Below are 230686 nucleotides of genomic sequence, written 5' to 3'. Positions count from 1 at the left end.
TGGTCGATGGCCAGCGCCCCCACCCGCAGCACCGGTGGCGCGGTCCGGCCGCGCCTGCGCAACAGCGCCTTCACCCGCGCCACCAGCACCACATACGAGAACGGCTTGGTCAGATAGTCGTCGGCGCCGGTGTCCAGCCCCTCGGCCTCGTCGTACTCGCCGTCCTTCGCGGTCAGCATCAGAATCGGCACCTCATCACCGGCCGCACGCAGCGCCCCGCAGACGCGGTAGCCGTTCATCCCCGGCAGCATGATGTCCAGCACGACCAGGTCGTAGCTCTCCGCACTCGCCTGATGGAGCCCCGCCAGCCCGTCGTGCACCACATCGACCGCATAGCCCTCGGCCATCAGCCCCTTCGCCAGTGACAGGGCCAGCCGCTTCTCGTCCTCCACGATCAGGAGCCGGTGCGGACGGTGTGCGGCGGGGCCGGGCGGGCGGAACTGCGTGACGTGCGGGTGCATGCGCTCACCATGCCATCCCCTTCCTGAAGCCCCCTTCAGGAGCCTTCAGGTCCCCTTCAGCTTGGTTCCGCCAGTGTGTTGGCACAGCCGATCGCAAGGGGAGAACACACATGAAGCGCCATCTGATCATCGCCACCGCCGCCGCAGCCGCCCTCGTCGCCGGCGGCACGGTCACCGCCGTCGCGGTCAGCGCCGACGGCTCCGGCAGCGCCCGGTCCGGTGCCCCGGTCTCGGCCGGGTCGGCCGCCCACGGCGCGGCTGCCGCCGACTCCGGCACCGCCCACGTACAGGACGGCCGCTCCAGCATCCGTATGCAGGACGACGACGCCAACGGCCAGGAGGACCGCCGCGAGGCCCGCGCCGCCAAGGTCAGCGCGCCGGACGCCGCGGCCGCCGCCCTGAAGGCCGTCCACGGCACCGTCTCCGGCCTCGACCTGGACGCGGACCGGGCCGGCCTGGTCTGGGAGGCGGACGTGCTGGGCAAGGACGGCAAGTGGCACGAGGTCACCCTCGACGCCGGCAATGCGCGGGTGCTCAACCAGCACGTCGACACCGACGAGGACGACGACGCCCAGGAGCGCGCCGCGCTCCAGAACGCCCGCACCGACGCCGCCTCGGCCGCCCGTACCGCCGCCTCGCACGGCACCGTCACCTCCGTCGACCTGGACGACGACGACCGCGGCAAGGCGGTCTGGGAGGTCGAGACGATCACCAAGGACGGCAAGGAGCACCAGCTGCTGGTCGACCCGCAGACCGCCAAGCTGAGCGCCGTTCCGGCGCACTCCGACGACGACAACGACAACGACGGCGCGGACGACTGACCACCCACCGCACCAGGCCCCGCCCACCGTGGGCGGGGCCTTCGGCTGTGGTCACGGCAGCCGTTGCCGTGGGCTGGCCACCGGTTCGCCTACGGCGGGTGGGTGGTGGGGTCGGAGGGGACGCCCGGTAACCCGTCCTCGGCGCGGGCGACGCGGGTCCCAGAAGTTGGAAGCCCCGTTGTTCGCTCCGGGTCCTGCGGGCGGCTCACCGGACATCCCCTCCGCCCTCCGTCCGTGCGCGGCCGTCCCGCCGTACCGATGACCGTTACGGCAAGGCAGCGGCACCTCTTGGCAGGCATCTGGTCCCCGCAGGCCGGGCGCGGGCCGAAACGGATCGGCCGCGCCACGCAGGGGCGCGGGGAACTGCGTGCCCAGCCACAACGCACCCGCAGCCAAAAGAACACCCACCCGCCGATCGGCGGATTCTCAGCCCCCGTTGGTCAGCCCATCAACCAGCTCATCGGCCGCCCGATACGGATCCGTCTCCCCGGCAACGATGCGCTCAGCCAACGCATCGAGCCGCTGATCCCCCCGCAGATCACCGATCCGCTCCCGCAGCGCCGTGACCGCGATCGTCTCGACCTCGTGCGCCGCCCGGGACCGCCGCCGCTGCGCCAGAACGCCGCGCTCCTCCATCCAGGCCCGGTGCTTCTCCAGCGCCTCGACGACCTCGTCGATCCCCTCGGCCCGCGCCGCGACCGTTTTGACGATGGGCGGCCGCCAGTCACCCGGTGTACGGGATTCGCCGAGCCCCAGCATGTGGTTGAGCTCGCGGGCGGTCGCATCGGCCCCGTCGCGGTCCGCCTTGTTGACGACGTAGACGTCGCCGATTTCCAGGATTCCGGCCTTGGCGGCCTGGATGCCGTCGCCCATGCCGGGTGCGAGCAGCACCACGCTCGTGTCGGCCTGGGAGGCGATCTCCACCTCGGACTGGCCGACGCCGACCGTCTCGACGAGGACCACGTCGCAGCCCGCCGCGTCGAGGACGCGGATGGCCTGGGGCGCGGCCCAGGCCAGGCCGCCCAGATGGCCGCGGGTGGCCATGGAGCGGATGTAGACGCCGGGATCGGAGGCGTGTTCGCTCATCCGGACCCGGTCACCGAGCAGCGCGCCGCCGGAGAACGGCGAGGACGGGTCGACGGCGAGGACGCCGACCCGTTTGCCCGTCTTGCGATAGGCCGTCACCAACGCGGAGGTGGTGGTGGACTTGCCCACGCCGGGCGAGCCGGTCAGCCCGACCACATACGCGTTGCCGGTGAGGGGCGCCAGCGCGGCCATCACCTCGCGCAGCTCCGGTGACGCCCCCTCCACGAGGGAGATCAGCCGTGCCACGGCCCTCGGCCGGCCCTGCCGTGCCTGTTCCACCAGCTGGGGGACGTCCACCATCGCCGCTCGGCTCCTTCGGCTCGCTCGTGACGCGAATCGGCGAGCCCGTACGCACCGGCGTACGGGCTCTCGCTTACTTACCCGGTACGCGGATGATCAGCGCGTCGCCCTGGCCGCCGCCACCGCACAGCGCGGCGGCACCCACGCCACCACCCCGCCGGCGCAGCTCCAGCGCGAGATGCAGCACGATCCGGGCGCCGGACATCCCGATCGGGTGACCCAGCGCAATGGCGCCGCCATTGACATTCACCTTTTCCGGGGACACTCCGAGGTCCTTCATCGACTGCACGGCGACGGCCGCGAACGCCTCGTTGATCTCGACCAGGTCAAGATCGTCGACGGCCAGGCCGTCCTTCTTCAGGGCGTGGTTGATGGCGTTGGAGGGCTGGGACTGGAGGGAGTTGTCCGGGCCCGCGACATTGCCGTGCGCGCCGATCTCCGCGATCCATTCCAGGCCGAGTTCCTGGGCCTTGGCCTTGCTCATGACGACGACCGCGGCGGCGCCGTCGGAGATCTGCGAGGAGGTGCCGGCGGTGATCGTGCCGTCCTTGGCGAAGGCCGGGCGGAGCTTGCCGAGCGACTCCGCTGTGGTCTCGCCGCGGATGCCCTCGTCCTGACTGAAGAGGACCGGCTCGCCCTTGCGCTGCGGGATCTCCACGGGGGTGATCTCGGCCTCGAAGAGCCCGTTCTTCTGGGCGGCGGCGGCCCGCTGGTGGGAGCGCGCGGCGATCTCGTCCTGCTCCGGTCGGGCGATACCCAGACGGGTGTTGTGCTTCTCGGTCGACTCGCCCATGGCGATGCCTTCGTGGGCGTCCGTGAGGCCGTCGTGCGCCATCGCGTCGAGCATCTCGACCGCGCCGTACTTGAAGCCCTCACGGGACTTCGGGAGCAGGTGCGGGGCGTTGGTCATGGACTCCTGGCCACCGGCGACGATGACATCGAACTCGCCGGCGCGGATGAGCTGGTCGGCCAGCGCGATGGCGTCGAGACCGGAGAGGCAGACCTTGTTGACGGTCAGCGCGGGGACGTTCATGGGGATTCCGGCCTTGACGGCGGCCTGGCGTGCCGGGATCTGCCCTGCCCCGGCCTGGAGCACCTGGCCCATGATCACGTACTGCACCTGGTCGCCGCCGATGCCCGCCCGGTCGAGTGCCGCCTTGATGGCGACGGCGCCCAGGTCGGCGCCGGAGAAGGTCCGCAGCGATCCCAGGAGCCGGCCCATGGGGGTGCGCGCTCCCGCCACGATCACTGAGGTGCTGCCGTTCGTGCCGTTCGTTGCAGACATGCGGTGCGGCCTTCCTTTGCAGGGAAGTTAACGAGGGTTCCCGTCAATGTACTGAGCGGTACGCGCCGGGTCACCGGCAAGCGGGTGTGATCGCGCGCACGTTGCGTAACCAGCCGTGAGGGCGGTGCACTGGAGCCATGCTGACGCGAATCGACCACATCGGGATCGCCTGTTTCGACCTCGACAAGACTGTCGAGTTCTACCGTGCCACGTATGGCTTCGAGGTGTTCCACACCGAGGTCAACGAGGAGCAGGGGGTCCGGGAAGCCATGCTCAAGATCAATGAAACCTCCGACGGCGGAGCCTCGTATTTGCAGCTCCTGGAGCCCACCCGCGAGGACTCCGCGGTGGGCAAGTGGCTTGCCAAGAACGGCGAGGGGGTGCATCACATCGCCTTCGGCACCGCGGACGTCGACGGCGACTCCGAGGCCATCCGGGGCAAGGGTGTCCGGGTGCTCTACGACGAGCCCAGGACCGGCTCGATGGGCTCCCGGATCACCTTCCTGCACCCCAAGGATTGTCATGGAGTGCTCACCGAACTCGTCACCGCGGCGCCGACCACCTCGACGGAGCACTGACCTTCACCTTCCCCGGCCGGTAGAGTGCAGCTTCGGCCGGGGTAAGGGAGTGGGGCTCGGTCCATACCCTGCCGATGATCTGACACCATTTCTTCGGAAGGGTCAGCTCCGAGGGGCGCGACTCCGGTACGACGTGACGTGTACGGGACGAGCACCCCGCGATCGGAGACGGCCGCCACCATGACCAGGGGACGGATGGGACCGCGCAGTGCGGGGCAACGACCGCTACGAGGCTGACGACCACCTCTCGCAGTTCGAGGCCGAGATGGAGCGGCTGAAGACGGAGCGGGACAAGGCCGTTCAGCACGCCGACGACCTCGGCTATCAGGTCGAGGTGCTGCGCGCCAAGCTCCATGAGGCGCGCCGCAACCTCGCGACCCGCCCTGCCTACGACAACGTCAGTCATCAGGCCGAACAGCTGCTGCGCAACGCGCAGATCCAGGCGGACCAGCTGCGTACCGATGCCGAGCGTGAGCTGCGCGAGGCACGGGCACAGACCCAGCGGCTGCTCCAGGACCAGGCCGAACGGCAGTCCCGGCTGGAGGCCGAGCTGCACGCCGAGGCGGTCACCCGCCGGCAGCGGCTCGACGAGGAGCTCAACGAGCGCCGGCAGACCGTCGAATCGCATGTCAACGAGAACGTCGCCTGGGCCGAACAACTGCGCGCCCGCACGGAGTCGCAGGCCCGCCGGCTCATGGAGGAGTCCCGCAGGGAGGCCGAGCAGGCGCTGGCCGCCGCGCGGACCGAGGCCCAGCGGCTGGCCGAACAGGCCCGGGAGCGGCTCGGCACCGAGGCCACGGAGGCCCGCACCGAAGCGGAAAGCATCCTGCGCCGGGCGCGTACGGACGCCGAGCGGCTGCTGAACGCCGCCTCCAGCCAGGCACAGGAGGCCACCGACCAGGCCGAGCAGCTGCGCACCAGCGTCGGCACCGAGTCGGAGGAGGCCCGCCGGCAGGCCGCGGAGCTGACCCGTACCGCCGAGACCCGCGTCCAGGAGGCGGACAAGGCGCTGCGCGAGGCGCGCGCCGAGGCGGAGAAGCTGGTCGACGAGGCGCAGCAGAGCGCCACCAAGCGGCTGACGGCGGCCGAGTCGGACAACGAGCAGCGCACCCGTACGGCCAAGGCGGAGATCGCCCGGCTGGTCGGTGAGGCCACCAAGGAGGCCGAGGCGCTCAAGGCCGAGGCCGAGCAACTGCGGTCGGACGCCCGCACGGAGGCCGAGCGGCTGGTCGCCGAGGCGCAGGAGACCGCCCGGTCCCAGGTGGCGGAGGACTCCGCGGCCCAGCTGGCGAAGGCCGCACGCAGCGCCGAGGAGGTGCTGACCAAGGCGTCGGAGGACGCCAAGGCCACCACCAAGGCCGCCGCCGAGGAGGCCGAACGGCTGCGCAAGGAGGCCGAGTCCGAGGCGGACCGGCTGCGCGAAGAGGCCCACGACACCGTGGCGCAGCTCAAGGGCGCGGCCAAGGACGACACCAAGGAGTACCGCGCCAAGACCGTCGAACTCCAGGAGGAGGCACGGCGGCTGCGCGGCGAGGCCGAGCAGCTGCGCGCGGACGCGGTCGCCGAGGGCGAGCGGATCCGCGGCGAGGCCCGCCGGGAGGCGGTCCAGCAGATCGAGGAGGCGGCCGGGACCGCCGAGGAGCTGCTGGCGAAGGCCAAGTCCGACGCCGAGGAGACCCGTTCGGGCGCCGTCGCGGAGAGCGAGCGGGTGCGGACGGAGGCCATCGAGCGGGCCTCGGCGCTGCGCCGGCAGGCCGAGGAGGCGCTGGAGCGGTCCCGTTCGGAGGCCGAGGAGCTGCTCACCGAGGGCGCCCAGGCCGCCGAGATGGTGACCACCGAGGCGGAGGCGTCCGCCGCCCGGCTGCGCGAGGAGGCCGAGCGGGCCGCCGAGGAGCGGCGCGCCGAGGCGCAGGACGAACTGGACCGGCTGCACCGCGAGGCGGAGGAGAAGGTCACCGCCGCCGAGCGGTCGCTACGCGACGCCCGCGCGGAGGCGGAGCGGCTGCGCCGGGAGACGCAGGAGGACGCGGCCCGGCTCAAGGCCGAGTCGGCGGAGCGGCGCCGGACGCTTCAGCAGCAGGCCGAGGAAGAGGCCGAGCGGCTGCGTACGGAGGCCGCGTCGGACGCGTCGACGGCGCGGGCCGAGGCCGAGTCGGTGGCCGGCCGGCTGCGCACCGAGGCGTCGGCGGAGGCCGAGCGGCTCAAGACGGAGGCCCAGGAGACCGCGGACCGGGTCCGTGCCGAGGCGGCGACGGCCGCCGAGCGTACGGGTACGGAGGCGGCGCAGGCGCTGGCCGCGGCCCAGGAGGAGGCCGCGCGGCGGCGCCGGGAGGCCGAGCAGCTGCTGGGCGAGGCCCGCGAGGAGGCCCACCAGGAGCGCACCGCGGCGCGCGAGCAGAGCGAGGAGCTGCTGGCGTCGGCCCGTACGCGGGTGGGCGAGGCGCAGGAGGAGGCCCAGCGGCTGGTCGAGGAGGCGGACCGGCGCTCGGGCGAGCTGGTGTCGGCGGCCGAGCAGACCGCGCAGCAGGTGCGGGACTCGGTCGCGGGGCTGCACGAGCAGGCCGGTGAGGAGATCGCCGGGCTGCGTTCGGCGGCCGAGCACGCCGCGGAGCGCACCAGGACCGAGGCACAGGACGAGGCCGACCGGACCCGTAAGGACGCCTACGAGGAGCGGGAGCGCGCCTCGGAGGACGCGGCGCGGGCCCGTGCGGAGGCGCAGGAGGCGACGGAGGCCGCGAAGACCCTCGCGGAGCGGGCGGTTTCCGAGGCCATCGAGGAGGCCGACGGGCTGCGCGCCGAGGCGGCCGGGGTGCTGGACGAGGCCCGCCGGGACGCCAACACGGCGCGGACCGAGGCCGCCGGGCAGGCCGACCAGCTGGTGTCGGAGGCGACCGCCCAGGCCGAGAAGCTGGTGGCGGACGCCACGGCGAAGGCGCAGCAGCTGCGTACCGACGCCTCGGACGCGCTGGCGGCCGGCGAGCAGGACGCGGCGCGGGCCCGTGCGGAGGCGCGGGACGACGCGAACCGGATGCGTTCGGACGCCGCGGAGCAGGCGGACCGGCTGATCACCGAGGCGCGCACCGAGGCCGAACGGATTGTCACCGAGGCCACCGAGCTGACGTCTTCGGCGCAGGACGACGCGGACCGTACGGTCCAGGAGGCCCAGCAGGCCGCCGACCAGCTGCGGGCCGAGGGCGAACAGCAGGCGCACCGTCTGGTGACGGAGGCGACCGAGAAGGCCGAGCGGCTGCGGGCCGAGGCGGCCGAGGTGCTGGAGGAGGCCCGCCGGGACGCGGACCACACCGGCGACGAGGCGCGCAAGGCGGCCAACAAGACGCGTTCGGACGCCGCGGAGCAGGCCGACGAGCTGATGTCGGAGGCCGCGACCGAGGCCGAGCGGCTGCGCACGGAGGCGGCGGAGACCACCGCGGACGCCGAGCGGGACGCGGACCGTACCCGGGCCGACGCCCGGGAGCAGGCGGACCGCATGCTCGCGACGGCCACCGCGGAGGCGGACCGGCTGCGGGCGGAGGCGGCCGAGACGGTCACCGCCGCGCAGGAGCACGCCAACCGCACCCGTAACGAGTCCGCGAAGCTCAAGGAGGACGCCGAGGCGGCCGCCGAGCAGACCCGGACGGAGACCCAGCAGGAAGCGGACCGGCTGCTCGACGAGGCGCGCAAGGACGCCGCCAAGCGCCGCGCGGACGCGGCCGAGCAGGCGGACCAGCTCGTCACCAAGGCCCAGGAGGAGGCGCTCAACGCGGCCACCGCCGCCGAGGAGCAGGCCGACACCATGGTCGGGGCGGCCCGCAAGGAGGCCGAGCGGCTGGTCTCGGAGGCGACGAGCGACGGCAACGCGCGGGTGGAGAAGGCCCGTACGGACGCGAACACGCTGCTGGAGGAGGCCCGCCGGGACGCCACCGGCATCCGGGACCGCGCCGAGGAGCTGCGTCAGCGGATCGAGTCCGAGGTCGAGGAGCTGCACGAGCGGGCCCGCCGGGAGTCGGCGGAGACGATGAAGAACGCCGGCGAGCGGGTCGACAAGCTCATCGCGCAGGCCACCGCCCAGCAGGTCGAGGCCGAGGAGAAGGCCGACCGGATGGTGGCGGACGCGAACAGCGAGGCGAGCAAGGTCCGGATCTCGGCGGTGAAGAAGGCCGAGGGCCTGATCAAGGAGGCCGAGAACAAGAAGGCCGCGGCGGTGCGCGACGCGGAGCGGATGCGCGGCGAGGCCGAGGCGGAGGCCGAGCGGATCGTGGACGAGGGCAAGCGGGAGCTGGAGGTGCTGGTGCGCCGCCGGGAGGACATCAACGCCGAAATCTCCCGCGTCCAGGACGTTCTGGAAGCGCTGGAATCGTTCGAGGCACCCGGCGGGGGCGGGGAAGGCAAGGGAGGCGGCGTGAAGGCGGCCGCGGGAGCGGGGGCAACTCGTTCGAGTGGCAAGCAGTCTGAAGGGTAGCCACTCAAATGAGGGGTCATTCTCCAGATCAAACCGGCAATGACTCGATGACACGCCGTTGTGACCCCTAGGATTCTCCTTATCACCTCACCGGTCTCTTCGACAGGAACCCCATGAGCGACACTTCCTCCCCCTTCGGCTTCGAGCTCGTGCGGCGTGGGTACGACCGCGGTCAGGTGGATGACCGCATTACGAAGCTCGTCGCCGACCGCGACAGCGCGCTGGCCCGCATCACGTCGCTGGAAAAGCGGATCGAGGAGCTGCACCTCGAGACGCAGAACGCCCAGGCGCAGGTCAATGACGCCGAACCGTCCTACGCGGGCCTCGGCGCGCGCGTCGAGAAGATCCTCCGGCTCGCCGAGGAGGAGGCGAAGGATCTGCGCGAGGAGGCCCGCCGCGCCGCCGAGCAGCACCGTGAGCTGGCCGAGTCGGCCGCCCAGCAGGTCCGTAACGACGCCGAGTCGTTCGCCTCCGAGCGCAAGTCGAAGGCCGAGGACGAGGGCGCCCGGATCGTCGAGAAGGCCAAGGGTGAGGCGGCCACCCTGCGCGCCGAGGCGCAGAAGGACGCGCAGTCCAAGCGGGAGGAAGCGGACTCCCTCTTCGAGGAGACCCGTGCCAAGGCCGCGCAGGCCGCCGCGGACTTCGAGACCAACCTCGCCAAGCGCCGTGAGCAGTCCGAGCGCGACCTGGCCTCGCGTCAGGCCAAGGCCGAGAAGCGGCTCGCGGAGATCGAGCACCGCGCCGAGCAGCTCCGCCTGGAGGCCGAGAAGCTGCGTACGGACGCCGAGCGCCGGGCCCGCCAGACGGTGGAGACCGCGCAGCGCCAGGCCGAGGACATCGTGGCGGACGCCAACGCCAAGGCGGACCGGATCCGCAGCGAATCCGAGCGCGAGCTGGCGGCGCTGACGAACCGCCGCGACTCCATCAACGCGCAGCTGACCAACGTCCGCGAGATGCTGGCGACGCTGACCGGTGCCGCCGTGGCCGCGGCCGGCGCCCCCGGCGAGGACGAGACCGCCACCCGCGGCGTCCCCGCCCAGCAGAGCCGCTGACCCTCCCCCAGCTACCGCTGGGAGGTGCCCCCACCCCCGGCAGGTTTCGCACCGTCCGGACCGCGCCCCCGTACCGCCTCTGTGGTGGTGCGGGGGCGCGGTGCGTACGGGGGGTCAGCCGGGCGGCCCCGCCCCGGTGGCAGCGGCCCCCGGGGGCGCCTAGCGTGCCATACATGATCGAGCTCGAGGGGCTGACCAAGCATTACGGCGACAAGGTCGCCGTGGACCACCTCACGTTCACGGTGCGGCCCGGGATGGTCACCGGCTTCCTCGGCCCGAACGGCGCCGGCAAGTCGACGACCATGCGGATGATGCTCGACCTGGACAACCCCACATCGGGGACGGTCCGGATCGACGGCAAGCACTACCGGCAGCTGACCGACCCGCTCACCTACATCGGGGCGCTGCTGGAGGCGAAGGCGGTGCACGGCGGCCGCAGCGCCGCCAACCATCTGCTGTGCCTGGCGCAGAGCAACGGCATCCCCCGCGGCCGGGTCGCCGAGGTGCTGGACACCGTCGGGCTGAGCACGGTCGCCAAGAAGCGCTCCAAGGGCTTCTCGCTCGGGATGAGCCAACGGCTCGGTATCGCCGCGGCGCTGCTCGGCGACCCCCAGGTGCTGCTCTTCGACGAGCCGGTCAACGGGCTCGACCCCGAAGGCATCCACTGGATCCGCAATCTGATGAAGAACCTCGCCGCCCAGGGCCGCACCGTCTTCGTCTCCTCGCATCTGATGAGCGAGATGGCGCTGACCGCCGAGCATCTGATCGTGATCGGGCAGGGCCGGCTGATGGCGGACACCTCGATGAAGGACTTCATTCACCAGAACTCCCGGTCGTACGTCCGGATGCGGTCCCCGCAGCAGGAGAAGCTGCTGGATCTGCTGCACGACGAGGGCATCGACGCGGTGGCCGTCGGCAACGGGTCGCTGGAGATCGACGGAGTGCCCGCCGACCGGCTGGGCGAACTGGCCGCCCGGCATCAGCTCGTGCTGCACGAGCTCAGTCCGCAGCAGGCCTCCCTGGAGGAGGCGTTCATGCGGCTGACGGCGGAGTCGGTGGAGTATCACGCGCACGACGGCGACCCGGTACCGGCGCAGGCCGGGGCCCGGCCACCGGGAGAACCGCAGCCGGCCGGGTCCCGGCCGGGTGAGCCGCAGCCGACCGGCTGGGGCGCGGACTGGCAGAAGAAGAGGAGCTGACGGATGGCGGCGCTCGGGCAGGTCATTCGGTCGGAGTGGACCAAGATCAGGTCGGTGCGGTCCACGGTGTGGACGCTGGGCATCGCCGTGGTCGTCACCATCGGACTGGGCGTGCTGATCTGCACCCTGGCCAACAACGACTTCAGCTCGATGCCGGCCCGGGACCGGCTGACGTTCGACGCCACCAACATCAGCTTCGCCGGCATGGGGCTGGGCCAGCTGGCGATGATCGTCTTCGGGGTGCTGGTGGTCTCGAACGAGTACAGCACCGGCATGATCCGCGCCTCGCTGGCCGCCGTACCGCAGCGCGGCACCTTCCTGTTCTGCAAGCTGCTGGTGGCCACCGCACTGGTCTTCGTCGTCGGCCTCGCCACCAGCTTCATCACGTTCTTCGCGGGACAGGCGGTGCTCGGTGACCTCCGGGCGCACCTCGGCGACCCGGGCGTACTGCGCGCGGTGTTCGGCGGCGGCCTCTATATGACGCTGATCGCGCTGTTCTCGATGGCGGTGGCCACGATGCTGCGCAGCCCGATGCTCTCGCTGGGCATCCTGATGCCGTTCTTCTTCCTGATCTCGAACATTCTCGGAAACGTCTCGGCCACCCGGAAAGTCGGCCGCTACCTGCCGGACCAGGCCGGCTCGAAAATCATGCAGGTCGTCCCGCGGGCCAACGACCAGGTGCCGTACGGCCCGTGGGGCGGGCTCGGCATCATGATCGCCTGGACGGTGGTCGCGCTGATCTGCGGGTTCGTGTTGCTGAAGCGGCGCGATGCGTGACGCTGCGCTGGGCCTTTCGCGTACGTGATGGGGTGCGGCGCCGTTTCGCCTGCGGCGGGCCCTGTCCGCTGCGCGGGGCTGTTGGGGTGCGGTGACGGGCCGGAGGGGCCTGGTGTGTGGACTGCTTCGCTTTACGTCCACACACCAGGCCCCTCCGGCCCGTCCCCTCCCGTTGTGGGTGGGAAGAAGAAGGCTGGTGGGGGTGCTCGTATTTCGTCGTGTGGCCGGGAGATTTGGGCCGTCGGGTGCTGTGGTGGGCTGGGTGGCGAGGGGGCTTTGCATGGGCGATTGACGGGAACCGTCAATGGCCGGATAGCCTCCTAATCCTCACGGGGGTACGAGAGCGCCTCTGCCCCGACCATCTCGCGAGGGGCGGAGAATGATCGAGGCAGTCGGCCTGACGAAGCGCTACGGCGCCAAGACGGCCGTGTACAACCTGTCGTTCCAGGTGCGGCCGGGTACGGTGACCGGCTTCCTGGGGCCCAACGGCTCCGGCAAGTCCACGACGATGCGCATGATTCTGGGTCTGGACGCACCGACCTCGGGGCGGGCCACCATCGCCGGCCGTCCCTTCCGCAGCCTCCCCAACGCGCCCCGCCAGGTGGGCGCACTGCTCGATGCCAAGGCCGTGCACGGCGGGCGCAGCGCGCGTCAGCATCTGCTGTCGCTCGCCCAGGTGTCCGGCATCCCGGCCCGCCGGGTCGACGAGGTGCTCGGTGTGGTCGGTCTCCAGGATGTCGCCGGGCGGCGCTCCAAGGGCTTCTCGCTCGGTATGGGCCAGCGGCTGGGCATCGCCGCGGCGCTGCTCGGCGACCCCCAGGTGCTGCTCTTCGACGAGCCGGTCAACGGGCTCGACCCCGAGGGCATCCTGTGGGTGCGCAATCTGATGAAGCAGCTGGCGAGCGAGGGCCGTACGGTCTTTGTCTCCTCGCATCTGATGAGCGAAATGGCGCTGACCGCCGAGCACTTGATCGTGATCGGCCGGGGTCAGCTGATGGCCGATATGTCCGTGAAGGACTTCATCTCGGCCAACTCCGCCGATTTCGCCCGGGTCCGAACCCCGGACACCGAGCCGGAGCAGCGCGAGAAGCTGACCGCCGCGATCGGTGAGGCGGGCGGGCAGACCGCGCCCGAGCCGGACGGTGCGCTGCGGGTGACCGGGCTGCCGCTCCCCCGCATCAGCGAGCTGGCGCATCAGGCCGACGTCCGGCTGTGGGAGCTGTCGCCGCACCAGGCGTCCCTGGAAGAGGCGTATATGCGGATGACGCAGGGCGTTGTGGACTACCGCTCGACGGCGGACGCGCGGGCCGGCCTCCAGGAGGCCCCCGCCGGGTACGCCCCGCAGGGGTACGCGGGCGGCCCGGGGTTCCCGCCGGGTCAGCCGGGTGTTCCCAGCCAGGTTCCGGCCGGTGTTCCCGGCCAGGGGCAGCCGAATCCGTATGCCCAGCAGGCGCCCGCTCCCGGGCCGGGCTATCCGCCGCCCGCTCAGGGTCACCCGTACGGGGGTCCCGAGCAATACGGTGCGCCTCACCCGTACGGGCTACAGCCCGCCGCGCCGATGCCGCCCGCGGCTCCCGCCGCCCCCGCCGACCTGCCCACGCCCCACCACGAGGACGCCCGATGACCAGCCCTCAGCAGCCGCAGCCCCAGCCGCAGCCTGAGCGCGGACCCCACGACACCGGCGCACACGAGCAGCCGGTGCCGGCCGCGCCGCCGATGCCGCCCGCGGCACCGCCGGCCGCACCGCACCAGCCGCAGGGCGTGCCTCCGCTGACGCCACCCGCCCAGCAGCAGCCCGCCCAGCAGCCGGCACCGGAGCAGCAGCCCGCGCCCGCCAAAGAGGCCGGCACGATGATGCTTCAGGCCCAGGCCGCGCCCGGGCAGCCCGCGCCCGCCAAGGAAGCGGGCACGATGATGCTTCAGGCCCAGGGACAGGGCCCGGCAGCGGCTCAGGGCCAGGCACCCGCCCAGGGCCCGGCTCCCGCTCAGGCCCAGGCGGCCCAGGCCCAGCCCCAGCACGGGCAGGCGCCCGGCCAGGGCCAGGCCCCCGCGCAGCCCGCTCCGGCCAGGGAGGCCGGGACGATGATGCTCCAGGCCCAGCAGTACCCGGAGCCGCGGCCGCTCGCGGCGCACGGGCCGGGCAAGGACGCGGGCACGATGATGCTCCAGACCCCGGTCCAGGCACCCGTGCCCGCCCAGGCTCCCGCGCCGCCCCAGGCCCACGCCCAGCCCCAGGCCCCGCAGCCGCCGATGCAGCAGCAGCCGGTCCAGCCGCACCCCCAGCAGGCCTACGCGGGCGCGGGCGGCTATGTCTCGCCCATCCCGGTGCGCCCCACCCACCTCGGCCATGCGCTGCTCTCCGAGTGGACGAAGATCCGCTCGGTGCGCTCGACGATCTGGACGCTGGGCGTGATGGTCCTGCTCTGCGTCGGCATCGGCCTGCTGGCCGCCCTCGCGGCGGGCTCCGACCGCGAGCTGGACCCGGTGCTCGGCCTCGGCTTCGTCGGCGTCCTGCTCGGCAGCCTGTGCGTGATCACCCTGGGCGTGCTGTCGATCTCGTCCGAGTACGGCACCGGCATGGTCCGTACGACGCTGACCGCCTGCCCCAGCCGGGTCCGGATGCTGACCGCGAAGGCGATCGTCTTCTTCACGCTCGCCCTGGTGATCACGACGGTCGCGACCGGTCTGGTCGCCCTGCTCGACAGCGCGATGCTCAACGGCCCCGCGCCGACCGCCGACCAGTGGCTGCGCGCCACCGTCGGCGCCGGTCTCTACGTCGCCCTGCTCGGTCTGCTGGCGCTGTCCGTCGGCACGCTGCTGCGGCACTCCGCGGGCGCCATCAGCACGATGATGGGCGTGGTGCTGCTGCCGATGCTGCTGGCGCTGTTCCTCCAGGGCGAGAGCCTCAAGGACGTCCAGCAGGCGCTGATCGAGTACTCGGTGCCCAGCGCGCTCGCGACGCTGTACGACATCCCGTTCCTCAGCACCGGCCCGACCGGCTGGACTCCCGTGTGGATCCTCGCCGGGGTGACCGCGGTGACGCTGGGCGGCGCCTACGCCGCCGTCCTTCAGCGCGACGTCTGACGCCGCCAGCCCTCAGTAGCGGGGCGCATTCCGGGACCGCTGGAGCCGCGCGCTCCGGCGGTCCCGTGCGTTCCAGCACGCCTTGTGCCAGTGCCGGCGGTCGTCGACATCGCCGTGCTGCGGCCAGGCGACGACATGCGGCACCCCTGGCGGGATCTCCTGGTCGCAGCCGGGGCAGCGGTAGTGCTTGGCCGCCCCGCCGCCCCCGACCAGCCGGACGACCCAGTCCTCGCCGCGCCATTCCTCGGTACGTTCCAGGCCGTAGCGGTCACCGCCCATGCGGTCGACTGGCTTCGCGCCGCCGTGCTGGCGGTTTCGACGCGGGGACACAGAGCACCTCGGAAAGTCACGGGGTCACGGGATGTCACCAGCGTACGCGGCGCGGTCACGGGCGAACCCCCCTCGGCAGGATTCTGCGATCATCAGGAAATTTGCCGTCAGGCCGTGCCCTTGGCACGTGTCACACGTTGTTGCCTGTAAGGGGGAGTCGCGTCGGCTGCGAGGAGGCAGAGAGCGATGCGCGTTGGGGCTTTCATCCTGGCCGCTCAATTCCCCGGTCAGGGACAGGGGGAAGCACTGCACCGCGCGGTGCGCTCCGCGGAGATCGCGGAGGAGGCCGGACTCGACGATGTCTGGCTCGCGGAACATCACTTCGTACCGTACGGCGTCTGCCCGAACGCGGTGACGCTGGCCGCGCTGCTGCTGGGGCGGACCCGCCGGATCGGTGTCGGGACGGCGGTGAGCGTGCTGCCGACCCAGCATCCGGTGGCGCTCGGTGAGCAGGCGGCGCTGCTGCATCTCACCTCCGACGGGCGGTTCACGCTCGGCGTCGGCCGGGGCGGGCCGTGGGTCGATCTGGAGGTGTTCGGCGCCGGCCTCGCCGCGTACGACCACGGCTTCCCGGAGTCACTCGATCTGCTGATGCGCTGGCTGCGGGAGCCCCGGGTGGGCGCGCAGGGCGAGCGCTACGCATTCCGGGAGGTGGCGGTGGTGCCCCGGCCGGCCGAGGCACTGACCGATCCGGACGAGCCCGGTCCCCCGGGCCCGCCGGTGGTGGTGGCCTGTACCTCCGCCGCGTCGGTCCGTACGGCCGCGGAGCGCGGGCTGCCGATGCTGCTGGGCATGCACTGCGGCGACGAGGAGAAGGCGGAGATGGTCGCGCTGTGGCGGTCGGCCGCCCTGGAGGCCGGCCGGGACGGCGACGAGGTCGCCGCGGCCGCGCATGTCTCGGCGGGCGTGGTGCAGATCGCCGATTCCCGCAGGGCGGCGGCGGAGACCCTCACGAAGGCGATGCCCGGCTGGCTCCAGCAGGGCCTGGGCGCGCATGTGACGGTCGACGGCCGCTATCGCGCCATGCGTGATCCGCTGGCCTATACGGAGCTGCTGTGCGGGCTGCATCCGGTCGGCCCGCCGCAGCTGTGTGCCGACCGGCTGGCGGCGACCTCGGAGCGTACGGGCATCACGCGGTTCGCGCTGCTCGTCGAGGGCTCCGGCGACCTCGCGGCGACGGAGGAGAACGTGCGCCGGCTGGGCGCGGAGGTACTGCCCGAGCTGGGGTGACCGGCCGGGTGCGGCGGCCGGCCTGCGTGTCGTGCGGTGGCGCCGTACTCGGAGGCCGGTGTGCTGTGGGTGGTGCTGCCGCTGGCGCACGGCACGGTGCGTGTCACAACCGTGTGCGCAGCGGCAGCAACTCCGTTCAGCAGTCGCGGAGTTCGGGCGACTGGTTCAGCAGCTGGCCGCGGATCGACGTGAAGCGGGTCAGACGGTCGTCCACCGCCGGGTCGAGCGGGAAGACCGCGACCCGGTGGCAGTTCTGAAAAGCGAGCCGCACACCGAAGTGCCGCTCCAGCGAACCACGGATGGCGTCACTCGCCAGGGCGCGCAGCAGCTGGCCGCGCGCCTGCTCGTCCGGCGGGGGCGTCTGATTGTCGGCGAACTCTCCGCCGTCCACCTTCAGCTGTGCCACCAGAGAGCTGATCATCCCCCATGCGAAGGGCAGGGAGGTCCGGACGCAGTCGACAAATGCGGCTTCGTCGACCTCGCCTCGCTCGGCCTGTTCGAGGAGGGCCGGTGAGACGTCGAGCGACATGAGGTTCTCCTCTCGCGGCCCCGCCGGGACGGACGGGGCCTAGGGACGGGACAAGGGGCTTTGCGACGGAGCGTGTTCGCCTCACAACCCCCCGCTTCAACGGTATGCCGCGCAAGAGGCCCGCACCAGGAGATTGCACATACAACCGGCCATTGGCGCGCGCCGGGGGTGCGGGGATTTCCCCCGTAAAGACACCGTGATCCAGGGCGAATCGCGTTGGTGGCCCCTGGTCGAGTAGCGTGACGCCCCATGCGTCTCGTCATCGCCCGCTGCTCCGTGGACTACGCGGGCCGGCTCACCGCCCATCTTCCTTCCGCCCCTCGCCTCATCCTGGTGAAGGCGGACGGCTCCGTCTCCATTCACGCGGACGACCGGGCCTACAAACCCCTCAACTGGATGTCGCCGCCCTGCACTCTCAAGGAGGGCGACGGCGAGGTGTGGACGGTGGAGAACAAGGGCGGCGAGAAGCTCATCATCACCCTTGAGGAGGTCATGCACGACTCCTCGCACGAGCTCGGTGTCGACCCGGGGCTCATCAAGGACGGTGTGGAGGCCCACCTCCAGGAGCTCCTCGCGGACCGGATCGAAACCCTTGGTGAGGGCTACTCCCTGATTCGGCGTGAATACCCCACTGCCATTGGCCCGGTGGATATCTTGTGCCGGGACGCCGATCACCAGACCGTCGCCGTCGAGATCAAGCGGCGTGGTGAGATCGACGGTGTCGAGCAGCTGACCCGCTACCTCGAACTCCTCAACCGCGACCCGCACTTGGCGCCGGTGAAGGGCATCTTCGCAGCTCAGGAGATCAAGCCGCAGGCACGGGTGCTGGCCACCGACCGCGGTATCGGCTGCGTGGTGCTGGACTACGACGCGCTGCGCGGCATCGAGGACGACAAGCTCCGCCTGTTCTGACCCCGCCCGCCCCCGGAGGGCGGCGCAGCGCAACGGCCCGGCAGTTGACCGGGCCGTTGCGCTGTTCTGTGCCGCGCCGATTCCTGCGGGCCGTCTCCTGCGGGCCGTCAGGCCGCCGGGGCGCTCGCCGTGCCGGAGGAGGTGGCCGTGCCGTCCGACGGGGTACCGCCGGAGGGGGCGGTGCCGGAGGGGGCGGTGCCGGAGGCGCCGCTCGCCGAGGGGCCGGACGCGGACTGCGAGGGGCTCCCGGAGGTCGGCTTACCCGTCGGCTCGGTGGGCGTCGTACCCGACGGCGAGGGCTCGGTCGGCTCGTCCGAAGGCGTCGGGTCGCTCGGCTCGTCCGTCGGCGGATGCGTGGGACGGGTCGGCCGGCCGGTAGGCGTCGTGGGCCGCTCGGTCGGCCGCGTCGGGTCGGCCGTCGGGTCCGGCGATCCGGTGGCGGGATCGCTGGGCGAACCGCTGGCGGAGGGGCTGGTGGCCGAGGGCGACGGGCGGTCCGACTGGCCGGCGGTGCCGGGCCGGGACGTACCGGGGCCGGTAGGCGGCCGGCCGGTGTCCGTGGCGGGCTGCTCGGCCGGCAGGTCGGTGCTCTCGCCGTCGTCCGTGGTCTGTTCCGTGTTGACCTTGTCGTTGTGCGGGTCGTCGCCGCCCGTCGCCCCGATGGTGACGACGGTGCCGAGAACGGCCGCCAGCAGGGCACCGGCGCCCGCGGCGACGGCATTGCGCCGTGCCCCGCCGAACACCCGCCGGACGCCCTTGGAGGCGCCGTCGCCGCTACTGGTGACGGCCGGGACGTCCGTAGTGGTCCCGGCGGTCGCCGCGGCGTTCCGGGCCACGAGCGTCGCCGCCGCGGCCCGCTCGGCACGCGGCTTGTGCAGCTTCGCGGTCGAACCGGTCGAACCGGACAAGGCCGTCGAGGCGGTGTCGAACGGCGTGCCGGGGGCCTTCGAGGTCCCCCGCGGTGCGGCGGCCGTCGGCAGGGCCGTGGTGGCCGCCGCCGCGGAGTCGGCCCGCGTACGGTCGGTGACCAGCGCCAGGGCGCGGCGGCCGGCCACCGCGCCGTTGCGGTCGGAGAGCACCCCGCGCAGCCCGATGGACGCCTCCAGTTCGGCGCGCGCCCGGTCGAGGCTGCCGGTGCACAGGGCCAGCACGCCCAGCTCGTGGTGGAAGTACGCCTCCTCGGCGACCTCACCGGCGAGCCGTGCGGCCTCCTGGCCGTGCCGCAGGCTGCGCTCCCAGGCGCTCCAGTGCAGTGCCGCGGCGAACGCCGGGGCGGCCGTACGGGCCAGCAGGACGGCCGCGCTGGCGTGTCCGCTCTCCCGGCTGCCGGTCAGGACGCCCATCGCGGCCAGCGCCACATCGGACTCGGCGGCGGCCCGCTCGGGGCTCACCGAGGGGTGTCCGGCCCACCAGGCGTAGTGCTGGGCGACGGTGTGCGCCCGGGCGGCGGCGCCGTCCGCGTAGCCGGCCGCCGTCAGCTGGTCCTGGACGGTGGCGGCGAGCCGGTAGTGACCGCCGGCCGGGGTGAGCAGACCGCAGGCAAGCAGCTCGCCGAGGGCGGCGTCGGCATGGGTGTCCTGGGTGAGGGCCGGCAGATGCGCCTGGTGCGGCAGCTCGCCGCCGAGCGCGACGGCGAAGCGCAGGGTCTCCCGGGCGGCTTCGGTCAGCCGCGAGGCGAGCAGCGGGGCGGGGGCGGCGGCCTCGCCGAGCGACGGCAGCACCGCCTCCGGGGTCTCCGCGGGCTCGGCGGCCGGCTCGTCGGCGCCGTCCCCGGGGAAGAGGCCGTAGCCGTCGTCGAGGGCGCCCGGTCCGGCCTGCGCCCGGTCGTGCTGCCGCAGCAGGGCGGCGGCCTGGACGAACCGCAGCGGCAGGCCCTCGGACTCGAACCAGAGGTCGGCGGCCCAGGCCTCCTCGTCGTCGGTGAGCGGCCGGTCCACGGCGCGCTCCAGCAGCCGGCCGCAGCCGCCGCGGCCGATGCCGCCGAGGAAGACCTCTTCGAGGTGCGAGGCGGCGCTGGGGGCCGCGACGTCGGGCGTGGCGGCGATCAGGAAGGCGCATTCGGGGGTGGCGTCGAGCAGCTCGTCGAGCGCGGCGCCGCCGAATTCCAGGTCGTCGAGGACGACGATCGCGCCGATCTCGGCGACCATGCGCAGCATCTCGGGCCGGTCGGGGCGGTGCTGCGGGGCCCGGTAGACGGCGGCGAACAGCGCGTACAGCAGGTCGGCGGAGGTGCGGTGGTAGCCGGAGAGCCGGATGACGCCGTCGGGGGCGAGGTCGGCGCAGGCGGTGGCGACGGCGTCCAGCAGCCGGGTGCGGCCGGAGCCGGAGGGGCCGGTGACGCGGACGGAGCGGCCCCGGGAGAGCAGCCGGACCAGGCGTTCGGTGTCCTCGGTGCGCTCTTCGAGTGCGGTCTCGGGCGCGGCGGTTCCCGGCGGCAGCGGGGGCGCGGCGGCGAGGGCGGCCGCGGCGCGTTCCTCCGCGTCGAGCCGGCCGGGGGCCGCGGGGCGCTCACCGGGCGGGCAGGGCTCTATCTCGCTGCCGTCGACCGGGTTGACGGTGACGAGGTAGGGGCCCGAGACGAGCCGGACGACGCGGGCGCGTTCCGCGGAGCCGCTCTGCGCGCCGCCGAACGCGGGGGCCGGCGGCACGGCAGGGCTGCCCGGCTCGCCGTACTCCTCAGGTCCCCGGTGAGTGTTCGGGTCCATGCTGCAAGCTCCCAGATGCTTCGTTCCGCTCCGCCTCCGCCTCCGCCCGCCGTCCTCGGTCACAGGAGGCGGAGCGGTGTGCCGACTGCGCTTCCGGCCGTCCGCACTCCCCCGGCGCCGGCAGCTCGTCCTCAGGCGTCGCGGCCGGTCCGGTGCCCGCCGCGGATGATGACATACGGGCGGGAACCGAACCTTAGACCTGGAGGGCGGCCCGGTGCACCGCCGGGGGCGGGTCCTGACCGGAACTTCCGGGATTGCGCGGTATCGCGCTGTTTACGACATTTCCGTCGCACAGTTCTGCATTCTTCGGACTCTTTGCCCTACGAGCCCGATCACTCCCCGGGCGTCCGTGAGGCCGTCGGGCGGCGCACCGCCCTTGCCTCACACCCGGGGAACCGATTCCGCTTCGATGCCGCCCTCGATCGCGAGGATGCGGTGCAGCCTGGTGGCGACCAGCAGGCGCTGCATCTGGGGCGGCACGCCGCGCAGCACCAGCCTGCGGTTGACCCGGCCGGCGCGACGGTGCGCGCCCATGATCACGCCGAGGCCGGTGGCGTCCCAGGAATCCAGTTCGGTCAGGTCCAGCACGAGGTCGCCCCGACCGGAGTCGACGGCGGCGTGCAGGGCCGTACGGGCGTCCGCCGCGCTGCGGACGTCAAGGCGGCCCCCGACGACCAGCTCGGCGTGGTCGCCCCTGATGTGCATATGCGCTCCCCGATGTCATGGGTGATGAAGCCTGGACGTCTACAGATCTGACTGCCTCTCGTGCGGCGAAGTTGCCGCCTGTAAGCGAACCGATACCGAATTCACCCCACGGGGTGACGCCATCAGGCCGATGGGCCTGACGCGGCATCAGTGCTCGTAGAAGCCCTGCCCACTCTTGCGTCCGATATCGCCCGCATCGACCATCCGACGCATGATCTCCGGCGGGGCGAACTTCTCGTCCTGGGACTCGGTGTAGATGTTGTCGGTGGCGTGCAGCAGGATGTCGATGCCCGTCAGGTCGGCGGTGGCCAGCGGTCCCATCGCATGGCCGAAGCCCAACTTGCAGGCGGTGTCGATGTCCTCAGCGCTGGCCACGCCGGATTCGTAGAGCTTGGCGGCCTCGACGACCAGCGCCGAGATCAGGCGGGTGGTGACGAAGCCGGCCACATCGCGGTTGACGACGACACAGGTCTTGCCGACCGACTCGGCGAACTCCCGGGCGGTGGCGAGGGTTTCGTCGCTGGTCTTGTAACCGCGGACCAGCTCGCACAGCTGCATCATCGGCACCGGCGAGAAGAAGTGCGCGCCGACGACCCGCTCGGGGCGGGAGGTGGCCGCGGCGATCTTGGTGATCGGGATGGCGGAGGTGTTGGAGGCCAGCACCGCCTCGTCCTTGACCAGCTTGTCCAGCGCCTGGAAGATCTCCCGCTTGATCTCGATCCGCTCGAAGACGGCCTCGACGACGATGTCCGCGTCGGCGGCGGCCTCCAGGTCGGTCGAGGTGGTGATGCGGGCCAGCGCCTGCTCGGCGTCGGACGCCGCCAGCTTGCCCTTCGCGACGAACTTCTCGTACGAGGCCTCGATGCCACCCTTGCCCCGGGCCAGCGCCTCGTCCGTCACATCGCGGAGAACCACGTCCCAGCCCGCCTGGGCGGAGACCTGCGCGATACCGGATCCCATGAGTCCGGCGCCGATGACGGCGAGCTTCTTTGCCACTGCTGTCCCCTCACACCCTGTGCATTTGACGGTCCTGGGTGACGTTAGCGGTCGTGAGCGATCCTTTGGAGGGTAAGAGATGCGCGTCACGTCTCAGATGACGGACATCACACCGCCGGGGTGCTTCCGCGGGGCGCGAACCGGACAGTCCGCCGTCAGCCGGCCGCCCGTACGGCGTAGTTGAGGACCTTTTCACCCAGAAGTTCTTCCATCTCGTCGAGCAGGACCAGGGCCTCCCGGGAGACCTCGGCGGGTTTGCGGCCGGCGAACATCTCCTGCGCGATCCACCCCATCAGACTCTGGTGCACCCAGCCGATCTGGCCCGCCATCAGGCCGGGCAGCGGATCGCCGGCCGGGGCTCCGGTCTCCTCCCGGAGGGTTCCCTCCAGGTTGGTGTGGATCTCCTGCTGGAGGTACCAGAGCCGCGCCTTGAGGGTGGGCGCCCCGTCCACCACCCGCATGAACTGGTCGTACCCCTCGATCAGCCCGACCCGCGGTGAGACCGCCTCGACCTCTTCGCGCAGTTCGCGCAGCACGGCGGCGGCCGCGGACTCCCCCGCCGCCCGGCCCCGCACGAAGCGGCAGAGCCGGTCCACGAGGCCCTTGCTCCGGTCGAGGAAGAGGTCCTCCTTGGCCGGGAAGTAGTTGTAGACGGTGTTGACGGAGACCTCGGCGGCCTCGGCGATCTCCGCGATGGTCACCGCGTCGAAGCCGCGCGCCAGGAAGAGGCCGGTGGCCACGTCCGAGATGTACTGGCGGGTCTGCCGCTTCTTCCGCTCCCTGAGCCCCTCTGTCATGCCCTCACCCTATCCCTCGCTGGGTGGATTGCAATTTTGGGGACGTTGCAATTTTTAAGTCCCTCTGTTTTTCTGAGGGCATGCCAGTCCTCAGCACGTCCGGACTCGCCCGGACCTTCACCACCAAGAGCGGCCCCGTAGAGGCCGTCCGCGGTATCGACCTCACCGCCGAACGCGGCGAGATCCTCGGCTTCCTCGGCCCCAACGGCGCCGGCAAGACCACCACCCTTCGGATGCTCACGACCCTGCTCGCGCCGACCGGCGGCACCGCGACCGTCGCCGGGTGCGACCTGGTCCGCGACCCGGCGGGCGTCCGCCGGGCCGCCGGCTACGTCGCCCAGTCCGGCGGCGTCGACCCGAACGTCTCCGTACGGGAGGAGCTGGTCACCCAGGCCCGCCTCTACCGCCTCACCAAGGCCGAAGCCCTGGCCCGTGCCGCGGAGTTGGCCGCCGACCTGGGCCTGGAGGAGCTGCTCGACCGCAGGACCGCGACGCTCTCCGGCGGTCAGCGGCGCCGGCTGGACATCGCGATGGGCCTCACCCACCGCCCCCAGGTGCTGTTCCTCGACGAGCCCACCACCGGGCTCGATCCGGGCAGCCGCGCCGATCTGTGGGAGCTGGTCCGCCGAATCCGCGCCGAGCACGGCACCACCGTCTTCCTGACCACGCACTACCTCGACGAGGCCGATGCCCTCGCCGACCGGCTGGTGATCGTCGACAAGGGCGTGGTGGTCGCGGAGGGCACCCCGGAGGCCCTCAAGTGCGCCCATGCCGGCTCCCCCGACGCCTCCCTCCAGGACACCTTCCTCGCCATCACCGGCGCCGCCCCCGCGCCCCGGGACCAGACCCCCGTCGCCCTCTAGGAGCTCTCCTTGTCCGCCCTGCTTTCCGACACCGCGCTGGTCTTCGGGCGGTACGCCCGCCAGACGCTGCGCTCCAGACTCCAGATGCTCTTCGGTGTGCTGATGCCGCTGCTGTATCTGCTCTTCTTCGGGCCGCTGCTCACCGGGCTGCCACTGTCCGCGTCCGGCAGCTCCTGGCAGGTACTGGTGCCCGGACTCCTGCTCCAACTCGCCCTGTTCGGGGCCTCGTTCTGCGGTTTCGGCATCATCGTCGAGAAGCAGTACGGGGTCGTGGAGCGGATGCGGGTGACCCCGGTGAGCCGGCTGGCGCTGCTGCTGGGGCGGGTGCTGCGGGACGCCCTGCTGTTCGTCTTCCAGGCGGTACTGCTGGTGCTGGCCGCGCTGGCCATGGGGCTGCGCGCACCCCTGCCCGGCATCCTCATCGGCTTCGCGTTCGTCGCCGTGCTGACCGTGGCGCTGGCCTCGCTGTCGTACACGCTGGCGCTGAAGGTGAACAGCCCGCAGGAGTTCGGGCCGGTCATCAACTCCGTCACCATGCCCTCGATGCTGCTGTCCGGGCTGATGCTGCCGATGGCCCTGGGGCCCACGTGGCTCGATGTGCTCTCGCACTTCATGCCGTTCCGCTATCTCGTGGACGCGGTGCGGGCGGCCTTCGTCGGCTCCTACGATTCCCCGGCCCTGCTCCACGGCGTGCTGGTCGCGGTCGCGTTCGCCGCGCTGTCCGTGACCTATGGCACCCGGGCCTTCCGCAGGTCCGCGGCGTAGGCTCGCCCACATGGTGAATCTGACGCGCATCTACACCCGCACCGGCGACAAGGGCACCACCGCCCTCGGCGACATGAGCCGTACCGCCAAGACCGATTCGCGGATCTCGGCGTATGCGGACGCCAACGAGGCCAACGCGGCGATCGGCGTGGCCCTGGCGCTCGGCTCGCTCCCCGAGGACGTCGCCGCGGTGCTGCTGCGGGTGCAGAACGACCTGTTCGATGTCGGCGCGGACCTGTCGACGCCGGTGGTGGAGAACCCGGAATTCCCGCCGCTGCGCGTCGAGCAGAGCTATATCGACAAGCTGGAGGCCGACTGCGACCGCTTCCTGGCGGAGCTGGAGAAGCTGCGCAGCTTCATCCTCCCGGGCGGCACGGCCGGCGCCGCGCTGCTGCACCAGGCGTGCACGGTCGTCCGCCGTGCCGAGCGCTCGACCTGGGCGGCCTTCGAGGAGCACGGCGAGACGATGAACCCGCTCACCGCCACCTACCTCAACCGCCTCTCCGACCTCCTGTTCATCCTGGCCCGTACGGCCAACAAGGAGGTCGGGGACGTGCTGTGGGTACCGGGCGGGGAGCGCTGACCCGGGGCTCGCCCCCTAGCTCAGCGTCTTCTGCGGCGGCCGGGCCGCTTCCTCGTCGGCCGTGGTCCGGCCCGGGTCCTTCTTCTGCCAGATGAGGTAGGTCAGCGCGATCACACCGTGGACGGCGACGATCCGCAGGGTGGTGAGCTGCCACTCGTGCAGCGACCGGGTGTCGCCGCCGTCACCGACGTACCAGACCGCGATCTGGAGCAGCGCCGCGGCGACCGCGGCCATCACCACCGTGCGCACCCACAGCTTCCCCTCGTGCTTGGCACGGGCGAGTCCATAACGCTTGACCGGCCGCGGCCCGCCCGCGAAGCGGTGCGCGAAGTGTCCGTCGACCCACTTGATCGTGTAGTGGCCGTAGGCGACCGTGAAGCCGATATAGACGGCGGCCAGCCCGTGTTTCCAGTCCGCGGGCGCGCCGTTCTTCAGGTCGACCGCCGTGACGATCAGCAGGACCAGCTCCAGCAGCGGCTCCATCAGCAGCACCACCGCTCCGGTGCGCGGCATCCGTGCCAGGTAGCGCAGCGCCAGACCGAGCGCCAGCAGTACCCAGAAGCCGACCTCGCAGGCCACGATCAGCACGACGATCACGGCTGTCTCCTTTCCGAACCCTCCATCGAACGTCTCCAGCCTCCCAACGGCCCCCGGCCGCCACCTCGTCACACGCGATGATCCGGGGCTGCAACTTTCGATGTAGCGCGCTCCGTACGGGGATGACCCGGACGTGGCGGCGGCGGGCCGCGGCGCCGTGTTGGATGGTGGGTGACCGCCCCCTCGGCGACCCGGGAGAACCGCATGCAGGGTCTGGCCGAAAGACGCCGTCCGACCGGGCTCACGGGGGCGGCCCGGTCCGATCTGGGGGAGGAAACACGACGATGACAGGCGCCGACACACCGCCGATCCGGGTTCTCGTCGCCGAGGACCAGTCCTCCGTACGGGCCGGACTGGTCCTCATCCTGCGTTCCGCCCCCGACATCGAGGTCGTCGGCGAGGCGGAGGACGGCGTCGAGGCGGTACGGCTCGCCCGCGAGCTGCGCCCCGCTCTCGTCCTCATGGACATCCAGATGCCCCGCCTCGACGGGGTCTCCGCCACCCGGCAGGTGGTCGCCGAGCGGCTGGCGGATGTCCTCGTACTGACCACCTTCGACCTGGACGAATACGTCTTCGGCGCACTGCGGGCGGGGGCCGCGGGCTTCCTGCTCAAGGACAGCGACGCGGCCGCGCTGCTCACCGCCGTGCGCACCGTGGCGTCCGGCGAGGGGCTGATCGCCCCGGCGGTGACCCGGCGGCTGATCGCGGAGTTCGCGAACCCGCGGACGGCGGGGCGGCCGGCGCGCCAGGGCCCCGCGCCGGACCGGGCGGTCCTGGACGCGCTGACCCCGCGCGAGCTGGAGGTGCTGGGCTGTCTGGGCCGGGGGCTGTCGAACGCCGATACCGCGCTGCGGCTGGCGATGGCGGAAGCCACCGTGAAGACCCATGTCAGCCGGCTGCTGGCGAAGCTGGATCTGCGCAGCCGGGTGCAAGCGGCCGTACTGGCACAGGAGTTGGGAGTGGACGGGCCGTAGGGGGTGGGGGCGGCCCGTCGGAGCGGCCGCACGTAGGGGCGGGCTGGAGGGCGGCGGCACGCAGGAGCAGCCACACGTAGGGGCCGGCCGAACGCATCCCGTAGGGGGTGCGGGCCCCCCTTGCGGGCCGCAACGCAGCAACGGCAGACGGAATTCCCGTAGCGCCTCAGCGACGGCCGTTTCAGGCCGGCATCAGGCAGCCACGTTCCAGTTTCAGGCCACGTTCACCCTCCCCCAGACTTCGTCCGGGGGGACCCCCATCCAACGAGACCGCCCAGCTCAGGCCACATTGACTCGTTGGCCGGGCGGTGCCGCCTCCAGCCAGGCGAGGAAGCCGGTGAGCGCGTCCTCGCTCATCGCCAGTTCCAGGCGGGTGCCACGGTGCCGGCAGGCCAGTACGAGGGAGTCGGAGAGCAGCGCCAGCTCCTCCTCGCCCTGGGGAGTGCGGCGCTCCAGGACCTCGATGGCGGAGCGCTCCAGGAGGTGGCGGGGACGGGGCGCGTACGAGAAGACCCGGAACCACTCGACCCGGTCGCCGTTGTAGCGCGCCACACCGTAGATCCAGCCCTTGCCGCCGGTCTCGTGCTCCGGGACGTTCCAGCGCAGGCTGCAATCGAAGGTGCCACCGGAGCGCTGGATGAGCCGTCGCCGCAGTCCGAAGACGAACAGCCCCAGCAGTACCAGCACCACGACGATGCCGCTCACAAGCAGAGCGAGGAACATCTCGACCGACCTCCTCGCCTCGAAGGGTGTCCCCCCGCGCCGTGAGGGCGCGAGGGAGGGAAACGCACCTGCATTGCCTCAGCCGCGGGCCGCTCCGGAGGTTTCCGGGCAGCCCGCGGCTGAGGATCGATCTCTTCGGCGGCGGGGCTCAGTGAACGCCCGTCACCGAACGCAGCCGGACATCGGCGCGACGCTCGGCGGCCGCGTCAGCGTCCGACTTCGCTCGCTCCAGGGCCCGCTCCGCGCGTTGGACATCGATCTCGTCCGACAGTTCCGCGATCTCCGCGAGCAGAGACAGCTTGTTGTCGGCGAAGGAGATGAAACCGCCGTGCACCGCGGCGACGACGGTGCCGTCCCCGCTCTCGCCGGTCGTACGAATCGTCACCGGGCCCGACTGCAGCACGCCGAGCAGCGGCTGATGTCCGGGCATGACGCCGATGTCGCCCGACGAGGTGCGCGCGACGACCAGGCTGGCCTCGCCGGACCAGACCTGACGGTCCGCGGCGACCAACTCGACGTGCAGCTCAGCCACGATGGCTCCTCGGGTCTCCACCTGCCTGGTTTGGCAGATGTTGGGTCAAATACTAGTGGTCGTACGGGCCGGGGGCGGCCAGGGCCGCCCCCGGGACCGGTGCCGGGGTCAGGAGACGCCCAGCTCCTTGGCATTGGCCTTCAGGTCCTCGATGCCACCGCACATGAAGAACGCCTGCTCGGGGAAGTGGTCGTAGTCGCCGTCCGCGATCGCGTTGAACGCGGTGATCGACTCGTCCAGCGAGACGTCCGAGCCGTCGACACCGGTGAACTGCTTCGCCACGTGGGTGTTCTGCGACAGGAACCGCTCGATACGACGGGCGCGGTGGACGGTGAGCTTGTCCTCCTCGCCGAGCTCGTCGATACCCAGAATCGCGATGATGTCCTGGAGATCCTTGTACTTCTGGAGGATCGTCTTGACCCGCGACGCGCAGTCGTAGTGCTCCTGCGTGATGTAGCGGGGGTCCAGGATCCGGGACGTCGAGTCCAGCGGGTCGACCGCCGGGTAGATGCCCTTCTCCGAGATCGGACGCGACAGAACGGTCGTCGCGTCCAGGTGGGCGAAGGTGGTGGCCGGCGCCGGGTCGGTCAGGTCGTCCGCGGGGACGTAGATCGCCTGCATCGAGGTGATCGAGTGACCACGGGTCGAGGTGATGCGCTCCTGGAGGAGACCCATCTCGTCGGCCAGGTTCGGCTGGTAACCCACCGCGGAGGGCATCCGGCCGAGCAGGGTCGACACCTCGGAACCCGCCTGGGTGTACCGGAAGATGTTGTCGATGAAGAACAGCACGTCCTGCTTCTGCACATCGCGGAAGTACTCCGCCATGGTCAGACCGGCCAGGGCGACGCGGAGACGGGTGCCCGGGGGCTCGTCCATCTGACCGAAGACCAGCGCGGTCTTGTCGATGACGCCGGACTCCGTCATTTCCTCGATGAGGTCGTTGCCCTCACGGGTGCGCTCGCCGACACCGGCGAACACCGACACACCGTCGTGGTTGTTGGCCACGCGGTAGATCATTTCCTGGATCAGGACGGTCTTGCCGACACCGGCACCACCGAACAGACCGATCTTTCCACCCTTGACGTACGGGGTGAGCAGGTCGATGACCTTGACGCCGGTCTCGAACATCTCGGTCTTGGACTCGAGCTGGTCGAAGGCCGGAGCCTTGCGGTGGATGGGCCAGCGCTCGGTGACCTCAACCGTGGACGGGTCCACGTTCAGGATCTCGCCGAGGGTGTTGAACACCTTGCCCTTGGTGACATCGCCGACCGGGACGGTGATCCCGGCGCCGGTGTCGGTCACCGCGGCCTGGCGGACCAGACCGTCGGTGGGCTGCATCGAGATCGCACGGACCAGGCCCTCGCCCAGGTGCTGGGCAACCTCGAGGGTCAGGATCTTCTTGGCCCCGGCCTCGGCCGGGTCCGCGATCTCGACAGTCAGCGCGTTGTAGATCTCCGGCATCGCGTCGACGGGGAACTCCACGTCGACGACCGGGCCGATGACCCGGGCGACGCGGCCCGTGGCGGCGGCCGTCTCAACAGTGGTCGTCATTACTTGTCACTCCCCGCGGTCGCGTCGGCCAGAGCACTGGCACCACCGACGATCTCGCTGATTTCCTGGGTGATTTCGGCCTGTCGGGCCGCGTTGGCAAGCCGCGAGAGCGACTTGATGAGGTCTTCCGCGTTGTCGGTCGCCGACTTCATCGCACGCCGCGTGGCGGCGTGCTTGGAGGCGGCGGCCTGCAGAAGCGCGTTGTAGATCCGCGACTCGACGTACCGCGGAAGCAGGGCGTCGAGGACGTCCTCGGCCGACGGCTCGAAGTCGAACAGCGGAAGGATCTCGCCAGCCTGCGCCGACTCGTCCGACTCCGCCGCCTTGTCGAGGCTCAGCGGCAGCAGCCGGTCGTCGAGCGCCGTCTGCGTCATCATCGAGATGAACTCGGTGAAGACGATGTGGAGTTCGTCCACGCCGCCCTCGGCCGTGTCCCGCTGAACGGTCTCGATCAGCGGAGCCGCGATCGCCTTGGCGTCCGCGTACGTCGGGCTGTCGGTGAAACCGGTCCACGACTCCACGACCTTGCGCTCGCGGAAGCCGTAGTACGACACACCCTTGCGCCCGACGATGTAGGCGTCGACCTCCTTGCCCTCGGCCTTGAGCCGCTCGGTGAGCTGCTCGCCGGCCTTGAGGACGTTGGAGGAGTAGCCGCCGGCCAGACCGCGGTCGCTCGTGATGAGCAGCAGCGCGGCCCGCGAGGGCTGCTCCGCCTCCGTCGTCAGCGGGTGCTGGGTGTTCGAGCCCGTGGCAACCGCTGTCACCGCGCGGGTCAGTTCACTCGCGTACGGCGTCGACGCCGCCACCTGGCGCTGCGCCTTGACGACGCGCGAGGCGGCGATCATCTCCATCGCCTTGGTGATCTTCTTGGTCGCGGTGACGGAGCGGATGCGACGCTTGTAGACCCGGAGCTTGGCTCCCATGGATCAGGTCCCTTCCGTCGTCACTTGCTGGTGCCGGCCGGGGCGTCCTCGCCGAGCAGCTTGCCGTCCGAGGTCTCGAACTGCTGCTTGAAGCCGTCGACGGCCTCGGCGATCGCACCGATGGTGTCGTCGGACATCTTGCCGCCCTCGCGGATGCTGGTCAGCAGGTCCTTCTTCTCCAGGTGGAGGTGGTCCAGGAGCTCCCGCTCGAAGCGGCGGATGTCCTCGACCGGGACGTTGTCCATCTTGCCGTTGGTGCCGGCCCAGACGGAGATGACCTGGTCCTCGGTGGAGTACGGGGCGTACTGAGCCTGCTTGAGCAGCTCGGTCATCCGCTTACCGCGCTCCAGCTGCTGCTTGGAGGCCGCGTCCAGGTCGGAACCGAAGGCGGCGAACGCCTCCAGCTCGCGGTACTGGGCGAGGTCCACGCGGAGCCGGCCGGAGACCTGCTTCATGGCCTTGTGCTGGGCGGAGCCACCGACGCGGGAGACGGAGATACCCACGTTCAGCGCCGGGCGCTGGCCCGCGTTGAAGAGGTCCGACTCCAGGAAGCACTGGCCGTCGGTGATGGAGATGACGTTGGTCGGAATGAACGCCGACACGTCGTTCGCCTTGGTCTCGACGATCGGGAGGCCGGTCATCGAGCCGGCGCCCATCTCGTCGGAGAGCTTGGCGCAGCGCTCCAGCAGACGCGAGTGCAGGTAGAAGACGTCGCCCGGGTAGGCCTCACGGCCCGGCGGACGGCGCAGCAGCAGGGACACGGCGCGGTAGGCGTCGGCCTGCTTCGAAAGGTCATCGAAGATGATCAGGACGTGCTTGCCCTGGTACATCCAGTGCTGGCCGATGGCCGAGCCGGTGTAGGGCGCGAGGTACTTGAAGCCCGCCGGGTCGGACGCCGGGGCGGCGACGATGGTGGTGTACTCCAGGGCGCCTGCCTCCTCCAGCGCACCGCGCACGGACGCGATGGTGGAGCCCTTCTGGCCGATGGCGACGTAGATGCAGCGGACCTGCTTCTTCGGGTCGCCGGTGCGCCAGTTGTCGCGCTGGTTGATGATCGTGTCGACGGCCAGGGCGGTCTTGCCGGTCTGGCGGTCACCGATGATCAGCTGACGCTGGCCACGGCCGATCGGCACCATCGAGTCGACGGCCTTGTAGCCGGTCTCCATGGGCTCGTGGACCGACTTACGGATCATGACGCCCGGGGCCTGAAGCTCCAGGGCGCGGCGGCCCTCGGACTCGATCTCGCCGAGGCCGTCGATCGGGTTGCCCAGCGGGTCGACGACGCGGCCGAGGTAGCCCTCGCCCACGGCGACCGAGAGCACCTCACCGGTGCGCTGCACCGGCTGGCCCTCCTCGATGCCGCTGAACTCACCGAGGACCACCGCACCGATCTCGCGCTCTTCCAGGTTCAGCGCAAGACCGAGCGTGCCGTCCTCGAACTTCAGCAGCTCGTTCGCCATCGCCGAGGGAAGGCCCTCGACCTTCGCGATGCCGTCTCCGGCCTCGCTTACCGTGCCGACCTCCTCGCGCGAGGCCGCGTCCGGCTTGTACGCCTGGACGAAGTTCTCCAGCGCGTCCCGGATCTCCTCCGGCCGGATCGTGAGCTCCGCCATCTGGGTTCCCTGCTCTCCTTGTTGGGCCCGAAGTTACTTGCGGGTGTCCGGGGGGCTGTCCCCCGGGGGGTTTCCGCTTACGGCCCAACTCGGGCCGCCGTCATGCTTGTGCTGGTCCCCGGGGCTTCTTCCGGACCGCAGCCGGACCTCGTGGTCCGGCCGGCTGGTCCGGCGTCTGGCCGCCGGTTGTGCAGCTCTTGAGTTGGTGGCTGGGTCAGCCGGCCATCCGCCGGCCCGCCTCGTCGAGGCGCTCCGCGATGGTCCCGTTGATGACCTCGTCGCCGATCCGGACCTGGACTCCGCCGAGGACCTCGGGGTCCACGTCGAGGTTCAGGTGGACCTGCCGTCCGTACAGCTGCGCCAGGGAAGCGCCCAGGCGCTGCCGCTGCCCTTCACTGAGGGGCACCGCGGAGGTGACCACCGCGACCATGCGGTCCCGGCGGCTCGCCGCCAGCTTGGAGAGGGCGTCGAGCCCCGCTTCCAGGCTACGGCCCCGCGGCTGTACGACAAGACGGATCACGATGCGCTCGGTGACCGGGTTGGCCCGGCCGCCCAGCAGCGCATTCAGCAGCTCCGTCTTGGCCGCGACCGTCGCGTTCCGGTCGGTCAGCGCACCGCGCAGCTCGCTGTTGGAGCTGACGATCCGGCCGAACCGGAAGAGCTCGTCCTCGACGTCGTCGAGCTGGCCGGCCCGCTGCGCGGCGACCAGGTCGGCGCTGTAGGCCAGCTCCTCGAGCGCGTGGGTCAGGTCACGCGAACCCGACCAGCGGGCACGGACCATGCCGGACACCAGGTCGGCGGTCGGGCCGCCCACCTTGCCGCCCAGCAGTCGTCCGGCCAGTTCGGCGCGCGCCTCGGCGGCCTGCGCCGGGTCGGTCAGGACCCGACGCAGCGACACCTCGCGGTCGAGCAGAGCGGTGACGGCAGCCAGCTCCTCGGCGAGCTTCGCGGCGTCGACGGACGTGTTGTCCGCCAGCGCGTTGAACTGCTCACGTGCGGAGGCGAGTGCCTCGCGGCTCGCTCCGTTCATCGTCCGGCCTCAGCCTTCGTCGCGTCCGACGCCGCCTTGGCCTCGACGTCGTCGAGGAAGCGGTCGATGGTCCGGCTCTGCCGGGCGTGGTCCTCGAGGGACTCCCCGACGAGCTTGCCGGCCAGGTCGACGGCGAGCTTGCCCACGTCCTGGCGCAGCGCCTGCGCGGCCTGCTTCCGGTCCGCCTCGATCTGGGCGTGACCGGCAGCGATAATCTCCTCACGCTGCCGCTGGCCCTCGGCGCGCATCTCAGCGATGAGCGTCGCGCCCTGCTCCTGCGCCTCCTGGCGCAGACGCGCGGCCTCGTGGCGGGCGTCGGCGAGCTGTGCTCGGTAGTCCGCGAGCACCTGCTGAGCCTCGGCCTGAATCGCCTCGGCGTCCTCCATCCGGCCTTCGATCAGCTTCCTGCGCTCGTCCAGAACCTTGTTGATGTTCGGGAGGAGCTTCTTGGCCAGGAAGCCGAAGACGATGAAGAAAGCGACCAGGCCGATGACCAGCTCTGGAATCGGCGGGATCAGGGGGTTCTCAGGAACCTCCGCCGCCATGTTCACCAGGGCGTTCACATCAGTGCCTTCCGTCTGTCAGGGGTTTGCAGCGGTCCGTCAGGCCCTGAAGAGGAAGCCCATGACGATGCCGATCAGGGCGAGCGCCTCACAGAAGGCGAAACCCATGATCTGGTTGGTGCGGATCAGGCCGGCAGCCTCGGGCTGACGGGCAAGAGCCTGGGTGCCGTTACCGAAGATGATGCCGACGCCGACGCCGGGGCCGATCGCGGCGAGGCCGTAACCGATCGAGCCGAGGTTGCCGGTGACGCCGGCGGCGAGGTTGACAGTCTCGAGAGCAGCGGACATGCCGTTACTTCCTTCTCTTTCACGGACCGGTGGGGGTTGGCCACCGGGCGTCTGTAGGGGCTGGGAAAGCGGGGGCTCAGTGGTGCTCGGCGAGCGCGCCCTGGATGTAGTTCGCGGTCAGGAGCACGAAGACGTACGCCTGCACGGCCTGGATGAACAGCTCGAACGCCGTCAGAAGGACGGTCATCACGAACGAGGCGCCGGCGTAGACGATGCCGATGCCGTTCAGCAGGTACCAGGTGCCGATGGTGAACATCAGCAGCAGGAGGTGACCGGCGAACATGTTCGCGAAGAGTCGAACCGCGTGGGTGAAGGGGCGGATGATCAGGTGCTGGAGCAGCTCGAGCAGCATGATCAGCGGCAGAATCCAGCCGAGCGACTTGTCGTAGCCGCTCAGGTTCTTCAGCGCGCCAACGAAGCCCTGCTTCTTGAACGTCAGGAACATCCAGGTGATGTAGACGATCGCGGCGAGACCGGCGGGGAACGCGATGATCGACGTCACCGGGAACTGGGCGATCGGGATGATCGACCACAGGTTCATGATCCAGACGAAGAAGAACAGCGAGACCATGAAGGGGACGTACTTCTCGCCCTCCTTCTTCCCGAGGGCGTCATAGACGATCCCGCGGCGCACAAAGTCGTAGCCCGCTTCGCCGATCATCTGCAGCTTGCCCGGGACCACCTTGGCCTTGCCGAACGCCGCCCAGAAGAACCACACGACCACGACGGTGCTGAGCACTGCCAGCAGCATGATCTTGTTGAACTCGAAGCCGTTGATGGTGAACAGCGGCTGGAAGACGAACGAATGAAGCCCGGGAGCAGGGAAGCCGCACCCGGAAAAGATGTGGCAGTCGGTCTCGAAGGCGAGCATCGTTTCAGCACTCACCGCGAGCTCCTTCAGCGTGGCGCATGGGTACGGCAACCTCGTTGTGTCGGCGCGGCGTTGAGCCACGGAGCGGCACTGGACTGGTCTTACGGATTAGGGGGCGGCTGGCGGGCGCTGGGCCCGGCCACATCACAGGCATTGGCCGCGAGAACTGCCCGTTCCATCGAGTGGAACCCGGGAGCTCAGCCGCCTGCGCCAACTGTGCCGCAGTTGGAACCGGACGATAGCAGGCCCGCAAGAGGGCATTTATCTCGGCCCTACGTGTCACGTCGGCGACCCCGCCGTCTCCGCCTTCTTCGTCCCGGCGGAGTCGGGTTCCACGTACAGAATCTTCGCCTTCATATGACCGCGGGTCTGTGCCGCGATCCACACGAGGGTGGCGCCGAGCAAGGTGAACGCAAAAGCCTTGGTATCGAAGAGCGTGGTGTCCTTGAACGCGATCAGGAAGACCGCCACGAACAGGATCTGCACGGTGTACAGCAGCAGGCCCATCATCTGGAACAGCTGCGGGTGGTTCTTCGCGGTCTTTTGCAGGACGACGAGGCCGGCCCCCATCACGAGCAGCACCAGCGCGGTGCCGATGACGGCGCCGAGCACTCCCGGCACACCTGCGACCGCGCCGCTCACGGCAACGGCGACAGCGCCGATGGCGAGGGTGGGCACAACGGCGTGAAGGAGTAGTCGGGCGTCATTCGACTGCATGGCGGCGCTCCGGCAAAAGATGTGGGGTGTGTCGTCATGGACGAGCGTAGACCCGGCCTGAGGCGGAACCTGCGGCCCAAGGGCAGTCGCACTTCGGCCCTTCGGCTCTATCGCCGGGTTTCGTGAACGGTATCACAAACTATTTGATGAGGTCTTTACCTGGTTCGTGTGGACCCTGTCACACCTGAGCGTGAACGTGCGCGTTGGTGCACTGACGGGACGCTTTATGTCTGGTATGGAGTCAACCGTCCCGATTCCTGAGGCACGTTCGGGCGATCGAACCTGTGGATCAGCGGTGACTGTCCGCCTTCCGGCGGCCCACGAAGCGTGAGCGGTCCCCGATGGCGGTGGCTCCGTGGAGGCCCGCCGGGACCGGCTCCCGCTCCTCCTCCGGCTCGGCGCTCTCGTCGTCGTCCGGGCCCACACCGGTCGCGTCCGTCGTCGCGGCCGGCGCCGTCGCGGGGGCGAGCCGGCGGTAGCGCGGCGGCACCATCCACTCCGCCCAGAGCGGCGCCCGCGGCGTGAAGCGCGGCAGCAGGAGCAGCACCAGACCCACCGCGCTCAGCAGCACGATGCCCAGCACGATCCACATGCTCGCGTTGTTCGCGGAGTAGGCGACCGCGCCGAAGGCGATCAGCGCCGACCAGAAGTACATGATCAGCACGGCCCGGCTGTGCGAGTGCCCGATCTCCAGCAGCCGGTGGTGCAGATGGCCGCGGTCGGCGGCGAACGGCGACTGGCCCTGCCACGTACGCCGCACGATCGCCAGGATCAGGTCGGCGACCGGCACCGCGATGATCGTCAGCGGCAGCAGCAGCGGGATGTAGACCGGCACCATCGCGTGGGTCGCCTCACGCAGACCGCCCGCCTTGACGTTGAGCAGGTCCGGGTCGACCTGGCCGGTCACCGAGACCGCACCCGCGGCCATGACCAGGCCGATCAGCATCGATCCTGAGTCGCCCATGAAGATCCGCGCCGGGTGCATGTTGTGCGGCAGGAAGCCGAGGCACATGCCCATGAGAACGACCGAGAACAGCGTTGCGGGCGCGGCCGCCTCGATGCCGTAGCCGAACCACATCCGGTACGCGTACATGAAGAACGCCGCGGCGGCGATGCACACCATGCCGGAGGCGAGACCGTCCAGGCCGTCCACGAAGTTCACCGCGTTGATGGTGATCACGACGAGGGCGACGGTCAGCAGGGTGCCCTGCATCGGGGTGAGGGAGACCGTGCCGACACCGGGGATCGGGATCCAGAGGATCGTCAGGCCCTGGAGGACCATCACGCCCGCGGCGATCATCTGGCCGCCGAGCTTGACCAGCGCGTCCACGCCCCACTTGTCGTCCAGGACGCCGAGGATCCAGATCAGCGCGGCGCCGGAGAGCAGCGCCCGGGGCTCGTTGGAGTTCTCGAAGACGGTCTTGAGGTTGGTCAGATGCGAGGCGACCAGCAGGCCGGCGCAGAGCCCGCCGAACATCGCGATGCCGCCGAGTCGTGGCGTCGGCTCGCGGTGCACATCACGCGCGCGGATCTCCGGCATCGCCCCGGCCGCGATGGCGAATTTCCGCACCGGGCCGGTCAGCAGGTAGGTCACCGCCGCCGTGACGCACAGCGTCAGCAGGTATTCACGCACGGGCTGCCCCATTGGTATAGCTGGCCATCACAGCCCCACACCCTATGCGTGTCCGCCCCCTGGCCGTGAATACAGGAATAGACGCCGGGCGTCAGCGGATGGTTCCCGCCGTCATCCGCGATCGGGATATGGCGGGAATCCGCGGACCAAAGCGACGGTACGGGAGCGGACCGCGCCGTCCTCCTGCAGCGCCGCCACGATCAGCTCGGCGACCGCCTTCATCTCGGTCTCGCCCATGCCCTGGGTCGTCACCGCGGCGGTGCCCAGCCGGATGCCGGTCCGGCCCGCCGCGAGAGCGCCGGGGGACTCGGCGCACGGCAGCGCGCAGGTGTCCAGCACGATACCGGCCGCGGCCAGCCGGCCCCGGGCGGTGCGCGCGTCCAGGCCCAGCGGGGCGGTATCGGCGGTGATCAGATGGGTATCGGTGCCGCCGGTGTTGATGGTCAGACCGTGTCCGGCGAGCGCCTCGGCGAGCGCGCGGGCATTGGCCGTGACCTGATGGGCATACGCGCCGAAGGCGGGCGTGGCGGCCTCCGCGAAGGCCACGGCCTTGGCGGCGACGGAGTTCATCTGGGCGCCCCCTTGGGTGAAGGGGAACACCGCGCGGTCGATCCGCTCGGCCAGCTTCGTGCCGCACAGGATCAGCCCGCCGCGCGGCCCGCGCAGCACCTTGTGTGTCGTTCCGCACACCACGTCGGCGTACGGGACGGGACTGGGTGCCGCTCCCCCGGCGATCAGCCCCAGGGGGTGCGCGACATCCGCGATCAGGTAGGCGCCGGTCTCGTCGGCGATGTCACGGAAGGCGGCGTAGTCGAGGTGCCGTGGGTAGGAGATCGAGCCGCAGACGATGGCCTTGGGCCGGCGGGCGCGGGCCAGTTCGCGGATCGCGTCGTAGTCGAGCAGGCCGGTCTCCTCGTCGACGCCGTAGCCGGCGAAGTCGAACCAGCGGCCGGAGAAGTTGGCCGGTGATCCATGGGTGAGGTGTCCGCCGTGCGGGAGGGACATGGCCAGAACGGTGTCTCCGGGGCGCAGCAGGGCGGCGTAGGCGGCCAGCACGGCCGAAGACCCGGAGTGGGCCTGGACGTTGGCGTGTTCGGCGCCGAAGAGGGCCTTGGCGCGTTCCACCGCGATCCGCTCCGCGAGGTCGACGATCTCGCAGCCGCCGTGGTGCCGTGCCCCGGGATAGCCCTCCGCGTATTTGTTGCCCAAGGGAGACCCGAGGGCGGCGAGGACGGCCGGCGAGGTGAAGTTCTCCGCGGCGATCAGCTGGAGTCCGTCGTTCTGCCGGGCGCTCTCCCCGAGCAGTACGCCGGCGATCTCCGGGTCCTGGCGCAGCAGAGCGGCGAAGTCCGGGGAGCCGGCCGGCCGGGTCCCGGCCTCACGGGCGGCCCGCGCCCGGTCCTCGACGGTCTCGTCCGGACCGGCGCCGGCAGCGGGCGCGGGGGCCGGGGAAAGGGTGTCCGGGGTCTCGCTACGGGGTGACGCGGTGGTGGCAGGCATCGCTTGCTCCGGGCCTCGTACGGGGACGTAGTCCCAATGTAGGCGCGGCAGGGCGATCAAGCGCGGTGTGCGGGCCGCTCGGGGGCCCGGAGGCCACCCCGGGGCCCGGACCGCTCGGCACGGGCTCCGGGGGCCTGTCCGGCGGGACAGCGCGCCTGGGCCCGCGGCCGGGGCGCCTAGGCGCGCGCCGGGAGCCCCGTGAGGGCGGTGACGACCGGGTCGAGCGCCTGGTTGATCTCGTCGCCGATGGAGCGGAAGAAGGTGATGGGGGCGCCGTACGGGTCGTAGACCTCGTCGGACTCCGGGTTCGGCGCCAGCAGCCAGCCGCGCAGCGCCGCGGCGGCGCCGACCAGCGAGCGGGCACGCTCGACCAGCCCGCCGTCCGGCAGGTCCGGATCGGGCTCGGGCAGCGTGGCCGGGTCTATGGCCCGCACCAGCCGGTTGAACTCCTTCAGCGTGAAGGTGCGCAGCCCCGCCGAATGGCCCATCGAGATGACCTGGGCGCGGTGGTCGCGGGTGGCGGTGAGCACCAGGTCGGCGCGGATGACGTGCTCGTCGAGCAGCTCACGGCCGAGGAAGCCGGCCGGGTCGGCGCCGTAGTCGGTGAGGACCGTGGCGGCGTGCGTCTCCATCGGGGCGCCCTCGTGGCCCCAGGTTCCGGCGCTCTCCACGAGCAGCCCGCCACTGCGGGCCGCACCGAGCCGCAGTTCCAGGGCATGGCGGTGCAGCCGCTCGGTGATCGGCGAGCGGCAGACGTTGCCGGTGCTGACGTGGAGAATCCGAAAAGGGGAGGGAGGGGGTACAGGAGTGTCGCCACCTGGTCCCGCTATGCCACGCCCCAGGGGCGCCATCAATTGGCCACCTCGAGCTCGGGTACCACCTTGCGCAGCTCTTCCGCGCTGATCGCGCCCTCGCGCAGCAGTACCGGGGTCTTGCCGGTGACATCGACGATCGAGGACGGTACGGCGGCGGGCGTGGGGCCGCCGTCCAGGTAGACAGAGACCGAGTCGCCCAGCATCTCCTGTGCGGCGTCGCAGTCCTGCGGGGACGGGTGGCCGGTGAGGTTGGCGCTGGAGACGGCCATCGGACCGAACTCGGTGAGCAGCTCGATCGCGACGGGGTGCAGCGGCATCCGTACGGCGACCGTGCCGCGGGTCTCGCCCAGGTCCCAGGTCAGCGACGGCTGGTGCTTGGCGACGAGGGTGAGCGCGCCGGGCCAGAAGGCGTCGACCAGCTCCCAGGCCTGCTCGGAGAAGTCGGTGACCAGGCCGTGCAGGGTGTTGGGGGACCCGACGAGTACCGGGGAGGGCATACCGCGGCCGCGGCCCTTGGCCTCCAGCAGGTCGCCGACGGCCTCGGCGCTGAAGGCGTCCGCGCCGATGCCGTAGACGGTGTCGGTCGGCAGCACGACCAGCTCACCGCGGCGGACGGCCGAGGCTGCCTCGCGCAGACCGGTGGTGCGGTCGGTCGCGTCGCTACAGTCGTATCGCCGTGCCATTACGGGACCTCCTCGTGCGAAACGAATACTTCGGATGCATCAGGCGCCGAAGCGAAACGCGTCATGGCGTCGCCCGGCGCGCGGTGGCGAAACGGGGCCTGTTGTTGAGGTCCGGGTGATCGGCCGCATCGGCCCAGCCCCGCTCCTCGGTGAAGATCCACGGCACCTGCCCGCCCTGGGTGTCGGCATGCTCGATGACGACCACGCCGCCGGGGCGCAGCAGACGGTGTGCGGTCCGCTCGATGCCCCGGATGGTGTCCAGGCCGTCCTGCCCCGAGAACAGCGCGAGCTCGGGGTCGTGGTCGCGGGCCTCGGGTGCGACGTACTCCCACTCGGTCAGCGGGATGTACGGCGGGTTGGAGACGACCAGGTCGACCTGCCCGTCCAGTTCGGGGAGCGCGGTCAGCGCGTCGCCCTGATGGAGAACGACGCGGGACCCCTCGACGTTCTTGCGGGCGTAGTCCAGGGCCTCGTCGGACAGCTCCACGGCGTGCACCCGCGAGCGGGGGACCTCCTGCGCCAGGGCGAGGGCGATCGCCCCCGAGCCGGTGCACAGGTCGACGATCAGCGGTTCGACGACGTCCATGGCCCGGACGGCGTCTATCGCCCAGCCGACGACCGATTCGGTCTCCGGGCGGGGCACGAACACCCCCGGCCCGACGGCCAGTTCGAGGTAGCGGAAGAACGCCCGTCCGGTGATGTGCTGGAGCGGCTCACGGGCCTCGCGGCGGGCGACGGCCTCCCAGTAACGGGCGTCGAAGTCCGCGTCCTTGACGTGGTGCAGCTCCCCCCGTTTGACGCCGTGCACGAACGCGGCGAGTTCCTCGGCGTCGAAGCGCGGCGAGGGCACACCGGCGTCGGCCAGCCGCTGGGTGGCCTGTGCCACCTCGGCGAGCAGAAGGTTCACGGGGCCTTCCTCCTAGTGCGCTGCGTCTTCATGGTGCGGGTTCGCCGTCGACCGGCCGGGGCGTAACGGGTCGTGCGGGCTTACTGGGCGGCGGCGAGCTTCGCCGCCGAGTCGGCGTCGACACACGCCTGGATGACCGGATCGAGTTCGCCGTCGAGCACCTGGTCCAAGTTGTACGCCTTGAAGCCGACCCGGTGGTCCGAGATGCGGTTTTCCGGGAAGTTGTACGTCCGGATGCGCTCGGAGCGGTCAACCGTGCGGACCTGGCTGCGCCGGGCGTCCGACGCCTCCCGCTCGGCCTCTTCCTGGGCGGCGGCCAGCAGCCGGGAGCGCAGGATGCGCAGCGCCTGCTCCTTGTTCTGGAGCTGGCTTTTCTCGTTCTGGCAGGAGACGACGATGCCGGTGGGCAGGTGCGTGATGCGCACCGCGGAGTCGGTGGTGTTGACCGACTGGCCGCCGGGGCCGGAGGAGCGGTAGACGTCGATCCGCAGGTCGTTGGGGCCGATCTCGACCTCGACCTCCTCGGCCTCCGGCGTGACCAGCACACCGGCCGCGGAGGTGTGGATGCGGCCCTGCGACTCGGTGGCGGGCACCCGCTGGACGCGGTGCACCCCGCCCTCGTACTTCAGCCGCGCCCAGACGCCCTGCCCGGGCTCGGTGGCGCCGCCCCCGCCCTTGGTCTTCACGGCGACCTGGACGTCCTTGTAGCCGCCGAGGTCGGACTCGTTGGCTTCCAGGATCTCGGTCTTCCAGCCGGCCCGCTCGGCGTAGCGCAGATACATCCGCAGCAGGTCGCCGGCGAACAGCGCGGACTCCTCGCCGCCCTCACCGGCCTTGACCTCGAGGATGACGTCCTTGTCGTCGCTGGGGTCGCGCGGGACGAGCAGCAGGCGCAGCTTCTCGGTCAGCTCGCCGCGCCGGGCGTCGAGCTCCTTGACCTCGGCGGCGAAGTCCGGGTCGTCCGCGGCGAGTTCGCGCGCGGTCTCCATGTCCTCGCCGGTCTGCTTCCAGTCGCGGTACGTCGAGGTGATCGGGGTCAGCTCGGCATAGCGCTTGTTGAGCCGCATGGCCTCGCGCTGGTCGGCGTGGACCGCGGGGTCGGCCAGCCGCTTCTCGAGATCGGCGTGCTCGCCGATCAGTTCTTCGACCGCCTCGAACATCGTGGAGTTCCTCTACTGGCTGCTGTGATGACCGGAGTACCGGGGCGCCGGCCCGTCGGGGGTGCTGCGCCCCGGGCCCCGGGACCCCCGTACGGGAGCCAAGGGCCAGGACGACAAAACGCCGGTCCGGTCACCCCTGAGCAGGGGCGACCGGAGACCGGCGCCTTGAGGGTCGCTACTTCTTGGCAGCGGCGCCCTTGCCGAAGCGGGCCTCGAAGCGGGCCACGCGGCCGCCCGTGTCCATGATCTTCTGCTTGCCGGTGTAGAACGGGTGGCACTCGGAGCAGATGTCGGCGCGGACCGTGCCGCTGGCGACCGTGCTACGGGTGGTGAAGGACGCGCCACAGGTGCAGCTGACCTGGGTCTCGACGTACTCCGGGTGAATGTCGCGCTTCAAGGGGTTCTCCTAGGTTCGGGAGTGCACCGGGTCGTGTCGCGGGTTGCGTCACGTGAACCGGGGCCGACGGTCCAGTCTGCCAGGACTAGCCGTATCTCCCAAAACCGGGGTGAGGGCGCACCTATTCCCCCGGCCGGTTCCGGGGCCGCCGGACCCCGGAACCGCAGGACAGCGGCTACTTCACGTAGTTGTCCGTGCCGCCCTTGTCACCGGCCGACCCCTTGATCGCGGACTTCGGGATCTCCTTGTCCTGCCGGAGCGCGTCCCAGACCTGGCGGCTCTGCTTGGTCAGCGGCAGCACCCGGTCGGGGTCCTGGGGGTCGTAGGTCACCGGCAGCGTCATCATGTCGATGTTCTCGGCGCCTATGTTGCCCAGGCTCTTGGCCAGGCCGGTCAGTTCACTGACCGAGTTGAGGTCGGTGTCGGTGGTGATGGCCTTGGTGGCCGTGTCGGCGATGTCGTAGAGCTTGGTGGGGTTGGTGAGCACCCCGACGTTCTTGACCTGCTTGAGCAGGGCCTTGATGAAGGTCTGCTGGAGCTGGATGCGGCCGAGGTCGCTGCCGTCGCCGCCGGGGACGCCGTGCCGGGTCCGGACGAGGCCGAGGGCGTGCTCCCCGTCCAGCGTGTGGGTGCCGGGCTTCAGATGCAGATGGCTGCTGTTGTCGTCGATCGCCTTGCTGGTGGTGATCTCCACCCCGCCCAGCGCGTCGATGAGCTTCTTGAAGCCGGTGAAGTCGACCTCGACGAAGTGGTCCATCCGGATGCCGCTGATCGTTTCGACGGTCTTCACGGCACAGGCCGGGCCGCCGACCTCGAACGCGGTGTTGAACATCGCCCGGTTCGCCCCGGGGACGTCCTTGCCGTCCTTGGAGCAGTCGGGCCGCTTGATCATGGTGTCCCGGGGGACGCTGACCACGCTGGCCTTCTTACGGCCCTTGTAGACGTGCATGATCATCGCAGTGTCGGAACGCGCGGCGCCCTCGTCCCGGCCGTACTCGTTGTTCTTGCCGGCGCGGGAGTCGGAGCCCATCACCAGGATGTCCATCGACCCGTCGTCGACATTCTTCGGCCGGTCGTGTCCGAGGGCGGCGTTGATGTCGACGCCCTTCAGATTGCCGTTGAGCTTGAAGTAGACGTAGCCGAGTCCGGCACCACCGAGCAGCACCACACTGACCAGCCCGCATACAGTGATGGTCGCTACTCGGCGGCGTCGGGTCGGCCCCTTGCGCCGGCGTCCCTTGGGACGTATGGAGCGGCCACGGGTTTCGGCCGTCTTCGCGCTCCCGCTGCTGTCCGCCATCTGCTCCTCAGTCCTCGTTCGCTCGGCTGCCCCTCGCCGCCGCCGTGCGGAGTGCTGCCACGGCCTTTTGCTCCTTGTCAGACGGGAGGTCGACGGGAAGGGTTGCACAGCGAGTCATGAGCGATTTCTTAGAAATCCACGGCGGCCGGTCGGACGGCCCCGGGACCTTCGCCTTCCTCACCTGGGCTTTCGTCCCTTTTTCCGCCATGGCTGGAACCATGCGGGTTCCCGCGGATCTGTGCGGAAGGTCTCAGGCGCACCCGTGATGCGGGTTTGGGGGCGCGGCCCAGGTCACAGATCACCGTCCGCGGCCCGTCCCGTACGGGCCGCGGGCAGCACAAAGCCCCCCTCACCCGTGAGGGCGAGGAGGGCTTTGTGTAAGGCGCCAGGACGCGCCCGGCGGGCGTCAGTCGTTGCCGTTGCCCGCGGTCGGGGTCGTCTTCTGGATCTGGAGCAGGAACTCCGCGTTGGACTTCGTCTGCTTCATCTTGTCCAGCAGCAGCTCGATGGCCTGCTGCTGGTCCAGGGCGTGCAGCACCCGGCGCAGCTTCCACACGACGGCGAGCTCGTCGCTGCCCATGAGGATCTCTTCCTTACGGGTGCTGGACGCGTCCACGTCCACCGCCGGGAAGATGCGCTTGTCCGAGAGCTTGCGGTCGAGCTTGAGCTCCAGGTTGCCGGTGCCCTTGAACTCCTCGAAGATCACCTCGTCCATCCGCGAGCCGGTCTCGACCAGCGCGGTGGCCAGGATGGTCAGCGAGCCGCCGTCCTCGATGTTGCGCGCCGCACCGAAGAAGCGCTTCGGCGGGTAGAGCGCGGTCGAGTCGACACCACCGGACAGGATGCGGCCCGAGGCCGGGGCGGCGAGGTTGTACGCACGGCCCAGACGGGTGATCGAGTCCAGCAGGACGACCACGTCGTGACCCAGCTCGACGAGACGCTTGGCGCGCTCGATGGCCAGCTCGGCGACGGTGGTGTGGTCCTCGGCCGGGCGGTCGAAGGTCGAGGAGATGACCTCGCCCTTCACCGACCGCTGCATGTCGGTGACCTCTTCCGGACGCTCGTCGACGAGGACGACCATCAGGTGGCACTCGGGGTTGTTGCGGGTGATCGAGTTGGCGATCGCCTGCATGATCATGGTCTTGCCGGTCTTCGGCGGGGCCACGATCAGCCCTCGCTGGCCCTTGCCGATCGGCGTGACCAGGTCGATGATCCGGGTCGTCAGACCGCCCGACTCACCCTCCAGGCGCAGTCGATCCTGCGGGTAAAGGGGCGTCAGCTTCCCGAACTCCGGCCGTCCGCGGCCCTGTTCGGGCGCCACGCTGTTGACCGTGTCGAGGCGGACCAGCGCGTTGAACTTCTCACGCCGCTCGCCGTCCTTGGGCTGGCGGACCGCGCCGGTGACGTGGTCACCCTTGCGCAGACCGCTCTTGCGGACCTGGGCGAGCGAGACGTAGACGTCGTTCGGGCCGGGCAGGTAGCCGGAGGTCCGGATGAACGCGTAGTTGTCGAGGATGTCGAGGATGCCCGCGACCGGGATCAGGACGTCGTCCTCGGACACCTGCGGCTCGTTGCCGAAGTCCTCACGGCCGCCGCGACGGCCCCGGCGGTCGCGGTAGCGGCCGCGACGGCCCCGGCGGCCGCCCTCGAAGTCGTCGTCCTCATCGGGACGGCGGTCGCCGCGGTCGCCACGGTCCCGCTGGCGCTGGCCGCCCTGACCGCCCTGACCGCCGCCGTCGCCGGCGTCGCCCTTGCGGCGGTCACGCTGCCGCTGGCCGCGGTCACCGCGGTCGCCACGGTCACCCTTCTGGCCGCGGTCCTGGCGGTCGCCACGGTCCTGGCGCTCGCCGCCCTTGCCGGGCCGGCCCTCGCCGGTCTCCTGCGGGGACACCGCGGTGTTGGTCTTGGCGTCCGCCTTGACCTCGGTCTTCGCCTCGACCTTGGTGTCGGTCTTGAGGTCGCCCGAGGCGGCCTCGGGGCTGCCCGCCGCGGAGGTGGCGCGACGCCGGCGGCGCTCGCCGGCCGGCTGCTCGTCGCTCACCGGCTGACCGGGGATGTCGATCTGCTGCTGGGCCTGGTCCGCGGCCTTGTCGCCCTTGGCGGACTTGGCGGACTTGCCGCCGGCCTGCTCGGCGCCGTCGTCGCCGGTGCGGGCCTTGGAGGTCGTCCGGCGCTTGGGCTTGGTCTCGGTGTCGGCGGGCGCGTCGGCCTTGGCGGCGGAGCCTGAGCCTCCGGCCTGCTTCTCCTTGATGACCTCGATCAGCTGGCTCTTGCGCATCCGCGCGGTGCCCTTGATACCGAGGCCGGAGGCGACCTGCTGAAGCTCCGCCAGGACCATGCCGTCAAGGCCGGTGCCGGAACGGCGGCGCCGCGTGGGCGCGGCGGGAGCGTCCGTGGCGGGCGCGGTGGCACTGCCATCGGTGCGCGCGCCCATCAGATCGGTGGTGTCGCTCACGAAGGGTCCTTCCCTGGAGCGGGCGTCGGCCTGTCTGGCTCGGCGACCGGTTGTGCTGTCCGGCTGGGTCCTTGGTCTGGTGGACCGGTGCCGGGGCGGTGGTCCCGCCGGAAGTGGCGGAGAGATCAGTTCATGGCGCCGGCGTGAAGAGATGCAGAGTGGCCCATGTCGTCACGCCGATTCCGGAGCGTGCTCACACCTGCTCAGGCCATTGCTCCGAGCAGTTTGGGAGGCTCCCGGAAGAAAGTGGTCCCTATGGGGGACACGAAGCACCGCGCCACTCAGGCGTCGAGTACTGACTTGAGGTTAACACTACCGGGTCCAACAAACATTCCCCCTCTCCAAGACCGGCAATCGTCGATCACCCGCGTGATCACCCGGCGAGCGGCAGCACACAGGTGCCCGCCGCATCGAGGGTCAGCCGGTTGGCCGCCCACCCCTCTCCCGCCAGTGCCGCGACCTTGTCGGCCGCCGCGTCCTCAACCAGTGCGAGGACCGTGGGGCCCGCACCGGACACAACTGCGGGGACGCCGTCCGCACGCAGTCGGTTCACCAGGGCCACGCTCTCCGGCATCGCAGGGGCGCGGTATTCCTGGTGGAGTCGGTCCTCGGTCGCGGCGAGCAGCAGCTCGGGGCGCCTGGTCAGGGCCTCGACGAGCAGTGCGGCGCGGCCGGCGTTGGCCGCGGCGTCCACATGCGGGACGGTGCGCGGCAGCAGTCCACGGGCGGTCTCGGTCAGCACCGGCTTTCCGGGGACGAAGACCACCGGAACGATGGAATCGGCCGGATCCATCCGGATCGCGTGAGCGGTTCCGGTATCCATCCAGGCGAGTGTGAATCCGCCCAGCAGGCAGGCGGCGACGTTGTCGGGGTGGCCCTCGATCTCGGTGGCCAGCTCCAGCAGCCCGGCGTCGTCGAGCTTCTGTTCACCGCCTATCGTCACTGCGCGGGCGGCGACGATGCCCGCGCAGATGGCGGCCGAGGAAGAGCCCAGGCCGCGGCCGTGCGGGATGCGGTTGGCGCAGACGATTTCCAGGCCGCGCGGCTGCCCGCCGAGCAGCTCGAAGGCGGCGCGCATCGACCGTACGAGCAGATGACTCTCGTCGCGGGGGAGCGTGTCGGTGCCCTCACCTGCGATGTCGATGTGCAGTCCGGAGTCGGCGACGCGCACCACGACATCGTCGTACAGGCCCAGGGAAAGACCCAGGGCATCGAAGCCGGGACCGAGATTGGCGCTGGTAGCGGGGGTGCGCACCCGGACGGCGGCGGCGCGGAACGCGGGACCGGCCATCGCTCGATGACTCTCCTTGATTGATGCTGCGGTACTGCCCCGGAGCGCCGCGGCACCGAAGTGCCCGGCCGGCTTCCTGGGGTCTGTTCTGACCTGCCCTGAACACCACTGCGTTATGCCGTGGGGAGGGGAGTTGGCTCCAGCCTATCGAAGGAAGGTTCTGTCGCGACATAGGGCGCACAGGAGGCGCACGATGCGTGTCGCGCGCCTTCCTGTGCCCCGACGCTACCTTCGATGATCTTTGCAGCCTTTGCGCAATTTGCTGCGCGGGGGATGACGGGGCGCGGGCCGCCCCGTCATCGTGTGCCGTACGCGGCGAATCCGCCGTACGGCCGCCGGGTCCTAGGCGAGGCCCAGGCGCTCGGCCGCGGCGTCCGCGTCGATCGGGACCGTGACCGGCTGCGGCGCTCCGGCCACCGCCCAGTCCGGGTCCTTGAGGCCGTTACCGGTCACCGTGCAGACGATGCGCTGGCCGGGGTCGACCTTGCCCTCTTCGGCGGCCTTGAGCAGACCGGCCACCGAGGCGGCCGAGGCGGGCTCCACGAAGACACCCTCCCGCGCCGCCAACAGACGGTAGGCGGCCAGGATTTGACGGTCGGTCACGTCGTCGATGAAGCCGCCGGACTCGTCCCGCGCCTGCTGGGCGTACGACCACGAGGCCGGGTTGCCGATGCGGATCGCGGTGGCGATGGTGGTCGGGTCCTTGACGACCTCACCGCGCACGATCGGCGCGCTGCCGGATGCCTGGAAGCCCCACATCCGCGGGGTGTGCGAGGCGATCCCGTCGGCCGCGTACTCGCGGTAGCCCTTCCAGTACGCCGTGATGTTGCCGGCGTTGCCGACGGGCAGCACATGGATGTCGGGGGCGTCGCCGAGCATGTCGACGATTTCGAAGGCCGCGGTCTTCTGGCCCTCGATGCGCACCGGGTTCACGGAGTTCACAAGTGCGACGGGGTAGTTGTCGGAGAGGCTCCGGGCCAGCGTCAGACAGTCGTCGAAATTTCCGTCGACCTGGAGGATCTTCGCGCCGTGGACCAGCGCCTGGCCCATCTTGCCGAGCGCGATCTTGCCCTGCGGGACGAGGACGGCGCAGACCATGCCGGCACGGACCGCGTAGGCCGCGGCCGAGGCGGAGGTGTTGCCGGTGGAGGCGCAGATGACCGCCTTGGCGCCCTCCTCCTTGGCACGCGTGATGGCCATCGTCATGCCGCGGTCCTTGAAGGAACCGGTGGGGTTGGCACCCTCGACCTTGAGGTGCACCTCGCAGCCGGTGCGCTCGGAGAGCAGCTGCGCCGGGACGAGGGGGGTGCCGCCCTCCCGGAGGGTGACGACCTCGGTCGTGTCGCTGACCGGCAGCCGGTCACGGTATTCCTCGATGATTCCGCGCCACTGACGGCTCGCGGTGGAATTGGCAGACATGGGTTCCTTTACTCCCCTTCGACCCGCATGATGCTGGCGACACCGCGCACGGTGTCCAGCTCGCGCAGTGCCCCGACGGTCGACGACAGGGCCGCGTCCGCCGCTCGGTGGGTGACGATGACGAGGGATGCCTCGCCGTCCTTGCCCTGCTGACGGACCGTATCGATCGATACGCCGTGATCGGCGAAGATGTTCGCGACCTGCGCGAGCACGCCGGGCTTATCGGCCACATCAAGGCTGATGTGGTAGCGCGTGGTGACCGCGCCCATGGGGCTGACGGGCAGCCGGGTGTAGGCGGACTCGCCCGGTCCGGTGGCCCCGGCGAGCTTGTTGCGGCAGACCGCGACCAGGTCGCCGAGGACCGCGGAGGCGGTCGGCGCGCCGCCCGCGCCCGGCCCGTAGAACATCAGCTGGCCGGCCGCCTCGGCCTCGACGAAGACCGCGTTGTACGCCTCACGGACGGAGGCCAGCGGATGCGTCAGCGGAATCATCGCGGGGTGCACCCGCGCGGTCACCGACGCACCGTCCGCGGCCCGCTCGCAGATGGCCAGCAGCTTGACCGTGCAGCCCATCCGCTTGGCGGAGGCGATATCGGCCGCGGTGACCTCCGTGAGGCCCTCGCGGTGCACATCGTCGATGGTCACCCGGGTGTGGAAGGCGATACCGGCCAGGATCGCGGCCTTGGCGGCGGCGTCGAAGCCCTCGACATCGGCGGTCGGGTCGGCCTCCGCGTAGCCGAGCGCGGTCGCCTCGTCGAGCGCCTCGCTGTAACCGGCCCCCGTCGAGTCCATCTTGTCGAGGATGAAGTTGGTGGTGCCGTTGACGATGCCGAGCACCCGGTTGACCTTGTCGCCGGCCAGCGACTCGCGCAGCGGCCGCACCAGCGGGATCGCGCCGGCGACGGCGGCCTCGTAATACAGGTCCGCGCCATTGGCCTCGGCCGCCGCGTGCAGCGCCGCGCCGTCCGCCGCGACCAGCGCCTTGTTGGCGGAGACCACGCTCGCACCGTGCTCGAAGGCGGTGGTGATGAGCGTGCGGGCCGGCTCGATCCCGCCGATGACCTCGATCACGACATCAATGTCGCCGCGTTTGACGAGCGCGGTCGCGTCGGTGGTGACCAGCTCGGCCGGGACGCCCTCGCGCACCTTGTCGGGGCGGCGGACGGCGATCCCGGCGAGCTCCACGGGCGCACCGATACGGGCGGCGAGGTCGTCGGCGTGCGTCGTCATGATGCGCGTCACCTCTGAGCCGACCACACCACAGCCCAGGAGCGCCACTTTCAGCGGACGCGTACGCATCATTCGACCTCTGCTTCTCATCGATCAGCGAATTCCAGCTTGCTCATGCACAAGTCTCACGCACCGGACGGCAGTTTCCGCCCGTCGTCCAGATGCCGAGACATTTATTTCACCCGGGGTCGGGATCCGGCGATCCGGCCCTACCCGACATCCAACCGCAGGAGATCTTCCTCCGTCTCCCGCCGGACGATCACCCTGGCCGCACCGTCCTTCACCGCTACGACCGGCGGCCGCAGCGAGTGGTTGTAGTTGCTCGCCATGGAACGGCAGTACGCACCGGTCGCCGGCACCGCGAGCAGATCCCCCGGCGCCACATCCGCCGGCAGGAACGCATCGCGTACGACGATGTCGCCACTCTCACAGTGCTTGCCGACCACGCGCGAGAGCATCGGCTCGGCGTCGGAGGTACGCGAGACCAGCGCGACGCTGTACTCCGCGTCGTAGAGCGCCGTGCGGATGTTGTCCGACATTCCGCCGTCCACGGACACATACGTCCGCAGCCCTTCCAGCTCCTTGACCGTCCCGACCTCATACAGCGTAAAGGCAGTCGGTCCCACGATCGCGCGCCCCGGCTCGACCGACAGCCGCGGCATCCGCAGCCCCGCCGACTCGCACTCCCGGCGCACGATCTCCCCCAGCGCGGTGGCGATCTCGTGCGGCTCGCGCGGATCGTCGTCCGAGGTGTACGCGATGCCGAGGCCGCCGCCCAGGTCGATCTCGGGCAGCTCGATACCGTGCTCGTCCCGTACCTCGGTCAGCAGCTGCACCACCCGGCGGGCCGAGACCTCGAATCCCGCCATATCGAAAATCTGCGACCCGATATGGCTGTGAATTCCGATGAGCTCCAGGCCGTCCAGCTTGAGCGCCCGGCGCACGGCTTCCGCCGCCTGCCCGCCCGCCAGCGCGATACCGAACTTCTGGTCCTCGTGCGCGGTCGCGATGAATTCATGCGTATGCGCCTCGACACCGACCGTGACCCGGATCTGCACCCGCTGCCGCTTGCCCAGCCGCTCCGCGACATGGGCGACCCGCACCATTTCCTGGAAGGAATCGAGCACGATCCGCCCGACGCCCACCTCGACGGCCCGGGTGATCTCCTCGGTGCTCTTGTTGTTCCCGTGCAGCGCGATCTGCTCGGGAGGCATTCCGGCCGCCAGCGCGGTCGCCAGCTCGCCCCCGGAGCAGACGTCGAGATTCAGGCCCTCTTCGTGCAGCCACCGCACGATGGCCCGGGACAGGAATGCCTTCCCGGCGTAGAACACATCGGCTCCCGGCCCGAAGGCGTCCTTCCAGGCCCGGCAGCGCGCCCGGAAATCGTCCTCGTCCAGGAAATACGCCGGGGTACCGAATTCCGCGGCGAGCGCGGCGACATCCAGCCCGCCGACGGTGACCACACCGTCGGCGTCGCGCTGGACCGTACGGGACCAGACCCGCGGGTCGAGGGTGTTCAGATCGGCGGGCGGCCCGGCGTAGTGCCCCTCGGGCAGCACATCGGCGTGCCGGGGTCCTGCGGGGTGCGCGGAACGGCTCATGACAGTGGAGATCCCCTCAAAATCGTTCAGAGGTGTTCGGGAGCGGAGATGCCGAGCAGTCGCAGGCCGTTGGCGAGCACCGTCCGGCCGGCCTCGGCAAGGGCCAGCCGGGCGCGATGCACGGCCAAGGGTTTCTGCTCCCCGACGGGCAGCGGCGGATAGACGTCATGCCACCGGAAGAACGCGTCCGCCGTGGCCTCCAGATGCCGCACCACCCGGTCCGGCGCCCGCAGCCGCGCGGCGCTCTCGACGACGGAGGGGTAGGTGGCGAGAAGGGTGTGAAAGCTCTTCAGGGCCTGCGCGGCGGACCCGGCCCCGTCCGACGAGCCGTCGTCCGCGACCTGCCCCCGAACCGGAGCACCTACGTCCCCCGGCTCACTCCCGAACCCCAGATCCCTCGCGTGACGCCCGAGCGCCCGCGCCCGCGCGTACGCGTACTGCACCCGGAACCGCGGATTGCTCTCCCGCTGCACCGTCCGCTCGGGCACCCGCACCGGATCCTGCGCGGCCGGCCGCAACAACACCCAGCGCGCTTCGTCGACACCGAGGCGGGCGATGAGAGCGGCGAGGTCATACGGAGCGGGCACGAGAACGGGCTGCCCATCGGCGACGCGACGGCCACCGAGCCCGGCCGCCGCGTCGATCCGCGCGAGCGCCTCGGCGACGACGGTGGCACGGGCGTTGCTTGCCGGGGCGGTCATGGGGTGGGCCGACGGGGCGGTCGCGGGGCCGGTCGCCGGGGCGGTCGTCACAGGGCTCCGGCCCGCAGCCGGCCCTCCCCCGTATCCGTCCCCCCGCGCCAGCACTTCCCGCACCAGCGCGACCTGCGCCCCATCCCCCAGCGTGAAGTTCAAGAACCCCGGCCCGGCGATCTCGACCCGGGCGATCCCGGCGCTCCCGCTCAGCCGCTTCCGCAGAATCTCGGCGACCTCGCGAGCGGGACGCCCCGCCTGCTGGGCAAGCTGGAGCGCGACATTGGAGGCGTAGTCCCCACACCCGGGCCGCGGCGGCGGCTGCACCACGATCCGCGCCGGTACGGCCACGGAGAGCTCCTGCTCCTCCACCGCACCACGCACGGAGCGCAGGACGGTACGGGAGAGCTCAGCGGGGGTCACAGGACAAGCGTATGGGAGACCCGGGGTACCCATGCGACCCGGTTTCGCCCTGTGGACACTCCACGTCACGCTCCAGGGCGCCCGGCCACCTTTTCCCGGCTACTCCCCGCCCGCATCCACCATGCCGACCCCACCGGACGCCGCGACCCCACCGGACGGGGCACCACGCCCCGCCGCTCCCCCGCCCCCGTCGCTTTCCCCGTCCTCATCCTCGGCGCCACGCTCGGGCCCACGCTCCCGTTGCCGCTGCCGCCCCTCCCGCACCAGCATCCCCACGATCCGCACCAGCTCGGCCGGCTCGAAAGGCTTCGCGAGAAACGCGTCCACGCCCACCGATTCGCCGTTGTCCACCTCACCCTGGGTGCACGCACTGACGATGGCGATCGGGATGTCCCACGTCCGCGGATCGGAGCGCAATCGCGCCGCGGTGTGCAGACCGTTGAGCCGCGGCATCACGACATCAAGGGTCACGACATCAGGTCTCACGTGGTGCACGACATCCAGACATTCGGCACCATCAGCCGCGGTCACGACCTCGAAGCCCTCCAGCTCGAGATTGACCCTGATCAACTGGCGGATCACCTTGTTGTCGTCGACAACAAGGATCCGACCGGACAAGCCAGGCACACCATGAGACTAGGACTCCACCTGCGACTGCGTCCCGGTTTTCCCCACTTCCGCCCCCGTGCGAGGGACCTTTCCCCGAGCGTCCCGCACCACGGCCCTCGCATGCGCTAGGGCCCGGTCACCCGGCCGCACCCCCCGTACCCGCCACCGACGAAACCTGTTCATGAACACCCCATCAGAGCTGGTAAGGTTCTACCCGTCGCCGCAACACACAGCGACAACGCCCCCGTAGCTCAGGGGATAGAGCAACGGCCTCCGGAGCCGTGTGCGCAGGTTCGAATCCTGCCGGGGGCACCTTGAATGAGGTGCCTGAAGACCCCGCCAGCGCAGAGATGCTGGGCGGGGTCTTTTCATGTCTGCGTGCCGTCGACGGTGGAGCGCGAGTACCTGTGGTGAGGGCAGCGGATACGCATCGTGTCCGGCGCTCTCGGGGGCGAGAGGGGCGGCGGTCGGTGGATCCAGCGGATCGCGCGTACCGGACCACGTCTCCGTCTCATGCGAGGGCATGCCCCGGGAGTTCCTGAGTCGGCGCCCGGAACCGCTGTGCACTTTGCCCCAGTTGACGGTGAGCCATATGTGGTCGGAGCGACGACTGGACACGGTCCGGGCACCGCAAAACCGGGCACCAGGCGCCTCGGCCGAGTGCCCGGTCAGTGGGGGACGCGGGGGTGGGGTGGGGTCAGTTGTTGAGGTGGACCGGGAGGGATTCGAGTCCGTAGACGATGGAGAGTTTGCGGAATTCGAGGTCCTCGGGGTTGGCGGCGAGGCGCATGTTCGGGAAGCGGCGTACCAGGGCCGGGTAGGCGGCGCGGAGTTCCATGCGGGCCAGTTCCGCGCCTACGCAGCGGTGAATTCCGTAGCCGAAGGCGAGATGGGAGGGAACGTTGCGGGTGGGGTCGAACTGTTCCATTTCCGGGCCCAGTTTGCCGTCCCGGTCCGCACCGCTCAGTGAGCACAGCACCACATCTCCGGAGGCGATCTGGACGCCACCGATTTCCAGGTCCTCGCGGGCGAAGCGCGGGAAGGCGACCTGTACGACGGTCAAGTAACGGAGGAGTTCCTCGACATAGCTTTCGACGACGTCGTCGCCGTCGTGGAGGGCCGCGAAGTGCTTCGGGTCCTGGAGGAGGACCAGGGCACCGAGGGCCAGCATGCTGGCGGTGGTTTCGAAGCCGCCGGTGAGGACGCCGTCGGCGAGGCCTGCGAGTTCTTCGTCGCTGACCGTGTCGCCGTGTTCCTTCACGATCATGCCGAGCAGGCCGTCGCCCGGGTTTTCGCGCTGCTTCTTGACGATGTCCCGGAAATAGGAAAGGGATTCAGATATGGCGCCGAAGGAGGCGTTCGCTCCGCTGAAAAGGTCGAAACGGGCGGCGCTGAGGCGCTCGAAGTCGGCGCGGTCCTCGTAAGGGACGCCGAGGAGTTCGCAGATAACGAGGGAGGGAATGGGGAGGGCGAAAGAGTGGACGATGTCGACCGGTTCGCCGCTCTTTCCCGCCTTTTCCATCGCGTCGAGGCGTTCCTCGACGATCTCATGGATACGGGGCGTGAGCCGCCCGAGGCGCCGCATGGTGAATTCGGGCGTCAGGAGCCGGCGGAGACGGGTGTGCACGGGCGGGTCGGCGAATCCGAGTCCACCCGGGTTCTGTTCGGCGCCGGCGCCGGCCTTGCCGACGAGGTTGGTGAAGTCGGAGCTGAAGGCACTGGCCTTTCCGAGCACCGCCTTGACCTCGTCGTAGCCGGTGACCAGCCAGACGTTGGCGGCTATCGGCACGGGAAGCTTGCTGACGGGCTCCCGCTCCCGGACGGCTGCCAAATCGCCCACCGGGTTGAGGCCGTCGCGCCGCAATGGCATCAGGACGGACTCGGGCAAGAAAGACATTCGAGACAGGTCGAAGCCTTTCTTCTGTGTTCTCGCCAGATACATGCGGCCGGCCCAGGCGATGATCCGGGAACGGAGAGTCGTCATGACGCTAATACTGCCTTTCGTCGAGGGGGACGGTCACCCGCGCTCGGCGGCCCAAGACGGCCGGGACAGCACGGAACCCCCACTCGGCGTCCACGGGTGTGACGTACGCCATAGCCCCTCGCTTGCGGTGGTCATGGCACAGGTCCATGCCATCGACCGGAGTCTTCGGTCGTCCGCATCAGCGTGACGAGCTCGGCCTCGGCCTTCTTCTTCTATTCGGTCTGGACGAGTTTACAAAGTGCCATTGGCGGCGTTCACGGAACAACCCGGGATGCCCCTGGGAGACCCCTGGTTCATCCCTGACTCTTCCCTGACTCCCGCATGACTCCTCCATGGCTCCTTCCTTAGACGTGCGCCCGGCGCCACGAGTTGCCCGGCGCTCTCGCGCACTTCCTGTAGGCCGCCCAGCCTCCGGCCGTCCGGCTCCGCCACCCGCACCGATCACCGAGTGTGATGAGTTGCGGACTCTCCGCGCCCTCCTTAGCGTGAGAGGGGAGCGAGGCAGGCGGCACGGCGCGGTGCGAGAGGGCGGCGCGTGGCGGAGGGGCCGCACTCGCAGCCGGGGAAGGGTGCGACAGGCACCGCACCGGCGGGGCGTCCGCCCCGGCCCGTCCGTTGAGTGACGCCCGGCGACTCTGCTCGATTCACCCCACAGGGATTCCCCTGAGACTCTCCCTTCGCAGGAGGAAGCGCATGTTTCCGAAGTCGAAGTCCGGCAAGTTCGGCACGTTCGCCCTTTGCTTTCTGTCCGGTGCGCTGGCCGGGATCCTCGCGGCCGGTCCCGCCCAGGCGGCCGATGACCCGGAGGGTGACGAGCTCACGGAGTACGAGGGGCGGGTGGTCGCCAAGGAGGGCCTGGTGCTGCGTACCGGGCCGAGTACCGAGTTCCGTGCGATCGGCCTGAAGGAGTACGGGTCCGTGGTCGGGATCTCCTGCCGGCTCAACGGGCAGCCCGTCGAGGACAACCCGGTCTGGTACAGGCTCAGCGACGCCTCGTATGCCTGGTCCTCGACGCGGCACATCGTGAACGACGGGGAGGATCCGCGGTGGTGTTGAGGGGGCGTGGGCCGAGGCCGTACGCCTGCCCCGGGGGTGCGTCCGCCCGGTGGTGTGCCCGCCCGGTGGCAGACCCGTCCCGGCGGCGTGGCTCTGGACGCCCCCCTGAGGGCACCCCCTAGCGCGCCCCCTGTTTCCCCCCTAGCTCTCCCCCGTCCCGCCCCCACCTTCCCCCCTACCTCACCCCTACCTTCCGGGTGGCGTGTGCGTACGCCCCGAACGTCGCATCGGACATAACGGAAATAGCGGCCGCTGCTTGCTACGTTGCCAGGCATGACGGCAATGGCGAGGGCGGCGGCCGCGCGCCCGGCGGACACCCCTCCCCCGTTGCCGCTGCTGCCCAAGCGGCGGGGCATTGAACTGGCCCTCCTTGTAGGCGCGGTCCTGATCAGCGTCTGCGGATATCTCGTCGTGGGGCTGGCCCGCGGGCATGCGCTGCCGGGCGGTGCGGTCCGGTACGGGGCGGGGCTCGCCGGGCTCGCGCTGCTCGCGCATCTCGCCGTCCGCTTCCGCGCCCCGTATGCCGATCCGCTGCTGTTGCCCACCGCCGTACTGCTCAACGGGCTCGGGCTGGTGCTGATCTTCCGGCTCGATCTGGACACCCCCGCCAACCATGCCGCGCCCACCCAGCTGATGTGGTCGACGGTCGGTGTCGGGCTCTTCATCGCGGTGGTGGTGCTGTTGCGCGACCACCGGGTGCTCCAGCGGTACGCCTATCTCTGCGCGGCGCTCGCGCTGCTGCTCATGGCTGCGCCGATTCTCTTCCCCGCGATCAATGGGGCGAAGATCTGGATCCGTATCGCCGGATTTTCCATTCAGCCGGGCGAGTTCGCCAAGGTGTTGATCACCGTCTTCTTCGCGGCCTATCTGGCCGCCAACCGCAGCGCGCTGGCCCACACGGGACGCCGGATGGGGCGGCTGCGGCTCCCCACCGGCCGGGTGCTGGGACCGATCGTCGCGATCTGGCTGATCAGCGTCGCGGTGCTGGTGCTGGAGCGGGATCTGGGCACCTCGCTCCTGTTCTTCGGGATCTTCGTCGTTCTGTTGTACGTGGCCACCGGGCGGACCGGATGGATCGCGGTCGGGCTGATCCTGGCCGGCGTCGGGGCGGCCGCCGTCGGCACGCTGGAGCCGCATGTGCACAGCCGGGTCGAGGACTGGCAGCATCCGTTCGCCGGTATCGCGGCGGGCCGGGGGCCCGGTCAGCTCGCCCAGTCGCTGTTCGCGTTCGCGGCCGGCGGGATGCTCGGCACCGGTCTCGGCCAGGGCCACTCGTATCTGATCGGCTTCGCCATGAAGTCCGACTTCATCCTGGCGACCTACGGCGAGGAACTCGGGCTGGCCGGGCTGACCGCGCTGTTCCTGCTGTACGCGCTGCTGGTGGCCCGCGGTTACCGGGCCGCGCTCGGGCTGCGGGATCCGTTCGGCAGCCTGCTGGCCGTGGGGCTGGCGGCGCTGCCCGCCCTCCAGGTCTTCGTCATCGCGGGCGGGGTGACCGGGCTGATTCCGCTGACCGGGATGGCGATGCCGTTTCTGGCGCAGGGCGGGTCGTCCGTCGTCACGAACTGGATCATCATCGCGCTGCTGTTGCGGATCAGCGATCGGGCGCGGACACCACGGCCGGAGGGGGGCGGTGCGGGGAGCGGTTCGGGGGGTGCGGCGGGGAGTCCCGTGGGGAGTGGTGCTGCGGGGAACGGGGCGGGGAGTCGTAGTGGGGTGGTTTCCGGGAGCCGTAGTGGGGCGGGGGCGGGTGCCTCGTCGGGGAGTTCGGGGAGTTCTTCGGGGGGCCCGGAGAGGAGCCTTGTGGCGCAGGACGGGGGAAGCGACGCGGGGTTCGGGGCGCGGAGCTGGGTGGTCGGGTTTCTGAAGCCGACCCGGTCCCCGACGCCGACCCGGTCCCAGGCCCGGACTCAGCCCCGGTCCCGGAACCAGCCCCCGACCGCCCCGCCCCCCGCCTCCGCCGATGACGCCGCGTCACCGGAGGCGGGCCGTTGATCCGCTGCATTCGGCACACCGCCGCGTTCTCCTTTCTGCTGCTCGTCGCGCTCCTGGTCAACGCGGCGCGGGTGCAGGTCTTCGAGACGGAGCGCTACGGCGCCAATTCGGCCAACCGCCGGGGAGTGATCGCCCGTTACGAGCAGCCGCGCGGGGCCGTGCTCGTCGCGGGACGGCCGGTCACCGGCTCCCGGGACAGCGGCGGGCGGCTGCGCTACGAGCGCACCTACACCGACGGACCGCTGTACGCGCCGGTCACCGGCTACTCCTCGCAGACCTACGGGACCTCGCTGCTGGAGAGCGCCGAGGACGGCGTCCTCGTCGGCTTCGACGACCGGCTCGCCACCTTCCCCTGGTGGGACCAGCTGACCCGCACCCACCGGCCGGGCGGCAGCGTGCACACCACCATCGACCCCCGTATGCAGCGCGCCGCGTTCGACGGGCTGGGCGGCAAGAAGGGCGCGGTGGCCGCGATCGAGCCGCGTTCGGGGAAGGTCCTGGCACTGGTGAGCACGCCCTCGTACGACCCCGGTGAGCTGTCCGGCAACGGCAGCGCGGTCGGCGCGGCCTGGCACCGGCTGAACGCCGCCGGGCCGCGGCCGATGCTCAACCGGGCGCTTCAGGAGACCTATCCGCCCGGCTCCACCTTCAAGGTCGTCACCGCGGCGGCCGCGCTGGAGAGCGGCGAGGTCACCGACATCGACGCCCGGACGGACTCGCCCGACCCCTACCCGCTGCCCGGCACCGCCACCCTGCTCGGCAATGCCGCGGAGGGCTGCGAGGACGCCCCGCTGAAGGACGCCTTCCGGGCCTCCTGCAACACCGTCTTCGCGCGGCTGGGCGCCGAGATCGGGCTGCGGGACATGGCCTGCATGGCGCGGCGGTTCGGCTTCAACGACCCCGGGCTGCGTATCCCGTCGCCGGTCGCGCCGAGCAACTTCGATACCCGGATGGATGCCTCGCAGGTCGCACTGTCCGCCATCGGGCAGTACGACACCGCCGCCACGCCGCTCCAGATGGCGATGGTCTCGGCGACGGTCGCCAACGGGGGCCGGCTGGCGCCGCCGACGCTCGTCGACAAGGTGACCGATGCCAGGGGAGTCATGATCGCGGCCGGTCCGCACCGGCCCACCCGCCAGGTGATCGGCCCGGTCACCGCCCAGCAGATCCAGGACATGATGATCGACGTCGTCGCGCACGGCAGCGGCAAACGGGCCGCCATCAAGGGCGTCACGGTCGGCGGGAAGACCGGTACCGCGCAGCACGGGGTGCGCAACGAGGGGACGCCGTACGCCTGGTTCATCTCCTGGGCGCGGGCGAAGGACAGCTACGAGCCGGCCGTGGCGGTGGCCGTGGTGGTCGAGGACGCGGCCGCCGACCGCGCGGACATCAGCGGCGGGGGCAGCGCGGCGCCGATCGCACAGGCTGTGATGGCGGCGGCGGTGCGCTGAGACGCCTTGGCCGCCGGGCCTGGTCGCCGGGCCTTGGTCGCCAGCCCTCGGTCGCCTGGCCTTGGCCGCCGGGCCTTGGCCGCCAACCCTCGGACGCCAACCCTCGGACGCCGGGCCTTGGCCGCCGGGCCTTGGCCGCCTGGCCTTCCTCGATGGCCCTTTCACCCCGGCCGCCCACGCCTCACCCGCCTGCCCGCGTCACAATGGCCTCATGGCTGACGCGATCCCACCCATGGAACCCGCCCTGCCCCCGCTGCTGTCCCTGGCCGAAGTGGAGGCGCTGGCCCGGCGCGTGCACTCGGGGCAGACGGACAAGGCGGGCCGCCCGTATGCCGAGCATCTGGCCGCGGTCGCGACGGGCGTACGCGAACGGGGCGGCAGTGACGAGCAGATCGCCGCCGCCTGGCTGCATGACGCGGTCGAGGACGGGGCGCTGAGCGAGGAGTGGCTGGCCGGTGCGGCGCTGAGTGAGGCGGCCAAGGCGATGATCCTGGCCGTCACCAAGCGGGCGGGCGAACCGGTCGAGGAGTACACCGCACGCATTCTGGCCACGCCGGGGGCGCTGCTGGTCAAGGAGGCCGATCTGGCGCACAACGCGGATCCGGACCGGCTGGCCGTACTGGACGCGCCGACGCGTGAGCGGCTGACGGCGAAGTACGCCCGGGTGCGGGCCCTGTTGGGGCTGTCGTCCGAGCCGTAGCCACCCCGGTACGTACGGACGTCACCCCGGTAGGTACGGACGTCACCCCGCCACGGACGCTGTCGGGGCTCCCCGAGCCGTAACGGCCGGGGCCCCGGCGCCCTCCTCCTGCCGCTCCCCCCCCCGGGGTCCGCACCTCGGACACCCGCACAGAAAGATGCCCTACGCAGCTAATCTGCGGCGATGAGCCCCACGCAGCCTTCGCAGCCCTTGGACCCCGCAACGGCCGCGCCGCAGCCGGCCCCCGAGTCCGCCCGGGTGATCGCCGCCCTGGAGGGCGTCGGCGTCCGCCGCTACTCCACCGGGCAGGTCATCCTGGATGCCGTCGACTGGACCGTACGGTCCGGTGAGCACTGGGCGCTGCTCGGTGCGAACGGTGCCGGGAAGACCACGCTTCTGCGGCTCGTCGGCGCGCTGATGTTCCCGACCGTCGGCACCGTCGAGGTGCTCGGCCACCGCCTCGGCTCGGTGGACGTCCGTGAGCTGCGTGCCGTCATCGGTCTGGTGTCCGGCGCGCAGAAGGTGCCGCAGGACGCGACCGGCCACACCGTCGTGCTGACCGGCGCGACCGGGACCGTGCAGCCGCTGTGGCGCAAGTACGACGCGGCCACCCGGGAGCGCGCCCATGAGCTGCTCACCGAACTGGACTGCAAGGAGCTGGCGGACCGCCCGTTCGGGGTGTGCTCGGGCGGCCAGCGGGCCAGGATCCTGATCGCCCGCGCGCTGATGGCCGAGCCCCGGCTGCTGCTGCTCGACGAGCCGTTCAACGCGCTCGATCTGCCGTCCCGCGAGGATCTGATCGATGCGCTGCACCGACTGGCCGTGGGGCGTCCGGAGTTGGCGACCGTGACGGTCACCCACCACCTGGAGGAGCTGTCCCCGGCCATCGGCCACGCCCTGCTGCTGCGCGACGGCCGGGTGCAGGCCGCCGGCCCGGTGGACGAGGTGCTGACCGGTGAGCGGCTGACGGCCTGCTTCGGCCGTCCGATCGAGGTGTCCCGGCACGAGGGGCGCTGGCTGGCGCGGTCGGGCAAGCGGTGACGTTCCGCGGGACGTGCCGGGACACCGCCCGCCGCCCTGCATCTGCGGCCGCGCCGTGGTTGGTCGCGCAGTTCCCCGCGCCCCTTCAGGGGCCCTGCGTCCCCTCCTCCGTCACCGCCTCCCCCACCCCGCTCAGGAACCGCCGGATCGCCGCCTGTTCCCCGGCCTCGAACGTGGCGAGCAGGGCGATGGTGCGGTCGATCAGCGGGCCGAAGAAGGACTGGCCCAGGGCGAGGGCGCGGTCGTCGACCTCCAGCAGGACGCGGCGCCGGTCGCGGGTGTCGCGGACCCGGCGGAGCAGACCGAGCCGTTCCAGGCGGTCGATGAGCGCCGTGGTGCCGGCGGAGTTCAGGCCCAGCCGGTCGCCGAGCCGGCCGGGGGTGGACTCCTCGCCGGCCCGTGCCGCGTCCAGCAGGCTGATCAGGGCCCGGAGGTCGGTGGGGTGCAGGCCGTTGCGGCCGGCGAACCGGGCTCCGGCGAGGTCGAGTCGCACGGTCACCTCCCGCAACAGATGGACCAGGTCCATCCCCGCCGGTTCGTCCGCCACTTGCTGCTTCGCCATGCACCGCCGCCTTTCTTTCCGGACTTCCCCATTATTACCTCGCTCAGCGAGATACTTGCCGAGCGAGGCAGTAGTGACGGCCTCGTGCGTCGCTTCGTCTCGTCCCGGAGGTGCACCATGACAGCAGACCCCCCTGTGCCCACCCCCAGCGCGGCCTTCCGTGCCGCCTACGAGCAGGCCATGGCGCTGTGGCCGGTCCGGGTGGAACGGCTCGATCTGGCGTCGGAGTTCGGCAGTACCCGGGTCACCGCGTGCGGCCCGGCCGACGATCCGCCGCTGGTGCTGCTGCACGGCGGCGGCACCACCTCGGCCGTCTGGTACGCGCTCGCCGCCTCGCTCGCCCGTACGCACCGGGTGTACGCCGTGGACCTTATGGGCGGGCCGGGACTCAGCGTGCCCACCGGGCGGGCGCTGCGGCGGCCGGCGGATCTGCTCGACTGGCTCGACGGGGTGTTCCGCGGGCTGGGGCTGACCTCGGCCGCGCTGCTCGGGCACTCGTACGGCGGGTGGCTCGCGCTGAACTATGCCGGGCGCGCGGCGCCGGGGCGGGTGAACCGGCTGGTGCTGCTCGATCCGACCCAGTGCTTCGCGGGCTTCCGGCCGTCGTATCTGCTGCGGGCGCTGCCGCTGTTCGTACGGCCCGGGGAGCGGAGCACCCGGCGGTTCCTGGAGTGGGAGACCGGGGGTGCGCCGCCGGCGCCCGAACTGCTGCGGCTGATGGGCCTGGGCGCCGTCGAGTTCCGCACCGCGAAAGTGGTCACGGGGCCACGGCCGAACGTCACCCGGGCCGTGCCGACCCTGTTGCTGCTGGCCGGGCGGAGCCGGACGCACGATCCGCGCCGGGTCGCGGCCCGGGCCGAACGGACCCTGGCGGGCGTCCGGATCGCGACCCTGGCGGGGGCCACGCACCACTCCCTGCCGTACGCCGACCCCGAGGCGCTCGGCCGCCAGGTGCTCGGCTTTCTGCCCGCCGGGCTTCCTGGCGGGACCCCCTGACGGCCGCGCGGAGGTCCGGCCGCCCGGCGGTCAGCCCTCCGCGCCCTGCTCGATGGCCGCCGCGACCTCCGCCGTACGGGCCTCCTCCTCGGCCGCGAAGCGCTCGGCGTCCAGCTTCTCGGCGAGTTCCTCGTCCTGGGCCATGAGGAGGTCCAGGTTGGAGTCGCCCATCTCGAAGACGCCCATGTCGACATAGGCGCGCTGGAGGCGTTCGCCCCACAGGCCGATGTCCTTCACACAGGGCACGATGCGGCTGAAGAGCAGCTTGCGGAAGAGGTGCAGGAATTCGGAGTTCTCGGTGAATTCGGCGGCCTCGTCGTGCGGAATGCCGAAGTTCTCCAGGACTTCCAGACCGCGCAGCCGGTCGCGCATCAGATAGCAGCCCTCGATGACGAATTCCTCGCGCTCGCGCAGTTCGGCATCGGTGAGCTGCTTGTAGTAGTCGCGCAGTGCCATGCGTCCGAAGGCGACATGACGCGCCTCGTCCTGCATGACGTACGCGAGGATCTGCTTGGGCAGCGGCTTGGTGGTGGTGTCGCGGATCATGCCGAAGGCGGCCAGCGCCAGGCCCTCGATCAGCACCTGCATACCGAGGTACGGCATGTCCCAGCGCGAATCCCTGAGGGTGTCGGAAAGCAGCGCCTGGAGGTTGTCGTTGACCGGGTAGAGCATCCCGATCTTCTCCTGGAGGAAACGGCTGTATATCTCGGCGTGCCGCGCCTCGTCCATGGTCTGGGTGGCGGAGTAGAACTTCGCGTCGAGGTCCGGGACGGATTCCACGATCCGCGCCGCGCACACCATCGCGCCCTGCTCGCCGTGCAGGAACTGGCTGAACTGCCAGGAGGTGTAGTGCCGGCGCAGATCGCCCCGGTCCTTCTCGGTCATTTTGTCCCAGTACTTGGTGCCGTACAGGGACATGGACTCATCCGGGGTGCCGAGCGGATCCTGGGGGTCCACCTCCAGGCCCCAGTCGATCCGCAGATTGGCGTCCCACTGCTTGTCCTTGCCCTTCTGGTAGAGCGCGAGCAGCCGTTCGCGTCCGTCGTCGTAGTCCCAGCTGAAGCGGGCCGCACCGGTGGCGGGCACCTTCCAGACGGGGTCGCCTGGGTCCTGCACATAGAGATCTCGGGTCGACACGGACGCCTCCTGGGGTCGCCAAACGCCTTGTCATGGGCGGTCGTTGGCAGGCTCACACGTTTCTTACCGACGGGTCAATAAGTCGTGCACAGGGGATTGACGAGCTTGCTGACACGCAGTCTCATAAGAGATGACCACGGGTAGGACGGTCCCCGACCCCAGAGCGAGGTAGCCACAGCCATGACGAGCGCGCCCACCGCGATGACCGAGACGGACACCGAAGTGCTGCGGGACGCCCTCGGTCTCCTCAAGGACCGGGAACAGGTCGCCGAGCGACTGCTCGACTCCTCCGCCAAGCACTCCTTCGACCCCGACACCGAACTCGACTGGGACGCGCCCCTGGAGGACGGCAAGTGGTTCTGGCCGCCGGAGCTGGTCTCGCTCTACGACACCCCGCTGTGGCGGAAGATGTCCCTGGAGCAGCAGCAGGACCTCTCCCGCCACGAGGCCGCCGCACTCGCCTCGCTGGGCATCTGGTTCGAGATCATCCTGATGCAGCTGCTCGTCCGGCACATCTACGACAAGCCGGTGACCAGCGCCCATGTCCGCTACGCGCTCACCGAGATCGCCGATGAGTGCCGGCACTCCAAGATGTTCGCGCGCATGATCGAGAAGGGCGGCGCACCGGCGTATCCGGTCTCCCGGCTCAACCACAACCTCGCCCGGGTGCTCAAAACGGTCTCCACCACCCCGGGGTCGTTCGCCTGCACCCTGCTCGGCGAGGAGATCCTGGACTGGATGCAGCGGCTGACGTTCCCGGACGAGCGGGTGCAGACGATCGTGCGCGGGGTGACCCGTATCCATGTCGTCGAGGAGGCCCGGCATGTGCGCTACGCCCGGGAGGAGCTGCGCCGCCAGATGGTCACCGCGCCGCGCTGGGAGCGGGAGTTGACCCGGATCAGCTCCGGCGAGGCGGCCCGGGTGTTCTCCCTCGCCTTCGTCAACCCGGACGTGTACACCCATGTCGGGCTGGACCGGCGGGAGGCCGTCGCCCAGGTCAAGGCCAGTGGCCACCGCCGCGAGGTGATGCAGTCCGGCGCCCGGCGGCTGACCGACTTCCTCGACGAGATCGGCGTACTGCGCGGTATGGGCCGCAGGTTGTGGCGCAGCTCGGGCCTGCTGGCCTGAAGCGGACGGCATGGACCCGGTAGACCCCGAGCACCTGTACGAGCCGACATCCGGGCCGGTTACGCTGCTGTTCATGAACGGCAGCGGCACCGCCCCAGCAGTACCCCGTCCCGCTTATCGCAGGCTGAGCGTGGAGCAGCGTCGCAGCCAATTGCTCACCGCCGCGCTGGACCTGTTCGCCCAGCGCGCGCCCGAGGACGTCTCCCTGGACGATGTCGCCCTGGCCGCCGGGGTCTCCCGGCCGCTCGTCTACCGCTACTTCCCCGGCGGCAAGCAGCAGTTGTACGAGGCCGCACTGCGCAGCGCGGCCGACATCCTGGAGCGCTGCTTCGCCGAGCCGGACACCGGACCGCTCACCCAGCGGCTGTCCCGTGCGCTGGACCGCTACTTGGCGTTCGTCGACGAGCACGACGCCGGGTTCAGCGCGCTCCTCCAGGGCGGCAGCGTCGTGGAGACCACCCGTACGACCGCGATCGTCGACGAGGTACGGCGGGCCGCGGCCGATCAGATCCTGCGGCACCTGGGCGAACCGGAGCCGGGCCTGCGGCTGCGGATGACCGTCCGGATGTGGATCACCGCGGTCGAGGCCGCGTCACTGATCTGGCTCGACGAGGACAAGCAGCCGGGCCTCGACGAGCTGCGGAACTGGCTGGTCGACCACTTCATCGCGCTGCTGACCGCGACCGCGGCCGGGGACCCGCAGGCCGCCCGGGTCACCCGCGCGGCGCTGAAGCTGGAGACCTCCGACGGCCCGGCCGGCGATCTGGCCCGCCGCACCCTGCCCGTCGTGAGCGACGCCGCGCATCTGCTGTGAGCGGCCGCCGGGCCGGGCCGGTGTGACACTGAGGACGTGAGAAGCGAGAACACCCTCTTCGTCGGCGGCCCGCTGGACGGCCGGGTCCTGCCCGTACTGGTCGGCATGACAGGCCAGCCGCCCAAGACGTACGAGGTGCCCGAACCCCACGACGACGGCCGCCCCCCGACCGTCCACTTCTACCGTCGCGTCCCGGCCCGGGTCAGCCGCCTCGGCCTGCCCAGCGGCTGGAAGTACGAGTACGACCCGGCCGGGAAGGCCGTCGGCGGCCCCAAGTGGCCTTGGCGCAGGCACCACTGAAGCCCACACACACCCCCACCACGGGCAGCCGCGGCACCCACGTGAGGTGGCGGGCCGGAGGGTGTGGTGTGCGGGACGTAAAGCGAAGCAGTCCCGCACACCACACCCGGAGGCCCGCCACCGCCACCACAACGAGACCCGCGCCGCAGCAGCCCGAAACAACCACACCCCTCCCCGCCGAAGGCGGGGAGAACCGGCACGGCGGTGCCACCGGACCACGTGGGGCGGACAGCACCGCCGCAGGCGGACGTCAGCCCGTCAGCGAAGCGAGATACGCGTTCGTCTTCTCCGGGTCGTAGAAGAAGTTCTCGAAGTCGGACGGGTCGTTGAAGCCGTTGGCGAACCGGTCGGCGACAGGCTGAAGCTGGCCGGCCGCGCCGATGAGGTTCAGGATGTGCTCCGGCGGCGGCGCCAGCATCGCGTTCGTCCACTTGGTGACGTGCTGGGCGGTGTTCCAGTACCGCTCGAAAGCGGTCCGCATCCAGTCGCCGTCGAAGGGCTGGTCCCCGCGCTCCACGATGGAGGCGAGGTAGGAGGCGGCGCACTTGGAGGCCGAGTTGGAGCCCTGGCCGGTGATCGGGTCGTTGGCGACCACGACATCCGCGACGCCGAGCACCAGACCGCCGGAGGGCAGCCGGCCGACGGGGTTGCGCACGGTGGGGGCGTAGCGGCCGGCCAGCGTGGCGTTGGCGTCGGTCAGTTCGACCTTGGTGGCGCGGGCGTACTCCCAGGGCAGGAACTTCTCCATCAGTTCCAGCGTGACGGCGAGGTGCTCATCGGGGTCCTTGACGCCCTGGAAGACGTCCAGCGGGCCGCCGGGTATGCCCTCCCAGAAGAGGATGTCGGCGCGGCCGGAGGTGGTGTACGTCGGCATCACGAACAGCTCGCCGACGCCGGGCACCAGGTTGCAGCGCACCGCGTCGTAGTCGGGGTGCTCGGGGCGCGGGCCCAGACCGTGGACGTAGGCGACGGCCAGCGCGCGCTGCGGGGCGTCGTACGGGGAACGCCCGGCGTCGCGGCCGAACATGGACACCAGCTCGCCCTTGCCGGCCGAGACCATCGTCAGGTCGTAGCGGCCGGCGAAGAAGTCGAGGTCGGAGACGGCCGCGCCATGGATGACGAGCTGGCCGCCGCGCTGCGCGAAGGTCTCCATCCAGCCGGCCATCTTCACCCGCTGGTCGACGGACTGGGCGTAGCCGTCCAGCTTGCCCACCCAGTCGATGGCCCGCTGCGAGCCCTCCGGCGCCTCATGGCTGCCGGGCGCGGCGACCGAGACGCCGAGGCCCTCGATGCGCGGGGCCTGGCTCTCCCAGAAGTTGATCTGGAGGTCGCGCTCGTGCTGGAGCGCGGTGTCGAACATGCACTGCGTCGACATGACCCGCCCGGCACGGATCTCGTCGGCGGTGCGGTTGGACATGAGGGTGACCTCATAGCCCTGCGACTGGAGGCCCAGGGCTAGCTGGAGACCGGACTGGCCGGCTCCGACGATGAGTATTTTCCGCATGGCGGGGCTCTTCTCTATTACTGCTGGTGGTTCGGGGAGAGTGTGGGGAGGGGCGAGACCTTACCCACCGGTTACTCCGGTGTGGTCTCCAGGGCGTGGCCGACCAGCGCGAGCAGCGCCTTGATCACCGTGGGCCGCTCCCGGGCGTCCATGATCACGACCGGTACCTGCGGCGGCACGGTCAGCGCGTCGCGGACATGCTCGACGGCGTACGCCTCGGTCCCCTCGAAGTGGTTGACCGCGACGACATACGGCAGCCCGCAGCTCTCGAAGTAGTCGAGCGCCGGGAAACAGTCCTCCAGGCGCCGGGTGTCGGCCATCACGATCGCGCCGATCGCACCGCGCACCAGGTCGTCCCACATGAACCAGAAGCGCTGCTGGCCGGGCGTGCCGAACAGGTACAGCACCAGTTCCTGGTCGAGGGTGATCCGCCCGAAGTCCATCGCGACCGTGGTCGTGGTCTTCTCCGGGGTGGCGGTCAGATCGTCCGTGTCGGCGCTGGCCTGCGTCATCACCGCTTCGGTCTGAAGCGGGGTGATCTCCGAGACCGATCCGACGAACGTGGTCTTGCCGACGCCGAAGCCGCCCGCCACCACGATCTTGGTGGCGATCGGCGCCCGCGAACGGTCCGTCTGCCAGCTCTGTAGCCCCGCGTCGGCGGCGGTGGCCGACGGGTCGGCCCGGCCCACGGAACCGGCGGTCGCCGTCGGCCCGGCCGATATCGTGTCAGAGCCTGTGAAGTCCACTCAGCACCCTTTCGAGCAGCGCGCGGTCGGGCCGGCCGGAGCCGTGCCCGGTGCCGTAGACGCGAATCTTTCCCTGGTCGGCGAGGTCACTGAGCAGTACCCGGACCACGCCCAGCGGCATCTTGAGGAGCGCGGAGATCTCCGCGACCGAGCGCATCCGGCGGCACAGTTCGACGATCGCCCGCATCTCCGGCATCACCCGGTCACCCCAGCCGCCGGAGGTGAGCTCGCGGCGCTCCTCGGGCGCCTCCAGCGCGGCCACGAACGTCTCGACCAGCAGCACATGGCCGAAGCGCGTCCGGCCGCCGGTGAGCGAGTACGGCCGCACGCGCGCGGGTTTCCGGTCCCCACGGACCGGGAGTTTGGAACTAGTCACTGGACGTTCTCCATCGACTGGCGCAATTCGCTGCGGAGTTCGGGGGTGAGGACATGGCCGGCCCGGCCGACGAACAGCGCCATGTGGTAGGCGATGACGTTCATGTCGCAGTCCGGCGTGGCGTGCACGCCGAGCAGCGAACCGTCGCTGATCGCCATGACGAACACGCTGCCCTCGTCCATCGTGATCATCGTCTGCTTGACCGACCCGCCGTCCATGAGCTTCGCGGCGCCGTTGGTGAGGCTGCCGAGTCCGGACACGATGGTGGCCAGGTCCGCGCTGGACCCCCGGGGACCGTCACCCCCGTCCGGCCGTGCCGCCGCCTCCTCCAACCGGTCCGGGTCGGACGACAGCAGCAGCAGACCGTCGGAGGAGACCACCGCGACCGAGCGGATGCCCGGTACCTCGTCCACCAGGTTGGTCAGCAGCCAGTGCAGGTTCCGTGCCTGGCTGCTCAGTCCTTGTCCGTAAGCAGTGGGCGCTTGCGCTTTCAATCGCGTGCCTCCTCGACAACGTGGCTCTCTCCCGGGGCCCCCGCTCCGTCGGTGTCCGTCTGTGGGATGGTCTGCTCCGTTGTACGTTCTGCGATCTCGGCCTCGACGTCACGTCGGCCGACTCGCGCCCCCGCCTGAAATCCGCCGAGCCGGCGCCGCAGCGCCTCGGCGTTGGCCGCTCCGCTCTTGCGCGGGGCGGCGGGCGCCTGTTGCTGCGCCACGACCTTGGGCGTGCGCTTGGGCAGCCCCATGGTCGTCCGCTGCTTCCCCGCGGGCGGGGCGGCAGCGGTCTGTGGGTCGGCCGGTGTACCGGCCGGGGACGCGTCGGCGGGTGCCGCCGCGTCCGTGGGTGCCGCGTCCGTCCCGGCATGCGTGTGCTGGTCCGGACCGATGGCGTACGGGTCGGCCGCGGGCGCGTCGGACGCGGTGGGCCCGGCAGCCGGGGCGGCGTGCCGGCCGGTGCCCTTGAGCGCCGGGTCCGCGGCCGGGCGCGGCTCCTCCTCGGGCCGTACGTGCTCGCCGCTGCCGCTGGCGGTGGCGCCGTACGGGCCGGGCGACTGCGGGCCGTACGGGCTCGCCTGGGACGCCGCGTGGGTGGTGGGGCCGGACGGCTGCCGCACGGCGGGCGCCGGGGCCGGTTCGTCCGGGGCGGGTTCGTCCGGGGCGCCGAGTCCGGCGGCGTCGATCGCGCGCTCCGCTGCGGCGACGAACGGGTCGGTGGCGGGCGCCGGGTCCGCGTCGGGGGTGCCCTCCTGGCCGGTGGCCGGTGCGGCGTCGGGCCCGTCGGTGACGGCGTCCTGGGCCGGGGGCGCGGCGGGGGCCGCCGCGTCCTCCGCAGCCGCCGGTTCGGGCCGCGCGGCCCGGGCCGGCAGTGCGTTGGAGTTCGCCTCGGCGACCGAGCCGGGCAGGCTCGGGGTGTGCGCCACCTCCTGGGACCCGGCGGCCGAAGCGGCCGACGGCGCCGGGCGGGTGGGCAGGATCGAGCCGGGCAGCACGACGACGGCGGTGACGCCGCCCTGCTTGGCGTCCCGCAGCTGGACCCGGACGCCGTGCCGGGCAGCCAGCCGCACGACGACGTACAGCCCGAGGCCCAGCGCCTCGTCGATGGTCTCCGAGGACGAGGCGGCGTCGACGTCCGCCAGCCGCTCGTTGAGCTCGGCCATCCGCTCCGAGGTCATCCCTATGCCCTCGTCCTGGACCGAGAGCATGACCTCGCCGCTCTCCAGCAGCCAGCCGGACAGCTCCACATGGGCGTTCGGCGGGGAGAACCCGGTGGCGTTCTCCAGGAGTTCGGCGACCAGGTGGCTGAGGTCGTCCGCGGCGAACCCGGCGACCTGCGAGTGCGGCGGCAGCGACTGGATGCGCACCCGGTCGTAGCGCTCGATCTCGCTGATCGCGGCGCGCAGCACGTCCAGCAGCGGCACCGGGCCCTGGTGGTTGGTGCTGTGCTGTTCCGCGCCCGCGAGGACGAGGAGGTTCTCGCTGTTACGGCGCATCCGCGCGGCGAAGTGGTCCAGCTTGAAGAGGGTTTCCAGCCGCTCCGGGTCCTGCTCGCTCTCCTCCAGCGACTCGATGACGCCGAGCTGGCGCTCCACGAGCCCGAGGGTGCGCAGCGAGAGGTTGACGAACCGGCCGTGCACCCCGTTGTGCAGGGCCGCCAGCCGCTCGGTGAGATCGGCGATCTCCTCCTTGAGCGTCTCGCCCTGCTCCTGGAGCACCTCGCGCTCGGCGACCAGCCGCTGCCGTCCGCCGACCAGCCGCTTGCGCTCGCCCTCCAGCTCGGAGGTGCGCCGCGCCAGCTCGCCGACCTGGGCGTGCAGCGCGTTGACGGACCGTACGGCGGCGGCGAATTCGTCGTTGCGGCCCTTGTAGGTGATCGGCTCCTCGTGCGCGGGGTCCTCGGCCACCCGCTTGGCGCCGATCCGCAGCGCCGCGAGCGGCTGGGTCAGGGAGCGGGCGGCCCACACCCCGGCACCTACGGCCAGCAGCAGGCACAGCGCTTCGAGACCGATGCGGATCTCCAGCTCCGTCACCTCGTCGTCGCGCAGCGCGCCGAGCCGCTGGATATCGGCGGTGGCCATGGCGGATTCGACGCCCCGCATCAGGCCGAGGCGGGTGGTGAGGGTCTGCTGGACCCGCCGGTGGTTGAGCCGCAGATCGATGGCGTCCAGCCGGGGCTGGTCGGTCAGCCGGGTCAGATAGCGCTCGGCGGTGTTGGCGTCCGCCCCGGTGACGGTGCGGTCGTAGCGGTCCCGGGCGGCCTGGCTCGCGGTCTGCTGGAAGTCGCCCAGCGCGCCCTGTTCACGGAGGTGGGCGACCTGGGCCAGGGCGGTCAGCCGGGGCTGGCTGCCGCCCGCGTCGAGCCCGGCGAGCAGCAGCGCGCGGGTGCCCGCGGCCTGTTCGGTGGCGCGGCCGAGGACGGGCAGCGCACGGGTGTCGGCGTCGGCGGAGTCCGCGCGGGCCGGCAGTTGGCGGGCGATGTCGTCGCTGATCGCACCGAGTGCCTGGAGTGCCTCGGTATAGGCGGCGTAGATCTGCTCGGCCGATGCGGGCCCGGACAGCGCCTTTTGACGGGTTTGCGGCAGGGCGGCCAGGGCCTTGGCGGCGGCCCGGTACACGGCGGTGTCGCCCGTGGCGTCCTGGGCCTCGGAGCGCAGCTCGTCGATCTGCCGGTCCACCCGGGTGCGCTGAGCCCGGGAGGCCGCGGCCGCGTCGGCCCCGGCGGCACCCGTCCTCGGGACGGTCCGGCTGCCCCGCCCGGTGGCGGCGTACGCGGTCATACCGTCGCGTTCATCGGCGAGGGAGTGCGCGAGCGCGATGGCGCGGGCGTTCAGTTCGGCCAGATCGACCAGTTGCTGGCCGGTGTTGGCCTCGTCGGCGGTCGCCGTCAGACCGGGGACGCCGGCGCCGATGACAGCGGCGGCCACAACGGCCACCGCCCCGACGAGCCGATTGCGCACCCGCGCGGGACGCCGTCCCGTGGGGCTCTCGCCACGGCCCGTCGCGTCCGGACCGCCCTTCGCGTCGGGACCCTTACCAGGAGCCGATCCCGGTCCCGGGATCGAACCGGCCGGTGAACCCGGCTTCCCTGCGCCGCCTCGAAGCCGCATCTTCCGCACCGCTGCTCGCATTCCTGTCTCGCCTGCTCACGCCCAAATGGCGTCGCGGACCCGGCTCGCTCTCCGCTCGCGGAGCGGACCTGCGCGAAGACCGCAGCAGCGCACACTTCCGCGAGGGGAAACAGCCCGGCTCTGCGCGTCGCGACGATGTCCCGACCTCACCCCATGATTCGGGCAACGACCATTCCACCGGCGCCGCGCAGTGGCTCGGCAACACATGCCCGGCCACCTGAACGAGTGAACATCACTCGGAGTTTGGCCATCAACTTCCGTGCGCCGGTGTTTTCGGCCGCAACCCCGCGCAACCCCCGAACGGGTTTGGAGATGCGTCGCCGTCCTGGAAGGATGCCCGCCCGCACGCCGCCGGCCCGGCACCCCCTACCGTCGGTAAGCCCCCGCCCGCCCGGCCTCCGACGCCCCCGCGGGCGCCCGCCAACCAGGCCGGAACCACCACCTCCGGCAGACTTCCGGGTATGCACACCGCACTCGCCACCGAGCCGGGCGACCCCCAACACCCAAACGAGGACTACGCATCGGTTGCTCTGCCCGCTTCCGGCCAGGGCGGAGCGCTGGTCCTGCTGGACGGCGTGACGCCACCGGAGGAGGACTACGGCTGCGTCCACGGGGTGCCGTGGTTCACCGCGCGGCTCGGCGGCGCAATGCTCGAACTGTCGGTTTCACACCGGGATATGACGCTGACTGAGGCTCTCGCCGCAGCCATCTCCCGGACGGCCGACGGCCACCGGGACTCCTGTGACCTTTCTCACGTCCGCACTCCGCAGGCAACCGTGATCGCCGCACGCTGGTCCGGGGTCACCGTCGAGCACCTCGTGCTGTCCGATTCGGTGCTGCTCCTGGAGCGGGCGGACGGCTCGGTGGATCCGCTGCTCGACCCGCGGCTGGACGAACTGCCGCCCGCGGTCCGGGAGCTGCGGGCCGCCGTACGGGCGCTGCCCCGCGGTTCTGTGGAACGGGCCGCGGCGGGCCGGGAGTACGGCCGCGCCGTCGAGGCGCTGCGCAACGCGGAGGGCGGCTTCTTCACCGCGGCCGCCGATCCGTCGGTGGTGGCCCGCGCGGTGACCGGCAGTACTCCGCGCGCCGATGTCCGCTCGCTGACCGCGCTCAGCGACGGTGCGAGCCGCTGGGTGGAGGTCTTCCGGGAGGGGTCCTGGGCGGACTGCGTGGCCCTGGTGTCCGGGCAGGGCCCGCAGGCGCTGATCGACCGGGTACGGGCAGCGGAGGCGGCGGACCCGGCGCGCACGGCGTTTCCGCGCGGCAAGGCGCGGGACGACGCGGCGGTGATTTTTGTGGCGCCGTGACAACCGCGGAGAGGCCGGGCATGTTTTCCCGCCGGGTGGGAACGGCCTCGCGGCGGTACGGGTCCGGCGGTGGCCATCACGGCTGTGGCCAGGGGGAAGGCGGCGAGGTGCCGGGGTCCGCGCGAGCCGGACGGGCTTTTGCGGACGCACCCTGGGACCCGCCCTACACCTCGTCGCCCTCCTGCTCCGCGTTCAGCCGGTGCAGCAGACGGGCGAGTTCGGCGACCTCGCCGCGGTCCCAGGAGGCCAGGCGGCGGGCGTACCGGGCGCGGCGGCCGGTGCGGACGCGGGTGAAGCGTTCGCGGCCCTCCCCGGTGAGGCGCACCAGGACCGCGCGGCCGTCCGCCGGGTCCGGTTCGCGGGCGACGAGGCCGAGCTTCTCCAGGGCGTGCAGCTGGCGGCTCATCGTGGCCTTGCCGACCCCGAAGTAGCCGGCGAGGTCGGTGGCGCGCTGGGCGCCGGCGTCCGCCAGCCGTACGAGCAGGCCGTACGCGGCGGGCTCCAGGTCGGGATGCACCTCTCGTGCCAGTTCGCCGGAAGAGGCCCGGGCGCGGCGGAGAAATACCGCCAATTCCCGTTCCAGGGCGAGAAATACGTGGTCCACACCAGTCGGCTCACCGTCCGCCGTCGTGTCCTCGGCTCCGGTGTTGTGCACGTCAGCGCCCATTCCCGCGTTTCCTCACCTGAAAGTTTCTGCCGGCGGCGGTCGAAGCCGCAGCTCGGCCAGTATTTCGCAGGATTAGACCAACGGCAGCCCACGGACCCTCTTTTGTCACCTCGGTCTACGCGCGTATCGTCATTTCTGGCATGGCCACACCAAGCGGCCCGGGTATCCCGCCGCGGCGTCATGCACCTCGCACATCCGTGTCAGCACGCCTGCGCCATGCCGTCAGCACCTCCCCCCTCAGGTCATCCACCGAGATCTTCGGAGGCACGTATGTCCGTGCTCAGATCCGGCTCCCCCCACCACCCCGCACGCTCCCTCGCGACCGTGGCCGGGATCCTGCTCACCCTCGTCTCCCTCCTCCTCGCCCTGCCCGGCACCGCCGGCGCCGCGGCCGCGCAGCGCGCACCGGAACCCCGCCACCCCGGACAGGACTGGGCCGGTTCCCAGATCGCCCGGCACGAGGGCACCGCGGCCGGCGGCGCACCGCCGGCCGCCCCGCTCGCCTCCGTCGAAGGGGTGGATGTCAGCAGCCACAACGGCAACGTCGCCTGGTCGACCCTCTGGAACAGCGGCGTCCGCTTCGCCTACGTCAAAGCGACGGAGTCCACCAGCTACACCAACCCGTACTTCGCGCAGCAGTACAACGGCTCCTACAACACCGGGATGATCCGCGGCGCCTACCACTTCGCCACCCCCAACACCTCCAGCGGCGCCGCCCAGGCCAAGTACTTCGCCGACCACGGCGGGGGCTGGTCCAAGGACGGCAGGACGCTGCCCGGCGCGCTCGACATGGAGTACAACCCCTACGGGGCGACCTGTTACGGGCTGAGCGCGGCCGGGCTGGTCAACTGGATGAAGGACTGGTTCGCCACCTACAAGGCGCGCACCGGCCGGGACGCCGTCCTCTACACCTCCACCAACTGGTGGAAACAGTGCACCGGCAACTCCGCCGCCTTCGGCGCCGTCAACCCCCTGTGGATTCCGCGCTACGGCTCCTCGGCCGGTGAACTCCCGGCCGGCTGGGGTTTCCACACCATCTGGCAGTACACCTCGTCCGGCCCGACGGTCGGTGACCACAACCGCTTCAACGGCGCGCTGGACCGCCTCCGCGCGCTGGCGAACGGCTGAGCGGATTCCCGCAGCGAGCGGCCGGTGTTCCCCTACGGGAGCACCGGCCGCTGTACGGGGTTCAGGCGCTGTACGGGGTTCAGGCGCTGTGCTGGGTTCAGGCGCTGAGGGGGGCCACCTCCGGCGCGGCCCCGTTCGACGCCGGGGTCAGTGCCAGCTCCAGCACCTGACGGACATCGGCCACCGGGTGGACCTCCAGGGCGTCGAGGATCTCGGCCGGCACGTCGTCCAGGTCCGGTTCGTTGCGCTTCGGGATGATGACGGTGCCGATACCGGCCCGGTGCGCCGCCAGCAGCTTCTGCTTGACGCCGCCGATCGGCAGCACCCGCCCGGTCAGCGAGACCTCACCGGTCATCGCCACATCCGGCCGCACCTGCCGGCCCGACAGCAGCGAGGCCAGCGCCGTCGTCATCGTCACGCCCGCGCTCGGCCCGTCCTTGGGGACGGCGCCCGCCGGTACGTGCAGATGCACTCCGCGCTCCTTCAGGTCGGCGACCGGGAGCTCCAGTTCCGCGCCGTGGGAGCGCAGGAACGACAGCGCGATATGCGCGGACTCCTTCATGACGTCGCCGAGCTGGCCGGTGAGCTGGAGCCCGGACGCCCCGGTTTCCGGATCGGCGAGCGAGGCCTCCACGTAGAGCACATCGCCGCCGGCGCCGGTGACCGCGAGGCCGGTGACCACGCCGGGCACCGCGGTGCGCCGCTCGGCCGGATCCTGGGCCGACTCGGGGGTGTGGTGCGGCCGCCCGATCAGCAGGCGCAGCTGGTCCGCACCGACCGCGAACGGCAGCTCCCGCTCCCCCAGTTCGTGCTGTGCGGCGACCTTGCGCAGCAGCCTGGCGACCGCGCGCTCCAGATTCCGTACGCCCGCCTCACGGGTGTACTCACCCGCCAGCTTGCGCAGCGCCCCGCCCTCCAGGGTCACCTCGCCGGGCTCCAGACCGGCCCGCTCCAGCTGGCGCGGCAGCAGATGGTCCCGGGCGATGACAACCTTCTCGTCCTCCGTGTAGCCGTCCAGCCGGACCAGCTCCATACGGTCGAGCAGCGGCTCGGGGATGGCTTCGAGGACATTGGCGGTGGCCAGGAAGACCACATCGCTGAGGTCGAGTTCGACCTCCAGGTAGTGGTCGCGGAAGGTGTGGTTCTGCGCCGGGTCCAGGACCTCCAGGAGGGCGGCGGCCGGGTCGCCCCGGAAGTCGGAGCCCACCTTGTCGATCTCGTCGAGGAGGACGACCGGGTTCATCGACCCGGCTTCCTTGACGGCCCGTACGATCCGGCCCGGCAGCGCGCCGACATAGGTCCGGCGGTGGCCGCGGATCTCCGCCTCGTCCCGGACGCCGCCGAGCGCGACCCGGACGAACTTCCGGTCCATGGCACGTGCGACGGATTCCCCGAGCGACGTCTTTCCGACCCCCGGCGGCCCGACGAGCGCCAGCACGGCGCCGCCGCGACGGCCGCCCACGAGCCCGAGGCCCCGCTCCGTCCGGCGCTTGCGGACGGCCAGGTATTCGGTGATCCGCTCCTTGACGTCCTCCAGGCCGGAGTGGTCGGCGTCCAGGATCTCCTTGGCGCCGGCGATGTCGTAGGCGTCCTGGGTCCGTTCGTTCCACGGGAGTTCGAGGACGGTGTCCAGCCAGGTGCGGATCCAGGAGCCCTCGGGGCTCTGGTCGCTGGACCGCTCCAGCTTGTCGACCTCCTTGAGGGCGGCCTTGCGGACGTTCTCGGGCAGATCGGCGGCCTCGACGCGGGCGCGGTAGTCGTCGCCCTCGTCCTCCGGATCGCCGTTGAGCTCGGCCAGCTCCTTGCGGACCGCCTCCAGCTGCCGCCGCAGCAGGAACTCCCGCTGCTGCTTGTCGACGCCTTCCTGGACGTCCTTGGCGATGGACTCGGCGACGTCCTGCTCGGCGAGGTGCTCGCGCAGCGTCTCGGTCGCGTACTTCAGGCGGGCAACCGGATCGGTGGTCTCCAGCAGCCGGATCTTCTGTTCGGTGGTCAGGAACGGCGAGTAGCCGGAGTTGTCGGCGAGCGTCGGCACGTCCTCGATCTGCTGGACGCGGTCGACGACCTGCCAGGCGCCGCGCTTACGCAGCCAGCTGGTGGCCAGCGCCTTGTATTCCGTGACGAGTTCGGCCACCGCACCGGGCAGGGGCTCGGGCACCGTCTCCTCGACGGTGGTGCCCTCCACCCAGAGCGCGGCCCCGGGTCCGGTGGTGCCGGAGCCGATCCGCACCCGGCCCAGGCCCCGGATCAGCGCGCCGGGATCGCCGTCGGACAGCCGCCCGACCTGCTCGATCCGCCCGAGCGTGCCGATCGCCGCGTACTTCCCGTCGATACGGGGCACAAGCAGCACCCGCGGTTTGTTACCCGAGGAGGCGGCGGCCTGGGCAGCCTCCACCGCTGCCCGTACGTCCGCGTCGGACAGGTCCAGCGGCACCACCATGCCGGGGAGCACGACCTCATCATCGAGGGGCAGCACGGGCAGAGTGAGCGGTGTGGACGTCGAAGCCATGATCTCCCCTTCGGCAAGCAAGTTGAGCTTTACTCACTCAATGCGGAGGGGCCTGGAGATGTTCCCCCGGGTGCGTTCGCTGTGAGCGATCAGGGGAGTTGCCGTTTCGGCGGGCGGGGGCGGGCCGGTGGCGGGCGCGCTGAGCTGGGCCCGCGGCGGGTGGGCAGGGGCGGGCCCGCGGCGGGCGCGGCGGGCCGGGCTCCTGTTGATCAACGGCGGGTTCGGCTGGGCGCGGCAGGCCGGGCCGCGGGGCCGTCGAGCCGTCGAGCCGTCGAGCCACAGGCCACCGGGCCACGGGCCACGGGCCGCGCTACCAGTGGGCGGGGCGGCTCAGGCTCTGCGGCAGCTTGGTCGCGGCGTCGCCCTTGGCCGCGTTCAGCTGCGACTGGGTGAGGAAGAGCGCGCCGGTGAGATCGGCTCCGGCGAGGTCGGCGGCGCGCAGATCGGCGCCGATCAGGTCCGCCGTGCGCAGATCGGCGCCCTTGAGGTCGGCGGCGATCAGGTAGGCCCCACGGAGGTTGGCGCCCCGGAGGTTGGCGCCCTTGAGGCGCGCCCCCATGAGGTCGGCGCCCCGCCGCTCCTTCTTACGGCCCGGGACCTGGGCCCGTACGAGTTCGCTGGTGCGCAGCAGGAGGGCGTTGACCTCACCCCGGTGCGCCGCCACATCCAGCTCCATCAGCTCCTCGGCGCTGCCCCGGGTGAGGCGCTCGGTCTCCTCCAGGGCGGCGCGCAGCTCGGCGTGCACCGGGCGGGCCGCCGGGCGGGTCAGCGCCTCGGCCAGGTACCAGAGGAGTTCGTGCAGCTGCCGCATGACGGGAAAGACGTCGAACATCTGCCGGGCGGTCCCCGGGGCCCGCCGCCAGTCCTGTCCGTCGAAGGTGACCTGGGAGACCTTCTGCCCGGCGCCGAAGCAGTCGAAGACGGTGCAGCCGGTGAAGCCGCGCGGGCGCAGGTCGCGGTGGATGCCGCAGCGGAAATCCCGCTCCAGATTCGGGCAGGGCGTACCGGCGTCCTTGTCGATCGCGAAGTCCGCCGAGGCCGCGAACGGCAGCGCGACACAACACAGCCCGAAGCAGCTGCCGCAGTCGGACGTCAGGCCGAGGTCGATGACGTCCGGAATCGAAGGCTCGCGCTCTGAGGACAAGGCGGGGGTACTCCTGCGTCGGCGGGCACCGCACGTGGCCGTGCCGGGAAAGGACCGCCATTCTCCCAGGCGCCGGAGGGCCCCCGCGCCCGGCCGGATCCGCTCGCCGGGCCGGGCACCCTCCCGCCGCGCACCGGCCGTTGTCAGTGGTCGGCCCTGACGTCGGGTCCATGAGCATGATCGGACGAGGGGGACGGCATGCTCCTCTGGATCGGATAGCGGCGCCCGGCCCGGCACAGCCGTGCGGAAGCCGGCACGCACCGCCTCACACCCCGTCAATACTGCTACCTTCACGGCATGTTGCAGCGGATGTCCGGCGTCTTCATCGGTGCACTCTTCGGGACGATCTTTGTGGTCGCCAACGCGCACGACCCGCTGAATCCTGCGGTCGGTATCGCCCTTCGGGTGCTTGCGGTGCTCACCTTCGCCGGGCTGCTCACGCTCGCGCTGCGGGCGGGGCGCCGTGGGCTGCCCGTGGCGGACGGCCCCGAGGCCCCTCAGGCGGACTGGTTCCGGGGGAAGTTCGCGTTCGTCGTGGGGGCCGAGGCGGTGCTGCTGGTCGGGGGCAATCTCGCGCTGCGGGCGGCGGGTGCCCCCGAGCAGACCGCGGTGGCCTGGATCGCGCTGATCGTCGGCCTGCACTTCATCGCGCTGATGGCGGTCTGGAAGCGGCGCAGCATCGCCGTCCCCGGTGCCGCACTGACCGCGCTCGGCGCGATCGGCCTGGGCATGGCGGCCACCTCCGCGGTGGCATGGGTGCCGTTCGTCAGCGGTGTGCTCTCCGGTGTGGCGCTGCTGGGCGGCTGCGCCTACGCCATCACCCACACCTACCGGTCGACGGCGCGCCCGTAGCGCCGGTCCCCCTGACCGGCGGGGCCGCGCCTGGGCCTCCGCGCCTTGAGCCCGCGGGGAACGCTTCAGTACATCCGTGCGCCCCGCAGGGCGGGATGGCCCAGGTCGCCGAGGAGCGGTGCGGGGGCGTCGCGTCGGGTGCGCCAGCGGCGCAGCAGTGGCCAGCTCGCCACCCCCAGGGCGAGTGAGAGCAGATGCCCCCAGTCGGACAGCGGGTCGACGTAGGCGAACAGGTCCGTCAGCGCCAGAGAGGCGACGCCGGCCAGCAGCAGTCGGCCCGGCCAGGCCGGCAGCAGCCCGGCGAGGGCTCCCACGCAGGTCATCACGCCGAAGCTGATGCCGTAGTCGAGGCGGTGCAGCGAACTCTCCGGCAGCCCGCCGGCGGCGACCGAGAAGGCGACGGGGAGTTCGGTGGCGAGGGTGGCGAGCACATGGCCGCCGAAGAAGACCGCGACCGCGGCCCGCGCGCCGATCCGCCGCTCCAGCGCCGTCAGCACGAAGAGGAAGGCGAGGGCGTACCCGGAGGTCATCCCGCCGGCGATCCACAGGGCGCTGGCGACCAGCACCACCAGCGGGGCCTGCGCGAGATGGACGACATCGGTGCTGGAGCCGCGCAGCAGGTCGGAGACCAGCCCCGGGTCGGCGTACTCGGCGAAGAGCGAGGTGGCCACGAGGAGGACGGCGTAGCCGAAGGTGAAGGGGGTGCCGACGGGGGTGGGCAGCAGATGCCAAGGCCGCCAACGCACCGGCCCGGCCGGGGCGTTCGGGCCCTCCCCGGCGGCGGCGCGGGCCGCGGTCTCCCCGTCGCCGCGCTGCCGGGGGATGCCGGGCAGCAGACCCGGCGTACCGGCCGGGCCGGTGTCCGGCCCCGCGTCGGCGACCGGCCCGCGACCGGTCCATATCCTCTCGGCGGTTCCCAGCCAGCTCACAGTCCGAGGCCCCTTCCGTCCTGGCGCATCCGGTGAGCCACGCCCGTGTCCCTCGGCCGTGAATCCCTGCCCTGTCCTACGTCCCGGACCACCCTGCACGCTCAACCCATGAAGAACCTGTGAGAGTGAGATCCGTCACACGAGTCAACCCCCGGAAGGTGCTTCACGTCCGGGCGGACGACCGGGGGAATTGGTCCCCAAAGTGTTGGACCGGCGCGCCCCGTATTGGCCACCATGGCGCCATGGCTTCCGCGACACCGACGCAGGCAAGGACCGGCGCCCCCGAGGCCCCGCGCACGCTCGACCGCCGCGAGGGCCCGTTCGGTGAGGTGGTGCTGCGAGAGCGGGGCGGCCCCCCTGCGGCGCCCGGGGCCGACGGCGGCGGCACCCCCGCGGCACCGGTGATCTACGAGATCATCGCCAACGGCTGCTTCCTGATGGACACCTCCGACGGCCGGTCCGAACGGCTGCTGATCGACGCCGCGCTGGACGCGCTGCCGGCCGGTCGCGCCCACCCCTCCGTCCTGATCGGCGGCCTCGGCGTCGGCTTCTCCCTGGCCCGCGCCGCCCAACAGCCGCGCTGGGGGCGGATCGTCGTCGTCGAGCGCGAGGAGGCGGTCATCGACTGGCACCGCACGGGCCCGCTGTCGGCCGTCTCGGCGGCCGCGCTGGCCGATCCGCGCAGCGAGATCCGGCACGCCGACCTCGTCGCCCACCTGCGCACGGAAGCGGGCCAGGACACCTACGACGCGCTGTGCCTGGACATCGACAACGGCCCCGACTGGACCGTCACCGAGGACAACGACAGCCTCTACTCCCCCGACGGGCTCGCCGCCTGCCGCGACCGGCTGGCCCCCGGCGGAGTGCTCGCCGTCTGGTCGGCGCAGCCCTCGCCGGCGTTCGAGGAAGCACTGCGAAATGCCGGTTTCAGCGGGGTACATACGGAAGAGATCCCCGTTGTCCGAGGCGTCCCGGACGTGGTCCATCTCGCGCGGAAGGGCGCGTAGCCGACAGTCACACCATGCCCGTACGCTGCTGCCCAGCAAGACGCGACCACGCAGGGACATGCAGGGGCGGGCGATGGACCAGACTCAGACAACGCAGGGCGGCGCCGCCGCGGCCACGCCGGGTGCCCAGCGCCGGGTGCTGGTCGTGGAGGACGACCCCACGATCGTCGAGGCCATCGCGGCCCGGCTGCGCGCCGAGGGCTTCCAGGTGCAGACGGCCACCGACGGCCCGGCCGCCGTGGACACCGCCGAGGCCTGGCAGCCCGATCTGCTGGTCCTCGATGTGATGCTGCCGGGCTTCGACGGCCTGGAGGTGTGCCGCCGGGTCCAGGCCCAGCGTCCGGTGCCCGTGATGATGCTCACCGCCCGCGACGACGAGACCGACATGCTCGTCGGCCTCGGCGTCGGCGCCGACGACTACATGACCAAGCCGTTCTCGATGCGTGAGCTGGCCGCCCGGGTGCACGTCCTGCTGCGCCGGGTCGAGCGCGCCGCACTGGCCGCGCACACCCCGCGCACCGGCATCCTGCGCCTCGGCGAGCTGGAGATCGACCACGCCCAGCGCCGCGTGCGGGTGCGCGGCGCGGACGTCCACCTGACGCCCACCGAGTTCGATCTGCTGGTCTGCCTGGCGAACACCCCGCGTGCGGTGCTCTCCCGTGAGCAGCTGCTGGCCGAGGTGTGGGACTGGGCGGACGCCTCCGGGACCCGGACGGTCGACAGCCACATCAAGGCGCTGCGCCGGAAGATCGGCGCCGAGCGGATCCGCACCGTCCACGGCGTCGGCTACGCCCTGGAGACCCCGGCCGCATGACGCGGTCGCCACGCACTCGCCTGACCGAGCTGTGGCAGCGGGTCTGGGAGGGCCTGCGCCCGCTGGACCCGTACCGCTCCGTCAAGGCCGCTCTCGGGGCGCTGGTCAGCGTCTCGGTGATCATCACGACCCTGCTGGTGTTCGTCGCGATGCACTCGGCGACCGAGCTGCGGGTGATCACGATCTTCTCGATCATCGCCTCGCTGCTGATCACCCAGTTCGTGGCCAACAGCCTGACCGCGCCGCTCGACGAGATGACGGACGTCACCCGGTCGATGGCGCACGGTAACTACAGCCGCCGGGTCCGCTCGGAGCGCCGCGACGAATTCGGCGACCTGGCGACCGCCTTCAACCGGATGGCGGCCGACCTGGAAGCGGTGGACACCCACCGCAAGGAGCTGGTCGCCAATGTCTCGCACGAGCTGCGCACCCCCATCGCCGCGCTCCGGGCCGTCCTGGAGAACGTCGTCGACGGTGTCTGCGAGCCGGACCCGGAGACGATGCGTACGGCGCTGCAGCAGACCGAGCGGCTGGGCCGGCTGGTCGAGCACCTCCTGGACCTGTCCCGGCTGGACAACGGGGTGGTGCCGCTGCACTCCCGCCGCTTCGAGGTCTGGCCGTATCTGTCCGGGGTGCTCAAGGAGGCCAATATGAGCCGGGGCGCCGCGACCCTCGCCGGGGTGGCCGGCTCCGGGACCCACACCCGTACGGACGTCCATCTGCACCTGGATGTCTCGCCGCCGGAGCTGACCGCGCACGCGGACGCCGAGCGGCTGCACCAGGTCGTGGCCAATCTCATCGACAACGCGATCAAGCACAGCCCCCGGCACGGCCGGGTCACGGTGCACGCCCGGCGGGGCGAGGGGCCGCAGAGCCTGGTGCTGGAGGTGCAGGACGAGGGCCCCGGCATCCCCGAGGCGGAGCGCTACCGGGTCTTCGAGCGGTTCAACCGCGGCGGTCCGGCCCCCTCGGGCCCCGGCAGCGACGGCGGTACGGGCCTGGGCCTGGCGATCGCGCGCTGGGCGGTGGATCTGCACGGCGGACGCATCGGCGTCGCGGAATCGTCCCGCGGTTGCCGGATCCGGGTCACTCTTCCGGGGCTGGAGTCAGCTCGAAGCTGACGGCCGCTGACGTAGGGTCGGTGGTGGAAGCACTCCCCCGCGGGTGTGGTGGTGATCACTCCTACCCGCACAGAGGCAAACTTCGTGTGTTTCCCGCCAAGTCATGCCCCGAAACCCGGCCGGGAATGTGACGTACACGACGAGTGCCCCTCCCGGCCTGCATCAAGGGTCACAACAGGCGTAGCCTTTATTCCCGCTGTCCACCACCTTAGGAAGCGGAAGAGGGCGGTTGCCGCCGTGTCGCTACAGTCCCCCAACAGCTCGAGCATCTCGACCGACCAGGAGGGGCAGGGTAAGAACCCTGCTGCTGCGTTCGGTCCCAATGAGTGGCTCGTCGACGAGATCTACCAGCAGTACCTCCAGGACCCGAACTCGGTAGACCGAGCCTGGTGGGACTTCTTCGCTGACTACAAGCCGGGCGGCGCCACCGCGCCGAGCCAGCCGGCGGAGGGCTCCCCCGGTGCGAGCACCGGCTCCACGGGAGCGGCTGACACCGCGCAGCCCTCCGTGCCGGCCGCCCCGGCGAAGCCCGCCGCGAGCGCTCCGGCACCGGCGAAGGCCGCTCCGGCGAAGGCCGCTCCGGCGAAGGCCGAGCCCGCGAAGGCGGCTCCGGCCAAGCCCGCCGCGAAGCCGGCCGCCGAGGAGGGCACGGCTCCGGCCGGTCCCGAGTTCATCACCCTGCGTGGCCCCTCGGCCGCCGTTGCGAAGAACATGAACGCCTCCCTGGAGCTGCCGACGGCCACGTCCGTCCGCGCGGTCCCGGTGAAGCTGCTCTTCGACAACCGCATCGTGATCAACAACCACCTCAAGCGCGCCCGCGGTGGGAAGGTCTCCTTCACCCACCTCATCGGGTACGCGATGGTGCAGGCCCTCAAGGCCATGCCGACGATGAACTACTCCTTCGCGGAGAAGGACGGCAAGCCGACGCTGGTCAAGCCCGAGCATGTGAACCTCGGTCTCGCCATCGACCTGGTGAAGCCGAACGGTGACCGCCAGCTCGTCGTCGCCGCCATCAAGAAGGCCGAGACGCTGACCTTCTTCGAGTTCTGGCAGGCCTACGAGGACATCGTCCGCCGGGCCCGCGACAACAAGCTGACGATGGACGACTTCACCGGAGTCACCGCGTCGCTGACGAACCCGGGCGGCATCGGCACCGTGCACTCCGTGCCCCGCCTGATGCCCGGCCAGTCCATGATCATGGGCGTCGGCGCGATGGACTACCCCGCGGAGTTCCAGGGCACCTCCCAGGACGCCCTGAACAAGCTGGGTGTCGCCAAGGTCATGACGCTGACCAGCACCTATGACCACCGGGTGATCCAGGGCGCCGCCTCCGGCGAGTTCCTGCGGATCATGAGCCAGCTGCTGCTCGGCGACAACGAATTCTTCGACGACATCTTCAAGTCGCTGCGGATTCCGTACGAGCCCGTCCGCTGGCTGCGGGACATCGACGCCTCCCACGACGACGACGTCACCAAGGCCGCCCGGGTCTTCGAGCTGATCCACTCCTACCGGGTCCGCGGCCACGTCATGGCCGACACCGACCCGCTGGAGTACCACCAGCGCAAGCACCCCGACCTCGACATCACCGAGCACGGGCTCACCCTGTGGGACCTGGAGCGCGAGTTCGCGGTCGGCGGCTTCTCCGGCAAGTCCATGATGAAGCTGCGCGACATCCTGGGCGTGCTGCGTGACTCGTACTGCCGCACCACCGGCATCGAGTTCATGCACATCCAGGACCCCAAGCAGCGCAAGTGGATCCAGGACCGGGTCGAGCGCTCGCACAAGTCGCCCGAGCGCGAGGAGCAGCTGCGCATCCTGCGCCGGCTGAACTCCGCCGAGGCCTTCGAGACGTTCCTGCAGACGAAGTACGTCGGCCAGAAGCGCTTCTCGCTGGAGGGCGGCGAGTCCGTCATCCCGCTGCTGGACGCGGTCATCGACTCCGCGGCCGAGTCGCGCCTCGACGAGGTCGTCATCGGCATGGCCCACCGCGGCCGCCTCAACGTCCTGGCGAACATCGTCGGCAAGTCGTACGCGCAGATCTTCCGCGAGTTCGAGGGCAACCTCGACCCGAAGTCGATGCACGGCTCCGGCGACGTGAAGTACCACCTGGGCCAGGAGGGCGTCTTCACCGGCCTGGACGGCGAGCAGATCAAGGTCTCGCTGGCCGCGAACCCCTCCCACCTGGAGGCCGTCGACCCGATCGTCGAGGGCATCGCGCGCGCCAAGCAGGACCTCATCAACAAGGGCGGCACGGACTTCACGGTCCTGCCGATCCAGCTGCACGGTGACGCGGCGTTCGCCGGTCAGGGCGTGGTCGCGGAGACGCTGAACATGTCCCAGCTGCGCGGCTACCGCACCGGCGGCACGGTGCACGTGGTCATCAACAACCAGGTCGGCTTCACCGCCGCCCCGGAGTCGTCGCGTTCGTCCATGTACGCCACCGACGTGGCCCGCATGATCGAGGCGCCGATCTTCCATGTGAACGGCGACGACCCCGAGGCCGTCGTCCGCGTTGCCCGTCTGGCCTTCGAGTTCCGCCAGGCGTTCAACAAGGACGTCGTCATCGACCTGATCTGCTACCGCCGCCGCGGCCACAACGAGTCGGACAACCCGGCCTTCACCCAGCCGCTGATGTACGACCTGATCGACAAGAAGCGCTCGGTGCGCAAGCTCTACACCGAGTCCCTCATCGGTCGCGGCGACATCACGCTGGAAGAGGCCGAGCAGGCGCTCCAGGACTTCCAGGGCCAGCTGGAGAAGGTCTTCACCGAGGTCCGCGACGCCACGACCGCCCCGACCGCCCCCGAGGTGCCGCAGCCCAAGGCCGAGTTCCCGGTCTACGTGGACACTGCGATCTCCCAGGAGGTCGTCAAGCGGATCGCCGAGTCGCAGGTCAACATCCCCGAGCGGGTCACCGTCCACCCGCGTCTGCTGCCCCAGCTCCAGCGCCGCGCGGCCCAGGTCGAGGACAACACCATCGACTGGGGCATGGGCGAGACCCTGGCCGTCGGCTCGCTGCTGATGGAGGGCACCCCGGTCCGGCTCGCCGGCCAGGACTCCCGCCGTGGCACCTTCGGCCAGCGGCACGCGGTGCTCATCGACCGGGAGACCGGCGACGACTACACGCCGCTGCTCTACCTCTCCGAGGACCAGGCCCGCTTCAACGTCTACGACTCGCTGCTCAGCGAGTACGCGGCGATGGGCTTCGAGTACGGCTACTCCCTGGCCCGCCCGGAGGCGCTGGTCATGTGGGAGGCGCAGTTCGGTGACTTCGTCAACGGCGCCCAGACGGTCGTCGACGAGTTCATCTCCTCGGCGGAGCAGAAGTGGGGCCAGACGTCCGGCGTCACCCTGCTGCTGCCGCACGGCTACGAGGGCCAGGGCCCGGACCACTCCTCGGCCCGTATCGAGCGGTTCCTCCAGCTGTGCGCGCAGAACAACATGACGGTCGCCATGCCGACCCTGCCGTCGAACTACTTCCACCTGCTGCGCTGGCAGGTCCACAACCCGCACCACAAGCCGCTGGTCGTCTTCACCCCGAAGTCGATGCTGCGTCTGAAGGCTGCGGCGTCGCGGACGGATGAGTTCACGACGGGCGGCTTCCGCCCCGTCATCGGCGACTCCACGGTCAAGCCCGAGGATGTCCGCAAGGTCATCTTCTGCTCCGGCAAGGTCTACTACGACCTGGAGGCCGAGCGGGAGAAGCGCGGCGCGCACGACACCGCGATCATCCGTATCGAGCGGCTCTACCCGCTTCCCGGCAAGGAGCTCCAGGCGGAGATCTCCAAGTTCCCGAACGCCGAGAAGTACCTGTGGACCCAGGAAGAGCCGGCGAACCAGGGTGCGTGGCCGTTCCTCGGCCTCAACCTGATCGACCACCTCGACCTGGCCGTCGGCGCCGATGTCCCGCACGGCGAGCGCCTGCGCCGCATCTCGCGGCCGCACTCCTCGTCGCCGGCCGTCGGCTCCGCCAAGCGCCACCAGGCAGAGCAGGCACAGCTGGTCGCGGAGGCCTTCGACGCATAGGCGTCCGGGCCGCCGGAGAACCGGCAGGCACCAGCGGAAGGGCCCGTCCCCGGTGGGGGCGGGCCCTTCCGCATGCGTGGGGCGGACCCCTGGTCAGGTCTAGACGGGCTGCGGTTCGAAGTCCCAGTACGGGCGGCGGCGGCGCCGGGCGGACAGGGTGTGCGGATGCTCGGCGCCCAGGTTCTCGGAGAGCTGCTGGATCGCCTCCTGTTCGAGCTTCGCCGCCTCCTGGCCGCGGCGGAGCGCCCGCAGGTCCTCGGACAGCGCCGTCTTCGCGGAGAGGGTCAGCGGATGGGTGTCGCCCAGCCTCGCCTTGGCCCGCTCCAGGGTGTCGCGGCCCAGCTCCACCGCGCCCTCCTCGTCGTCCACCCGGTTGCGGGCCGCGGCGGTGTTCAGCGCACAGCCCAGCGTCCAGGGGTGGCCGGGGCCCATGGCTTCGGCCATCCCGCTCAGCGCGCGTTCGGCGAGGTCCAGCGCGTCCGCCGGGTCCCCGAACTCCCCGCGGACCAGCCCGACATTGCCCAGGGTGCCGACGGTGTACGGATGGCGCTCACCGGCCAGCGCGCGGTAGCGCTCGGCGACCTCCTCCGCGAGGTCGCGGGCGTGCCCGAGATCGCCGTGCTCCCGGAGGAAGGTGGCGTGGTCCGCGCGCACCATCAGCGTCTCGGGGTGGCGGGGCCCGAGGACCCGGCGGGAGCGCTCGACGAGGTCGGCCAGCAGGGTGGCGGCCCGGGTGACCTCGCCGGAGCGGCGCAGGCACAGCGCGAGATTGTGCTCGGCGCGCAGGGTCTGCGGGGTGTGCAGGCCCATCACCTGGAGATGCAGCCGGGCGTTGAGTTCCTGGCTGGAGGTGGCGTCGCGGTAGCGGCCGAGGAGGCGCAGGGTGCGGGCGTAGGCGGTGCCCGCGTTGAGCGTGAGGTGGTGGCGGGCGCGCAGCTCGCGCTCCCGGAAGGACAGCACCTCACGATGGGTGATCAGCGCTTCCTCGTACCGGCCGAGCAGTGCGAGGACACTGCCGAGGTTGTGCCGCGAGGAGAGGGTGCGGGGTGCCTCCGGGCCGAGCAGCTCGGTGTAGGCCCGCCAGACGGCGTCGAAGAGGTCGTAGGCCTGCTCGTAGGAGCCCAGCGCGATCAGCGTGCCGGCCAGCCCGTCCTGGGCCCGCAGCAGATCGGCGTCCGCGGGGGCCCGCTCGGCGGCGAGCTGGTCGACGACGGCGCTGCCGACGGCCTCGGCCTCGCGGTAGCGGCCGAGCCGGCGCAGCATGTTGGCGTGCTGGTGGGTGAGGACGAGCATGGTGCGCTGGGTGGCCGCGAGGCGGGTGCGCCAGCGGGACATGAACTGTTCGCACAGCCGCAGGCCCATGCGGTACTCGCCGCGGACCCGCAGGTATTCCACGCAGTTCAGCAGCAGCTGCTGGACCGCGGGCTCGGGGCTGTCGAGGACGCCGGCCGGCTCCAGATGCGGGATGAGTTCGGCGTAGCGCTCCCAGTAGCGGGTGTCGGCGGGGTTCTGCGGGTCGGCGGTGACCAGCACCCGGCAGGCGCACGCCGACATCAGATCGCGCTCGTCCTCGGTCATGTCGCTGCGCAGGAACCGGTGGTAGAGCCGGTGCATCAGCGCGGTCTCCACGGCCGGGTCGGCGTCCTGGGAGACCTGGTAGTCGAGGCGTACGGCGGTGGACTCGGTCAGCCGGCGCAGCGCGGTGTTCCAGCTGATCGGCTCGGCGGCCAGGTCGGCGAGGTGCTCGGGCAGGTCACCGCGGCGGGCCCGGGCGAGCATCGGTACGGGGATGGTGTCCGGGGCGAAGAACGCGAACAGCTTGAGGAGTTCGACCGCGGCCGGGCTGCGTTCGCGCAGCGTGTTGAGAGTTATGGCCCAGCTCGTCTGGAAGGCCATGGGGTAGTCGGAGGAGATCCGGATGCCGACGAGGCTGGGCTCGCCGCGGCGGATCAGCTCGATGTACTCCTTGGGGGACATCGGGTTGGCGTCGAGCCAGGCGGCGGTCTGCGCGAGCAGCAGCGGCAGGTCCTGGACCGCCTCGGAGAGCAGGTCGGCCTCCATCGGCGTCAGCCGGGGGGCCCGCCGCCGTGCGTAGGCGACGCTCTCGACGCGCTCGAAGGGCGGCACCTCGATCTCCTGGGCGCTGCCGGAGCCCGACCAGTCGCGGGTGAGGGTGGTGATCAGGACATGGCCGCGGCCGTCCGGGACCAGGTCCTCGATCTGCTCCATGTCGTCGGCGCTGTCGAAGATCAGCAGCCAGCGGCGGTAGGGGCGGCCGACGCGGAGCGCTTCGTGGACGGCGCGGATGCGGTCGCCCAGCTCCCGGCCCACGGGGAGGCCGAGGCGGGTGGCGAGTTCGGCGAGCTGTTCGCGGGCGGCGCCGCGGTTGGTGGCGCTGATCCACCACACCACGTCGTAGTCGTTGCCGAAGCGGTGGGCGTATTCGGCGGCGATCTGGCTCTTGCCGACGCCGGAGGTGCCGTACAGCGCGATCCGGGTCTCCAGCGGCGGGCCCGCGCCCGCGCCGGAGCCGGCCAGCTTGCCGTGCAGCGCTTCGAGGACGTGGTCGCGGCCGGTGAAGCGGTTGTTGCGGCGCGGGATGTTCCACACCTCGGGCGGGTTGTTCGGGAAGCGCGGCGCGCCGGGCGCGTCCTCGTCCACGGCCCGGCCCGGCGCCGCGATACCGAGCCGCTGCAGTACCCGGCGGTTGGCCTCGTGGGCATCCAGGTCACGCAGGTCGGCGGGGCGCAGCAGGGAGGCCGTGGCGGGCAGGCTCTGGGTGGCCACGCTCACCGCGGCGAACCGGTCGGCGTGCGCGGAGACCACCTCGCGCAGTGCGGCCGTCCACTCGTCCTGCGTCTTGGGGCCCAGCCGGAAATACCAGTCGTCCAGCACCATCAGCAGCCGGCCCTCGGCCTCCAGCAGTCCCGACAGCTCCGCCACCAGCGCGGTGTCCACCTGAGGGTCCCAGCGCAGCATGGTCGTGCCGTGGCCCTGCTGCTCCAGCTGATGGGAGATCCAGGCGGCCCAGGGCCGGGTGAAGCCCGCGTAGCTGATGGTGATGTGTTCGTTGGAGCCGGTGGGACCGGAAAAATGGGCCTGATCGACCATGCGACCGTCTCCCTGGGATGCGATGGTGCGCGCGCGGAGAGGCTGTCTCATCAGGCACGCCCTGGCTCTTTGGCACGATAGCCCAAGTGTCCCTCCATATGACGACAGTGCGTCAGGTCATCTCGGACGCAGGTCAGTTGAGCGCGACCGTGGCGTTCAGGCGGGCCGCGATGTGCCGGATCAGGCGCTCCAGGTCGGCGCAGTAGACGGACGGGTTGGTGAAGCCGCCGGCGTCCGCGCGGTAGCGGTGGGCGTAGTTGCCGCCGCCGCAGACCTCCACCAGGGCGCAGCCTCGGCACTGTGCGCCGAGGCCGTCCCGGCCGCTCCGGCGGGCGGCCATGCCGGGGTGTGCCAGGGCGTCGTCGAAGGTGTGGTGGAAGACGTCGAGGCCGGTGGCGGCGGCGCCCTCGTAGGTGGATTTGAGCGAGTCGACCTGTTCGATGGCGCCGTCGGTGTCGACGACCAGGGCGACGACCGGGGAGAGCCCGACCGCCTCGCTGGAGCTGGGGCGGCCCAGGAGGAGGCCGAGGATTTCGGTGAAGACCCGTACGCGGGGGCCGGGGCCGCCGTCCCACCACAGGTCGAAGGCGGTGCACAGCCAGTCGCCGTACGGGGTGCGGCCGGCCGGGCCGAGGGGGGCGGGCGGCGGGCTGGTCCAGTTGGCGTGCGGGAGGAGGAAGTCGACCATCGGGGGGTCCAGGGCGCGCAGCGAGTCGTAGACCTCGCCGGGGGCGGCGGTGATGTCGATGGTGCACAGGATGCCGGCGAAGACCTCGGGCCGGTCGTGGAGCAGGCGTACGGCGCGGGAGACCGCGGGCCAGGAGGGCCGCCCGGCGTGGTCGATACGGCGGCGGTTGAGGCCGGGGGTGCCGCCGTCGAGGCTGAGGCCGAGCCGGAACCCGGCGGCGGCGAGGGTGTCGATCATGTCCCGGGTGAGCAGCGTCCCGTTGGTCTGCACCCCGAATGCGGCGGTGCAGCCGGCGGGCAGCGCGGCGCGGACCGCGGCGGCCTGGGCCAGCAGCGGTCCGGGGCCGGTGAGCAGCGGCTCGCCGCCGTGCAGATCGATCCGGACCTCGCGCAGCCGGTGGGTGCGGGCGTGTTCGGCGATCCGCAGGGCGGTCTGGCGCATGGTGGCGGCCGGGACGGTCGGTGGGCGGGCGCGCCAGCTGCGGTCCGGCCCTGCGTAGATGTAGCAGTAGGTGCAGGCGAGGTTGCAGCGGCTGTGGACCTTGAGTACGAACTGCCGGAAGGGCACGACAGCGGTCGGGCCGGTCTTCTCCCCCGCCACGGGTCGCCCCCTGCTCTCGTCTGCCTGCGTCGAGGTACGGGCTCGGCAATTCCGGCCCGTTGCCTGGTACATGGCTCCGCCCTCGGGTGAAGAACCAAATTCCCCCAGCAACTGGCCGGTTTCCTTGCACGTTTGCCCAAAAACAACCGTTCTCGACTGTCAGTGCAAGGCCTTCTCCGGACCGTCCTCGTAATAGGCGACGGCGTCCTCCGCCGACGGCCAGTTGCGCAGCAGCAGCGCCGCCACCTCACCCAGCACCGCATGGCCGGTCCGTGCCGCCAGAACGCCCACGTCAACCCCGGCGAAGTCCGGCAGCCGCTCGGCCGACGGCCCCGGCGGGGCGGCCACAGCCGGTTCGGTGCGGGGGGTAGTCGCCACGCTGCTCTCCTCAGGCCGGCTGGACGGGTGTGTTCCCGAACTGCCGTCCACAGAAACACGTTCCGGTGCGGACGGCCAGGCAGCCGGACGGGGTGCTCGGGGCGGTCAGGCGGTGGATTCCAGGGCGCGCATACGGGCGCGGGTGCGCTGGGCCTCCGGGCCGGTGTCCTCGCCGGCCCGCTGCCACTGCTCCCAGCTCTCGCGGTAGGCGTGCAGCGCGGACCGGGGTCCGGCGGTGACCTCCAGGACCTCGCCGCGGCGGTGGTGGGCGCGGGCGGCCGGCAGCGCGCTGTCGGCCCTCCGGGCGGCCGCGGCGGCCCGGCGGTAGCAGGCGGCGGCCCGGTCATGGCGCTCACGGGAGTCGAAGCGGGCATCCAGCAGCAGCTGCACATCGCCCACTTCGAGCCAGGCCTCGGCCGCCACCGCGTCCGGTACGTCCGCGCCGCGGGCGGCCAGCTCCAGGATCCAGTCGGCCTCGTGCAGATCGGCGAGCGAGGGCTGGCGCTCGTAGCGCAGCCGCAGGGCGCGGCCGAACAGCAGCCGGTGACTGCCCAGGTCGGGGTCCTGCGGGCCGACCCGGCCCAGCGCCTCGCGCAGGACGTGCACCGCCTCGTTGGCCAGCCGCTTGCCCGGTTCCCCGGCCGGTTCCAGCCGGGCGCGCAGCAGCAGTGCCGCCCCCCGCTCGGCCAGCAGCGCGCTGTGCTCGGGCGAATCGGGAGTGGTCAGCCGGAGGGCGGCGGCCAGCGCGGCGATGGCGGCGTCCAGCGCGGTCAGCTCGCCGGTGCGGGTGTGTACGGCGCGCTGGGCGGCGGCCGTACGGCGCAGGCTGTCCGCTTCCAGGGCCCGGTCGTCCAGTTCATGGGCGAGCGCACGGGCGTGTTCGAGGGTGGGCAGCACGGACGGCAGGCCCGCGCCGCCGTTGAGCTGGCGGGCCGCCGCGAGGTCGAGCAGGGTCTCGCAGACCAGCCGGTCGGCCGCGCCACCACGGCGGCGCAGCAGGACCGCGGCGGTGTCGAGGTCGTCGGCGGCGCGGACGGCGAGCGCCTCGGCCGGGCGCGGCCCCGCGGTGTCGCCGCGGGCGGCCCGCCGGGCCTGGTCGAGCAGCACACCGCCGCGGGCCGCATAGACCTCGCCCGGCACCTGCTCTCCGCTGGGCCACTGGTCGAGGAGCGTGGTGAGGGAGCGTTCCGCCTCGTCGAGCGGGTCGGGGTCGGTCGCCCCCTCGGTGCTCGGTACGGGCGGCAGGGCGGCCAGGCGGCGCAGGACCTCGGTGCGTAACACCATGCTCTCCAGGACGCGGGGGTCCAGCAGGCTCATCAGCCCGCAGGCGGCGTGCAGATGGCGGGCGGCGTCGGCGAGCGCGGTGCGCTCCTCGGCGGGGGTGCCGGCCGCGCGGCGCTCCCGGGCGCGGGCGTGGCCGACCCGGCCGAGCACGATCAGCGCCCGGGTGCGCTCGGCCTCCCGGCCCGCCGCGGCACCTTCCAGGTCATCGACGGGCTCGCCCGCGGTGGCCCGTTCGGCGCCCCGGGCCGCGCGCTCCGCCTCCTCCAGGGCGTCCGGCTGGCGCCAGGTCGCCCAGGCGTGCAGCAGTGCGCGGGCGAGGTCGGTGCCGGCTACCGGCAGGCGTTCGGTGGCGGCGCGCAGCAGCCGGACCGCCTCGATCAGATCCCGGCCGGCACGGTCCTGCTCGTAGCGCTCCAGGAGGGCCGCGCCTTCCGCGGCGGGCCCGTCGGTCGCGTACGGCCGCCGGGCGGGCGGGCGCAAGGCGGGTTCGAAGCGGCGCAGCACCCGTTCCGAGACCCGGGCGAAGGGTTCGGGGACGGCCCGCTGGCCGGTCTCGGGCTCCCGGCCGCTGCCGGAGAGCATGGCGACCGCGACGGCCGGGAAGTTGCGGGCGCTGCGGCCGAAGGTGCGCTCGACGTAGAGCGAGCAGTGCTTGAGCACCAGGGCCGCCTCCCCCGCACTGAGCCGGGCGAGGAGTTCATCGCGTACACCGGGCACGAAGTCGTACCAGGGGCCGCTCACCCCGGCCTGCTCCCCCGACGGCCGCTCGTCCGGCAGGAGTTGCGTGACCAGGCCGCTGAGCAGCACCTCCGCCAGCTCGGCCGGGCCGGTCTGCGGCAGCATCGCGCGCTGGACGAGCTGGATGACGGGCAGCGCGAGCGGCACGGCCGACAGATGCACGGCGAGCAGCCGGGCGGCCGGTGAGGCCTGCTGGTCGAACTCGCGGACCATACGGGCCGGCGCGGCCGTCCCGGACGCGGGCGGCGGTCCGGCCGGATGCCCGGCGCCGTGGTCGGCCCGGACGACGGAGGCCGCGCCGCGCAGCGAGAGACCGGCGTCGGCGGCGGCCAGCCGGGCCCAGGAGCCGAGGGCGGACGGGGTGGCGGACAGCACCGGAACGGCGCGCTCGCGGGGCGCTTCGGCGGCGCCCGGAGGTCCGGCGGGACGGCGGCGGCGCCGGGCCGGGCGGAAACCGAGGGCCTGGTAGGGGCCCTGGCGGCGGACGAGGGTGCCGGCGACGGCGGGCAGCAGCGTGCGCGCCCACATCCGCTGCGGCAGCGGCTGGACCACGGCGAGCGGGGCGTCGGCCGCCCAGCGGTAGAGCAGCCGCTGCATCCGGCCGTCCCGCCAGAGGGGGCCCGCGCAGTCGCTGACGACGAGGGTGAGGTGATGGCCCGTCGGGTCGTGCAGCTGGTCGGCGGGGCGCAACGGGCGGCCGGGGCCCGGGGCCGCCGCGACGCCCACGTCCGGGCCGTGCGGATGCAGGTAGTGCACGGTGACATCGCGGAAGGCGCCCACCCGCTCACAGACCTGGCGCAGGTCGTGCAGCATCTGTTCCCAGACGGCCATCGAGGACGAGCCGTCCATCAGGAGCCGCAGACCGGCCGCCCGGCGGTGCACCCCGCGGAGCACCGGGATGATCATTTCGGCGTGGGCGGAGAGCTCGGCGGTGGCGGGCTCGTCCAGCCGCCGGGGGACCGGGGCGACCGGCGGGCGGTAGCGCTGAATGGGCCGCAACGCGCGCTGGAGCGGCAGCAGTCCGGGGAACGCGGAGGCGATCGGGACCGCGACCTCGCCCAGGCGCTGTCGGTCCGGGTCGGGGAAGCGCGCGTCCCCCGGGTCACGGGTGGGCAGCAGCTCCGCGACCCGGCGCCGGGCGCCCTCCTGGAGCACGGGCGGCGCGGGGTCACCGTCCGCCGTTTCGGTACCACTGCCGTCCGGTGCCGCCCCACCCGTCCCCGCGGACTCAGCGGATGCGGAAGGTCCCACCCGGAATGTGGCTGAATCTGTACGGTCCGGAGGGTCCCCGTGGGTGGGCCCGGCATCCGCGGCGCTCTGGGCCCGCGAGGGGCCCGGGGTGATCCACTGGGCGAGCCAGAGGGCATCGGCCATCCCGCGGGCGTCGGCCGGCAGCCCCGCCGCGGTCAGCCGGGCGACGAGTTCGTCGAGGGGGCCCGGGCCGGGCTCCCCGGGGGGCACCGGACTCACCTCGTCCGGTCAAGAGGCCGCATCAGCTCCGCCGTCAGACGCCGGCGCGTCTCCTCCTCGTCCTCGTCCGTCCAGCCCGCTCTCTGGGTCAGGTGGATGGCGTTGAAGAGCTGGTCGACGGCGCGGACATCGCCGGGCTCGCGGTCCAGGAAGCGGTCGATCACCGCTTCGTAGCGCTCCGCCGCCCCCTCGCCGAAGTGCGCCCGCACCATGGCGGCGAGCCGCTCCTTGTCGGGCACCGGGATGTGGAGGTGGATGCAGCGGCGCAACAGCGGCGCCGGGAAGTCCCGTTCGCCGTTGCTGGTGAGGACGATGAAGGGGAAGGCACGGCAGCGCACCCGGCCGTCGCGCACCGTGACCCGGGTGCCGTCGTCGCTGAGCACCTCCACCTCGGGGGCGGATCCGGCCAGCCGCTCCAGCTCCGGAATCCTGAACTCCCCTTCCTCCAGCACATTGAGGAGGTCATTGGGCAGATCGATATCGCTCTTGTCCAGCTCGTCGACGAGCAGCACCCGGGGCCGGGCGGCCGGCAGCAGCGCCGTGCCCAGCGGGCCGAGGCGGATATAGCGGCCGATACCGCCGCCCGGTTCGTCGGTGGGGTCCGGGCCGGGCGCCGCCGCGTCGTCCGCGGCAGCCGGGGCGGCGCGGGCGATCTGGAGGTCCTGGAGGCGGCCGATGGCGTCGTAGTCGTACAGACCGTCACGGAGCGTGCTGCGGCTGACGACCGGCCAGCCGAGGACCCGGCCGAGGCCCAGCTCGTAGGCGACCGAATGGGCCAGGGTGCTCTTGCCGCTGCCCGGTGCGCCGGTCACCAGCAGCGGGCGGCGCAGATAGAGGGCGGCGTTGACCAGCTCTCGCTCGGTCTCGCCGGGGCGGTGGTGGCTGGCCTCCCGGTGCTGCACGCCGAGCCTGCGCTCGGAAGAGGGGTCGAGGGCGGCCGGCGGCGCCACGAGGGGGCCGCCGTCGAAATCGCGCCAGGGGGGCGGCGGCGGAAGATGCTCAATTCCGTCGTGCGGTGCCCCCGCGCCACGGTAGATGAGCCAGTCGCTCACGTCGGAACTCCTCGTCGCCGGCCAGGCCTCGGTCAGGAGTGAGGGTCATGGCGGACCGCCGGAGATCTCGGCATCCGCTCGGCCTCCCCCCGCGTCCGCCACCCACCATCACGCAGTCGCGTCCTCACGAACAAGTCTTCCACGACGCTATGACAGTACCCACCCGGACGGAAGCACACGGGGCGGTTTCCGGTCTCCCGCGCGGGCATCGCGGGCGCTCAAGTGCCAGGTACGGGGCGTGACTTGCCGCAGCAGGGGCGGATGCCGCCCGGCCGGGCACCGGGCGCGTGCGAGGTGTACGGGGCGTACACGGCGCCCGGAGCGCCAGGGGGCGGCGCCCCGTACTCCTCATCGCGGCGACATCTGGGGGCGGTCCGTGAAGAGCGGCGGAATCGGGTCTTCCGGGTCGTCGTAGAGGAGCACCAGATCGCGCGCCCAGTGCGTGCCCTCCTCCGCGGCCTCCGCGGCCTTGGCCCGCAGCTGCCGGACCAGTTCGGGGAGCCGGGCCACCCCGCCCGACCCCTGGAGCAGCTCCCGCACCCCGCGGTGGAACTCCTCGCAGCCGGCGTCGCAGTCCCGCTCCTCGCCGTGCCCGTGGGCGGGCCACAGCCCGGCCGGGAAGCCGGTGTCCAGGGCGACGCCGACCGCGTCCCGGCCGAACCCGTCGGCGACGGTGTGGCACAGCGCCGGCAGCGCGCCCTCGCCGGCCGTCTCCAGCAGCCGCCAGATCGCCTCGGCGGAACCGGACCGGGCGTCGGCGCCCGGCCGCGGCGGGATGCGCAGGGCCTGGAGCTCACGGGCGGCGGCCAGGCCCTGCCAGCGGCGCAGCCAGGCCGGGTCGACCTGTTCGCGCCGCCCCTGGTCGCGCAGGATCACCGCGCGCCCGGGGCCCACCGGCCGCAGCCGGGCGGTGCGCCGGGTCGAGGCCGCCACCTCCCACTGGCCGGCGGCGGTGTCCCAGCGCCCTTCGGGGACGGCGACCTCCAGGCGTACCCGGGCATTCGGCCCGGCGTCCCCGTCGGCCCGCAGCAGCCGCCCGCCGAGCCGCCGCAGCACCTGCTCCCGCGCCTGCTCGAACGGCACCCCGCCGGCCGACTCCTGGACGTCCACCCGCAGCCACTGACCCTGGCCGTAGCCCTCGCTGACCGACCAGTTGAACAGCTCCTGCCCGCCCTCGTCGTAGAAGAGCGGCTCGAACTCGACGAGCACGGAGCGCGGCCGGCGGCGTACGGGTCCTATCCTCCGGCGGTCCTGCGGCTGCAGAACCACCGCTTTGGCCTGCACGAACTCCGCGAGCCTGGCGGCCTGTTCGCGGACCGCGGCGGCCTCGTCGCCCGGGGCGTCGCGCACCTCGTCGGCGGTCAGCTGCGCCACGATCCGCAGATAGTGCACAAAGGCGCGCAGCTCGGTGTACGGGTCGCTGCCCTGGTAGAGGGCGCCGTGCCCGTCCCGCCAGGTACGCAGCAGCCAGGCCCCGGGCCGCTCGCCGCGCTCCAGCACCTCGCCGACCGCGGCCTCCACGACCAGCGGATCGCGCGGTGCGGGCAGCCGGGCGAGCAGGTCGAGCGCCTGGAGCCGCTCCTGGACGCCCCACAGACGGCCCCGGCCCGCCATGATCATGTGCTGGGCGTCGAACCAGGTGGGCCCGGCGGTCCGGCCGAGATCCTGACCGGCCCAGTGCCAGCGGTCGTGCAGGCTCATCAGCGCGTGGTACGGGTCGGGCCCCAGGCCCTCGGCGCCCGCGACCAGGTGTTCCGGCCCGAGCCCGCGCAGCGCCGTGACCGGCACCGCCAGCCCGACATGGTCCTGTTGGTGGCGGCCCTTGACGATGCCGACCACCTCACCGCGGTCGCAGTCGAGCAGCGGCCCGCCGGAGGCGCCCGGTGAGACCCGGACATCGCTGCCGAACTGGAGACCCCGGGCGTCGCGGGCGCCGAAACGGACCGCGATGAAGGGGTCGATGGGGGGTGCGGGGGCGCGTGGACCGGCGGGCGCCGTGTGCTCGGCGCGCCCCCGGGTGCCGCGTCCGCCGCCCGGCTCGGGCCCGGGGCTCCCGTCCTGCGGGTCACCCGCGCCGCCGGCCTCCCGTACGACGCGTTCCCCCCGGTGACCCGTGCCCGCGTCGCCGTCCCCTTGGGTCACCGCGCCCGACGCGTCGTGGCCGCGGAAGATGTAAGCGTCCTCCAGGAGCGTCGCCGGCTGATCGCTGAGCCAGGCGCAGGGGTGGTCGGTCTCCAGGTCGAGCAGCTGGACCAGGGCGAGGTCGGCGCGGGCGGCGGCGGGCCCGGCGGCCGGGTCGGGGCGGCTCAGGTCGTAGGCGAGCCGGGCGGGCACCACCCGGCCGTCGAAGGTGACGCCGAAGACCCCGTCCGGGCCCGTCTCGCGGCGCCGCCCGTCGCTCGCCGCGAGCACATGGGCGCAGGTCAGCACCCATCCCGGGGCGATCAGCACGCCGCTGCCCCACGGGCGGGCGGCGGCCCCGCCCGGGGCGGCGCGCAGGGCGACGGTGGTGCGTCCGGCGTGGTCGAGGAGCTGTGTGTAGCGGGCGCGGTCACCGCGGCCGGCGGCCCGGCCCTCGGAGGTCGACATCAGCGGCTCGAATCGTCCGGCTCCCGGCGGTCGGCGGGATGCGGTTCGTGTGGCGCGTCCCCGGTCGGCGCCCGGTCCTCGCGCCGCCAGGTGAGGGTGACGGAGAGGTTGCTCTTCGCCTCGCCGTCCGCGAGCAGGGCGACGGCCTTACCCGGCTTGGCCGACAGCTCCACGCCGAAGGTCACACTGGTCTCGTGCGGCGCGACCCGTTCGGTGGCCTGCCGGACGCTGGCGGCGACCCCGCCGATCACCTCGCGGAGCCCCTCGACCCGGGCCCCGAGCGCGTCCCAGGCGCCGACGTCCTCGAATTCCCCGTCCGCGTCGTCCGTCCCGTCCGGTGCCGGGGTGTCGAGCCGGGAGACCCGGGCCCAGACTTCCGTACCGTCGGGAAGTTCGATGCGCTGTGCGCGATCTTGCATCACGGCCTCCTGCGCCCCGTGGGCGGCAATTTCCCAATTGCCGCAGGACCGTTGACAGGTGATCAGGCTAGCCGTCGGGCGTCTGTGGCGCGAGAGGTCCGTGAGCCTGCCTATCCTGGCCGGGAATCACCCATGACCCCTGGTGGAGAGCGCGTGTATTTCACTGACCGTGGCATCGAGGAGCTGGAGAACCGGCGCGGCGAGGAGGAGGTCACCCTGGCGTGGGTGGCTGACCAGCTGCGTACCTTCGTCGACCTCAATCCGGACTTCGAGGTACCGGTGGAGCGGCTGGCCACCTGGCTGGCCCGCCTGGACGACGAGGACGAGGACGAGTAGGCCGCCGGGGAGCGGGCCGGGGCCGCGTCGCTCCGGCTCTCCGGTGGCCGGATAGTGCGCGGACGGTCCGCCCCTGGGAGGGAGGCGGACCGTCGTGGCGGAACCCTGGATCAGGAGTAGCGGGCCGCGTCGCGCAGACGGCGCTGCGCGTCGTACTCGCCGTTGAGGGCTGCCCGCCCATACGGCCGGTCGTGCTCGATGCAGGCCTTCTTGTTGTGGTGTTCGGCGCCCTGGATGTGGTTCCGGGCGGCGTCGAGGGCGTGCCGGATCTCCGCCCGGTGACGCGCGTGCCCGCACACCGCCAGGGCGTTGACGATCTTCCCCTCGGTCGCATGGTTGCGCTTCGCGGCCTTCTTGAAGCTGCCCGCCCGGCTCGCCGAACTCCTCTACGGCATACGCCGTGACAGCGGTGGTCACCGACGAGGACTCCCCTTCCACGGCGCGCGGTCGCTCCCGGCGGCGACCGTCACCCGTGCGTGGGACCGGCGCTTGACTTCGCCGATCCGCGATATATCGTGTCCTCACGAGACGCGATATGTTGCGTGTGTGGCTATCCAGGGGAGGCCAGGAATGTCAGCCCGGAGCGAGTGGTCGCGACCGATGCAGGTGGCCGAGCCACGCACGCTGGAGATCTCCGACCCCCTCGACGCCCTGAACGTGCGCGTGGTCGGCGGCACCGTCAACGTCGTCGGCACCTCGGATGGCAGTCCGGCCCGTGTGGAGGTCAGCGAGCTGCACGGCCCACCGCTGACCGTCTCGTGCGACCACGGCACCCTCTCGGTCGCCTACGACGATCTGCCCTGGCAGGGCTTCCTGAAGTTCCTGGAACGCAAGGGCTGGAACCGCAGCGCGGTGATCTCGGTGACGGTGCCGGCCGGCACCCGCGTCGAGGTCGGCGTGGTCGGGGCCGCCGCGGTGGTCTCCGGCATCTCGGGGCGCACGGACGTCCGCGGGGTCTCCGGTGACGCCACGCTCGTCGGGCTGACCGGCAGGGTGCAGGCCGACACCGTCTCCGGCAATGTCGAGGTGCAGTCGGTCACCGGCGATCTGCGGTTCCACTCCGTCTCGGGGGATCTGACGGTCATCGACGGGGCGGGCGGGACGGTGCGCGCGGACTCCGTCAGCGGCGACATGGTCATGGACCTGGACCCCGCCCAGGGCGCGGACATCGCGCTGACCACGGTCTCCGGGGAGGTCGCCATCCGGCTGCCCGACCCGGCCGACGCCACGGTGGAGGCCAACACCGCGAGCGGCACGGTCTCCAACGCCTTCGACGCGCTGCGGGTCACCGGCCGGTGGGGCGCCAAGAAGATCACCGGCGCGCTCGGCGCGGGCACCGGCACCCTCAAGGTCACCACCGTCTCCGGCGGTCTGGCCCTGCTCCGCCGCCCCGCCTTCGAGGACGAGGACCGGCCGGACGGCCCCGGCGGCGGCCCGGCCCCCGGCCCGCAGGGGGACTCCCCCACCGACCCGCCCGCCGAGAAGAAGGTGCTCTGAGCATGCCCCCCGTCTTCGCCCATGGCCGCCTCCGCCTCTACCTCCTCAAGCTGCTGGACGAGGCCCCGCGGCACGGCTACGAGATCATCCGCCTCCTGGAGGAACGTTTCCAGGGCCTCTACGCCCCCTCCGCCGGCACGGTCTACCCCCGGCTGGCCAAGATGGCGGCCGAGGGACTGGTGACGCACACGACCGAGGGCGGCCGCAAGGTCTACTCGCTCACCGACGCCGGCCGGGCCGAACTCGCCGACCGTGGCGGCGAGTTGGCCGACCTCGAACTGGAGATCCGGGAGTCGGTCGCCGCGCTCGCCTCCGATATCCGGGAGGACGTCAGCGGTTCGGCGCGGGATCTGCGCCGCGAGATCCGGGAAGCCGCCCAGCAGGCCCGCCGGGACGCCCGGGGCTCCGGAACGGCCGGGCGGACCGGTGACGGGACCGCGGACGCCGGGGACGGCGCCGGCGGGCGGCCGTACCCGGACGCCGCCGACTACTTCGACGGCGCGTTCGGCGACAAGGAGTCCTGGCAGCAGGCGAAGGAGGAGTTCCGCCGCGCCAAGGAGGAGTGGAAGGAGCAGGCCCGGCGGGCCAAGGAGGAGAGCCGGCGCGCCAAGCAGGACGCCCAGCGGGCCCGTAAGCAGGCCAGGGACGCCCAGGTGTTCGCGCGCGAGGAGGTCCAGCGGGTCCTCAAGCGCGTCCAGGAGCAGGCCCAGGGGGCGGTGCGGTCGGGCGACTGGTCGGGCGCGGTGCGCGAGGCGCTGTCCGAGGTGTCCCGCGAGGTCGGCCGCTTCACCGGCGGTCCGTCCGACGCCCGGCGGAGCGACGGCGAGCCGGGCGCGGCCGGGCGGACCGGCCGGGACAACGGGACGAAGGTGACTGTCGAGCGCGTCGATCAGGCCGGGGAAACCCCTGGTCAGGACGCGGCGGCCGAGGCCCCGCCGGCCCCGGAGTGGGCGAAGGAACCGGCCGGTGACGACCCCGTCCGGGACTTCGACCGGCTGCTGGACCGCTTCCGCGACGATCTGCGGGACGCGGCGCGCGATCACGGGGTCACGGCCGCACAGCTCAGGGAGTCCCGCCGCCGGCTGTCGACGGCCGCCGCCCATATCGGCGCCCTGCTGCGCCACCCGGAGCAGTACGCGTCCCACACCGACCCGGACGACTGAGCCGCCGGGCCCGCCGGGCAGGGACGACGGCTCGCGACACCCCGCGGCGGGGCGGGCGCCTCAGGGTGCGCCCGCCCCGCCGCGGCGGTCCGCTCAGCTCTCCCCGCGACCGCCCCAGGGCCTGTCCCCCTAGCTCCCGGCCACCGGCTCCGCGGGCTCCGGCGCCCCGACGCAGGTCCGTACCGCGCCGATGAGCCGGTCGACCCGCGGGTCTGCACCGGCGCCCATCAGGTTGGCGGTGTAGGCGAAGCCGACGCCGAACTCGTCGTCGCCGAAGGCGAATTGACCGCCCGCGCCGCTGTTGCCGAAGGAGCGCGCGCCGAGCAGCCGGCGGAACGGCGAGTCGATGAGGAAGCCGCTGCCCCAGCGGGCGCCGAGGTCCGGGAACCCCGACCAGGACGCACCGCCCGACACCTGCCGGACCGCGTCGGTCACGGTGTCGGCGCCGAGCAGCCGCGGCGCACCGTCCACACCGGTCGCGACCGCCGCGTACAGGGCCGCCAGCCCGCGGGCGCTCGACACCGCGCCCGCACCGGGGAATTCGGCGGTCAGCAGGGCGGGCGAGTTGTAGCCGTGCGGATCATCGAGACCGGGGAAGGGCAGCACACCGTTCATCGTCAGGGCCCGCATGGGCAGCAGGTCGGCGCTCGGCAACGGGGAGCGCCCCGCGGCCTCGGCGAGCCGGGCCAGCCGCGGCACCTCCTCCTGCGGCAGCCCGATCCAGGTCCGCAGCCCCAGTGCGTCGCCGATGGTCTCGCGGAAGTACCTGCCGGGCGTACGGCCGGTCAGCCGCCGGATCAGCTCACCGATGAGGAAGCCGAAGGCGTGCGCGTGGTACTCGAACGCGGTGCCGGGCTCATACAGGACCTGCTGCTCCTCCAGGGCGCGGATCACCGGCGTCCACCGGGTCAGCTCCTCGAAGGTCAACTGCCGCTCGACTAGCGGGATTCCGGCGGTGTTGGCGAGCACCATCCGGGAGGTGATCGCCTCCTTGCCCCGCTGGGCGAACTCCGGCCAGTGGTCGGCCACCGGGGCGTCGAGGTCCAACGTCCCCTGCTGGGCAAGCAGATGGGCACAGACACTGATCAGGCCCTTGGCGACGGACATGACGGGCAGGACGGTGTCCTCGTCCCAGGCCCGCCCGGTCCGGCCGTCGGCGGTCCCGCCCCACAGGTCGACGACCTTGCGCCCGCCGGCGAACACGGCCACGGCGGAACCGAGTTCACGGCCCTCGGCAAAATTCCGGGCAAAGGCGTCCGCGACCGCCCCGAATCCCTCGTCGGCCCATCCGTGCTGTGCCATCTGCCGCTCACTTCCTCGCGTCGTACGGCCCGGCCCCCCTGGACCGCGACCGGGTCACCGTACGGGCGCGGCCGTCCGGGTTCGACCGAATTTCCGTTGCACGAGGGGGTGGTGAGCCACCGGCCCCGCGGCGGCCGGAACCGGAATCCCCCAACCGGCCTTCTGTTACCCACAGTTGCCATCTGCGGTCTGGATTCACGCGGCGTAATCGGGGAAGTCACTACTTCGCACGGCTTTTCGTCCGGCACCGGGTTCCAGGGAGCCCCAGCTGCCCGGTTCCGCGGGGCCGACGGCCGTGTTCCGGACCACGGTCCACGTCTCCCGTCTGCGCACGCATCGTGAAGGCCATGAGGGAAAGCGATGTCGGAATACCTTGCGGTCGCCCGCCGGATGTGGCACCTGCTGGAGCCACTGCACGCCACCCTGTACTTCGCCCCCGAGGCACGCCAGGTCGCCGCCGGCCTCGGCCATGAGGTCGCCTCCCGCTGGCCCAGCTATTTCGCCTGGCGTACGGCTCCGCTGGGCGCCGCCGGGCCCGAGCTGGTCGCCGCGACGTACTACACCTTCAGCCCGCGGATGATCACCCGGTACCTCCCCCGGATCTGGACCGTCGCGGAACCGGCCAAGGTGCTGGACGCCCGGCTGGTGGCGATGGACCGGGCGCTGACCGCCCTCGTCGACGGGCGGCTGACCACCGCCCAGCTCACCGAGGCGGCCGGACTCGCCCGCCAGGCCGCCGAGAACGCCGGTACCGCCGCCCGCCCGCTGGCCGCCGCCAACCGCGATCTGCCCTGGCCGGACGCGCCCCATCTGGTCCTCTGGCAGGCCGCGACCGTGCTGCGCGAGCACCGCGGCGACGGCCATCTGGCGGCCCTGCTGACCTGCGAACTCGACCCGTGCGAGGCCCTGGTGTCATTCGCCGCGATCGGTGCCGCGCCGGCCGCCGATTTCGTCGGGCGCGGCTGGAGCGCACAGGAGTGGAGCGATGCCCGGCACCGCCTCGCCGCCCGTGGCTGGATCGCCCCGGACGGCACCGCGACGGACCGCGCCCACAAGGAGCGCGAGGCGATCGAGCGGACCACCGACCGGCTGGCGGCCGGACCGTGGCGGGCGCTGGGCCACTCCCGCGCCGAACGGCTGGCGCAGCTGCTCACCCCGCTCCTCTGCGCGGTCTTCGAGGCCGGCTATCTCCCCCGGCACAGCACCCTGGGCATCGGGAGGGTGAAGGTCGGCCACCTGTAAGGGCGGGCCCGCAGGGGTGTCGCAGAGGCCCGCCGGACGATTTACGGGGCGGTCCCTCCCCTCACGGGGCCGCCCACCGGCTCAACTCGCGCGCCGGCCCCGCGTCTCGTCCAGCAGCCGCACCACCGCGTCGTGCGTCACCCCGTGCTCGGCGAGCACCGCCCCGGCCGGTCCGGGCCCGGCGGTCAGCGCGAGCAGCAGATGCTCATCGCCGAGCGACCGCTCGCCCCGGCCGACCGCGATCCGCAGGGCGCGCTCCAGTACGGCCCTGGCCTCGGCGGTGAACGGCCGGCGCACCCGCTTCCGGCGCCCGGCCGTCCCGTCGGCGGCCAGCGCGCCCACCCCGTGGGCCTCCTCCACCCGCGTCACGATCGCGTCGATATCGATCCCCACCCCGGCCAGCGCCGCCGCGTCCGCCGCGGTCACCCCGCCGCGGCGGCGTACCTCCGCCAGGGCCTGCGCCACCGACTTCCGCCGCTCGTGGACACCGAGTGCGGCGAGCACCCCGGCGGCCGGGGAATCCGTCCGCTCCAGCAGTGCGAGCAGCAGCTCCGGTTCGCCGATCGCGCCGCTCCCCGTACGGTCCGCCTGCTCCGCCGCGCCGCGCACCACCGCGCGCGCCCCGGCCGTGAACTTCTCGAACATCAGCGCCTCCCGTGCTTCTTGTGCACTGCCTGCCTGCTGACACCCAGCTCCGCCGCGATCTCCTGCCACGACCAGCCCTTCGCGCGGGCGCTGCGCACCTGCACGGCTTCGAGCTGCTCCAGGAGCCGGCGGAGCGCGGCCACGGCGCGGAGCCCCACCCGGGGGTCCCGGTCACCGGCCCGCTCGGCGAGATCCGTTGCATCGGTCATGGATGTCAATCTAGGTTGACATCCGAAGTCCTGTCAACCTTCATTGACAGATGTCCGCCCTCCCGGGATTCCGTTACAGGCGCTTGGCGCTGCGCAACGCCCTGGCGTAGTAGCCGTTTCCGTCCAGCCGCGACGTACCGCCCTTGTCTCCGATGGTCGGGCCGTTGACCTCTTGCCGGCTTGAGAGGAAGACCTGGTGCCCGTCGGAGTCGTTGCCCAGATACATGCCGACGTGGTCGAGACGCTTCTCGGTCCGGGCCTCCAGCTTGAAGAACACCAGGTCGCCGGGCTGGAGCAGATCGATCGAAGCCGGCCTGGCGAAGGCCGGCGCGGAGCCGGTCAGCGGCACGACGTCGGCACCGAGTCCGGAGCGGGCCATCCCGTTGGCCGTACGGGGCAGGCCGTCGCCCCTTCTGTCGTCGGCCCTCAGGGGGTAGCCGGCGCGGTAGCCCAGCACCGCCCGGATGAAGCCGGAGCAGTCCATGGACCGCGCCCGTGCCCTCTCGGGCTGCATCGAGGTGCCGTCCCGGAAGGTGTACGGGATGCCCAGGTAGTCGTAGAAGTCGGACTCCTCAAGCCGTTGGCCGGCGCCGGACCCGCCATGCGCAGCGATCGGCCCGTAGTTCGCGTCGCCCGCGTACCTGACCCCTGCGGCGTCTTGCTTCGCCGGGGCCTGGGCGACGTATTGGAAGGCCATCGCGAAGAGATCGTCCTTCTCGCTGCCGAAGTTGTCCTTGAACCAGTCCTTGAACCACTTCTCCTTCTCGGCACCCTTCCGCCAGGGTTCCGGCATCATCCGGACCCAGTTGTCGGTGACGATCCGGGACGTGGTGGCGGCGGGCTCGGTGAAGGTGCGGCTCCGGCCGGTGAGGGTGGCGGTGCGGGCCCCGTCGGTGAAGGTGGCGAACACCTCGCCCTTCTCGCCGCGCAGCACGGAGCGGGCCGGACTGCGGAGCCGCTCCCAGGTCAGGTCTCCGGAGAGCCCTCGGGTAAGGGGCGACTTGAGGCCGGCTTCATCGGTGACCGCCGGTATGGCAGGTGTCGCGGTCTGCTCCGCCGTGCGAAGTGCCACGGTGAGGTATGCACTGCCGGCGAGCAGGGCGGTCACGGTCACGGCGTGCAGAACGCGGCGACGGCCGCGCTGGGTCTTGGCGCTCACAGGATCGGCTCCGAATCGTTCGGTCAGGCGGACGGCATGACGCCGAGCAGAATTCCGGCGGCCAGCACGACATAGGCCATGAGCGTCACCGAGCCGGTGGCCAGCACGGTCGGTCCCTTCGGCTGGCGGACCAGCTGGTAGGCGATCAGACCGGGGACGATGAACCCGAGGGTCTGATTCGTGTACATCAGCGGGAACTCGAGTTGCAGCACGATCATCAGCGTGCCGTTGATCACGACACCGATCAGCACGACAGCCGCGAACAGCCGCTTGCCGTAGAGGATCGCGACCCGCTGCACCAACAGGGTGGCGAGGTACGTCAGGACCGTCACGCCCACGACCATCGCGGCCCGCTGGAGATCCTCCACCAGCGTCAGCGCAAGCCAGCCGGGGGTGATCATGCCGCCTGGTGAGAGGTTGGTCGTCAGGTAGCAGACGAGCGAGAACATGAGCCCGAGGGCGATGCCGATAGCGGCGATCTCGGGTGTGAGGACGGCGGGGATCAAGGGTGCTCTCCTGAGCTCTGCCACGAATCGGCGTGCGGGTGCTGCTGCGGTACGAACGGTTGGTGAGGGCGGGACTCGTGGGCCGGTGGGTGGCCCGTGGACCGGTCGGCAGGGGGCGCGGGGCGTTCCGCGGAGTCCGCCGGGCCGTCCTGGGTGTGCTGCGGAACGCCGTCGGGCCCTTCGTCCGCGGGAAGTTCGGCCAGCTGCTCCAGCAGGTGCTCGCCCTGGCCGTGGATGTTGCCGACGGCGACCAGCGACGAGTCCGGACCGAGGTGGCTCACTATCTGAGCCATGAACTCCTCGGGGCCGCGGCGGTCGCCGCCGAGGTCCACCACACGGGAGCGCCACGCGGCGGGGATCGCATCGATCGCGCTCCTGGCCGGATGTCCGATCACGAAGACCTTGTCGGGTTCGAGTTCGGGGATGATCTCGCCCATCTGGCCGTTGCGCTCGACACGGTCGGGGCGGCAGTTGATCACGACGTTCAGGGGTCGGTGGATCGCGCCCAGGTCGAGCAGCTGACGGATGTTCATCAACGTCGACTCGGGGTCGTTCGCGGCGAAGACATTCGCGAACCGCAGCCGCTTGCCATCGGGTGTGCGGTACCGCTCGACGGAGAGGACCCCCGGGTCCGGCGGAGCGTCGTACATGCCCTGCAATGCGACCTCGCGGTCCACACCGAGCAGTTCCGCGACGGTCAGCGCGATGGCCACGTTCTCCTTGAAGGTGAACCAGCTGAAGCCGCGCAACTCCTCATCGGTCACGGTCCCGGGATCGGCGTAAATCAGCCGGCAGTCGCGGGCGTCCGCCTCCTCCTGGAGAATGTGGAACCGGTCCTGCTCGGCGGTCACACAGATACCGCCCTCCGGCATGGAGCGGGACAGCGAGCGGGCGACATCGTCGAGGGTGGGCCCCATCTCGGCCAGATGGTCCTCGCGGACATTGCACAGGACACCGATGGTGGACCGGATCAGCTTGGACTGGTTGATCTCCTGCAGTGCCGGCATGACGGCCATGCACTCGATCACCAGGGCGTCCGGGTGGTACGCGGCGGCCCGCCGGACGATGCCGATCTGCTCGACCACGTTGGCAATGCCGAACTTGCGGTAGACCGGCTCCTCGGTGGCGTCCGGGTGGATGAACCGGGCCGCGGTACCGGTCGTCTTGGCCACGGTGGTCAGCCCGCCACCTCGCAGCGCACCCGCGCACAGCCGGGTGATGGAGCTCTTGCCGCGGATGCCGTTGACGAGCACCCGGGTGGTGATGTGCTCCAGATTGCTGAAGTGCCGTCGCTGCTCGATGATTCCGGCGATCAGCAGGATCGCGCAGCACGCGACGAGAACGGTGTAGAGGAAGAGCACGGTCCGTCAGTTCCTTCCGGCCAGAGGGGCACTGTCCCGCTTGCGCTGCTCCTGGAGCTCCTGCCGGATCAGCTCCAGGCTGCGGACGACGGCGCCGACTTCGTCGTGATGGCGTGGGTAGAGCACGGTGCGACGGTCCCCGTCGGCGAGCGCCTCGGCCTGCGCGGCCAGGGTGCGCAGCGGGCGCGCCACCACGATGTGCAGCCAGCCGAGACAGGCGGCGGCAGCAGTGAGGCCGAGCAGCCCGGCCAGCACGGTGTGGTTCTGCACGGTGTACTCGGGGATGGCAAGCCCTTCAGCGGGCTTCCAGCTGACCACCGTCCAGTTCAGCGACTTCGCCACGCCGCCGCCGTTGAACGGGGCCGCCGCCGCGATCTGGACGTTGCTGCCGTCGCGGTCGAGGAGCGCGCCGGGCCGCAGGCTCGCGCCGGCTCTGGCGCGCGTCCCCTGCACGAGGGTGTCGATCCGCTCGGAGGGCAGCTTCTCGAAGGCGCGGTAGCCGGTGTTGCCACCGAGTGTCCGGCGCTTGTCGTCGACCACCCGGACCTCGCCGAGGCCGGGCCGCTTGAGCAGCGAATTGAAGAAGTCGACCCGGAACTCACCGGCCACGGCGGCACCCTTCCGGCCCGGCACCTCGACATAGCCGGCCACGACCGGCTCCTTGCCCCCCTCGTTGAGCACAGTGACCCCTCGAGTGCCCGGGCCCTTGCCGGCCGGGTGATGCGGAGTGCCGCCGGCCCGGGCCAGTACCTTTCCGTCGGCACCGAGGAGGTACAGCGACGCATAACGCGGGTGCTCCTGAAGGGTGCGCTCCAGGACCGTGGCCATCTGGTCCGGCGAGGTGCGGTCGCCGATCAGGGACGCCACCGAGACGAGGTCGGTATGGCCTTCGTCGAGGGCCCGCCGGACCCGGTCGGCCAGGGTGTCGGTGCGCTCGCGCTGGTCGTTGACGATCTGCTGCGGAATGACGGCCTTCGAGTCGGTGTGGTTCAGGGACAGCGCGAGTGGGGCGGACCAGGCGAGCAGGAGTACGGCACACGCGGCCGTCAGGCCTCGGGCACCGATCCGGCGCAGCCGCCGCGGGGTTGCGGGGCCGCTCGTCCCCTGCGGTGCGCCGAGGAGCTGGCGCCGCAGACGTTCCAGTGCGTGGCCGACCCGGGCCGCCTCTCCGTATGCGGGTACGCTCACCGGCCGCTGCAGCTCGCCTCCGGCAAGCCGGCGGCTCTCCAGGAAGATCCGGAGCAGCGGGCGCTGCACGAGGCCGAGAAGCAGGGCCACGACAGCCGCGCCGATGACGAGCAGCGCGCCGGCCGCGGCGACACCGAAGAGCGGGTCGGCGCCCCGGGAGGGGTCCTCAGCCACGTCGACCATCGTGACAACCGTCAGGCCGAGGCCGCCGGCGACGGTGCTCTCGCCGGGCCGGGCGGGAGCGAGCGTGGCATAACCGGCCGCGGCGCGCTCGCCGTTGGACGCCCCGCCGGTGAGGCTCCCGCTCACCCCCGGAAAGCCCCCGGAACCTGGTTCCCTGGCCTTGAGAGGGTGCTGACGGGCCTTCTCGGCAGCTGTCCCGGCGAACGCCCTCAGCTGGCCGTCCGCCCGCTTGGCCGCCTTCCGCTGCGGGTCGTCGAGGTCCTGCTCGGACTCTCGGCTGCCACCGCGACTGAGGATGGCGCCCGTCGAGTCCAGCACGGCGATGGTCCGGAACCGGCCGAGGCTGATGCCGGGGACGCGAAGGCTGCGGGAAGCGACGAGGAGTTGCTGCGGCCGGCCGTCCCAGGAGAGCAGGGCAAAGGAGAGCAGGCGGGTCTCACCGTTCGCCAGGCGGACCATGCGCGGGCCGAGCCCGCCCTTCTCGGACAGCTTTCCGCGGTCGATCGTCGCCAGTGGCAGGTTCTCGCCCCGTGCGGCGAGGAGCTTGCCCGACCCGATCTCGATCACGGCCGTGCCGCGCCACTTCTGGTAGGCGCTGCCGACCTTGTCCAGCACGGCATCGGCCGGGACCGGGGCACCCGAACTGAAGAGTCCCGCCGCGCGCCGGAGGTCGGTGACGCTCTCGTCGACCGAGGCGCGCATGGCGATGGCGCCGTCCTCGGCGAACTGCTGCTGAGAGGTGAGCACCGCCTCGGGAATCCTGTCGTGGCCGACCCTGCCGAGGCTGAGGGCAGTGACGGCAGCCAGGGCGAGCAGCAGGGCCGACAAGACGGCAATGGGCGGGCGTACGCCGCCGAGCAGTGACATATCAGCTCTGCGCCGAGCCGTGTGCCGCAGCTTCGTCGGCGGAGCGGCCGACGGGGAACTCCCCTCCTGGAGTGAGCCGGTGGTGTGTGGGGGTCGCGGGGGCACGTGGGGCAGCCCTTCCTGAGATCCAAACGGCTGAGACCGTCTGGTAGTACGGCAGTGCAAGAGGGTGGCGGCGAATCAGCCGGGGATGTCCTTGAGCGGCCTGAGAGCGCCTTCGGCGGCGCCGCGGTTCAGCATCGTGCCGCGGGTCCGCTCGAAGGCGAGCAGGTAGCGGGCCCGTTGCTGCGCGGTGAGCTTCTTGTGGCCACGCAGCGCAGCGGCCACGTCCACCAACCGGTGGTCGCGTTGCCCGCTCGCCTCGCCGCCCCCGCCGGCGACGGGATCCTTCTCCTCCGGCGGGATGTCGACGAGCGTCGGCACATAGCGGGCCCGGACGTCCCAGTCACCGCCCCGCTCGGTGAACTTGAACCAGCCGATCACGCCTTCCTCTGACAGGCCGGTCGGCGTCTCGTGGCGGGCAAGCTGGTTGCCGAGTCCATACGCGATCCAGGTTCCGTGCACCTTCTCCATCGGCTGCACGACATGGGCGTGATGGCCGATCACCAGGTTGATGCCGGTCTTCTCGGCGATCTCCCTGCCCAGGGTCAGCTGTGGGGTGCTCGGGTCGGGCCGGTGCTCCTGGCCCCAGTGGATGCTGAGGATCACCACGTCGGCCCCGGCCTTGCGGGCGGCCCGCTCCGCTGCTGCGATCTGCTCGACGCTGGTCCGGTTGACCAGCCAGGGCTTGTCCTTCGGCGCTTTGCGGCCGTTGAAGCCGTAGGCAAAGGAGATCTGTGCGACCTTGACGCCCTTGACGTCCATGATGAGCGGCTTGCCCGCCTCCGCCCCACTGCGGGCCGAACCGGTGTGCCGCAGACCGGCCTTGTCCATGGCGTCCAAGGTCCGTTGCACCCCTGCCGCACCGTGGTCGAGGGTGTGGTTCGAGGCGGTGGAGCAGGTGTCGTAGCCGACTTTCTTGATCGTGGTGGTGATCTGTGGGGGGACGAGAAAGTCCGGGTAGGACCGGAAGGGGCCTTCCGGCTTGCCCACGACGGGCTCGAAGTGGCAGATGCCCAAGTCCGCCTTGCTGATGACCGGTTTGATCCCGGCCATGATCGGGTTGAAGTCAATTCCCTTGACCCCACGGGCCGTTCTCTTGGCGTCTCTTTTCGCCTGCTCGGTCAGCTGCGGGTGAATCAAGATGTCTCCTGCCGCGGCCACCGTGAACGAACGTCCTTCCGCCCTGGGCGGATTGCTCTCTCCAGAGCCGGCACATCCCGCGGCGCACACCGCGAGCAATGCCAGCGCAGTGGTGCGAGCCGCGAAGCCCGCACGAGGGGTTATATGCACCCAAGTATTGTCATGCAGTTATGGCCGACACTTACCCATCAAAGATGAAATTTCCGAGAACGTTGCTGGTCAAAGCCATGATCGTACTCAGCATGGCGATCATCACGGCATGCAGCGGGCAACCTCCCAAGAAGCCTGACCATCCGGCCCCCACCACGCGGAGCACCCTTGACCTGAAGCAGCACATCGCCGATTTCACCTCCGGGATGGGACCGCGCCGCGGCTACCGCGCACCCACCGGGCAACAGCAGCGGGCGGTGGCGGACGGAGTCGGTCTGTTCCTCGACGGCCATCACGCACAGGCCGAACAGCGGCTCGCCGACGTCGGTTTCCGCATCCGCACCCTGACCGACCGGGTCACCGGCCGCCGGTACGCCGAGTTCGCCGACGCAGCGCGGAACGGCACCGCCACCCGCGGCTGGGGGCGCATCTATGTCGACCTGACCGCCCCTTCGCGGTGGTCGGTGCAGGTCCCGCATCCGGTCGCCGACGCGCACAGCGAGGATCTCGGCGTCGCCATACTGCGCGGAGCGCCCGGCGGGGTCCTGGTCCTGGCGGGCGCCCACCGCGAAGCCGGCCGGGGCATCGCGGCCGATGTCGCGCACCGCCGGGACACGGTTTTCCACGCCGTCTGCGACGCATTGCTGAAACGACGCCTTCCGGGCATCCAGGTGCACGGGTTCGCCGACGATTCCGCACCCGGCTTCGACGCGGTCACCTCGACCGGCGCCGGGGACCGGGGCCGCGCCACTGGCCGCGCCGTGGCCGACGCCCTGGATGACAGAGGCATCGACGCCTGCCGCGCCTGGGCCCGTGACTGTCCCCTGGAGGGCCGCACCAACATGCAGGGCCGTGCCGCGGCTGCCGCCGGAGTCCCTTTCCTGCACATCGAATTCAGCCGCCACGTCCGAGGGAGCGGCAAGCGCATCTCCCAGGCGGCCCACGCAGCAAGAACAGCGACGGCGGCCTGGAGCACCACCCGGCAGTGAGGATGCGGACGCCACCACCGGGCGCCGGCCGTCCTTGCCGGGGGCCTGGCCGCGCGGCTGTAGCTCGGACTAGGTCCTGTCGTCAAACTCCCGTCGTCTGCCCGGAGGGCAGGTCCCGCGGCGTCTGGTGCGTGCGCTCGCAAGGCGGAGGGTCGTCCTCGTAGTGGGCCTACGTGGACGATCCCGACAACGCAGCGAGCGTGCGTGCCAGACGCCGCGGGGCAGGCGGGAGTTTGACGACAGGGCCTAGTACTCCAGTCAGAAATCGTTGCCTGAGCTGGTTCTTCTTCGGTAGTGACAGTGGCGGGCGACGGCTTGGTGCCGTCTGCGCCAGAGGGACCAGTTCAGGGCATGGACGACTGGTCCGTGGCGGGGTATGGGTCGGGGCAGCAGAGCGTCCAGGAGTCTGCGGACTTCTGCCACGGTGAAGCGGATGGTGCTGGTGGGGTCGTTTCTGCGGCCCCCCTTTCGGTGGTCTGGGCTGCGACGGCGGCCAGGAATGCGTGGGCGAGCATGGCCAGGGTGATGTGCCGGTACCAGCCCGGATAGCGGCGGACCTCGTACTGGTCGAGGCCGCATTCGTTCTTCGCGGCCTGGAATGCTTCCTCGATCGCCCAGCGCGATCCGGCGACCCGGACCAGGTCGGCGACACTGGTGCCGTTGGGCGCGTAGGCAAGGTAGTAGGCGATCTCGTCCGGTCGGCCCAGGCTGCGGCGGGCCAGCACCCACCGCTGATGGGTGGGCCGGTCGCCATCGAAGACATCGATCACCGGCAGGCGGTCGGCTGCCCAGTCGTAAAGGCGCGGGCCTTTGGCGCCGTCTCCGCAGGAACGTCGTTCCCATGCCTGGTCGGGGGCATCGGCGATGGCCTGGTCGATCCGTCCGAAGGGAGCATGCAGCTGCTGGGACTTCGGCACCGCCAGGACGTAGCCGACGCCGGCCTCTTCCAGGGTGCGGCGCATGCGCCATTCCTGTCCGTAGGCGCAGTCGCCCGTCACCCAGGCGATCGGGAGAGGTGAAGCAAGAGCCCGCAGGATCATCGCGCGGGCCAATTCCCCCTTGGTCGCAAACCCACGGCTGTCAGGAATTTTGGCCGCCCGGCAGCGGTCCGCGTCCGCGGTCCAGGACTTGGGCAGATACAGCTCCCGGTCCACCAGCGCCCTGCCTTTGGGCGAGGCGTAGGCGGCGAAGACTCCGATCTGGCAGTTCTCGGTGCGGCCGGCCGTGCCCGAGTACTGCCGCTGCACGCCGGCAGAGACGGTGCCCTTCTTCAGGAAACCGGTGTCGTCCACGATCAGCACCCCATCCGGGGTGCCGAGCCGCTCGGCCACGTACTGGCTGAGGTCGTCGCGGACTGCGTCAGCGTCCCAGGACGCACCGTTCAACAGATGCTGGAAGCCGGCCGGTCCGCGGTGACCTGCATACTCGGCGAGCTGCCAGCCGTTCTTCCGCTCCACCGCAGCCAGCAGACCGCGCACGTAGTCCCGCATCCGCCACCGCAGATCCACCCGAGAGAATCGGCCTGCCACACGGGCGAGCACCGACTCCAACTCCCCAGCCCACAAGTCAACTTCGTCCAACCCCACCATGCCCGGAACAACGAAACCGACCAGCTCAGGCAACGATTTCTGACTGGAGTACTAGGGGGTGTCCATGAACTGGCTCCGGGCCGGGCGAGCGCAATCGACGGGGGCGGGGGCGGACAAGCGGATCACCGCCGCGACACCGTCCGTCCGCATCTCGACGGGCACCGCCTCCGGTCCCGCCAGCAGCGCCGCGTCGAACCGTGCCAGCCACACCTCGGGTTCGCCGGCCCTCCGTAGCCGGGTGTCCCCCTCGACGGCCACGATCAGTACGGCCTCCGGGCCCTCGGCGGCGCCGTCGGCGGGCCGCCGGACCGGCGCCACCACCCGGCGCTCCCGCACCCGCTCCGCCGTCGCGGCCGCCCGCCCCTCCCGCAGCATCACATTGAGGTTGACGACGGGGCCGTCCAGCAGCCGGGAGCCGGTCTCCGCGCCGCCGGGGAAGGCGAACGGGCGGCAGCGGTCCGTCAGGAGCCGGGTGGTGCCGTCCACCGTCAGCTCCAGCCCGGCCCCGTCGGCGACGGTGAGGATCCGGCGGACGCCGGGCAGCGGTGAGTACGGCCCGTCCCGGGTGACGTCCGCCAGGCTGACCCGCCAGGCGAAGGTGTCCCAGCCGGCGCCCGGCGGGTGGACGGCGACCTCCCGGGTCACCCCGCCGCCGTTGCTCCACGGCATGGCGGGGCGCTCAGCCGCCCGCAGGATCCGCACGTCGCGCAGCCTTCCGGTGAAGTGGTGGTGGCCCGTCAGGCCGTCAGACGGTCAGTACGATCTTGCCGAACAGCTCGCCCTCGGCCATCTTCGTGAACCCCTCGCGCGCCCGGTCCAGCGGCAGCGTCGAGTCGATCACCGGCCGGATGCCCTTGGCCGCGCAGAAGCTGAGCAGCGAGGCCAGCTCCTCCTTGCTGCCCATCGTCGAACCGACGACCTTCAGCTCCAGGAAGAAGATCCGGTTGAGCTCCCCGCTCTTCGGGGTGAAGCCGCTGGTGGCGCCCGAGATGACCAGGGTGCCGCCGGGGCGCAGCGACTTGACGGAGTGCGACCAGGTGGCGGCGCCGACCGTCTCGATCACCGCGTCCACCCGCTGCGGCAGCCGCTCACCGCTCGCGAACACCGCCTCGGCGCCCAGCTCCAGCGCGCGCTTGCGCTTGGCCTCGTCGCGGCTGGTGGCGAAGACCCGGAGTCCGGCCGCGGCGCCCAGCACGATGGCGGCGGTCGCCACCCCGCCGCCCGCGCCCTGCACCAGGACGCTGTCCCCGGGCCGTACGCCCCCGTTGGTGAACAGCATCCGGTACGCGGTCAGCCAGGCGGTCGGCAGGCAGGCGGCCTCCGCGAAGGACAGCTCCTTCGGCTTGGGCAGCACGTTCCAGGAGGGGACGGTGACCTGCTCCGCGAACGTGCCCTGGTAGCGCTCGGTGAGGATGGAGGGCTTCTCCCTGGAGCCGACGCCGTGGCCGGTCTGCCCGATGACGGAGTGCAGGACGACCTCGTTGCCGTCCTCGTCGATACCGGCGGCGTCGCAGCCGAGGATCATCGGCAGCGCCTCGTCCGTGATCCCCACCCCGCGCAGCGACCACAGGTCGTGGTGGTTGAGGGAGGCGGCCTTGACGTTGACGGTCGTCCAGCCGGGGCGTACGTCGGGGGCCGGGCGCTCCCCCAATTCGAGGCCGTTCAGCGGCTGGTCACGGTCGATGCGGGCGGCATAGGCAGCAAACATGATCCCAACGTAGGCCGCGGCCGGGCGCTGCGGTACCGCGTACGGGTGTGACACGCACCGCGTCGGCCCGGCCGCACACCGCCACCACGACGAAGCCGGGCCCGCACCCCTGAGAGGTGCGGGCCCGGCCCGTCGTCATGCGCCCCGCGCGGGGGCGCGGTCAGCGGCGTGCCACGCCCTCGGCGCGGGCGGCGGCCGCGACGGCGGCGGTGACGGCCGGGGCGACCCGCTCGTCGAACGGCGAGGGGATGACCCGGTCGGCGCTCAGCTCATCGGCGACCACGGCTGCCAGCGCCTCGGCGGCGGCGAGCTTCATGCCCTCGGTGATCCGCGACGCCCGCACCTGCATGGCTCCGGCGAAGATGCCCGGGAAGGCCAGCACGTTGTTGATCTGGTTCGGGTAGTCGCTGCGCCCGGTGGCGACCACGGCCGCGTACTTGTGCGCGATGTCCGGGTGGATCTCCGGGGTCGGGTTGGCCATCGCGAAGATCAGCGAGTCCTTCGCCATCTTCGCCACCGCCTCCTCCGGCACCGTGCCGCCGGAGACCCCGATGAAGACATCGGCGCCGTCCAGCGCGTCCTCCAGAGAACCGGTCAGCCCGCCCTTGTTCGTGAAGCCGGCCACCTCGCGCTTGACGTCCGTGAGGTCGGCGCGGTCGGTGGAGACGATGCCCTTGCGGTCGCACACCGCGACGTCTCCGATGCCGGCCTCGATAAGGATCTTGGCGATGGCGACACCGGCCGCACCGGCGCCCGAGATGACCGCCCGCAGCGCACCGAGCGAACGGTCGGTGAGCTTCGCGGCGTTACGCAGGGCGGCCAGGGTGACCACGGCGGTGCCGTGCTGGTCGTCGTGGAAGACCGGGATGTCCAGCGCCTCCTGGAGGCGGCGCTCGATCTCGAAGCACCGGGGCGCCGAGATGTCCTCCAGATTGACACCGCCGAAGGACGGCGCCATCCGGACGACGGTCTCGATGATCTCGTCCGTGTCGGTGGTGCCGAGCGCGATCGGCACCGCGTCGACGCCGCCGAACTGCTTGAAGAGGATGGCCTTGCCCTCCATCACGGGGAGGGAGGCCTCCGGGCCGATGTCGCCCAGGCCGAGCACCGCGGTGCCGTCCGTGACGACGGCGACGACCTGGGACTTCCAGGTGTAGTCGTGCACCAGCTCGGGCTGCTCGGCGATGGCACTGCACACCTTGGCGACGCCCGGCGTGTAGGCGAGGGACAGGTCGTCCTTGTCCCGGACCGGCACGGTCGCCTGAATGGCCATCTTGCCGCCGCGATGCAGCGCGAACGCCGGATCGAAGGCGTCGGGCGCACCGTCCGCGTCCGTACCGCTCTTGCTGTCGCTGCGAGGATTGACGATCTCCGCTGCCACTTGTCTTACCCCTTTTATTCGTAAATCTGCTGAGGGTGGCCACTCCCTGGTTGAGGGGTGGGCGGGCACCGCGTCCGCGCCCTGCTCGGCAGATACCCGCCGCGCGGGGGGAGGTACGGACGCCGGGCGCGCCGCACACGCGCCCTGAGCCCCGGATGAGGGGTGTAACGCACCTTTCTACCTGACGGGCGCGGGCCCCGACGAGTCAGATTCATTACCCTCGGGTTCAGTGCTCCGACAATAACGGCGAAATACACAAAAAACTCAGAAGAGTGCGCTCTCCACCGTCCCGGATTCCGAGATGCCCGGAGCGGACCTGCCTGTCCCGGGCCGTTCACCGCTGGGAAAGCTCCCGTGTGGCATCCGGCCGCCACCTCGGCGTCCCCGTCCGTTATCCGATTTTGACCTGAACGACAGTCCGAATACCGGAGTCCGGATGGCAGGATTCCGTCACCAACCGAGGTCGCGACGCCCGAAGGTGTGCCCCGGCCCTTTTGTCACGTCGGCTTCTCCATCCGCAGGAGGCTCAGCATGACCGCAAGCACCACACGTCGCACGGCCGCCGGCAGGTCTCGCACAGCCGTGGCCGCAGCGACCGCGGTCGCCGCCTCGCTGCTGGTGCTCAGCGCCTGCGGCGACCAGACGAATGAGGCCATCGCCAAGCGTGAGGCGAAGAAGAGCCGCAACGTCAATGCCCCGCTGTTCAAGACGCTGCCCAAGGACGTCCAGGAAAAGGGCTTCCTCCAGGTCGGCTCGGACATCACCTACAAGCCGGTGGAGTTCCGCTCCAACGGCAAGATCGAGGGCATCGACCCGGATCTCGCGGCGGCGATGAGCAAGGAGCTGGGCATCAAGCTCAACTTCAACAACGCCACCTTCGACACCCTCATGGGCGGTCTGAAGTCCAAGCGCTACGACATCGCGATGTCGGCGATGACGGACACCAAGGAGCGCCAGGAGGGCATCGACAGCAACACCGGCAAGAAGATCGGCAAGGGCGTCGACTTCATCGACTACCTCAACGTCGGTGTCTCGCTCTACACCCGCAAGGGCAAGACCAACGGCGTCGACGGCTGGGAAACGCTGTGCGGCAAGAAGATCGCGGTGCAGCGCGGCACGGTCTCGCACGACCTGGCCAAGGACAAGTCGAAGGCCTGTGAGTCCAACGACTCGGAGCCGATCGCCATCGAGGCGTTCGACAACGACTCCGAGGCCCAGACCCGGCTGCGTACCGGCGGGGTGGACGCCGTCTCCAGCGACTACCCGGTCGCGGCGTACGCGGTGAAGGTCTCCGGCCACGGCAAGGACTTCCAGATGGTCGGCGGCGCGCCGCTGAAGGCGGCCCCGTACGGCATCGCGATCCCCAAGGGCCAGGAAAAGCTGCGGGACGCGCTGAAGGCCGCCGTGGAACGCGCGATCAAGAACGGCTCGTACGCCAAGGTCCTGGACAAGTGGGACGTCAAGGACGCCGCGGTCAAGAAGGTGCAGCTCAATGGCGGCTGAGCCGCCGAACGCCGCCCCGTCCGCTCCGCGCACCTCCCGCCGAATGCTGAAAGGCAACACCCGTGTCAGTTGACGTCGACAAGTCGGCCCAGCCGCCGGCAGATACTCCGCCGCCCCAGTCCCTCAAAGCCATCCCCGTACGCCATTACGGACGCTGGGTGGCGGCGATCGTCGTCATCGGGCTGATCGCTCTGCTCGTCAGGGCCTTCGCCACCGCGGACGTCAACTGGGACGCCATTCCCCAGTACATGTTCAACGCGGACATCCTCAAGGGCCTGCGGAACACCCTGCTGATCACCGTGCTCTCGATGATCATCGGCATCGTGGGCGGCGTCATCCTGGCCGTGATGCGCCAGTCCAAGAACCCGGTCACCTCGACCGTCGCCTGGTTCTACGTCTGGTTCTTCCGCGGCACCCCGGTCTACGTCCAGCTGTTCCTCTGGTTCAACCTGGGCCTCGTCTTCCAGTACATCGACATCATGCCGATCTACAAGGACGAGTGGTCGGACTTCATGACCCCGTTCCTGTGCGCGCTGCTGGGCCTCGGCCTCAACGAGGCGGCGTACATGGCGGAGATCTGCCGGGCCGGCCTCAACGCCGTCGACGAGGGCCAGACCGAGGCGGCGCACGCGCTGGGCATGAGCCACGCCAAGACGCTGCGCCGGATCATCGTGCCGCAGGCGATGCGGGTGATCGTGCCGCCGACCGGCAACGAGGTCATCAACATGCTGAAGACCTCCTCGCTGGTCATCGCGGTCCAGTACTACGACCTGCTCCAGGCCGCCCAGAACGTCGGCCGGGACTCCGGTGTCGTGGTGGAGATGCTGATCCTCGCCGCCGCCTGGTACCTGATCGCGACGACGGTGCTGAGCATCGGCCAGTACTACCTGGAGCGCTACTACGCCCGCGGCTCCAGCCGGCAGCTTCCGCCCACTCCGCTCCAGCGCGCCAAGGCGAGGCTGTCCGGCGGCTTCAACCGCTCCGCCGGAGGTGCGGCATGACCAGCAAGATGACGACGACCAAGGCCGCGGGCACCAGCGGCGGCCCGATGGTCAAGGCCGAGGGCGTCCACAAGTCCTTCGGCGCGGCCCACATCCTCAAGGGCATCGACCTGGAGGTCGCGCCGCAGGAGGTCTTCTGCCTGATCGGGCCGTCCGGCTCCGGCAAGTCGACGTTCCTGCGCTGCATCAACCACCTGGAGAAGGTCAACGCCGGGCGGCTGTCCGTCGACGGCGAACTGGTCGGCTACCGCGAGCACAACGGCAAGCTCTACGAGCTGCGCGACCGGGAGGTCGCCGCCCGCCGCCGGGACATCGGCATGGTCTTCCAGCGCTTCAACCTCTTCCCGCACATGACCGCGGTGGAGAACATCATGGAGGCGCCGATCCAGGTCAAGGGCGAGTCGAAGTCCGCCGCCCGGGAACGGGCGGTCAAGCTCCTGGACCGCGTCGGCCTGTCCGACAAGGCCGCGAACTACCCCTCGCAGCTCTCCGGCGGCCAGCAGCAGCGCGTGGCCATCGCCCGTGCGCTGGCGATGGAGCCGAAGCTGATGCTCTTCGACGAGCCGACCTCGGCCCTCGACCCGGAGCTGGTCGGTGACGTCCTGGACGTCATGAAGGACCTGGCGGCGGACGGTATGACGATGATCGTCGTGACCCATGAGATGGGCTTCGCCCGGGAGGTCGGCGACTCGCTGGTCTTCATGGACGACGGTGTGGTGGTCGAATCCGGCCACCCGCGCGAGGTCCTCGGCAACCCGCAGCACGAGCGGACGAAGTCGTTCCTGTCGAAGGTGCTGTAGCAGCAACGGAGCGCGCCGTCGCGGTGGAACCCTCCACCGGGACGGCGCGCTCCGTTGTTGCCGGGGCGGTCTACTTCAGGCCGAGCACCAGGGCGTCGGTGGGCGAGGCCCACACCGGCCGGGCCTCCGCGAAGCCCGCGTCGCGCAGCACGGCGGCGTGCCACGCGGCCGACGGGGTGTCGCCGTCCGCGTGCTCGCCGTAGATCTCGAAGCGCTCGGCGGTCGGCCCGGCCAGCCGTGGATCGGCGGCCGCCAGCTGCCACCACTCGGCCCAGCCGACGGCGCCGGCCGCCTGCGCCGCGTCCATCCGCGCATGCCGGAAGGCCCGCTCGGCGGCGTTGATCCGCGGGGTGCCCTCCTCGGGCATGTGGTCGGCGTTCATGAAGACCCCGCCGTCCCGCACCAGCGTGCCGAGCTGCCCGTAGAGCGCGCGCAGATCCTCGGTGTGCAGCCAGTGCAGCGCGGTGGCGGTGAGCACCGCGTCGAACGTGTCGTGCGGCAGCTTCTCGGTCCACCGGGGGTCCTTGAGATCGGCCCGTACGAAGCGGACCCGGGGCTCGCCTTCGAAGTACCCTTCCGCGATGGCCAGCAGCGCGGGATCCAGATCGACGCCCACACTCCGGGCCTCGGGGAAACGCTTCAGCAGCCGGTCGGAGATACTGCCCGTGCCGCATGCCAGATCCAGTACCCGGGGCGCGGGGCCCACCAGGGCCTCGACCATGTCCAGCATCACCCGGAACCGCTCCTCGCGGTCGGGGAGATACCACTCCTGCTGGCGGTCCCAACTGTTCTGCCAGGCTTGCCAATCGGCGCCGACGACGGTCTCGGTCATCGCTTCCCCTCCAGGCCGTAATACCCTCGTAGTGAGGACGCCCCTTACTACGAGCATGCATCCGTACCTTAGCCTCCGCCCGTAAGGACTACAAGTGGAACTGGCCTATTACTCGGACTATGCCGTGCGACTGGTCAACACCGAACAGCCCGAGCGCGGCACCGACACCCTCACCTCGGTCGAGGTCGTCCGGGAGCTCTTCGGCCCGGCCCAGCAGGCCGCCCGGCGCGCGACCGACAGCGACGTCACCAGGCTGCGCACGGTCCGCGCCCGGCTGCGCGCCGTCTTCGAGGCCGCCGACGCCGGTGACGAGGTGCTGGCCGTGGACCTCCTCAACGCCCTGATGATGGAGTTCCCCGTCAGCCCGCAGATCTCCGGCCATGAGTTCCGGAACGACAACGGCCGCCCCGACTGGCACATGCACATCGCCGACCACGCCGCCAACGCGACCGCCGGCTTCACCGCGACCGCCTGTATGGGGCTGGCCTTCCACCTCACCGAACTCGGTGTGGACCGGCTGGGCATCTGTGAGGCGCGGCCCTGCCGCAACGTCTACCTGGACACCTCGACCAACCGCTCCCGGCGCTACTGCTCCGACCGCTGCGCCACCCGCGCCAATGTCGCCGCCTACCGCGCCCGCAAGCGTCTGGAGAGCGAGCGCGCGGCCCGCACCGGCCGGACCGCCGAGACGACCCAGGACAGCACCCCGGCCACCGAACGCTGAACGCCCCGCGGCGGCCGCACCCGGATCCAGGCGCGGGCGATGACCAGTTCGTCCGGGACCACCCCGAATTCCCGGCTGTCGTTCTCGACGAACGGATTGTCCCCCTGGACCCACCAGCCGCCGTCGCGCCGCTGCACGGCCCGCTTGACGATCAGCAGATCCTGCCGGAACGGATGCCGCAGCACGACCACGTCACCGGTCCGCACCGCCGCCCCGTACCGGACCACCAGCTGGTCCCCGGGCCGGAGCGTCGGCACCATCGACGGGTTGTACACCTCGGCCAGCCCGAAGGCACGAAGGAGGCCACCCCGCGCCTGCCCCGCGTCCGCGTCCCGCTCGGGCTCGCGCTCGTGTACCCGCTCCGGCATTCCGTACCTCCCGGTCCGACCCTCCCCCAGACTCCGTCCGGGGGCACCCCCATCTCGCTTCGCTCACCGGCCCATCCTCCAACAGTCCCGGCGTGACACCGGACTTTTGCCCTAAGACCCCCGGCCCGCCCGGGAAAAGCCTTCCCGCACCGAGTAATCTCGCACCTGAGAAGACGATCACGAGGAAGGACTGAACATGCTTTCGCGCCTGTTCGCCCCCAAGGTGAAGGTCAGCGCCCACTGCGACCTGCCCTGCGGCGTCTACGACCCGGCCCAGGCCCGCATCGAGGCCGAGTCGGTCAAGGCCGTCCAGGAGAAGTACCAGGCCAACGAGGACGCGGACTTCCGCACCCGCGCCGTCCTGATCAAGGAGCAGCGCGCCGAGCTGGCCAAGCACCACGTCTCGGTGCTGTGGAGCGACTACTTCAAGCCCCCGCACTTCGAGAAGTACCCGGAGCTGCACCAGCTGGTCAACGACACCCTGAAGGCGCTCAGCGCCGCCAAGGGTTCCAACGACCCGGCGACCGGCCAGAAGGCTCTGGACTACATCGCCCAGATCGACAAGATCTTCTGGGAGACCAAGAAGGCCTGACCCGGCACAGGCGCACCCGCAGCTTCGCGGGTGCCCCAGCCGATCTGTCCGCACCCGGTCCGCATACCGCCGAGCACGGCGGCCATGACGGAGCGGGTGCGGTCTTCTTTTGTGGCAGCAGAAGTGTCCCCTCGGGGAACGCCCGGCTCGCTCCCTGAGGAAACGATGCCTTCCGTTCAGTTTCTGAATGGCGAACGTGGTGCCCTCGCTGCCCGTGGCAGCGAGGGCATCCGTCGTCAGGCGGCACGGGCCGCGGGTGACTGCGAGACCCACGTCGTGACCTCTGTCAGGTGCTCGGGCTGCAGCCCGAGGTGTGGGTCAGGCCGAACAAGGAGAGTCGCCGTTCCTTTGGCGGTGCGCTCCGCCGCCCAGGCGTGGTCGAGGCTGGTGAAGTCGTCGTCGATCCAGACGGCGGGGGTGTTGCCCAGCCATGCGTCGACGTGGTCGCGCTTCCAGAGGTAGCCGCTGGGGTGGCTGGTGGTGATCTGCGGACGCGGCAGGTCGACGTGTGGCAGAGGCGGGAGGCCCAGGAGTGGCCCGATGAGGGTGGCGGCGTCCTGGCGCCAGCTGGTGCACCAGACGGGGGTGACCAGGCCGGTACGAATCACGTCCATGAGGACCTCCCCGTCGGCAAGAGCGAACCGGGCGAACCCATCACCGAGACCGCAATCCGCGAGCTTTACGAGGAGACCGGCCTCACGGTGAAACCCGAGTCCCTCAAGATCGCCCACATCATCCACGGCGCCTGGGGCGTCGAAGCCCCCAACGGCTTCCTCACGGTCGTCTTCGCCGCCCACGAATGGAGCGGCGAGCCTGAAAACCGTGAACCCCGCAAGCACGCACAGGCCCGCTGGGTCGACGCCGGCGCAATCCCCGAAGACTTCGTGGACACCACCTCAAGTGCCCTCCATCGGTACCTCAGCAGCGGGCCGCAGGTCTCACTTGACGGTTGGCAGTAGGCGAGCGCCGCCTCTGCCAACTGCCCCCGGTCCCTACTTCCGGCCCGGACGGTGGTGCAGCCCCCCGGCCGCCATTCCCCGGACCGGCAGTTCCTCCTCCGGGGCGGTGGGTTCGCCCGCGGTCCCGGCGGCCGCCGCCCGTCCGTAGCGGTTCGCCAGGGGGGCGGAGGTGAGGCCGTGGGCGAGGACGCTGAGGAGGACGGTGCAGGCGATCACCGGGAGGACCGGCCGGGCCCCTTCGGGGGTGAGTTCCTCGACCGCGAGCAGGCCGAAGATGATCGAGGCCAGTCCGCGGGGGCCGAACCAGCCGATGAACCCCACCGTCCGGGCGTCCAGCCCGCTGCCGGCCAGACACAGCGCCACCGGCAGCATGCGGATCACTGTCAGGCTCAGGACGGCGTAGACCACGGCCTGCCAGGTCATGTGGGCGAACACGTCGGGAAGCAGCACGGCGCCGAAGACCAGCCAGATCAGGACGGAGAGCAGCGCCCCGGACTGCTCGACGTACAGCAGCACCCGCGGGGGCGCCCCGTGCGTCGTGCCGAACGCCAGGCCCGCGACGAAGGCGGCGACGAAGCCGTTGCCGCCGATCGCGAGGGCGGAGGTGTAGCCGAGGAGGGAGAGGGCCAGCACGCCGGCGCCGGCGAAGTCCTCGGCGGCCCAGCCGTTGCGGAGTGTGGTGCGCAGCAGCCATCCGGCGGCCAGCCCGAGCACCGCGCCGTACGCCGCGCCGACCGCCAGCTCCACCAAGGCATGGCCGGTGGCGTCCGGCCCGGCGTGGTGTTCGGCCGCGGCCACCCCGGCCAGGGCGAGCACCACCAGCGGGGTGGCGATGCCGTCGTTCAGACCGCTCTCCACGTTGATGATCCGGCGGATCTTCGCGGGCACCACGGGGTTGACCATCATCGTGGCGCCGAGCGCGGCATCCGTGGGGGCGAGCGCGGCGCCGACGTAGAGGGCGGACCAGCCCGAGACACCGGGCAGCAGAAGGGCCGCCACCAGCGCGCCGAGGCCCACGCACAGCGGCAGCCCGATCCCCAACAGCCTTACGTAGAGCCCTAGTTCCGGGCGCAGGGCGCGGAAGGAGAGCCGCGCGGCATCGGTGAACAGCACCCAGACCAGGGTGATCTCCGCGAGCGTCTTGACCGTCTCGTGCGGGAGGGCGAGGTCGAGGACCCCGGTGCCCTCGCCCAGCAGCAGGCCCAGCAGGACGAAGGCGGCCGGCGCGGTGAGTTCGAAGCGTTCCATCCGCCGCGAGCACAGACACCACAGGAACAGCAGAAGCAGAACCAGGGAAAGGGTGCCGTCCACAGAGTCTCCAGGCTTGGCCGCGCCGCCGCTCGGACCTCCCACTCTCGGCCATCCCCGCGCCGCACGGCCGTTCCGGGAAGGCCGGGCCCGCGCCTTTCACACGGTTGGCGGCAGGGCGCCGGGCGCCCGGGGCGTGCGGCCCGCCCTACGAGCCCACCGGCAGCGGCCCGTCGTGCCGTACCAGCCACGCCCGGTAGGCGTCGCTCGCCCAGGCGATCTCCATGTACGAGGCGGTCAGGTCGGCGAACAGGTCATCCGCCGAGGCCGCGGGGGTGTCGTCCTGGCGGCAGGCCATGAACAGGCGGACCGCCAGCGGATCGCCGTACAGCGGGCGGATCGCCATGCCGTGGCGGGAGCGGGCGGTCGGCTGGCAGGGGGTGACCACCTCGCCGGCCGTGACGAGGTCCACGGTGGTGAGGTAGTCGCCGTGCACGACCCGGGGGTTGATTCCGGCCGCGGCCCAGATGCGGCGCAGTCCGGCCCATTCGCCGTCCACGGTCGGGTCGACCATCCACTGGTCCTCGGCGAGATCCGCCACCCGGATGACCTCCTTGGCGGCCGCCGGGTGGGTGTCCGCCAGGGCGATGAACTGCGGTTCCCTGGCGATGAGTTCATGTTCGGCCAGGCTGTCGGGGACCCGCAGGGGCGCGCCCTCGACCTCGTGGACGAAGGCGGCGTCGAGCTGTCCCGTCGCGACCATGTGCAGCAGGGCGTTGGCGGACACATCGGTTCTTATCGTGGTGTCGGTCTGCGGCAGCCGTACCCGCAGTCGGCGCAGCCAGCCGGCGACGGCGGGGCTGTTGGTGCTGCCGATGTGCAGCCGGGTGCCCCGTTCGCGCTGCGAGCTGGCGGCGACCTCGTCAATAAGTGCCCGCATTTCGGCCACTATCGGCCGGGCCCGGCACAGCACCGAATGCCCCAGCGGCGTGGGCCGGCTGCCGCTCGGCTCACGGAAGAAGAGCTGGCCACCGAGGGCTTTCTCGATGCGGTGGAGCTGGGTGGTCAGGGAAGGCTGGGTCATGCCGAGCTGCCGGGCAGCCTTGCGTACGCTGCCGGTGTCGGCGATGGCGCACAATGCGCGAAGATGCCTTACCTCAAGCTCCACGTCCGGAGCATAACGACGTCGGCATACGTCACACCAGACTCTCAAACCTGTCTGAACTCCCTTTTTTTCGCAGGGTATTGCCTGGTGCTATCGCCACCTGACATCTCCGCCTTGCGGGTGAACTCCGTCCAGACTCAACGGCACCAAGAAATCCGCAGGGCCCCGGTCGCCGCCCCACACGGCGACCGTACGGCCCTCGGAAATTAAGGAGCCCCCACATGAGATCTCCCAAGACGGCGCTGTCGGCGGCGCTCGGACTGGGCCTTGTCGCCGCGCTCGCAGCCGCGGCGCCGGTTTCGGCAGCTTCCCCCTCCCCCACCAATTCCCGCCCCGGCCACGCCGCTTCGATCGCGGCGTACAACGGCTCGGCCGCCGAGAAGGCGGACACCAAGGCGTTCTTCGAGGCCGTGATCAAGTCGGCCAAGGCGAAGCTGAAGGCGCACCCGCACGCCGCCTCGGTCACCGTCACCTACGACGCCGGCAAGGCCCCGAAGTTCAAGGACCAGATAGCGCAGAGCGCGTCGATCTGGAACGGCGCGGTCAAGAACGTGAAGCTCCAGGAAGGCAGCGGCGGCGACTTCGAGTACCGCGAGGGCAACGACCCGCGCGGCTCGTACGCCAGCACCGACGGGCACGGGAAGGGCTTCGTCTTCCTGGACTACCAGCAGAACCAGGAGTACAACTCCACCCGCGTGACCGCGCACGAGACCGGCCATGTGCTGGGCCTGCCGGACCACTACGAGGGCCCGTGCAGCGAGCTGATGTCCGGTGGTGGCCCCGGCACGTCGTGCCAGAACGCCAACCCGGACGCGAACGAGAGCGCCAAGGTGGACCAGCTCTGGGCCAACGGCCTGGCGGGCATCCGCTTCGGCAAGGTCTCCTGACGTCCCCACGGAGCCGCTGACGCAACGAAGTCCGGCGGCGGCCCGCGGACCCGACCGGGCTGACGTGGCCGGGTCCGCGAACGTCTGGGGGCTGTCGAGTGCCGGAACCTGGCGGCCGGCCCTCGTACCCCACCAGCCCCCGCATCGTGCGCCGCCCCCGCGGTGGGGCTCCCCCCGGAGCCCCACCGCTTTCGTCTGCCGCGAGAACCGCCGGGTCAGCCCCACAACGCCTGGGCGGCAGCCACCCCGGCGAACGCGGCCGCGAGTCCGGCCGCCACACTCGCCACGGCATTGGCGGCGGCATAGCCCCGCGCCCCGTCGGCCGCCAGCCGGAGCGTCTCGTACGAGAAGGTCGAGTAGGTCGTCAGCCCGCCGCACAGGCCGGTGCCGAGCAGCAGTTGGGCGTGCGAGGAGGCGGCACCGGCGGTGACCGCGCCGGTCAGCAGGCCGAGGATCAGCGAGCCGACGACATTGACGGTGAACGTCCCCCAGGGGAAGACCGTGTCGTGCCGGGACTGCACATAGCGGTCGGTGAGGTAGCGCAGCGGCGCCCCGACCGCCGCACCGGCCACCACCAGCAGCCAGTTCACCCGCGACCGCCCTCCACCACAGCCGTGTCACCGGTGCGCGGATAGCTGATCCGCTCGCACGGGTCGAGGGTGACCAGGCCGCCGCCCGCGAGCAGTTCATCCAGCTGCGGCAGGAACCCGCGGATCCGCTCCTCCGCGTCGACGACCACGACCGCGACCGGCAGCTCCTCGCTCAGCGACAACAGCCGCTGGGTGTGGATGAGCGAGGTCGCGCCGAAGCCCTCGATACCGCGGAAGACACTGGCCCCCGCCAGTCCGGCTTCGCGGGCGCGGTGCACGATCTCCGCGTACAGCGGCTTGTGGTGCCAGCCGTCCTGCTCGCCGACGAGGACCGTGAGCCGGAGCGCCGGGGTGCCGCCGGGGAGTGCCGTGCCGTGTGTCATACCGTCCGCCGCCTCAGTTGGAGAAGTGCACGGGTACCGGTCACCGCGCCCCATACGGCCGCGAGCGCGGCGAGCAGGGTGCCCGCGAGATAGGCCATGGCCTGGGCGGGGTGCCGGGCGTCGATCAGCCGCTGGATGTCCACGGCGTAGGTGGAGAAGGTGGTGAAGCCCCCGAGGACGCCGGTACCGAGAAAGGGACGCAGCAGCCGGTGCGCCGGCCAGACCTCGGTGACCATCACCATCAGCACGCCCATCAGCGCACAGCCGACAACATTGACCGCCAGGATCGTCCAGGGGAACGAGCCCTCACCGGTGGGCCAGACAAGAGCGGCCCCATAGCGCGCCGCGGCACCGATCCCGCCGCCCGCGGCCACCACCCCGATCACCGGCCACCGCCCCCGCCAGGGAGCCGCCCGGCGGCGTCGCTCACTCATGTGTCTCCCGAGATCATCGGCGACCTCAGGCTACCGCCGTGCCGGTGCGGGCGGCGCGGCGGGCGGTGGGGGTGTGGAGGGCGGGGCGGTGGCGTGCCGCAGCTGACGTTGGACATCTGTGCAGGTCAGACAGTTTCCTCGTGACAATCCATGTCCACCGCGCTGATTTGGACGCCGTGGTGCACTTCGGGGTGGGGTTACTGACCGCGAATCCGTCGCTCGGCTCGGTCCGCGTCGTCAATCAGCTCGCCGACCTTCGGTGCACGCTGGAGGGCCACCGGAACTGCCGGCCTGTGCGGGACTTCTTGGCGCAGTTCGACGCCTCGGCAAAGCAGCTGTCCGTGAGCTCAAGGAAGAGCTGGGGCTGACCGTCACCCTCCGCGGCTTCCTCGTGGTGGACTGGGTGGCTCCCCATGAAGCGTGGGACGACCAGCTCGCGTTCGTCTTCGACGGCGGCGTGTTGGAGCACGAGGTCGCCGGCGGGCTGCGGCCGCACGATGAGGAGCTTTCGCGGCTTGCCTTCGTCTCAAAAGCTGAGGCGCTGACGATGCTGCCTCAGCGCATGGCGCCCCGCTTCGTGGCGGCCACGGAGGCGCTGACCCGCGGCATCCCCCATTACCTGCACAACGGGTCTGCGCTGCCGTAGCCGCCCGCCAGAGGCGTCAGGCATGTCCGCCCTAAAGCCACCCGTTCCGCTTGAAGCCGCGGTGGATCACCCAGCAGAGGGCCACGGTCACGCTCATCACCAGCGGATAGCCGAAGGTCCAGTGCTTTTCCGGCATATGGTCGAAATTCATGCCGTAGACACCGCAGACCATGGTCGGTACGGCGAGGATCGCGACCCAGGCACTGATCCGGCGCATGTCCTCGTTCTGCGCGACGGTGACCTGGGCGAGGTGGGCCTGGAGTATGGAGTTGAGCAGTTCGTCGAAGGACGTGATCTGTTCGGTGACCCGGTCGAGGTGGTCGGCGACGTCCCGGAAGTACGTTTTGATCCGGGGGTCGACCTCGGACATCGACTGGGTCGCCAGCTCCTGCATCGGCCGGTCCAGGGGGGCCACCGCCCGCTTGAGTTCCAGCAGCTCGCGCTTGAGCTGGTAGATCCGGCCGGCCCCGCCGCTGCCGCGGAGGGAGAAGACCTCGCTCTCGACGTCGTCGATGTCGTCCTGGACGGCGGAGGTGACATCGAGGTAGTCGTCCACGACGAGGTCGGCGACGGCGTGCAGTACGGCGGACGGGCCGAGTGCCAACTGCTCGGGCACACACTCCAGTTGTTCCCGCAGCGGGCCCAGCGAGCCGTGTCCGCCGTGCCGCACCGTGATCACGAAGTCGGTGCCGGTGAAGACCATGATCTCGCCGGTCTCCACGACCTCACTGGTGTCGGTGAGCCGGTCGTGCTCGACATAGCGGACGGTCTTGAAGACGGTGAAGAGCGAGTCGTCGTAGTGCTCCAGCTTGGGCCGCTGATGGGCGTAGACCGCATCCTCGACGGCGAGCGGGTGGAGCCCGAACAGCTCGACAATTCCGGCGAATTCCTTCTCGGACGGCTCATGCAGCCCGATCCAGACAAATCCCCGGCCGGTCTTCCGGACCCGGTGGATCGCCACATCGGCCGGGTGGTCGCCCTTCTGCCGTACGCCGTCCACGTACACCGCGCAGTTCACCACGGCGGTACCGAGCGGCGATCGCGCAGGGTGGCTGAGGTCGACTCCCCGGCGGCGCGGCTGCGGCAGCCGGACGGCCTTGCGGAGGTTGCTGATCATCGACACCCGGCCAGTATGGCAAGCCGGAGGCCGCGAACGGTACGGCAAAGCGGCTGTTTTTACGCAGCGGGGCGGGGCGGGGACCCTGGGTCACACGGCGTTCTCCAAGGTCCCCGGGGCCGTGTGCCCTAGGCGTGCGGGCCCACGCTCACCGTGCCGATCGTCAACTCCGTGGCGCCCTGGAGGATTTCGCCGACGCGCTGCACCTGGGCGTCCAGGGCGCGGCGCTGCCGGGCGGTCAGCGGGGCCAGCGGCTCGACCGTGAGCTGAATCATCCGGCGGGAGGAGCGGCGCTGGTGCCAGACACCGGCGACCGTGCCGTCGATCAGCAGCACGGGGAAGTTCCCGGCCTGCCGCCCGGCCAGTGCCCGCTCTGCCGCCCGGCCGGGGAAGAGCAGATCGCGGGGCCGGCAGGCGATGCCATAGGCGTCGAAATAGGGCAGCAGCCGGACACCGGAGGGTTCCGCGGCGGGCGCCTCCGTGTCGCCGGCCAGGATCCAGGCGGGCGAGCCCGCGAAGTCGACCTGCTCCAGTTCACCGGCCAGGGAGGCGAAGAGCCGGGCCGTCCAGCCGGCCGGGGCGCCGATCCAGGTCGCGAAGTCCTGCGGGGTGGCCGGTCCGTACGCGTACAGATAGCGCCGTACGAGGGCGGTGAGGGCGGCCGGGCCGTCCGCCGGGCGGAAGCCGGGCAGCGCGCGCCGCGGGCTGGTGTAGGTGACCTTGCGGCCCCGGTTGGGGCCGAAGCAGAGGGCGCCGTACTGGCCGGCCCGGTGCATCACCTGCCGCCAGCGCGGCCACTTCCCCTGGAAGGCGGGCATCACCAGGTCACCGGCCCAGGGCCCGGTGGCGGCCACCACGGCCTCGCTCAGTTCGTCGATGGTCAGCTCGGCACCGGCCACCGCGTCCTCGATCGCCGCCAGCACCTGCTCGGTCTGTCCGGGCGTGAGCCGGCCGTCCGGGGCGAACGGGCTGCTGCCCACCGGTACGGCCGCCAGCGCGCCGGTCCACATCGGCAGCTCGGCGGTGGGCAGCAGATGCACCGTGCCGCGCGGACCGTACGTCTTGACGAGGCTGCGGTCGGTCCACAGGGCGTCCTGCACGGCGGTACGGGTGCCCTGGTCCGTCCGCAGCATGAGCGAGAGCTCGGCCGCGGACAGCACCTGGGCATGGGCCCCGCACAGTGCGGCGGCGATCCCCGCGGGGTCCTGCGCCAGGGGCTTCCCGGCGAGCCCGGAGCGCTCCAGGCGGCGGGCGCTGACCTCGTTCCAGGTGAAGGTTCTGGTCGGCACGGCGGGGTCTCCTCGGCTCGATGGTGCGGCGGGTCCGGGTGGGGTGTGGGGCGGCCGGCACGGTGTGGGGCCGTTCCACTGTGGGGCTACTGGCCCCGGTGCGGGGCCGGTTCCGTCAAGACACCAGGGCGGGCCGCTGTTCCTCCGCCGCCGCGGTCTCCCGGTCCGTCCGCTCCGGTGCGTCCTGGTCTCCGGGCACCGCGGGCACCGCATGCTCCGCGGGCGCCCGGCGCGGCAGCAGGAACAGCAGGCCGAAGATGAGCACCAGGCCGCCGGAGATCCACCACAGGGCGTGGGTCGTCGCGTCGACGAAGGAGGGGGCGAGGGCCGCTGCCGCCGCGCCGTGCACCTCGCCCGTACCGCCGACGACGCCGAAGAAGGCCACCGACGAGAGGCCGAGACCGAGTGCCATGCCCAGCTGGCCGGTGGTGTTGAAGATGCCGGAGGCGGAGCCGGAGTGCTCGGCGGGGACCTCGGAGATCGTCGCGTCGGTGATCGGGGCGACGATCAGGCCCATCCCGGCCCCCATCAGCAGCATCGCCGGTGCCATCTGCCAGGACTCCAGGGCGGTGCCGTAGTGCCCTGCCTCCCAGAGGTAGAGCAGCGCACCGCAGAGCATGGTCAGCGCGCCGGCCTGGAGCACCGCGCGGCCGAACCGCGGCACCAGCTTCTGTACGGACAGCCCGGCCGCCGCGGAGCAGGCGAGCGAGAACGGCACCCCGGTCAGCCCGGCGTGCAACGGGCCCCAGCCCAGCCCCAGTTGCATATGGAGCGTCCAGACCAGGAAGAACAGACCGGTGACGACGCCGAAGGTCAGCTGGACGCCGGCGCCCGCCGCGAAGGTCCGCACCCGGAAGAGCGAGAGCTCGACGAGCGGTGAGCCGTCCCTGCGGGCCTTGATCCGCTCGTAGCGGACGAAGAACGCCAGGACGAGCGGGCTCACGGCCATCGACACAAAGCCCCACAACGGCCAGCCGGACTCGCGTCCCTGGGTGAGCGGGTAGAGCAGCATCAGCAGGCCCACGGTGGCCAGCGCGGTGCCGACGAGGTCGACGCGCAGGGCGCGCGGGGCCCGGGACTCGGTCAGGAAGCGGCGGCCGAGGAGGATGCCGGCGATCCCGACCGGCAGATTGATCAGGAAGATCGGGCGCCACTCCAGTCCGAGCAGATCGCCCTCGGTGAGCAGGGCGCCGATCAGCGGGCCGCAGACCGCGCCGAGGCCGACCACCGCGCCGAACATCCCGAAGACCTTGCCGCGTTCGCCCGCCGGGAAGCTGACGTGGATGATCGCCAGCACCTGCGGCACCATCAGCGCGGCCATCGCACCCTGGAGCACCCGTGCGCCGATCAGCATCCCGGGGCCCGCCGCGACGCCGCACAGCGCGGAGGCGACGGTGAAGCCGCCCATGCCGAGCAGGAACAGCTTCTTGCGGCCGTAGATGTCGCCGAGCCGGCCGCCGGTGATCAGGCCGAGGGCGAAGGCGAGGGCGTACCCGGCGGTGACCCACTGGACAGCGCTGAAGCCCGCACCGATGTCCCGCTGGATGCTCGGGATGGCGATGTTGACGATGGTCGCGTCGACCAGGTCCATGAAGCTCGCGGTGAGCAGGACGGCGAGCGCTATCCAGCGTCTGCGGGCGGCCGGCGCGGGGGCCGGGACGGCCGCCTCGGGGGCCGCGGGCACGGTCGTGGGCATGGGCGTTCTCCAGGGGAACCGGTGCGGAAGGAAGGGAAGGCGACGCCGGTGCCGCCGGGCGGTGGCCGGCCGGGGCGTCGAGGTCTGCCTTTGACACTAGGCGCGATATAGGACAGCCCCGGTCCTACTGGGAGGGCCATCATCGGTCCCATGAGTGAGACATCGGCGCGACTGCTGAATCTGCTGTCCCTGTTGCAGACCCCGCGCGAATGGCCCGGCAGTGAGCTGGCCGGGCGGCTGCGGGTCACCACCCGGACGATCCGCCGCGATATCGACCGGCTGCGCGAGCTGGGCTACCCCGTGCACGCCACGATGGGCGCGGAGGGCGGCTACCGGCTGGCCGCGGGCGCCGCGATGCCGCCGCTGCTGCTGGACGACGACGAGGCGGTGGCCATCGCGGTCGGTCTGCGCTCCGCCGCCGGGCACACCATCGAGGGCATCGAGGAGGCGTCCGTACGGGCGCTCGCCAAACTGGAGCAGGTGCTGCCGGCCCGGCTGCGGCGGCGGGTGGGCACGCTCGGCACGGCCACCGTCGCGCTCCCGTCCGGCGACCACCCGACCGTCGACCCGGAGCATCTGACGGTGCTCGCCGCGGCGATCACCAACCATGAGCGGCTGCGCTTCCGCTACCGGGCCGGGGCCGGCGCCCGCAGCAAGCGCCTGGTGGAGCCGCACCGTCTGGTCGCGGCGGGGCGCCGCTGGTATCTCGTGGCGTACGACAACGACCGCGAGGACTGGCGGATCTTCCGGGTGGACCGGCTGAGCGAGCCGTTCCCCACCGGCGTCCGGACCCCGCCGCGCACCCTGCCGGCCGCCGACGCGGCCACCTATGTACGGGAGCGGATGCAGGGGGCGGCCACGACCTACCGGGCGGTGGCGACCGTGTACGCACCGGCGGAGGAGGCGGCAGCCCGGCTGGGCGGCCCGGCGGCGGGCGCGCTCGAACCGGTCGACGAGACGTCCTGCCGCTGGCACAGCAACCCCGAGGCGCTGGAGTGGCTGGCGGTCCGGCTGGCCCTGCTGGGGCACGAGTTCACCGTGCACGAGCCGCCGGAGCTGGTCGCGTATCTGCGGGCGATGGGCGGCCGGGCGCAGCGGGCGGCGGGCGAGGACGGGGGCGACGCCATGACTCCGTGACGCCGTGACGCCGCAACCCCGCCCGGGAATACCCTAGGGGGGTATATGGTTGACCTCGGAGACAGGCACTGGCAGCAGACCGAGGAGCAGGTATGACCACCGCGATCGGAGCGCACGGCGTCGAGTTGGAGATCGGCGGGATGACCTGCGCCTCGTGCGCCGCCCGCATCGAGAAGAAGCTCAACCGCATGGAGGGGGTCACCGCCACCGTCAACTACGCCACCGAGAAGGCGCAGGTGACGGTCGCGGAGGGCAGCGCCGTCGCGGCCGCCGAACTGATCGCCACCGTGGAGCGGACCGGCTACACCGCGACGGTCCCGGAGCCGCCGGCCGCCGAGCCCTCCGGCGGCGACGCCGGGGACGCGGCGGACGACCGGGACGGCGCGGCGCTCGCCGCGCTGCGCCGGCGGCTGCTGATCTCCCTCGTCCTGACCGTCCCGGTGGTGCTGATGGCGATGGTGCCGCTCCTTCAGTTCACCAACTGGCAGTGGCTCTCGCTGACCCTGGCCGCCCCCGTGGTCGCGTACGGCGCCTGGCCGTTCCACCGGGCCGCCTGGACGAACCTGCGGCACGGCGCCGCCACGATGGACACCCTCATCTCCATGGGCACCCTCGCGGCCCTGGGCTGGTCGGTGTGGGCGCTGTTCTTCGGCACGGCGGGCATGCCGGGCATGACGCACCCCTTCGAGCTGACCCTCGCCCGCACCGACGGCAGCGGCGCGATCTACCTGGAGGCCGCGGCCGGGGTCACCACCTTCATCCTGGCCGGCCGCTCCTTCGAGGCGCGCGCGAAGCGCAAGGCGGGCGCGGCGCTGCGGGCGCTGCTGGAACTGGGCGCCAAGGACGTCGCCGTACTGCGCGACGGCCGGGAAGTGCGCGTCCCCGTCGGCGCGTTGCACGTCGGCGACCGCTTCGTCGTACGGCCCGGCGAGAAGATCGCCACCGACGGGACGGTCGTGGAGGGCGCCTCCGCCGTGGACGCCTCGATGCTCACCGGCGAGTCCGTCCCCGTCGAGGTCTCCCCCGGCGACGGCGTCACCGGCGCCACCGTGAACGCGGGCGGGCGGCTGGTCGTCGAGGCCACCCGTATCGGCGCCGACACCCAGCTCGCCCGTATGGCGAGGCTGGTCGAGGACGCCCAGAACGGGAAGGCCGCGGCGCAGCGGCTGGCCGACCGGATCTCCGCGGTCTTCGTCCCGCTCGTGATCGCGCTCTCCCTGGGCACCCTCGGCTACTGGCTCGCCACCGGCCACGGCGCGGTGGCCGCCTTCACCGCGGCCGTCGCCGTCCTGATCATCGCCTGCCCGTGCGCCCTGGGGCTGGCCACCCCGACCGCGCTGATGGTCGGCACCGGACGCGGCGCCCAGCTCGGCATCCTGCTCAAGGGACCCGAGGTGCTGGAGTCGACCCGCCGGGTGGACACCGTCGTCCTGGACAAGACCGGCACGGTCACCACCGGAGTGATGACGCTGACCGGGATCCATCTCGCCGAGGGCGAGACGGAGCCGGAGGTGCTGCGGCTGGCCGGCGCGCTGGAACACGCCTCCGAGCACCCCATCGCCCGCGCCGTCGCCACCGGGGCCGAGGCCCGGGGCGCCACCCTGCCCGCCCCGGAGGACTTCGTGAACGTCCCCGGCCTGGGCGTCCAGGGCGTGGTCGACGGCCATGCCGTCCTGGTGGGCCGCGAGCAGCTGCTGCACCGGTGGAGCCAGTTCCTCCCGCCGGAGCTGACGGCCGCCAAGGCCGCGGCCGAGGCGGAGGGCCGGACCGCGATCACCGTCGGCTGGGACGGCGCGGCCCGCGCGGTGCTGGTCGTGTCCGACGCGGTCAAGCCCACCAGCGCCGAAGCGGTGCGCCGGCTGCGCGCCCTGGGACTGACCCCGGTCCTGCTCACCGGCGACCACGAGGCCGTCGCGAAGGCGGTGGCCGCCGAGGTCGGGATCGACGAGGTGATCGCCGGGGTGCTCCCCGAGGACAAGGTCGCGGTCGTCGCCCGGCTCCAGTCCGAGGGCCGCTCGGTCGCCATGGTCGGCGACGGCGTCAACGACGCGGCCGCACTGGCCCGCGCCGACCTGGGACTGGCGATGGGCACCGGCACGGACGCCGCGATCGAGGCCGGTGACCTCACCCTCGTCCGGGGCGATCTGCGCGCCGCCGCGGACGCCATCCGGCTGGCCCGGGCGACGCTCGGCACCATCCGGACCAACCTCTTCTGGGCCTTCGGCTACAACGTCGCGGCCCTGCCACTGGCCGCGGCCGGTCTACTCAACCCGATGATCGCCGGCGCCGCCATGGCCTTCTCCTCGGTCTTCGTCGTCGGCAACAGCCTGCGACTGCGGCGCTTCCGGGCGGTGTCATGAGGGGCCCGGTGAAGCCGTGACGGGGCCGGGGTCGGGCGGTGTCGTGGCGGGGGGCCGCCCTCCCCCGCCCCGGTTCTGACAACTGTCTCCAGTTCTGGCGACGGAACATTGGCAGTTCACGCAGCCGCCGGGCGGCACCGAGGGGTGAGACTGGTGGGCGAACCGACCACCCACGTACAGGGGAACTCATGACCGGGTCACGCGTCCTGGCTCTCGGCCATTACCAGCCCTCCGGCGTGCTCACCAACGACGACCTCGCCAAGATCGTCGACACCGACGACGCCTGGATCCGCAGCCGTGTCGGCATCCGTACCCGCCATGTCGCCGCCCCGGACGAGACGGTGGACTCGATGGCGGCCGCCGCCGCGGCCAAGGCCCTGGCCGCCAGTGGCCTGGCCCCGCAGGACATCGACCTGGTGCTGGTCGCCACCTGCACGGCCCACGACCGCAGCCCGAACGCCGCGGCCCGGGTCGCCGCCCGGCTCGGCCTGTCCGCCCCCGCCACGATGGACCTGAACGTCGTCTGCTCCGGCTTCACCCATGCGCTGGCCACCGCCGACCACGCCATCCGGGCCGGTTCCGCGACCCACGCCCTGGTCATCGGGGCGGAGAAGTTCACCGACGTGGTCGACTGGACGGACCGCTCGACCTGCGTGCTGGTCGGCGACGGAGCGGGCGCCGCGGTCGTCAGCGCCTCGCCGGAGCCGGGCATCGGCCCGGTGCTGTGGGGCTCGGTGCCCGAGATGGGCGCCGCGGTCCGTATCGAGGGCGAGCCGGCCCGGTTCGCCCAGGAGGGCCAGACCGTCTACCGCTGGGCCACGACCCAGCTGCCGGCCATCGCCCGCAAGGTCTGCGAACGCTCCGGGATCACCCCCGCCGATCTCGCCGGTGTGGTGCTGCACCAGGCCAACCTGCGGATCATCGAGCCGGTCGCGGAGCGGATCGGCGCGGTCAACGCGGTGGTCGCCAAGGACGTCGTCGACTCCGGCAACACCTCCGCGGCCTCCGTCCCGCTCGCCCTGTCCAAGCTGGTCGAACGGCGCGAGGTCCCCTCCGGCGCCCCGGTCCTGCTGTTCGCCTTCGGCGGCAACCTCTCGTACGCGGGCCAGGTCATCCACTGCCCGTGAGCCGGAACGGCCCCGCGCCTGTCCATTAGGAGCAGGCTCCGCGTCCGTCCGTGTGGCAGGCCGCCCCCGCGTCCGATTCGTTCAAGACGCGCCCCGGCGGCCTGCCTACGCTCCCCGTATGACCACTTCACCTTCCGCATCCCCGTCCCCCGCCGCCCCCTCCGCCCCGCGGTTCGCGGCCATCGGCATGGTCGTCGCCGACATGCCCGTAGCCCTGGCCTTCTACCGCCGCCTCGGCCTGGACATCCCCGCCGACGCGGACACCGCCCCGCACGCCGAAGCGCCGCTCCCCGGAGGGCTGCGGCTGATGTGGGACTCCCACGAGACCGCACGCGCCATCAACCCGGACTGGACCCCGCCCCAGGGCGGCACCCCCACCGGGCTGGCCTTCGAGTGCACCGGCCCCGCCGAGGTCGACAAGCTCTACGCGGAACTCACCGACGCCGGCTACACAGGCGAGATGCCGCCATGGGACGCCTTCTGGGGGCACCGCTACGCCGTCGTACAGGACCCGGACGGCCACGGGGTCGACCTGTTCGCCCCGCTGCCCTAGGCGGCGGGTGCGCCTAGCCGATGTCCCCGGGGTGCTCGCGCAGGTACATCGCGCCGCAGCTGTGGCAGAACGGCTCCCCCTGGGGCGTACCCCAGACGTCGGCCGTCTGGGTGGCGGCTGCCGGGGCCAGATCCCGTCCGCACATCGCCCTGGTGCCTTCCAGCCGCACCATGTGCCAGATCTTCACCGGCGTGTCCGCATGCGGCAGAACGCCTTCCTCGTACTCAGCGCGCATCTCGTGCTCCATGGCGGTGCACCTCCTACGCCCACGATGCGCCAGCGGTTCGGAGGCCACAACGGCAGCCGGGGACGGGGGCCTGGCCTGCGCGGGCCAGGTCAGAGCGGCCGAGGTCCCCGGCCCCCGGCCGAAAAGCCCCACGCCCCGCTCAGAAAACGGACCACCCGGTCAACGTCGTGAAGTGATCCAGCGCCGCCGCGCCCGCCACGGAGTTGCCGCGGGCGTCGAGTCCGGGGCTCCAGACGCAGAGCGTGCAGCGGCCGGGGATGACCGCGATGATGCCGCCGCCGACCCCGCTCTTCGCGGGCAGTCCGACGCGGTAGGCGAACTCCCCGGCCGCGTCATACGTCCCGCAGGTCAGCATCACCGCGTTGATCCGCTTGGCCTCGCGGGCCTCCAGCAGCCGGGTGCCGTCGGCGCGCAGCCCGTGCCGGGCGAGGAAGCCGCCGGCCACGGCCAGATCGCGGCAGCTCATCTCGATCGAGCACTGCCAGAAGTAGTGCTCGATGACGCTGGGGACGGGGTTCTCCAGGTTGCCGAAGGACGCCATGAAGTGCGCCAGGGCGGCGTTGCGGTCGCCGTGTTCGGCCTCGGAGTCGGCCACCGACTGGTCGAAGGCGAGGTCCGGGTTGCCGCTCTCCTCCCGCAGGAAGTGCAGCATCGAGGTGCTGGCGTCGCCGGTGAGGGTCTGGAGCCGGTCGGTGACCACCAGGGCACCCGCGTTGATGAACGGATTGCGCGGAATGCCGTTCTCCGCCTCCAGCTGGACCAGCGAGTTGAACGGCGTACCGGACGGCTCACGGCCCACCCGGCGCCAGATGCCGTCGTCGTGCCCGCCGTGGCTCTGCGCCATCACCAGCGCCAGCGAAAAGGTCTTGGAGATGGACTGGACGGAGAACGGGACCTCCCAGTCGCCTACCCCGTACACCTCGCCGTGGATGTCGGCCACCGCGATCCCGAAACGGTCCGCGGACACCCGCTCGAGCGCCGGTATGTAGTCGGCGACCCGACCCTGTCGCACATACGGCCGAGCATGGGCCGCTACCTCCTCGAGAACGGCCTGGTAGTCCATGACGGACACGCTAACCCGGGGCGAGCAGCACCCCCATCGGGGCCCCCGCCAGCGACTTCACCTCGCGTGCGAGGTGCGCCTGGTCCGCGTATCCGGCCCGCGCGGCGACCTGTGCGTAGGGCATCCCGGAGCGCGCCAGGTCGAGCGCGCGCACGAGCCGGAGCACCCGGGTCAGGGTCTTGGGGCCGTAGCCGAACGCGTCCAGGCTGAGCCGGTGCAGCTGGCGTTCGCTGAGCGCGACGATGGGGGTACCTCCCATGCCCTTTAGGCATGGGGGAGGGCGACCTCGGCGACGGGGCGGCCGCGGGCGAGCTCCCCGGCGACGGCGGCGGTCCGGCCGTCGTCCCCGGCGCCTTCCCGGAGGCGGGCCACGGCGGCCTCCTCCAGCAGGCGGCCGAGACCGGCCGCGCCGCCCGTCTCCCCGGCGGCCGCCAGCCGCTCGGTCAGCTCCCGTACCTGCCCGGCGGGCCACAGGTCCGCCAACGGCACCCGCCGGTCGCGCAGTTCCCGGGCCGGTACGCCGAAGACGGCGGGCCCCTGACCGGGCGCGAAGCGCAGCCCGACGAAGGGCGTCCCGGCCGGCACCCCGCCCACGGACTGCGGCCCGGTGTCCGGACCCGCCACCAGCAGCCGGCCCGCGCTCCAGATCAGATCCGTACACCCGTCGGGCAGCACCGGCCGGGCGGACGGCTGCACGGTGCGGCTCCACAGCACCGCACCGGCCACCCGGGAGGCACGCTCCTGGTAGCCGCCGGGTACACCGGATGGCCCCTTCAAGTCGCGCGTGTCGCCCACATGCCCCAGCCTGGCACGGGAACCCCACGGCCGTCCGCGCCGTTGATCCCTTACGACACGGACTGCACGGAGGTGGCACATGTCAGGGTTTCTCGACCGCGCCAAGGAGCAGGCCCAAAAGGGGCTTGCACAGGGCAAGCAGAAGGTCGACGAGGTACAGCAGAACCGCGCCGGCACCGAACTCCTGAGAAAGCTGGGCGCCGCGTACTTCGCCGAACGGCGGGGCAGCGGTTCCCCCGAGGCGACCCAGGACGCGCTCAACACTCTGGAGGCCCACGTCAACGCCCACGGCGACGCCTTCCTGCACGACTGAGGGCCTGCCGATCATTAACACGTCGTCTTGATCTTGCTGTTGGGGGCGCTGTCGAGGGCGATGACCTGGGCTTGGAGGGTTGCGAGTGCGGCGGGTGGGGTGGTGGCCGGCGGGACGTTGATGCCGTGTGCTTCGAGTAACTTCTTGATCTTCAGCAGGGTGCGGTGCATGGCAGTCCGGCTGCTGTTGAAGAGCACGGCGAGGGGTTCCGCGGCCAGGTTGACGCGTAGATGGAGCACGGTGGCCACGACCTGGTCGGCGAAGGTGAGGCGGGGTGGGCGTCCGCGGTGGGTGTCTCCTTCCGCAGCCAGGGTTTCGATGAGGTGCTGGAGCTGGTGTGGGGCCAGGCCGGTTAGCGCGGGATCGGACAGCAGTGCCGGCTTCCACTGAGGCGTCGGTGGCTGACCGTTCCGCGCTGCTGGGATAGCCGGGGTCGGCCGGGGATGCACGGCATAGTTCCAGTCGCCGTGGAAGTTGTGCCGGGTCAGCGGCAAGGCCGCCATCTCCGCGTCGCCGACCCCAATACCGGTGGGATAGGTATTGGTGTCCAGCTGGGCCTTCACGCGTAGTCCGGCGCGGGTGGTGGTCGCGGCGATTGATTCGAGGATGACTTCGTGGCTGGTCAGCGGGCGGCCGCGCCAGTTCATGGTGATGTGCGAGAAGAGCCGGTGCTCGATCTTGTTCCACTTCGATGTGCCCGGCGGCAGGTGACAGACCGTGATGGCCAGGCCGGTCTCAGCGGCCAGGCGGGCGAGGTGCAGTTTCCAGGCCCGGGTGCGATAGCCGTTGGAGCCGCCCGCATCGGCGGTGATCAGCAACCGGGAAGCCTGCGGATAAGCGGCCCGACCCTGGTCATGCCACCAGCGGCGGATCGACTCCACCGCGAACGCGGCGGTGTCATGGTCAGTGCCGACGTTCACCCAGCCGGTGTCGGCCGCCAGGTCGTAGATGCCATAGGGGATGGCCTTGCCCAGCTGCGGATCGGCGAAGTCATGCACTCGCACCAGCACCGGATCGCCCGTCGGCCGCCACGAACGGCCCGGATTGCGGAAGTCACCGACCAGCTCCTTCTTCTTCGTGTCCACGCTGATCACCGGCTGGCCGGCATCCCGGTGACCGCGTGCCTGCTCGTTGAGATACCGGAACTGGGTATCCCGGTCGGCATGCTGACTGCCCTCGAGCGTCTTGGCATTGGCCTGCAGCCGGAAGCCCTCCTGCCGTAGCAGGCCGGCGACGGTGTCGGCGCCGACCCGGTGCCCCTGGCGGGTCAGCTCGGCCGCCAGCATGCGGGTCGACTTGGTTGTCCACCGCAACGGCGACATCGGATCCCCGCGCTCGTCCGGCTCGACCAGACTCAACAGAGCAATCCGCAGTCCAGGATCGAGGTCCGCGACGCGTTTGCGCCCGCCGCCCGGCCGCCGCACCCGCCCCACCAGGGATTCGCCCGCCTCCAGGTCGGACATACCCCTGCGGATCGTTGTCTCGCTCACTCCAGCCGCCCGGCCCACGGCCCGGATGCCGCCATGGCCCAGGCTTCGGGCCTCTGCGGCCACCAGCAACCGCCGCTGTCGCTCGTCCAGATGCGGGAACAACACCGCGAACTTCACGGCAAGTTGATCACGAGTCTCGTCCGGGATGCGCATACGCCATCAACGAGCACCAACCTCGAAAGCAACACCTTGATGACCGGCAGGCCCTGAGGGCTATCCCGTAATCCCTGCCGGGTCCGACCGGTTCGTGGCGCGCTCCGAGGAGCTGTGGAGCCGCGCCGTACCCGTGGGCCGGTCCCCGGCACCGGGGACAATGGAGCGCGTGACCAGCACCGACCCCGGCCCGCTGCCGGACCCGCGGGCCCTGCGCCCGCGCCTGCCCTCCCCCGTCCAGGAGATCGAGGACGCACCGTTCGCCCGCCGCGGGGTGCGGCTGCTGCTCAAGCGGGACGATCTGATCCACCCGGAACTTCCAGGCAACAAATGGCGCAAGCTGGCGCCGAATCTGCGGGCCGCGGCCGCGGCGGGTGAGCGGGCGCTGCTGACCTTCGGCGGCGCGTACTCCAACCATCTGCGGGCCACCGCCGCGGCCGGCCGGCTGCTCGGGTTCGCCACCATCGGCGTGGTCCGCGGCGACGAGCTGGCCGACGCACCGCGCAATCCGTCGCTGGCCCGCTGCGCCGCCGACGGGATGCGGCTGCACTTCATCGACCGGGCCCGCTACCGCCGGAGGTCCGACCCAGAGGTGCTCGCCGAGCTGCGCGACCGCTTCGGCGCGTTCCGGCTCATACCGGAGGGCGGCAGCAACGCCCTTGCCGCACAGGGCTGTACGGAGCTGGGCCGCGAGCTGCGCGGGGCCGCCGACACGGTCGCGGTGGCCTGCGGCACGGGCGGCACCCTCGCCGGACTCGCCGCGGGCCTGGGGCCGGGGCAGCGCGCCCTGGGCTTCCCCGTATTGAAGGGCGGCCGGCCGCACTTCCTCCAGGAGGCGGTCGAGGAACTACAGCGCGCGGCGTTCGGCGGCCCGCGCGGCGACTGGCGGCTGGAGGACCGCTTCCACTGCGGTGGATACGCCCGCCGCACCCCGGAGCTGGACACCTTCGCGACGGCCTTCGAGGACCGGCACGGCCTGCCGCTGGAGCGGATCTACGTCGCCAAGCTGCTCCTCGGGCTGACGACCCTGGCCGAGGAGGGCTCCTTCGCCCCCGGCAGCACCGTGGCCGCCGTGATCACCGGCACCCCGTGAGCCGCCCCCGGGCCCGGGACCGCGACCTCATCCGCCGACCCCGCCCTACGAAGCCCCCTCCCGGTACGCCGTGGCCTCCTCCAGGTCCAGTCTGCGCAGCAGCGTCCGCAGCATCTCGTCGTCGATCCGTCCGTCGTCCCGCAGCCGGACGAACACCCGGCGTTCGGCCTCGATCATGTCCCGGGCCAGCCGCCGGTAGGTCTCGTCGGCGGACTCCCCGGTGACCTCGTTGGCCGCGCCGAGCCGCTCCCACACGGAGTTGCGGCGGCGCTCCAGTACGTTGCGCAGCCGGTCGGCGAGGGGCCCCGGCAGGGCGTTGCGCGGGTCCTGAAGGCGCGCTTCCAGGCACTCCTCGGCGGCCCGCGAGGCCTCGTTCTGGGCCTGCGCCTCGGCGAGCGTCTCGGCCTGGGCGTCCGGGCCGGGCAGTCTCAGCGCACGGATCAGCGGCGGCAGCGTCAGCCCCTGGATGACGAGGGTGGCGATGACGGTGGTGAAGGTCAGGAAGAGCACGAGGTTGCGCGCCGGGAAGGACTCCCCGCCGTGCGCCGCGGCCGGGATGGAGAACGCGATGGCCAGCGACACCACCCCGCGCATCCCGGCCCAGCCGATGACGACCGGCGCGGTCCACCTCGTGTCCGGCTCGCGGGTACGGATCCGGGCGGACAGGACGCGCGGCAGATACGTCCCGGGAAAGACCCACACGAACCGCGACACGACCACGACGGCGAACAGCACGGCCGCGTACCCGAGGGCCTGCGCCCCGCTGAACTCCCCCAGTCCGCGCACCACGACCGGCAGCTGGAGCCCGATCAGCGCGAAGACCGCGGACTCCAGGATGAAGGAGACCATCTTCCAGACGGCGTCCTCCTGGAGCCGGGTCTCGAAGTCGACCTGCCAGGAGCGGTGCCCCAGATAGAGGCCGACCACGACGACGGCGAGCACCCCGGAGGCGTGCAGCTGCTCGGCGGCGGCGTAGGCGACGAACGGGATGAGCAGCGAGAGGGTGTTCTCCAGCAGCGCCGACTCGCGCAGCCGGACGCGCAGCCAGTGCAGCGGCACCATCAGGAGGAGGCCGACGCCGATGCCGCCCACGGACGCGATGGCGAACTGCTTGATCCCGTCGCCCCAGGAGACCCCGGCCCCGAGCGCCGCGGCCACCAGGACCTTGTATGCGGTGATCGCGGTGGCGTCGTTGAACAGCGACTCGCCCTGAAGGATCGTGGTGATCCGGTGCGGCAGCCCGAGTTTGCGGGCGATGGCGGTGGCCGCGACGGCGTCCGGCGGGGCCACGACGGCCCCCAGGACGAGGGCGGCGGTCAGCGGCAGCCCCGGGATGACGAGGTAGGCCGCGTAGCCGACCACGAACGTCGCGAACAGCACATAGCCCACCGACAGCAGCGCCACCGGCCGCAGATTGGCCCGCAGCCCCAGATACGAGCTGTCCAGCGCCGCGGTGTGCAGCAGTGGGGGCAGCAGCAGCGGCAGCACGATGTGCGGATCGAGGGTGTAGTCGGGGACGCCGGGGATGTAGGAGGCGGCGAGTCCCGCGGTGACCAGGAGCAGCGGCGCGGGGACCGGCGTACGGCGTGCCAGCCCGGCCACCGCCGCGCTCCCCGCGACCAGCAAAAACAGTGGCATGACAGCCATCGGCCCGTCCCGTCCCCGTACGCTTCACCGAGCATCCCGGCGATCTAACCTGGCCATCATGAGCGAGTGCACCCACGTTGCCGAATTGCCGCGCCCCGAACCGGCACCGCAGAGCGCCACCTGCCTGGAGTGCCTGGCCGTCGGCAGCCATCCCGTACAACTGCGGCTGTGTCTGGCCTGCGGCCATGTCGGCTGCTGCGACTCCTCGCCGTTCCGGCACGCGACCAGGCACTTCGAGGAGACCGGCCATCCCGTGATGCGGACGTTCGAACCGGGTGACTCCTGGCGCTGGTGCTTCACCGACCAGAAACTGGTGTGAAGCGATCACCGGCGTCCGTTTAGCCTTCACACATGATCCGCGAAGCGACACCCGGCGATGTCCCCGTCATCCTGGCCATGATCGGCGAGCTGGCCGCGTACGAGCGCGCCCCCGAGGCCGCGCAGGCCACCGAGGCGCAGCTGACGGAGGCCCTCTTCGGCCCGCAGCCGGCCGCCTTCGCACTGATCGCGGAGGACGGCGACGCCCCGGTGGGCTTTGCCCTGTGGTTCCGGAACTTCTCGACGTGGACGGGCACGCACGGTGTCTATCTGGAGGACCTGTACGTCCGCCCCGAAGCGCGCGGCGGCGGCCACGGCAAGGCTCTCCTCGCGGCCCTCGCGGAGATCTGTGTGGCCCGCGGCTATGAGCGTTTCGAGTGGTCAGTCCTGGATTGGAATGAACCGTCCATCGGTTTTTACCGGTCGATCGGTGCACAGCCCATGGACGAATGGACGGTCTTCCGGCTCACTGGAAAGGAGCTCCACAACCTTGCGGGCACTTCGCGCGTCAACGGAGCGTAATCGGTATCGATTTGACAGTGCACACCTCTAGCCACTGTCCGTACCCGTGGCTTTACAATCAGTGACAGCGAGAGTGTCGGGTGACCGGGGGCCGGATCGCCGCGCGGACGGCAGTGGTGCTCCTTCCGGGCGACACCGGCCCACAGATCGCGATAGCGTCACAGCCGAACCATGTGTCGCGCCGAATCGTTCTCCTTTCATCAGAGGGGAGAAAAGTCCGGCGCGAATATCCCGAACAACGCGAATATCGCGCATTCCAGCTCAACCAGCTTGTGCCACCTTGGAGGTGAGGGTGTCCCAGATCGCAGGCGAGCCCGGGACTCAGGACTTCGTGGAAGTCCGTCTGCCCGCTGCGGGTGCCTACCTGTCCGTGCTGCGTACGGCCACGGCCGGACTCGCAGCCCGCTTGGACTTCACCCTCGACGAGATCGAGGATCTGCGTATCGCGGTCGACGAGGCCTGCGCGATCCTTCTGCAACAGGCCGTCCCCGGCAGTGTGCTGAGCTGCGTCTTCCGCCTCATCGATGACGCACTTCAGGTCACCGTGTCGGCCCCGACGACCGACGGCCGCGCCCCGGAGCGCGACACCTTCGCCTGGACGGTGCTCTCCGCACTCGCCGGCAAGGTCGATTCCACCGTCTCCGAGGACCAAACGGTCACCATCAGTCTGTACAAGGAGCGCGGCGCCGGTCCCGGACCGTCATGACCGAACAGGGGGCCCCGTGAAAGATCTCGAACGCGGCGGGAGGATGGCGCGCAGTGCGACCATCCCCGAGCAGCAGGCCCGGCCGCATCCGGTGGGCGTAGACGACCACGGCGGCCGGTTGGACGCGGCGGAGCAGGCAGAGCGGGCGGACCACATGGAGCAGAGCGAGCAGCCGGGGCAGCGGGCGCAGCAGCACGATGCGCCGGCCCCCGACGACAAGCAGCAGGAACAGCAGCATTCCCAGGGGCCGCAGGACCGCAGCGGCGCCCGGGCGATGTTCTATGAGCTGCGCAAGCTGCCCGACGGCTCCCCGGAGCGGGCGGAGCTGCGCAACACCCTCGTTCGTATGCACCTCCCGCTCGTCGAGCACCTGGCCCGGCGGTTCCGTAACCGTGGCGAGCCGCTGGACGATCTGACCCAGGTCGCCACCATCGGCCTGATCAAGTCCGTCGACCGCTTCGACCCGGAGCGCGGCGTGGAGTTCTCCACGTACGCCACCCCCACCGTCGTCGGCGAGATCAAGCGGCACTTCCGCGACAAGGGCTGGGCGGTCCGCGTCCCGCGTCGCCTCCAGGAGCTGCGGCTGTCGCTCACCACCGCGACCGCCGAGTTGTCCCAGCGGCACGGCCGGGCCCCCACCGTCCATGAGCTGGCCGAGCATCTGGCGATCTCCGAGGAGGAGGTCCTGGAGGGCCTGGAGTCCGCCAACGCCTACAGCACCCTCTCCCTGGACGTCCCGGACACGGACGACGAGTCCCCGGCGGTCGCCGACACCCTCGGTGCCGAGGACGAGGCACTGGAGGGCGTGGAGTACCGCGAGTCCCTCAAACCGCTGCTGGAGGATCTCCCGCCGCGGGAGAAGAAGATCCTGCTGCTGCGCTTCTTCGGCAACATGACCCAGTCGCAGATCGCCCAGGAGGTCGGCATCTCCCAGATGCATGTCTCCCGCCTCCTGGCCCGCACCCTGGCCCAGCTGCGCGACAAGCTCCTCGTCGAGGAGTGAACGGCGCACAAATACGGTGGGCGGGGCCTTCGAAGGCCCCGCCCACCGTGCGTTCCAGGGAACTGCCGGGCCGGAACCCGGGACGACCCCGCGCCCTCCTCAGGGCGTCTCGCGCGGCCCGATACCCAGCGCCTCGGTGGCCGTCGGGTTGACCAGCAGCACGAGCACGACCAGCGCGGCCACGGCCAGTCCGATGCCGGCCGCGATCAGCGCACCGCCGCCGTTGACCAGCGTCCAGGCCACCGGCAGCGCCACGATCTGGGTGATCAGCGAGGGGCCCCGGCTCCAGCGGCGGCGCAGCCACAGCCCCCGGGCGGCCACCAGCGGCAGCACGGCGAGCGCGAGGACGGTGAGCCCGCCCATCTCCGCCTGCTGCGCACTGTCCGGCGAACCGGCGAGCCCCATGATCAGCATGTAGCCGCCGAGGGCAGCCAGGGCGAGCCCCTCGACCGCGGTGAGCGCCGCCGCGGCGCTCAGCCGGGCAGGTCGCGGGCCGGTCGGCGCGGTGGACGCGGCCGCGGCGGGGGCGGAGGCGGCTCGGGACGCGGACTGCTTCTGCTGACTGCTCACCCCAGCAGGGTAGCGCCGGCCGTCGCGGCCTCCGGGATGCCCCGGAGCCGGACGGGGGCGTGAGGCCGGTACCCGCAGGTAGGTACGCTGCTGCGTATGCGCGCACTTCTCGTGGTCAATCCCGCAGCAACCACCACCAGTGCCCGCACCCGTGACGTGCTGACCCACGCACTCGCCAGCGACCTCAAGCTGGAGGTCGCACAGACGCAGTACCGCGGGCACGCCCGTGACCTCGCCCGGCAGGCCACCGAGGGCGGCGAGACCGACCTGGTCGTGGCACTCGGCGGCGACGGCACGGTCAACGAGGTCGTCAACGGTCTGCTGGCCAACGGCCCCGACCCCGACTCGCACCCCCGCCTGGCGGTCGTCCCCGGCGGCTCCACCAATGTCTTCGCCCGTGCGCTCGGGCTCCCCAATGACGTCGTGGAGGCCACCGGCGCCCTGCTGGACGCGCTGCGCGACGGCAGCGAGCGGACCATCGGCCTCGGGCTGGCCGCGGGCACCCCGGGCAGCGAGGACGAGGGCGTACCGGAGCGCTGGTTCACCTTCTGCGCGGGCTTCGGTTTCGACGCCGGCGTCGTGGGCCGGGTCGAGCAGCAGCGCGAACGCGGCAAGCGTTCGACCCACGCCCTGTACGTGCGACAGGTCGTACGGCAGTTCCTGATCGAGGCGAACCGCCGGCGAGGCGTCCTCACCCTCGAACGTCCGGGCGGGACCGAGGGCGGCGCGGAGACCGTCGAGAACCTGGCGCTGGCCATAATCTGCAACACCGCCCCGTGGACCTACCTGGGCAATCGGCCGATCTATCCGTCCCCGGACGCCTCGTTCGACACGGCCCTGGATCTGTTCGCACTGAGCAAGCTCTCCCCGTCCGCGGTGGCCCGTTATGCGACCCAGCTGCTGACGTCAACACCGCAGCGCGGGCCCCACGGCAAACACGCCCTCTCACTTCACGACCTCACGAACTTCACCTTGCATTCGCAGGTTCCCCTGCCCTTCCAGATGGACGGTGACCACCTGGGGCTGCGTACGAGTGTGACGTTCACAGGCGTACGCCGTGCACTGCGTGTGATTGTGTGAGCAGTAGGACCTAAAGTCCTTTCACTCGAACGTTTAGACTGGTTTCCACCCCCTGGAATGACGGCTGTGAGCTAGGCGACACCAAGGATTCAAAAAAAAGTTTCCGGAAGGGGTTGTATCCGCCGTCGAGGTTTGCGAGTCTCTTCATGGCGATCGGGACGGCCGCTCTACCGGCCCCCTTGAGAGCCCGAATCCTCCTCCTCATTCCACAGGACCGCGCCAGTTCACGACTGGATTTCGGCCCTTCCCTTGTGGAGGGATTCGTGAAAGCGTTCACATTCACAAGCAATGATCCCGTCATACGAGGAGATGGAGCAGCCATGGACTGGCGTCACCGCGCCGTTTGCCGCGAGGAAGACCCCGAGCTCTTCTTCCCCATCGGCAACACCGGTCCTGCGCTGCTGCAGATCGAGGAAGCCAAGGCCGTCTGCCGCCGCTGCCCCGTCATGGAGCAGTGCCTGCAGTGGGCGCTCGAGTCCGGCCAGGACTCCGGCGTCTGGGGTGGTCTGAGCGAGGACGAGCGCCGCGCGATGAAGCGCCGTGCAGCTCGCAACCGGGCGCGCAACGCCAGCGCCTGAGCCAGCAGCCCCGTGGCCCCCGAGCCGCAGCGCGCAGTACACCCGATGCACCCCCGGCGCTGACAAGCCCGGTCGTTATCGCATCGACACAGCTTTGAGCCCCGGACCGCATGGTCCGGGGCTTCCTGCTGTTCAGGGCCGGGGCCGGCGCGGCCGCCGGCCCCGTATCTCAGTGCTGCTTCTCGGCGCGCACCGGGACGTCGAGGATGACCTGCGTACCGCGCTCCGGCGCCCGCACCATGTCGAACTTTCCGCCCAACTCCCCCTCCACCAGGGTCCGTACGATCTGGAGCCCCAGGTTTCCGGTGCGATGCGGATCGAAACCCTCGGGCAGCCCGCGGCCGTTGTCCTGGACGGTGACCAGCAGCCGCGGCTCGGTACGACTGCCGCCACGCACCGCGCCGACCTCGACCACACCCCGCTCCACCTGGTCGAAGGCGTGCTCCAGGGCGTTCTGCAGCACCTCGGTGAGCACCATCGACAGCGGGGTGGCCACCTCGGCGTCCAGGATGCCGAAGCGTCCGGTGCGGCGGGTGGTCACCTTGCCCGGGGAGATCTCCGCGACCATGGCCAGCACCCGGTCCGCGATCTCGTCGAACTCGACCCGTTCGTCGAGGGTCTGGGACAGCGTCTCGTGCACGATCGCGATCGAACCGACCCTGCGTACAGCCTCGTTGAGCGCCTCGCGGCCCTGTTCGGAATCCATCCGGCGGGACTGGAGGCGCAGCAGCGCGGCGACCGTCTGGAGATTGTTCTTCACCCGGTGGTGGATCTCCCGGATGGTGGCGTCCTTGGTGATCAGCTCCCGCTCGCGACGTCTCAGTTCGGTCACATCGCGCAGCAGGACCAGTGAACCGATGTGCGTCCCCTTGGGCTTGAGGGGGATGGCGCGCAGCTGGATCACGCCGTCGTCGCCCTCGACCTCGAACTCCCTGGGGGCCCAGCCGCTGGCGAGCTTGACCAGCGCCTCGTCCACCGGGCCGCGGGCGGGCGCCAGTTCGGCGGTGGCCTGGCCCAGATGGTGGCCCACCAGGTCGGCGGCGAGGCCGAGCCGGTGATAGGCGGAGAGGGCATTGGGGCTGGCGTACTGGACGATGCCCTCCGCGTCGAGCCGGATCAGTCCGTCGCCGGCACGCGGCGAGGCATCCATGTCGACCTGCTGGCCGGGGAAGGGAAACGATCCGGCAGCGATCATCTGGGCGAGGTCGGAGGCGCTCTGGAGGTAGGTGAGCTCCAGCCGGCTGGGGGTGCGTACGGTCAGCAGATTGGTGTTGCGGGCGATCACCCCGAGCACCCGGCCCTCGCGGCGCACCGGGATGGACTCGACCCGCACCGGCACCTCCTCCCGCCACTCCGGGTCGCCCTCGCGCACGATGCGGCCCTCGTCCAGGGCGGAGTCCAGCATCGGGCGGCGGCCCCGGGGAACGAGATGGCCGACCATATCGTCCTGGTAGGAGGTGGGACCCGTATTGGGCCGCATCTGGGCCACCGATACATAGCGCGTGCCGTCCAGGGTGGGCACCCACAGCACGAGATCGGCGAAGGAGAGGTCGGAGAGCAGCTGCCACTCCGAGACCAGCAGATGGAGCCACTCGAGGTCGGTGTCGCTCAGAGCGGTGTGCTGGCGTACGAGATCGTTCATGGAGGGCACGTCTTGGAGCCTACCGGCGTACGGTGTATGTGTTGTATCTGCACGGGCATGGACAAGTAAGAATGGTCTAGTCCAGAATTCAGCAAAGGCCTCCGCCCTCCCCGCACAGGAGAGCGGAACGAGGCCGAAGGCGCTCTCTGCCCTGACTGCGCCGAGGCCTCCGATCGACCGGTCCCAGGACGGGATGCACCCCTACCGCACACAGGGGCGCCGCCCGCCCGCTGAACGGGGTCGGCCGATGTCAGCTCCGGGCTGCGGTGCCGGACAGGTTGAGGGTCCTGTCCCGGCGCCGCGGCCCGCGGGTGCTTCCGGGGGTCTTCAGCGGACCTCGCCGCCCGTTTTCCGCGGCCACGCCTTGAGCGCCAGCTCGGCGATCGCCGCCAGCTCCGTCCGCTCCGCGCCGTCGCGTGCCTGCTGGGACATGCCCTGGATGACGGCGCCCGTGTAGGCGGCCAGCGCGCCGGCGTCCGTATCGGGGGGCAGCTCGCCGGAGGCGATGTCCGCACGGATGGCGGCGGCGATCTCCCGGACGTTCGCGAGCCTCATCTCCCGCAGGGAGTCGGCGACTTCGGCCGAGGCGGGCGAGATGTTCAGGGCGGCGCTGATGACCAGGCAGCCGCGGGGGCGGCCGGGCAGGGTGTACTCGGCCGCGGCCTCGCGCAGGGCCCGTTCGACGCCCCGGCGGGCGGTCGGCTCCTCGGTCACGGCGCGGGAGAGGAAGCCTCCGTAGAGCCGCCCGTACTCGGCCACGACCTCGCCGAACAGGGACCGCTTGTCGCCGAAGGCGGCGTAGAGGCTGGGGGCGCCGATGCCCATGGCGCGGGTGAGGTCGGAGATCGAGGTGGCCTCGTAGCCCCGCTCCCAGAAGGACCGGACCGCCTGCTCCAGGGCCGTCTCGCGGTCGAAGGACCGGGGCCGCCCGCGCTGCTTCGTCTCCTTGGTCGCCATGGAAAGAATTTTATAGCGGTCGGTACGGAACGCGTGCTACGGTTTTTCTGTAACGAGCGATATAGAAAGCGCTCGGCGCGGGGGCGCGTGCGTCGGTGCACGTCGGCGCGCATCCGCATACGTCAGGGACATCCGCGTACGGATCGGGGAGGGGCACCGCATGAGTGCGCTCAGCGGCAAGACGGCACTGGTGACCGGCGGCAGCAGGGGGATCGGCCGGGCCGTCTCGGAACGGCTCGCCAGGGAGGGCGCGCGGGTCGGCGTGCATTACGGCCGGGACGCGACCGCAGCCAAGGAGACGGTCTCGGCGATCGAGGCCACAGGAGGTCAGGCCTTCGCGCTCCAGGCCGAGCTGGGGGTGCCGGGGGACGCCGAAGCACTGTGGGCCGCGTTCGACGCGCAGGCCGAGGGGCTGGACATCCTGGTCAACAACGCCGGGATCAACAAGGCCGTCGACGGCACCCTGAAGCGGATCGACGCGGTGACGGCGGAGGACTTCGACGCCCTCTTCGCGGTCAACACCAGGGCGCCGTTCTTCATCACCCAGCAGGCACTGCCCCGGCTCCGGGACTGCGGGCGGATCATCAACACCTCGACCGGCCTGACGCGGGGCGCGGCCAAGCCCGAGCTGATCGCGTACGCCATGACCAAGGGCGCGATCGACGTCTTCACCTCGACGCTCGCCAAGGACCTGGGCCCGCGGGGGATCACGGTCAACGCGGTGGCGCCCGGCCCGGTGAACACCGATATGAATGCCGGATGGCTGCGCGGCGAGGCCAATGCCGCGGCGCGGCAGCAGGTGAGTGGGATATCCCCGCTGGGCCGGATCGCGGACGCGACCGACATCGGCGACATCGTGGCCTTCCTCGCCTCGGACGACAGCCGCTGGGTGACGGGGCAGTGGATCGACGCGACGGGCGGGGCGCTGCTCTGACGGAGTGCCGTACGGCGGGACGGGCTGCCGGTGCGGGCCGCCGGCAGCCCGCACCGGAGGCGTACCGGACGCCGGGAAACTTGACCGGCCGTTCGGATGTGGCGACGGGTTCCGGAGGTCACGCTCTGCTAGATTGGTCTATACCACATGGATCTCTCCAGAACGGCAGGCCAAGCGTGGAAGTTGTCATCGTTCCGGATGCCGTGGCGGGCGGCGAGCTGATCGCGGAGGCCATCGCCACCCTGGTGCGCCGTAAGCCCGACGCACTGCTCGGTGTGGCCACCGGCTCCACCCCGTTGCCCATCTACGAGGCGCTGGCGGCGAAGGTCCGGGCAGGCGACGTGGACGCCTCGCGGGCGCGTATCTGCCAGCTCGACGAGTACGTCGGACTGCCGGCCGGGCACCCCGAGTCCTACCGTTCGGTGGTCCTGCGCGAGGTGGTCGAACCGCTCGGTCTCGCCGAGGAGTCCTTCATGGGCCCCGATGGTGCGGCCGAGGAGGTGCAGGCCGCCTGTGAGGCGTACGACAGTGCGCTGCGCGAGGCGGGCGGTGTGGACCTCCAGCTGCTCGGTATCGGCACCGATGGGCACATCGGCTTCAACGAGCCCTGCTCATCGCTCGCTTCGCGTACCCGCATCAAGACGCTGACCCGGCAGACCCGGGAGGACAACGCCCGGTTCTTCGACAGCCTCGACGAGGTGCCGCACCACGTCATCACCCAGGGCATCGGCACCATCCTGGAGGCCCGCCATCTGGTGCTGCTCGCCACCGGCGAGGGCAAGGCCGACGCGGTGGCCCATGCCGTGGAGGGCCCGGTCGCCGCACTGGTCCCGGCCTCGGCACTACAGCTCCACCCGCATGCGACGGTCGTCGTGGACGAGGCCGCGGCCGCCAAGCTGAAGCTCGCGGACTACTTCCGCGCCACGTATGCGGCGAAGCCGGAGTGGCAGGGCCTGTAGGCGCTGCCGGGGGGGGAAGAGGGGGCAGGGGACCGCAACCGTGCCCCCGGGGGGCACGACGGTCTCCGCGGCGCCCTCGGTCCCGTCCGGACGGGGGCCGGTGCGCCTGATCACGCGTCGGGCGACGGCCTCCGGCCCGTGAGGACTTCGACCGCGGCCTGGGCGCAGACGCGGGCCGCGCCGTGGGTGGCGACGTGGAGGGCGCCTTGGGGTGGGGCCTGGGGGACGCCCATTTCGACGACGGCGGTGTCGGGGCGGGCGGCGAGGAGGGTGTGCAGCGCGTCGGCCATCCAGGGGTGGCGGTGGACGTCGCGGACCACGGCGACGAGGCGGCGGTCGGCGGCCGCCGTGAGCAGGCCGTCGACCAGAGCGGCGGTACCGGCCGCGGCGGCGGCCTCGGCGGTGCAGGTGGCGGTCTCGGTGCCGGGGAGCAGGCGGGCCAGTTCGGCGGCGACGCCCCAGGGGGTCTCGTCGCCCACGGCGATATTGGCGAGGGGGGTGAAGGCGGCGACGTGGACGGGCTCGGCCAGGGGCCGGTACGGGCCGGCGGCGGTGACGCGCAGGGCGCGCCGGGCCGCGGTGAGGCCGATACCGGGGGCGGGCACGGCCCCCTCCCCCGCACCCGTGCGCCGGGCACGGTCGGCCAGGGCGCGCACCCGTGCCGCGGCGTCGGCGAGCCGCTGCTCCGGCAGTTGGCCCTCGCGCACCGCCCGCACCAGGGCGTCTCGCAGCCGCAGCACGATGCCCTCGTCCGCCAGCCCGCCGCCCACGCAGATGGCGTCGGCACCGGCCGCGAGGGCGAGCACGCTGCCGCGCTCGATGCCGTAGGTGGCGGAGATGGCCTGCATCTCCATCCCGTCGGTGACGATCAGCCCGTCGAAGCCGAGGCCGCCCTCGGCTTCGGGGGCCCGCAGCAGACCGTGCAGCGCGGCCGGGCTGAGCGTGGCCGGGTGCTCGGCGTCCAGCGCGGGCAGCAGGATGTGGGCGCTCATCACGGCCCGGGTGCCGGCGGCGACGGCGGCGCGGAACGGCACCAGTTCGCGTTGCTGGAGGGTGGGCAGACCGGCGGCGATACGCGGCAGATCGTGGTGCGAGTCGACGGCGGTGTCGCCGTGGCCGGGGAAGTGCTTGGTGCAGGCGGCGACGCCGGCGGACTGGAGGCCCGCGACGTAGGCGGCGGTGTGCCGGGCGACCAGCTGCGGATCGGCGCCGAAGGAGCGGACGCCGATGACCGGGTTGGCGGGGTTGGAGTTGACGTCGGCGGAGGGCGCCCAGTTGAGGTTGATACCGCAGTCGGCCAGCCGGCGGCCGAGTTCGCGGGCGACCGCGCGGGTCAGCTCGGTGTCGTCGACGGCGCCGAGCGCATGGTTGCCGGGGAAGGAGGAGCCGCCGCGCACTTCGAGGCGGGTGACATCGCCGCCCTCCTCGTCGATGGCGACGATCAGTTCCTCGCGTTCGGCGCGCAGCCGGCCGGTGAGGGCGGCGAGTTGGGCCGGGTCGGCGACATTGCGGCCGAAGAGGCCGACCGAGACCAGCCCCTCGCCGAGCCGCCGCAGCAGCCAGTCGGGCGCGGTGGTGCCGGTGAAGCCGGGCTGGAGGACGGCGAGGGCGTCGCGGGTGAGGGTGTCGGCGGGGCGTACGGAGCGTACGAGAGGCGTCATGAGCTGCGTTATCCCTTCACTGCGCCGGAGGTGAGACCGCCGACCGCCTTGCGTTGCAGGAACAGGAAGAGGACCAGGATCGGGACGGCGAAGATCGAGGCGGCGGCCATGGTGGCACCCCAGTCGTCCCCGAACCGGGTCTGGAACTGCGAGAGCCACAACGGCAGGGTGCCCATGGCCGGTTCCTTGTTGAGGACCAGCACCAGCGGGAACTCGTTCCAGGCGGTGATGAATCCGAAGAGCGAGGTGGCCATCAGACCGGGCGCCAGCAGCGGGAAGACCACCTTGAGGAACGCCTGGCGGCGTGAGCAGCCGTCGACCATCGCGGACTCCTCCAGCTCCTTGGGCACCGCGGCGACATAGCCCCGGAGCGTCAGCAGCGTGAAGGGCAGCACCATCAGCATGTAGAAGCAGGTGAGCGGCAGCAGGCTGTTGAGCAGGTCGGCGTCCCGGACGATCAGGTAGATGGAGATCACCATGACCTCCCAGGGAGCCATCTGGGCGACCATGAACGTCAACAGGATGCCCTTACGGCCCCGGAAGCGCATCCGGGTCAGGGCGAACGCCCCGCAGAGGGCGATCACCAGCGACAATCCGACGGCCAGGACGGTCACCAGGACCGAATTGCCCGCCAGGATCCAGAAGTCCGGGGCGTGCACGGCCGTCGCGAAGTGTTCGAGGGTGCCGTGGACGGGGAACCACACGGGGTCCTCGGTGATGATGTCCCGGGTCGGCTTGAAGGCCGTGTTGAACATCCAGTAGACCGGGAAGAGGAAGCCGAGGGCGAGCACGGCCGCCGTGGCATTGGGCCAGAAACGGCCGGCCAGAGAGTGCTTCACAGCTCGTTCTCCTCCTGCTGTTCCTGGGTAACCGTCAGCTGCAGGTAGTACGCGGTCATGGCCAGCAGCACCACGATCGTCAGCAGGGAGATCGCGGCGCCCATGCCGAAGTGGAGATTGCCGACGCCCTCGGTGAAGGCGTAGATCGGCAGCGTCTCGGTGAGCCGGTCGGGGCCGCCCTCGTTGATGGCGAAGATCTGCGGGAACGCCTTGAAGACCCAGATGACCTCCAGAAACGTCGTCGCGAGGAAGAACGGCTTGAGGAAGGGGAAGGTGACGGAGGTGAAGACCCGCCAGCTGCCGGCGCCGTCCATCCGGGCCGCTTCGTAGAGCTCCCTGGGGATGGTCGTGGTGGCCGCGTAGAGGTTGAGGGCCACGAAGGGCAGCGACTGCCAGACGATCAGTACGGTGATGACGAAGAACGTCGACAGCTGGCTGCCGACCCAGTCGTAGTGGGCCATACCGTGTTGGCCGAGCGTGTCCAGCAGCCAGTTGACGACGCCGTAGCGGGAGTCGAAGAGCCACTGGAAGACGGTGGTGGCGGCGATCACCGGCATCGCCCAGGCCAGCACCAGCGCGGCGGAGAGCGTGAGGCGCATTTTCGTGCCGAGCCGCGCCAGCAGCAGACCGATCAGCACCCCGAGGACCATGATCAGGACGACATTGACTGCGGTGAAGACGAGAGTGCGGAGGGTGACCCGCCAGAACTGCTCGCTGCCCAGGATCTCCTGGTAGTTGCCGATTCCGCGCCAGTCGGTGAAGTGCTGGATCAGCTCCTTCATATTGAGGTTCTGGAAAGAGAGCAGGAGGTTGCGGACCATGGGCCAGCCCAGGAAGACCGCGGTCGCGAGCAGGGCCGGCAGCAGCAGGAGATAGGGGGCGCCGCGCGCGGGCCGCCGGCTGCCGCCGCCGCGCCGGGTGGGCGGTGCGCCGCCTTTGCCGGTCCGCGGCGCGGTCTGGTCCACCGCACCGTCGAGCTGCACTGCCATGGGCCCTGCTCCCCCTCGTATCCCGTCAGAACTCGGTGCGTGCGCGGTGCCCGGGTGCCGGCCGGGGACGGCCGGCCGGCACCCGCCGCCCTGATGGGCGCGCCCCCGGGCGTCCGTTACTGCTTGGCGAGCCGTGCGTTGATCTCGGGCTCGATGTCCTTGGCCGCATCGGCCGGGGACTTACCGCCCAGAACGGCCGTCATATAGCTCTTGATCGGGTTAGGAATGTTCTCCACCGCGGCCCACTGGGGAATCAGCGGTGTGGTACCGCCGGACTTCTCCGCCGCGGGCGCGGCGGCCGCCACGGCCGGATTCTGCTGGGCGGCGTCGGCCAGGTCAGGGGACTTCGGGGCCCAGCCGGATTCCTTCACCATCTGCCGGTCGTTCTGCTTCGAGAGGGCGACCTTCAGGAATTCCTTGGCGAGTTCCTGGTTCTTGCCCATTCCGGCGACGGCGAAGTTGGAGCCGCCGAGGAAAACGCCCTCCGGCTTGTCCGCGGTCTCACCGGGGATGGTGAAGAAGCCGATGTCCTTCTTCATCTCCGGATTGGCCTTGAGGGCGGTGGCGGCCTCGTAGCCCATGGCGATGAGGGCGCCGGTACGGCCCTTGGCGAAGACCTCGGCCTGCTGCGGGGTGGCCTCGTCCTTGTTCTTGGGGGCGGTGCTGAAGGCCTGGTACTGCTTGTAGATGTCCATCGCCTTGGCGACCTTGGGATCGCCGAGGTTGGAGACCCACTTGCCGCCCTGCCGCTTCACCAGGTCGGCGCCGGTGCCGAGGGTCAGACCGTCGAAGAAGTACCAGTTCTGGCCGGGGAGATACAGCGGCTCGGCGTCGGTCTTCTTCTTGATGGTGGCAAAGGCCCTGAAGAGCTCACCGCGGGTCCGGGGAGTTCCCTTGAGTCCGGCCTCGGCCCAGATCTTCTTGTTGTACATCACCACCCGGTTTCCGGCGAACCACGGGAGTGCGTACTGTTTTCCGTCCACGAGCGACGCCTTGTTGAAGGCGTCATTCCAGTCGGCGCCTATCTCCTTCTTCAGATCGCCGACTTCGGCCAGGGCACCGGCCTTGGCATAGGCGGCGGTCTGGGTGTTGCCGATTTCGACGACGTCCGGCGGGGTGTCCTCGGAAAGGGCGGTGCTCAGCTTCTGCTGAATGCCGTTCCACTGCTGGACCTTGAACTCGACGGTGGCGCCGGTCTTCTTCTTGAACTGCGCGGAGACCTGCTCGGTCCACTGCGCCGGATTCGAACCATTCATCACCCAGACGGTCAGCTTCTGGCCTTTGAAGCCGTCCGCGCCCGTTTTCGTGCCGCCGCCGGACCCGCAGGCGGTGACACCCACCAGCATTCCCGTGACCGCCGTCGCCGCCATGAGTCCACGCTTCATTGCGCTCTCCCCCCAAAGGCCGGGTGTGTGGTCTTTAATGGTTTAGACCAGTGCCCGCAGCTTGGCCTAGACCTTTAGAGGTGTCAAGGGTGTATAAGAGTCGCTGTCAGGTCCGTTACCGGACCGACATCCGGCGGGCCGGGACCTGTAAGAGAGCGCGGGAAACCCACCCGTGCCACGATGTGAGCCGCTACGTACGGAGGCGCCGGTGACGGCAGCACGACAGGAGTCGGAGAGGCGGGTCATGGACACGGACGGGGGCAGCAGTACCGAGAGCGGCGGCACGCGGACCGCACGGGTGCCCAAGTACTACCGGCTCAAGCGGCACTTGCTGGAAATCACCGAGACCCTGCCGCCCGGCACCCCGGTACCGCCCGAGCGGACCCTCGCGGCGGAGTTCGACACCTCGCGGACGACGGTGCGTCAGGCCCTCCAGGAGCTGGTGGTCGAGGGCCGGCTGGAGCGCATCCAGGGCAAGGGCACCTTTGTCGCCAAGCCCAAGGTTTCCCAGGCCCTGCAACTGACCTCCTATACGGAGGACATGCGGGCCCAGGGCCTGGAGCCGACCTCCCAGCTGCTGGACATCGGCTATGTCACGGCGGACGACCGGCTCGCCGGACTGCTGGACATCGCCACCGGCGGCCGGGTGCTGCGCATCGAACGGCTGCGGCTGGCCAGCGGAGAGCCGATGGCCATCGAGACCACCCATCTGTCGGCGAAGCGCTTCCCCGCGCTGCGCCGGAACCTCGTCAAGTACACCTCCCTCTACACCGCGCTGGCCGAGGTGTACGACGTCCGGCTGGCGGAGGCCGAGGAGACCATCGAGACCTCCCTGGCCACCCCGCGCGAGGCCGGTCTGCTGGGCACGGATGTCGGACTGCCGATGCTGATGCTCTCCCGGCACTCGCTCGACGCGCAGGGGCAGCCGGTGGAGTGGGTGCGCTCGGTCTACCGCGGCGACCGCTACAAGTTCGTCGCCCGGCTGCAGCGCCCCACGGACTGACCCACGACCCGCGCCGGGCGGAGCGCGTTCCGCCCGGCCTTCCCGCTGTCCTGCCCCACCCAGAAGGGCGGCGGCGCAGGTCGCGCCCGGGTGGATTCTTGATACCGATATGCGGACAGCTAGTGACGCGCGCCACTGCCCTGCCATAGATTTCCAGCCGATCGCACAGGAGACAGCCAGGGGACGGAGCCACGGTCATGACCCAGTCAGCCGCATCACCGGTTCGCAGACAGGTCGTCACGCCCACGCGTGTGGTGGCCGGGCTCTGCCTGATCGCTCCGTTCGTGGCGATGCTGTGGGTGAGCTCGTACGCCAAGATCGAGCCGACCCTCATCGGGATCCCGTTCTTCTACTGGTACCAGATGTTGTGGGTGCTGATCTCGACCGCGCTCACCATGCTCGCCTACAAGCTCGTGCAGCGTGAGCAGCGCGCCCGCAAGGGCGGTGCGGACCAGTGACTCCCACGAGCGCGCTCGCCGCTTCCCAGACCCAGGGCGTCAACGGCGTCGCCCTGGCCGTCTTCATCTTCTTCTTCCTGGCCGTGACGGTCATGGGGTTCCTGGCCGCGCGTTGGCGCAAGGCCGAGGAGTCCGCCAACCTCGACGAATGGGGCCTGGGCGGCCGCAGTTTCGGCACCTGGGTGACGTGGTTCCTGCTGGGCGGGGACCTCTACACCGCTTACACGTTCGTGGCCGTCCCGGCGGCGATCTACGCGGCGGGCGCGGCCGGCTTCTTCGCCGTGCCGTACACGATCCTGGTCTACCCCCTCATCTTCACGTTCCTCCCCCGCCTGTGGTCGGTCTCGCACAAGCACGGCTACGTCACCACCTCCGACTTCGTCCGCGGCCGCTTCGGCTCCAAGGGCCTGTCGCTGGCCGTGGCGCTCACCGGCATCCTGGCCACGATGCCGTACATCGCCCTCCAACTGGTCGGCATCCAGGCCGTCCTGGACGTGATGGGCATCGGCGGCGGGGAGAACACCAACTGGTTCGTCAAGGACCTGCCGCTGCTGATCGCGTTCGCCGTGCTGGCCGCGTACACCTACTCCTCGGGGCTGCGGGCGCCGGCACTGATCGCGTTCGTCAAGGACGGGCTGATCTACCTCGTCATCGTGGTGGCGATCATCTACATCCCGATCAAGCTGGGCGGCTTCGACTCGATCTTCGACTCGGCCGGCAAGGCGCTGGCCCAGCCCGGTGCCGTCCCCGGCAAACCGCGCGGCGAACTGATCAGCGGCCCCAACGCCCAGTGGGCGTACGCCACCCTGGCGCTCGGCTCGGCGCTGGCGCTCTTCATGTACCCGCACTCGATCACCGCGACGCTGTCCTCGCGCAGCCGCAATGTGATCCGCCGCAACACCACCATCCTGCCGCTGTACTCCCTCATGCTGGGCCTGCTGGCGCTGCTCGGCTTCATGGCGATCAAGGCCGGTACGGACATCCAGGGCAACCCGCAGCTGGCCATCCCGCAGCTCTTCGAGGACATGTTCCCGAGCTGGTTCTCCGGTGTGGCGTTCGCCGCGATCGGCATCGGCGCGCTGGTGCCCGCGGCCATCATGTCGATCGCCGCGGCCAACCTCTTCACCCGCAACGTCTACAAGGACTTCCTCAAGCCGGACGCCACGCCCGAGCAGGAACACAAGGTCGCCAAGCTGGTCTCGCTGCTGGTGAAGGTCGGCGCGCTGGTCTTCGTCCTCACCATGGACAAGACCGTCGCGATCAACTTCCAGCTGCTGGGCGGCATCTGGATCCTCCAGACCATGCCCTCCCTGGTCGGCGGCCTCTTCACCCGCTGGTTCCACCGCTGGGCGCTGCTGGCCGGCTGGGCGGTCGGCATGCTCTACGGCACGCTCGCGGCCTACGGCGTCGCCAGCCCGACCCAGAAGCACTTCGGCGGCTCCAGCAAGGAGATCCCCGGTATCGGTGAGATCGGCTACATCGGTCTGACCGCTTTCGTCCTGAACGTCGTGGTCACCGTCGTCCTGACCTTCGCCCTCAAGGCCGCCAAGGCCCCCGAGGGCATCGACGAGACCAGCCCCGGCGACTACACGGCGGACGCCGGCGACCAGGGCGTCGCCGCCGAACTCCCGCCGGCCACAGCAGGAGCGGGCGCACCGGCCGGCCACTGAGCCACCGTCAGGCCCCTGCCAACGGGCCGTCTCGTTCCTCCGGGGACGGGGCGGCCCGTTGTCGTGGGCGGGTTCAGCTCACCCAGTTCTTCAGCTGCTCGGTTTCGAGGGTGATGCCGACAGGGTCGGGGAGGTGGAGCGACTTGCCGAACGAGACGGTGTGCATGATCTCGTAGCGCCCGCCGTCGGGCTCGCTGCGGACCGAAACCTGACAGGCTTCCCGGTCGACGAGCAGATAGAGCGGGACGCCTGTCTCCGCGTACACCCGAGGTTTCTCCACCCGATCACGCTGATCGGTGTCCGAGTCATGGGAGGTCACCGCGACGACCATGAGCACCGGTTCAGGATCCGCCCATGCCCCCTGGGCCGCGAAGGCGCCCTTGGGAGCGAGTTCGCCATCAGGACGGGCGCGGCCGCCGCGGTGCGCCTGCACCTTCAGTCCCTGGTCCGGATAGAGCCACAGCTCGGGGCGCGCCTGGACGCAGATTCGCGTCAGCCACTCCATGATGCGACCGTGGTCCCGGTCCGGTACCGCCTTGCTCCTGATCTTCCCGTCGATGAACTCCAGCCGCGCGCCCTGCTCCAGGCAGGCGAATATCCGGGCGGCCTCTTCGAAATGCCCGGTCTCCAGGATGTGCGGCCGGTCGGCGAGCGCGGTCAAGGAGCCCCCTCCTTCTTGCCCCAGCAGGGCCCAGAACGTGGAACCGACCATAGCCGAGGCCACTGACAGACACTGTGTGATCACTCACGACACACTAGATGTGGGGGTGCACTTGAGGGGCCACCCCCACATGTATGCTCGTCCTCGCTGTCGCCGCAGGGGAATCCGGTGGGAATCCGGAACTGTCCCGCAACGGTGTAGGAGCGCGCTCGGCCGGGTGGATACCGGCCCTGGGCGCGTGCCCGTGTAGTCCGAGGACCTGCCGACGGTACGTCCGCACCGCAAGGGGTGCGGTCGTCGATACGTCCGGGCCCCGAGGGTTGGGCCGGTGGACGCCGCGCGGTGTGCCCGCGCACCCCTGCCGTCACGGGGTGCCGCATGCTCGCGTGCGCCCGTCGCGCCCGCCCCTCCCGGCCCCGCCGAGTGAGGGAGAGCATCGCGTGACCATCGCGCCAACGGAGCCCGCGTCAGACGCCGAGGCCGTGCCGCCCGTGGTGGCCACGCCTCCCGGTACCGCCGACGGCGGTCCGGGCGAGGACGGGCCGGGTGTCGCCCTGCTGCGCACCCTGACCCAGCTGACCGAGGACCTGACCGCGACCGACCCCGGCAAGGTGGCCGCCGCCGCCCTCCGCGGCCGGCACGCCGGCTCCGACGAGGCCGAACTGCGGTCGCTGGCCACCGATGCCGCGGCCGGTCTGATCGGTGACGAGCCGCAGTACTCCAAGCTCGCGGCGCGGCTGCTCACCCTCGCGATCTCGGAGGAGGCGGCCGGACAGGGGGCGGTCGCCTTCTCCGCCTCCGTCGAGGTCGGCCACCGCGAGGGGCTGATCGCCGACGAGACCGCGGAGTTCGTCCGGGCGCACGCCGCCCGGCTGGACGCGCTGGTCGACCGGGCGCTGGCCGACGGCGCCGACGACCGCTTCGGCTACTTCGGGCTGCGCACCCTGCACTCGCGCTACCTGCTGCGCCACCCCACCACCCGTCAGGTCGTCGAGACCCCGCAGCACTTCCTGCTGCGGGTGGCCTGCGGTCTCGCGGAGGACCACACCGAGCGTGCGCTGGACGACGTGGCGGAGCTCTACCGCCTCACCAGCTCGCTGTCCTACCTGCCCTCCTCCCCCACCCTGTTCAACTCCGGCACCCGCCACCCGCAGATGTCGTCCTGCTATCTGCTGGACTCGCCGCTGGACGAGCTGGACTCGATCTACGACCGCTACCACCAGGTCGCCCGGCTCTCCAAGCACGCCGGCGGCATCGGCCTCTCGTACTCCCGCATCCGCGCCCGCGGTTCGCTGATCCGCGGCACCAACGGGCACTCCAACGGCATCGTGCCGTTCCTGCGCACCCTCGACGCCTCGGTCGCGGCCGTGAACCAGGGCGGCCGGCGCAAGGGCGCGGCCTGCGTCTACCTGGAGACCTGGCACGCGGACATCGAGGAGTTCCTGGAGCTGCGTGACAACACCGGTGAGGAGGCGCGCCGTACGCACAACCTGAACATCGCGCACTGGATCCCGGACGAGTTCATGCGCCGGGTGGAGGCGGACGCCGACTGGTCGCTGTTCTCGCCGTCGGACGCCCCGGAGCTGGTGGACCTGTGGGGCGACGAGTTCGACGCCGCCTACCGGAAGCTGGAGGCCGACGGCCGGGCGCTCAAGCAGATCCCGGCCCGGGTGCTGTACTCCCGCATGATGCGCACCCTGGCGCAGACCGGCAACGGCTGGATGACGTTCAAGGACGCCGCCAACCGCACCGCCAACCAGACCGCCGAGCCCGGCCAGGTCGTGCACTCGTCCAACCTGTGCACGGAGATCCTGGAGGTGACGAACGACGGGGAGACCGCGGTCTGCAACCTGGGGTCGGTCAACCTCGCCGCGCACCTGGGTGACCACGGTGAGATGGACTGGGAGCGGCTGGACGCGACCGTCCGCACGGCCGTGACCTTCCTCGACCGCGTGGTGGACATCAACTTCTACCCGACCGAGCAGGCCGGGACGTCCAACTCCCGCTGGCGCCCGGTCGGTCTGGGCCTGATGGGCCTCCAGGACGTCTTCTTCCGGCTGCGGCTGGCCTTCGACTCGCCCGAGGCGCAGGAGCTGTCGACCCGTATCTCCGAGCGGATCATGCTCGCCGCCTACGAGGCGTCCGCCGACCTCGCCGAGCGGCACGGCCCGCACCCGGCGTGGTCCGCGACCCGCACCGCCCGCGGCGTGCTGCACCCGGACCACTACCCGAACGCCGAGCCCCGCTGGGCGGACCGCTGGGCGGCGCTGCGCACCCGTATCGCCACGACCGGGATGCGCAACTCGCTGCTGCTGGCGATCGCCCCGACCGCGACCATCGCCTCGATCGCGGGCGTGTACGAGTGCATCGAGCCGCAGGTCTCCAACCTCTTCAAGCGCGAGACGCTGTCCGGTGAGTTCCTCCAGGTCAACGCGTATCTGATCGAGGAGCTCAAGGCGCTGGGGCTGTGGGACGCCCGGACCCGGGACGCGCTGCGCGAGGCCAGCGGCTCGGTGCAGGACGTCGAGTGGATCCCCGCGGAGATCCGGGCGCTGTACCGCACCGCCTGGGAGATCCCGCAGCGCGCGCTGATCGACATGGCCGCGGCCCGTACGCCGTACCTGGACCAGAGCCAGTCGCTGAACCTGTTCATGGCGTCCCCGACCATCGGCAAGCTCAGCTCGATGTACGCCTACGCCTGGAAGCGCGGCATCAAGACGACGTACTACCTGCGTTCGCGGCCGGCGACCCGGATCGCCCAGTCCGCCCGTGGTGGCGCCGCCGCGACCGCGCCCGTACCGCAGCAGGCCACCGACCCCGAGGCGGTCGCCTGCTCCCTGGAAAACCCCGAGTCCTGCGAGGCCTGCCAGTAATGCCCAACCCGTCGCCCGACCACCGCCCCTCAACGACGGCGCTGCGCGCCGAAAGCCCCACCGCACCGGAAACCAACGCCGCCGCGGCCCACACCGCCACCACCGGCACCAAGAACCTCCTGGACCCGGGCTTCGAGCTGACCCTGCGGCCGATGCGGTACCCGGAGTTCTACGACCGCTACCGGGACGCCATCAAGAACACCTGGACCGTCGAGGAGGTCGACCTCCACTCGGACGTCGCCGACCTCGCCAAGCTCTCGCCGGGTGAGCAGCACATGATCGGCCGGCTGGTCGCGTTCTTCGCGACCGGTGACTCGATCGTCTCCAACAACCTGGTGCTGACGCTCTACAAGCACATCAACTCCCCCGAGGCGCGGCTGTACCTGAGCCGTCAGCTCTTCGAGGAGGCCGTGCACGTCCAGTTCTACTTGACGCTGCTGGACACCTACCTCCCCGACCCGGACGACCGCGCCGCCGCCTTCGCGGCCGTGGAGAACATCCCGTCCATCCGGGAGAAGGCCCAGTTCTGCTTCAAGTGGATGGACTCGGTCGAGAAGATCGACCGGCTGGAGTCCAAGGCCGACCGCCGCCGCTTCCTGCTGAACCTGATCTGCTTCGCGGCCTGCATCGAGGGGCTCTTCTTCTACGGCGCCTTCGCCTACGTGTACTGGTTCCGCTCGCGGGGCCTGCTGCACGGGCTGGCCACCGGCACCAACTGGGTCTTCCGCGACGAGTCCATGCACATGGAGTTCGCGTTCTCGGTGGTGGACACCGTCCGCCAGGAGGAGCCCGAGCTCTTCGACGACAAGCTGGAGCAGCAGGTCACCGACATGCTCAAGGAGGCCGTCGAGGCGGAGCTCCAGTTCGGCCGCGATCTGTGCGGTGAGGGCCTGCCGGGCATGAACACCGCGTCGATGCGCGAGTATCTCCAGTGCGTCGCCGACCAGCGGCTCCAGCGGCTCGGCTTCGCGCCCGTCTACGGCTCGGAGAACCCGTTCTCCTTCATGGAGCTTCAGAACGTCCAGGAACTGACCAACTTCTTCGAGCGCCGGGCCTCCGCCTACCAGGTCGCCGTCGAGGGGTCGGTCTCCTTCGACGACGACTTCTGATCCGGTAGTCCGGAAATCCGGGCGAAGGGGCCTGCCCGCGGCGCGATGCCGCGGGCAGGCCCCTTCGTCTGCCGCAATCCCTTTCCCTCCGGGACGCGTTCCCCCTCGGCCCTAGGCCGGATCCGTCCCCTTGGAGGACAGGGTCGCGCGCACGATCGACGGGTAGGGCGCGTTGATCGCGAGATGGCCGAGAGCCAGCCCGACGACGGCGCCGGTGATGCCGGTCACCCAGCGCCAGCCGCCCGGGATGTCGAAGGTCAGCAGCGCGGCGGAGCCGATGAGCACCGCGGCGAGCAGCGGCACGGCCGGTGGCACGTAAAGCAGCCAGGCGGAGTACGGGTCCCACAGCCGCAGAGCGCGCGGCTCGCCGTTGCCCGCAGCGGCCTTTCCGACGGCGACGCCCTCGGCGGCCATCATCTGCGCATCGTCGGCCTTGAGCATCCCGTGCATCACCCAGCCGTCGTCGGACACCAGCGCCGCCGGTGTGGCACCCCCGGAGAATCGCCCGCCCTCGGCGCCCTGGCGCGCGTCCCAGCACAGCCACAGGTACTGCCCCGTCACGGAATCGGGGACATGGTCCGCCATGACAGTGCTCAGGAAATGCGCGGTGCGGGCTGATTCGGTGACAATTTTCAAGCAGGGCTGCTTGCTGTCACCCCGCCGCCAGAAATCAGGCCCCAGATATTTCCCGCGTACCGCCATATCGGCGCGGCCCAGCCGGGAAAAGGAACGGAACCCATGGCGCTGGAAAAGGCCGACCACGGAGAGGACGATGCCGGCGGCCCAGACGAGTCCGACGATCCAGGCGGGACCGGTCCGCATCGTGGCGCCCTCCAGCGCATCCCCGAGGCTGCGTTCGTCCCCCGCGAGGGCGCCCAGTCCGGGTCGTGTCGGGGCATAGAGGACCGATACCTCGCCCCCGGTACGCGGACGGTCGGGCGTGACCGGATGGACGGTTGCCGTCACCGGCCGCCCGCCCGCCTTCGGGGCGAGCCGGACGACCGCCGTCGAGGTGTAGTAGTCGTGGCCCTTGCTCGGATCGTGCAGCTCGACGTCGCCGACCTTCTCGATCGGTACGGCCGCGAACTCCGCCCCGGCGTCGGCGATCCGCTGCATCTGTTCCGGCCGCTGGGGCGCGCCTATCACCAGGGCGAAAAGGGTCACCAGCATGGTGCAGACGCCCAGATACCACGCGAGGCAACGCGTCTGCGCAGCCCGGCGCGAGGGCAGCACCCGGGGCGGCCCGTCCGGTTCCGCGGCGTCAGGGCCGCCCGTTGCCCCCGAGAACTCGGCGACGGAGATCGCGGCGTACGGCCGCTGCCCCCCTGCCGCGCGCTGGAACAGGGCGATGCCGCCGGCACAGACCAGTGCGCACCCCAGCGCGACGAGTATCGCCGTCCGCCGCGGCTGTGGGTCCGGCCAGAGGAGCCACAGCGGCAGGATGGCGACGAGGGACGCCAACCCCAGTGCGCCGAAGCCCGCCCCGGCCCGGCGCGGGGCGGCGCCCACCCGCTGAAGGGCGAGCGCGGCCCCGGTCGTGGCCTGGTCAGCCGAAGACATCTCGTACCTCGTCGGTGGTGGTCTCGTACCGTCCGTCGGCGCCTTGTTCGGCCGCCGTCCGGCCTTCCTTGGTGCTGCTGTCCACGTCTTCGAATTCGTCCTTGCTCTCGTTGCCCGAGACACTCCGGCGATGGGTTCGCGGGAGTCCGATTCTCCCTCTTGATCTCCCGCGACAAGCCGGTCAAGAGCGCAGATCACCCTCCACATCAGGCGTTTCCGGGCCGTATCCCGCACCCTGTTCTCCCTGGTGGCAGGCCGATTGTGAGCGTTCTGTTAGCTCGGCAACCGGAGCGGGGGCCGCCGTCTCTATCCGGGTATGAAGGGAACGAAGGGGCGTCGCCGGTTCCTCGACTATCCGCGGCAGGGGCGGGAGGGCCCGCGCCGCTGGCTGCCGTCATGGCGTCAGTGGCTCGGGGCCCTCGCGCTCGGCATGCTCGGCCTGACCGGGCTGTTAGCTGTGGTCTACGCGAAGATCGACGTGCCTGACGAGAATGAACTGGCGGGCAAGCAAGCCACCGTCTATCACTGGTCCGACGGCAGCGAAATGGTGAGCGTGGGTGCCGTCAACCGGCAGAACGTCAGCCTGGACAAGGTGCCGGATTCGGTGGAGAACGCCGTGATCGCGGCGGAGAACGAAACGTTCTACAGCGATTCCGGGGTCTCCTTCAAGGGCATCGGCCGCGCCGTGGTCAGCATGGTCTCCGGTGGGGAGACCCAGGGCGGTTCCACCATCACCCAGCAGTATGTGAAGAACACCTATCTCTCACAGGACCAGACGGTCACCCGCAAGGTGCGGGAATTCATCATCTCGCTGAAGGTGAGCAACCAGAAGTCCAAGCACGACATTCTGCGCGGATATCTCAACACCAGCTGGTTCGGCCGCGATTCTTATGGAATCGAGGCCGCCGCCCATGCGTATTACGGCATTGACGCCAACCGGCTGAATCCCAGCCAGGGCGCCGTGCTGGCCGCCGTGCTGAAGGGTTCGGAGCAGTACGACCCGGGGCTGAGCAAGGCCAATCACGCACGGGCCGTGGCGCGTTGGGAGTGGATACTCGACCGGCAGGTCACCACCGGGAAGATGAGCAAGGAAGAGCGGGCGAAGTACCGCACCTTCCCCGAGCCCCGGAAACTGTCGAAACCCACCAGCCAGGCCGGCCAGACCGGCTATCTCATCGATGTCGCCAACAAGTTCATCAGGGCCCGCACCGGGCTGACCGACAAGGATCTGGCGCGCGGCGGCTATCACATACACACCACCTTCGACAAAGAGCGCACCCGCCGCCTGGAAAAGGCCGTCAACGATGTCCGCCGGAAGGAGATCGATCCGAAGCACCGCAAGGCCGATGAATTCGTGCAGTTCGGCGCGGCTTCCGTACGCCCCGGTGACGGGGCGATTGTCGCGTTGTACGGCGGTCCGGACGCCACCAAGCACTTCAGCAACAACGCGGACACCTCGGCGGTCCCGGCCGGGTCCGCCTTCAAGCCGTTCGTGCTGGCGGCCGCGCTCCAGGAGGAGGCCGAGGACGGCGAGGACGGCGAGGACCGCAAGGCCGCGCCGGCGGACGGCGAGCAGACCCCGGCCGAGAAGCTGGGCGGGGCCCTGCTGATGGGCCAGAGCCCGCCCTTCGTCCAGGCCGGGAAGCGGGTCGGGCTGGAGCGGATCCGGGATCTCGCGGTGCAGTCGGGGCTGCGCAAGGAGAGCATGGCGCAGCTGGAACAGACCTTCCCGCTGGGCACCTCCGCGCCCAGCGCCATCCGGATGGCGAGCGCCTACACGACCTTCGCCAACGGCGGGCTGCACCAGGAGCCGTACGCGGTGTCCGGGATGACCTATGACAGCAAGAAGGTGCCGGGGCTGGGCCGTCCCAAGGCCGAGCAGGTGCTCGATGCCAAGGTCGCCGAGCAGGTGTCGGGCTCCCTGCTGATCATGGGCTGGCTCACCCTGGGCCGGGACGGCGGGCTGGGACCCGAGCAGCCGGTGGCGGCCGGGCGCACGGAGCCGGGCGACCGGATGAAGTCGGCGTGGTTCATCGGCAGTCCGTCCGCCGCGGAACCGGGCTTCGGTCCCGGCACCGGCACGAAGACCGGGAAGGCCGTCCGCCCGGACCCCGCACCCGGCGCCGGGGACAGCAACGAGCCGACCACCGCCGTCACCATGTTCCGCAACAAGGCGGGCACCCCCGCCCTGCTGCCGATGCAGGGCGTCGGCGGCGCGAAGAGCAAGCTGGGCACGACCCTCCCGCCGAAGGTCTGGCAGGCCTACCAGCAGGGGTCGTGACGCGGACGGGCGCCCGGCCGGCAGCCGGGCGCCCGTCCGTCTCAGTCGTTGGCGACGACGGGGTAGCGGGGCTCCCGCTCGGCCATCTGCTTCAGCGCGTCCTTGCGGTCCCGCTTGCTGAGCCGGTCGATGTAGAGGTAGCCGTAGAGGTGATCGGTCTCGTGCTGGAGGCAGCGCGCGAAGTAGCCGGTGCCCCGGATCGCGATCGGCTCGCCCTTGGCGTCCTGGCCGCGGACCACGGCGTAGTCGGGGCGGGCCAGCTCGGCGTAGGCGCCGGGCACGGACAGGCAGCCCTCGTTGGAGTCGTCCAGGATCCGGCGCTCGGCGGGCAGCTCGTCCAGCACCGGGTTGCAGACCGCCCCGACGTGCCGGACGCCCTCGTCGTCCAGGCAGTCGTAGACGAAGACCTTCCGGTCCACGCCGATCTGGTTCGCGGCCAGGCCCACGCCCTCGGCGGTGCGCTGGCTGGCGAACATGTCGTCGATCAGCTGCGCCAGCTCGTCGCCGAACTCCGTGACGTCCTTGCACTCCTTGTGGAGCACCGGATTGCCGACGACCGTGATCGGCCGCGAGGTGCCGCGCTCACGGTGGGCGGTCTCCCGCTCCCCGGCGTCGGTGACGTCGTCAAGGAACTCCTCGTCCACGCGCTGGTCACCGTCTTGATCAAACACAGGCTGCTGGGCCATCTCCGCCGTACGCCTTCCTGAAAACCCTGAATAGTCGCCCCACAGCCTACGGGGGCGCGACCGGACCCTCAGCAGACCTCTTCCAGATCGCGCCACTCCCGGGTGTCCGGGCTGTCCGCGACCCAGCCGTCCAGCAGGCCGCGGACCAGCGCGGACGGCGCCGCGATACCGCATTCGCGCTCCGGCACCCACAGCGAACCGGAGCCCGCGGTGCGGTGGCCGAGCGGGCCGGGGTGGCCGGGCTCACTGTGGTCGTGCGGGTCGAGATGCTCGCCCTCGCCCTCGTCGCTGGGCATCCGGCTCTCCGAGCACGTACGGCACAGCAGCCGCACCGACGACGACCAGTCCTCGGCGGCGAAGCCGGCGTCGGCCGCCAGCCGCTCCAGGGCGTCCCGGTCGGCCTCCGTGGCGGCCTCCAGGAGCACCACCCAGGTGGGGACCGGGGAAGGCGCCCACAGCTCGATCTCGTCGAAGACCGGGTACGAGGGGCCCGCGGCGGTGGTCCGCTCGCCGTGCGGGACGCCGTCGTGCAGCACCACCTCGCCCCAGCGCCGCCCGGAGGACGGCAGCGGGATCGACAGCACCTCGATACGGGCCGGGTCCAGCCGGCGGCCCCAGACGACCTCGGCCTCGCCTTCCGGGGAGAGCCGGACCGCGGCGCTGCCCAGGGCCATACCGAGCGGTTCGCCGGACGGGGAGCCCCCGCCGGGGACCTTGAGGCCGTACGCCTGCCAGGCACGGCGGGCCAGCGGCCAGTCCTGGAGGGCGGTGGCGGCGATGCCGACGTTCCACCAGTCGGGCGCCCCGGTCTCGCGGTCCAGCAGCGCGACGGCGCGCAGTCCGGCGGCCCGGGCCTGTTCCCAGTCGTGCCGGAACTTGTGCAGCAGGGCCAGGTTGAACCAGGACTCGGAGAGCCACGGCTCCATGTCCGCGGCGCGGGTCAGCAGTGCTCCCGCGTCCTCGTAACGGCCGTCGCCGATCAGCGTGAAAGCCCGGTCGGTCGCCTGCCGCCACGAGGCGGAGGGCCGGTGCCGTACCTTGCCGAAGATCCTCACGATTCCCGCCTGCTGGTTGCTCTTGATGCCGCTGAGGTGGGGTCCCGAGCGGCGTCCGGGGCCTTCCGGGGGCCCACTCGACAACCTGCCACAGATTGCCGCCGGGCTCAGCCCGGTTTACCGGTCCCCCTGCGGCTCCTTGCCCTTCGCCGACCCCCTGAACCCCCTGAGAGGGGCTCCCTTCGCATCCAACCATGCCCATCTCGGAGGGCGCTCATTACCCATGGGTTCCACGACCTGCGGGGCTGGCTACGGCGCAAAGGCGGTGGTGTGGTGGCTGGGGCGGATGGGGCGTCGGCAGGGGTGCGCCGAGCCTCTGGCGGGGTGGCATTTCCGGCATTGTCGGGACATACATGGCCGGAAGAGCCTTCCGTAGTGGCCGGGAGGGCCTTCCACGAGGGGGCTATTCGCCACCGGACCCCTCGGCCGTCTCACCCCGCCCGGCCGCCGCAGGCCAGGACCCTGGCCAGCGCCTCGACGACCCGGGGCTCGTGGTCCCGGGCGGTGGACAGCCGCAGCCGCTCCAGGGCGCGCAGCGGGCCGCCCGGCCCCGCGGATCCCCCCGACAGGTCGTCGTAGGCGTTGACGGTGCGGACGATACGTGCCGTGAGCGGCTGCTCGCGGTACGGATCGGCCTGCCGCTCGACGATCACCGCGACCTCGGCGGGGACGCCGGTCTGCCGGACCACGGCGCCGCCCAGCAGCGCGATCCGGCGCTGTTCGGCGGGCGGCAGCGGCGCGGTCGCCCCGTCCGGCACCGGGTCCAGCAGCGAGAGCTGGCCGATGTCATGCATCAGCGCGGCGTGTTCGAGCACATCCAGATCCGGTTCGTTCAGGCCGAGTTCACGGCCCACCGCGCGGCTGAGCGCGGCCACCCGGCGGGCATGGCCGTGCGGGGTGTAGCCGGCGATCTCGGTGGAGCGGGCCAGCGAGGCGATGGTCTGGCGGTAGGTGGCGCGGACGGCCGCGAACCGGCGGAAGGCGAACTGGGTCAGCAGCAGCGGCAGACAGAACACCGGCAGCGCCCACAGCCCGGCGACGGCGGTGGCCAGCGAGATCACCACCCCGGTCGCGCAGACCGCCGAGCCGATGCCGAGCAGCGCCCGCAACTCGTCGCGCAGCAGCGGCCCGTACGGCCAGCCGGTACGGGCCCGGGCGAGCGCGGCCACCAGGACCGCGTCACACAGCGCGGTCAGTGCCAGCAGCGCGATCAGGAAGACCGGGTAGACCGGCCCGGAGGCCACCCAGGAGCCCAGCGTCCCGGTGTTGTAGAGCGGCTGGAAGCAGGTGGCGGCGAAGCCGGTGGTCAGCACCCGGCGCGCCAGGGGATCAAGGGCCGGTCCCTCGCCGCGCGCGAGCCGCGGGACGAGGCCGACCAGACCGGCCGCCAGGACCACGGCCACGATCTGGTGGACGCCATGGGTCGTCGGCCGGCCGCCGGCCTCGCCGAGCAGGGCGTAGGCGAGGGCGCCGGCCGCGCCGAGCGGGGCGCCCTCGCGCACCCCCGGCACCCGTGCGCCCCCGGCCGCCGGGGCGGGCCCCTGCCCCACCAGCTCACCCACCGTGATCAGCACCCCGAAGGCCAGCGCGATCCCCGGCTCGGCCAGGCCGTCCCACAGCGTCCGGCCCAGCGACCAGCAGGCCAGCGCGGCGGCCGGGACATAGACCGCGGCGATCACGGCGCCGCCGCCGCACGCGCCCGGGTCCGCGGTGCGCGGGGCGCCGGGCGCGGGGGCCGGTGCCGCCCGGCGCCCGGCCGCCCGGTCGCGCGGGGGCTCCTCCGCGACGCCGCTCACCGCGCACCGTCCCGTCCGGCCCGTTCGGGCAGCGGCACGGGCGGCACCGGTACGGGCGTCCCGCCCCCGGCGTCCCGCGGCAGGGCGTCATCCGGCCCGGACCGCCCCGCGCCGGGCTCCGCGTCCGCCGCCGTCACCAGGTCCGGATGCCAGCCGTCGCGGTCGAGCGAGGCCACCAGCGCGCGGACCATCCGCGGGTCGAACTGCGCACCGGCGCACTTGCGCAGCTCCGCGACGGCCGCCGGCACCGGCCGGGCCCGGCGGTAGGAACGGGTCGAGGTCATCGCATCGAAGGCGTCGGCGACCGCCACCACCCGTGCCACCTCCGGGATCTGATGCCCCCTCAGTCCGTAGGGGTAGCCGCTGCCGTCCAGCCGCTCGTGGTGGTGCAGGATCGCCGCCCGCGCCTCCTCCAGGAAGCCGATGCCACGCACGATCTCGTGCCCGTACTCGGGGTGCAGCTCGATGACCCGGCGCTCCTGGGGCGTCAGCGGCCCGTCCTTGCGCAACAGCCGGGTGGGGACGCCGAGTTTGCCGACGTCGTGCAGGATGCCGGCGAACCGCAGCGCCTCCATCCGGTCCTCCGCCAGGCCCAGCTCCCGGGCGATCATCACCGAGGCGCGGCCGACCCGCTCGCTGTGCCCGCGGGTGTAGCGGTCCTTGATGTCCACGGCCTGGACGAGGGCGCGGATGGTGGCCTGGTGGGCGGCGCGTTCCCGGTGATACCGGTCGAAGGCCCAGCAGGAGAGGTACATCGGCAGCAGCACCAGCAGCGCCGCCGGCGGCCCGTACGAGCTGCACCACAGGACCGCCATCATCAGCCCGGCCAGACCGTGCACCAGATGCGGCCCCAGGGAGCGGGTCAGCAGCCCGCGCCAGGCGGTGCGGAGGGGGTGCCGCTCGGCGGCGGCCAGGACCCCGCCGTCGAGCGCGGCGAGCACCCCGCAGAAGGTGGCCGCGGCCGCCGCGGCCGGCAGCAGCACCAGGGGGAACTGCGGTGCGGACAGCGGCTGGTGGCCGAGTGCCCGGAACACCTGGGCGGCCGCCCAGCAGGCCAGCGCCAGCTCGGCGGCGTGCCAGACCCGGCGGGCGGCGGCGAAGCGCGGCCCGGCCGGTGCGAGCAACGCGCCGGGGACGGCGGCCAGCGCGGCCAGCGGCGGCGGCAGCAGAAAGACCCCGGCGAGCAGGACGGGCCCGGCCCATCCGGTGGGAAAGCCGCCCGGGGCGCCGGAGTCGGGGGCGTACGGGGCCCGGCCGACCGGTGGCCGGCAGCGGCGCAGCTGTTCGCAGAGTCCGTACAGGAGTGCCAGGGCGAGGGCGCTGCTCCAGGGAGCGTCGGGGCCGAGGCCCATCGCGGGGGCGGCACACAGCGCCGCGGCCGGCGCGGCGCAGCCGATATACCCTCGTGCGGCCGCCGGAAGTCCTCGCATCGCGCCTCCTCGCCCTGCCCACCGCTCCCCCGGGCTCGTGCGGAGCCGGGGCCCTGGCGCGCCGCATCCGCAGTGCGCTCGGGTCGGTGAGAATAGAGGGGCAAAGGCGCCGGGGAAGGCGGTTCAGCGGATCGGGCGGGACGAGGGCCCCACCCCTCACCCCTTGGGGTGATGTGCCGCGTTATTCGGCCCGTGCGGCCCCGGTACGTGCATCGGTGGAGCCGGTCGCGTCGGCCGGACCGGTCCCCTCCGCCGCCGCGGACGCCGCGGCGTCCTCCCGCGCACGCTCCGCCTGTTCCTTCTTGGCCTGTTCGAGCACGCTCACGTCGGGGACGGTCTCGCCGGCCCGGATGAGCTCGATCCGGCCCATGACCTTGGAGCGCAGATCGCTGGGGACGTCGTCATGGCCGCAGCAGCGCTTGACGAGCTTCTTCACGGCCTGCTCCAGGCCGTACTTCTCCAGGCACGGCGAGCACTCGTCGAGATGCACCTGGAAATCTGCGCACTCCCCGGCGGGCATCTCCCGGTCGAGATACTCGTAGAGGTGGTCAAGGACCTCTGAGCAGTCCTTCTCATGCGGCTCTCCGCAGCTCATGATCCCGAGCCTTTCCGGTCGTGCGCGTCCGACGTCTGCGCGGCCTGCGGGTCACCGGCCGCCGCCCCCGCCGGAACCAGCCCGCGCTCACGGGCGTAATCCTCCAGCATGCCGCGCAGTTGGCGCCGACCGCGGTGCAGACGGGACATCACCGTGCCGATGGGTGTCCCCATGATGTCCGCGATCTCCTTGTACGCAAAGCCCTCCACGTCCGCCAGGTAGACCGCGATACGGAATTCCTCGGGGATCGCCTGGAGTGCGGCCTTCACGTCCGAGTCGGGGAGGTGGTCGAGCGCCTGCGACTCGGCGGAACGCAGCCCGGTCGACATATGCGACTCGGCGCGCGCCAGCTGCCAGTCCTCGATCTCCTCGGCGGCACTGCGCTGCGGCTCGCGCTGCTTCTTGCGGTAGGAGTTGATGAAGGTGTTGGTGAGGATGCGGTAGAGCCACGCCTTGAGGTTGGTGCCCTCCCGGAACTGGTGGAAGGACGCGTACGCCTTCGCGTACATCTCCTGCACCAGGTCCTCCGCGTCGGCCGGGTTGCGCGTCATGCGCAGCGCGGCGGAGTACATCTGGTCCAGGAACGTGAGGGCGTCCCGCTCGAAGCGCGCATTGCGCTCGGCGACGCTCTCCTGGACCTGCTCCTGCGCCGTGCCGTCGGTCCCTGCGTCGGTACCGGTGACCGGACCCACCTCCTCCAACACCGTCCTGGATCCGGATGCGGACCCACCCGATTCGGAGAATAGACGACGATCCGGTGCCGCCGCCGCTCCAGCCAGGGCGGGCTGCGTGACCTGCATCTGCGACCACGGCAGATCGGCGGCCGGGCGGGCCGGGCAAGCGATTCCCATGCGGCGGACTCCCATTCCTCGTCGTTCACCGGACGTACTCGAGCACTACGCATGGCACAACAGCCGTGATCGCCACGGCATTCCCGGTCCGCGGTCAAGGATTCGGCCGGACGACGGGTTGACAAATGCGCTTGCCGCTTCGGCAATAGAAGGGTGAACGATCAGGGATACGAGCGGGTACTCGCCGAGGTGGGCCCGCGGCTGCGGCGGATGCGCCAGGAGCGCGGGGTGACGCTGACCGCGCTCTCCGAGGCGACCGGCATCTCGGTGAGCACCCTGTCGCGCCTGGAGTCCGGCGGCCGCAAGGCCACCCTCGAACTGCTGCTGCCGCTGGCGCAGGCCCATCAGGTACCGCTGGACGAGCTGGTAGGGGCGCCGGAGGTCGGCGATCCCCGGGTGCGGGCGGCCCCGATGCGGCTGGGGGACAAGACCGCGATCCCGCTGACCCGCCAGCCGGGCGCGCTGCAGGCGTTCAAGCTGATCCTGGACCCGGTCGGCGGCCCGCGTGAGCAGCGCACACACGAGGGCTACGAGTGGTTCTACGTGCTGTCCGGGCGGCTGCTGCTCCTGCTGGCCGACCGCGAGGTGGAGCTGCGGGCCGGGGAGGCGGCGGAGTTCGACACCCGGCTGCCGCACTGGTTCGGCCCGGCGGGCGACGAGCCGGTGGAGCTGCTGAGCCTCTTCGGCAGACAGGGCGAGCGGATGCATGTCCGGGCCCGGCCGCGCGGACAGGAGGGGTGAGCCGGGGGCCGGTCGCAAGGGGCCGGCGGTCCGGCACGCACCGGCCCGTCAGCCGCCCGCACCGCCGCGCCGCCCCGTAGCCCGGACCGTCAGCCCAGCAACCCGTCCAGCCAGCCCGTCACCGCGTCCGTGATCACGGCCATCGACTCCGCCTCCCCGATGCCCGCCTTCTTCGGCACCGCGAAGCCGTGGTCACCGTGCGCCACCTCGGTGAGCTCCGTCCCCGGCGGGAACTCCTCCGGGCGGCCGAACGGGTCCCGGCCGCCCTGGACGACCAGCGTCGGCACCCCGGCACCGGTCAGCTCGTCCGCCCGGGACTTCTCCGGCCGGCCCGGCGGATGCAGCGGGAAGCTCAGCGCCACTACGGCCCGCGCTCCCAGCTCCCGCGCCGTACGGCAGGCCACCCGGGCCCCGGCGCTCCGACCGCCGGCGACCACCGGGAGCCCCGGTTTCGCCAGCGCCGGCCACAGCGCGGTCCAGCCGGTGTCCAGGGTCTTCGGCGCGGGCGCCACCTTCTTGCCCGCCACCCGCCACGGCTGCTCGACCAGGGCCACGGAGTAGCCGCGGGCCGGCAGCGCGGCCGCCAGCGCCTTCAGGTCACGCGCCTCGATGCCGCCCCCGGCGCCATGGCTCAGCGCCACCACGGCCCGCGCCGGCTCCGCCGTGCGGTACCAGGTGATCCGGGCATCGCCCGCCGGTGTCGCGACCGTCTCGGTCTCGCTCGCCCCAGTGCTCATACGCCCATCCTGCCCGCGCCGTGGCGGGAAGGGCAGCGCGGCGGGCCGCTGCGGCGGCTCAGAACAGCGTGCCGACCTCGGGCCCGTCGAGTTCGGTGACCAGCTCGGGCCCGTTGTTGCGGACATTGCTGACCCCGGTCGGTACGGGATGGGCCCGCATCAGCCCGGCCGGCGGCGGCGCCAGCAGCTCGCGTACCTCGTCCGGGTCGGTACGGGCCGGGTCGAGCCAGGCGTCCCAGCGGTCCGGGGTCAGCACCAGCGGCATCCGGGGGTGGATCTCGGCCAGCGACTGAGGCCCGGTGCCGTCGGCCCCGGCCAGCGGGGTGGTCTCGGCCTCGGTGGTGACCACGGTGCAGGTCACCCACCAGGCCAGCGGGTGGTCGCCGGGCAGCGTCCGGTCCCGCCAGAACTCGTACAGCCCGGCCATCGCCATCACGGAGCCGTCCGCGGGCGTCACGAAATACGGCTGCTTACGGGGCCGCTTCTTCTTGCCCTGCTCCTCCAGCTGCCGTTCCGCGGGATCGGTGACCCACTCGAAATACCCGTCTCCGGGCAGCAGGCACCGCCGGGTCGCGAAGGCCTGTCGGAAGGACGGCTTCTCGTGCACGGTCTCGGCCCGGGCATTGATCATCTTGGCGGCGGCCTCGGGTGATTTCGACCACGAGGGGACCAGGCCCCACTTCAGCGCCCGCAGCTGGCGCGCCGGACCGCCCGGCGGGGAGTCCTCGGCCGCCGCGCCCTTGAGGGGACGTTCGAGCACCGCGTGCACCTGGGCCGTCGGGGCCACGTTCCAACTGGGCGCGAGGGTCTCCGTCGGCTCCCACTGCTGAACGCCGAAGAGTCCCACCAGGTCCTCGGGGCGACGACTCGCTGCATACCTACCGCACATGCGTGCCACACTGCCATGCCACACGAAGGGGAGACATGGACACCGACCACCTCACGGACATATGGAGCCGCGTGTTCGGGACCCAGCCCGATCCCTCGCTCTGGCTGGTGATCGCGACGGCGGTGCTCGCGCTGGGCGCCGTCGTCCCGCGCACCGCCTGGCGGCTGGCGCGGAACGCCGTCACCATCGCGCACGAGGGCGGGCACGGGCTGATCGCGCTGCTCACCGGCCGCCGCCTGGACGGCATCCGGCTGCACTCCGACACCTCGGGCCTGACCGTCTCGCGGGGCAAGCCGACCGGTCTGGGCATGGTGCTGACCGCGGCCGCCGGCTACATCGCGCCGTCACTGCTCGGTCTGGCGGGCGCCGCGCTGCTCGCCGCGGGGCACATCACGGCGCTGTTGTGGGGCGCCACCGCGCTGCTCCTGGCGATGCTGATCATGATCCGGAACGCCTATGGCGTGCTCACGGTCGTGCTCACCGGCGCCGCGTTCGTGCTGGTCTCCTGGCTGACGACGCCGGATGTGCAGGCGGCGTTCGCGTATGTGGTGGTCTGGTTCCTGCTGCTGGGCGGGGTGCGGCCGCCGTTCGAGCTCCAGGGGAAGCGGCGCCGGGGCGGGGCCGTGGACTCCGATCCGGACCAGCTGGCGCGGCTGACCCATGTGCCGGCGGCGGTCTGGCTCGGCCTCTTCCATGTGGTGACGCTGTGCTCGCTGATCGGCGGCGGGCGCTGGCTGCTCGGCCTCTGACGTCAACCGGCCCGCGCCGGGGGCCGGTTCCGCCGCCGCCCCGGCCGGGGGCTGTGCCGCGGACGCGGTTCCGGCACGTGAGCGCACTCCCCGTGCCATGTTTCACCGGGGTTGCGGCGCTTTTGATCAAGATCGGCACCCTTGCCCAGCCATTAAAGTAAGGGCATGACCGAGAGCCCGACACATCCCGCCCTGTGGCCCGCCCCCCTCGCCTCCGGGGCCGTCGATGCCACCGTCACCGTGCCCGGCTCCAAATCGGTCACCAACCGCGGCCTGGTCCTGGCCGCCCTCTCCGCCGAGCCCGGCTGGCTGCGCCGCCCGCTGCGCTCCCGTGACACGCTCCTGATGGCCGAGGCCCTGCGCACCCTGGGCGTCGGCATCGAGGAGACCGCCTCCTCCAGCTCGGACGCGGCCGGGCAGCCCGGTGGCGGGGAGGCCTGGCGAGTGATCCCGGCGGGCCTGCACGGCCCTGCCACCATCGACGTCGGCAACGCCGGCACGGTCATGCGCTTCCTGCCGCCGGTCGCCGCGCTCGCCGACGGCCCGATCCGCTTCGACGGCGACCCGCGCTCCTACGAGCGTCCACTCGGCGGCGTGATCGGCGCGCTGCGTGCCCTCGGGGCCCGGATCGACGACGACAACCGCGGGGCGCTGCCCATGACGGTCTTCGGCAGCGGCGGCCTGGACGGCGGCCGGGTCGAGATCGACGCGTCCTCGTCCTCCCAGTTCGTCAGCGCGCTGCTGCTGTCCGCGCCGCGCTTCAACCAGGGCGTCGAGGTCCGGCACGTGGGCGGGGCGCTGCCCTCCATGCCGCACATCCGGATGACCGTCGACATGCTGCGCAGCGTCGGCGCGCAGGTGGACACCCCGGAGGCGGGCGGCGAGCCCAACGTCTGGCGGGTCACCCCGGGCGCGCTGCTCGGCCGCGATCTGGTCGTCGAGCCGGACCTCTCGAACGCCCAGCCGTTCCTCGCCGCGGCGCTGGTCACCGGCGGCCGGGTCACCATCCCGGACTGGCCCGAGCACACCACGCAACCCGGTGACGCGCTGCGCGAGATCTTCACCACCATGGGCGGCTCCTGCGAGCTGACCGACCGGGGGCTGACCTTCACCGGCAGCGGCCGGATCCACGGCATCGACGTCGACCTGAGCGAGGTCGGCGAGCTGACCCCCGGTATCGCCGCGGTCGCCGCGCTGGCCGACTCCCCCTCCACGCTGCGCGGGGTGGCGCACCTCCGGCTGCACGAGACCGACCGGCTGGCCGCCCTCACCAAGGAGATCAACGAGCTCGGCGGCGATGTCACCGAGACCGCGGACGGTCTGCACATCCGCCCGCGTCCGCTGCACGGCGGGGTCTTCCACACCTACGAGGACCACCGGCTGGCCACCGCCGCGGCGATCATCGGCCTGGCCGTCGACGGCGTGCGGGTGGAGAACGTCGCCACCACCGCCAAGACGCTGCCGGACTTCCCGGCGATGTGGACGGACATGCTCGACCCGGCTGCCGTGTCCGCCCGGAGAGGCTGAGGCTGACGCCGCCATGCGCCGTTACGGAAAGAACCCCGACGAGGACGACATCCGCGTCCGCCCCAACCCCAAGGGCAACCGCCCCCGCACCAGCATCCGCCCCAAGCACGAGGACGCCGGCGAGGGCCTGGTGCTGACCGTCGACCGCGGGCGGCTGACCTGCCTCATCGAGGGCCGTACGGTCACCGCGATGAAGGCCCGCGAACTGGGCCGCAAGAGCGCGGTGGTCGGCGACCGGGTCGCCGTCGTCGGCGATCTGACCGGCGCCAAGGACACCCTCGCCCGGATCGTCCGGGTCGAACCGCGCTCCTCGACGCTGCGCCGTACGGCCGACGACGACGACCCGTTCGAGCGGGTCGTGGTCGCCAACGCCGACCAGCTCGCGATCGTCACCGCGCTCGCCGACCCCGAGCCGCGCCCCCGGCTCATCGACCGCTGCCTGGTCGCCGCCTACGACGCGGGCCTCGACCCGCTGCTGGTGCTGACCAAGTCCGATCTGGCGTCCGCGGACACCCTGCTGGAGTCCTACGGCGCGCTCGGCGTCCCCTACCTCGTCACCAACCGCGACGAACTCGCCGACGGCAGCGCCGCCGAGCGGGTCCGGGCCGCGCTGACGGGCCGTATGACGGCGTTCGTCGGGCACTCCGGGGTGGGCAAGACCACCCTGGTCAACTCGCTGGTCCCGGAGCGCCGCCGGGCCATCGGCCATGTCAACGCGGTCACCGGCCGCGGGCGGCACACCACCACCTCGGCGCTGGCGCTGCCGCTGCCCGACGACTCGGGCTGGGTCATCGACACCCCCGGCGTCCGCTCCTTCGGGCTGCATCACGTCGATCCGTCCCGGGTCATCCACGCCTTCCCGGACCTGGAGCCGGGCACCGCGGAGTGCCCGCGGGCCTGTAGCCACGACGAACCGGACTGCGCGCTGGACCAGTGGGTCAGCGACGGCCATGCCGATCCGGCCCGCCTCTACTCCCTGCGCCGCCTCCTGGCCACCCGGGAACGACGCGAGGGCGACTGATCGCCGAAGTTTGCCCCCGCCCGTCCGAGGTAAAGGCATAATCACACCAAGGTCGGCGCAGTGGTCCATCACGCCCTGACCGCCCGAACGGGGCCGTAAGGAGTCATTCTGACGCCCCGTCGCCGTTCACCTGAGACAGGCCCTGGGTCGGTCCGCCGGACAGGCCCTGGCTGACGGAGGCAATGGGACATGGCGTGGCTGCTGGTCGTGGTGGCGGGGATCCTGGAGACCGGCTTCGCGGTCTGCCTCAAGCTTTCGCACGGCTTCACCCGCCTGTTCCCGACCGTCGCGTTCGCCGCCTTCGCGCTCGGCAGCTTCGGTCTGCTGACGCTGGCGCTGCGCCGGCTCGACGTCGGCCCGGCGTATGCGGTGTGGACCGGTATCGGTGCGGCCGGTACGGCGATCTACGGCATGGTCTTCCTCGGCGACGTGGTCTCCACGCTGAAGATCGTCTCCATCACGATGGTCATCGCCGGGGTGGTCGGACTTCAGCTGTCGGGCTCCGCCCACTGAGTCGGCGGCCCGCCTGGCGTCCACTGTCCCCGGGCCTCGCCCGCCCGCCGTCCTGACCTTCGCCCGCCCGCCGTTCGCCGTCCCGGCCCTCGCCCGCGCGCACGCCGGACCGATGGCCCGCCTGACACCTCGCCTGATGCCCCGTCAACAACACTCCCCCGGCTGCGTGTCGGCCGGCATCCGGGCGAAGGCGCCCCGTACGAGCCGGGACACCGCCTCCGTCTCCAGCTCCCGGCGCGACCGCCGGGCCGGTACGCGCCCCGCGGACGGTGCCGCCCCCGGCGTCACGGGCGCGACCACACAGGCCAGGGTCAGCCGCGCCGCGGTCTCGCAGGCGGTGCACAGGGCGGGCAGCTGCTCCTCGGGCCAGTCGGGTTCCAGCGCCGCGACCGCCTGGTCGCAGAAGCGGCCGACGAGCTCGGCGGGCCCGGGCAGCGGCCCGTCCCCCGACGGTGCGGTCCGCTGGGCGGGGATGCCGGGCCGGCTGGCTGGTGGCGGCGCGGCACCGGCAGCCGCGGGGGCCGGCAGCCGATCGCTCCAGCAGCCGGTCAGTACGGCCCTGACCAGGGGGTTGGCCCGCGCGGTCCGCAGCGTCCAGGTGGCCGCGGCCGCCACCCGGCCCGCCGCGTCGCGCCTGGCGCCGACGGCCGGGGAGCCCTGGGACAGCGCCCGCGCGACCCCGGCGAGGTAGTTGTCGGTCTCCCGGCGGACGAGGGCCCGGGCCAGCCCCTCCTTGCTGCCGAACTCGTTGTAGAGCGTCTGCCGGGACACCCCGGCCGCGGCCGCGACATCGACCATCCGTACGGCCGCCCAGGCCCGCCCCGTCAGCGCCGCGTAGGCGGCGTCCAGCAAGGATTCACGCGCTGCGGGCATCCGTCGCCTCCCCGGCCGCCGGCCCCGGGTAGCCGGTGTGCGGCACAGAATTGACGCACCGCCAGATGCTGTCAAGGGTCGTCGCAGCGGGGGCGCACAGGCGGCGCGCGGGCCGCCACACGCCGGGCGGCGCATGGCCGCCTGGCTCCGGCGTATACCAATGGATACTGTTCGCACATGCCCGACTATCACGATGATCTTCGCCTCGGCCATGTCCTCGCGGACGCCGCGGACGCCGCCACCATGGAGCGCTTCAAGGCCCTCGACCTCAAGGTCGAGACCAAACCGGACATGACGCCGGTGAGCGAGGCGGACAAGGCCGCCGAGGAGCTGATCCGCGGCCAGCTCCAGCGGGCCCGGCCACGGGACGCGGTGCTCGGCGAGGAGTTCGGCAGTGAGGGCGCGGGGCCGCGCCGCTGGGTCATCGACCCGATCGACGGCACCAAGAACTACGTCCGAGGGGTCCCGGTCTGGGCGACGCTGATCGCCCTGATGGAGCGCGGAGAGGGCGGTGACCGCCCGGTGGTCGGCATCGTCTCGGCACCGGCGCTCAACCGCCGCTGGTGGGCCGCCGACGGCCTGGGCGCCTTCACCGGCCGCAGCCTGACCTCCGCGAGCCGGCTCCGGGTCTCCCAGGTCGGCCGCATCCAGGACGCCTCGTTCGCGTACTCGTCGCTGACCGGCTGGGAGGAGCGCGGCAAGCTGCCCAGCTTCCTCGATCTGAGCCGGGACTGCTGGCGCACCCGGGGCTACGGGGACTTCTGGCCGTACATGATGATCGCCGAGGGTTCGGTGGACATCTGCGCGGAGCCGGAGCTGTCGCTGTGGGACATGGCGGCCTGTGCGGTGGTCGTGAAGGAGGCCGGCGGACAGTTCACCGGCCTGGACGGCAAGCCGGGCCCGCACAGCGGCAACGCGGCGGCCTCGAACGGTCTGCTGCACGAGGATCTGCTGGGTTATCTCGGCGACTCCCCGCACTGACCTGCGGCGGGGCGCCCATTCGGACAACCGTCCAACAGTTGCCCCTTGTTGCATCCGCGGCGGCATGTGAACATGAGAATCCCCCACTTTGTGAACTTGTGAATCCCTTCGCAAGCACATTCACCAAGGAGGTGGCACCACTCCATGCCCATGTTCGTCAAAGACGCCATGAGCACGGTGGTCCTCACCATCGGGCCCGCTCACACCCTCCGCCAGGCGGCGCAGCTGATGGCGGCCCGCCGCCTCGGCGCGGCCGTGGTCCTCGACAATGACAACAGCGGCATCGGCATCCTCACCGAGCGCGACATCCTCAACTCCCTCGGCGCGGGCGAGAACCCCGACCGCGAGACCGCCCAGACCCATACGACCTCGGACGTGGTCTTCGCCGCTCCGGACTGGACCCTCGACGATGCCGCGGACGCCATGGTGCGCGGCGGCTTCCGCCATCTGATCGTGCTCAACGACCAGGAACCGGTCGGCGTGGTCTCCGTACGCGACATCATCCGCTGCTGGTCGACCACCACGGAACGAGCCCGCCCCGTACCCGCCTGACCACACACGACTCCGGACACCATCCCCCGGAGCCGCAACACGAAGAGGCCGAAGCCCACTGGCATCCGGCCTCTTCGCTCATATACGGCAGCGACACTTGAGCAACCCCTACGGCGGGTCACCACCTCCGCGAAAGCGGCGGCGGTTCAGCCGCAAAGGCGTGCGCTCACTCAGCCGCGCAGGGCCTGGACCGCGGCTTCCAGTCGCTTGCCGTAGTCCGCATCCGCCTTGCGGAAGTTCTCGATCGCCCGCTGGGCGATGTCGTCGCGGGAGACCTGGGCGATGAAGCCCGCCAGGTTGTCGATCAGGCGCTCCCTCTCGTCCTCCGCCATCAGGCGGTAGAGGGTGCCGGCCTGGACGAAGTCGTCGTCCTCCGCGTGCGAGGGCGCGACATGCTCGCCGGTGGGGCCGGTCACGGCGGCCGGCTGCCACAACGGACGGCCGGTCTCGGCCGGGCCGCCGAAGCTGTTGGGCTCGTAGTTCTTCTGTCCGGCGTGCCGACCGTCGTAGAGCGCGCCGTCCCGGCCGTGGGTGCGCGCCTCGGTGGCGTGCGGGCGGTTCACCGGCAGGTGGTCGCCGTTGATGCCGACGCGGTAGCGGTGCGCGTCGCCGTACGCGAACAGGCGGCCCTGGAGCATCTTGTCGGGGGACGGGCCGATACCCGGCACGAAGTGGTGCGGGGAGAAGATCGACTGCTCGACCTCGGCGAAGATGTTCTGCGGGTTGCGGTTGAGCTCCAGCTTGCCGATCTCGATCGGCGGGTAGTCCTCGTGCGGCCAGACCTTGGTCAGGTCGAAGGGGTTGAAGCGGTAGCCGGCCGCGTCGGCCGCGGGCATGATCTGCACCTGGACGGTCCAGCTGGGGAATTCGCCGCGCTCGATGGACTCCCGCAGATCGCGCTGGTGGCTGTCCGGGTCGAGGCCGGAGGTCTCCGCGGCCTCGGAGGTCGTGAGGTTCTTGATGCCCTGGTCGGTCTTGAAGTGGTACTTGACCCAGAAGACCTCACCGGCCTCGTTGTTCCACTGGAAGGTGTGCGAGCCGTAGCCGTTCATGTGGCGGTAGGACGCGGGGATGCCGCGGTCGCCGAACAGCCAGGTGACCTGGTGGGTGGCCTCGGGCGACAGCCCCCAGAAGTCCCAGACGTTGTCCGCCTCCTGCGAGCCGGTGTACGGGTCGCGCTTCTGGGTGTGGATGAAGTCCGGGAACTTGATGGCGTCCTTGATGAAGAACACCGGGGTGTTGTTGCCGACGAGGTCGTAATTGCCCTCTTCGGTGTAGAACTTCAGCGCGAAGCCGCGCGGGTCACGCACCGCGTCGGCGGAGCCGAGGTTGCCCGCGACCGTGGAGAAGCGCAGGAACGTCTCGGTCTGCTTGCCGACCTCGGAGAGGAACCCGGCGCGGGTGTACCGGGTCACGTCGGCCGTGACCGTGAAGGTGCCGTACGCACCGGCGCCGCGGGCGTGCACGATGCGCTCCGGGATGCGCTCCCGGTTGAAGTGCGCGAGCTTCTCGATCAGGAGCTGGTCCTGGATGAGGCCGGGTCCGCCGATGCCCGCCGTCTCGCTGTTCTGGTTGTCCCCGACCGGAGCCCCGGACTCCGTGGTCAGCGGTCCAGTGGTGCTCTCTACCGACACGTGCGCCTCCTGAAAAGTCTTCTCCACCTGCCCTTGGCTTGCGCCGGTCACGATCCTACATTGGACAATGTCTAAGTCAAGAAGGATGCGAAACTCGTACACGATCCGGTGATGGATCCCCCACTGCTACCCTGGGTCTATCTGACTGATAGGTGAATGGCATGAGTGACCTGCTTGAACGGCTCCGGGGGCGCGGCTGGCGGCTGACCGCGCAGCGACGCGTCGTCGCCGAGGTCCTCGACGGGGACCACGTCCACTACACCGCCGACGAGGTGCACGCGCGGGCAACCGCCCGGCTGCCCGAGATCTCCCGCGCGACGGTCTACAACACCCTGGGCGAGCTGGTGTCGCTCGGCGAGGTTCTCGAAGTGAGCACCGACGGCCGGGCCAAGCGCTACGACCCCAACGCCCACCACGACCACCAGCACCTGGTCTGCTCGCAGTGCGGCACGATCCGGGACGTCCACGTCCAGGGCGACCCGCTGTCCGCCCTGCCCGAGCCGGAGCGCTACGGCTTCCAGGTATCCGAGGTCACCGTGACCTACCGGGGCATCTGCCCCACGTGCAGCGCCTAGTCCTGACGCGCGCGGAAGCCGGCCCCCGTCCGGGCCGCTCCCACAACTGATCGCCCCGTACGCACCACCGAGCCCGCGCCCACCCGGCAGCGGGCTCCTTCGCATGCCCGGCCGGCGCACCGCCCGCACGCTCGCCCTCACCCCTCCACTCCTCCCCACACCGCACAACCATGCCCGCACGCCCCTTGCCCGAATCTGACGGACCGTCATATCGTCGGCGGGCCGCGCTTTCCGGCCACCGGGCCGCACGGGCCCCGGGCCGCGCACCACGGCGGCACCCTGTCCGCACTCCGCAAGGAGCACCCCGTGGGAGAGCCGCCCCCTTCCTCCGCGCCACACCACCCGGCCGCCGGCCCCGCCACCCCACCCGCCCTGCGCGCCCGCGCCCTGGCCCGCTCCTTCGGCCGCGGCCGCAAGGCACTGGCCGCCCTCGGCCCCGTCGATACCGAGATCGCGCCGGGCGAATGCGTCTGTGTCGTCGGGCCCTCCGGCTGCGGGAAGTCGACCCTGTTGCGCATCGCCGCCGGGCTGCTGCGCCCCAGTGCGGGCGAACTGGAACTCCGGGTGAGCGCCGGCCGCCCGGCCGCGATGATCTTCCAGGACTACGGCATCTACGACTGGAAGACGGTGCTGGCCAACGTCCGCTTCGGCCTCGACCTCCAGCGCGTGCCCCGTAAGGAGGCCGACGAACAGGCCCGCTCCTGGCTCGCCCGTATGGGACTCGGCGACTTCGCCGGTGCCTACCCGGCCACGCTCTCCGGCGGTATGCGCCAGCGCGTCGCCCTGGCCCGCGCCCTCGCCGTGGACCCCGGGATCCTGCTGATGGACGAGCCGTTCGCGGCGCTCGACGCCCAGCTGCGCACCGTCCTCCAGGACGAACTGCTCGACCTCACCCAGACCACCCGCACCACCACCCTCTTCATCACCCACAGCCTCGAAGAGGCCCTGGTACTCGGCGACCGGGTCCTGGTGATGTCCGCCCGCCCCGGCCGGATCATCGCCGAACGCCGCCCGCCGTTCGGCCGCCCCCGCACCGGCGAGGTCCGCGCCACCCCCGAATTCACCGCCCTCAAGGCGGAGTTGTGGCAGCTGCTGCGTGCCGAGGTCGACCGGGTCGGCCCCACGCACCGGACCACCGAGGGGGCCGTCCCCGCATGACCGCCGCCCTTCCCCGGCCCGGCCACGAGGACGACCGGCCCGCCGCGGCCGACCGCCTCCTCGTCCGCCGCCCCGGCCCCCGGGAACTGCGCCCCGGACGCACCCACCGCCGCCGGCGCACCCTGGAGATCTCGCTGGCCGCAGCCGTACCGCTGCTGCTCGTGCTGCTGTGGCAGCTGGCCGCCGACCGGTCCTGGCTCGACGCCCGTATCTACCCCGCCCCGTCGACGATCCTGGCCGACGGCTGGGACCGCGCCCTGGCCGGCGAGCTGTGGCCGGACGTCGGGGCCACGCTCCGGCGCGTCCTGGCCGGCTATGCCGCCGGGACCGTCACCGGCTATCTCCTGGGCCTGCTGATGGGCTCGCTGTCCCTCGTACGGGCCGCCCTCGAACCCCTCCTGGACGCCCTGTACGTGGTCCCCAAGCTGGCGCTGCTGCCCGTCTTCCTCAACATGTTCGGGCTCGGCGAGGGACCGCAGGTCGCCCTGGTCGCCACCACCGTCTTCTTCTTCGTCTGGATCTCGACCATGGCGGCAGTACTGGCCATCCCCTCCGGCCACCGCGACGCCGGCCAGGTCTTCGGCGCGGGCCCCTGGCAGATGTTCCGGCACGTCCTGCTGCCCGCCTCGCTGCCCGCCGTCCTCGTAGGCGCGCGGATCGCCGCGGGCGTGGCCGTCCTGGTCATCGTCGCCTCGGAACAGATCGCCGCCACCGACGGCCTCGGGCATCTGATCTTCGACTCCCGCGCCCTGTTCCAGAACGACGTGATGTTCGTCGGCATCGTCTGTGTGGCCGTCCTCGGCGTGCTCTTCTCCGAGCTCGTACGGCTGGCCGGGCGCTTCCTCACCCCCTGGGCACCCCGCGACCGCGGCCGCCCCCGGAGCTGATCCCGCACCGCCCCGTCCGACCGGACGCCGCCCCCGTACGGAGGTCCCATGCGCATCCGCACCACCACTGCCGCGCTGATCGCCGCACTCGCCCTCGGCGCCGGCTGCGCCGCCCCCGACGACCACCCGACCGCCGCCCGGCCCCGCACCATCAAGCCCGTCGCGGGCTGCGGCCCGGCCGCCTGGACCGACCCCGCCGACCTCGCCCCGGACCGCGCACCGGCCCGCTGCGCCAAGGGCGCCCCCGCCCCACGCCCGCTCGCGAAGCGCCGCACGCTCACGGTCGCCACCGGCACCCTCAGCGCCGAGTACGTGGCCCCGCTGCGCCTGGCCCTCTCCAGGGGCGAGTTCAAGAAGGAGGGCCTGGATGTCCGGCTGAAGGTGCTCCCCACCCCGGAGGCGCTGCCGCTGCTGGCCAAGGGCGAACTGGACGCCCTGTGGGCGGCCCCCGAGGCCGCCGTCGTCAACGGCGTCCACGGCGGCTTCGACCTCCGCTGGGTGACCGGCAACTTCTCCCCCGCCCCGCAGTCCCGGAGCGGCCTGTGGGTGCGCCTCAAGAACGGGGAGCGCGCCTCTTCGGTCTCCCTGGAGGGGACGAAGCTGGGCACCATGATCGGAAAAGGCTCCGTGATCATGTACCCGATGGCCAGGACCTTCGCCGGACACGGCGCCCGCCTGGACTCCATCGCCTTCCAGCAGCTCGGCTCCGCCGACGTCCTGACCGCCCTGACCGGCGGCGGGGTGGACTCCGCCTGGCTGCTCGACCCGGTCTGGCGGCGGGTCGACGGCGACGCGAATTACGCCTTCCTCGGCGGCCAGCCCCGCGGCGAACCGCTCGGCGGCGCCCTCTACGGCCCGACCCTGCTCCAGCGGGACCCGGACGCCGGTGTCGCCTTCTTGCGCGCCTACCTCCGCACGGTCAACACCTACTTCGCCGGCGACTACAAGGCCGACCGGGCCTTCGTCGCCGAGCTGGCGAAGCTGCTGGACGTCGACGCGAAGATCCTGACGTCGGTGCCCTCGCTCCGGATGGACTGGGAGATCAGAAAGGACACCACGGACCGGCTCCAGAAGGCCTACCGCGACGCCGGCGTCATCAAAGGCGCACCGCTGCCGGAGAACCGGCTCGTCGACCGCAGCCTGTACGCGGAGGCGGTCGGCCACCAGCTCCGGAGATGAGCATGACGAAGGCCCGGATTCTCAGAGAATCCGGGCCTTGGTCTTTCAGTAGCGGGGACAGGATTTGAACCTGCGACCTCTGGGTTATGAGCCCAGCGAGCTACCGAGCTGCTCCACCCCGCGCCGTTGTGTTCCACACTCTAACCCCGGCCCGACGACCAGCGCAAATCCCTTCCGGCGGGGCCCGGGACCGGCCCCTGTGGGCCCGTCCCGGGCTTCCGGACACCTCTCTGCCGCCCGCTACGCGCTGAGCTCCTCCTGGAGCGCCGTACGCAGCCGCGCCGCACGCTCCGCCACCTCCGGCGGGCCCAGCTCCACGGCGTGCGCACACCAGCTCTGCGCCTCCGCGAGCGCACCGCGCCGGGCGGCGAGCAGCGCCAGCCGGAGCGCCGCCCGGCCGTGCCCGGCCTCGGCGGCGCGCTGCCACCACAGGGCGGCCTCCGGGAGGCTGCCCTCACGGGCCAGCAACAGCCCGAGGTTGAAGGCGCCGTTACGGCTCCCGGCCTCGGCCGCCGCGCGGTACCACTCGGCGGCCTCGACGGCCTCCCCGCGAGCCGCCGCGAACATGCCAACTCGGACCTGGGCGCGACGGTGGCCCTGGCGCGCGGCCCGCTCGTACCACTGCACGCTCTCGTCGTCCGCCGCGCGCTCCCCGTCCGCCAGGCCCTCGCCCGCGGCCGCCGCCTGGCGGTCGAGGAGGTCGGCGAGCCGGAAGGCCGCCTCGGCGCTGCCGCCACCGGCCGCACAGCGCAGATTCCGCTCCGCGTCCTGGAGCTCACCGTCCCGCAGCTGCACGATGGCGACCTGAAGCGCCGCCTCGGTGTGCCCGGCCGCGGCCGCCCGCTCGTACCAGGTGTGCGCCGTACGCTCCGCGCCCCGCCCGGCGAACAGGATGCCGAGGTTGAACGCGGCGTCCACACTGCCCGCCTCGGCCGCCTTGGAGAACCACGGCTCGGCCCCCGCGGCATCGCCACGCTGGAGCAGCAGGATGGCCAGCGCGTTGGCGGCCTCCCGGTGCCCGGCGTAGGCGGCCCGGCGGTACCACTGCTCGCCGCGCCCCTCCCGGCCCTGCTCGGCGCAGAGCAGCCCGATGTTGTAGGCGCCGTTGACGTCCCCGGCGTCCAGGGCGACGCGGTACCAGCGCTCGGCGGTCTGCAGCTCACCGCGGTCGGCGTGCAGCGCCCCGAGGGCATTGGCAGCGTTGCCATCGCCGTCCTGGGCGGCGCGCCGCCACCATTCCGCGGCGCTCTCCTCGTCCCCCGCGTCCCGCAGCAGGAAGCCCAGCGCACAAGCGGCGCGCGCCTCCCCGTCCTTGGCGGCGGACAGGTACCAGCGCCCCGCCTCCTGGACGTCACCGCGCTCCTCCAGCAGCGCGCCGAGTTGGAGCGCGGCCCGCCGGTGGCCGCGCGCGGCGGCCTGGCGGTACCACTGCTCGGCCTCCTCCTGCTGCTTCAGCTCCCCGTACGCGGGAACCGCGCGGTGGTCCGCGTCGCGCCCGTCCTCGATGAGCCGGGCCAGGCGGTACGCCGCCTCGCGGTGGCCCCGCTCGGCGGCCGTACGGAACCAGCGCTCGGCGCCGATGTCACCGCGGTGCTCCAGGAGGTCGGCGAGGGCGTAGGCGCCCAGGCAGTGGCCGGACTCGGCGGACTGACGCAGCCAGTACTCGGCGGCCGGCTCGTCGCCGCGCTCGCGGTAGTAACGCCCGAGGGCGTGCGCCGCGGCGGCGGAACCGGCCACGGCGGCGATCCGCCACCAGCCGGCCGCCTCGTCCCCGTAGCCCCGCTGGTGGAGCAGCACGCCCAGGTTGTTGGCCGCGGCGCGGTCCCCGGCGGCGGCCGCGGACCGCAGATGCGGCTCGGCGCCGTCGAGGTCACCGCGGCGCAGCAGCATCGCGCCGAGCGCGCTCATCGCGGCGGTGTCGCCCGCCTCGGCGGCCCGGCGGTGGCCGGACTCGGTCACGGCATCGGACGCCTCGGCTGCCTCGGCGGCCTCCATCGCGTCCATTTGCAGGTCGGATTCGCGCCCGTCGTCGGGCGCATGCACAAACCGGTCCGTCTCCAACAACCTTGCCTTGTCCCCCATAAGACCCATCGTCGCATCACCTGTAACCCGCGTACACCTGGTATACCGCAGCCAGTGAGGTCACTTCAGCGGTTTGTCGACTTCCCGACACGACGACTTGGCAAACTCAAGCACACAGCTTCCCCACATGGGTTGTACGACCCGGCCTTTGCCCAGGATCGACCGGAACACATGACGATCGGCCCGCACACATGACGAAGGCCCGGATCCTCAAGGATCCGGGCCTTCGTCTTTCAGTAGCGGGGACAGGATTTGAACCTGCGACCTCTGGGTTATGAGCCCAGCGAGCTACCGAGCTGCTCCACCCCGCGTCGTTGTGATCTCAAGGTATCACGGTGGCGGAGGGCCCCCGTACCAACGCGGCCCTGTGGCCACCGGTTCGCACCGGCGGCCACAGGGCCCGGGGAGACGGGCGGCCGGCTCAGCTGCCCGGCTTGCCGCCCTTCTCGGACGCCTTCGCCGCCCGGTCCAGCGCCGCCTTCAGCTTCTTCTGGGCCTCGCCGTAACCGGCCCAGTCGCCTCCGGCGCGCGCCTTCTCGCCCTCCTCGTAGGCCTTCTGCGCGTCGGCGAGGGCCTGCTGCACCGTCTGGTCGGACGGTGGCTGGCCGGTGTCGCCGCCGCCCGGCGGCTGCTCCGTGCCCGTACTGGGCGCCTTCTTGCCGAAGACCACGTCCAGCGCGTCCTTGAGGGAGTCCTCCAGGACGGGCTTGTTGTCGCCGTAGCTGACCAACACCTTCTTCAGAAGCGGGTAGTTGGTGTTGGCGCCGCGCAGATACACCGGTTCGACATAGAGCAGTCCGCCGTCCAGTGGCACGGTCAGCAGATTGCCGTACTCGATCTCCGAGTCGCCGAACTTCTTGAGGATGTTCAGCTCATTGGCGATGACCGGATCGGAGTTGAACTTCGACTGCACCAGCTGCGGGCCGGGTACCGGCGTCTCCGACGGCAGCTTCAGCAATCTGATCTTGCCGTATTCGCCGCTGGTCGCATTGGCGTCGACGGCCATGAAGGCACCGAGGTTGTCGCGCTTGTTGGGCGTGAAGGTCGTCGTCAGCGAGAACGCGCGGTTCTTCTGGTCCGGCATCTTCATGCTCAGGTAGTACGGCGGGACCGCGTTGCCCGACTTGGTCGTCGGGTCGTTCGGGATCTGCCAGCGCTCGGAGCCGGTGTAGAAGGTGCCGGGGTCCGTGACGTGGTACGTGGTCAGCAGCTGGCGCTGCACCTTGAAGAGGTCCTGCGGGTAGCGCAGATGCTCCTTGAGCGCCGGGCTTATGGCGCTCTTCTTCTCGACCGTGCCGGGGAAGGACTTCATCCAGGTCTTGAGGACCGGGTCCTTGTCGTCCCACTGGTAGAGCTTCACCGAACCGTCGTAGGCATCCACCGTCGCCTTGACGGAGTTGCGGATGTAGTTGACCTGGTTCTGCTGGGCCACCACCGCCCGCTGGCCGTCGGTGAGCGAATCGGCCGTGCTGTCGCCGAGCGTGGTGCGCGAGGCGTACGGATAGCCGTTGCTGGTGGTGTAGGCGTCCACGATCCACTTGATCCGGCCGTCGATGACCGCCGGGTAGGCGTCGCCGTCGATGGTCAGCCAGGGGGCGACGGATTCGACGCGCTCCTTGGGCGTGCGGTTGTACAGGATCCGCGAGCCGTCGCCGATCGCGCCGGAGTAGAGGATCTGCGGCTCCCCGAACGCCACCGCGTACGCGGCACGGTTGATCGGGTTCCCGAGGTTGACGCCGCTCTTGCCCCGGTAGCTGTAGCTCTTCTCGCCGCTGTCGTCGGAGTAGTCCAGTTCCTTCTGCGGACCGCCGACGATGGAGTACTGCGAGGTCTTCTCGCCGTAGTACACCCGCTGCTGGTACTTGCCGAGCTGCCCCTTGGCGGGCAGATCCGACTCCGTGTACTTCGGACCGCCGCCCTCGGAGGCCTCCGTCCCCTTGGCCGCGACCGCGCCGTAGCCGTGGGTGTACTTGAAGTGGTCGTTGATCCAGTTGCGCTCGGGGATACCGGCGATGTTCAGCTCACGCAGACCGATGACGGTGTCCTGCTCGGCGCCGTCCTTGTCCTTGTAGCGGTCGACGTCCAGGGTGGAGGGGAACTGGTAGTACCCCCGCACCTGCTGCTGTTGCTGGAAGGCCGGCGAGACCACGTTCGGGTCGAGCAGCCGCATGCTGGCCGTCGTGTCGGCGTTGTCGCGCAGCCGCTGGCTGTCCGCCTTGCCGGTGGGCTGGTAGTCGCCCTTGTACGGCGTGACCTCGGAATCCTGGATGTCGTACGCGTCCCGGGTCGCCTTGATGTTCTGCTTGATGTACGGCGCTTCCTTGGCCTGCTCGTTCGGCTGGACCTGGAACTTCTGCACGATGGCCGGATACAGCCCGCCGATGAGGACCGCCGAGAGCACCATCAGGCCGAAGCCGATCACCGGCAGCTGCCAGGTCCGCCGCCAGAGGGTGGCGAAGAACAGCACCGCGCAGATCGCCGCGATGAAGAACAGGATGGTCTTCGCCGGGAGATAGGCGTTGGCGTCGACATACCGCAGGCCCGTCCAGTTGTCGGCCGACTTCAGGCCGCTGGACTTCACCGCGAGGCCGTACCGGTCGAGCCAGTACGCGATCGCCTTGAGCGAGACGAAGATGCCCAGCAGCACCGACAGATGGCCGGTCGCCGCCGCCGTCGCCCGCGAACCGGGGCTGGTCAGCCGCAGCCCGCCGTAGAGGTAGTGCGTCAGCGCCGCGGCGACCAGACACAGCACCGCGCAGGCGAAGCCGAAGCTCAACAGGAAGCGGTACCAGGGCAGATCGAAGGCGTAGAACGCGACGTCCATCCCGAACTGCGGGTCCTTCTTGCCGAAGGGGACGCCGTTGACCCACTGCAGCCAGGTGCGCCACTCGCCGGAGGCGGAGGCACCGGCGATCAGCCCGATCACCGCCGTGATCGCGATCAGCGCCCACTTCTTGAACGGCGCGATGCTCATCCGGTAGCGGTCCAGGCTCTGCTGCTCCATGGACATCGCGCTCAGCGGCGGCCGCAGCCGGTGCGCCAGCCAGATGTTGACGCCGACGGCCGCGGCCATCACCACGCCGAAGGAGAAGAACAGACCGATCTTGGTCAGCAGGGTGGTCGTGAAGACCGAGGAGTACTTGACCGATCGATACCAGAGCCAATCCGTCCAAAACCCCGCAAACATCACGAAGAGCATGGCCAATACGGCCAGCACACCCAATGTCATGAGCAGGGTCCGGATCCGCCGCGATGGTCGGCCGACTCTGATCCGTGGCCCTGTCGGGCCTCCGCCGCGGTCCGGCATCTGGAAAGCCAAGGTGCGCACCTCGAAGTTCGCTGTCGTGTGGAGCAGGCCCGGCGATAGTAGGACCCACCGATGCAACTTACGAAGGCTTTACTCAGTTCCCGCTTTCCGGGGTACACAAGGCACGATGTTGAGCATGACCAACCTCCCCGTTGACGGCACCCCCCTCGCCGCCGACCCCCTGACCCGCGCGGTACTCGAGATCGACGAGTACAGCGCCGGGCTCGGCTGGGATCAGCCGGCCCGACTGTTCGCCCTCGTCGACACCGCCAAGCTGCGTGCGCAGGAGCCCTCGCTCGCCGCCCAGCTCGGTATCGACGACTCCACCACCACGTCCCTGACCCCCGTGGAGCAGGACGAGATCCCGGCGGGCGTCCCGCTGGACGAGTTCCTGGCCACCATCGCCTGGCCGGACGCCGTCACCGGCTGTGCGCTGACCGTCGAGCGGCTGATGCTGCCGCCGTCCGCCGAGGACTCCGAGCCCGCGGGCATGGACGAGGCGCAGCTCGCCAAGTGGGTCGCCAAGCACCCGGACCGCCAGGAGGTCCGCATGACGGTGGCCGTGCTCCGGGACGGCCGCCGCGAGTCGGCGCTGCGGCTGCGCGAGAAGGACTCCACGTCCGAGGTGCTCACCGGCTCGGCGCTGGTGCCGGGCCTGGCGGAAGCGCTGGCCACGACCTTCGAGGCCTGACCGCGGCGTTCCGGGCCCCTCCCCGGGCCGGATGTCTCGCGTCCGGCTCCCGGGGCCCGGGGCGGCTCTAGGCCCGCCCGGCCGGGCCGCAGCTCGGCAGGCCGGCGGTGTCGCCCTTGCGGATCTTCTCCAGCGCCTTGACGGCGTCGCCTATGGTGCCGACCTTGACCAGGGTCAGCCCCTTCGGGGTGTCCTTGGCCGCCGCGGCGCAGTTCTCCTTGGGCGTCAGGAAGAACTCCGCGCCCTTGTCGTGCGCGCCGACCGTCTTCATCGCGATGCCACCGATCGGGCCGACCTTGCCCTTGTCGTCGATGGTGCCCGTACCGGCCACGAATTTGCCGCCGGTCATGTCCCCGGGCGTGAGCTTGTCGACGATGCCGAGCGCGAACATCAGCCCGGCGCTCGGGCCGCCGACATCGGCCAGCTTGACGTCGATGGGGAACGGGAAGGTGTGATCCACACCGGCCTGGATGCCCACGATGGCGCGGCCGTCGTCCGCCTTCTGCGTGCGGATCGTGATCTGCTTCGCGCCGGCGGCGGCCTTCTTGCCCTGCTTCTCCGCCGCCGCGGCCTCCTTGGCGGGGATGATCGTGAAGACGACCTTCTCGCCCGGCTTGTGCCGGGTGACGAACTTGGCGACATCGCCGGTCTGCTTGACCTCCGTGCCGTCCACGGCCTTGATCACATCGCCCGCGTGCAGCCGGCCGTCGGCGGGCTTGTCCTTGACGACGGAGCCGACGACGGTCTGGGCGGCGACCGGGAGATGCAGCTGCTTGAGGGCGGCGGCCTTGGCGCTCTCCTGGGACTGGCTGAACTCCTCGGCGTTCTCCTGGTCGGCCTGCTCGGCCGTCTGCCCCTCGGGGTAGAGCGTCTTGTGCGGCACCACGGCGTTGTCGTGACCGAGCCAGCCGTACACCGCCTCGAAGAGGTTCATCCGGTAGTCGGGGCCGGTGACCCGGACGGTGGTCATGTTGAGATGACCCGTCGTCGGATAGGTCTTGTGCCGGGAGATCTGCAGCACCGGCTCACCGTCGTGATCACCAAGGGTGTTGACCGTCGGCCCCGGAGACATCTCGGCATACGGCACGGGGATCAGCACCCCTGCGCAGAGCAGCGCGATCAACATCAGGATCGAGGCGAGCAGCGTCGCGGTGCGGCGTGGCATGGAACGACAGTACGGGACGGGTATGACAACCGGCCCGCGGGGCCGTCCGTACGGGGCCGGGCACCCGCCCGCAGAAAAGCGCCACCCCGGAGAGTGGCGCTTTCATCCGCTGCTTCCAGAGAAACGGCGAAGGTTCAGACCGGATCCGAGGCGGGCTCGGAAACGGAATGCTCCTTTTCCATGGCATCCCGGAACCGGGCATAGCCCGCGAGTTCTGCCACATCCCCGGTCTTGCGATTCCGCATGGTCCAGCTGCTCCACACCGCGGCAATCAGCCCGGCGCCGACCGGAATCAGCAACCAGAGGAGCGCACCCATCAGCGACCTCCCAACCCCTTGTACAACCGCGATCGACGAATAAGCAGATTAACCATCTGCTGGGTCAACGCTTATGCCAGGGGGCGGGTTACGCAACCGGAACACACGGCACCGGTTCGGCCTCACGTTCGGAGCTCACCGTCCCGTGACTCCGGGCCAACGCCCCGCCCTGTCTGCTCTGTCGACTGCCCGGAGAACGCGCGATTACGCACCCGAAATCGGGCCACGCGCCGATCCTTCCGACCTTCCCCCCAGAAGACGGCGCTACGCGCCGACCCATTCCTCGGTCCCATCGGAAAACATCTGGTGCTTCCAGATCGGCACCTCGTGCTTGAGGTCGTCGATCAGTTTGCGGCAGGCCTCGAACGCCTCGCCCCGGTGCGGGCAGGAGACCGCGACGACCACGGCCAGATCACCGATGCGCAGATCGCCCACCCGGTGGACGGCGGCCAGCGCGCGGACCGGGAAGGCTGCGGTCACCTTTTCGGCGATCCGGCGCATCTCCACCTCGGCCGTGGGGTGCGCGGAGTAGCCCAGGCCGTCGACGTCGGCGCCGTTGTCGTGCGAGCGGACCGTGCCGACGAACAGGGCCGTGCCGCCCGCCGCTGTATCGCCCACGGCCGCGAACACCTCGTCCACGGAGAGCGGGGTGTCGCGGATCTCCAGGAGCCGGATCGGGTCCGCCGCGGCCCGCTCACCGGGGTGGTCGCGGCCGGGGGACGAAGGGGAGGGCATGCCAGACATGCCCCCATCGTGCCGCAACCGGGGGCGCCGCGGTAATGGCCGTTTCCGCCGGTCGTCCGGCCCGCCGTATGGAGACTCCTCCAGCCCGGCGGGCCCGGTACGGCTCAGATGCGGCGGCGGGCCTTACGGGCGCGCCGCACCAGTGCGGCGGTGCCCAGGAGGGCGACGGTGGCACCGGCGGCACCCGCGGCCGTGGCGTCCTTGCGGCCGAGCCGGCGGCCGGCGACGGTGTGCCGTCCGGCGACCTCTTCCAGGAGCTCGGCCAGCACCTCCTCGTTCGTCCACTGGGGCCGCCAGCCCGCATCGTGCAGCCGGCTGCCGCTGACCACCCACGGGTGCATCGTGTACGCGAGGTCCCCGGCGGGCGACGGCGTCAGGCCGATCCGGTGCAGCCGGGCCGCGGCGCCCAGGGCCACCGAGGACGGCAGCTCCATGCGGCGGATGCCGGACAGCTCCTCGACCTCCTCCTGCTCCAGCCAGCCGTCGCAGCCCACCGCCAGCTCGCCGTCGACCTTCTCCAGCGCGGCGTACTCCAGGGCGCTGACCAGGTCCTCGACATGGCAGAACTGCCAGGCGGGGCGGGATCCGGCGACGACCAGGAGGCGGGGCGATTCGAAGTAGCGGGTCAGCGCGGTGTCGGTGCCGCCCACCAGGACGGCGGGGCGCAGCACGGTCACGTTCAGGCCGGGGTGGGCGCGGGGCGCGCGGTGCGCCAGGTGCTCGATCTCCAGCAGGTCGCCGACGCCGGTGGCGTCCGCGGTGGCGCGCAGCTCGGCGTCCTCGGCCAGGGGCACGTCGTTGTCGGGCAGCGCCCCGTAGACCATGGCGGAGGTGCACAGCACCACCCGGTGGACGCCGGCGGCGGCGGCCGCGGTGAGCACGGTCTGGGTGCCGCGCACGTTGTAGGCGGTGCGCGCCGCGTCGTCGGTCTCCAGGTCGAGGTCGAGCGCCAGGTGCACGACGACGTCCGCGCCGCGCAGCTTGTCGGCGATGGCGGGGTCCCGGACGTCGAGGACATGCCAGTGTGCCTCGGCGACGTCGCCGCGCCGCTCGTCGATGGCCACCACCTCCTTGACCTCGTCGGACGCGACCAGGGCGCGGGTAAGCAGCGCCCCGACCCCGGACGCGGCTCCGGTGACGGCGACGACGGGCCGTCGCAGCGGCCGGTCCGTGGTGCCGTCTGCGCCATTGCCTGCCTTCTCGGTCTGGGCCGCAGCGTTTCGCGCTGCGCGAACGGTCGGATCTGGGGAACTCACCGGGCGTCTCCAGCGGTTGTCTTCAGTGCGAACGTGTGGTCATGCGTACGCACCAGGTGGCGTCCATCCTGCCGCAGCCACCGGGACAGCGAAGCACCGAGCCCCGAAGCGGTCCGGGTGTCTACGCTGGAGGTGATGTCGGGCAGCCGCCGTCGGCCACCTGGTCGGCGGCCCTACGAGCCGAGGAAACCCGTGAGTGACACCCCATTTGGATTCGGCCTTCCGCCGGAGGAGCCGGAGGACGGCGACAACGGCAAGAAGAAGGGCGGCCAGGGAGGTAGCCAGGGCCCCGCGGACCCGTTCGGGTTCGGCGGCGGGAGCGGCGGCGCGGACAATCCGTTCGCGGCGCTCTTCGGCGGCATGGGCGGCCCCGGTGGCGAGATGAACCCTGGAGACCTGGGAGCCGCCTTCCAGAAGCTCGGGCAGATGCTCTCCTACGAGGGCGGCCCGGTGAACTGGGACATGGCCAAGGACATCGCGCGACAGACCGTCGCGCAGGGCGCCGAGGACGGCAGCAAGGACGCGAGCCTGTCGCCGGGTGAGCGCAGCGCGGTCGAGGAGGCCGTGCGGCTGGCGGATCTGTGGCTGGACGGTGTGACGTCGCTGCCGTCGGGTTCCGGCTCGGTGGTGGCCTGGAGCCGCGCCGAGTGGGTCGAGGAGACCCTCCCGGTGTGGAAGGACCTGGTCAACCCGCTCGCCGAGCGCGTCGGGGCGGCCATGGGTGATGTGCTGCCCGGGGAGATGCAGGCCATGGCGGGCCCGCTGCTCGGGATGATGCGCTCCATGGGCGGCGCGATGTTCGGCACCCAGATCGGCCAGGCGCTGGGCGTACTGGCGGGCGAGGTCGTCGGTTCGACGGACATCGGGCTGCCGCTCGGCCCGGCCGGCAAGGCCGCGCTGCTGCCGGGGAACATCGCCACCTTCGGCGAGGGCCTGGGCGTCCCGGAGGAGGAGGTGCGGCTGTATCTGGCCCTGCGCGAGGCCGCCCACCAGCGGCTCTTCGCACATGTGCCGTGGCTGCGCTCGCATCTGTTCGGTGCCGTCGAGGGCTATGCGCGCGGGATCAAGGTCGACACGACCAAGCTGGAGGACGTGGTCGGCCAGATCGATCCGCAGCATCCCGAGGAGCTCCAGAACGCCCTTCAGCAGGGCATGTTCCAGCCCGAGGACACTCCGGAGCAGAAGGCGGCGCTGGCACGTCTGGAGACCGCGCTGGCGCTCGTCGAGGGCTGGGTGGACGCGGTGGTGCACGCCGCCGCCAAGCCGCATCTGCCGTCGGCGGACAAGCTCCGTGAGACGCTGCGGCGGCGCCGGGCGAGCGGTGGCCCCGCCGAGCAGACGTTCTCGACGCTGATCGGTCTCCAGCTGCGTCCGCGGCGGCTGCGGGACGCCTCGCGGCTGTGGGCGTCGCTGACGGACGCGCGGGGCCTGGAGGGCCGCGACGGCCTGTGGGAGCACCCGGACATGCTGCCGACGGCGGCCGATCTGGACGACCCGGACGGGTTCGTGCACCACGAGCAGCCGGACTTCTCCGAGCTCGACAAGATGCTCGGCGAGGCCGCGAGCGGCGGCAAGCCGGATCTGGGCAAGCCCGCCCGGGAGAGCGACGGCCCGGACGAGACCCCCGGCGAGAGCAAGGGCGACGGCGACAAGTGAGTCTGCACGAGGACGCGGCGCGGGTGCTCAAGGAGTGGCCCGCGCCGTCCCCCGACCAGGAACAGCTGCGGCTGACGTATCTGGATCATCTCGCCGCCCATCAGGACGGCATGTGGAAGCCCTGCAAGGACGGGCATCTCACGGCCAGTGCGCTGGTGATCGATCCGGCCGGCGGGCGGGTGCTGCTCACCCTGCACCGCAAGCTGAAGATGTGGCTCCAGATGGGCGGCCACTGTGAGCCGGAGGACGCCTCGCTGGCCGATGCGGCGCTGCGGGAGGCGCGTGAGGAGTCCGGGATCGCGCGGGGGCTGACGCTGCTGCCCGGCGGCCCGGTGCGGCTGGACCGTCATCACACGCCCTGCGCCTGGCATTTGGACGTGCAGTATGCGGCGCTGGCGCCCGCGGGCGCGGTGGCGGAGATCAGCGACGAGTCGCTTGACCTGCGGTGGTTCGCGTACGACGAGGTGCCCGGTGTCGCCGATGCGTCGGTGGCGCGCCTGGTGGAGCGCACCCGCGCGCTGCTCTAGACGGCAGCGGCCACACCTCCGGCGCCCGTCCCTTCCCGGGGCGGGCGCCGGAGGTGTGTCAGCGGTCGGCCGGCGGGTCAGTTGGTGAAGATGTTGCCCTGGTTCTGTCCCCGGGCGCCCTGCTGACCCATGCCGAACTGGGCGGCCGCACCGGAGCCGATGACGGCGTTCTGCGGCGGCAGCAGCTCGCTGGGCTGGACCAGTGCGTAGCCCTGGCCGAGGAAGCTCAGCTCCCAGCCCTCGCCGGTGTTGCCGCGCCGGCGGAACACTCCCGAGGAGTGCGTCTGCGCCTGCATCTGGACGCGCAGCGAAGCGGACCAGGCGACCACCGCGTCGGCGTCGGCGTTGACGTACTTGTCGGGCGTGACCTGCAACATCAGCGGCTGGCCGGAGGTCATCAGGGCGACCTTGCCCCGTCCGGAGATGTTGAGCTGGTACTTGCCGGTGCCGGAGATGCCGTACTGGCTGTCGACGGAGACGGCCTCCCAGTGGAGGCCGGAGTCCAGCGCGAGAACGTAGCTGCTGTCGACGGTCAGGCCGTCGTGGTCGACGTCGACGACATGGACGTACTGGGCGAGGTTGGCCAGATAGACCGTGCCCTGCCCGGAGACGCGCATCAGATCGAGGCCCTCACCGGAGCGCGCGCGGGTCCGGTGCTGGCCCGGTGTCTGGTAGTTGCCGTCGAATTCGAGCAGCCCCTGATAGGCGACCATCGTGCCCTTACGGGCGAGGACGTCTTCGTGGCCCTGGAGGGCGACGCGCAGCAGCTGGCTGTTCTGCAGGGCGTAGCGGTCCTGGGTCTGTGCCTCGGTGAAGGCGAAAAGCGGACTCTGCATGACGTGTTCGGTCCTCCCCCTCAGCCCCGGGCCCGGAGCCGGTCGGTGCTGTCCTCGCTGGGCTGGACGACGACGAACCCCTGGCCGGAGAAGCCCAGTTGGTACGCCTCGCCGCTGCCGCGCCCGATCATCGAGGACGCCTTGAAGCTGCGCTTGCCCTTCATCTTCAGATGGGTCGACCAGGCGACGAGGGCGTCCGGGTCCACATACGTCTCGTCCTCGCCGCGGCCGCAGTCGACGACGACGGGCGTGCCCCGGGAGGTCAGCGCGACCCAGCCGGTGCCCGAGATCTGGACGTTGAAGAGTCCCTGACCGGCGAACTTCGCCATGCCCTTGACGCGCTGCACGCCCCACTGGAGGTGGGCGTCGAGAGCGAGGAGATTGGTGCCGTTGACGGAGAGCGCGTCGTCGTTGAGGTTGATGCAGACGACATCGGCGCCGTAGTCGGCGAGGTAGAGCAGACCGTCGCCGGAGCACTTCATCAGGGGCGCGCCTTCGCCGGTGAGCCACTGGGAGGCCATCTGGCGGACGGCGGGCGGGTTCGGCTCGTACTGGACGAAGCCTTCGTAGGCGACCATCGAGCCGGTGCGTGCGAAGACGTCCTGGCCGCTCTGCATGGCGATCTTCACCATGGCGCTGCCGTGGTTCTCCATACGGGCGGCGGGCGGGGTCGGGACATAGCCCGACAGCTGCTGCTGGTTCATGACGTGCGGGCTCCCTCAGACCTCGTAGGGCTGGACGACGATGAAGTTGCCGGGCGCACCGCGGAACTGGAGGTTCACGGTCTCGCCGGAGTGGCCCGGGTAGGCGTGCCGGCGCACGCTCACCTGGCTGGAGATGATCACCTGCGAGGCGGCGGACCAGGCCACGATGGCGTTGGCGTCGGCGAACGTGGTCGGGGTGACCGGCAGGACGACCGGGGTGCCCTGGGTCTTGACGATGATGGTGCCGGTCCCCTGGAACTGCATGGTGAACAGGGCGCCACCGGGGATGCCGTGGCCCTCGATACGCCGGACCTCGTGCTGAAGCGACTCGTCGAAGGCGAGGACCGCCTCGGCGGACACGCAGATGGCGTCGCCCTGGAGCTCGATGGGGTGCACATGGGCGCTGTTCTCCGCGAAGAAGACCTGGCCCTGGCCGGTACAGCGCATCAGCTGCATCTCCTGGCCGGTGGCGTTGCCGACGATCCGGCCGCGGAAGCCGGCGCCCTTGTAGCCGAAGTCGACCTTGCCCTGGTAGAGCACCATGCTGCCCTGGCGGGCGAGCACCGGCTGGCCGTCGACGCCGAGGTCGACGCGGATCAACTTTTCGTTCTGCGGGGTCCAGCGCTGCCCGGTGGGGGCTTCCTTGTACTTGTCCAGTACGACGCCGAGGCCGGGGCCGCCGCCCTGGGGCACGGCCGGTGCCTGACCGCCCCCGTACGGGGCGCCCGGGGGCTGCTGTCCCGGCTGGCCGTACGGGGCGGACTGGCCCTGCGGGGCGCCGTATCCGCCGGGCGGCGGCGCGGGCTGCCCATAGGGAGGTGCCTGCGGGGCCGGCTGGCCGGGGTAGCCGCCGGGTGCCGGCTGCGGCGGGCCGTACGAGTCCTGACCGGGCGCCGGCTGACCGTACGGGGCCGGCGGCTGCTGTGCGGGCACTCCGGGCGGCGGGACCGGGCCGGGCGGAGCCAGTGGCGCGGCGAGCGTGGGCGCGCTGTGGACCTGCGGCGCGGTGGGCTGCGGGGACTGTGGTGCGGCCGGGGGTGCTTCCTGCGGCGCCCCCTGGGGCGGGCCGAACTCGGGCGCGGGCTGCTGGGCGGGCGGCGCGGCGGGCACCCCGAAGGACGGTGCGGGGGCGGCCGGCCCGGACGGCGGGGCGAAGCCCGGCACGTCCTGTGCCGTGGCGGTCGGCTCGGGCTGCGCCTCGGCCTCTTCGGCGACCTCGCCGCCGAAGTTCTTCAGCAGCGCCTCCAGGCCGCCGTCGAAGCCTTGGCCGACGGCGGCGAACCGCCACACGTCCTTGAGGTAGAAGTCGCCGAGCATGACGGCGCGTTCGGTGCTGAACTCGCTGCCGTTGAAGGAATAGCGGGCGACCTCTTCACCGCCGGCCACGATCCGGAGGTAACCGGGGCCGATCTGCGAGACCTGGCCGGCGCCGTCGAGCGCGGCGGTGAAGGAGAGCTTCTGGATGTGCGGCGGGATCTTGTCGAGGGTGACCCGGAAGGACTCGCTGTCACCGGCCTGCGCGCCGAGCAGCTGGATCGACTCCTCGGGCGACTTCGGCTGGTTGAAGAAGATGAAGTACCGGTCGTCGGAGAGCCGCTCGTCGGCGTCCAGGCCGAAGCAGCTGATGTCGAAGGAGAGACCGGATCCGGCGATCTGCACACCGACGTACAGATCCGTTCCCGCCGTCAGATCACTGATTTTGGCCTTGTGGCCCCGCTGGAATTCCCTGGCCATACGTAACGCCCGTCCCCCGCTCCCGCTGTGAGTTCCTCTGCGCGGCCAGGCTAACCGCTGGCGCCGACAGCGGGCGATGCCGGGGCGCGACGGATCTCGTCCGGCTGCGCGCCGTTATTCCTCGCGGGCGACGGGCAGATGGGGCAGCCGGTCGGCCGCGACCACCCCTTCGAGGTAGCCACGGGCCCGTTCCGTACGGGCGTAGGACTCCAGCAGGCTCCAGAACCGGGGGCCGTGGCCGGGGACGAGCAGATGGGCGAGTTCGTGCAGCAGGACGTAGTCGATGACGTACTCCGGCATGCCCTGGAGGCGGTGCGAAAGGCGGATGCTGCCCTCGGCCGGGGTGCACGATCCCCAGCGGGTGTTCTGGTTGGTCACCCAGCGCACCGAGGCGGGGCGGGCCCGGCCGTCCAGATACTGACCGGACAGCCGCTCGGCGCGCTCGGCCAGCTCGCCGTCGCCCAGCATCCGCTTGCTCTCCTGGGCGGCGAGCTTGTCCAGCATGACGGTGACCCAGCGCCGCTCCTCCGCCTCGGACATACGGGCCGGAATCAGGACAACCGTGCGGTCACCCTCGCGGTACGCGGACACCGTTCTGCGCCGTCGTGAACTGCGGCGCACCTCGACGGCGCTGGTGGCCGATCCGCGGGCCACGGGGCCGGGGGCGGCACCGCGCGAGGTATCGGCGGCGCGGCGCAGAGGGGTTTCCCCTGAGCCGTGGGCGGAAGGGTCGGCGGGCACGCGCCCGACGTTACCCGCTGGCGCGGCGGGAAGTCCCGCCCCGCGGACGGTTCGCCATCGAACCACTCCATGGCGTGCACCGCTTGTACGACCATTGCCCACCGCCTGTGGATAACTTCCGCGCCGATCCGTCGCGGGGCGCATGCTGAGGGCCGGACGACGAAAGAGATGGACGGGGGCGGAGATGAGGCATCCGATGCTCAAGCCCGCGCTGCGGCGCGGATGGCGGGACCGGGAGACGGTGCGGTTCGGGGTGGCGCCGGCGCACGCGATGGTGGTCGGCCCGGTCGATACGGCGACCGGCAGTTTCCTCACGCTGATCGACGGCACCCGCAGCATGCAGCAACTGGTCGAGGAGGCCGCGTTACTGGACCTCCCGCCCGAGCATGTGCGGGGTGTGGTGGACCGGCTCGGCGCCGCCGGACTGCTGGAATCCCCCACCGAGGGCGGCCCGGCGGCCGAGGCGGTCCGTGCGGACCACACCGCCTTCGAGCAGCTGCGGCCCGATCTGGCGTCCCTCTCGGTGCGGCATCCGGAACCGGCGGGCGCGCTGGGCCGGATGGGAGCGCGCCGGGCGGTCCGGGCGCGGGTCAAGGGGTCGGGGCGGGTCGGCGCCGCGATCGCGGCGCTGCTCTCGGCCTCGGGCATCGGCCGGGTGGAGGTGTTCGACGGCGGCACGGTCCAGCCGTGGGACATCCTGCCCGGCGGGCTGCCGGCCGAGCGGATCGGCGAGCGGCGGCGCTCGGCCGCGCAACGGCTGGTCCACCAGTCCTCCCCCTGGAGCCGTACCCCACGGCCGAGGGTCCCGGTCAGCGAATCGGGCGAACCCGGACTGTCGCTGGTGGTGCTGGCCCCGCGGGACGGGCTCGGCGCGTACGCCCCCGACCCCGTGTTGTCCGAGCCGTTGCTCATCGCCGGAATCCCACATCTTTACGCGGGGGTGATCGAGGGCACGGGTGTGGTGGGTCCGTTGGTGCTGCCCGGCGGTTCGGCCTGTGCCCGCTGCGACGAGCTGCGTCGTACGGACGCGGAGCAGGCTTGGCCGCGGTTGCTGGCGCAGTGGCGGTCGGGGCGTGCCGCACCCGCGGTCCCGGCCTGCGATGCCGCGTTGGCAACAACGGTCGCGGGGATCGCCGCCGTCCAGGCGCTGGCGTTCCTCGATGGCGAGCTGCCGCCGTGCACCGGAGCGCGGATGGAGCTCGCGGCGCCGTGTGCGAGCGTGCGCACGGTGCGGATCGAGCCGCATCCGGACTGCGGCTGTGGCGCTGCCGCTTCACCGGCTGCGGCAGGCGCCTCGGATCCGCAGCCCGAACACGCCACAATGACGGAGTAACCCCGGTAGGGGGACAGTGTGAGTTGGAGGGGCGCATGTCTGATCTTCCCCGCAAGGCGGTCACCCGCACCGCCAAGCTGGCCGCGCTGCCACTGGGGTTCGCCGGCCGCGCCACCTGGGGCCTGGGCAAGCGGATCGGCGGCAGATCCGCCGAGATCGTCGGCCGTGAGCTGCAACAGCGCACCGCGGAACAGCTCTTCAAGGTGCTCGGCGAGCTGAAGGGCGGGGCGATGAAGTTCGGGCAGGCGCTGTCCGTCTTCGAGTCGGCGCTGCCCGAGGAGATCGCCGGTCCGTACCGCGCCGCTCTGACGAAACTTCAGGAGGCGGCGCCGCCGATGCCGACGAGCACGGTGCACGCGGTGCTGGCCGAGCAGCTCGGCGAGGACTGGCAGGAGCTGTTCGAGGAGTTCGAGGACAAGCCGGCCGCGGCGGCCTCGATCGGGCAGGTGCACCGGGGGGTGTGGCACGACGGCCGCGAGGTGGCCGTCAAGGTGCAGTATCCGGGGGCCGGTCAGGCGCTGCTGTCGGATCTGTCGCAGCTGAGCCGGTTCGCCCGGCTGCTGGGTCCGCTGATCCCGGGCATGGACATCAAGCCGCTGATCACCGAGCTGCGCGACCGGGTGTCGGAGGAGCTGGACTACTCCCTGGAGGCGGAGGCCCAGCGGGCCCATGCCGCGGAGTTCGCCGACGACCCGGATGTGGTGGTGCCGGCCGTGGTCCACCAGTGCGACCAGGTGCTGGTGACGGAGTGGATGGCGGGGCTGCCGCTGTCCGAGGTGATCGCCGACGGCACCGACGCACAGCGGGACCGGGCCGGCCAGCTCCTGGCGCGCTTCCTCTTCTCCGGCCCCGCCCGTACGGGCCTGCTGCACGCCGACCCGCATCCGGGCAACTTCCGGCTGCTGGCCGGGGACCACCCGGACGGCCCGGTCGAGGAGTGGCGGCTGGGGGTGCTGGACTTCGGGACCGTCGACCGGCTCCCCGACGGGCTGCCGCCGACGATCGGTACGTCACTGCGGATGACGCTGGACGGCGAGGCGGACGCGGTCTACCAGCAGCTGTGCGAGGAGGGCTTCGTCAAGGAGTCCATCGAGCTGGACCCGGACGCGGTGCTGGAGTATCTGCTGCCGATCATCGAACCCGCGCAGGTGGACGAGTTCACCTTCACCCGCGGCTGGATGCGCCGGCAGGCGGCCCGGGTCGGTGACCCGCGCTCGCCCGCCCACCAGTTGGGCAAACAGCTCAACCTGCCGCCCGCGTACCTTCTGATCCACCGGGTGACCCTGAGCACGATCGGGGTGCTGTGCCAGTTGGGGGCGACGGTGCGGCTGCGGGACGAACTCGAGGCATGGATGCCCGGCTTTGTACCCGAGGAGGAGCCGGCCGGCTCGGAGCTCACCGGCCTCGACACGGTCATCGGCGCCGACACCAGCGAGGAGGCCGTCGAAGGGTCCACCGCCTGAGCCCCCCGCTGGGCCGCACCGCCCCGGCCGCCCGCTCCGCCGTCGGAGCGGGCACGGCGTCCCGGGGCGTCGGCCTCGGCGCCGGCCTCCGCGTCGAAGGGCCTCACCACCAGGTCGAATCCAGGCGCCCCTCGATGGCCCGGAGGTTCTCCCGCGCGCACTCGTCGCAGAAGTAGCGGCGTTCACCGTTCTCGACGGAGCAGGTCCACGTCGGCGGGGTGCCCTCGGCGACCGCACCGCAGCCGGCGCACACCGTGTTCCCGTCGGCCAACTCCGCCTGTTCATGCGTCTTCTGGTCCACCGTCCGACGATATCCCCGCCAACCGCCGGAAGCGGGATATAACGCACCTACGGGGCCCGCCCTGTCGGACGGACCCCGTAGGTGGCGGTGTCAGCGCACCGCCGTTACTGCATCACGGCCATGGCCAGCGCACGACGGGCACGCAGCGACGCGCGCTCGGCGCGCCGCTGCATACGCCGCGCGGCCGCGAGCCGATGCGCCCTGCGTTCCGATTCGGCCTCCCGCAGCCGTTCGTGCATATGAGCACGAGCCAGGGCTTCTGGGATGAGTTGCATGGCGTGGTTCCTGTTCTGACGCGACTCGATCACGTCGGTGTTCACGGGGACGGGTGTGTCGGTGAAGGTGGGGTTCATCGTGTGGTCCTGCTTCTGGGGATCCCGGGTGAGGGGACGGTCGATCGTTCCTGTGCCGATGGTGTTCATGCCGCAACCGGGTTCTTGCGCGGACGGCCACGCGGCCGCTTCCGCGGCACGACAACGCCCTGGACGAAGAGCTCGCCGCCCCAGACGCCCCACGGCTCACGGCGGTCCTTGGCGCCGGCAAGGCAGGCCTCGCGGACGGGGCAGGTCTGGCACAGCGCCTTGGCGTACTCGACGTCGGCCGGGGACTCGGCGAAGAAGACCTCCGGGTCGTAGGTCCGGCACGGAACGGCAGCGCCGAGGCGGTCGATCTCGTCGTCGAGCTCGGTGAGGGGCAGCAAGGAGTTCTCCTGGGGGTCGGGCGGAGGGATCAGGTCGGTTGCTACGGACGGGGTGTGCGTCTGGAGTTGCACTGTGGTGTGTTCCTCGTCTGTTCGGCCCGGCTGGTGGCGGGGCGCTTGGGCAAACAAAAGGGCCGCGGATCCCGGTGTGGGTTCCGCGGCCCTGGAAGGTGCCGACCTGATCGTGCCGATCAGGCTGGATCTCTCCAGGGTTCGAGGCCGCGGTAGGCCCACATTTCATGCTTCGTCTGGTGCTGCTGCCGGGATTCGGCACCGTTGGCTGCCGCGAAGGCAAAGGCATTCGCCGATGCCGCCACTACTGCGGCCGCAGGTGCCTCGGTCGGTCGCGCGGTGCGCTCACTGCGCGTCAGCACAGTGAGGGACTCGGGGCGCGCGACCTCGGTACCGGACAGGCGGCCGAAGCCGGACAGACCGGTGCCAGGGAGCGAGGAGCCGAGCGTGCAGGTGGCGGCGACCGAGAGATCGGTCATTTTGTTGGTCTCGATGAAGCTGATCACTGGTCTCGCCTCCTCTCGGCGTCTCGGTGGACCGGGAATCCCGTTCCAGGGTGTTCAAGTACAGCACGGATCCATCGGATCTCGGAAAGAAACCGTTGTCTCCGTTGCTTCTGAAGGCTATGGGGCGGCGCTCCGCGGGCGCAAACTATTTTTTCGACGAGTTTTCCGCGGCGCCTTCGGGCCCCTCCTCAGAGACCCCCGCGAGCTCCTCGCCGGCACAGATCGCCAGCACCTCACTGCCGTAGCGGTCGAACTTCCGCCGCCCCACTCCTGAGATGACCGCAAGCTCCGATTCGGTTCCCGGAACGGCCTCCGCGATCGCCATCAGTGTCTTGTCGGTGAAGATGCAGTACGCGGGCTGCCGGGAGCGTGCGGCCTGCTCGGCCCGCCAGTCGGACAGTCGCTCGTAGAGCGCCTCGTCCAGCTCCGAAGGGCAGTCCTCACACCGCATCAGCTTCATCTCGCCCGGGTCCGTGAGCGTCCGGTTGCAGACCCGGCAGCGGGCCGGACTGCGGTGCTTGGTGCGCCGAGCCACCGGCGCCGCCCCGTCGCCGCGCTCGACGCCCCCTGAGACCGCGCCCGGTGTGCGGCGGCCCGCCACCGCCCCGGAGCCCGGCCGCAGGCCGCTCAGGAACCGGCTGGGGCGGCGGGAGGCCCGCCCGCCCGGAGAGCGCGCCAGCGACCAGGACAGCCCCAGATGGACGCGGGCGCGGGTGACGCCGACATACAGGAGCCGGCGCTCCTCCTCTATCTGCTCGTCGGTCTTGGCGTAGGTGATCGGCATCATGCCTTCGGTGAGACCGACCAGGAAGACGGCTTCCCACTCCAGGCCCTTGGCGGCGTGCAGGGACGCGAGGGTCACGCCTTCGACCGTCGGGGCGTGCTGCGCGTTGGCCCGCTCGTCCAGCTCGGCGACGAGGTCGGCGAGGGTGGCCGTGGGCCGGGCCCGGGCGAAGTCCTCGGCGAGTCGCACCAGAGCGGCCAGGGATTCCCAGCGGTCCCGCACCGCCCCGGAACCCGCCGGGGGCCGGCTGGTCCAGCCCATGTCGCTGAGCACCGCCCGCACCTCGGACGGCAGGTCCAGCGCGTCGTCGAGCAGCGCGTCGTTGCCCCCGAAGCGGGCGGCGCCCCGCAGCTTGACGCCCGCCTCGCGCACCTCCGGCCGTTCGAAGAACCGCTCGGCGCCCCGCAGCTGATACGGCACCCCGGCATCGGCCAGAGCCTGCTCATAGACCTCGGACTGCGCGTTGATACGGAAGAGGACGGCGATCTGCCCCGCCGACACCCCGGAGGCGATCAGGTCACGGATCCGGCGGGCGGTGCCCTCGGCCTCGGCGGGCTCGTCGGCGTACTCCGTGTAGACGGGCTCGGGGCCCGCGTCCCGCTGCGAGATCAGCTCCAGGCGGTGCTCGGCGGCCCGCCCCCGGGCCTGGGAGAGCAGGCCGTTGGCGAGGTGCACGACCTGGGGGCTGGAGCGGTAGTCGCGGACGAGCTTGACGACCGTGGCGTTCGGGTGGCGGGTGCGGAAGTTGAGGAGGTGGTCGGGGGTGGCGCCGGTGAAGCTGTAGATCGTCTGGCTGGCGTCGCCGACCACGCAGAGGTTGTCGCGGTCCCCCATCCACAGCTCCAGCAGCCGCTGCTGGAGCGGGCTGACGTCCTGGTACTCATCGACGACGAAGTGCTGATACTGCGTACGGACCTGCTCGGCGATGTCGTGCCGGTCCTGTAGGACGCCGACCGTGAGCAGCAGCACGTCCTCGAAGTCGATGGTGCCCCGGTCGCGCTTGAGCTGTTCGTACGTGCCGTAGATCTGCCCGACCTCGGCCGGATCGCGCGGGGCCTCCCGGCCGGCCTTGGCGACCGCCGCCGGATAGTCGGCCGGGACGGTCTGGGTGACCTTGGACCACTCGATCTCCGCCGTGACATCGCGCAGCTCATTGCGGTCGAGCCGGATGCGGCAGCGGGCGGCGGCCTCGGCGACGAGCTGGATCTTGCGCTCCAGCAGCCGCGGGACGTCCCCGCCGACGGCTTTCGGCCAGAAGAACTGGAGCTGCCGCAGCGCCGCGGAGTGGAACGTCCTGGCCTGGACCCCGCCCGCACCGAGCTGACGCAGCCGGCCGCGCATCTCGCCGGCCGCGCGGGCCGTGAACGTGACGGCGAGCACACTCGCGGGCTGGAGAATTCCGGCCCGCACCCCGTACGCGATCCGGTGGGTGATCGCGCGGGTCTTGCCCGTGCCGGCACCGGCCAGCACACACACCGGACCGTGCAGAGCCGTCGCGACCTCGCGCTGCTCGGGGTCGAGCCCGTCGAGCACCCCGTCGGCCGAGTCAGGCACCTGCGGGAAAAGAGAGGAGTCCGTTGCTGCTGTCACCCCGCCATGCTGCCAGGTCCGCCGGGACGCCCGGGACAGCTGTCCACAGCCCACGGGAGCCGGTCGTACGGGACCGGGCCGCTGTGGACAGCGGAGGGCGCGGGGAGCCGGCGGGTGCTTTGCTGGTCTCAGCGGTCGGAGGCGGCGGGCGGAGGCAGCGGGCGGCGAGCGGGGCTCGTGGATGGGGTGCGGGGCTGGGCTGGGCTGGGGGCTGCTTTGCGGGGCGGCTTTTGTCCGTGGGGGTTGGGGTGGGGAGGGGCGGGGGCGGGCCCCCCGGGGGGGGAACGATGCGGGGGGGCGACGCCGGGGGGGCGGCGCGGGGGACGACGCAGAGAGGGCGAGGCGGGGGGCGACGCAGGGGCAAGGCCCGTTCCGGAGACCGTTCCCGAGGCCATCCCGGAGTCCCTTCCCAGGACCGTTTCGGAGTCCTTCCCAAGGCCGTTTCGGTGGCCGGGAATGGCTGAGGGGGGATGTGCGTTGAGTTGCGTGGCCGCGTCGGGTACGGATGCGGTGGTATTGGATCAAGACTTAGTGAAGGAGCGCAGGACGCATGGCGGGCACTGTGACGATGTACAGCACGACCTGGTGTGGCTACTGCCGTCGGCTGAAGGGCCAGATGGACCGCGAGGGCATCGCCTACACCGAGATCAACATCGAGCACGACCCGGAGTCCGCGGCGTTCGTGGAGAAGGCGAACGGCGGCAACCAGACGGTGCCCACGGTTCGGGTGGTCCCCACCCAGGGAGACGCCGAGGTCGTCATGACCAACCCGAGCCTTGCTCAGGTGAAGCAGGCGCTCGGCGTCTGATCCGCAGAGGTCGCAGCCCTCGTCCGACGTTCTTCGGCGAGGGCCTCGCCTTTCTCTCGGCCGATCAGCAATAGGGCCGCTGGTCGGTGAGCGATGTCGCCACCCTCATGAAGAGGCCGAAGAGCCGGAAGAGCTGCGGTACGGCCTCCGTCACCTCGACGGTGCGTGAGTCTCGCAGCGTGACCCCGGGAATCACTTCGAGCTGAGCGGCCACGGTGGCCGATTGCCAGCGGACCGCCAGGGCTGAGGGGGCTTCCGTGAACGGCGGCCGGAGCCGGGGAGCACGGCGCGCACCCTCGGCGGCAGCCTCCTCGATCGCCTTACGGGCTTCCGTCGCGGGCCGCAGTCGGGCGCTGAACCGGTCCCGGGCGTATTTCACCGGGGCCGTGACGACCCGGGCATCCCAGGCGTTCATCTCGTCACACGCCACGTCGTCGCCGGAAAGCGTGACCACGGGCACTCCCATCGCGGCGGCGGTGGCCTGCGCGAACCCGATCTCGCCCATGGGGCGGTCGTCCAGCCACATGTCTTCGATCTCGTGGCCCATGTAGCTGTGGCTGAGCACGCCGAGAGCGCCGGCCCGCGCGTGGTACCCGATGCACATCACCGCGTCGAAGGCGCCGTCCAGCCCTTCGAGCATCCCCATCCGCTTGGGCTTGCCTCTGACCAGCTCGGCCTCGGGGTGCAGCTGATCTGCGAGCAGGTTCCGCATGGCACTGTGCGCGTCGTTGACCAGCACCCTGGTCGCACCGGCCGAGAGCGCTCCGCGTACGGCCGCGTTCACGTCCTCGGTCATCATGACGCGACCGTGCTCGTAGTCGTGCCCACCCAGCTGTACGTCATGGGCGTCCACCAGCCCGGTGACGCCTTCCATGTCCGCGCTGATGTACACCTGCACGTCCACGCCTCCGCTCCGGCCGTCGGGCCCCACTCCCGGCCCTGGCCCCGGCCAACCGATGATCACGACGTGGTCATCATGGTCGGGAGCGGTCACACGGGTCGAGCGGTTCTCGGACGAAAACGAGCCGCACGCAGACATGGCCGCCCCGGCTCACCCACGCGTCCCGGACGCAGCTCGGCTCGGACGCAGCTCGGCGGCCCGCTGTCAGATCACCAGGACGCCGCCGCATCCGGATACCAGGCCACCCCCGTCACGGCATCCCCGCATCAGGCGCGGCCGGCCCCGTACGACCCGGCCGCGCCCCCCGCTCACGGCTTCGGCAGGGGCTTGCCGTACCAGAGTTCGATGAGGCGGGCGGCGATGGAGATGCCGTAGGGCGGGAGGACCTCGCCGGATTCGAAGGCGGTGCGGAGGTCTTCGCGGGAGAACCAGCGGGCCTCTTCGATTTCCTCGCCGTCGACCTGGATCTCGGCGGAGGTGGCGCGGGCCATGAAGCCCAGCATCAGGCTGGAGGGGAAGGGCCAGGGCTGGCTGGCGATGTATTCGACCTCGCCGACGACGACGCCGGCCTCCTCGAAGACCTCGCGGGCCACCGACTGCTCGATGGATTCGCCCGGCTCGACGAAGCCCGCGAGGGTGGAGAAGCGGCCCTCGGGCCAGTGGACCTGGCGGCCCAGGAGGGCGCGGTCCTCCTCATCGGTGACGAGCATGATCACGGCCGGGTCGGTGCGCGGGTAGTGCTCGGCGCCGCAGGCCGGGCAGCGGCGGATGTGGCCGGCGGCGGCGATGACGGTGCGTTCGCCGCAGCGGGAGCAGAAGCGGTGCAGCCGCTGCCAGTTTTCGAGGGCGACGGCGTGTACGAGGAGGCCGGCGTCGCGGGGCGAGAGCAGCAGGCCGGCCTCGCGCAGGCCCGCCGGGCGCGCGGACTGGTCCATGCGGCCGGGCAGCGAGTCCTTCTGGAGGGCGAAGTAGCTGACGCCGTCGTCGCCGGTGCCGAGGTAGTAGCGGTGGGCCTCGGTCAGCGGCGCCTCGAAGGACGGCGTCATGATCAGCTCGGTGCGGCCGTCGGGGGTGTCGTCGATCAGCGCCTGGCCGCCGGACACCACGAAGACGCGCGTCGTCGGGTGGCTCCAGGCCGCCGCCAGCCAGGCCTCGTCGAGGCGGTGATGGGCGGAGCGGTCGATTCCGCTCGGTGCGCTGAAGGTGATCGGACGGTCGGCGCTGTGGTCGGTCCAGGTGGTCACTGGTGTTCCAACTCCCCCTATGGCGTGGGTGATTGCTGCGTACGGGCGCGGATCGGTACGACGGTGCGCGCGGTCAGGCGGTGGGCCAGGTCTCCGCCAGGTCACCCCAGAGGTGGGCGGCGGTCTCGACGCCCTTCATCAGCAGGTCGAGCTCGACCTTTTCGTTCGGTGCGTGCCAGCCGTCGGACGGGATGGAGATGCCGAGGAAGAGCACCGGGACGCCGAGGACGTCCTGGAGGTCGGCGGCCGGTCCGGAGCCGCCCTCGCGGGTGAAGCGGATCTTCTGGCCGAAGGCCCGGCCCATGGCGCGGACGACGGACTGGAGCGCGGGGTGGTCGAGCGGGGTGAGGCAGGGGCGGGTGGCGCCCCAGAAGGAGATCTCGTGGCGGATGCCGGCCGGGAGGCGCGCGGCGACCCAGTCGCGTACGGACTGCTGCACGGCGGCGGCGTTCTGGCCCGCGACCAGCCGGAAGGACAGCTTGAGCTGGGCACTGGCGGGCACGATGGTCTTGCCGCCGGGACCTTGGTAGCCGCCGCCGATGCCGTTGACCTCGGCGGTGGGGCGGGCCCAGATGCGTTCCAGGGTCGTGCTGCCGGCCTCGCCGAGGGTGGCGTGGGAGTGCGCGGTGCGCAGCCATTCCGCCTCGTCGAAGGGGAGCTCGGCGAAGAGTTCCCGTTCCTGGTCGGTGAGTTCGATCATGCCGTCGTAGAACCCGGGGACGGCGACCCGGCGGTCGGCGTCGTGCAGGGCGGCGGCCAGCCGGGCGGCCTCGGTGGCGGGGTTGGGGACGGCGCCGCCGAACGATCCGGAGTGGATGTCCTGGTCGGGGCCGTAGAGGTCGATCTGACAGTCCGTCAGGCCGCGCATGCCGGTGCACACCGTCGGGGTGTCCTTGGACCACATGCCGGTGTCGGAGACGATCACCGCGTCGCAGGCCAGGCGGTCGGCGTGCTTTTCGATCAGGGCCGGGAAGTTCGGTGAGCCGGACTCCTCCTCGCCCTCGATCAGCAGCTTGAGGTTGACGGCGGGGGCGGTGCGGCCGGTCGCGGCGAGGTGCGCGCGGACGCCCAGGGTGTGGAAGAACACCTGGCCCTTGTCGTCGGCGGCGCCCCGGGCGTAGAGCTTCCCGTCGATGGTCTGCGGGACGAAGGGGTCGGTGTGCCAGCCGTCCTCGCGGGCGGCGGGCTGGACGTCGTGGTGGCCGTAGACGAGCACGGTCGGCGCGGACGGGTCACCGGAGGGCCATTCGGCGAAGACCGCGGGCAGGCCGCCGGTCTCCCAGATCTCGGTGGTCGGGAAGCCGGTGTCGGTGAGCTTCGCGGCGAGCCATTCGGCACTGCGGCGGACTTCGCCGGCGCGCTCCGGGTCGGCGGACACGGAGGGGATGCGCAGCCATGCGGCGAGGTCTTCGAGGAAGGTCTCGCGGTGGAGGGTGAGGTACGCGCGGACGGCGCTGTCCGGGGTTGTGCTCATACGGCCGAGCCTATCGGCCTTCCGGGGGAGGCAGGTCGGCGGTCTCGCCGAGGAGGATGCGTTCGAGTCCGGCCCGGCCGGGGAGCCGGGCGGGTCTGACGACCTCGCCGGTGCGGACGTAGAGGAAGGCGGCGTCGACGGCGGATGGCGCCAGGCCGTGGCGCTCGGCCCAGGCGAGGCGGTAGATCGCCAGCTGGAGGGGGTCGGCGGTGTGGGCGCGGCCGGTTTTCCAGTCGACGATCTCGAAGCGGTCGCCGTCGGGTCCTGGCTCCTTGTAGACGGCGTCGATCCGGCCGCGGATCATCCGGCCCGCGAGGGTCAGCTGGAAGGGGGCCTCGACCCGGTAGGGGGTGCGGTGGGCGTACGGCGTACGGGCGAAGGCTTCCTTGAGGGCTTCGAGGTCGTGCTCGTCGACGATCTCGGTCTCCTCGCCCGGTTCGGCGCCGGGCAATTCGTCGGGGCCGAGCATCGGCAGCGTGAGTTCTTCGAAGCGGGATTCCACCCAGGCGTGGAAGCGGGTGCCGCGGCGGGCGCCGGGCTGGGGCGGGCGCGGCATGGGGCGGGCCAGTTCGCGGGCGAAGCCGTCCGGGTCGGCGGCCAGGCGGAGGAGCTGGGTGGCACTGAGCGCGGACGGCAGCGGGACGTCCCGGACGGTCGCGCGGGCGCGGCGCAGCTCGGCGGCGAGGGCGTCCAGATCGCGGTCCCAGGAGCCGACGATGCGGCGCTCTTCGGGGAGGAGGGGGTGGGGGGTGGTGTCGTGGGGGTGAGTCGTGTCGTCGGGGTGGGTGGCGTCGGCCCCGTGGGCCGGGTCGGGCAGGCCGGTGAGGTCGGGTTCGGTGGAGCGCTGGGCGACGATGCGGGGGCGGGGGGCGACCGGGTTCGCCGTGGGAGCGGGGGCGGTCCCGCTCTCGGCCTCGGCCTCGGCCTCCGCCTCCGCCTCCGCCTCCGCCTCCGCCTCCGGGGTGGCGTACGCCGGGTCCGCGTGCGCCGTGGCGTCCCCCAATGAGCTGGTGTCCTCGAACGGTCCGGCTTCAAGGTCATCAGCGTCGAAGGGATCGGCCTCGGCCGCCTCGTACGGCGCGGCGTCGTCGAAGCCGTACGGCGGGGCCTCGTCGAACGGCTCGGCTTCCGGGAGGTCGAACGGGTCGGCCTCGGGGGCCTCGTACGGGTCGCCGTCCCATGGGTCCTCCGGCGGGACCGGCGGCCAGTCGGGGTCGTGGGCGGACCGTGCGGGTGCGGCGGGTACGGAGGCGGCCGCTCCCGGGCCCGTCGTCCTGCGCTCCAGATGGGCGCGGACCGTGGCCGCGGCACGGCGGCGGCGGGCGGTGGCGGTGGGGTCGAGGGGCAGGGGCCAGGCCTGTTCCGTGGCGGCCTCGGAGAGGGCCGGGTTCTCGTCGCCGTCCTCGGGGGCCCCGGCCCAGTGCTCGATCTCGCCGTGGCCGGCTTCGCAGTGCTCGCGCAGGGCCTCCAGGAAGACGGACGGGCCGCGTGGCCGCTTCTGCTGGGGGCCCCACCAGTGGCCGGAGCCGAGGAGCAGGGAGCGGGGGCGGGTGAAGGTGACGTAGCCGAGGCGGAGTTCCTCGGTTTCCTGGTGGTGCTTCATCGCCTCCTTGAAGGATTTCAGGCCGCGGGCGGTCCATTCCTCGACGTCGGGGAGGGTCGCCGCGTCGCCGCGCAGGGCGTGCGGGAGGACCTTGGGACGGCTGGTCCAGGACTCGCGGGCCTGTTCGCTGGGGAATTGCTTGCCGACCAGGCCGGGGACGGCGACGACGTCCCATTCCAGGCCCTTGGACTTGTGGGCGGTGAGCACCTTGACGGTGTTGTCGCCTCCGGGGAGGGAGCTGTCGAGGCCCTTCTCGTACTGGACGGCGGTGCGCAGGAAGCCGAGGAAGGCGAGGAGGGTGGCGTCGCCGTCGAGGGATTCGCCGCCCTGTTTGGCGGCGAATCCGGCCGCGATGTCGAGGAAGGTGCCGAGGGTTTCGCGGCGGCGGGCGGCGAGGGCGTGCGGGGAGGCGGACAGTTCGACTTCCAGGCCGGTGGCGGCGAGCACCCGGTGGAGCACGTCCATGAGGGGGTCGCCCAGGGAGCGGCGCAGGTCGCGGAGTTCGGTGGCGAGGTAGGCGAAGCGCACCCGGGCGTCGGCGGAGAACGGGAGGCCGTCGTCGGGGCCGTCAGCTTCGAGGAAGGTGTCGAGGGCGTCGGCGAGCGAGATGGTTTCGGCGGGGTCGACGCCTTCGACGGCCTCGGCGAGCCGCTGTGCGGGGTCGTCGGACGGGCCGCCGTGGTGGACGAGGGTGCGGGCGCGGCGGCCGAGGAGCGCGAGGTCGCGGGGGCCGATCCGCCAGCGGGGGCCGATCAGCAGGCGGACCAGGGCGGCGTTGGCGGTGGGGTCCTGGAGCACTTCGCAGACGGCGACGAGGTCGGCGATCTCGGGCAGATGCAGCAGCCCGGAGAGGCCGACGACCTCCACGGGGATGTCCCGGGCGACCAGTTCGCCCTGGATGCGGGCGAAGTCGCCGGCGGTGCGGCAGAGCACGGCGATCTCCCCGGGCGGGGTGCCGGTGTGGACGAGGTGGGCTAGGGAGTCGGCGAGCCAGCTGAGTTCTTCGGCGTGGGTGGGCAGCAGGGCGCAGCGGACGAGGCCGTCGCGCTCGGCGCCGGGGGCGGGGCGCAGCGCTTCGACGCCTTCGTGCATCCGGCGGAGGGGGGCGGCGAGGCCGTTGGCGAGGTCCAGGAGGCGGCCGCCGCTGCGGCGGTTCTCGCTGAGGGCGTACCGGCGGGCGGGGGCGCCGTCCTCGAAGGGGAAGTGGTCGGGGAAGTCGTCCAAGTTGGCCACGGAGGCGCCGCGCCAGCCGTAGATGGCCTGACAGGGGTCGCCGACGGCAGTGACGGCGTGGCCGGTGCCGTTGCCGAAGAGGCCGGAGAGCAGCAGGCGTTGGGCGACGGAGGTGTCCTGGTACTCGTCGAGCAGGACGACGCGGAATTCGTCGCGCAGGATGCGGCCGACTTCCGGGCGGGTGGTGGCGAGGGTCGCGGAGTGGGCGATCTGGTCGCCGAAGTCGAGGAGGTCGCGGCGGCGCTTTTCGCTGCGGTAGGCCGTCACGAGGTCGAGGAGTTCCCGGCGGCCGCGGGCGGTTTCGGGGGCTTTGCGCAGGTCGGCGTTGGTGAGCTTGACGCCGTCGAGGGTGGCGAGGAGGTCACTGTCGTAGGCGCGGAGCGCGGCGGGGTCCACCAGGTGCTCGGCGAGCTCGGCGTCCAGGGCGAGGAGGTCCTCCACCAGGGAGGGCAGGGAGGTGGTGAGCGCCGGGTAGGGGCCGGGGGCGGCGCGCAGGGTACGGGCGGCGAGCTGGAAGCGGGTGGCGTCGGCGAGGAGCCGGGCGCCGGGCTCCAGGCCGATGCGCAGGCCGTGGTCCTTGAGGAGCTGGCCGGCGAAGGCGTGGTAGGTGGAGATCCGCGGCTCGCCGGGGGGCTGGTCGGGAGCGCCGTCGGCGGGCGGGAGGGCGTCGGGGTCGGTGACGCCGGCGGCCAGCAGCGCGGCCCGGACACGTTCGGCGAGTTCGCCGGCGGCCTTGTTCGTGAAGGTCAGCCCGAGGACCTGTTCGGGGGCGACCTGGCCGGTGCCGACCAGCCAGACCACGCGGGCGGCCATGACCGTGGTCTTGCCGGAACCGGCTCCGGCCACGATGACCTGCGGGGCGGGCGGGGCGGTGATGCACTCCGTCTGCTCCGGGGTGAACGGGATGCCGAGCAGCTCCTTGAGCTGATCGGGGTCGGTGAGGCGAGCTGACACGACAAAAACCGTAGCGGTCGCCACTGACAATCCGCTGCGCTGGGTCGGCTCTCCCACGTTTTCGGCTTTCCCGCCGTGGTGGTTTCTCGCCGTTGCGCCTGCGGCGGGCCGGGTGGCTGTCGCCTGCCCCTCCGGCCCGTCCCCTCCCGTTGGGGGAGTGAGTGACGGTGAGTGGGGGCGTGCCACTCGTAGCCAGTTCACTGCGACCGACAAGGCGCACCGGACCACCAACATGCGCCCCCACCGACCGTCTTCCCACCCTCCAACGGGAGGGGACGGGTCGGAGCGGGTGGGGGGTTCCGGACGTAAAGCGAAGCAGTCCGGAAACCCCCACCCGCGCAGACCCGTCACCGCACCCCGACAGCCCCGCGCAGCGGACCCGCCCGCCGCAGGCGCAACGGCGGGACAGCCGAAAACGTCGGCCGAAGCAAAGCGCAGCGAAACGGCGGGGGCACCGCGAAGCGGGCCACAAACGGCGAGGTCCCACACGGCGGGAAAGCCGAAAACGTGGGAAGGCAGCCCAGCGCAGCGGAACCTCACTCCACGATGTGCCGCCCCTCCGGCTGGGCGCTGCACGAGGCGCGGAAGGTGCAGTGGGTGCAGTGGGTGCCGGTGGTGGGCGTGAACCGCTCCTCCAGCACGCGGCCCGCCGCAGTGGCGAGCAGTTCCCCGATCCATTCGCCGTCCGGCGGCGGCTGCGCCTGTACGGCGGGCATCGTGTCGCCACCTTCCTTCTGCGGGGCGCCCAGCCGCAGATGGACCAGTTCGGCGCCGCCAGGTTCGGGGGTGCGGCCGTCGAAGGCCTCGTCGACGGCGCCTTCGCGGACCGCGAGCTGGTAGACAGCGAGCTGGGGGTGGCGGGCGACCTCGGGGCCGGTCGGTTTCTGTTTGCCGGTCTTGAAGTCGACGACATAGGCCCGGCCCTGCGCGTCCTGGGAGACGTGGTCCATGCTGCCGCGGATACGGACCTCATGGGCACCGGCCCGGAGGGTGAGGTCGAAGCCGTGCTCGGTGGCGACGGTGTCCCGGCCGCGGGTCTCGCGTTCCATGACGTGCCAGCGCAGGAAGCGCTCCAGGGCGGCGCGCGCCTGGTCCTTCTCCTGGCGTGACTTCCAGGGGGCGTCGAAGGCGAGGGCGTCCCATACGGAGTCCAGGCGCGCCATGAGGACGGTCAGATCGGCGGGGGTGCGGCCGGAAGCGACCTCGTCGGCGAGCACATGGACGACGTTGCCGAAGCCCTGGGCGGCGGTGGCGGGGGTGTCCGCCTTGACCTCGCGGCCCAGGAACCACTGGAGGGAGCAGGTGTTGGCGAGCTGGTCGAGGGCGCTGCCGGAGAGGACCACGGGGCGGTCGCGGTCGCGCAGCGGGACGCTGCTGTGGGTGGGCTCGTGCAGGCCCCACCAGTTGTCCGGGTGGGCGGCCGGTACCAGGGGGTAGTGGTCGTCGTCGTGCAGTGCCGCCAGTTTGGCGAGCCGCTGGGCGGCGGCCTCACGCAGCGCGGGGGTGGCGGCGGGGTCGACGGTGGTGGCACGCAGTTCGGCGACCAGCGCGGCCACCGCGAGGGGGCGGCGGGGGCGGCCGGTGATGTCCTGGGGGGTGACGCCCAGCTCGGTCAGGAAACGGGACGGCTGGTCACCGTCGTCGGCCGCGGCCTTCACGGCGGTGACGACCAGGCGGTCACGGGCGCGGGTGGCGGCCACATAGAACAGCCGGCGTTCCTCGGCGAGCAGGGCGCCCGGGGTGAGCGGTTCGGCCAGGCCGTCGCGGCCGATCCGGTCGGCCTCCAGGAGCGAGCCGCGCCGGCGCAGGTCGGGCCAGAGGCCTTCCTGGACGCCGGCGACGACGACGAGCCGCCATTCCAGGCCCTTGGCACGGTGGGCGGTCATCAGCCGTACGGCATCGGGGCGGACGGCGCGGCGGGTGAGGGTGTCGGCGGCGATGTCCTGGGCGTCGAGTTCCTCCAGGAAGTTGAGGGCGCCGCGGCCGCCGGTGCGCTCCTCGGCGCGGGCCGCGGTCTCGAACAGGGCGACGACGGCGTCCAGGTCGCGGTCGGCGTTGCGGCCGGCCGCGCCGCCGCGGTGGGCGGCCCGCTCCAGGCGCTGCGGCCAGGAGGTGCCGTCCCACAGCTCCCACAGCGCCTGCTCGGCGGTGCCGCCCCCGGCGAGCAGTTCGCGGGCCTTGCGCAGCAGCAGACCGAGCCGCTGGGCACCGCGCGCGTAGGCGGGGTCGTGGGCGACCAGGCGCTGGGGCTCGGCGAGCGCCCGGGCGATCAGCTCGTCGGAAGGCCGCGGCAGTAGTTGTCCGGCGGCCCGCTCCTCCTCCCGCAGGGCACGGCCCAGGCGGCGCAGGTCGGCGGAGTCCATCCCGCCCAGGGGGGAGGCCAGCAGATCGAGCGCGGTTTCGGCGTCGAGCCAGCGGGGGGCGGCGGGGGCCGGGGCGGTCCCGGTGGAGGCGTCCGCGGCGGGTTCCGTTTCGTCCGCGACGGGTTCCGTCTCGTCCGCGACGGCCTCCGTTTCGTCCCCACCGGACTCGTCCCCACCGGAGGCGCCTCCACCCGGCTCGTCCCCACCAGGCCAGGCGTCACCAGGGGCTCCGTCGCCAGCCGCACGATCAACACCCACACCATCAACCGCCTCCTGCCCCAGCGCCGCCCGTGCCGCCGCCCGGAGGGCCGTCAGCAGGGGGGCGACCGCGGGTTCGTGGCGCAGCGGCAGGTCGTCGCCGTCGATGTCGAGCGGTACCCCGGCGGAGGTGAGCGCACGGCGCACGGCGGGGAGCGAGCGCCCGCCGGCGCGGACGAGGACGGCCATCTCGCGCCAGGGCACCCCGTCCTCCAGGTGGGCGCGCCGCAGGATGTCGGCGATGTTGTCGAGTTCGGCGCCGGGCGTCGGGTATGTGTACACCTCGACGCGGCCGCCGTCCCGTACGGGCGCGGGCTCGCGGTGGGCGCGGACCTTCTGGGCGGGCAGGCGGGTGAGCGGCATCCGGCGGGTGAGCAGCCGGGTGGCGGCGAGCAGGGTGGCGCCGGAGCGCCGGGAGGTGCCGAGTACGGCCACCGGGGCGGGGGTGCCGTCGCCGCGCCGGAAGGTCTCGGGGAAGTCGAGGATGCCGTTGACGTCGGCGCCCCGGAAGGCGTAGATCGACTGGTCGGGGTCGCCGAAGGCGACGAGGGTGCGGCCCGGGGAGCCCGGAGTGCCGGTGGCTCCGTGGTTGCCGGCGAGCGCGTGCAGCAGCCGTACCTGGGCGACGTCGGTGTCCTGGTACTCGTCGACGTAGACCGCGTCATAGGCGGCGGCCAGCTGCGCCGCGACGTCGGACTGCCCGGCGAGCAGCACGGCGCGGTGCACCAGTTCGGCGTAGTCCAGGACGCCCTGGCCGTCCAGGACGTCGAGGTATTCGGCGAGGAAGGCGGCCGCGGCGCTCCAGTCGGGGCGGCCGGTGCGCCGGGCGAAGGCGCCGAGGGCCTCGGGGCCCAGGCCCAGTTCGCGGCTGCGGGCGAGGACCGCGCGGACCTCGTCGGCGAAGCCGCGGGTGGTCAGGCAGGCCCGCAGTTCGTCCGGCCAGCTCACCTGGGCGCGGCCGGCGCCGGCCAGCTCCGCCTGCCCTTCGAGGAGCTCGCGGACCACGAGGTCCTGCTCGGGTCCGGACAGCAGCCGCACGGGATCGGCGAAGAGGTCGGCGTCCTGGTGGGCGCGGACCAGGGCGTAGCAGAAGGAGTGGAAGGTCGTCGCCTGCGGGATGCCCGCCCGCCGGGCGCCGCCCGCCGTACCGGGCACCCCGTCGGACTGCCCCTCCAGAACGGCCAGCCGGGCCGCGAGCCGGTCACGGAGTTCGACGGCGGCCTTGCGGCTGAAGGTGAGGACGAGGATCCGCTCGGGGTCGGCACCGGCCCGTACCCGGCGGGCCACCGACTCCACCAGGGTGGTGGTCTTGCCGGTGCCCGGACCGGCCAGTACCAGCAGCGGCCCGTGCCGGTGGTCAACCACGGCTCGCTGGGCCGCGTCCAGGACAGGAGGAGCCACCCGCCCCGGCGGGGTGCGCACCAGGCGGTACGCGCCGGCGGCAGCCCGCCGCGCCGCCCGGTGGGGCTGCGTCGGCGGGGCGGCCGAGAAGGAGGAACTCACGTGGATCGCCGGTCCTGAGGAAGTGCTTGTCGTGGTGCAGGGGTGGTGCGAGGGGGGTCCCCCGGACGGTCTCCGGAGGAGCGCCGCGCCGCGGCCGCCGTCCTGGGGGACGGTCCGGCTGCGTGGTGCGCGGCGGGGCCGTCGCCGTGACGGCAGTGCCCGACGCTACGCCAGTCGGCGCCCGGGCCGCAGCGCGTCCCACGAGCCGTCGCGCACCGCCGCCGGTGCCGGGGGCGTCTCCGCACCACCCCGTCGTCCGCCCGGAGGGCGAGCCGGACGGGACGTGCGGACCCGCCCTAGCCGCCCGGCTGCCCGTCCCAGCGGGCCCGGCGCATGTCGAGCCGGGGTATGTGGTCGTCGGCCTCCCGCGCGGCGGTGCGCAGGGGGGTGTCTTCCTCCCGGTAGTGGGCCAGTGCGCGCAGTTCGCTGCCGGGCAGCAGCCGGCCGTCCGCGCGCACCACCCGCCACCAGGGCACCGCGCCGCCGTAGAGCGCCATCACCCGCCCGACTTGGCGGGGCCCGCCGGCGCCCGTCTCCGGGAGCCCGGCGGGCGGTTCCTCGTCCCGGAGCCACTCCACGACGTCCCCGTACGTCATCACCCGGCCCGCCGGGATCAGCTCGGCGACGGCGAGGACCCGCTCCGCGTAGGGCGGCAGCTCACCCGCCCCTGTCTCTCCGGTCCCACTCATTCGGTCCATCCTGCCGCACGGCACCGACAATGGGAGCGGACACACGGTCCCGTACCCCGCGGAGGTCGGCGGCAAGGCGTCGTCAGCCGTGGTGCGGGGGAGGATGTTCCGCTTCCCGCACCCCCGAAATGCACCCTGATGCCCTCCTCCACCGGTCGGTCGTGCCACCATCTTCCGGACGGTGACTGGTGATACGAGATCAAGAAGAGACGGCCGAGCAGCAGGGTGCGGCGCCTCCACGGGAGGCGGGCGCCCCTGAGGCGCTGGCCGTCGACGCCGCCCGCACCGCGCCCGGACCGGCCGCTGTGACCGAGCGGCCCGAGCGGCAGCAGGTGGCACCACAGGGGAAGCACCAACGGGAGCCGGTCACGGCCTCCGCTACCGAAAAGGCGAGCACGATCGAGAAGGCCGAACGACCCGGGGCGTCCCAGAGGCCGGAAGGGCCCAGGGAGCCCGAGCCAACCGAGGGGCAGGAGGAGGAGCGGGAGCACACGCAGCCCGCGGAGGAGCACGTCCGGCACGACCAGGGCGAGGAGCAGCCGTCCGGCGCGGCCCGGAGCAAGCCCCGTACGGGCTCGCACCGTGCCGATCTGAGCGCCGACGAGTACGGCGAGTTCCATGTCGACCGGGTCTCCGGCGACGAGCCGCTGCTGCCCGCGCGGGTGCACCGGCCCTCCGACCTGCTGCGGCTGCTGCTCGGCATCGCCGGGATCGCGCTCGTCCTCGGGCTCGCCACGTTCGCCCACGGCACCACCCAGGGCCTGGAGAACGACATCGGCAGCGGCGCGAAGGCGGCGCCCCCGCTGCTGATCAATCTGGCCGGGCTGACC

At 71.5% G+C, this 230686-nt stretch carries 201 protein-coding genes, 3 tRNA genes, 4 pseudogenes and 1 riboswitch (2 of these 209 only partly in view); of the genes and pseudogenes, 83 read left to right on the top strand and 125 right to left on the bottom strand.

Annotated features, from left to right (window positions below; genetic code table 11):
• Positions 1-461, bottom strand: the 5' portion of a protein-coding gene (locus QT196_RS27530; RefSeq protein WP_168481407.1) for a response regulator transcription factor. Its footprint begins 256 nt before the window's first position; only the first 461 of its 717 coding nucleotides appear in the window; its start codon is at positions 459-461; its stop codon lies off the left edge, out of view.
• A 110-nt stretch (positions 462-571) separates the two neighbouring features.
• Here QT196_RS27530 and QT196_RS27525 point away from each other — a divergent pair, with 110 nt between their 5' ends.
• The gene (locus QT196_RS27525) at positions 572-1282 is read left to right on the top strand and encodes a PepSY domain-containing protein (protein ID WP_290355890.1); all 711 of its coding nucleotides are present in this window, start codon (positions 572-574) and stop codon (positions 1280-1282) included.
• Between the two features lie 426 nt (positions 1283-1708).
• On the opposite strand, the gene meaB is transcribed toward QT196_RS27525, so the two are convergent.
• Together meaB and QT196_RS27515 are read right to left on the bottom strand one after the other, a co-directional pair.
• Entirely contained in the window at positions 1709-2668 is a 960-nt protein-coding gene (meaB, locus tag QT196_RS27520) for a methylmalonyl Co-A mutase-associated GTPase MeaB (protein WP_085922950.1), read from the bottom strand.
• Between the two features lie 73 nt (positions 2669-2741).
• Positions 2742-3917 (bottom strand): acetyl-CoA C-acetyltransferase, encoded by a 1176-nt coding sequence (locus QT196_RS27515; RefSeq protein WP_290356722.1) that lies wholly within the window; start codon positions 3915-3917, stop codon positions 2742-2744.
• 173 nt (positions 3918-4090) lie between these two features.
• On the opposite strand from QT196_RS27515, the gene mce reads away from it, so the two are divergent.
• From mce to QT196_RS27480, 7 genes are all read left to right on the top strand, one after another.
• The gene (gene mce / locus QT196_RS27510; RefSeq protein ID WP_168481405.1) at positions 4091-4531 is read left to right on the top strand and encodes a methylmalonyl-CoA epimerase; all 441 of its coding nucleotides are present in this window, start codon (positions 4091-4093) and stop codon (positions 4529-4531) included.
• A gap of 208 nt (positions 4532-4739) precedes the next feature.
• Positions 4740-8990, top strand: a complete 4251-nt coding sequence (gene scy, locus QT196_RS27505; protein ID WP_290355889.1) for a polarized growth protein Scy — start codon at positions 4740-4742, stop codon at positions 8988-8990.
• Between the two features lie 113 nt (positions 8991-9103).
• A complete protein-coding gene (locus QT196_RS27500; RefSeq protein WP_168481403.1) occupies positions 9104-10042 on the top strand; it encodes a cellulose-binding protein in 939 nt (312 codons plus the stop codon).
• Positions 10043-10215: 173 nt separating this feature from the next.
• Positions 10216-11241 carry an ATP-binding cassette domain-containing protein gene (locus QT196_RS27495; RefSeq protein WP_168481402.1) on the top strand — a complete coding sequence of 342 codons (1026 nt, stop codon included), beginning with the start codon at positions 10216-10218 and terminating at the stop codon, positions 11239-11241.
• 3 nt (positions 11242-11244) lie between these two features.
• Positions 11245-12018: an ABC transporter permease subunit gene (locus QT196_RS27490; protein WP_168481401.1), complete on the top strand. Its 774-nt coding sequence runs from the start codon at positions 11245-11247 to the stop codon at positions 12016-12018.
• 379 nt (positions 12019-12397) lie between these two features.
• Entirely contained in the window at positions 12398-13642 is a 1245-nt protein-coding gene (locus tag QT196_RS27485; protein WP_290355888.1) for an ATP-binding cassette domain-containing protein, read from the top strand.
• 626 nt (positions 13643-14268) lie between these two features.
• On the top strand, positions 14269-15102 hold the full coding sequence (locus tag QT196_RS27480) for an ABC transporter permease subunit (RefSeq protein WP_168484026.1): 834 nt from the start codon (positions 14269-14271) through the stop codon (positions 15100-15102).
• A gap of 12 nt (positions 15103-15114) precedes the next feature.
• On the opposite strand, the gene QT196_RS27475 is transcribed toward QT196_RS27480, so the two are convergent.
• Positions 15115-15432, bottom strand: a complete 318-nt coding sequence (locus QT196_RS27475; RefSeq protein WP_085922946.1) for an ATP/GTP-binding protein — start codon at positions 15430-15432, stop codon at positions 15115-15117.
• 186 nt (positions 15433-15618) lie between these two features.
• Between QT196_RS27475 and QT196_RS27470 the strand changes: the two genes are divergently transcribed.
• Positions 15619-16662, top strand: a complete 1044-nt coding sequence (locus QT196_RS27470; protein WP_168481399.1) for an LLM class flavin-dependent oxidoreductase — start codon at positions 15619-15621, stop codon at positions 16660-16662.
• Between the two features lie 136 nt (positions 16663-16798).
• Here the strand turns inward: QT196_RS27470 and QT196_RS27465 are convergent, their stop codons facing one another.
• Positions 16799-17191, bottom strand: coding sequence for an SCO5389 family protein (locus QT196_RS27465; protein ID WP_085922944.1), 393 nt, complete (start codon positions 17189-17191; stop codon positions 16799-16801).
• A gap of 249 nt (positions 17192-17440) precedes the next feature.
• Here QT196_RS27465 and nucS point away from each other — a divergent pair, with 249 nt between their 5' ends.
• Positions 17441-18103 (top strand): endonuclease NucS, encoded by a 663-nt coding sequence (nucS, locus tag QT196_RS27460; protein WP_168481398.1) that lies wholly within the window; start codon positions 17441-17443, stop codon positions 18101-18103.
• A 107-nt stretch (positions 18104-18210) separates the two neighbouring features.
• Here the strand turns inward: nucS and QT196_RS27455 are convergent, their stop codons facing one another.
• The 4 genes from QT196_RS27455 to QT196_RS27440 form a co-directional block, all read right to left on the bottom strand.
• Positions 18211-20808 (bottom strand): ATP-binding protein, encoded by a 2598-nt coding sequence (locus tag QT196_RS27455; RefSeq protein ID WP_290355887.1) that lies wholly within the window; start codon positions 20806-20808, stop codon positions 18211-18213.
• A gap of 381 nt (positions 20809-21189) precedes the next feature.
• Entirely contained in the window at positions 21190-21513 is a 324-nt protein-coding gene (locus QT196_RS27450) for an STAS domain-containing protein (RefSeq protein WP_042148793.1), read from the bottom strand.
• A 147-nt stretch (positions 21514-21660) separates the two neighbouring features.
• Positions 21661-22509: a 3-hydroxyacyl-CoA dehydrogenase family protein gene (locus QT196_RS27445; protein ID WP_168481397.1), complete on the bottom strand. Its 849-nt coding sequence runs from the start codon at positions 22507-22509 to the stop codon at positions 21661-21663.
• 155 nt (positions 22510-22664) lie between these two features.
• Complete coding sequence (locus QT196_RS27440; protein ID WP_290355886.1) at positions 22665-23306, bottom strand: TetR/AcrR family transcriptional regulator; 642 nt, start codon at positions 23304-23306, stop codon at positions 22665-22667.
• Positions 23307-23386: 80 nt separating this feature from the next.
• Here QT196_RS27440 and QT196_RS27435 point away from each other — a divergent pair, with 80 nt between their 5' ends.
• From QT196_RS27435 to QT196_RS27425, 3 genes are read left to right on the top strand one after another with little or no spacing between them, the layout of a single operon-like run.
• Positions 23387-24169 carry an ATP-binding cassette domain-containing protein gene (locus tag QT196_RS27435; RefSeq protein ID WP_290355885.1) on the top strand — a complete coding sequence of 261 codons (783 nt, stop codon included), beginning with the start codon at positions 23387-23389 and terminating at the stop codon, positions 24167-24169.
• 9 nt (positions 24170-24178) lie between these two features.
• Positions 24179-24934 carry an ABC transporter permease gene (locus tag QT196_RS27430; protein ID WP_211117434.1) on the top strand — a complete coding sequence of 252 codons (756 nt, stop codon included), beginning with the start codon at positions 24179-24181 and terminating at the stop codon, positions 24932-24934.
• Positions 24935-24944: 10 nt separating this feature from the next.
• Positions 24945-25517 carry a cob(I)yrinic acid a,c-diamide adenosyltransferase gene (locus QT196_RS27425; protein ID WP_168481394.1) on the top strand — a complete coding sequence of 191 codons (573 nt, stop codon included), beginning with the start codon at positions 24945-24947 and terminating at the stop codon, positions 25515-25517.
• Between the two features lie 15 nt (positions 25518-25532).
• Here the strand turns inward: QT196_RS27425 and QT196_RS27420 are convergent, their stop codons facing one another.
• Positions 25533-26114 carry a hypothetical protein gene (locus tag QT196_RS27420; protein ID WP_168481393.1) on the bottom strand — a complete coding sequence of 194 codons (582 nt, stop codon included), beginning with the start codon at positions 26112-26114 and terminating at the stop codon, positions 25533-25535.
• A gap of 284 nt (positions 26115-26398) precedes the next feature.
• Here QT196_RS27420 and QT196_RS27415 point away from each other — a divergent pair, with 284 nt between their 5' ends.
• Complete coding sequence (locus QT196_RS27415; protein WP_266733444.1) at positions 26399-27088, top strand: response regulator transcription factor; 690 nt, start codon at positions 26399-26401, stop codon at positions 27086-27088.
• Between the two features lie 279 nt (positions 27089-27367).
• Here the strand turns inward: QT196_RS27415 and QT196_RS27410 are convergent, their stop codons facing one another.
• The 25 genes from QT196_RS27410 to QT196_RS27290 all read right to left on the bottom strand — a co-directional run bounded on the left by QT196_RS27410 (position 27368) and on the right by QT196_RS27290 (position 54031).
• Positions 27368-27811 (bottom strand): DUF2550 domain-containing protein, encoded by a 444-nt coding sequence (locus QT196_RS27410; RefSeq protein WP_085922936.1) that lies wholly within the window; start codon positions 27809-27811, stop codon positions 27368-27370.
• Positions 27812-27959: 148 nt separating this feature from the next.
• Positions 27960-28343: a F0F1 ATP synthase subunit epsilon gene (locus tag QT196_RS27405; protein WP_085922935.1), complete on the bottom strand. Its 384-nt coding sequence runs from the start codon at positions 28341-28343 to the stop codon at positions 27960-27962.
• A 108-nt stretch (positions 28344-28451) separates the two neighbouring features.
• On the bottom strand, positions 28452-29894 hold the full coding sequence (atpD, locus tag QT196_RS27400; protein ID WP_168481392.1) for a F0F1 ATP synthase subunit beta: 1443 nt from the start codon (positions 29892-29894) through the stop codon (positions 28452-28454).
• Positions 29894-30817, bottom strand: a complete 924-nt coding sequence (locus QT196_RS27395) for a F0F1 ATP synthase subunit gamma (RefSeq protein WP_168481391.1) — start codon at positions 30815-30817, stop codon at positions 29894-29896. The genes atpD and QT196_RS27395 overlap by 1 nt, the downstream gene beginning before the upstream one ends.
• A 20-nt stretch (positions 30818-30837) precedes the next feature.
• Complete coding sequence (gene atpA, locus QT196_RS27390; protein WP_168481390.1) at positions 30838-32430, bottom strand: F0F1 ATP synthase subunit alpha; 1593 nt, start codon at positions 32428-32430, stop codon at positions 30838-30840.
• A gap of 214 nt (positions 32431-32644) precedes the next feature.
• Positions 32645-33460: a F0F1 ATP synthase subunit delta gene (locus QT196_RS27385; RefSeq protein ID WP_168481389.1), complete on the bottom strand. Its 816-nt coding sequence runs from the start codon at positions 33458-33460 to the stop codon at positions 32645-32647.
• Positions 33457-34023 (bottom strand): F0F1 ATP synthase subunit B, encoded by a 567-nt coding sequence (locus tag QT196_RS27380; protein ID WP_290355884.1) that lies wholly within the window; start codon positions 34021-34023, stop codon positions 33457-33459. The genes QT196_RS27385 and QT196_RS27380 overlap by 4 nt, the downstream gene beginning before the upstream one ends.
• A 39-nt stretch (positions 34024-34062) precedes the next feature.
• Positions 34063-34311, bottom strand: coding sequence for an ATP synthase F0 subunit C (atpE, locus tag QT196_RS27375; RefSeq protein WP_266733451.1), 249 nt, complete (start codon positions 34309-34311; stop codon positions 34063-34065).
• Between the two features lie 76 nt (positions 34312-34387).
• Positions 34388-35182, bottom strand: coding sequence for a F0F1 ATP synthase subunit A (gene atpB, locus QT196_RS27370; RefSeq protein ID WP_266734395.1), 795 nt, complete (start codon positions 35180-35182; stop codon positions 34388-34390).
• A gap of 279 nt (positions 35183-35461) precedes the next feature.
• Positions 35462-35899, bottom strand: a complete 438-nt coding sequence (locus QT196_RS27365) for a hypothetical protein (RefSeq protein ID WP_290355883.1) — start codon at positions 35897-35899, stop codon at positions 35462-35464.
• Positions 35900-36188: 289 nt separating this feature from the next.
• The gene (locus QT196_RS27360) at positions 36189-37544 is read right to left on the bottom strand and encodes an MraY family glycosyltransferase (protein WP_290355882.1); all 1356 of its coding nucleotides are present in this window, start codon (positions 37542-37544) and stop codon (positions 36189-36191) included.
• Between the two features lie 99 nt (positions 37545-37643).
• Positions 37644-39032, bottom strand: coding sequence for a serine hydroxymethyltransferase (gene glyA, locus QT196_RS27355; RefSeq protein ID WP_290355881.1), 1389 nt, complete (start codon positions 39030-39032; stop codon positions 37644-37646).
• A gap of 176 nt (positions 39033-39208) precedes the next feature.
• Positions 39209-39883, bottom strand: coding sequence for a protein-tyrosine-phosphatase (locus tag QT196_RS27350; protein WP_211117431.1), 675 nt, complete (start codon positions 39881-39883; stop codon positions 39209-39211).
• A complete protein-coding gene (locus tag QT196_RS27345) occupies positions 39883-40530 on the bottom strand; it encodes an L-threonylcarbamoyladenylate synthase (RefSeq protein ID WP_085922926.1) in 648 nt (215 codons plus the stop codon). Before QT196_RS27345 ends, QT196_RS27350 begins: the two co-directional genes overlap by 1 nt.
• Positions 40531-40591: 61 nt before the next feature.
• Positions 40592-41437: a peptide chain release factor N(5)-glutamine methyltransferase gene (gene prmC, locus QT196_RS27340; RefSeq protein ID WP_085922925.1), complete on the bottom strand. Its 846-nt coding sequence runs from the start codon at positions 41435-41437 to the stop codon at positions 40592-40594.
• Positions 41438-41517: 80 nt separating this feature from the next.
• Positions 41518-42597 (bottom strand): peptide chain release factor 1, encoded by a 1080-nt coding sequence (prfA, locus tag QT196_RS27335; protein WP_168481384.1) that lies wholly within the window; start codon positions 42595-42597, stop codon positions 41518-41520.
• A 175-nt stretch (positions 42598-42772) separates the two neighbouring features.
• Positions 42773-42994: a 50S ribosomal protein L31 gene (gene rpmE / locus QT196_RS27330; RefSeq protein ID WP_085922923.1), complete on the bottom strand. Its 222-nt coding sequence runs from the start codon at positions 42992-42994 to the stop codon at positions 42773-42775.
• A gap of 175 nt (positions 42995-43169) precedes the next feature.
• Entirely contained in the window at positions 43170-44294 is a 1125-nt protein-coding gene (locus QT196_RS27325; protein WP_168481383.1) for an LCP family protein, read from the bottom strand.
• A 406-nt stretch (positions 44295-44700) separates the two neighbouring features.
• Positions 44701-46749, bottom strand: coding sequence for a transcription termination factor Rho (gene rho, locus QT196_RS27320; RefSeq protein WP_290355880.1), 2049 nt, complete (start codon positions 46747-46749; stop codon positions 44701-44703).
• Positions 46750-47122: 373 nt separating this feature from the next.
• Entirely contained in the window at positions 47123-48040 is a 918-nt protein-coding gene (thrB, locus tag QT196_RS27315; protein ID WP_168481381.1) for a homoserine kinase, read from the bottom strand.
• Between the two features lie 342 nt (positions 48041-48382).
• Positions 48383-49459 carry a threonine synthase gene (gene thrC, locus QT196_RS27310; protein ID WP_085922919.1) on the bottom strand — a complete coding sequence of 359 codons (1077 nt, stop codon included), beginning with the start codon at positions 49457-49459 and terminating at the stop codon, positions 48383-48385.
• An 8-nt stretch (positions 49460-49467) separates the two neighbouring features.
• Complete coding sequence (locus QT196_RS27305) at positions 49468-50760, bottom strand: homoserine dehydrogenase (RefSeq protein WP_085922918.1); 1293 nt, start codon at positions 50758-50760, stop codon at positions 49468-49470.
• A gap of 137 nt (positions 50761-50897) precedes the next feature.
• Entirely contained in the window at positions 50898-52289 is a 1392-nt protein-coding gene (lysA, locus tag QT196_RS27300) for a diaminopimelate decarboxylase (RefSeq protein ID WP_085922917.1), read from the bottom strand.
• Positions 52290-52315: 26 nt separating this feature from the next.
• Positions 52316-53404 carry an ArgS-related anticodon-binding protein NrtL gene (gene nrtL / locus QT196_RS27295; RefSeq protein ID WP_266733466.1) on the bottom strand — a complete coding sequence of 363 codons (1089 nt, stop codon included), beginning with the start codon at positions 53402-53404 and terminating at the stop codon, positions 52316-52318.
• 99 nt (positions 53405-53503) lie between these two features.
• Entirely contained in the window at positions 53504-54031 is a 528-nt protein-coding gene (locus QT196_RS27290; protein WP_248001323.1) for a response regulator, read from the bottom strand.
• A gap of 222 nt (positions 54032-54253) precedes the next feature.
• Between QT196_RS27290 and QT196_RS27285 the strand changes: the two genes are divergently transcribed.
• Positions 54254-54325 (top strand) — tRNA-Arg (locus tag QT196_RS27285).
• 385 nt (positions 54326-54710) lie between these two features.
• Here the strand turns inward: QT196_RS27285 and QT196_RS27280 are convergent.
• Positions 54711-55997: a cytochrome P450 gene (locus QT196_RS27280; protein WP_168481379.1), complete on the bottom strand. Its 1287-nt coding sequence runs from the start codon at positions 55995-55997 to the stop codon at positions 54711-54713.
• A 693-nt stretch (positions 55998-56690) separates the two neighbouring features.
• On the opposite strand from QT196_RS27280, the gene QT196_RS27275 reads away from it, so the two are divergent.
• From QT196_RS27275 to QT196_RS27255, 5 genes and pseudogenes are all read left to right on the top strand, one after another.
• Positions 56691-57053: a hypothetical protein gene (locus tag QT196_RS27275; RefSeq protein ID WP_168481378.1), complete on the top strand. Its 363-nt coding sequence runs from the start codon at positions 56691-56693 to the stop codon at positions 57051-57053.
• A gap of 282 nt (positions 57054-57335) precedes the next feature.
• Positions 57336-58679 (top strand): annotated as a pseudogene (locus tag QT196_RS27270) (FtsW/RodA/SpoVE family cell cycle protein); the annotation flags it as partial.
• A gap of 365 nt (positions 58680-59044) precedes the next feature.
• Positions 59045-60499: a penicillin-binding transpeptidase domain-containing protein gene (locus tag QT196_RS27265; protein ID WP_266733470.1), complete on the top strand. Its 1455-nt coding sequence runs from the start codon at positions 59045-59047 to the stop codon at positions 60497-60499.
• Between the two features lie 211 nt (positions 60500-60710).
• On the top strand, positions 60711-61199 hold the full coding sequence (locus tag QT196_RS27260) for an HD domain-containing protein (RefSeq protein ID WP_248001322.1): 489 nt from the start codon (positions 60711-60713) through the stop codon (positions 61197-61199).
• 258 nt (positions 61200-61457) lie between these two features.
• Complete coding sequence (locus tag QT196_RS27255; protein ID WP_266734397.1) at positions 61458-62240, top strand: ATP-binding cassette domain-containing protein; 783 nt, start codon at positions 61458-61460, stop codon at positions 62238-62240.
• A gap of 85 nt (positions 62241-62325) precedes the next feature.
• On the opposite strand, the gene QT196_RS27250 is transcribed toward QT196_RS27255, so the two are convergent.
• Positions 62326-62802, bottom strand: a complete 477-nt coding sequence (locus tag QT196_RS27250; RefSeq protein WP_266733473.1) for a MarR family transcriptional regulator — start codon at positions 62800-62802, stop codon at positions 62326-62328.
• 117 nt (positions 62803-62919) lie between these two features.
• Here QT196_RS27250 and QT196_RS27245 point away from each other — a divergent pair, with 117 nt between their 5' ends.
• Complete coding sequence (locus tag QT196_RS27245; protein ID WP_266733475.1) at positions 62920-63798, top strand: alpha/beta hydrolase; 879 nt, start codon at positions 62920-62922, stop codon at positions 63796-63798.
• Positions 63799-63828: 30 nt separating this feature from the next.
• On the opposite strand, the gene QT196_RS27240 is transcribed toward QT196_RS27245, so the two are convergent.
• Positions 63829-64935: a ferritin-like domain-containing protein gene (locus QT196_RS27240; RefSeq protein WP_168481374.1), complete on the bottom strand. Its 1107-nt coding sequence runs from the start codon at positions 64933-64935 to the stop codon at positions 63829-63831.
• A gap of 180 nt (positions 64936-65115) precedes the next feature.
• Between QT196_RS27240 and QT196_RS27235 the strand changes: the two genes are divergently transcribed.
• The 3 genes from QT196_RS27235 to QT196_RS27225 all read left to right on the top strand — a co-directional run bounded on the left by QT196_RS27235 (position 65116) and on the right by QT196_RS27225 (position 67177).
• On the top strand, positions 65116-66063 hold the full coding sequence (locus QT196_RS27235) for a diiron oxygenase (protein WP_266733478.1): 948 nt from the start codon (positions 65116-65118) through the stop codon (positions 66061-66063).
• Positions 66064-66136: 73 nt separating this feature from the next.
• Positions 66137-66877 carry a TetR/AcrR family transcriptional regulator gene (locus tag QT196_RS27230; RefSeq protein ID WP_168481372.1) on the top strand — a complete coding sequence of 247 codons (741 nt, stop codon included), beginning with the start codon at positions 66137-66139 and terminating at the stop codon, positions 66875-66877.
• 36 nt (positions 66878-66913) lie between these two features.
• Positions 66914-67177 carry a hypothetical protein gene (locus tag QT196_RS27225; RefSeq protein ID WP_266733482.1) on the top strand — a complete coding sequence of 88 codons (264 nt, stop codon included), beginning with the start codon at positions 66914-66916 and terminating at the stop codon, positions 67175-67177.
• Positions 67178-67427: 250 nt separating this feature from the next.
• On the opposite strand, the gene QT196_RS27220 is transcribed toward QT196_RS27225, so the two are convergent.
• The 5 genes from QT196_RS27220 to QT196_RS27200 all read right to left on the bottom strand — a co-directional run bounded on the left by QT196_RS27220 (position 67428) and on the right by QT196_RS27200 (position 73224).
• Positions 67428-68681, bottom strand: a complete 1254-nt coding sequence (locus tag QT196_RS27220) for a styrene monooxygenase/indole monooxygenase family protein (protein ID WP_168481370.1) — start codon at positions 68679-68681, stop codon at positions 67428-67430.
• A gap of 71 nt (positions 68682-68752) precedes the next feature.
• Positions 68753-69370 (bottom strand): ATP/GTP-binding protein, encoded by a 618-nt coding sequence (locus tag QT196_RS27215; RefSeq protein WP_168484019.1) that lies wholly within the window; start codon positions 69368-69370, stop codon positions 68753-68755.
• Between the two features lie 37 nt (positions 69371-69407).
• Positions 69408-69755, bottom strand: a complete 348-nt coding sequence (locus QT196_RS27210; protein ID WP_006603131.1) for a DUF742 domain-containing protein — start codon at positions 69753-69755, stop codon at positions 69408-69410.
• Positions 69756-69799: 44 nt separating this feature from the next.
• A complete protein-coding gene (locus tag QT196_RS27205) occupies positions 69800-70297 on the bottom strand; it encodes a roadblock/LC7 domain-containing protein (RefSeq protein WP_168481368.1) in 498 nt (165 codons plus the stop codon).
• The gene (locus tag QT196_RS27200) at positions 70294-73224 is read right to left on the bottom strand and encodes a nitrate- and nitrite sensing domain-containing protein (RefSeq protein ID WP_290355878.1); all 2931 of its coding nucleotides are present in this window, start codon (positions 73222-73224) and stop codon (positions 70294-70296) included. Before QT196_RS27200 ends, QT196_RS27205 begins: the two co-directional genes overlap by 4 nt.
• 665 nt (positions 73225-73889) lie before the next feature.
• On the opposite strand from QT196_RS27200, the gene QT196_RS27195 reads away from it, so the two are divergent.
• On the top strand, positions 73890-74735 hold the full coding sequence (locus tag QT196_RS27195) for a protein phosphatase 2C domain-containing protein (RefSeq protein WP_168481367.1): 846 nt from the start codon (positions 73890-73892) through the stop codon (positions 74733-74735).
• Positions 74736-74898: 163 nt separating this feature from the next.
• Here QT196_RS27195 and QT196_RS27190 read toward each other — a convergent pair whose 3' ends face one another.
• Positions 74899-75402 (bottom strand): MarR family transcriptional regulator, encoded by a 504-nt coding sequence (locus QT196_RS27190; protein ID WP_168481366.1) that lies wholly within the window; start codon positions 75400-75402, stop codon positions 74899-74901.
• Between the two features lie 270 nt (positions 75403-75672).
• Here QT196_RS27190 and QT196_RS27185 point away from each other — a divergent pair, with 270 nt between their 5' ends.
• A complete protein-coding gene (locus QT196_RS27185) occupies positions 75673-76530 on the top strand; it encodes a lysozyme (protein WP_266733492.1) in 858 nt (285 codons plus the stop codon).
• Positions 76531-76627: 97 nt separating this feature from the next.
• On the opposite strand, the gene lon is transcribed toward QT196_RS27185, so the two are convergent.
• Together lon and QT196_RS27175 are read right to left on the bottom strand one after the other, a co-directional pair.
• On the bottom strand, positions 76628-79039 hold the full coding sequence (gene lon, locus QT196_RS27180) for an endopeptidase La (RefSeq protein ID WP_290355876.1): 2412 nt from the start codon (positions 79037-79039) through the stop codon (positions 76628-76630).
• A gap of 310 nt (positions 79040-79349) precedes the next feature.
• Positions 79350-80183, bottom strand: a complete 834-nt coding sequence (locus QT196_RS27175; protein ID WP_290355875.1) for a pentapeptide repeat-containing protein — start codon at positions 80181-80183, stop codon at positions 79350-79352.
• 297 nt (positions 80184-80480) lie between these two features.
• Between QT196_RS27175 and QT196_RS27170 the strand changes: the two genes are divergently transcribed.
• On the top strand, positions 80481-81035 hold the full coding sequence (locus tag QT196_RS27170; protein ID WP_168481362.1) for a hypothetical protein: 555 nt from the start codon (positions 80481-80483) through the stop codon (positions 81033-81035).
• A 65-nt stretch (positions 81036-81100) separates the two neighbouring features.
• On the opposite strand, the gene QT196_RS27165 is transcribed toward QT196_RS27170, so the two are convergent.
• Positions 81101-81964 carry a rhomboid-like protein gene (locus QT196_RS27165; protein ID WP_248001321.1) on the bottom strand — a complete coding sequence of 288 codons (864 nt, stop codon included), beginning with the start codon at positions 81962-81964 and terminating at the stop codon, positions 81101-81103.
• Between the two features lie 242 nt (positions 81965-82206).
• Here QT196_RS27165 and QT196_RS27160 point away from each other — a divergent pair, with 242 nt between their 5' ends.
• The 4 genes from QT196_RS27160 to QT196_RS27145 all read left to right on the top strand — a co-directional run bounded on the left by QT196_RS27160 (position 82207) and on the right by QT196_RS27145 (position 88932).
• Positions 82207-82971 (top strand): spermidine synthase, encoded by a 765-nt coding sequence (locus tag QT196_RS27160; protein WP_266733499.1) that lies wholly within the window; start codon positions 82207-82209, stop codon positions 82969-82971.
• 73 nt (positions 82972-83044) lie between these two features.
• Positions 83045-83785, top strand: coding sequence for a response regulator transcription factor (locus tag QT196_RS27155; protein ID WP_168481360.1), 741 nt, complete (start codon positions 83045-83047; stop codon positions 83783-83785).
• Complete coding sequence (locus QT196_RS27150; RefSeq protein WP_168481359.1) at positions 83782-84906, top strand: ATP-binding protein; 1125 nt, start codon at positions 83782-83784, stop codon at positions 84904-84906. Before QT196_RS27155 ends, QT196_RS27150 begins: the two co-directional genes overlap by 4 nt.
• Positions 84907-85143: 237 nt before the next feature.
• Positions 85144-88932 carry a multifunctional oxoglutarate decarboxylase/oxoglutarate dehydrogenase thiamine pyrophosphate-binding subunit/dihydrolipoyllysine-residue succinyltransferase subunit gene (locus QT196_RS27145; protein WP_290355873.1) on the top strand — a complete coding sequence of 1263 codons (3789 nt, stop codon included), beginning with the start codon at positions 85144-85146 and terminating at the stop codon, positions 88930-88932.
• A 99-nt stretch (positions 88933-89031) separates the two neighbouring features.
• Here the strand turns inward: QT196_RS27145 and fxsT are convergent, their stop codons facing one another.
• The 7 genes from fxsT to QT196_RS27110 form a co-directional block, all read right to left on the bottom strand.
• Positions 89032-92043 (bottom strand): FxSxx-COOH system tetratricopeptide repeat protein, encoded by a 3012-nt coding sequence (gene fxsT / locus QT196_RS27140; RefSeq protein ID WP_290355872.1) that lies wholly within the window; start codon positions 92041-92043, stop codon positions 89032-89034.
• Between the two features lie 133 nt (positions 92044-92176).
• Positions 92177-93331: an FxsB family cyclophane-forming radical SAM/SPASM peptide maturase gene (locus QT196_RS27135; RefSeq protein WP_266733505.1), complete on the bottom strand. Its 1155-nt coding sequence runs from the start codon at positions 93329-93331 to the stop codon at positions 92177-92179.
• A 159-nt stretch (positions 93332-93490) separates the two neighbouring features.
• Positions 93491-93709 (bottom strand): YxD-tail cyclophane-containing RiPP peptide, encoded by a 219-nt coding sequence (locus QT196_RS27130; RefSeq protein ID WP_168481355.1) that lies wholly within the window; start codon positions 93707-93709, stop codon positions 93491-93493.
• Between the two features lie 105 nt (positions 93710-93814).
• A complete protein-coding gene (locus QT196_RS27125) occupies positions 93815-97192 on the bottom strand; it encodes an SAV_2336 N-terminal domain-related protein (protein ID WP_290355871.1) in 3378 nt (1125 codons plus the stop codon).
• A gap of 5 nt (positions 97193-97197) precedes the next feature.
• Positions 97198-98253: a MoxR family ATPase gene (locus tag QT196_RS27120; protein WP_168481354.1), complete on the bottom strand. Its 1056-nt coding sequence runs from the start codon at positions 98251-98253 to the stop codon at positions 97198-97200.
• Between the two features lie 348 nt (positions 98254-98601).
• A complete protein-coding gene (locus QT196_RS27115; protein WP_266733510.1) occupies positions 98602-100842 on the bottom strand; it encodes a trypsin-like peptidase domain-containing protein in 2241 nt (746 codons plus the stop codon).
• Entirely contained in the window at positions 100842-101261 is a 420-nt protein-coding gene (locus QT196_RS27110; protein ID WP_168481352.1) for a CU044_2847 family protein, read from the bottom strand. The genes QT196_RS27115 and QT196_RS27110 overlap by 1 nt, the downstream gene beginning before the upstream one ends.
• A 153-nt stretch (positions 101262-101414) precedes the next feature.
• Between QT196_RS27110 and QT196_RS27105 the strand changes: the two genes are divergently transcribed.
• Positions 101415-101597: a DUF6104 family protein gene (locus QT196_RS27105; RefSeq protein ID WP_018087464.1), complete on the top strand. Its 183-nt coding sequence runs from the start codon at positions 101415-101417 to the stop codon at positions 101595-101597.
• Between the two features lie 110 nt (positions 101598-101707).
• On the opposite strand, the gene QT196_RS27100 is transcribed toward QT196_RS27105, so the two are convergent.
• The gene (locus QT196_RS27100; protein ID WP_168481351.1) at positions 101708-101896 is read right to left on the bottom strand and encodes a hypothetical protein; all 189 of its coding nucleotides are present in this window, start codon (positions 101894-101896) and stop codon (positions 101708-101710) included.
• A 271-nt stretch (positions 101897-102167) separates the two neighbouring features.
• Here QT196_RS27100 and QT196_RS27095 point away from each other — a divergent pair, with 271 nt between their 5' ends.
• Entirely contained in the window at positions 102168-103094 is a 927-nt protein-coding gene (locus QT196_RS27095; protein ID WP_266733515.1) for a DUF4097 family beta strand repeat-containing protein, read from the top strand.
• Positions 103095-103096: 2 nt separating this feature from the next.
• Complete coding sequence (locus tag QT196_RS27090; RefSeq protein WP_168484017.1) at positions 103097-104257, top strand: PadR family transcriptional regulator; 1161 nt, start codon at positions 103097-103099, stop codon at positions 104255-104257.
• 129 nt (positions 104258-104386) lie between these two features.
• Here the strand turns inward: QT196_RS27090 and QT196_RS27085 are convergent, their stop codons facing one another.
• Entirely contained in the window at positions 104387-105559 is a 1173-nt protein-coding gene (locus QT196_RS27085) for a serine hydrolase domain-containing protein (protein WP_290355870.1), read from the bottom strand.
• Positions 105560-105919: 360 nt separating this feature from the next.
• On the opposite strand from QT196_RS27085, the gene QT196_RS27080 reads away from it, so the two are divergent.
• Positions 105920-106801: a hypothetical protein gene (locus QT196_RS27080; RefSeq protein WP_085922876.1), complete on the top strand. Its 882-nt coding sequence runs from the start codon at positions 105920-105922 to the stop codon at positions 106799-106801.
• A gap of 81 nt (positions 106802-106882) precedes the next feature.
• On the opposite strand, the gene QT196_RS27075 is transcribed toward QT196_RS27080, so the two are convergent.
• The 7 genes from QT196_RS27075 to QT196_RS27045 form a co-directional block, all read right to left on the bottom strand.
• Positions 106883-107446, bottom strand: coding sequence for a Clp protease N-terminal domain-containing protein (locus QT196_RS27075; RefSeq protein ID WP_290355869.1), 564 nt, complete (start codon positions 107444-107446; stop codon positions 106883-106885).
• On the bottom strand, positions 107446-107655 hold the full coding sequence (locus QT196_RS27070) for a helix-turn-helix domain-containing protein (RefSeq protein ID WP_093491771.1): 210 nt from the start codon (positions 107653-107655) through the stop codon (positions 107446-107448). Before QT196_RS27070 ends, QT196_RS27075 begins: the two co-directional genes overlap by 1 nt.
• A 73-nt stretch (positions 107656-107728) precedes the next feature.
• Positions 107729-108814 (bottom strand): NlpC/P60 family protein, encoded by a 1086-nt coding sequence (locus tag QT196_RS27065; RefSeq protein ID WP_168481348.1) that lies wholly within the window; start codon positions 108812-108814, stop codon positions 107729-107731.
• Positions 108815-108837: 23 nt separating this feature from the next.
• Positions 108838-109320, bottom strand: a complete 483-nt coding sequence (locus QT196_RS27060) for a poly-gamma-glutamate biosynthesis protein PgsC/CapC (RefSeq protein WP_168481347.1) — start codon at positions 109318-109320, stop codon at positions 108838-108840.
• On the bottom strand, positions 109317-110681 hold the full coding sequence (pgsB, locus tag QT196_RS27055; RefSeq protein WP_168481346.1) for a poly-gamma-glutamate synthase PgsB: 1365 nt from the start codon (positions 110679-110681) through the stop codon (positions 109317-109319). Before pgsB ends, QT196_RS27060 begins: the two co-directional genes overlap by 4 nt.
• A gap of 6 nt (positions 110682-110687) precedes the next feature.
• Entirely contained in the window at positions 110688-112919 is a 2232-nt protein-coding gene (locus QT196_RS27050) for a HAMP domain-containing protein (protein ID WP_290355867.1), read from the bottom strand.
• A 180-nt stretch (positions 112920-113099) separates the two neighbouring features.
• On the bottom strand, positions 113100-114182 hold the full coding sequence (locus QT196_RS27045; RefSeq protein ID WP_290355866.1) for a CapA family protein: 1083 nt from the start codon (positions 114180-114182) through the stop codon (positions 113100-113102).
• A gap of 221 nt (positions 114183-114403) precedes the next feature.
• Here QT196_RS27045 and QT196_RS27040 point away from each other — a divergent pair, with 221 nt between their 5' ends.
• Positions 114404-115300, top strand: a complete 897-nt coding sequence (locus tag QT196_RS27040; protein ID WP_266733527.1) for a hypothetical protein — start codon at positions 114404-114406, stop codon at positions 115298-115300.
• 344 nt (positions 115301-115644) lie between these two features.
• On the opposite strand, the gene QT196_RS27035 is transcribed toward QT196_RS27040, so the two are convergent.
• From QT196_RS27035 to QT196_RS27020, 4 genes are all read right to left on the bottom strand, one after another.
• Positions 115645-116889: an IS701 family transposase gene (locus QT196_RS27035; RefSeq protein WP_168484139.1), complete on the bottom strand. Its 1245-nt coding sequence runs from the start codon at positions 116887-116889 to the stop codon at positions 115645-115647.
• Positions 116890-116940: 51 nt separating this feature from the next.
• Positions 116941-117591 carry a HutD family protein gene (locus QT196_RS27030; protein WP_266733529.1) on the bottom strand — a complete coding sequence of 217 codons (651 nt, stop codon included), beginning with the start codon at positions 117589-117591 and terminating at the stop codon, positions 116941-116943.
• 43 nt (positions 117592-117634) lie between these two features.
• The gene (locus tag QT196_RS27025) at positions 117635-118597 is read right to left on the bottom strand and encodes a zinc-binding dehydrogenase (protein ID WP_290355865.1); all 963 of its coding nucleotides are present in this window, start codon (positions 118595-118597) and stop codon (positions 117635-117637) included.
• A 160-nt stretch (positions 118598-118757) separates the two neighbouring features.
• A complete protein-coding gene (locus tag QT196_RS27020) occupies positions 118758-119978 on the bottom strand; it encodes an NADP-dependent malic enzyme (RefSeq protein WP_168481341.1) in 1221 nt (406 codons plus the stop codon).
• A gap of 531 nt (positions 119979-120509) precedes the next feature.
• On the opposite strand from QT196_RS27020, the gene QT196_RS27015 reads away from it, so the two are divergent.
• The 3 genes from QT196_RS27015 to QT196_RS27005 all read left to right on the top strand — a co-directional run bounded on the left by QT196_RS27015 (position 120510) and on the right by QT196_RS27005 (position 123282).
• Positions 120510-121481 carry an ABC transporter substrate-binding protein gene (locus QT196_RS27015; protein WP_168481340.1) on the top strand — a complete coding sequence of 324 codons (972 nt, stop codon included), beginning with the start codon at positions 120510-120512 and terminating at the stop codon, positions 121479-121481.
• A 62-nt stretch (positions 121482-121543) separates the two neighbouring features.
• A complete protein-coding gene (locus QT196_RS27010) occupies positions 121544-122482 on the top strand; it encodes an amino acid ABC transporter permease (RefSeq protein WP_290355863.1) in 939 nt (312 codons plus the stop codon).
• A gap of 47 nt (positions 122483-122529) precedes the next feature.
• Positions 122530-123282, top strand: coding sequence for an amino acid ABC transporter ATP-binding protein (locus QT196_RS27005; protein WP_168484015.1), 753 nt, complete (start codon positions 122530-122532; stop codon positions 123280-123282).
• Between the two features lie 70 nt (positions 123283-123352).
• On the opposite strand, the gene QT196_RS27000 is transcribed toward QT196_RS27005, so the two are convergent.
• Positions 123353-124114, bottom strand: a complete 762-nt coding sequence (locus QT196_RS27000; protein WP_168481338.1) for a class I SAM-dependent methyltransferase — start codon at positions 124112-124114, stop codon at positions 123353-123355.
• 94 nt (positions 124115-124208) lie between these two features.
• Here QT196_RS27000 and QT196_RS26995 point away from each other — a divergent pair, with 94 nt between their 5' ends.
• A complete protein-coding gene (locus QT196_RS26995) occupies positions 124209-124838 on the top strand; it encodes a CGNR zinc finger domain-containing protein (protein WP_168481337.1) in 630 nt (209 codons plus the stop codon).
• Here the strand turns inward: QT196_RS26995 and sodX are convergent.
• Entirely contained in the window at positions 124742-125206 is a 465-nt protein-coding gene (sodX, locus tag QT196_RS26990; RefSeq protein WP_168481336.1) for a nickel-type superoxide dismutase maturation protease, read from the bottom strand. The genes QT196_RS26995 and sodX overlap by 97 nt on opposite strands.
• 196 nt (positions 125207-125402) lie before the next feature.
• Between sodX and sodN the strand changes: the two genes are divergently transcribed.
• A complete protein-coding gene (sodN, locus tag QT196_RS26985) occupies positions 125403-125798 on the top strand; it encodes a superoxide dismutase, Ni (protein ID WP_030085982.1) in 396 nt (131 codons plus the stop codon).
• A gap of 236 nt (positions 125799-126034) precedes the next feature.
• Here sodN and QT196_RS26980 read toward each other — a convergent pair.
• Positions 126035-126418 (bottom strand): annotated as a pseudogene (locus QT196_RS26980) (hypothetical protein); the annotation flags it as partial.
• Here QT196_RS26980 and QT196_RS26975 point away from each other — a divergent pair.
• Positions 126416-126757, top strand: a pseudogene (locus QT196_RS26975) (NUDIX domain-containing protein); the annotation flags it as partial. The pseudogenes QT196_RS26980 and QT196_RS26975 sit on opposite strands and share 3 nt — an antisense overlap.
• A 33-nt stretch (positions 126758-126790) precedes the next feature.
• Here the strand turns inward: QT196_RS26975 and QT196_RS26970 are convergent.
• The gene (locus QT196_RS26970) at positions 126791-128068 is read right to left on the bottom strand and encodes a cation:proton antiporter (protein WP_290355862.1); all 1278 of its coding nucleotides are present in this window, start codon (positions 128066-128068) and stop codon (positions 126791-126793) included.
• A 145-nt stretch (positions 128069-128213) separates the two neighbouring features.
• Positions 128214-129173, bottom strand: coding sequence for a LysR family transcriptional regulator (locus QT196_RS26965; protein ID WP_290355861.1), 960 nt, complete (start codon positions 129171-129173; stop codon positions 128214-128216).
• A gap of 218 nt (positions 129174-129391) precedes the next feature.
• Between QT196_RS26965 and snpA the strand changes: the two genes are divergently transcribed.
• Positions 129392-130057 carry a snapalysin gene (gene snpA / locus QT196_RS26960; RefSeq protein WP_168481333.1) on the top strand — a complete coding sequence of 222 codons (666 nt, stop codon included), beginning with the start codon at positions 129392-129394 and terminating at the stop codon, positions 130055-130057.
• A 215-nt stretch (positions 130058-130272) separates the two neighbouring features.
• On the opposite strand, the gene crcB (QT196_RS26955) is transcribed toward snpA, so the two are convergent.
• The 3 genes from crcB (QT196_RS26955) to crcB (QT196_RS26945) are packed head-to-tail and all read right to left on the bottom strand — an operon-like array spanning position 130273 to position 131464.
• A complete protein-coding gene (gene crcB / locus QT196_RS26955; protein WP_168481332.1) occupies positions 130273-130647 on the bottom strand; it encodes a fluoride efflux transporter CrcB in 375 nt (124 codons plus the stop codon).
• Positions 130644-131030: a DUF190 domain-containing protein gene (locus tag QT196_RS26950; RefSeq protein ID WP_168481331.1), complete on the bottom strand. Its 387-nt coding sequence runs from the start codon at positions 131028-131030 to the stop codon at positions 130644-130646. The genes crcB (QT196_RS26955) and QT196_RS26950 overlap by 4 nt, the downstream gene beginning before the upstream one ends.
• Positions 131027-131464: a fluoride efflux transporter CrcB gene (gene crcB, locus QT196_RS26945; RefSeq protein ID WP_290355860.1), complete on the bottom strand. Its 438-nt coding sequence runs from the start codon at positions 131462-131464 to the stop codon at positions 131027-131029. The genes QT196_RS26950 and crcB (QT196_RS26945) overlap by 4 nt, the downstream gene beginning before the upstream one ends.
• 140 nt (positions 131465-131604) lie before the next feature.
• Here crcB (QT196_RS26945) and QT196_RS26940 point away from each other — a divergent pair, with 140 nt between their 5' ends.
• Together QT196_RS26940 and QT196_RS26935 are read left to right on the top strand one after the other, a co-directional pair.
• Positions 131605-131832 (top strand): hypothetical protein, encoded by a 228-nt coding sequence (locus QT196_RS26940; protein WP_168476344.1) that lies wholly within the window; start codon positions 131605-131607, stop codon positions 131830-131832.
• The gene (locus QT196_RS26935; protein WP_168481329.1) at positions 131724-132110 is read left to right on the top strand and encodes an NUDIX hydrolase; all 387 of its coding nucleotides are present in this window, start codon (positions 131724-131726) and stop codon (positions 132108-132110) included. The genes QT196_RS26940 and QT196_RS26935 overlap by 109 nt, the downstream gene beginning before the upstream one ends.
• A gap of 31 nt (positions 132111-132141) precedes the next feature.
• Here QT196_RS26935 and QT196_RS26930 read toward each other — a convergent pair whose 3' ends face one another.
• From QT196_RS26930 to QT196_RS26920, 3 genes are all read right to left on the bottom strand, one after another.
• Complete coding sequence (locus tag QT196_RS26930; RefSeq protein WP_168484013.1) at positions 132142-133227, bottom strand: magnesium and cobalt transport protein CorA; 1086 nt, start codon at positions 133225-133227, stop codon at positions 132142-132144.
• A gap of 128 nt (positions 133228-133355) precedes the next feature.
• The gene (locus QT196_RS26925) at positions 133356-134516 is read right to left on the bottom strand and encodes a winged helix DNA-binding domain-containing protein (RefSeq protein WP_248001315.1); all 1161 of its coding nucleotides are present in this window, start codon (positions 134514-134516) and stop codon (positions 133356-133358) included.
• A 115-nt stretch (positions 134517-134631) separates the two neighbouring features.
• Complete coding sequence (locus QT196_RS26920; RefSeq protein WP_290355859.1) at positions 134632-136212, bottom strand: MFS transporter; 1581 nt, start codon at positions 136210-136212, stop codon at positions 134632-134634.
• 150 nt (positions 136213-136362) lie between these two features.
• On the opposite strand from QT196_RS26920, the gene QT196_RS26915 reads away from it, so the two are divergent.
• The 4 genes from QT196_RS26915 (at position 136363) to QT196_RS26900 (ending at position 141389) form a co-directional block, all read left to right on the top strand.
• Positions 136363-137349: a YafY family protein gene (locus tag QT196_RS26915; RefSeq protein ID WP_168481326.1), complete on the top strand. Its 987-nt coding sequence runs from the start codon at positions 136363-136365 to the stop codon at positions 137347-137349.
• Between the two features lie 92 nt (positions 137350-137441).
• Positions 137442-139709, top strand: coding sequence for a heavy metal translocating P-type ATPase (locus QT196_RS26910; protein WP_290355858.1), 2268 nt, complete (start codon positions 137442-137444; stop codon positions 139707-139709).
• A 188-nt stretch (positions 139710-139897) separates the two neighbouring features.
• A complete protein-coding gene (locus tag QT196_RS26905) occupies positions 139898-140836 on the top strand; it encodes a beta-ketoacyl-ACP synthase III (protein WP_168481324.1) in 939 nt (312 codons plus the stop codon).
• A 118-nt stretch (positions 140837-140954) separates the two neighbouring features.
• Complete coding sequence (locus tag QT196_RS26900; RefSeq protein WP_168481323.1) at positions 140955-141389, top strand: VOC family protein; 435 nt, start codon at positions 140955-140957, stop codon at positions 141387-141389.
• A 13-nt stretch (positions 141390-141402) separates the two neighbouring features.
• Here QT196_RS26900 and QT196_RS26895 read toward each other — a convergent pair whose 3' ends face one another.
• From QT196_RS26895 to QT196_RS26885, 3 genes and pseudogenes are all read right to left on the bottom strand, one after another.
• Positions 141403-141636 (bottom strand): hypothetical protein, encoded by a 234-nt coding sequence (locus QT196_RS26895; protein WP_168481322.1) that lies wholly within the window; start codon positions 141634-141636, stop codon positions 141403-141405.
• A gap of 139 nt (positions 141637-141775) precedes the next feature.
• Positions 141776-142699: a glutaminase gene (locus QT196_RS26890; RefSeq protein ID WP_168481321.1), complete on the bottom strand. Its 924-nt coding sequence runs from the start codon at positions 142697-142699 to the stop codon at positions 141776-141778.
• Positions 142700-142709: 10 nt separating this feature from the next.
• Positions 142710-143425, bottom strand: a pseudogene (locus QT196_RS26885) (helix-turn-helix domain-containing protein).
• 148 nt (positions 143426-143573) lie between these two features.
• On the opposite strand from QT196_RS26885, the gene QT196_RS26880 reads away from it, so the two are divergent.
• Complete coding sequence (locus QT196_RS26880) at positions 143574-143807, top strand: hypothetical protein (RefSeq protein WP_085922848.1); 234 nt, start codon at positions 143574-143576, stop codon at positions 143805-143807.
• A gap of 14 nt (positions 143808-143821) precedes the next feature.
• Here QT196_RS26880 and QT196_RS26875 read toward each other — a convergent pair whose 3' ends face one another.
• The gene (locus QT196_RS26875; RefSeq protein ID WP_168476530.1) at positions 143822-145450 is read right to left on the bottom strand and encodes an ISAzo13 family transposase; all 1629 of its coding nucleotides are present in this window, start codon (positions 145448-145450) and stop codon (positions 143822-143824) included.
• 160 nt (positions 145451-145610) lie between these two features.
• Here QT196_RS26875 and QT196_RS26870 point away from each other — a divergent pair, with 160 nt between their 5' ends.
• On the top strand, positions 145611-146543 hold the full coding sequence (locus QT196_RS26870) for a pyridoxal-phosphate dependent enzyme (RefSeq protein WP_168481320.1): 933 nt from the start codon (positions 145611-145613) through the stop codon (positions 146541-146543).
• A gap of 45 nt (positions 146544-146588) precedes the next feature.
• On the opposite strand, the gene QT196_RS26865 is transcribed toward QT196_RS26870, so the two are convergent.
• Complete coding sequence (locus tag QT196_RS26865; protein ID WP_168481319.1) at positions 146589-148190, bottom strand: Na+/H+ antiporter; 1602 nt, start codon at positions 148188-148190, stop codon at positions 146589-146591.
• Between the two features lie 58 nt (positions 148191-148248).
• Between QT196_RS26865 and QT196_RS26860 the strand changes: the two genes are divergently transcribed.
• From QT196_RS26860 to QT196_RS26845, 4 genes are all read left to right on the top strand, one after another.
• A complete protein-coding gene (locus QT196_RS26860; protein ID WP_085922842.1) occupies positions 148249-148509 on the top strand; it encodes a UBP-type zinc finger domain-containing protein in 261 nt (86 codons plus the stop codon).
• A 32-nt stretch (positions 148510-148541) separates the two neighbouring features.
• Positions 148542-149030: a GNAT family N-acetyltransferase gene (locus QT196_RS26855; protein ID WP_266733552.1), complete on the top strand. Its 489-nt coding sequence runs from the start codon at positions 148542-148544 to the stop codon at positions 149028-149030.
• 292 nt (positions 149031-149322) lie between these two features.
• Positions 149323-149736 carry an anti-sigma regulatory factor gene (locus tag QT196_RS26850; RefSeq protein WP_042148531.1) on the top strand — a complete coding sequence of 138 codons (414 nt, stop codon included), beginning with the start codon at positions 149323-149325 and terminating at the stop codon, positions 149734-149736.
• A gap of 43 nt (positions 149737-149779) precedes the next feature.
• Entirely contained in the window at positions 149780-150739 is a 960-nt protein-coding gene (locus QT196_RS26845) for an RNA polymerase sigma factor SigF (protein ID WP_168484012.1), read from the top strand.
• 99 nt (positions 150740-150838) lie between these two features.
• Here the strand turns inward: QT196_RS26845 and QT196_RS26840 are convergent, their stop codons facing one another.
• Positions 150839-151309: a hypothetical protein gene (locus QT196_RS26840; protein ID WP_085923008.1), complete on the bottom strand. Its 471-nt coding sequence runs from the start codon at positions 151307-151309 to the stop codon at positions 150839-150841.
• Between the two features lie 96 nt (positions 151310-151405).
• Here QT196_RS26840 and QT196_RS26835 point away from each other — a divergent pair, with 96 nt between their 5' ends.
• Complete coding sequence (locus QT196_RS26835; protein WP_168481317.1) at positions 151406-152389, top strand: diacylglycerol kinase family protein; 984 nt, start codon at positions 151406-151408, stop codon at positions 152387-152389.
• A 320-nt stretch (positions 152390-152709) separates the two neighbouring features.
• On the top strand, positions 152710-152967 hold the full coding sequence (locus tag QT196_RS26830; protein WP_003983230.1) for a WhiB family transcriptional regulator: 258 nt from the start codon (positions 152710-152712) through the stop codon (positions 152965-152967).
• 169 nt (positions 152968-153136) lie between these two features.
• On the opposite strand, the gene QT196_RS26825 is transcribed toward QT196_RS26830, so the two are convergent.
• Positions 153137-154609 carry a PAS domain-containing sensor histidine kinase gene (locus QT196_RS26825; protein WP_168484011.1) on the bottom strand — a complete coding sequence of 491 codons (1473 nt, stop codon included), beginning with the start codon at positions 154607-154609 and terminating at the stop codon, positions 153137-153139.
• A gap of 327 nt (positions 154610-154936) precedes the next feature.
• On the bottom strand, positions 154937-155566 hold the full coding sequence (locus QT196_RS26820) for a TetR/AcrR family transcriptional regulator (RefSeq protein ID WP_266733556.1): 630 nt from the start codon (positions 155564-155566) through the stop codon (positions 154937-154939).
• A 160-nt stretch (positions 155567-155726) separates the two neighbouring features.
• On the opposite strand from QT196_RS26820, the gene QT196_RS26815 reads away from it, so the two are divergent.
• Together QT196_RS26815 and nagB are read left to right on the top strand one after the other, a co-directional pair.
• Complete coding sequence (locus tag QT196_RS26815; protein WP_168481315.1) at positions 155727-156500, top strand: SDR family oxidoreductase; 774 nt, start codon at positions 155727-155729, stop codon at positions 156498-156500.
• Between the two features lie 176 nt (positions 156501-156676).
• A complete protein-coding gene (gene nagB, locus QT196_RS26810) occupies positions 156677-157459 on the top strand; it encodes a glucosamine-6-phosphate deaminase (RefSeq protein ID WP_168481314.1) in 783 nt (260 codons plus the stop codon).
• A gap of 110 nt (positions 157460-157569) precedes the next feature.
• On the opposite strand, the gene QT196_RS26805 is transcribed toward nagB, so the two are convergent.
• The 4 genes from QT196_RS26805 to QT196_RS26790 all read right to left on the bottom strand — a co-directional run bounded on the left by QT196_RS26805 (position 157570) and on the right by QT196_RS26790 (position 162333).
• Entirely contained in the window at positions 157570-159120 is a 1551-nt protein-coding gene (locus QT196_RS26805) for a glycoside hydrolase family 3 N-terminal domain-containing protein (RefSeq protein ID WP_266733559.1), read from the bottom strand.
• Between the two features lie 8 nt (positions 159121-159128).
• On the bottom strand, positions 159129-159959 hold the full coding sequence (locus QT196_RS26800; RefSeq protein ID WP_168481313.1) for a carbohydrate ABC transporter permease: 831 nt from the start codon (positions 159957-159959) through the stop codon (positions 159129-159131).
• Positions 159956-160948: a sugar ABC transporter permease gene (locus tag QT196_RS26795; RefSeq protein ID WP_266733562.1), complete on the bottom strand. Its 993-nt coding sequence runs from the start codon at positions 160946-160948 to the stop codon at positions 159956-159958. Before QT196_RS26795 ends, QT196_RS26800 begins: the two co-directional genes overlap by 4 nt.
• Positions 160949-161064: 116 nt before the next feature.
• Complete coding sequence (locus QT196_RS26790; RefSeq protein WP_168481311.1) at positions 161065-162333, bottom strand: extracellular solute-binding protein; 1269 nt, start codon at positions 162331-162333, stop codon at positions 161065-161067.
• 244 nt (positions 162334-162577) lie between these two features.
• On the opposite strand from QT196_RS26790, the gene QT196_RS26785 reads away from it, so the two are divergent.
• The 3 genes from QT196_RS26785 to mctP all read left to right on the top strand — a co-directional run bounded on the left by QT196_RS26785 (position 162578) and on the right by mctP (position 165464).
• Complete coding sequence (locus QT196_RS26785; protein ID WP_168484010.1) at positions 162578-163336, top strand: GntR family transcriptional regulator; 759 nt, start codon at positions 162578-162580, stop codon at positions 163334-163336.
• Positions 163337-163533: 197 nt separating this feature from the next.
• Positions 163534-163794: a DUF3311 domain-containing protein gene (locus tag QT196_RS26780; RefSeq protein ID WP_085922829.1), complete on the top strand. Its 261-nt coding sequence runs from the start codon at positions 163534-163536 to the stop codon at positions 163792-163794.
• Positions 163791-165464 (top strand): monocarboxylate uptake permease MctP, encoded by a 1674-nt coding sequence (gene mctP, locus QT196_RS26775; RefSeq protein ID WP_211117430.1) that lies wholly within the window; start codon positions 163791-163793, stop codon positions 165462-165464. The genes QT196_RS26780 and mctP overlap by 4 nt, the downstream gene beginning before the upstream one ends.
• A gap of 73 nt (positions 165465-165537) precedes the next feature.
• On the opposite strand, the gene QT196_RS26770 is transcribed toward mctP, so the two are convergent.
• Positions 165538-166125 (bottom strand): Uma2 family endonuclease, encoded by a 588-nt coding sequence (locus QT196_RS26770; protein ID WP_168481310.1) that lies wholly within the window; start codon positions 166123-166125, stop codon positions 165538-165540.
• Between the two features lie 159 nt (positions 166126-166284).
• A riboswitch (cobalamin riboswitch) is annotated at positions 166285-166385 on the top strand.
• Positions 166386-166565: 180 nt separating this feature from the next.
• Here QT196_RS26770 and QT196_RS26765 point away from each other — a divergent pair.
• Both QT196_RS26765 and QT196_RS26760 read left to right on the top strand, forming a co-directional pair.
• Positions 166566-168998 (top strand): ribonucleoside-diphosphate reductase subunit alpha, encoded by a 2433-nt coding sequence (locus QT196_RS26765; protein WP_266733566.1) that lies wholly within the window; start codon positions 166566-166568, stop codon positions 168996-168998.
• Positions 168998-170107, top strand: coding sequence for a ribonucleotide-diphosphate reductase subunit beta (locus QT196_RS26760; protein WP_266733568.1), 1110 nt, complete (start codon positions 168998-169000; stop codon positions 170105-170107). The genes QT196_RS26765 and QT196_RS26760 overlap by 1 nt, the downstream gene beginning before the upstream one ends.
• Before the next feature lie 111 nt (positions 170108-170218).
• Here QT196_RS26760 and QT196_RS26755 read toward each other — a convergent pair whose 3' ends face one another.
• A complete protein-coding gene (locus QT196_RS26755; protein WP_266733570.1) occupies positions 170219-171667 on the bottom strand; it encodes a hypothetical protein in 1449 nt (482 codons plus the stop codon).
• Positions 171668-171983: 316 nt separating this feature from the next.
• On the opposite strand from QT196_RS26755, the gene QT196_RS26750 reads away from it, so the two are divergent.
• Positions 171984-173948, top strand: coding sequence for a transglycosylase domain-containing protein (locus QT196_RS26750; protein WP_266733572.1), 1965 nt, complete (start codon positions 171984-171986; stop codon positions 173946-173948).
• Positions 173949-173989: 41 nt separating this feature from the next.
• Here QT196_RS26750 and def read toward each other — a convergent pair whose 3' ends face one another.
• The 6 genes from def to QT196_RS26720 all read right to left on the bottom strand — a co-directional run bounded on the left by def (position 173990) and on the right by QT196_RS26720 (position 180202).
• The gene (gene def, locus QT196_RS26745) at positions 173990-174634 is read right to left on the bottom strand and encodes a peptide deformylase (RefSeq protein WP_168481307.1); all 645 of its coding nucleotides are present in this window, start codon (positions 174632-174634) and stop codon (positions 173990-173992) included.
• Between the two features lie 68 nt (positions 174635-174702).
• Positions 174703-175689, bottom strand: coding sequence for a hypothetical protein (locus tag QT196_RS26740; RefSeq protein ID WP_018089486.1), 987 nt, complete (start codon positions 175687-175689; stop codon positions 174703-174705).
• A 431-nt stretch (positions 175690-176120) separates the two neighbouring features.
• Positions 176121-177368, bottom strand: a complete 1248-nt coding sequence (locus QT196_RS26735) for an HD domain-containing protein (RefSeq protein ID WP_266734408.1) — start codon at positions 177366-177368, stop codon at positions 176121-176123.
• A gap of 113 nt (positions 177369-177481) precedes the next feature.
• A complete protein-coding gene (locus QT196_RS26730; RefSeq protein ID WP_168481306.1) occupies positions 177482-178915 on the bottom strand; it encodes an HD-GYP domain-containing protein in 1434 nt (477 codons plus the stop codon).
• A 181-nt stretch (positions 178916-179096) separates the two neighbouring features.
• A complete protein-coding gene (gene rsrA, locus QT196_RS26725; RefSeq protein ID WP_168481305.1) occupies positions 179097-179510 on the bottom strand; it encodes a mycothiol system anti-sigma-R factor in 414 nt (137 codons plus the stop codon).
• Positions 179507-180202 (bottom strand): sigma-70 family RNA polymerase sigma factor, encoded by a 696-nt coding sequence (locus QT196_RS26720; RefSeq protein ID WP_211117612.1) that lies wholly within the window; start codon positions 180200-180202, stop codon positions 179507-179509. The genes rsrA and QT196_RS26720 overlap by 4 nt, the downstream gene beginning before the upstream one ends.
• Before the next feature lie 312 nt (positions 180203-180514).
• Here QT196_RS26720 and QT196_RS26715 point away from each other — a divergent pair, with 312 nt between their 5' ends.
• Positions 180515-181102: an XRE family transcriptional regulator gene (locus tag QT196_RS26715; RefSeq protein ID WP_168481303.1), complete on the top strand. Its 588-nt coding sequence runs from the start codon at positions 180515-180517 to the stop codon at positions 181100-181102.
• An 89-nt stretch (positions 181103-181191) separates the two neighbouring features.
• Here the strand turns inward: QT196_RS26715 and QT196_RS26710 are convergent, their stop codons facing one another.
• Positions 181192-181839: an alpha/beta family hydrolase gene (locus tag QT196_RS26710; RefSeq protein ID WP_168481302.1), complete on the bottom strand. Its 648-nt coding sequence runs from the start codon at positions 181837-181839 to the stop codon at positions 181192-181194.
• A 58-nt stretch (positions 181840-181897) separates the two neighbouring features.
• A complete protein-coding gene (locus tag QT196_RS26705) occupies positions 181898-182728 on the bottom strand; it encodes an SOS response-associated peptidase (RefSeq protein ID WP_168481301.1) in 831 nt (276 codons plus the stop codon).
• Between the two features lie 35 nt (positions 182729-182763).
• Here QT196_RS26705 and QT196_RS26700 point away from each other — a divergent pair, with 35 nt between their 5' ends.
• From QT196_RS26700 to QT196_RS26685, 4 genes are all read left to right on the top strand, one after another.
• Positions 182764-183477: a M50 family metallopeptidase gene (locus QT196_RS26700; protein WP_168481300.1), complete on the top strand. Its 714-nt coding sequence runs from the start codon at positions 182764-182766 to the stop codon at positions 183475-183477.
• A 165-nt stretch (positions 183478-183642) separates the two neighbouring features.
• Positions 183643-185004 carry a 3-phosphoshikimate 1-carboxyvinyltransferase gene (aroA, locus tag QT196_RS26695; protein WP_290355856.1) on the top strand — a complete coding sequence of 454 codons (1362 nt, stop codon included), beginning with the start codon at positions 183643-183645 and terminating at the stop codon, positions 185002-185004.
• A 13-nt stretch (positions 185005-185017) separates the two neighbouring features.
• Positions 185018-186025 carry a ribosome small subunit-dependent GTPase A gene (rsgA, locus tag QT196_RS26690; protein WP_266733581.1) on the top strand — a complete coding sequence of 336 codons (1008 nt, stop codon included), beginning with the start codon at positions 185018-185020 and terminating at the stop codon, positions 186023-186025.
• 189 nt (positions 186026-186214) lie between these two features.
• On the top strand, positions 186215-186538 hold the full coding sequence (locus tag QT196_RS26685) for a multidrug efflux SMR transporter (protein ID WP_168481297.1): 324 nt from the start codon (positions 186215-186217) through the stop codon (positions 186536-186538).
• A 144-nt stretch (positions 186539-186682) separates the two neighbouring features.
• Here the strand turns inward: QT196_RS26685 and QT196_RS26680 are convergent, their stop codons facing one another.
• Positions 186683-187411 (bottom strand): TetR/AcrR family transcriptional regulator, encoded by a 729-nt coding sequence (locus QT196_RS26680; RefSeq protein WP_290355855.1) that lies wholly within the window; start codon positions 187409-187411, stop codon positions 186683-186685.
• A gap of 177 nt (positions 187412-187588) precedes the next feature.
• Here QT196_RS26680 and hisN point away from each other — a divergent pair, with 177 nt between their 5' ends.
• Positions 187589-188392, top strand: coding sequence for a histidinol-phosphatase (gene hisN, locus QT196_RS26675; protein ID WP_168481296.1), 804 nt, complete (start codon positions 187589-187591; stop codon positions 188390-188392).
• Positions 188393-188542: 150 nt separating this feature from the next.
• Positions 188543-188944: a CBS domain-containing protein gene (locus tag QT196_RS26670; protein WP_190142294.1), complete on the top strand. Its 402-nt coding sequence runs from the start codon at positions 188543-188545 to the stop codon at positions 188942-188944.
• A gap of 170 nt (positions 188945-189114) precedes the next feature.
• On the opposite strand, the gene QT196_RS26665 is transcribed toward QT196_RS26670, so the two are convergent.
• Entirely contained in the window at positions 189115-190578 is a 1464-nt protein-coding gene (locus QT196_RS26665; protein WP_168481295.1) for a catalase, read from the bottom strand.
• 161 nt (positions 190579-190739) lie between these two features.
• Between QT196_RS26665 and QT196_RS26660 the strand changes: the two genes are divergently transcribed.
• The 4 genes from QT196_RS26660 (at position 190740) to QT196_RS26645 (ending at position 194377) form a co-directional block, all read left to right on the top strand.
• Complete coding sequence (locus QT196_RS26660) at positions 190740-191153, top strand: Fur family transcriptional regulator (protein ID WP_168481294.1); 414 nt, start codon at positions 190740-190742, stop codon at positions 191151-191153.
• A gap of 372 nt (positions 191154-191525) precedes the next feature.
• Complete coding sequence (locus QT196_RS26655) at positions 191526-192311, top strand: ABC transporter ATP-binding protein (RefSeq protein WP_168484005.1); 786 nt, start codon at positions 191526-191528, stop codon at positions 192309-192311.
• Entirely contained in the window at positions 192308-193198 is an 891-nt protein-coding gene (locus QT196_RS26650) for an ABC transporter permease (RefSeq protein ID WP_168481293.1), read from the top strand. The genes QT196_RS26655 and QT196_RS26650 overlap by 4 nt, the downstream gene beginning before the upstream one ends.
• 48 nt (positions 193199-193246) lie before the next feature.
• On the top strand, positions 193247-194377 hold the full coding sequence (locus QT196_RS26645) for an ABC transporter substrate-binding protein (protein ID WP_266733586.1): 1131 nt from the start codon (positions 193247-193249) through the stop codon (positions 194375-194377).
• A gap of 49 nt (positions 194378-194426) precedes the next feature.
• On the opposite strand, the gene QT196_RS26640 is transcribed toward QT196_RS26645, so the two are convergent.
• The 4 genes from QT196_RS26640 to QT196_RS26625 all read right to left on the bottom strand — a co-directional run bounded on the left by QT196_RS26640 (position 194427) and on the right by QT196_RS26625 (position 199688).
• Positions 194427-194500, bottom strand: a tRNA-Met gene (locus QT196_RS26640).
• A gap of 117 nt (positions 194501-194617) precedes the next feature.
• Positions 194618-196468, bottom strand: coding sequence for a tetratricopeptide repeat protein (locus QT196_RS26635; protein WP_190839440.1), 1851 nt, complete (start codon positions 196466-196468; stop codon positions 194618-194620).
• A 228-nt stretch (positions 196469-196696) separates the two neighbouring features.
• A tRNA-Met gene (locus QT196_RS26630) sits at positions 196697-196770 on the bottom strand.
• A 110-nt stretch (positions 196771-196880) separates the two neighbouring features.
• Entirely contained in the window at positions 196881-199688 is a 2808-nt protein-coding gene (locus QT196_RS26625; protein ID WP_211117429.1) for a UPF0182 family protein, read from the bottom strand.
• Positions 199689-199902: 214 nt separating this feature from the next.
• Between QT196_RS26625 and QT196_RS26620 the strand changes: the two genes are divergently transcribed.
• On the top strand, positions 199903-200457 hold the full coding sequence (locus QT196_RS26620) for a PPA1309 family protein (protein WP_211117428.1): 555 nt from the start codon (positions 199903-199905) through the stop codon (positions 200455-200457).
• Positions 200458-200524: 67 nt separating this feature from the next.
• Here the strand turns inward: QT196_RS26620 and QT196_RS26615 are convergent, their stop codons facing one another.
• From QT196_RS26615 to QT196_RS26600, 4 genes are all read right to left on the bottom strand, one after another.
• On the bottom strand, positions 200525-201622 hold the full coding sequence (locus QT196_RS26615; protein ID WP_168481290.1) for a PDZ domain-containing protein: 1098 nt from the start codon (positions 201620-201622) through the stop codon (positions 200525-200527).
• Between the two features lie 134 nt (positions 201623-201756).
• Positions 201757-201939 carry a hypothetical protein gene (locus tag QT196_RS26610; RefSeq protein WP_042148404.1) on the bottom strand — a complete coding sequence of 61 codons (183 nt, stop codon included), beginning with the start codon at positions 201937-201939 and terminating at the stop codon, positions 201757-201759.
• Between the two features lie 264 nt (positions 201940-202203).
• A complete protein-coding gene (locus QT196_RS26605; RefSeq protein ID WP_290355854.1) occupies positions 202204-202683 on the bottom strand; it encodes a molybdenum cofactor biosynthesis protein MoaE in 480 nt (159 codons plus the stop codon).
• Between the two features lie 104 nt (positions 202684-202787).
• Positions 202788-203939, bottom strand: a complete 1152-nt coding sequence (locus QT196_RS26600; protein WP_168481289.1) for an SDR family oxidoreductase — start codon at positions 203937-203939, stop codon at positions 202788-202790.
• A gap of 192 nt (positions 203940-204131) precedes the next feature.
• On the opposite strand from QT196_RS26600, the gene QT196_RS26595 reads away from it, so the two are divergent.
• Both QT196_RS26595 and QT196_RS26590 read left to right on the top strand, forming a co-directional pair.
• Positions 204132-205595 carry a zinc-dependent metalloprotease gene (locus QT196_RS26595; RefSeq protein ID WP_168481288.1) on the top strand — a complete coding sequence of 488 codons (1464 nt, stop codon included), beginning with the start codon at positions 204132-204134 and terminating at the stop codon, positions 205593-205595.
• Positions 205592-206122 (top strand): NUDIX hydrolase, encoded by a 531-nt coding sequence (locus tag QT196_RS26590; RefSeq protein WP_168481287.1) that lies wholly within the window; start codon positions 205592-205594, stop codon positions 206120-206122. The genes QT196_RS26595 and QT196_RS26590 overlap by 4 nt, the downstream gene beginning before the upstream one ends.
• A gap of 77 nt (positions 206123-206199) precedes the next feature.
• Here the strand turns inward: QT196_RS26590 and QT196_RS26585 are convergent, their stop codons facing one another.
• The 4 genes from QT196_RS26585 to QT196_RS26570 form a co-directional block, all read right to left on the bottom strand.
• Positions 206200-206958, bottom strand: a complete 759-nt coding sequence (locus QT196_RS26585; protein ID WP_266733599.1) for an AIM24 family protein — start codon at positions 206956-206958, stop codon at positions 206200-206202.
• Between the two features lie 20 nt (positions 206959-206978).
• The gene (locus QT196_RS26580; protein WP_042148391.1) at positions 206979-207662 is read right to left on the bottom strand and encodes an AIM24 family protein; all 684 of its coding nucleotides are present in this window, start codon (positions 207660-207662) and stop codon (positions 206979-206981) included.
• Between the two features lie 15 nt (positions 207663-207677).
• Positions 207678-209396, bottom strand: coding sequence for a TerD family protein (locus QT196_RS26575; RefSeq protein ID WP_168481285.1), 1719 nt, complete (start codon positions 209394-209396; stop codon positions 207678-207680).
• Between the two features lie 114 nt (positions 209397-209510).
• Positions 209511-210095: a M48 family metallopeptidase gene (locus QT196_RS26570; protein ID WP_085923003.1), complete on the bottom strand. Its 585-nt coding sequence runs from the start codon at positions 210093-210095 to the stop codon at positions 209511-209513.
• A gap of 226 nt (positions 210096-210321) precedes the next feature.
• On the opposite strand from QT196_RS26570, the gene QT196_RS26565 reads away from it, so the two are divergent.
• The gene (locus QT196_RS26565; protein WP_248001312.1) at positions 210322-211470 is read left to right on the top strand and encodes a ThiF family adenylyltransferase; all 1149 of its coding nucleotides are present in this window, start codon (positions 210322-210324) and stop codon (positions 211468-211470) included.
• A gap of 35 nt (positions 211471-211505) precedes the next feature.
• Positions 211506-212933 (top strand): AarF/ABC1/UbiB kinase family protein, encoded by a 1428-nt coding sequence (locus QT196_RS26560; RefSeq protein ID WP_266733603.1) that lies wholly within the window; start codon positions 211506-211508, stop codon positions 212931-212933.
• 103 nt (positions 212934-213036) lie between these two features.
• Here QT196_RS26560 and QT196_RS26555 read toward each other — a convergent pair whose 3' ends face one another.
• The 5 genes from QT196_RS26555 to QT196_RS26535 form a co-directional block, all read right to left on the bottom strand.
• Positions 213037-213234 carry a hypothetical protein gene (locus tag QT196_RS26555; RefSeq protein WP_168481283.1) on the bottom strand — a complete coding sequence of 66 codons (198 nt, stop codon included), beginning with the start codon at positions 213232-213234 and terminating at the stop codon, positions 213037-213039.
• A gap of 104 nt (positions 213235-213338) precedes the next feature.
• Positions 213339-213656, bottom strand: a complete 318-nt coding sequence (locus tag QT196_RS26550) for a hypothetical protein (RefSeq protein WP_127152932.1) — start codon at positions 213654-213656, stop codon at positions 213339-213341.
• Positions 213653-214006, bottom strand: coding sequence for a WhiB family transcriptional regulator (locus QT196_RS26545; RefSeq protein WP_085922793.1), 354 nt, complete (start codon positions 214004-214006; stop codon positions 213653-213655). Before QT196_RS26545 ends, QT196_RS26550 begins: the two co-directional genes overlap by 4 nt.
• Positions 214007-214125: 119 nt before the next feature.
• Positions 214126-214452, bottom strand: a complete 327-nt coding sequence (locus QT196_RS26540) for a hypothetical protein (protein WP_168481282.1) — start codon at positions 214450-214452, stop codon at positions 214126-214128.
• Between the two features lie 145 nt (positions 214453-214597).
• Entirely contained in the window at positions 214598-216826 is a 2229-nt protein-coding gene (locus QT196_RS26535; protein WP_168481281.1) for an ATP-dependent DNA helicase UvrD2, read from the bottom strand.
• 550 nt (positions 216827-217376) lie between these two features.
• Between QT196_RS26535 and QT196_RS26530 the strand changes: the two genes are divergently transcribed.
• A complete protein-coding gene (locus QT196_RS26530; protein ID WP_085923001.1) occupies positions 217377-217634 on the top strand; it encodes a mycoredoxin in 258 nt (85 codons plus the stop codon).
• Between the two features lie 64 nt (positions 217635-217698).
• Here the strand turns inward: QT196_RS26530 and QT196_RS26525 are convergent, their stop codons facing one another.
• From QT196_RS26525 to QT196_RS26500, 6 genes are all read right to left on the bottom strand, one after another.
• The gene (locus QT196_RS26525) at positions 217699-218532 is read right to left on the bottom strand and encodes a M55 family metallopeptidase (RefSeq protein ID WP_168484001.1); all 834 of its coding nucleotides are present in this window, start codon (positions 218530-218532) and stop codon (positions 217699-217701) included.
• A gap of 311 nt (positions 218533-218843) precedes the next feature.
• Entirely contained in the window at positions 218844-219779 is a 936-nt protein-coding gene (gene nudC, locus QT196_RS26520) for an NAD(+) diphosphatase (RefSeq protein WP_168481280.1), read from the bottom strand.
• A 73-nt stretch (positions 219780-219852) separates the two neighbouring features.
• A complete protein-coding gene (locus tag QT196_RS26515; protein WP_168481279.1) occupies positions 219853-221253 on the bottom strand; it encodes a dipeptidase in 1401 nt (466 codons plus the stop codon).
• Between the two features lie 10 nt (positions 221254-221263).
• Entirely contained in the window at positions 221264-225043 is a 3780-nt protein-coding gene (locus QT196_RS26510) for a UvrD-helicase domain-containing protein (protein WP_290355853.1), read from the bottom strand.
• A gap of 536 nt (positions 225044-225579) precedes the next feature.
• Positions 225580-229167, bottom strand: coding sequence for an ATP-dependent DNA helicase (locus tag QT196_RS26505; protein ID WP_290355852.1), 3588 nt, complete (start codon positions 229165-229167; stop codon positions 225580-225582).
• A 296-nt stretch (positions 229168-229463) separates the two neighbouring features.
• On the bottom strand, positions 229464-229856 hold the full coding sequence (locus QT196_RS26500) for an MGMT family protein (RefSeq protein ID WP_290355851.1): 393 nt from the start codon (positions 229854-229856) through the stop codon (positions 229464-229466).
• A 590-nt stretch (positions 229857-230446) separates the two neighbouring features.
• On the opposite strand from QT196_RS26500, the gene QT196_RS26495 reads away from it, so the two are divergent.
• A protein-coding gene (locus tag QT196_RS26495; protein WP_248001660.1) for a lysylphosphatidylglycerol synthase transmembrane domain-containing protein crosses the window boundary here: on the top strand, positions 230447-230686 show its 5' end (the start). It continues 2376 nt past the right edge of the window; the window shows 240 of its 2616 coding nt (coding positions 1-240); its start codon is at positions 230447-230449; its stop codon lies off the right edge, out of view.

The organism is Streptomyces sp. P9-2B-2 (assembly GCF_030406865.1).
GTDB classification, from domain to species: domain Bacteria; phylum Actinomycetota; class Actinomycetes; order Streptomycetales; family Streptomycetaceae; genus Streptomyces; species Streptomyces platensis.
Note: the sequence above shows the minus strand (reverse complement) of the source record. Positions and strands in the feature narration are given on the sequence as shown.

Coding starts and splice junctions, on each gene's coding strand:
- QT196_RS27525 (WP_290355890.1), top strand. CDS start 572: ATGAAGCGCCATCTGATCATCGCCACCGCCGCCGCAGCCGCCCTCGTC.
- meaB (WP_085922950.1), bottom strand. CDS start 2,668: ATGGTGGACGTCCCCCAGCTGGTGGAACAGGCACGGCAGGGCCGGCCG.
- mce (WP_168481405.1), top strand. CDS start 4,091: ATGCTGACGCGAATCGACCACATCGGGATCGCCTGTTTCGACCTCGAC.
- QT196_RS27500 (WP_168481403.1), top strand. CDS start 9,104: ATGAGCGACACTTCCTCCCCCTTCGGCTTCGAGCTCGTGCGGCGTGGG.
- QT196_RS27495 (WP_168481402.1), top strand. CDS start 10,216: ATGATCGAGCTCGAGGGGCTGACCAAGCATTACGGCGACAAGGTCGCC.
- QT196_RS27490 (WP_168481401.1), top strand. CDS start 11,245: ATGGCGGCGCTCGGGCAGGTCATTCGGTCGGAGTGGACCAAGATCAGG.
- QT196_RS27485 (WP_290355888.1), top strand. CDS start 12,398: ATGATCGAGGCAGTCGGCCTGACGAAGCGCTACGGCGCCAAGACGGCC.
- QT196_RS27480 (WP_168484026.1), top strand. CDS start 14,269: ATGCAGCAGCAGCCGGTCCAGCCGCACCCCCAGCAGGCCTACGCGGGC.
- QT196_RS27470 (WP_168481399.1), top strand. CDS start 15,619: ATGCGCGTTGGGGCTTTCATCCTGGCCGCTCAATTCCCCGGTCAGGGA.
- QT196_RS27465 (WP_085922944.1), bottom strand. CDS start 17,191: ATGTCGCTCGACGTCTCACCGGCCCTCCTCGAACAGGCCGAGCGAGGC.
- nucS (WP_168481398.1), top strand. CDS start 17,441: ATGCGTCTCGTCATCGCCCGCTGCTCCGTGGACTACGCGGGCCGGCTC.
- QT196_RS27455 (WP_290355887.1), bottom strand. CDS start 20,808: ATGGACCCGAACACTCACCGGGGACCTGAGGAGTACGGCGAGCCGGGC.
- QT196_RS27450 (WP_042148793.1), bottom strand. CDS start 21,513: ATGCACATCAGGGGCGACCACGCCGAGCTGGTCGTCGGGGGCCGCCTT.
- QT196_RS27440 (WP_290355886.1), bottom strand. CDS start 23,306: ATGACAGAGGGGCTCAGGGAGCGGAAGAAGCGGCAGACCCGCCAGTAC.
- QT196_RS27435 (WP_290355885.1), top strand. CDS start 23,387: ATGCCAGTCCTCAGCACGTCCGGACTCGCCCGGACCTTCACCACCAAG.
- QT196_RS27425 (WP_168481394.1), top strand. CDS start 24,945: ATGGTGAATCTGACGCGCATCTACACCCGCACCGGCGACAAGGGCACC.
- QT196_RS27415 (WP_266733444.1), top strand. CDS start 26,399: ATGACAGGCGCCGACACACCGCCGATCCGGGTTCTCGTCGCCGAGGAC.
- QT196_RS27410 (WP_085922936.1), bottom strand. CDS start 27,811: ATGTTCCTCGCTCTGCTTGTGAGCGGCATCGTCGTGGTGCTGGTACTG.
- atpD (WP_168481392.1), bottom strand. CDS start 29,894: ATGACGACCACTGTTGAGACGGCCGCCGCCACGGGCCGCGTCGCCCGG.
- QT196_RS27395 (WP_168481391.1), bottom strand. CDS start 30,817: ATGGGAGCCAAGCTCCGGGTCTACAAGCGTCGCATCCGCTCCGTCACC.
- atpA (WP_168481390.1), bottom strand. CDS start 32,430: ATGGCGGAGCTCACGATCCGGCCGGAGGAGATCCGGGACGCGCTGGAG.
- QT196_RS27385 (WP_168481389.1), bottom strand. CDS start 33,460: ATGAACGGAGCGAGCCGCGAGGCACTCGCCTCCGCACGTGAGCAGTTC.
- atpE (WP_266733451.1), bottom strand. CDS start 34,311: ATGTCCGCTGCTCTCGAGACTGTCAACCTCGCCGCCGGCGTCACCGGC.
- atpB (WP_266734395.1), bottom strand. CDS start 35,182: ATGCTCGCCTTCGAGACCGACTGCCACATCTTTTCCGGGTGCGGCTTC.
- QT196_RS27365 (WP_290355883.1), bottom strand. CDS start 35,899: ATGCAGTCGAATGACGCCCGACTACTCCTTCACGCCGTTGTGCCCACC.
- QT196_RS27360 (WP_290355882.1), bottom strand. CDS start 37,544: ATGGGGCAGCCCGTGCGTGAATACCTGCTGACGCTGTGCGTCACGGCG.
- glyA (WP_290355881.1), bottom strand. CDS start 39,032: ATGCCTGCCACCACCGCGTCACCCCGTAGCGAGACCCCGGACACCCTT.
- QT196_RS27350 (WP_211117431.1), bottom strand. CDS start 39,883: ATGGCGCCCCTGGGGCGTGGCATAGCGGGACCAGGTGGCGACACTCCT.
- QT196_RS27345 (WP_085922926.1), bottom strand. CDS start 40,530: ATGGCACGGCGATACGACTGTAGCGACGCGACCGACCGCACCACCGGT.
- prfA (WP_168481384.1), bottom strand. CDS start 42,597: ATGTTCGAGGCGGTCGAAGAACTGATCGGCGAGCACGCCGATCTCGAG.
- QT196_RS27325 (WP_168481383.1), bottom strand. CDS start 44,294: ATGGCGGACAGCAGCGGGAGCGCGAAGACGGCCGAAACCCGTGGCCGC.
- thrB (WP_168481381.1), bottom strand. CDS start 48,040: ATGGCCGGTCCCGCGTTCCGCGCCGCCGCCGTCCGGGTGCGCACCCCC.
- thrC (WP_085922919.1), bottom strand. CDS start 49,459: ATGTCTGCCAATTCCACCGCGAGCCGTCAGTGGCGCGGAATCATCGAG.
- QT196_RS27305 (WP_085922918.1), bottom strand. CDS start 50,760: ATGATGCGTACGCGTCCGCTGAAAGTGGCGCTCCTGGGCTGTGGTGTG.
- lysA (WP_085922917.1), bottom strand. CDS start 52,289: ATGAGCCGTTCCGCGCACCCCGCAGGACCCCGGCACGCCGATGTGCTG.
- QT196_RS27280 (WP_168481379.1), bottom strand. CDS start 55,997: ATGACGACTCTCCGTTCCCGGATCATCGCCTGGGCCGGCCGCATGTAT.
- QT196_RS27275 (WP_168481378.1), top strand. CDS start 56,691: ATGTTTCCGAAGTCGAAGTCCGGCAAGTTCGGCACGTTCGCCCTTTGC.
- QT196_RS27260 (WP_248001322.1), top strand. CDS start 60,711: ATGGCTGACGCGATCCCACCCATGGAACCCGCCCTGCCCCCGCTGCTG.
- QT196_RS27250 (WP_266733473.1), bottom strand. CDS start 62,802: ATGGCGAAGCAGCAAGTGGCGGACGAACCGGCGGGGATGGACCTGGTC.
- QT196_RS27245 (WP_266733475.1), top strand. CDS start 62,920: ATGACAGCAGACCCCCCTGTGCCCACCCCCAGCGCGGCCTTCCGTGCC.
- QT196_RS27235 (WP_266733478.1), top strand. CDS start 65,116: ATGACGAGCGCGCCCACCGCGATGACCGAGACGGACACCGAAGTGCTG.
- QT196_RS27230 (WP_168481372.1), top strand. CDS start 66,137: ATGAACGGCAGCGGCACCGCCCCAGCAGTACCCCGTCCCGCTTATCGC.
- QT196_RS27220 (WP_168481370.1), bottom strand. CDS start 68,681: ATGCGGAAAATACTCATCGTCGGAGCCGGCCAGTCCGGTCTCCAGCTA.
- QT196_RS27195 (WP_168481367.1), top strand. CDS start 73,890: ATGCACACCGCACTCGCCACCGAGCCGGGCGACCCCCAACACCCAAAC.
- QT196_RS27190 (WP_168481366.1), bottom strand. CDS start 75,402: ATGGGCGCTGACGTGCACAACACCGGAGCCGAGGACACGACGGCGGAC.
- QT196_RS27185 (WP_266733492.1), top strand. CDS start 75,673: ATGTCCGTGCTCAGATCCGGCTCCCCCCACCACCCCGCACGCTCCCTC.
- lon (WP_290355876.1), bottom strand. CDS start 79,039: ATGGCTTCGACGTCCACACCGCTCACTCTGCCCGTGCTGCCCCTCGAT.
- QT196_RS27170 (WP_168481362.1), top strand. CDS start 80,481: ATGTTGCAGCGGATGTCCGGCGTCTTCATCGGTGCACTCTTCGGGACG.
- QT196_RS27160 (WP_266733499.1), top strand. CDS start 82,207: ATGGCTTCCGCGACACCGACGCAGGCAAGGACCGGCGCCCCCGAGGCC.
- QT196_RS27155 (WP_168481360.1), top strand. CDS start 83,045: ATGGACCAGACTCAGACAACGCAGGGCGGCGCCGCCGCGGCCACGCCG.
- QT196_RS27150 (WP_168481359.1), top strand. CDS start 83,782: ATGACGCGGTCGCCACGCACTCGCCTGACCGAGCTGTGGCAGCGGGTC.
- fxsT (WP_290355872.1), bottom strand. CDS start 92,043: ATGGTCGATCAGGCCCATTTTTCCGGTCCCACCGGCTCCAACGAACAC.
- QT196_RS27115 (WP_266733510.1), bottom strand. CDS start 100,842: ATGTCGACCTCCGAGGGCCGGGCCGCCGGCCGCGGTGACCGCGCCCGC.
- QT196_RS27110 (WP_168481352.1), bottom strand. CDS start 101,261: ATGCAAGATCGCGCACAGCGCATCGAACTTCCCGACGGTACGGAAGTC.
- QT196_RS27095 (WP_266733515.1), top strand. CDS start 102,168: ATGTCAGCCCGGAGCGAGTGGTCGCGACCGATGCAGGTGGCCGAGCCA.
- QT196_RS27090 (WP_168484017.1), top strand. CDS start 103,097: ATGCCCCCCGTCTTCGCCCATGGCCGCCTCCGCCTCTACCTCCTCAAG.
- QT196_RS27085 (WP_290355870.1), bottom strand. CDS start 105,559: ATGGCACAGCACGGATGGGCCGACGAGGGATTCGGGGCGGTCGCGGAC.
- QT196_RS27080 (WP_085922876.1), top strand. CDS start 105,920: ATGTCGGAATACCTTGCGGTCGCCCGCCGGATGTGGCACCTGCTGGAG.
- QT196_RS27075 (WP_290355869.1), bottom strand. CDS start 107,446: ATGTTCGAGAAGTTCACGGCCGGGGCGCGCGCGGTGGTGCGCGGCGCG.
- QT196_RS27070 (WP_093491771.1), bottom strand. CDS start 107,655: ATGACCGATGCAACGGATCTCGCCGAGCGGGCCGGTGACCGGGACCCC.
- QT196_RS27050 (WP_290355867.1), bottom strand. CDS start 112,919: ATGTCACTGCTCGGCGGCGTACGCCCGCCCATTGCCGTCTTGTCGGCC.
- QT196_RS27040 (WP_266733527.1), top strand. CDS start 114,404: ATGGCGATCATCACGGCATGCAGCGGGCAACCTCCCAAGAAGCCTGAC.
- QT196_RS27035 (WP_168484139.1), bottom strand. CDS start 116,889: ATGGTGGGGTTGGACGAAGTTGACTTGTGGGCTGGGGAGTTGGAGTCG.
- QT196_RS27025 (WP_290355865.1), bottom strand. CDS start 118,597: ATGTTTGCTGCCTATGCCGCCCGCATCGACCGTGACCAGCCGCTGAAC.
- QT196_RS27015 (WP_168481340.1), top strand. CDS start 120,510: ATGACCGCAAGCACCACACGTCGCACGGCCGCCGGCAGGTCTCGCACA.
- QT196_RS27005 (WP_168484015.1), top strand. CDS start 122,530: ATGGTCAAGGCCGAGGGCGTCCACAAGTCCTTCGGCGCGGCCCACATC.
- QT196_RS27000 (WP_168481338.1), bottom strand. CDS start 124,114: ATGACCGAGACCGTCGTCGGCGCCGATTGGCAAGCCTGGCAGAACAGT.
- sodX (WP_168481336.1), bottom strand. CDS start 125,206: ATGCCGGAGCGGGTACACGAGCGCGAGCCCGAGCGGGACGCGGACGCG.
- sodN (WP_030085982.1), top strand. CDS start 125,403: ATGCTTTCGCGCCTGTTCGCCCCCAAGGTGAAGGTCAGCGCCCACTGC.
- snpA (WP_168481333.1), top strand. CDS start 129,392: ATGAGATCTCCCAAGACGGCGCTGTCGGCGGCGCTCGGACTGGGCCTT.
- QT196_RS26950 (WP_168481331.1), bottom strand. CDS start 131,030: ATGACACACGGCACGGCACTCCCCGGCGGCACCCCGGCGCTCCGGCTC.
- crcB (WP_290355860.1), bottom strand. CDS start 131,464: ATGAGTGAGCGACGCCGCCGGGCGGCTCCCTGGCGGGGGCGGTGGCCG.
- QT196_RS26930 (WP_168484013.1), bottom strand. CDS start 133,227: ATGATCAGCAACCTCCGCAAGGCCGTCCGGCTGCCGCAGCCGCGCCGC.
- QT196_RS26920 (WP_290355859.1), bottom strand. CDS start 136,212: ATGCCCACGACCGTGCCCGCGGCCCCCGAGGCGGCCGTCCCGGCCCCC.
- QT196_RS26915 (WP_168481326.1), top strand. CDS start 136,363: ATGAGTGAGACATCGGCGCGACTGCTGAATCTGCTGTCCCTGTTGCAG.
- QT196_RS26910 (WP_290355858.1), top strand. CDS start 137,442: ATGACCACCGCGATCGGAGCGCACGGCGTCGAGTTGGAGATCGGCGGG.
- QT196_RS26905 (WP_168481324.1), top strand. CDS start 139,898: ATGACCGGGTCACGCGTCCTGGCTCTCGGCCATTACCAGCCCTCCGGC.
- QT196_RS26900 (WP_168481323.1), top strand. CDS start 140,955: ATGACCACTTCACCTTCCGCATCCCCGTCCCCCGCCGCCCCCTCCGCC.
- QT196_RS26895 (WP_168481322.1), bottom strand. CDS start 141,636: ATGGAGCACGAGATGCGCGCTGAGTACGAGGAAGGCGTTCTGCCGCAT.
- QT196_RS26890 (WP_168481321.1), bottom strand. CDS start 142,699: ATGGACTACCAGGCCGTTCTCGAGGAGGTAGCGGCCCATGCTCGGCCG.
- QT196_RS26880 (WP_085922848.1), top strand. CDS start 143,574: ATGTCAGGGTTTCTCGACCGCGCCAAGGAGCAGGCCCAAAAGGGGCTT.
- QT196_RS26875 (WP_168476530.1), bottom strand. CDS start 145,450: ATGCGCATCCCGGACGAGACTCGTGATCAACTTGCCGTGAAGTTCGCG.
- QT196_RS26870 (WP_168481320.1), top strand. CDS start 145,611: ATGGAGCGCGTGACCAGCACCGACCCCGGCCCGCTGCCGGACCCGCGG.
- QT196_RS26865 (WP_168481319.1), bottom strand. CDS start 148,190: ATGGCTGTCATGCCACTGTTTTTGCTGGTCGCGGGGAGCGCGGCGGTG.
- QT196_RS26860 (WP_085922842.1), top strand. CDS start 148,249: ATGAGCGAGTGCACCCACGTTGCCGAATTGCCGCGCCCCGAACCGGCA.
- QT196_RS26855 (WP_266733552.1), top strand. CDS start 148,542: ATGATCCGCGAAGCGACACCCGGCGATGTCCCCGTCATCCTGGCCATG.
- QT196_RS26845 (WP_168484012.1), top strand. CDS start 149,780: ATGGCGCGCAGTGCGACCATCCCCGAGCAGCAGGCCCGGCCGCATCCG.
- QT196_RS26835 (WP_168481317.1), top strand. CDS start 151,406: ATGCGCGCACTTCTCGTGGTCAATCCCGCAGCAACCACCACCAGTGCC.
- QT196_RS26830 (WP_003983230.1), top strand. CDS start 152,710: ATGGACTGGCGTCACCGCGCCGTTTGCCGCGAGGAAGACCCCGAGCTC.
- QT196_RS26825 (WP_168484011.1), bottom strand. CDS start 154,609: ATGAACGATCTCGTACGCCAGCACACCGCTCTGAGCGACACCGACCTC.
- QT196_RS26820 (WP_266733556.1), bottom strand. CDS start 155,566: ATGGCGACCAAGGAGACGAAGCAGCGCGGGCGGCCCCGGTCCTTCGAC.
- QT196_RS26815 (WP_168481315.1), top strand. CDS start 155,727: ATGAGTGCGCTCAGCGGCAAGACGGCACTGGTGACCGGCGGCAGCAGG.
- QT196_RS26805 (WP_266733559.1), bottom strand. CDS start 159,120: ATGACGCCTCTCGTACGCTCCGTACGCCCCGCCGACACCCTCACCCGC.
- QT196_RS26795 (WP_266733562.1), bottom strand. CDS start 160,948: ATGGCAGTGCAGCTCGACGGTGCGGTGGACCAGACCGCGCCGCGGACC.
- QT196_RS26790 (WP_168481311.1), bottom strand. CDS start 162,333: ATGAAGCGTGGACTCATGGCGGCGACGGCGGTCACGGGAATGCTGGTG.
- QT196_RS26785 (WP_168484010.1), top strand. CDS start 162,578: ATGGACACGGACGGGGGCAGCAGTACCGAGAGCGGCGGCACGCGGACC.
- QT196_RS26780 (WP_085922829.1), top strand. CDS start 163,534: ATGACCCAGTCAGCCGCATCACCGGTTCGCAGACAGGTCGTCACGCCC.
- QT196_RS26760 (WP_266733568.1), top strand. CDS start 168,998: ATGCCCAACCCGTCGCCCGACCACCGCCCCTCAACGACGGCGCTGCGC.
- QT196_RS26755 (WP_266733570.1), bottom strand. CDS start 171,667: ATGTCTTCGGCTGACCAGGCCACGACCGGGGCCGCGCTCGCCCTTCAG.
- QT196_RS26750 (WP_266733572.1), top strand. CDS start 171,984: ATGAAGGGAACGAAGGGGCGTCGCCGGTTCCTCGACTATCCGCGGCAG.
- def (WP_168481307.1), bottom strand. CDS start 174,634: ATGGCCCAGCAGCCTGTGTTTGATCAAGACGGTGACCAGCGCGTGGAC.
- QT196_RS26730 (WP_168481306.1), bottom strand. CDS start 178,915: ATGCGAGGACTTCCGGCGGCCGCACGAGGGTATATCGGCTGCGCCGCG.
- rsrA (WP_168481305.1), bottom strand. CDS start 179,510: ATGAGCTGCGGAGAGCCGCATGAGAAGGACTGCTCAGAGGTCCTTGAC.
- QT196_RS26710 (WP_168481302.1), bottom strand. CDS start 181,839: ATGAGCACTGGGGCGAGCGAGACCGAGACGGTCGCGACACCGGCGGGC.
- QT196_RS26705 (WP_168481301.1), bottom strand. CDS start 182,728: ATGTGCGGTAGGTATGCAGCGAGTCGTCGCCCCGAGGACCTGGTGGGA.
- QT196_RS26700 (WP_168481300.1), top strand. CDS start 182,764: ATGGACACCGACCACCTCACGGACATATGGAGCCGCGTGTTCGGGACC.
- aroA (WP_290355856.1), top strand. CDS start 183,643: ATGACCGAGAGCCCGACACATCCCGCCCTGTGGCCCGCCCCCCTCGCC.
- rsgA (WP_266733581.1), top strand. CDS start 185,018: ATGCGCCGTTACGGAAAGAACCCCGACGAGGACGACATCCGCGTCCGC.
- QT196_RS26685 (WP_168481297.1), top strand. CDS start 186,215: ATGGCGTGGCTGCTGGTCGTGGTGGCGGGGATCCTGGAGACCGGCTTC.
- QT196_RS26680 (WP_290355855.1), bottom strand. CDS start 187,411: ATGCCCGCAGCGCGTGAATCCTTGCTGGACGCCGCCTACGCGGCGCTG.
- hisN (WP_168481296.1), top strand. CDS start 187,589: ATGCCCGACTATCACGATGATCTTCGCCTCGGCCATGTCCTCGCGGAC.
- QT196_RS26670 (WP_190142294.1), top strand. CDS start 188,543: ATGTTCGTCAAAGACGCCATGAGCACGGTGGTCCTCACCATCGGGCCC.
- QT196_RS26660 (WP_168481294.1), top strand. CDS start 190,740: ATGAGTGACCTGCTTGAACGGCTCCGGGGGCGCGGCTGGCGGCTGACC.
- QT196_RS26650 (WP_168481293.1), top strand. CDS start 192,308: ATGACCGCCGCCCTTCCCCGGCCCGGCCACGAGGACGACCGGCCCGCC.
- QT196_RS26645 (WP_266733586.1), top strand. CDS start 193,247: ATGCGCATCCGCACCACCACTGCCGCGCTGATCGCCGCACTCGCCCTC.
- QT196_RS26635 (WP_190839440.1), bottom strand. CDS start 196,468: ATGGGTCTTATGGGGGACAAGGCAAGGTTGTTGGAGACGGACCGGTTT.
- QT196_RS26625 (WP_211117429.1), bottom strand. CDS start 199,688: ATGACATTGGGTGTGCTGGCCGTATTGGCCATGCTCTTCGTGATGTTT.
- QT196_RS26620 (WP_211117428.1), top strand. CDS start 199,903: ATGACCAACCTCCCCGTTGACGGCACCCCCCTCGCCGCCGACCCCCTG.
- QT196_RS26615 (WP_168481290.1), bottom strand. CDS start 201,622: ATGCCACGCCGCACCGCGACGCTGCTCGCCTCGATCCTGATGTTGATC.
- QT196_RS26610 (WP_042148404.1), bottom strand. CDS start 201,939: ATGGGTGCGCTCCTCTGGTTGCTGATTCCGGTCGGCGCCGGGCTGATT.
- QT196_RS26605 (WP_290355854.1), bottom strand. CDS start 202,683: ATGTCTGGCATGCCCTCCCCTTCGTCCCCCGGCCGCGACCACCCCGGT.
- QT196_RS26585 (WP_266733599.1), bottom strand. CDS start 206,958: ATGCAGAGTCCGCTTTTCGCCTTCACCGAGGCACAGACCCAGGACCGC.
- QT196_RS26580 (WP_042148391.1), bottom strand. CDS start 207,662: ATGAACCAGCAGCAGCTGTCGGGCTATGTCCCGACCCCGCCCGCCGCC.
- QT196_RS26575 (WP_168481285.1), bottom strand. CDS start 209,396: ATGGCCAGGGAATTCCAGCGGGGCCACAAGGCCAAAATCAGTGATCTG.
- QT196_RS26565 (WP_248001312.1), top strand. CDS start 210,322: ATGAGGCATCCGATGCTCAAGCCCGCGCTGCGGCGCGGATGGCGGGAC.
- QT196_RS26560 (WP_266733603.1), top strand. CDS start 211,506: ATGTCTGATCTTCCCCGCAAGGCGGTCACCCGCACCGCCAAGCTGGCC.
- QT196_RS26550 (WP_127152932.1), bottom strand. CDS start 213,656: ATGAACACCATCGGCACAGGAACGATCGACCGTCCCCTCACCCGGGAT.
- QT196_RS26530 (WP_085923001.1), top strand. CDS start 217,377: ATGGCGGGCACTGTGACGATGTACAGCACGACCTGGTGTGGCTACTGC.
- QT196_RS26515 (WP_168481279.1), bottom strand. CDS start 221,253: ATGAGCACAACCCCGGACAGCGCCGTCCGCGCGTACCTCACCCTCCAC.
- QT196_RS26500 (WP_290355851.1), bottom strand. CDS start 229,856: ATGAGTGGGACCGGAGAGACAGGGGCGGGTGAGCTGCCGCCCTACGCG.